The sequence below is a fragment of the Rahnella aceris genome (assembly GCF_011684115.1).
In the GTDB taxonomy this organism is placed as follows: domain Bacteria; phylum Pseudomonadota; class Gammaproteobacteria; order Enterobacterales; family Enterobacteriaceae; genus Rahnella; species Rahnella aceris.
The window spans coordinates 228,858-459,543 of record NZ_JAADJV010000001.1 but is presented as its reverse complement, the minus strand read 5'-3'; the positions used below and the strand labels follow the sequence as shown (position 1 = coordinate 459,543).

The window sequence follows — 230,686 nt, the reverse complement described above, 5'->3', positions numbered from 1 at the left end:
CCGCCGCCAGTTGCAGGTTCCGCTGATCATTCACTGGCCGGGCACACCGGCGCAGAATATCGATAAGCTGACGGATCATGCCGATGTGATGACCACGCTGATGCAGCGCCTGTTGCACGTCACTACGGCCCCGGCGGATTACTCGCAGGGCGAAGATTTGTTCGCTGCGAAGCGTCGTCATAACTGGGTCACGACCAGCGACGACGGTACGCTGGTGATCACCACCCCGGACCAGACGCTGGAACTGGAAAATAACGGGGATTACCGCGCTTTTGACATTAACGGCAAGCGGATTAAAGATCAGAAACCCGAGCTTGGCTTGCTGCTTCAGGTGCTGACAGATGAAAAACGCTTCCTGGCAAACTGACATTCGCCGTTAGCGCAAAAATGAAAGCCAACCCTGACCGGTTGGCTTTTTTATTGGGGCCACGCCCATTTTCCCCTATCAAATTATTTGACCTTCTTCTTGAAAATAATGTCGTTTATAGCGCAGCCTGAAACCGTTACGGTGGACCCTATATTCTGATAACTTTCTAAAAAATGAGCGGAGTGCAACCATCGTGGCGGGACTGGTCAACGGAAAATGGGTAAGCGGCGACGTCGCGAAAGAAGAAATAAAAAACGGGGCATTTCATCGTGAGGAAACTGCCTTTCGCCAGACACATCTTGAGCCGGAAGCCGGACGGTATCAGCTTTTCGTCTCTTATTTGTGTCCGTGGGCCTCGCGCACGTTAATTTTCCGCCATCTGAAAGAGCTGGAAAAATTCATTCAGGTATCCGTTGCTCAGCCAGTGATTGGTGAAAATGGCTGGACGTTCGACACGCCGCAGGATGCAGGCGAAAAGATTGAGCAGGTGCGTTACATCCATCAGCTCTATACCGCCAGCGATGCACACTATACCGGCAAAGTATCCGTGCCCGTACTGTGGGACCGTCGCGAAGGACGTATCATCAATAATGAATCGGCTGACATTATCCGCATTCTTAACCATACGTTTGATGCACTGACCGGAAATCGGGATAACTTTTACCCTGCAGCCCTGCGCGAAGACATCGACCGCTGGAATGAAGTGATTTATCACGACGTCAACAACGGTGTGTACAAGACAGGCTTTGCGAAGACTCAGGCAAGCTATAACGCCGCCGTGACCCAACTGTTCGGCACGCTCGATACCCTTGAGGCGCATTTAAACACCCACCGGTACATGGCCGGTGAATATATTACCGAAGCCGACTGGCGTCTGTTCGTCACTCTGGTGCGTTTCGACAGCGCGTATCACGGTGCCTTCAAATGTAATATTCGCCGTATTGAAGACTATCGAAATCTTTCAAATTATTTGCGTGAACTCTATCAGTGGCCGGGGGTCAGCGACACGGTAAACCTGGCGCATATCAAACAAGGTTACTACGGTATTTTATGGCTGAATCCGACAGGTATCGTTCCGGCAGGTCCGCAGCTTGATCTGCGCCGCCCTCACGATCGTCAGCGTCTCATCGGGCGCGGCGTTATGCAGAGAACAGACTAAAAATCACTTGGACCCGCACAAATAAGACTGTATATTTCAACAGTTATTTCTCCCTGTCTTTTATGAGGAAAGTTATGCGGGTCGAACTGATTTTTGACAAACGGAATGTCTCCGGCATCCCCAATGCCAGTGAAAAGATTGAAGCGGAACTGGTTAAACGGGTACACCGTCTGTTTCCTGACGCGGAAGTAAAAGTAAAACCGATGCAGGCTAACGGGCTGAATACCCACGGTGCCAGCAAGCAGGAACGTTCGCAGTTAAACCAAATGTTAGAGGAAATGTTCGAAGAAGCCGATGAGTGGCTCGCTGTGGAGTAAAAATCCACCTTGCCGTTGCACTTACTTACAAAGAGCAATTGAAATAAACAATCCATCGCTATGGCTTAATATAAGATGTGCGGGTTATACGAAATTCATTATCAATCAGAGCGATGAGTTGCACAGAATGAGGTACAGACCTGGGTGATTTCATCCGGTACATTGTTCCCGCACCTTCGCTTTTCGCTTCACACGCGCCAATGACTTTGCGAAACCGCCATGCCACCGAGCCTAAAAAAATCCAGCGCCCAACCTAATTTCTACACCAAGCGCTTTGCGCTGATTTGTCTCGGTATTGTCTGTTGTCTGGCGCTTCTGCTCGGCCGGGTGGGCTACCTGCAATTGCTCAACCAGCCAATGCTGGAAAAAGAAGCCGACTCCCGCTCGTTGCGTTCCACTGTCATCCCTGCCGGGCGCGGCACTATTGTTGATCGTAACGGCCATCCGCTGGCGCTGAGCGTCGCCTCAAAAGACATTATCGCCGATCCGTTCCGTGTGCTGGAATTGCACAGCGACCTGAACAGTCCGAAGTGGCAATATCTGGCTTCCGCGCTGAATATGCCACTTTCGCAGCTCCAGCAAACCATCACCAGTGATCCTCAACGCCGCTTCGTCTATCTCGGCCGCAAAATAGAAGAAGGCATCGCCGCAGATATCAGCCAGCTGCACCTCGGCGGCATCAGCAGTCAGCTCGATGACAGCCGTTATTACCCGATGAGTGAAGCCGCAGCAAATCTGGTCGGCGTCGTCGGGACAGATAACGAAGGTCTGACAGGCGTTGAAAAAGGCTTTAATGCTCTGCTGCAGGGCAAACCGGGCATGCGCGAATACCGTCAGGATCGCCATGGCAATGTGATCGGCATCCTGAAAGAAGTCGCGCCACAACAGCCGCCCACCATCAACCTGAGTATCGACAGCTTTATGCAGTACGTTTTGTACTCGCGGCTGCGCGATGGCGTTACGCTTAACCAGGCTGAATCCGGTGCTGCTGTTCTGGTGGATGTGAATACCGGTGAGATTTTAGGGATGGCGTCCTATCCGTCCTATAATCCCAATAACTATGCCGGTGTTCAGGCAAAAGACATGCGAAATGTGGCGATCAGCGACAGTTTCGAACCGGGTTCGACGGTCAAACCACTGGTGGTGATGGCGGGTCTGAACCGCCATATGATCCGTCCGGATTCCGTTCTCGATACCCATCCGTATACCGTTAACGGCCACCTGATCCGCGACGTTGGTCATTGGCCAGCGCTGACCATCACCGGTATCTTGCAAAAATCCAGTGACATTGCGGTGTCGCACATTGCGCTGGCGATGCCTGCCAGTGTACTGGTTCAGCTTTATCAGTCCTTTGGTTTGGGCAAACCGACAGATCTGGGTATCGGTGGCGAAAGCAGTGGTTATTTCCCGCTCCACCGTGACCGCTGGGCTGATATCGAGCGCGCTACCTTCTCCTTTGGCTACGGCCTGCGCGTCACGCCACTGCAAATCGCCCGTGAATACGCCACGATTGGTGCCGAAGGTATTTACCGCCCGCTGTCGATAACCAAAGTCACGCCGCCGGTGCTTGGTACCCGTGTGATGTCGGCTGACGTGGTCAGAACCGTGATTCATATGATGGAAAGTGACGCCCTGCCCGGCGGCTCCGGCCTCAGCGCTGCGGTGCCGGGATACCGTCTGGCGATTAAAACCGGTACGGCGGAAAAAATGGGAGCCAGTGGCAAATACGACGGCGGTTACATCAACTACACCGCCGGTGTTGCGCCTGCCAGTAATCCGCGTGTTGCACTGGTGGTGATGGTCAATAATCCGCAAGCGGGCAAGCACTTCGGTGGTTCGGTTGCAGGCCCGATTTTCGGGCAGATTATGGGCGAAATCCTTAACCATATGAACATTGCGCCGGATGCGCTGGTGCCGGAAACGCCACCAACGACGGTGATTAATGGCGGGCAGAAAACCGATCTGGTACGTCGCCCGGCCACAGACGGTTAATCAAACGCGAGCAAAAAGATGAAAAATTTCTGACAGACTGGATCTCGCAGAAATAAGCGGTTAACGTTCGCAGTGTTTGTGGCTAAAGAAATTGCTGGCTGACTCACTGTGGAGGAAGAGCGCAAGCTCTGTAAAAAAAAGAATGAAACGGCTTCTTATCGTATTTTTGATCTTTGTTGCGGTTTGTCTGGGTGTGATTGCACTGAATATGCAGGGCAGCAGCCCCTGGTAACTGAGTTCCGTTCCCTGAAAAGGGATAAAGGGAGACATCATTTTGCCAACCGGTAAGAACTTTGTGGTTTTGATTGTTCTTATTCTCGTCGGGATAGTCGTGGTGGACGATGGCATCGCCCGTTTGATCCACTGGATCCTGTTACGTTAAAACATGGCCCGCGCGGCTGTCATTACAGTCCTGCCCACCGGGCTATTATTGTCTGCCCAACCCCTGAACATCTCTGAGCAACAGCTGCCACGCCAACCTGGCGAACTCGTGTATAATAGCGATATTCAACCTTAATACAGACTGGTTATGGCTCAAGACATTCATATCGCTATCGTCTGCGCACTCAGCAAATGGATTGAAGGCCATCTTGGTCGTGTTATCCATCTTGAAGAACTGGCTGAGTATTCAGGCTATTCGCTCTGGCACATGCAAAAACTGTTCAAAGAATCGACAGGCATTTCTCTGGGGAAGTACATCAGGGAACGCCGTCTGGCGAGTGCTGTTTATCAGCTGAGCAGCAGTGAAACCCCGATTTTTGACATTGCTATGGATTTCGGTTTTGGTTCGCAATCGCATTTCACCTACATGTTCCGCAAGCGTTTCAACATAACGCCACATGAATTCCGCCAGAACCCTGACATCAAACTTGATGTCTCTCCCCCGCTGCATCTCATCCATCAGAAATCTGCCTGAAGCTGTCAGAAATCCACAAAAAACGCGGCCATCAGAGGCCGCGTTCTTTTACTGCTTATTCTTTACTGCTAAGCGCTATTCTGTGTCTGAGAAAGGCACGCTTAGAACTGATACACCAGACCTACCGCCGTCACGTCATCGGTATTGATGCCAGCGTTGTCGGTGAAGGTGCTGCTGTCGATCAGGTTAATTTTATAGTCAACGTAGGCTGACATGTTTTTGTTGAAGTAGTAAGTCGCACCGAGGTCAACAAATTTAACCAGATCCTGATCCTGGTAGTTATTACCCAGACGGTCTGAACCTAAATCTTTACCGCGGGTTTGGTTATAAGCTACGAACGGACGCAGACCGAAATCGAACTGATAACTTGCATAGGCTTCAAATGCCTGGGATTCGTTAGCATAACCGTAAGCTTCTGAATCGGTGGAACCGAAGCGGGAAGCGTTGTAAGCCTGGGTAAACATCGCAGCCAGATAGACGTTATTCGCGTCATATTTCAGACCCCCGGTGTAGCCTTCGGCTTTTTTACCGTCGCCCATGATACCCGGTGCAGAGTTCTGCTCGTCAGTACGGTCAGAGTTGAAGAATGCACCCGCTACGCTGACGCCCGCGCCAATATCGTAGCTCAGCGACATACCGTAACCGTCGCCGTTCTGTGTCAGCACATCGCGGGTACCTGGTTCGCCGCCGCCGCTGTCGTTTTTACCCTGATATTGCAGGGCAAAGTGCAGGCCATCGACCAGACCAAAGAAGTTGTCGTTGCGGTAAGTTGCCACGCCGTTGGTACGCTGATAAAGGAACTGGTCAGCACCATAAGTGGAACCATCGAACTCAGGCTGCATGTCGGTCCAGGCGGCAACGTCATACATCACGCCGTTGTTACGGCCGTAGTCGAATGAACCCATGTCGCCAAATTTCAGACCTGCAAAACCATAACGGGTAAATGCGCGGTCACCGTCATCAGAGCTTTCAGCCTGATTAGCCTGAACCTGATATTCCCATTGGCCGTAACCCGTCAGTTGATCAGTAATCTGGGTTTCGCCTTTGAAACCAAGGCGGATGTAGCTCTGATCGCCATCAGAACCTTTGTCGTTAGAGAAGTAGTGCAAGCCATCCACTAAACCGTACAGGTCCAGTTTATTACCATCTTTATTATAAACTTCTGCCGCACTTGCTGATCCCGCCACCACTAAAGCAGGGATCATGAGTGAAAGAACACGGATTTTCATTTTTTTGTCCTCGATAGGTGTCGGACCGTGCCACTAAATGTAAAGTACAGTTTTTTTACCGCTTTAAATCTGCATAACGTTTTTTGTATCTGTATAAATGTTGGCCCGACATGGCAGTTCCATTCTCATGATATAGATTCTTTTAATCCAGAAAGAAAATGATACGAAATTAGTGAAGACATTACGTATATATTAGAATATGTAACAATATATTAATTTTGCGTAAATTTACGTCTGTTTATTTTTGTTAAAATAAAGCACGCAAAGCTAATTTAATAAAAAAATGATATATATCAATTAATTAATTAAACCCGTTACCGCACTAAGTGATAAATCATACATTCAGCAATAATATATACTCTCTCTCGCTATCATCATTATTTGTTATTCAATTACCCTCATTCCCCGTTTTGTGGAAACAACAGCCGGCCCTTTGTGGCCGGTTTTTTTTTGATTTACAAAGATATAATATCACTCTGTGATATTCATCATTGATTATATCGCGCCCGTTGACTGTATTTCTCCATAATTACTTCACATTATCTCCATCTTTTGAATTTCGATTTTCTTAATATTCGATATCTAATCCATTAAATTAATAAGGTATTTTCGGAAAATTATTAATCGATATTGTGGAGAGGCTTTGTTGGTCAGCGACACTTCAGATCCGTTACTATAGCCAAAGTCAGACCAATCCCGCTGATCACCGCCGGGAAGACCGATAAACTGCGGTGCCACGCAACAGCTTCTTTATTCAACCGTTCAGGGAACCTCATGCCACAACAGGATCAGCTAGACAACATATCCAAAGCCAGAATGCTTCTGGCAGCCCGCCGTTTTCTAAAACTCGACGAGTGGCTGTTGTCACTGATGCGTGGCTGGCAGAATCAGGGCGAAGGCCAAAGCGATTACGGCCTGCTGATGCATCCGGCCACTCTGTTTACCGGTACGGAATCGCCTGCACTTAATCCGCTGGAAGTTCTCAGTGACTGGGCGCAGCAATGCCCGCAGAGCTACCACGCTCACGTATTGCTGGGCATGGTCTGGCATGAAAATGCCTGGTTGATCCGCCAGTCTCAGGGCGAAAATGAAATTGAAGATCACCAGTGGCTCGGTGCCCAGTTGTGTTGCGATTACGCCGTGCTGGCGTTTTTACGCGCCATCGAATTACACCCGCGCCCGACTCATGCGTTCCGCCATCTGATGAATCTCAGCGGGGGTTTCGGTGAGCCTTACTGGCTGAAATCTCTTTTCGCTGGCGAAATCCCCAAGCCCCTGCATGAGAAGTTTTCGATTCAGGACAGTGAAATCTGGCAAGCCGGGGTGGCGCATATCCACGCCCTCGGGTTCGAACCTGCCACACACTGGCCGCAAATGTTACCTGCCGCGTTACAGCAAACCCGAAAAACCGGTGAAGAAGCGCTGGATTACTGGCTGCGCATGGCGATGTCCGTGCGTCACGCCGACGTCGGCACGATGGAATCCTACCTGTTATTCCATTCCGCGTTCTGGGGCGGCAGCGACGAGCAACAGATGCTGATTATCGACAGCCCGCTGTGTGCGGAATTCAGCGATGAAGAACGTAACCAGTTTCGTGCGAACGCGCTGTGCGATGCGCTATCCGGCGATATTGCAGAACGGGAATCACCGCGGGCGCAGGAACTCCAGCAGCGTTTGGCGACTTTACTGGCTCAGCCCCTCACGCCTGAAACCCGCGTCCGCCTGCTGGATCTCGCCGGGATTTGTACCGCTTACTGGCAGGATGATGATCAGGCCGGCCTGACCGTTTATGACGCATTGTTCGCCGTTTCACCGCAGGCGATGCCGGGCCATTCTGCCCGCATGTTTATTTCCCGCGCCGTGCTGGCAAACGGTCATGAAGAAGGTTTGCCGGTACTCACTCAGTTACTGACCCGCGGCCTGAGCCAGGCCAATGATCCGGTGCTGGTCGCGTTTGCCGCGACGGCGCTGCAATTCGGATTGTACGGACTGCCAGCCCGGCCAGAGTTAAGTGAAGGGCTGATGGAACACGCATGGTCGCTTATCCAGCAATCGGGGGATGAACAACCGGTCAGCGATCTGGTCACGCTGGCGCATGATATGGCAATCAATGACGACATCGATGCCGCTCATTTTCTGATGACCGGCATGGCGCGCCACGGCAGTGCCATTCACTGCTACGAGCTGTATTTCTTCTACCGCAACGGCTGGCACCATGATGTGCCTGAGCATTATCACAATGACAGTAATGCGATGGATTGTGTGCTCAGCGCCGCCCGCTCTGGCATGGTTCCGGCTATGTTTACCTGCGCTAACGCGCTGCGCGACGGGCTGAGCGGCGAACCGGATTATGAACAGGCGATGCAGTGGTATCAGCGTGCGATAGACGCCGGGCACCTGTCCGCCGCCTACTATCGCGCCAGTTGCGCGCTGGATAATGGCTCAGATGCCGAGAAACGTCAGGCAGCAGAAGTCTGGCTGCCGGAAATTCTGCATAACGCCGCACACCCGGATCGCGCCGAAGCCGCTTATACCCTTGGCATGGCCTGGCTGACCGGTACCGGCGTGAAGAAAAACCGTTATATCGCGGATAAATTTATGGAATTCGTGCTTGAGCTGAACCCGGAATCCGAGGCTGCGAAGCAGGTTCACGATGAACTCAGCGGCTCGCTGCGGGCGAGGATGAATCTTTGGCAGGATAAGCGCAAGACTGAGATTGAAGATCCTATCGCCGGGTTTAGATTGCAGGAGCCGCTGCAATCGCGGCTTAAACACCTTTTATAAAGGTGCAAATTTTGGGTTTTCACTGGCCGTGAAGGCTTAATCGGGAATATTTCGGTTTCTCACTCGCCGTGGAGGCTTGATCGGGAATATTTCGGTTTCTCAATAACTGTTATCGCAGAGCCTTTCGCGCCGAAACCGACCAAGAGGGAAAAGTGCTTTTTCCCTCTTGGATCTCCCTTCGCTTTTCAACAAGCGCTATCGCGTGCTGGCTATGTTTCAGTTGCCGCAGAGACAGGCTGGAAATCTTGCCGCTGCGCGGTTCCTTCTCTCGGTCTTCGAGCCACAGGTCTCGAAGCCGCTCCGTTCAGCAAGATTTCTGAATCGCCCGCACGATCTTAAATTCAACGACAGAATGTTTTATCTTTCCTCCTCCCCCTGCGAAGGGGGAGGTTGGGAGGGGGTTTACGGGCTAACACTTAGTCAAAGCTTACTTTAACTCTCTGATTTTTCTTTAATACCCCACCCCAACCCTCCCCTTCGCAGGGGAGGGAGCTTTATGGCTATCACTGCGGCAGCTGAAACATAGTCAGCGAGCAGAGCGCGCAGTTAAAAAAGCGCCGGAGTCCAGAGGGCGCGCGCTTACGCGTCCTCTGGGCCAGTTTGGGCGGCGAGCCCAAGGTGTTGACTTTAAAGCCTCAGCAGCAGCGCCCTCCTGCTTACCTCTCCCTCAGGGATTCTTTCACCTTATTCAACGGTTTAATCAGATAATCCAGCACGCTTTTCTGACCGGTTTTGATATCCACATTCGCCACCATCCCCGGCACGATCGGGAACTGGCGCCCGGCTTTGTTGGTCAGGAAAGCTTTGTCGGTGCGAACATACACACGGTAATAATACTGGTCGCGCTTCACTTCATCCTGCAACGTATCCGGTGAGACACCTTCAACTTTACCGTCCAGATCGCCATAGATTGATGAATCGTACGCCGAGATTTTTACCGTGGCAGGCAGTCCGGGGCGGATATAGGCGATGTCGCGCGGGTTAATGCGGGTTTCGATCAGCAGCTGATCTTCAATCGGCACGATTTCCATCAGCTTGCCACCCGGTTGCAGAACACCGCCGACAGTGGAAACCTGAATGTCTTTAACAATGCCGTGAACCGGCGAATACAGCTCAGAGCGCGTCACCTGATCTTCTTTACCGGCCAACACCTGCAATTCAGCGTCCAGATCGGCGTTATTTTTCACCTGCTCTTCACGCGCACGTACCGCGTACTGGTTAGTGGCATCGTCGATTTTTCCGCGCAGTTCGCTGGCCTGACGTTTGAGGCGAATGACTTCGACCTGCCCTGCCGCGCCTTTGGCCACCAGGGGTTGCGTCATGTTGATTTCATCGTTAACCAGTCTGAGCGACTGTTGCAGGTTAGTCACCGTTTCATCACGGTTCTGCTTACGTGATAAATATAACTGGCGTTCACGCGCCACCAGTTCCGGTGATTTCATGGTTTCGGGGCTGAATTTCAGCGGTGCGCCGGTCAGTTCGGCGCTCAGACGTTCAGAAGAAGCACGTAATGTCCGCACACGGGAGGCGGCCTCGCCATAGTTTGACTGAGAACGTGTCGGGTCAAGCTGCGCCAGAAGCTGGCCGCGATTCACCACTGATCCTTCCTGCACCATCAGTTTTAAAATTACGCCACCATCGAGCGAGTCAATTTGCTGTGCTTTGCTCGATGGCGTCACTTTGCCGGTACCGACCGTTACCTCGTCCAGCACAGCAAAACGTGCCCAGACAAAAAACACCAGCAAACTGGCCAGCGTGCCCCAGATAATCCACGAGACTTTGCGGCTTTCGGCTTCCAGTTCATCATGCAATGTCAGATGTGCCATGCGGTGTCCTTAGCAGCTCAGGCTGCGCCTTGTTTTTTATCGTCCATGACCGCCGCTGCCGGAGCGGGCGTGGTGCTGGCTACTTTGGCGAGGATCTGATCCCGCGGTCCGTCAGCCACCACGCGCCCGTTATCCATCACGACGATCCTGTCCACCAGCCTGAGCAGCGCCGGACGGTGCGTCACCACAATCAGCGTCCGCCCCACCAGCCAGCCATGTAACTGACGGATGACGTATTCTTCCAGTTGTTCATCCATCGACGCGGTCGGTTCGTCCATCAGCACCACCTGCGGGTTACGCAGGATCATGCGGCTCAGCATCACCATCTGCCGCTGACCGCCGGACAACCCGCGCCCGCCTTCGTTAATGATTTTATCCAGGCTCGACGCGTCGGCCTGCACCATCGACAACGCGCCACTGATACGTAACGCCTGCAGCATTTCCTGGTCAGTCGCGTGCGGATAACCCAGCATCAGGTTCTGACGCAAGGTGCCGAAAAACAGCCGCGAATCCTGCGACAGATAACCGAGCTGGCGGCGGATATCCGCCGGTTCAACTTTAGTCATGTCGACGCCGTCGATGAGAATTTTCCCCTGCGACGGACTGGCCTGCCCCGCCAGCAGTTTGAGCAATGTGGATTTACCCGCACCGACTTTCCCGAGGATTGCCACGCGTTCGCCCGGCTTGATCTCCAGTTGCCCGATACCGAGCACATTCGGCGCATTTTCTTTGTCGTAGGTGTATTGCAGATTACGCACATTGAAATGACCGCTGAGCGTCGGGCAATGTGACAACTGCGCATCCGCTGGCCGGTCAACAGGTTTTTTCAGCAGTTCATCCAGCCCGCGCATGGCGCTTTTCGCATGCTGCCAGCGGGAAAACACCATCGTCAGTTGCATCAGCGGTGCGATGGTGCGCGATGACAACATGCTGCTGGCGACCAGCGTACCGGTGGTGATGTCGCCGCTGAGCACCAGATACACGCCGAAAACCAGCATGCCGCCGTAAGTCAGTTGCTGCACGGTGGAGGCCCAGCCTGTCAGGCGCGCGCCCCACACGCGTTGCTTCATGCCGACCGCCGCGCTCACTTCGTGCGTCTGTTCCCACTGACGCTGGAAATAGGCTTCCGCCTGCAAGGCTTTGATGTCTTCGATGCCTTCGATGGTTTCCACCAGCACGGCGTTGCGCAGTGCGCTTTCGCGCATACCTTCTTTCGCCAGTTTGGCCATCGGCCACTGGATCAGAATGCCGGGAATGACAATCAGCGGGATCGCCAGCAGCGGGATAATCACCAGCGGGCCACCGATGAAAAACATGATGCCAAGGAACAGCAACACGAAAGGCATATCCGCCGCCGCGCTGATGGTGGTCGAGGTCAGCAGTTCGCGCACCTGATCGATTTCACGCAACTGAGAGATAAAGGAACCGGTGGATTTCGGCCGGTCGTCGTTTTTGATATTCATCGCCCGCACGAAAAACAGCGAGGAGACTTTCAGATCGACTTTCTTGCCCATCAGATCCGACACCAGCGTACGCATCAGGCGGATGACATATTCCATCCCCGCCGCCAGCACCACGCCGAAAAACAGCACCCACAAGGTCGGGTAAGATTGCGCCGGAATAACGCGGTCATACACCTGCATTGAGAACAAAATTCCCGCCAGCGCCAGCACGTTACCGAGAATAGAGGCCAGCGAGATTTCCGCGATTTTGCGCCCGGAACCCCGGAAGTTATCCCAGAACCAGTGTTTTTTATGCGGCTGAACGAACGGGTCGATACGCTGATCGCGCCCGCGCGGTGCCACGCCAACCAGAAAGACCGGACCGGTGCTTTGCTCAAGCAACACCACCAGTTCAGCCGAACGCACTAAGTTGCCGCCGTCGCTCAGCCAGTAGTCCACCATGCCGTCGTCGTGCAGATTTTCCAGTACCGCAATGCCACCCTGTTGCAGCGTAATGACGGCAGGTAACACTTCCTGACGCCAGCGCACCTGATTCCAGCTGACCATACCCACCTGAAGCCCCATCAGACCGCTGAGCCGGTCGAGCTGACGCCGCAACGGCTGATGTTCGAACCAGCGCATTTGCTGGCGAAGATAAAGCGGATCTGCTGGTTTACCGAATGTTTCGGCCACGCGCCCCATGGCGCTTATCCAGACGTCGATCGACAAAGGTGTTGTTGCTTCATTACTCATTTCAACCTCGATATCGAATGCTTCTGGTTTATTCCCGTCCTGTCCGCGCCTTACAGCATCGGGATGGTGTCACCTGTTTGTTTGTGTCTGTCGATGCCTAACATATCGACCAGATTGTCCACGGCGGCGGCGTAGCGCACCGTCGCATCCCAGCCGTCATACAGCGCGCCAATACGCGACGTATCGGCCTGAAAAACGTCCTGCTCAACGCTGAGCAAATCGTTCAGGCTGCGCTTGCTGAGTTTGTATTCATCCTGATAAACGCTGCGGGTATGCGTCGCGCTGCCGAACTGTTCCTCACCCGCCAGTTGCCGCTGCTGACCGCCGATCATATCGGCATAAGCTGCCGACGCTTTCTGGTTGATGTCCAGCTTGGCTTTTTCGACTTCGGCCTGTGCCGCCTGCCGCTGGCCTTCTGCCGCGCGGACTTTGGCGCTCACCGCCCCGCCCTGATACACCGGCGCATCCACCGCCAGCTGTACCTGATCGTCCCAGTAAGAACCGCCACCGCCGCTGTTTTCATAGCGCGTACGTCCTGCCTGCACTTTCAGGGTCGGCCAGTGCTGAGCTTCGGTCTGATTAACTTCTTCGATCGCCGCCTGCTGTTTAGCCTGCGCGGCACGCACCAGCGTGCTGTTTTCGTAAGGGATTTTGTCGAGGGTCACTTTCTGGTCCAGCAGGCTTTGCGGCAGATCCGGCAAATTATCGGACACCACGCCGGTCAGCACCGTCAGTTGTGCCTGCGCAGAACGTTGCTGCGCGCGGTATTGCTCAACGGTGGCTCTCATTCCGGCGATACGCGTTTCTGCCTGCAACACGTCAGACTGTGAACTCAGTCCGGCGTCTGCCCGCAGTCTGGCGGTGTCCCGCACACGTTCGAGAGAAGCGATATTGTCGCGCGCCGCCAGGCTCAGCGCCTGATAGCGTTTGACCGAGAGATAGGCCTGCAGGGTACTGAGCGCCACATCAGTCATTGTGCTGTAAAGCGAATAACGATAGGCATCAGACAGGTATTCCTGCTGACTGATGCTGCCGCCGGTACGACCAAAGTCATACAGCAACTGGCTGAGCTGGACGCCCGCCGATGCGTTATTACTCAGGCTACCTGCCGAGTCAGTCTGATGTGATTTTCCGGCAGTTCCCTGTAAGGAAATCTGCGGATACCAGGCGCTTTTTGCCTCATCAAGGTTGCCTTTGCCGACGCGAATTTGCGCCGCCGCTTCTGAAATTTGCGGATTACGCGCAAATGCCCGCAGGATGGCATCCTGCAACGTCAGGCTGGCACGCATCTCCTCGGTCGGCGCAGCCTGCCAGTTAAATTCCGGCTGTTTAACCGCCGCCGTCACCCCCGTATTCCCTGTTAAACCGGTCAGGCACAAGGTGCCCAACATCACGGTCAGTGACCGCATCACTCTCTTATTTTTCATTACCGACACCACTTAATTACGCCGATTTATATTTTTGGTACTGCTCCCTCCCCTGCAAAGGGGAGGGTTGGGTGGGCGCAGTCGTTTGCACCCCCCCCTCCCCGCCTCCCCCTTCGCAGGGGGAGGATCCCTGCATCAACTTTGCTGAACGTGCAGACCGTGCTGCACCAGAACGTCTCCCAGCGTATTCGAGGCTTCTATTGAGGTATTGTGGTAAACGTCGAACGTCAGGCCATCCACCGTGCGTTGCCCGGTTTCGTTCCACGCACCGTCAGTGCCGATGTGCAGATTCACCAGACTGCCCTCGCCGCCTTTGATGATCACTTCATCGGTCGGGTTATCCTTCACGCTCAGCGCCTCATGCAGGTTCAGCGAGATACTGTTGGTGCCGGAATTGCCCAAATCGAAGATGTCGATATGCTCAACTTTCAGCCCGAGCAGGGTCAGATCCAGATGCTGATTGGTGCCCGCCAGCAGCAAGGTATCGACACCGGTACCGCCGTCGATCAGACCGAAGTCCAGCGTGTGAACTGCAATCACGTCATCGCCGGTGCCACCCAGTGCGACACCGTCCGTTGCCGTCAGATCGATAGTGACTCCGCCAATCGAGAAGGCAGTATCAGCATGCGCGGTGGTTTCTGATGTCGTGGTGGCAGTAGACTCCGTAGTCGCCAGCGACGAGACCAGTGTGCTGGTGGCGTGCGTGGTGTCTGTGGGTTCCGATGTAGAAGTGGTCGTAGAATCGGCTACCACACTGGCGGCCAGTGTATGCGTGTCGGTATCCTCGGCAGACAGAGAGGTCGCCATCAGCGTGGCGGTTTCTGGCGGTAATGATGAACCGACGGTCAGCCCGACATGGGCATCAAATCCGTTACCGGCGGCATCAACGGCTTTCAGTTCAACCACCGATCCCAGTAATGCCGACAGCAGGCCCACCAGTCCGTAGCTGCTCAGCAGCGCACTGCTGAATTTCACCGTCCACGAACCGTCTGCCTGCACGGTACCCGCCAGCGTATTCCCCAGCAGGGTTACGCTGACCAGACCGCCCTGCGCGATATTGCGGCTGGTGCCGCTCAGCGTCAGCCCCTGACCCCCGAGGATATTGCTCACCAGACCGAGCGTCAGCCCGAGAACCGGATTCAGCGCCACCAGCGGCAGATCATGTGTCAGGACGTTCAGCAGGTTGGAAGACGTCGCGGTGTTACCCACACTGTCTCTCACCACCACGGAGACCTGTGTGGAACCGTCCGCCAGTCCTTGCAATTCAGCAGAGGTGAACGGCACGCTCCAGACGCCATTAGTGACAGTACCGGTGTGTGTAACGGTGCCGACCGTTACAGATACCGTGCCGTTGAGCAGATTAGATGTACCGGTAATATTAGTATTCGCACCGGCTTCTGCGGCATTGAGATACTGGTCTCCGCCAAACAAGGTATTGACCAGCAGCGTCGGCAAGGTATGGATCCCCACCGTTGCTGTAGCACTGCCGCTGACGGCGTTACCGGCGGCGTTGGTCACCGAGGCACCGACGTTCAGCGTACCGTCGAGCAAGCCCGCCAGAGTGAGCTGCGGAATCGCCACACTGAAGGTGCCGTCGGCTTTCACCAGCGCCGTCAGGGTATTTCCACCCACGTTCAGGGTCACCGTTGAGCCCTGCGCGTTAGTCGTGGTACCGCTGATGGTTTGGGTCAGCAGCGCATCTGCCGCGTTCAGCAGACCATCGCCAAACAGCGGATTCAGCGTGATGGTTGGCAGTGACTGCGATACCACACTCAGCAGGCCGGTGACCGACGCCGCGTTACCGGATCCGTCCGTCAGGCTGGCGACCACCGACTGCGTGCCGTTGAGGATGGCGGTCAGATCGGTCACCGGCACGGTGACACTGAAGACACCGCCCGCACCGACCGTCGCCAGATAATTTTTGCCATTCAGGGAAACCTGCACCTGCGTGCCCTGCGCCACGTTGGTCGCGACACCGCTGATGGTTTGTCCGGTCAGCAGGTCAACCACATTCAGCACGCCATCGCCAAACAGCGGGTTAAGCACAATCGACGGCAGATTGTTAATACCGACATTCAGGCCCACGGTACTTGAGGTCGTGTTACCCACCGCATCGGTGACTGAGGCGACGAGGGTGAGGTTGCCGTCAAGCAGGCCGGATAATTGCAGCGGCGTCAGCGACGCTGAGAATTTGCCGTCGCTGTCTACGGTAGCGGTCAGGTTAATCAGACCGCCGCCGACATTGATATTGACGATTTCCCCGACCTGGCCGTTGGTGACCGTACCGCTGATGGTTTGAGTCAGCAACGCTTCAGCGGCGTTAAGAATACCGTCAGCACCAAAGACCGGATCCAGCACAATTTTCGGTACCGCATTGATAATAGCGTTCAGCGTTCCGCTGGTAGTGGCGGTATTGCCTACACTGTCGGTCACAGAAACCCCGACCGTGAAGGTGCCATCCCCCAGCGCGTTCAGGTCACCCGGTTGCAGGGTGATGCTGAATGCACCGCTGGCATCGGTCGCCCCGAGGAAGGTTTTCCCGCCCAGCGTGACCTGTACCTGCGTACCCGTCGCCACACCGGTGACCGTACCGCCAATCACCTGGGTCGTCAGCGCGTCAGCCGCGTTCAGCAAGCCGTCGCCCAGAACTGAGGTCAGGTTAATGACCGGCCTGACCAGATCCAGCACCGCGTTCACGGCCGCGCTGCCAACGTTACCGGCAGCATCTGCTACCGTCACGCTGACCGCAGCGGTCGTGCCGCTCAGCAAACCAAGAACAGACGGCGGGACGGTGACCAGGAAATGCCCGGTCGCATCGACCACGCCATCAATGGTTTGCGTTCCGACCTGCACTGCGATTGCTGTCCCCGCAGCCACGTTAGAGACCGTGCCGCTGATGGTCTGATTCACCAGCAGATCGGCGATATTCAGCACGCCGTCGCCAAACACGGTGTCGAGCACCACCTGCGGCAGATTGTGGATCGCAATCCCCACCGGAATATTCGTTGCAGACGAGTTGCCTGCCGGGTCAGTCAGGGTGATGCCCAGATTCAGGTTGCCATCCAGCAACGCGCCCAGATCACCCGGCTGGATCTGCAGATCCCAGGTACCCGCCGTCACGGTAGTGTTGTAGGTTTTACCGCCAAGCGTCACGGTCACCAGAGTGCCGTCAACCGCTGTCGCGACGCCGCCAATGGTTTGTGCCAGCAGAGATTCCGCCGCATTCAGCAGACCGTTACCACCAAACAGAGGATCCAGATCGCCCAGAACCGGAAGCGTTTTAATGACGTCCAGATTCAGCACAGACGCTTTCACGTTCCCTGCCGCATCGGTGAGGTTCAGGTTGAGCACCTGCTGACCTTCACCCAGCGCACCGAGCAAGGCCGCCGGAATGTTCAGTGACCACGCACCGTTAGCCCCGACAATCGCCGAGAGCGGCGTGCCGTTGATAACCGTCGACACCACTGAACCCACACCCGCACCAATCGCCGTTCCGCTGAGGGTTTGCGCTACCTGCGATTCCGCCAGATTGAGGAAACCATCCGTCAGCCCCAGCCCGCTGGTGACATTCAGATTAAGCAGTTTGTTAAAGAAGATATCCAGACCGGTGCTGACGCTGGTGGTGTTACCCGCCGCATCGGTCACGGAGGCCGCCAGTGTCAGGGTGCCATCGTTGAGTAAAATCAGTTGTTCAGGTGTCAGGTTGAGCGACCATGCCCCGCCCGGCTGGATAACCGCCGTACCGATTGATGCACCGCCCAGTGTGACGTTGACGGTCTGACCGTCCGCGCCGCTGGAGGTCCCGCCCACCAGTACGTTGAGCAGTGATTCCGCCAGATTGATGACGTTGTTACCGGCCACCGCATCCAGCGCCAGCAACGGCGCAGACGTATCGACGTTCACCGTATGCGGAACCGCCGTCCCCACGTTGCCTGCCGCATCCGTCAGGGTGGCGGAGATCACGTTGGTCGCACCATTCCCTTGCGGTAATGCCTGCAAATCGGCGGCGGGCACGCTGACAGACCAGGTACCGCCTGCCTGCACGGTGCCGCTGTAAGTTTTGCCATTCAGCGTGACCGTAACCACCCGGCCCACCTCGCTGGTATCCGCCGTCCCTGAAATCAGTTGTGCGGATTTGGACTCGGTATTATTCAGAATATCGTCGCCGGTAAAGGCGCTGATAGTCAGGGTCGGTGCGGTGGTATCCACCAGCACGCTTTGTGTGGCATTGGTCAACGGAATAAGCGTTGATGCGGTCACCGTGGTGGTGGTGCCATTCACAAATTCAGTGGCAGAGACAGCCACAGACCAGGTTCCCGCAGTGACAGTCGCCAGATGCGGAACACCTCCCACGGTGATGTTGACCAATGTGCCATCCGGCACATTCACTGTTTTACCGGAAAGGGTAATGTTCGCCGGATTGCCATCCGCCACGTTAATGATGTTGTCACCGGTGACCGGATCAATGGTGATGGCGAATGTTGGCGGCGTCAGGTTGACCGTGATGGCCTGTGGCGCCAGCAGGTTTGCCGTGTTACCCGCCAGATCATTGACAGAAGCGGTGATGGTGTCCGCGCTGTTCAGCGTAGCCAGCTCAGCCGGTGTCAGCGTCACACTCCATGAGCCATCGCCCAGCACCGTTGCCTGATGGCTGATGCTGCCGACAGTGACCGTTACCTGCTGTCCCGCCTGCACATTCACCGTTGTACCGGTGATGGTTTGCGTGCTCTGGCTCTCGGCGTAGGTCAGATCAAAACCGGCACCGGCAAAGGACGTTACTGCTACGGCTGGCAGTTGGGTTACGGCAATGCCAACGTCAGCCGAGGCCGAACCGGTGTTGCCGCCGCCGTCCGTGACCGTCACGGAGATTTGCTGTGCGCCCTGCGGCAGATCGGCGATTTCGCCCGCCGTCACAGGCACCGTCCAGTTACCGTCCGCATCCACCGTGACACCCGGAAGAGGTATTCCGGCAATAGTGACCACCACGGTTTGCCCCGCCCCTGTAATCCCCGTCGTCCCGCTCAGGGTTAGCGGTGTGGCGGCTTCCGCAGCGCTCAGATAACCATCGCCAAACGGCGTGTTGATGGTGACATCCGGCGCGGTGAGATAGCTGGTGAATGGCAACGTCGCAGGCGTGCTGTTGCCTGCGGCATCGGTCACGGTGACGTTAATGTCATGCGAACCACTGCCCAGAGAGTTCAGCACGCCTGCAGGCAGACTTACCGACCAGTCGCCGGTCAGCGGATCGACGGTCGCGTTATAGGTAATGCCATTCACATCAATGGTCAGTTTAACGTTCTGGTTGTTGCCGGTGATGCCGGTATTACCGGTAATCACGTTCACATCAGCCGCTTCCGTGATATTCAGATTGCCGTCGCCAAACGGCAGGTCGATAACCGGCACAGGGGCAGACAGGTATGACGTGAAGGCCAGTGTCGCATCAGTATGGTTACCCGCGCTGTCGGTGGCCGTGACGGTAATCAGATGTGACGCCGTCGCGGTGCCAAGGGAAGTGAGCTGCGCTGATGTCAGGTTAAGGCTCCAGTTGCCGGTGTCCGGGTCGACCGTTGCCGTAAACGGGCTGCCGGTCATGCCCGCGATCGCCACGCTGACGGTTTGCCCGGCTCCGGTTACGCCGGTGGTACCGGTAAGGGTTTGCCCGTTAACGTCAATGGATTCGGCAATATTTAGCGTACCGTCACCAAACGGCAGATTGATTGCCGGTGCCGGGACGTTGTTGATTTGTACGTCAACCGACGTCGTCAGCGGCGAGATGTTACCCGCGCTGTCCGTGACCGTCACCACAACAGGCCAGGTGCCATCCTGTAAACCCAGCAACTGCGCGGGTGTCAGAGTGACACTCCAGGTTCCGGCAGCAGAATCCACCACCACCGGCACCGCATTACCGTTAATCACGACGGTAACCGTCTGACCCGGCGAGGTGATACCGGTCGTCCCGGTAATGGTGCCACCCGCCGTCGCTTCATCCAGATTCAGCACACCATCACCGAACGGTGTATTGATTCCGGCCTGCGGCAGGATTTGCGTTACCGACGTGAAATCAAGGGTACCGGCTGCGCTGCTCGGGTTTCCTGCACTGTCGGTTGCCGTCACCGAAATAGTGTGTGTGTCATCCGTCAGCCCCTGCAAGACAGAAGCAGGGACGGTGGCGGTCCAGTTGCCATCCGCGCCGACGGTCGCGGTGACCGTCGTGCCATCTATCGTCACCGTCACGGTCTGACCTGCGCCGGTAATGCCGGTGGTGCCGGTAATCAGCTGCGTTGCGCCCGCTTCAGCGGCATTCAGCACGCCATCGGTAAACGGCGTATTAATGGTTGGCACACCCGGTTGGGTCAGCACCACATTCAGACTGGCACTGGAAGACGCCGGGTTAAGCGCGGTATCCGTCGCGGAGACGCTGACCTGAACCGGCCCGTTGTCCAGCCCGCTGAGCAGACCCGGTGCCACGACGGCTGTCCAGCCTGTTCCGAGGCCGTTCACGGTACCGGTGATCGGATCCGCCAGCCCCGGAATAGTGACCAGCACCGTGGTGCCCGCAACCAGCCCGGTACTGGTACCGCTCAGGGTAAACCCTGCGGCGGCTTCAGCAATATTCAGCACGCCGTCGCCTGCAATAGCACCGACGGTCAGGGTTGGCAGCGAATGGGTTGCCAGCGTGAAACTGCCTGAAGCGGTCACAATGTTACCGGCCGCATCACTGACGCTCACGCCGAGGGTTTTGCTGCCATCGGTGGCGAGTGCCTGCACATCAACGCCCGGCAGGGTCAGCGACCAGACTCCCTGATCGTTGGCCGTGGTCAGGTAATCCTTACCATTGAAGGTCACTTTGACCGTCAGATTAGGATCCGTCGTCCCGCTCACCGGCACACCCAGCGCGGCTTCGGCCAGATTGATGATGCCGTCACCGCCGGTATCCACCTCGACAGTCAGCAGCGGAGGAGTTGTATCAACCGTGACATCATGCGTACTGGTTGCTACGTTTTGCGCCACATCATCCGCTGTTGCTGTGAAGGTATTGTTCCCGGCGGGCATCGCCTGAACCTGCGCCGCCGTCATCGGGAAGCTCCAGCTCCCGTCAGCCTGCACGGTAGCGGTATAGGTCGCCGTGTAGTTTTCGCCGGTAATGACCACGGTCACCGTACCGCCCACGGGCACATGCGTGGAGGTTCCGCTCACGATCATGCCCTGATTGTGTTCAGTGCTATTGATGTAATCATCGCCGGAAATGGCGTTGATGGTCAGGGTTGGCAGGTCGCCCGGCTGGGTGATAACAGTGGCGTTGTGCGATGCGGATGCCGGGTTACCCGCCACATCGCTGGCGGTCGCTGTAACGGTAACCGGTCCGTCAGACAAGGTGCCCAGATCAGCCAGCGGCACGGTTGCCGTCCAGTCGCCATTCGCACCGACGACGGCGTTGTAGTTTTTGCCGTTAAAGCTCACCACCACCGTCTGCCCGACTTCAAGATTGGTGGATGTCCCGGTGATCGGAATATCCGCGCCTTTCTCCGCCGCATTAATGTAATCATCGCCGGACACGGCTGTAATCGTCAGCGTCGGCAAATTAGCGACATTCGCATCCACACTGAAGGTCTGCGTGGCTGTCGTGCTGTTGCCTGCCGCATCGGTGATCGTGGCGGTCAGCGTATAAGTGGTATCCGTCAGCGACTGCACGACGGTACTTGGCAGCGTGAAGCTCCAGGTGCCATCGGGCTGCACGGTTGCCGTGTAGCTGACGTTGTTGAAACTCAGCACTACAGACACCGTACGTCCGGTATCGTCCAGACCGGCCGTACCGCTGATCACCACCGGTTGCAGGGACTCAGCCGCGTTGATGATATTGTCGGTCGCCACGTCATTAATACTGAGAACCGGTGCCGTGCGGTCAACCGTGATTTGCGAGCTGGTGGTGCCAGTGTTACCGGCGGCGTCCGTGACCGTCACGCTCAGCGGCAGACTGCCATTGTCCAGCGCCCCTAAATCAGCCGCCGGAATCGTGACACTCCAGGTGCCGTTCGGGTTCAGCGTCGCCGGATAGTCTTCACCGCCTAAGGAAACCACGACCGTCTGGCCGTCAGCCGTCGCACCAATGCTGCCGGTGATGGTTTGCGACTGGCCGGACTCGGTCAGGTTGAGATAGGTATCGCCAAACGGTGTATCAATGTCCGGCACAGGGACGTTATTGGTCGCGATCCCGATATTGACCGGTGGCAAAGTGGTGGTATTACCCGCTGCATCCGTCAGTGTGGTGGTCAGCGGATAGCTGCCATCCGCCAGACCGTTGAGGGTATTCGCCGGAATGGTGGTGCTCCAGCTACCGTCTGGTTGCACCTCTGCGGTATAGGTTTGTCCGTTAAAGGTCAGTGTCACTGACTGTCCTGCATCGGCCGGATCACTGGTCCCGCTGAGGGTGATCGGTGCCCCAGCTTCAGCAGCGTTAATCACATTGTCCGTCGCCACGTTATCCAGCGTCAGCGGAGGCGGTGTGAAGTCCACATCCACGGAACCCGGTAAGGTTGCGGTGTTACCCGCCGCGTCTGTCACATCAACAGTGATGGTCTTCGTGCCTTCACCGAGGCCCTGCAAATCCGCGGCAGGAATGGTCACGGTCCAGCTACCGTCAGTGGCAACCGTGCCGGTATAAGGGACGCCGTCAAGGGTAACCGTCACCGTCTGACCGTCGCCGGTCAGTCCGGTTTTACCGGTCAGTGTCTGATCGGTGGCGGCTTCCGCGCTGCTCAGCAAACCATCGCCAAACGGGGTGTTGAGCGTTGGCTCCGGCAATGTGGCGTAGATGCCCAAATCCTGGGTGGTGGTCACCGGCCCCTGATCCGTGGTGACAGTCGAGGCAATCACATGACTGGTGCCATCCGCCAGACTGGCAACGTCAGACGCCGGAACGTTAACTGTCCAGTTACCGTCAGCATCGGTCTGCGTGGTGTAGGTCACCGTACCCAGTTTAACGGTTACCGGCGTTCCTTCCGGCACGTTGGCGGTTTTACCGCTGATATCAAAACCCGCAGCCGCTTCCGTAGCGTCGATTTTGTTATCGCCGGTGATCGGATTGATGGTCACACCGCCCAGCGCGCTGTTAACGGTGAAGTCTTCGCTGTTGTTCGCCGGATTACCGGCTTTATCGGCGACAGAAACCTCAATGGTTGCCGCGCCATTTTGCAGGGTCTGCAAGGTGGCAGCCGGTACGCTGACGCTCCATGCACCGCTGGCCAGCACTGTAGCCTGATAATCAATGCCGCCGATGGTCACGGTGACGATTTGTCCGGCTTCCACATGGGTGGTCGTTCCGCTGACGGTTTGCGGGTTCATACGTTCCGCGCCGTCGAGGGTGCCGTCTCCGGCAAAGAGGTCAATGTCGATTGTCGGCAGCAATGCCGGATCCGCTGTCACAGTGACCGGTGCGGTTGCGGTGCCTGCGTTACCGGCGGCATCGGTCACCGTGGCGGTCAGGGTATAGGTGCCGTTCGCCACGTTTGCCAGCGCATCGGCCGGAATGTTGACTGTCCAGCCGCCGCCTGCTGCCACAGTGCCGGTATAAGTGTGTCCGCCAATGCTGATGGTGACGGTATCGCCCGCCTCACCCGCTCCTGCCGTGCCGCTGACCGGAATAATCGCCCCGGCTTCTGCGGCATTGATGGTGCCGTCGCCCGCGACCGGTGTGGTGATGGTGACTACTGGCGCGACGGTATCAATAGTTACCGGCGTACTGACATTGCTGGTATTGCCTGCCGCATCCGTGACGGCCACCAGCACCGCCCCGGGTCCCTGAGGAAGGGTTTGCAAATCTCCGGCAGGGACGGTGGCGCTCCAGTTCCCGCTGGCATCCACCGTGGCGGTGTAATCTGTCCCGCCGACGGTAACGATGACACTCTGTCCGTCGCCGCTGACCCCGGTGCTGCCGGTCAGCGTCTGACCTGCTGCCGCTTCACTGGCATTGAGCTGCGTATCGCCAAACGGCGTGTTGAGTGTCGCGTCAGGGAGGGAATGGATGATCACACCGAAGTCACTGCTGCCGGACACCGGATTGCCTGCCGCATCAGTCGCGCTGACTTTCACGGTGTTAGTGCCGTCACTGAGCAGCGCCAGATCGGCTGCCGGGATCTGCGCACTCCAGGCACCGCCCGTGCCGACGGTTGCCGTATAAATTTTACCGTTCAGCGTGATGGTCACCACGCCATTTACCGGCACGTTGCTGGAGGTGCCGCTGAGGGTAATTCCTGCGGCGGCTTCACCGGCATTGAGCTGGTTATCGCCCGCCACCGGATTCACCGCCAGCCCGCTGAGCAGGTTGTTGACGATCAGGGTTTCGCTGCCTGTCGCCACATTTCCCGCTTTATCCGCCACTGACACGCTAATTTGTGTGGTGCCGTTGGCGATGGTCGCCAGATCCGCCGCCGGAACGCTGACGCTCCAGCTTCCGCTTGGCTGCACCACTGCCGTATAAGAATGGCCATTCAGCAGGATCAGGACTGTCTGACCCGCTTCAACACGGGAGGTTGAACCGCTGAGCTGCTGCGCGGTTTGTTGTTCTGCTCCATCCAGCACATTATTACCCGCAAAGGTATTAACGGTGATGGTCGGGCCGTTCGCCGCATCGGCTGCAAGCTGCACGCCGGAGTTAACCGTTGTGCTGTTGCCCGCCGCATCGGACAACTGGACGCTCACCGGGTAGCTACCATCTGCCACACCATTGAATGCGGTGGCTGGCACGGCAACATTCCACTGGCCGTTTGGCTGCACAATGCCGGTATAGGTTTCACCGTTGAGGGTGACGGTGACGGTGCGTCCGGCTTCCGAAATCGAGGCAGTTCCGGTGATCGTCACCCCCTCAGCCGCTTCAGAGGCGTTGATGTATCCGTCGCCGGAAACCGGGTTAACAGTCAGAAGCGGCGCGGTGAAATCAGCCGTAGCGTTACTGCTTAACGTGGCGGTATTGCCCGCGCCGTCAGTGGCAGTGACGGCAATCGCCACATTGCCCTGTGGCAACGCCTGCAAATCTGCTGCCGGAACCTGAACTGACCAGTTGCCGTCTGCGGCCACTGTCGCGTTATAGGTTTTCCCGCCTAATGTGACGGTGACGGTTTGACCATCACCCGATTTTCCAGTGGTACCGCTGAGAGTCTGCCCGGCGGCGGCTTCAGTCGCATTGAGCAGACTATCGCCAAACGGGGTATTGAGAGTGGGAAGAGGATTGGTGTTATCAATACCGATATTAATACTGTTCGATAAAATTATTCCACCAGGCCCTTCGACAGTGGCAGAAATGCTGTTGAGATCTGGATTGCTTCCTTGAATGTCCTCGATCTCGCCCGTGCTTAACAGCATGAACCATCTGCCATTCGCCCCTACCGTGGCTGTTTTAAACAGCGAGCCGAATTGCACGGTGACTATGGCGTTTTCCGCTACCCCCAGAGTGGTACCACTGATTTCAATGCCGTTTGCAGTTTCCACTGCGTTGATGACGTTATCACCCGTTACCGGGTCAATCGCAATACCGTTCTGAGAGGTATCAACCTCGAAAGTATCAGTGCCGGTCGCCGGGTTACCGGCTTTATCAGACACGCTGACATTGAGGGTTTGGGTACCGTCGGTCAGCGTGACCATATCGGCTGCCGGAATGATCACACTCCAGTTGCCGCTGGCCTGCACCGTGGCTTCATAGGTATTGCCGTTGAGCGTAATGGTGACGATCTGACCCGCTTCGACGCGGGTAGTGGTCCCGCTCAGCACCTGCGCCGTCTGGACTTCCGCGCCGTCAACGGCGTCATCGCCGCCAAATGCATTCACTGAAATGCCCGGCTGAAGAGTGGAATCGGCAGCAACATGCAGCGGGCTGGTGCTGGTGGTGGTGTTGCCCGCCGCATCCGTCAGGGTGGCGCTGATCGGGAAATCACCGTTCAGACCGGTCAGCGTGCCAGCCGGGATTTGTGTGCTCCATGCGCCGTCATCACCGACAAGGGCGGTAAATGTCTGGCCGTCAATGGTGATGGTAACCGTTCTGCCTGCATCTGCTGCTGAGGCAGTACCTGACAAGGTCAGTGCACCTGCAGCTTCGGCCAGACTGATTTGGCCGTCGCCCGCCAGCGAATTGATAGCAAGGGTTGGGGCGACAGTATCGATGCTGACTGGCGTGGTAATGGTGTTGTGGTTGCCCGCCGGGTCCGTCACGGTGACCACGATATTATTGCTGCCCTGCGGCAGGTTACCGAGTACTGAAGGCGGAACCGTCACGGTGAAGATACCGTCTGGCGTAACCGTGCCGGTAATTTGCTGGCCACCAAGGGTGACAGTCACGGTCTGACCATCGCCGGTGAGACCCGTGTTCCCCGTCAATGTCTGGCTAGTGATGGATTCACTGCCATTGAGCGTATTGTCACCGCCGAAAGCCGGATCAAGCGTCGGCGGAACGCCATGGATAGCAACATTCAGATCAGTCGTCTGACTGATGGTATTGCCCTGACTATCGACCAGGCTGACGGTTACGGTCGTCGGGCCATCAGTCAGCGCCTGCAACCGGGCAGGAGAAAGACTCAGGTTCCAGCCCCCCTCCGCTGTTGTTGTGGTCTGATATGCCACGCCGCCGATTGTCACCGTGATCTGCGTGCCCGCAGGGACATTGGATGTGGTACCGGTGATCACCAGCGCGCTTTGCGCTTCACTGGCATTGAGCTGACCATCACCTGAGATCGGGTTGACCATCAAAATACCGGCGCTGTCGCTGATAACGAAACTTTCCGGCGTAGTGGTCGAGTTTCCTGCGGCATCGGTCAGTGACGCGGTCAGTGTATAATTGCCTTCAGCCAGCGCGGAAACCGTGCTGGCGGGTATTGTCACCGACCAGGTGCCATCAGCACCTACCGTCGTGTTGTATTGCGTGCCATTGAGGGTAACGACCAGTGTGCGCCCGGCTTCAGAGACAGAAGCTGTGCCGGTCACTGTCAGCGGTTGCTGATGCTCAACGGCGTCAAGAATGTTGTCACTGGCGACAGGATCGAGCGAGACCACCGGCGGGGTTTTATCCACGACAACGGTGATCCCCTGAGTAACCGATTTGCCATCAGTGCCGGTGACAGTGACGGACACCACGTAAGTACCATCTGCCAGATTTTGTAAATCTACCGTCGGCAGATTGATGTTCCATTTGCCGTCAGCGCCTACGGTACTGGTGTAGGTTTTACCGTTGATGGTCAGGGTAATGGTCTCGCCTGCGGCCACGTTACTTGCGGTGCCTGAAAAGATTTGTGCTAAACGCGATTCCGTGGCGTTAAGGGTGTTGTCACCGGCAAATGCGCCCAGCGATAACGTTGCGGTCTGGCCGGTGTTTCCGCCACCGGTGTTTCCGCCACCAGTATTCCCGCCACCGGTATTCCCACCGTCAGTGTTTCCGCCGCCATCGCTGCCACCGTTATTACTGCTGCTGCCACCGCCACCACCACCGCCGCCACCTGCGGCAATTGCGATCCCGGCACCCAGTGCGACAACGCCCAGCACGGCACCTAAAACAGCGGGATCAAAATTAGAGGAGTCGAGTACCAGCGCCCCGGCATCAGGAATGGTTTCATAAGCGGGAACGATCGGGGTTGCCCCCGCTGTTGCGCCGGTATCGACAAACGCGGCATGTTCGATCGGGTGGGTACCATCATCAAAAATCAGTTCGCTGTGATTCCCCTTGCCATCTGTATCGAAGAAACTGTGATAGCGGACGGTGCGTCCGTCTTTCATGTGAATAACAAGATCATTCCCCACACGCTCATAGCGGGTGACCACGTCACGGGTCGCGTGTACGCGTACTATGCTGATTTGATTAAGAGTTACGTCCTGACTGGCGTTTGAAACCTGGGAGATTACTGCACCATTAGTACGAGAAAGAATATCAATAACAACGCTACCGTTCTGAGCCATGTTGTACCCCTGTTACGCCAGTTGTTGTCCATACACGCTAAACACCGCTCTTCCTTTTCAGGTAAAAAGCGGTTCAGCGGGTAATGAAGACCATTAAGAAAAATGGATAAACTTCCAACTGGTGTGAGGTATTGCCACAGGCTACAAAACAAACAAAAACGGCTGTTATTAAATTTATATATTTTTTAGGGGCTTTGGTTAACCATCATTTCGGTATTTTTTCCCGAAACTCCATAAGTTATATGCATGATTTGAGTTAATCGCCATAAAAAGACATAATCATTAAGATTGAAATAATTCATTAAAAAAAGTCAAATCATCAGTTTGACAGATGTTAAATTTTGGTTTAACGCTATGCAGATAATTTTATTATTATAAAAAACAACAAATTAATAAATTACCCACATAATATACATGGTGTTATTGTTAACAAAATTAAGCAACAGACAGTCAGATAATCGATCAAATTAACTTATCAATTGTGTGATCGCCTTGTAGATTTTATGGCAAAAGGGTATTTGGCAAACACATAATTAGGACTATGCGCAATCACAGCACTTATGCTTTCTGATAAAGTGTCCGCCCAGTGCGTCTGTGGGCGGATAAAGGCTTAATTTTTTAAACGCAAAGGGATTTTCACAGCATGCCTCACGGCCCGATAACTGCACCGCCCTCACAGGAAATGTTCGCTGAACATATTTCGCAACCTGGCTTTAGCGGGTTCTGCGCTGACCGGTTTATCGCGCAGGTCAGCAGTTTATCTGTTGCATCAGGTTGCGTTGCGGCAACGATGTTGTGTACCACTGTTTGTGCAAAAACCGTCGTCCGCTAAAAGCGTCATTACAAGAATGAAGGAAAAAACTCATCATCATGGCTGGTAAATATTTATCGCTGACATCAACCAATATCACGCGATTCTTTTGGTTGTTCATTTTGTTGCTGGCTATGGGCCTCGGCCTTTACGGGTATAACTACACCAATGCTTATCTGAACGACAAACTGCGCACGGTGCAAAATACCGCTGACTTGCTGCAAAAGCGCATCGATAAGTATCGCTACATGACCTACCAGATTTACGACAATTTCACCGGCCAGCCGATGGCGGCGGATGCCGTCAGTGCGCAGGAAATCCGCCTGCGTCAGGATATGTATTTTGTCTCCAAACCTCACAAGAAAACTGATGCGCTGATTTTCGGTGCACACGACAGTTCCACGCTGGATTTAACCCTGAAAATTTCATCCTTCCTGGATGACCAGTGGGGCTCAACAACTCACCCTTATTCGCTGTATTACCTGAACGGTCAGGATAACAGCATGTTGTTGATCACCACGGTGCCGCTGCAGTTGCAAGACTCCCGCCTGAAGGAAAACTATTTCACCAGCACGCTGCAATCACGCCGTGCCGAAATGTTGCAGCAGGCGAACACGCTGGACGAACGCGAAAGTTATTCTCCTCTGCGCAAATCGCGCCAGAGTAACGACTATTCCTTCTCCCTGCGCACCACCTTTAATAATCCGGGACATCTGGCGACCGTGATTGCCTTCGATTTACCGATGAGTGATCTCATCCCTTACAGTATGTCGAGAGATAATTTCCAGCTTAATGGCAACACCACGGCGGTCAATGAAGGTGATCCGGCCGATGATAATCCGGCGGCCAGCAGCATCGTGATGCAGGGATGGTCGCTGGTGTTTGATGTGCCGCTGAGAAATTCACCGCTGTCACTCACCTACCACGTTCCGCTGTTCAGCCTTGTGGTTGATCTTTCACGTAATAACTTCTGGCTGATCCTGATTAACCTGTTCCTGATCGGGCTGGCGATGACCAGTATCTATTTCATTCGCCATCAGTACATCCGCCCGAGCGAGAATATGGCGGCACAATTACAGATGCAGCAGGCGCTGAATCAGGAAATCATTTCGGGTCTGCCGCTCGGTTTACTGGTGTATAACTTCAGCAACCACAGCGTGATCCTCAGTAATAAAATTGCTGACCAGTTATTACCGCATCTGAGTCTGAACAAAATTGCCAATATGGCCGAGCAGCATCACGGCACGATACAGGCGACCGTCAATAACGAAGTTTATGAAATCCGCATGATCCGCAGCCAGATTTCGCCGGAAACTTACCTGTTTATGCTCCACGATCAGGATAAAGAAGTGATGGTGAACCGCACGCTGCAACAGGCCAAACGTGAGTTTGAGAAGAACCTGCAGGCACGCAAACTGATGCTGCATAATCTGGGCATTGAGCTGAATCAGCCATTGCAGGAACTGAACGGGCTGGCCGTGGCGTTAGTGGAAGAACAGAAACCGGAAGAACGTCAGGCGCTGGAAAGCAAACTCCTGAGTGAGTCGCGTAACGCGCTGACGCTGGTTGATAACATTACGCTGCTGACCCGTCTGGAAACTCAGGACTGGCAACCGGCGAACGATAAGTACGTGCTTTCAACCCTGGTAGATGAGCTGTTGCTTGAGGCCCTGCCCCGCCTGAATCAGAAAGGCCTCGGGTTGCTGAATCATTTCCAGATTGCCCCTGAAGCGGCCTTTGTCGGCGATATGCAGGCAGTGAAGAAAATTCTGTCCCTGCTGCTCGATTATGCCATTGTTACCACATCGCTGGGCAAGGTGACCCTGACCAGCGAACAGGACGAAGATCGCCCGGATCAGCTGATTTTCCACATAAACGATACGGGTAGCGGAATTTCCAAAGAAGAATTGAGTAATCTGAATTATCCTTTCCTTAGCCAGACGTTAGTCGATCGCTTTAACCACGGTTCCGGGCTGACATTCTTCCTGTGTAATCAGCTGTGCAAAAAACTGGGCGGTCAGCTGGAAATCCGCAGCAAGCTCAACATCGGCACACGCTATACTGTACGTGTTAAACAACGTCAGGAAGCGCAGGAAATCGAAGCGGAAGACGAGAAATTACTCAATGATGTGACGGTATTACTCGATATCACATCAGAGGAAGTTCGCGGTATTGTGACCCGGACCATGAACGCTTACGGCGCGGTGTGCATCGTGGCTGACGATCGTCAGGTCGCGCGGGAATATGATGTTTTACTGACAGATAACCCGCAAAACAGTGACAAATTTACCCTGCTGCTGACTGACGATGAGTCGGGATTCCAGCAGCTTGAAAAGCATTATATTCGCGTCAATTACAACATCAGCAATGCGCTGATAGACGCAACCTTACTGTTAATCGAACAGCAATTTTCTGTATCCGATGACAGTGTTTCACCCGAAGAGCCCGGCGAAGACTCTCTCGACCTTTATGAAAAGCAGCTAAAATCAAGCGATTACTATCAGCTTTTCGTCGAGACAGTACCGGAAGATCTTGAGAAACTGTATAATGAAAACCAACGTCGTGATTTCACATCACTTTCCCAAACAGCACATCGTCTCAAGGGAGTGTTCGCTATGCTGAACCTGACCCCAGGCAAGCAAATGTGTGAATCGTTAGAACAATACATCGCAGATGGCGATGCGTTACAGATTACTGAAACCATCAACCACATTGATTCTTTTGTCTCCAGACTGCTCCAGCAAGGTAGCTAATCACATGAATAATATGAACGTAATTATTGCTGATGACCATCCTATCGTCCTGTTTGGTATTCGTAAGTCCCTTGAACAAATTGAATGGGTGAATGTTGTAGGCGAGTTCGAAGACTCAACTGCACTGGTTAACAGCTTAAGCAAACTTGATGCTCATGTGCTGATCACTGACCTGTCCATGCCGGGCGATAAATTCGGCGATGGCATCACCCTGATCAAATACATCAAGCGCCACTACCCGCAGTTATCCATCATTGTTCTGACCATGAACAATAATCCGGCGATCCTGAGTTCTGTACTGGATCTGGATATCGAGGGGATTGTGCTTAAGCAAGGCGCGCCAACTGACCTGCCAAAAGCGCTGGCCGCATTGCAGAAAGGCAAAAAGTTCACGCCGGACAGCGTGGCAAAACTGCTGGAAAAAATCAGCGCCAACGGTTACGGCGACAAACGCCTGTCTCCGAAAGAAAGCGAAGTTCTGCGCCTGTTCGCAGAAGGTTTCCTGGTGACTGAGATTGCCAAAAAGCTGAACCGCAGCATTAAAACCATCAGCAGCCAGAAGAAATCTGCGATGCTGAAACTGGGCGTGGAAAACGATATCGCCCTGCTGAACTATCTGTCTTCCGTCAGCTCCCAGCCGGTAGATAAAGACTAACGCTTCAGGGCGTTATGTAGGTTCAGACGTGAAAAAGGCACCTAACGGTGCCTTTTGTATTTTCCGACGTCGTCCGTCAGGATTGTCGCTTTCTGCGAACCAGCGCACTGTAATAACGCAGCGTATCGCGCAGGGTTTCCAGTGTGACTGGCTTGGATAAACAGTTATCCATACCCGCTTCCAGACAACGCTGCCGTTGTTCCGCCAGCGCGTTAGCGGTGACGCCGATCACCGGTAAGGTATGGCCGAGTTCGCGCAGTTTTGCCGTCAGCCCGTAACCGTCGAGGCGCGGCATGTTGACGTCGCTGAGCACAATATCAATTTCATGCGCGCGCATGGCATCCAGTGCGTCAATCCCGTCGTTCGCCGTCACCACGATATAGCCCATCGTGCCCAGTTGATCCGCCAGGAGACGGCGGTTAATCGGATGATCATCCACCACCAGCAAGGTAATATCGCTGTAATCCTGCGCCACAGCGGATTCCGGCGTCGCTGAGCCGCCCTCTTCCGCTGTCGTCTCGAGACGGTAAATCCGGTTGAGCAGCGCAGTGATTTCCAGTGGTGTGGACGTACTATGAATCCAGTAACCCGGACGCGTTTCGACTGGCGGCCCGATATGGCCGATTGAGAATTCAATCTGTGCGGCCAGTTCGCCCTTATGGATCAGCGGCGTGTCAGTAATCAGCACATCTTCCCGCTGGCTTTGCAGTTCCGGCTCGCAGCGCTGAACATTCGCGCCGTGATAACGCATCAGTTGCATCAGGTAACTTTCCAGATAAGCATTGCGCACATCCAGCCAGACCGTTTTGTCCTGCCAGTTGTCCAGCGGCTCACCCGACGGGAAAGTGGCGTTGTAGAGCGGAATACGCACCGTAAACGAACTGCCCAACCCCGGTTCCGATTCCACCTCAATATCGCCATCCATCAGGTTAATCAGCTTTTCACAGATAGCCAGCCCCAGACCGGTGCCCTGGAAATGGCGCTGCACGCCGGTTCCGACCTGGAAGAACGGATCAAACAGGCGGGTGATTTCGCGCTCAGGGATCCCGACGCCGGTATCGCGCACCTGAAACTCAAGATAGTTTCCGCAGGTTCTGACATTCAGAACAATGCAGCCGGTGTCGGTAAATTTAATCGCATTGTTCAGGATGTTGGAGATGACCTGTTGCAGACGCACCGGATCGCCATTGAATGACAACGGCACGTTGTGTTCGATAAAGCAGTAAAGTCCCAGACGCTTTTTCACCACCAGCGGCAAATAGTTACCGGCAATGTGAGTGATCACTTCGCGACAGGAGAATTCCTGCGGCTCGATTTTCAGCTGCTCGGATTCAATTTTGGAGAAGTCGAGAATGTCGCTGATGATTTTCAACAGCAGTGCCGACGAGTTATTCATTGCCGTCACCAGACGGTCAACGCCCTGAGGCAACCCTTGCGTTTGCAGTAAATCCAGGTTGCCGATGATACCGTAAAGCGGCGTGCGCAATTCATGGCTGACGGTTGCCAGGAACATTGATTTCGACTGGCTGGCCTGCTCGGCCGCATTAGCCATTTCCTGCAAAGACTCTTCCATTTTCACGCGCGCACTGACGTCGATCAGCACACAAATCGCCACGTCTTCATTACGGTAGCGTGAATGCACGAAACTTAGCTGGATGTTGTTATTGTTCTTGGTGATGACATCGACGAAATTGGTCTGCTGATCGCAGATGATCCGCGTAATACGCTGCCGGTCTTCCTGCGTCAGCATGCTGATATAATTATGCGCCAGTTCATTACTCAGGATGTTAACGCCATCGCTGATACGCAAAATGGAAATGCCGACCGGCGCTGAGGCCACGATTTTATGGTTGAACTGTTCATGTTCTTCAAGCCGGAATGCGTTTTCCTCGGCCGGTAAAAACATTTTGCGCTCAAAAACCCAGGCCAGAATAAACAATAACAGGCCGGAGAATATATTCAGTAAAACCGCATTAAAAATCAGGATCTTAAATCGCTCGATCACCGTATTAAACGGCATGGAATACACCACACTCAGCGAGGACGGTGTCAGCGGCTTTTTGTAGACCAAATCTTTATAACCATTTACATACCCGAAGAATGAACTGGCCTGCGGATAATCGCCCGGCGCGGCGCTGTAGTGCCCGTCCTCGGAAATCCCCAGCAGCGGCTGATCGTCTTCATCCAGCAACGTCACGGCGGTGTGCTGTGAATTCGGATTCAACAAATCTTCGGCGCGCAGATTTTGCTGAATACCCATCAGCGCTTCGAGTTTATTGCCGACATAAATCGGGGTCAGCACATACAAATTTCCGGAGTCTTTACTGCCGGACTGCGACACCCAGTACAGGCTGTTTTCTTTATCTGTGCTCTTACTGTTGCGATATTGCATAATTTTTTCATGCAATGATTTCAACTGTTCCTGGCTTTCGCGCTCGAACGGTTCGCTGCTGATACCAAAATCAACCAGACACAAACTCTCGCCACTGATGAGGAACACGCGATTGAGATCGTAGGCATCGGAAAAGTTGTCTTTCCAGTAATGGATCATGTTACCCAGCGAAGCCAGCGAATTACGGTAGCTATCATTAATCTGCGAACAGTCGGACTCAGGGAACAATGAGAGATAAGACGGCGCCGTGTTTTTAGTGCTGATTATGCCGTTGATGATATCCAGCCCGTTCACTGAAGCGCTCAGGCGATTCTCAGCCATAAACTTAATGCTGTGCATCACATCATTGGAATTTTTGATGTAACTCTGCGCCAGATCGTAATTGAGATTGTCCTCATCGCGGATCTCGGATTCTTTGTTATGGAAAATATTCAGCACATAAAAGGTGGTCAGCAGCACACCCAGTGTCCACAACATAAGCGCCAGCACCCGGAAAAGATAACGGGAGATTTTTAGCGTTGTGCGAAACGAAGCAAGATATTTCAAGGATTAACCATTAGCAAAACGGCTCAGCGAGCGGAATGGGGATCAGGATACACTATTGCCAGACTTTCTAAAAAGCGCCGCATAATGCAGTGTAGGTGAAAGATTTGTTTTAAGACGAATCCAATAAAAAAGGGCATAACTATTGTTATGCCCTTTTGTCTGCTGACTAAGAAAACTTATTCTTCTTCGTCATCAGCTGGCTGATCGTCTTCACTTTCCGCGTCGTCTGGCAGATCGGCTGCTTGTGCCGCTTCCAGTTCGCCCGCTTCGGTGGCTACGCCATCCAGTTCTTCGTCTTCAACCGGTTCTGCAACACGTTGCAAGCCAACCACATTCTCATCGTCTGCAGTACGGATAAGCGTCACACCCTGGGTGTTACGGCCAACAGTACTCACTTCGGAAACACGGGTACGCACCAGCGTACCGGCATCGGTGATCATCATGATTTGATCCGCTTCATCAACCTGAATCGCACCAATAACCGGTCCGTTACGCTCACTCACTTTGATTGAGATAACGCCCTGCGTTGCACGGGATTTAGTTGGGTACTCGGTCGATTCAGTACGTTTACCGAAACCGTTCTGCGTCACAGTCAGGATACAACCGTCACCGCGTGGGATGATAAGCGATACAACGCTGTCGCCTTCGCCCAGACGGATACCGCGAACCCCCGTCGCCGTACGGCCCATTGAGCGGACGGCTTCTTCAGAGAAGCGCACGACTTTACCTGCTGCAGAGAACAGCATGACTTCGTCTTTACCGTCAGTCAGGTCAACACCAATCAGCTCATCACCCTCGTTGAGGTTGATGGCGATAATGCCGGCGCTGCGTGGACGGCTGAAATCGGTCAGCGCGGTTTTCTTCACGGTACCGCTGGCGGTTGCCATGAACACATGACGACCTTCTTCGTACTCGCGTACTGGCAGAATGGCGGTAATACGTTCGTTCGGCTCAAGCGGCAACAGGTTGACGATAGGACGGCCACGGGCACCGCGGCTGGCTTCCGGCAACTGATAGACTTTCATCCAGTACAGACGCCCGCGACTTGAGAACATCAGAATAGTGTCGTGGGTGTTGGCCACCAGCAGACGATCGATAAAGTCTTCTTCTTTAATGCGTGCTGCTGACTTCCCTTTACCGCCGCGACGCTGCGCTTCGTAATCAGTCAGAGGCTGATATTTCACGTAGCCCTGATGCGACAAGGTCACCACAACGTCTTCCTGATTGATCAGGTCTTCGATGTTGATGTCAGAGGTATTTGCCGTAATTTCGGTACGACGCGGATCGTTGTATTGATCACGGATCGCTTCCAGTTCTTCACGAATGACTTCCATCAGACGGTCAGGGTTGGACAGGATGAACAGCAGCTCAGCGATTTGCACCAGCAGCTCTTTGTATTCATCCAGCAGTTTTTCGTGCTCAAGACCGGTCAGTTTCTGCAGACGCAGATCCAGAATGGCCTGTGCCTGTTGCTCAGTCAGGAAGTATTTTCCATCATGAATACCAAACTGCGGCTCCAGCCATTCAGGACGGGCTGCATCGTCACCCGCACTTGCCAGCATTGCTGACACGTTGCCCAGATCCCATGAACGCGCGACCAGGCCAGCTTTCGCTTCAGCCGGCGTCGGTGCCGCACGGATCAGTTCAATGATCGGGTCGATGTTCGCCAGCGCGATAGCCAGTGCTTCGAGGATATGAGCACGGTCGCGGGCTTTACGCAGTTCGAAAATGGTACGACGCGTCACCACTTCACGGCGGTGGCGGACGAACGCTGACAAAATTTCTTTCAGACCGAGAATCTTCGGCTGACCCTGGTGCAGTGCCACCATGTTGATGCCGAAAGACGTCTGCAGTTGCGTCAGGGAATACAGGTTGTTCAGAACCACTTCACCGACAGCATCGCGTTTAATTTCAATCACGATACGCATGCCGTCTTTATCAGACTCATCGCGCAGCGCACTGATACCTTCGACGCGTTTTTCTTTCACCAGCTCGGCGATCTTTTCGATCAGACGGGCTTTGTTCACCTGATACGGGATCTCGTGAACAATGATGGTTTCGCGACCAGTTTTCGCATCGGCTTCTACTTCAGCACGGGCACGGATATAAATTTTGCCACGGCCGGTACGGTAAGCTTCTTCGATACCACGGCGACCGTTGATGATCGCAGCCGTCGGGAAGTCTGGCCCCGGGATGTGTTCCATCAGCCCTTCAATGCTGATGTTTTCATCTTCAATATACGCCAGACAGCCGTTGATCACCTCGGTGAGGTTATGCGGCGGAATGTTGGTTGCCATACCCACAGCGATACCCGACGAGCCGTTAACCAGCAGGTTGGGAATGCGCGTTGGCATAACAGAAGGAATTTGTTCTGTGCCGTCATAGTTTGGCACGAAATCGACAGTTTCTTTTTCTAAATCTGCCAGCAATTCGTGTGCAATTTTTGACATGCGGATTTCGGTATAACGCATGGCTGCTGCGGAGTCGCCATCCACTGACCCGAAGTTACCCTGCCCGTCCACCAGCATATAGCGAAGTGAGAAAGGCTGAGCCATACGAACGATGGTGTCATAAACCGCGGTATCACCGTGTGGGTGATATTTACCGATAACGTCACCGACCACACGGGCCGATTTTTTATAGGCTTTATTCCAGTCGTTACCGAGGACATTCATTGCGAAAAGTACGCGGCGGTGCACCGGTTTCAAACCATCGCGCACATCTGGTAACGCACGTCCGACAATAACGGACATCGCATAATCCAAATAAGAGTTTTTAAGCTCTTCTTCGATGTTAATCGGTGTGATTTCTCTGGCAAGGTCGCTCATGGAGCTGCTATCCCTCTACTGATTATTCATGGCCGCTGCCCACGTAGGCATATATAGCGCAAAGGTGTAAAACTATACCACAAACCAGCCAAACGTGGAAAACAACCGCCCCCTTTTGCCTACTATTATCCAACGCGTTTCAAACCTTTGCACGCAGGGCTTCATTTCGTATAAACATTAACCAAAACCACAAAACTGAGCCAAAGCAGATGGAATATGTATAATCCGCTAATCAAGTTATAAGGAGTTCATCACGCTCATGACAACCACACCCTCCGCAACACCGCAAAACATCGACCATGAAGAAATCGCCAAATTTGAAGCCGTCGCCTCGCGCTGGTGGGATCTGGAAGGCGAATTCAAACCGCTGCATCGCATCAATCCGCTGCGTCTGAACTACATTCTCGAACGCGCTGATGGCCTGTTTGGAAAAAATGTTCTCGATGTCGGCTGCGGTGGCGGCATTTTGAGTGAAAGCATGGCAGTGGCGGGGGCGACAGTCACCGGACTGGACATGGGCGGCGAACCCTTGCAGGTAGCACGTTTGCATGCACTGGAAAGCGGCGTGAAGGTGGAGTACGTGCAGGAAACCGTGGAAGCGCACGCCGACGCGCATCCGCAGCAATATGACGTGGTGACTTGCATGGAAATGCTGGAACACGTACCGGATCCGGCTTCTGTCGTTGCTGCCTGCGCACGTCTGGTGAAACCTGGCGGCCATGTGTTCTTTTCCACCATCAACCGCAACAATAAAGCCTGGCTGATGGCCATTTTCGGCGCTGAATATGTGCTGAAAATGGTGCCGAAAGGCACGCACGACATCAAAAAATTCATCAAGCCGTCTGAATTGCTGGGCATGATTGACCGCACATCGCTGTTTGAGCGTCACATTATGGGACTGCACTACAACCCGCTGACCGACCATTTCAAACTCGGGCCAAATGTTGATGTGAACTACATGATCCACACCCAGGCGCTGTAATATTCTGACCGCAAAAAAGGGTACAGCCTGCGCTGCACCCTTTTAATTTCACGGCTAACTGACTGACTTACCAGCGAATACTCACCCCAACTGACGCTTCGGTTTGCGAAAAATCATCTGACCCTTCTTGCTGTCCAACCTTGCCCCAGAGCGTGGTATTTTCGCCCAAATTGCCACTGATCCCGGTACTCAGTTCCGCACTGTCTTTGGCGGTGTTATCGGTGAAATTCACGCCATCCACATTCAGGGAAGTTTCCGCACTGTTATGGCGGTAATTCGCCTCTACAAAAGGTCTGAGATGCAGCGTCGGCGACGGATGAATATCCCATTCACTGCGCAAGCCTAAGCGCGTCTGAACGTTATTATCCCCCTGTTGTGCCACTTTCGACTGATTCGACGCGGTAAAATCTTTCTGCTTCACGCCCTGATAAATCACCTGCGCCTGGGGTTGCACCGTCCAGTTCCACTGGTTTCCCTGCATCAGGGTAAAACGGTAACCACCTTCCAGTGAGGCGGAAAGGCCGGAAGAGTGATAATTATCATCACCTGTACCGTCTTCGCTGACGCTGTTATCAAACCAGGCATATTGCATCCAGCTGTCGAGATACGCGCCCTGATGATCCTGTGCGTTCTGATACCAGGAAGCGGTCAGTCCGACGGCGTATCCCTGACTGTCATTATCTGATTTGCGCCCGGTCAGTACGCTGGTGCTATCGCCGTGGCTGTTACTGTAACCGCCCACCACACCCGCCAGGATTTCCCCGTCACCTGCATTATTGCGCAGGAAATTGCCGCTGATCTGAACCACTGACGTGTCATTGTGACTGTCAATCTGGCTGGCAAAGGTTGAGCTGTCGCGCGATGAATCCACCCGCAGCTTAATATTGTCATGACCGGCACCAGCATGATCCTGCGCCGTCATACTGAAGGCATTATTGGCGATGCGCAGGTTGCTCATATAGCCGCCCATTTTAGGGTTCAGCACCGGTGTAAAATCTTCCCCGCCAGAGGCTGGCACAGGTTGCGGCTGCGGTTGAACATCGGGATCAGGTTGCGGCTGGACGTCAGGATCGGGCTGAGGCTCCGGCGTCACCACCTGCGAGCGCAGATACCAGTCCTGATTATCCTGCACCAGAGAATAGTCGTAGGCGCCCATATTGATATATTGCTGACCACCGGCCAGATGGAAATCTGCCGCGTTCTGGAAGCTTTGCGGGTCGGCAACAAAATCGACAACTTTGATACCGGTTTGTGTCGCCTGCCCGATGCCGCTGACCGGCACAACCGCCAGCGCGGTATCACCGGAAGTATTGCCGTTAAGAATCAGCTGGTCGGTCGCCGAGGTATCACCATTCATTTCAGTTTCCAGCACCAGCGTGCCGCCGCCGGTGTAATCACCGTTGACCGTCAGCGTATCCCCGGCCTTGCCATTCTCCAGACTGGCGGTTCCTGCGCTGTTATCAAGGCTGCCGTTGACCGTCACACCGGCTAAATAGGTCAATGCATCCAGGGAAAGATTCGTGTTCAGCGTGCCTTTAAGCGCCATACCGGACGTAGCATTCACCAGCGTGCCCCCCGTGCCGGTAAACAGGCTGGCATCCAGCGCCGAGGAAGCGTCCTGATTTGTCAGGACCAGCTGAGTGTTGTCGGAAATCAACAGTGTACCGGTGGAATCCGCATCGATGCTGCGCACCTGCTGATCCATGCCGGTGGCAAACGTGGCATTTTCGCCGACGTACAATGAAGAGGCGTCTGCGATGATGTTTTCCGCGCCTCCCTGCAAAGTACCCTGTTCGACCCGGACAGCGGAATGGCTGTTGCCCGAATCTTTCAGAATCAACGTACCGTTACCGGTTTTGGTGAACGTGCTGTCAACGTCTGCCTGCCCGCCGGTACTGTCAGCGGTTAAGCCGCCCCATTGCGTGGTCACGCCGTCGTCCACCTGCATCGTCCCTGAGGCCCGCATTTCAATATCTCGTGCCTTACCGGTTTGTGCTGATGTGGTATCGACCTGCCCGCTGGTATCGCCCGGCGCAGAAATCTCCAGCGTACTGGCCTGTGCCGGATCGGTAAAAATGACCTGACGGTTATAGGCTTCATCGCCCAACTGAGAGTTACCGGTGACCTGCAATGTCCCGGAAGCGATCTGCGTCGTGCCCAGATAAGTATTGTTATCCGCCAGCGTGACACGTCCGGCACCGGCATCAATCACCGCATACACGCCGCCATCAACGTGATAGTCGCTGCCCGTCCCCAGCGTCACCAGATCAGCATTACCGATTACCGTTCCGCCGGACCCTGTAATCGTCAGGCCGTCGTTAGTCTGATTCGCTTCACCGTTGAAGGTGGACATGTCCGACAAATCCAGCACACCGCCGTCGAGCACAACAGACTGCGGATCGGCCTGCAATATCGCTAAATCTTCAGCATCGCCCTGAACGCTGAGTACAGCGTTTTGTTCCACCACAATGTCGCCATCCAGCCCCATAGACTGCGCGCCGGTCAGGGTGAAACTGCCATTTTCTGCCACGGTCAGATCGCCTGCTCCGGTGGTTGTCCCCGCCATGTAGCCGCTGTTAACAATGACATTACCGCCAGCATCAATATTCAATGTGCTGTTCTCATGCCCCATAAAGGCATTTTTAAAGGTTTGCTGCGTGCTGCCAACATTCAGTATTGCCGTGTCATTCACATAATTATCGTTACCTAACACAATACCGTGACAGGTATCTGCCGCAGCCTGACAGTTGGTGTCGCCGACATTGATCAGCGTGTCATCACGTCCCAGCGTGACCGTGCCCTCTAAAATGTCGAATACGCCGGTAAAACCGCTGTTATCAGCATTAAGTACCAGTTCACCAGCACCGCGTTTGAAAATCGCGCCATAACCGGCGATCGAGTCATAAGCGCCGTCGTTGGCGGTATTGCCGATGATCAGCGTTTTATCTGCAGCAATATCAAAATCCGCTTCGCTGTGGCCGAGATACATGAACCCACCGCCAGCGGCATCGGGTGCATCGCCATAATTGCCAGCGACGTTATCGTGGTAATAGGCAACACCATCATTTTCTTGATAGTTTTCATCAATGTTGATGTTGATCAGGAATGGCGTAGACGCGCTGCTGGTGTAGATTGCGCCTCCCTGTCCTTCGGCCTGATTGCCGGTGAATTCACTGTTAGTGATAAACATGCTGCCGTGGGAGTCAGACGTATTGTCCGTGGCATCAATCGCACCACCGCTACCATTACCTGAACTGGCACTTTTGTTGGTCTTTGCCTGATTATCCTCAAATAAAACATTTGTCAGCTGGACTTTATTATTAAGAGAATAAATAGCGCCGCCTTTCCCCTCACTGGAAATATTCCCTGAAAACACGGCATTAGTAATGGCAAGATCAGTATCACCTTCATCATTGGTGCCATTCATGTATATTGCACCGCCGTAATCATGGGCGACGTTATCAATGAACAGGGTATTTTCTAAATATACCGTCGAGTTTTCTTTCGCAAAGATCGCGCCACCGTTTCCCGAACTGCTGTTTCCGGTAAATACGCTGTAACCGGTGGTGCTCTCAGGAATAATCTCCAGTGTGGTGCTGTTTCCCAGGTGGAAGGCACCGCCCGAGGAACCTGAACCGTTCAGGCCGGAGAACTGCATCTCAGCGCCATCAGCCACGGTATAGGTATTGAGGGTTTTATTTTCAAGCGTGGTGGCCGTGGCGTTGCAACTTTCAGTAATTTGCAACCCTGAACAGGCCGGGAGAGTTCCTGCAAAAGCCGCCTCTGAAAAAGGCAATAAATTAAAGACTAAAAATAAACACGCCGTGATTTTATTGAAGACCATTGAAGTTCTAATCCCGCACCTGATGAAAGAGGAGCGAAAGTAATATGCACAGTGCCGGGAGACCACTTAATGATAAATTTAGAATATATAAACAACATCATTCATTCATCATATGTATTTATAATAAGGCTCATTTTTCTCAAAAACGCACTTTTCAGAAAGTGAACAAAAACCTGGTAGCAAGGTTGCTCCGAAGCGGCTTAACGGCTGTACGGCGACGCCAAATCGTCATCGGTTGCAAGTCATTTTTTCCGCTAATCCAGTAGAATTTACGTTAAGAGACGGGGTATGCCGGGGTTAAAACCTTAGTTTTTAGGACGTTGGTTGGCGTGAACACCGCAACATGATTTTTTAGAATAGTTATCCAGATCAATATAGCGTTTTTTTCTAACGTTTAATAAACCGGCAGTTGATCACCTTTCATAAAAATATAAGAAAATCGTATCTGAGATATTGACAGGTTTGTCGCGCCAGCAATGACGGACTTCTCAGGCTTGACGTCAAAATTTCTCCCCAACTTATCCACAAATCTGCCCGTTTTGTTCACTTGCAAAAGGGACATTCAATCACTATCTTGTCATCAGAAAATAACAAACCCACAATATATTGTGTTTATATCCTGACCAGCACACTAGGAACCTCTTGTGCTGCCGCGCATGTTTTACGCGGTCAGGTCAGACCCTTTATAAACCTTTAAGGTATCGCACCCAATGAACCAAAGTCTGCTTGTTACTAAACGTGATGGCCGCACAGAACGCATCAACCTTGATAAAATCCACCGTGTCATTGACTGGGCAGCGGAAGGTCTTCAAAACGTATCAGTTTCTCAAGTAGAACTCCGTTCACACATCCAGTTCTATGACGGCATCAAAACCGCTGATATTCACGAAACCATCATCAAAGCGGCGGCTGATCTGATCTCTAAAGATGCACCGGATTACCAATATCTGGCCGCGCGTCTGGCGATCTTCCACCTGCGTAAAAAAGCCTACGGCCAGTTTGAACCACCAAAACTGATCGACCAGGTGACCCGCATGGTTGAAATGGGTAAATACGACAAACATCTGCTGGAAGACTACACGGCTGAAGAGTTCGAGCAGATGGACAGTTTTATTGACCACTGGCGCGACATGAATTTCTCTTACGCTGCGGTTAAGCAACTGGAAGGGAAATATCTGGCACAGAACCGTGTGACCGGCGATATCTACGAAAGTGCTCAGTTCCTCTACATTCTGGTCGCGGCCTGCCTGTTCTCCGGCTACCCGCGCGAAACGCGTCTGGATTACATCAAACGTTTCTACGACGCGATTTCAACCTTCAAAATTTCCCTGCCTACGCCAATTATGTCCGGCGTGCGCACTCCGACCCGTCAGTTCAGCTCATGCGTGCTGATCGAATGTGGCGACAGTCTGGATTCCATTAACGCGACCTCCAGCGCCATCGTGAAATACGTTTCACAACGCGCCGGTATCGGCATCAACGCCGGTCGCATCCGTGCGCTGGGTAGCCCGATCCGTGGCGGTGAAGCATTCCACACCGGTTGTATCCCGTTCTACAAACATTTCCAGACTGCGGTGAAATCCTGTTCTCAGGGCGGTGTTCGTGGCGGCGCAGCGACACTCTTCTACCCGATGTGGCATCTGGAAGTCGAAAGCCTGCTGGTACTGAAAAACAACCGTGGTGTTGAAGGCAACCGCGTCCGTCATATGGACTACGGCGTGCAGATCAACAAACTGATGTATCAGCGTCTGGTGAAAGGCGGCGACATTACCCTGTTCAGCCCGTCTGACGTACCTGGCCTGTACGATGCATTCTTTGCCGATCAGGACGAGTTCGAGCGTCTGTACGAGAAGTACGAGCAGGATGCCAGCATCCGTAAGCAGAAAGTGAAAGCGGTGGAACTGTTCTCCCTGATGATGCAGGAACGCGCCTCTACAGGCCGTATCTACATTCAGCATGTTGACCACTGCAACACCCACAGCCCGTTTGATCCGGCTATCGCGCCTGTTCGCCAGTCCAACCTGTGTCTGGAAATTGCGCTGCCAACCAAACCGCTGGATGACGTTAATGACGAAAACGGCGAAATCGCGCTGTGTACGCTGTCTGCTTTCAACCTCGGTGCGATCGAAAGCCTCGACGATCTGGAAGAACTGGCTGTTCTGGCAGTTCGCGCTCTGGACGCCCTGCTCGATTATCAGGATTACCCGATCAAAGCCGCAAAACGCGGTGCGATGGGCCGACGTACGCTGGGTATCGGCGTTATTAACTACGCGTATTATCTGGCGAAAAACGGTGTGCGTTATTCCGATGGCAGCGCTAACAACCTGACCCACAAAACGTTCGAAGCCATTCAGTATTACCTGCTGAAAGCCTCCAACGAACTGGCGAAAGAACAAGGCGCGTGCCAGTGGTTCAACGAAACCACCTATTCACAAGGCATCATGCCGGTGGATACCTATAAGAAAGATCTGGATGCCATCTGCGATGAACCGCTGCATCTGGACTGGGATACGCTGCGTGAAAACATCAAAACATACGGCCTGCGTAACTCCACGCTGTCCGCGCTGATGCCGTCCGAGACCTCTTCGCAGATCTCCAACGCCACCAACGGTATCGAGCCACCTCGCGGCCACATCAGTATCAAAGCGTCGAAAGACGGGATTCTGCGTCAGGTTGTGCCGGAGTACGAGCGTCTGAAAGATCAGTACGAACTGCTGTGGGATATGCCGAACAACGACGGCTACCTGCAACTGGTTGGCGTAATGCAGAAATTCATCGACCAGGCGATTTCGTCAAACACCAACTACGACCCGTCGCGCTTCCCGAACAGCAAAGTGCCAATGAAACAGTTGTTGAAAGACTTGCTGACCGCCTACAAATTTGGCGTGAAAACGCTGTACTATCAGAACACCCGTGACGGTGCTGATGATGTACAGGAAGACATGAAAGCCGATGTGGCTGATGACTGTGAAAGCGGCGCCTGCAAAATCTAATCTTTTGTTTTAACTAAGAATATTATTCAAAACCCCCGTCAGGGGGTTTTTGCCGAGAATTTCGAGGAAGTTATGGCCTACAGTACTTTTTCCCAGAATAAAAACGATCAGCTTCTTGAGCCAATGTTCTTTGGTCAGTCGGTTAACGTTGCCCGTTTCGACCAGCAGAAGCATGAAATCTTTGAAAAACTGATCGAAAAGCAACTGTCCTTCTTCTGGCGTCCGGAAGAGATTGATGTATCCCGTGACCGTATCGATTTTCAGGCGTTGCCGGATCACGAGAAACACATTTTCCTGAGCAACCTGAAATACCAGACGCTGCTGGATTCCATTCAGGGCCGCAGCCCGAACGTCGCGCTGTTACCGCTGATTTCTATTCCTGAGCTGGAAACCTGGGTCGAAACCTGGGCGTTTTCGGAAACTATTCACTCGCGCTCTTACACACATATTATCCGCAACATCGTGAATGATCCGGCGATTGTGTTTGACGATATCGTGACCAATGAAGAAATCCTCAAGCGCGCGAAAGACATCTCCGGTTACTACGACACGCTGATCGAGATGACCAGCTACTACCATCTGCTGGGCGAGGGCACGCATCAGGTCAACGGCAAAACCGTTGTAGTTAACCTGCGTGAACTTAAGAAGAAACTCTACATCTGTCTGATGAGCGTCAACGCGCTGGAAGCCGTACGTTTCTACGTCAGCTTTGCCTGTTCATTTGCCTTCGCTGAACGTGAACTGATGGAAGGCAACGCGAAAATCATCAAGATGATCGCCCGTGATGAAGCGCTGCATCTGACCGGCACTCAGCACGCGCTGAACCTGCTGCGCTCAGGTCAGGACGACCCTGAAATGGCAGAAATCGCGCTGGAATGTCAGCAGGAGTGCCATGACCTGTTCGTGCTGGCGGCACAGCAGGAAAAGGACTGGGCAGAATACCTGTTCAAAGACGGTTCGATGATCGGCCTGAACAAAGACATTCTGTGTCAGTACGTCGAATACATCACCAATATCCGTATGCAGGCTGTCGGGCTGGATGCTCCGTTCAAAACCCGCTCGAACCCGATCCCGTGGATCAACGCCTGGCTGGTGTCTGATAACGTGCAGGTTGCGCCACAGGAAGTGGAAGTCAGCTCCTATCTGGTAGGTCAGATTGATTCTGAAGTTCACGCCGATGACCTGAGTGATTTCGAGCTTTAAATGGCCGACAGAACCATCACACTTTCAGCAAACGGACAGCAACTGGCGTGTAAGTCAGAGCACCGGAATTTGCTGGAGGTGTTTGAACATCATCAGGTTGAAGTGGAATACCAGTGTCGCGAAGGTTATTGCGGATCGTGCCGGATGCGGTTGATTAACGGTGAGGTCGCCTACAGCGAGAAACCCCTGGCCTTTATCTCAGACGGCGAGATTTTACCGTGTTGTTGCATGCCGGTTGGGGATATTGAGATCGCGTTTTAGACTTTACTCCTCCCCCTGCGAAGGGGGAGGACGGGAGGGGGTTTTAAGGGCTAACATCTCATCAAAGCCAACCTCAACTCTTTGATTTCGCTTTAATACCCCACCCCAGCCCTCCCCTTCGCAGGGGAGGGAGCTAAAGCTAAACCTTCTCAACCCGATCCAACCACGGGTAATCCGCCACCGGCTCCCACCCGTTCAGGTAACGCCGCAGCATATCCATCGCCACCATCGCCATGGTCTCCTGACGTAATGCCAGTCCGTGACGCGTGGCGGTATAGCGGATTGTCAGGCCGCTGGTGCCGGTTGGGGTATGCAGTGCCAGACTTAATTCTGCACCTGACAGCGCGCCCACAGCCAGCGCCAGTTGTGCGCCGGTGGTTTCGGCCAACGTCTGCGCACGCGCCAGTAAGCATTCGAGGGATTTCTCTGGTGAGGCTTCGTCACCCTGGGGCAATAACTCGCCGTTGACCAGCGGAACCCCGGCGCTTTGCAGACGCCAGTTCAGCAGGCCGCCGGTGAAACTTTCGCTGACCGCCAGACGTAAATCCTGCGCCAGCAGGCGTTCTGCCAGACGATCCGGCAGGCTACCCAGCCCTTCAAAAATCGTGCTCTCCCCTGCGACTTCACGCACGCGTTCAAACGCTTTGTGCATTGCAGCCTCCTGAGAGCGCGGGCCGGTGACTTTCAGCTCGATAATCGGCGATGACGAACGGTAACCCATCACCACGCCTTCCGGCAGCTCAAGTTGATCCAACTCGGTGGCAAGGTCACTTTCGCCACGTCCGAACGTGGTCAGACGTAAACATAACGGGGCTTCCAGCGCCGGAAATTGTTTGTGCAGACGTGGAACGATTTGTTGTTCCACCATCACTTTAAATTCGGACGGTACACCGGGCGTGAAGAAAATCTGACAGCGGTTGAGCTTCACGCTGAAGCCGCAGGCGGTGCCCACCGGATTATCCAGCAGCTCGGCATTGGCCGGGATTTGTGCCTGTTTGCGGTTGGATTCGGCCATCGGACGGCCACGTTCATTGAAGAACGCCTGCATGGTTTCAATCCAGCCAGCATCTTCCACCAGTTCCACATCACAGGCTTTAGCCGCCGCCAGCGCACTTAAATCATCGGTCGTTGGCCCCAGGCCGCCGTTCACGATAAGCACATCAGCGATGTGGCTGCGTTCTTTGAGAACAGCCACCAGCGCGTCCAGACTGTCGCCCACGGTTTCACGACTGGTCATCGGTAAACCTTGCTCAAACAGATAATTCGCCAGCCATGCCGAATTGGTATCCACAATCTGGCCGTGCAGCACTTCATCACCCGTACTCAGCATCTCAACCCTAAGCATCCCGTTCTCCTTCTGTCTTTTTTGTTACTCCACTGTAGAAAGGCTGGGACAGAAAAACAATCTCCGTTCGCCAGAAAACAAAAAGGCCCGCACGAATGCGAGCCTTCAGATTTTGCTTCAGACAAAATCAGAAATTAACAGCGCCACCTAAATAAGCACCGTCTGCCACCACGTTATCGCGGTTGCCATCTTTGCCATCCATCGCCATGTAGCGGTAACCCACGCTCACGGTAACCAACGGGATGGCCGTCAGACGAATACCTGCGTTCGCTTCTTCATAGTTAGCAATGCCGCTGGACAGGGAATCCGGGGAATAATAATAGTCGCCGTACAGGGTGAACATTTTCGCGATTGGCAGTTGCAGACCACCGCCGACGGCCGCAGCGTACCCTTCGTCACCGTCTTTAGGATTGGTGTACAGGCCCTTACCGCCGACGGTCGCGATGAACGGACCCAACGGAATGTTGTATCCCAAACCCAAGCCTGCCACATCACCGTCGTCATCGTTATGGGTGTAATCACCGCTCAATGCCAGACCCGGAGATGTGGTGCCGAAGCCCACACCCAGATGCGTGTAATGCTCACCGACTTCACCATTGACACTGATTGCGCTGGCAGATGCCGCGACAAACATCAGACTGGCAGCGGCACCAGCGACAAGTAACTTTTTCATTATTTATCCTAAATAACAGTCAAACGACAATAAATCTTCCACGGGAAGTCTAAAGCAATTCACTCAGTCGTAACAACTTTTTGGAACGTGAATGCATTCACCGGGGTTGTGAAAATTGTAAGAAACATCGTTTTCATTGATGAAATGAACGTTTCCCATCGAAATGATAACTCCCACCTATTTGCCTCTGATCAATATAGGGTTTATTTCTAATCGGTAGAGTTAATTTGACTTAAGTGAGGTTAAAGGAACCCCCCCAACGTTTTTACTTACATACACACGCAATTACCGGAAGGAATTTTTATGACCAAGAAAGGTTTAACCACCGCCGCTGGCGCGCCAGTCGTCGATAATAACAACGTGATTACCGCTGGCCGCCGTGGTCCGTTGCTTTTGCAGGATGTCTGGTTTCTTGAGAAATTAGCGCATTTCGACCGCGAAGTGATCCCGGAGCGTCGTATGCACGCTAAAGGCTCCGGCGCTTATGGTACTTTCACCGTGACGCACGATATTACCGCTTTCACCCGCGCGAAGATCTTCTCCGCAATCGGCAAACAAACTGACATGTTTATCCGTTTCTCGACGGTTGCCGGTGAACGCGGTGCAGCGGATGCCGAACGTGATATTCGCGGTTTCTCGATGAAGTTCTACACCGAAGAAGGAAACTGGGATTTAGTCGGCAATAATACGCCGGTGTTTTACCTGCGTGACCCGCTGAAATTCCCGGATCTGAACCACGTCGTCAAACGTGACCCGCGCACTAACCTGCGTAATCCGGCATACAAATGGGACTTCTTCTCTCATCTTCCGGAAGCCTTGCATCAGCTGACCATTGATGTCAGCGACCGTGGTCTGCCAACGTCTTACCGTCATATCCACGGTTTCGGCAGCCATACCTTCAGCTTTATCAATACTGAAAATGAACGCTTCTGGGTGAAATTCCACTTCCGCTGCCAGCAGGGTATTGAAAACCTGATGGACGATGAAGCCGAAAAACTGGTGGGCACCGACCGCGAGAGTTCGCAGCGTGATTTGTATGAAGCGATTGAACGCGGCGATTTCCCGCGCTGGAAACTGTTTGTGCAAATCATGCCGGAAGCGGACGCTGCAAAACTGCCGTACAACCCGTTTGACCTGACCAAAGTCTGGCTGCACAGCGATTATCCGCTGATTGAAGTGGGTGAATTCGAACTGAACCGCAATCCGGAAAACTACTTTGCCGAAGTAGAACAAGTCGCCATGAGTCCGGCCAATGTAGTACCTGGCATCGGTTTCTCACCTGACCGTATGCTGCAGGGGCGTCTGTTCTCTTACGGCGATGCGCACCGTTACCGTCTGGGCGTAAATCATCATCAGATCCCGGTCAACGCGCCAAAATGCCCGTTCCATAATTATCACCGTGACGGCGCAATGCGTGTGGACGGTAACAGCGGCAACGGCGTGACTTACGAACCCAACAGCGCGGGCTTGTTCCAGCAACAGCACGATTTCAGCGAACCGCCACTGAGCATTGAAGGCGCGGCAGACCACTGGAATCACCGGGAAGATGATGATTACTTCACTCAGCCACGTTTGCTATTCAACCTGCTGTCTGAGGCTGAACATCAGCGTATGTTTGCACGCATTGCCGGTGAGCTGAAACATGCTTCGCCGGAAACGCAGGCACGCCAACTGGCACTGTTCTATAAAGTCGATCCGGCTTATGGCGCAGGGGTTGAGAAAGCACTGAAAGACTGACTTTTTACCATCAGAAATCATAAAGGCCGCATTATGCGGCCTTTATTGTTTATTCCGGGCTATTGTTTTACGAAAGCATTTCTACCCATTGCCGGACGCTCGCCCGCGAGATTTTAATCCCCCCCTGCGACAAAGCCCCGGGCAGCGGATGATAGGCCACCGGCAACTGGAAACGCGGTATCTTATCGCTCAGCCAGCGATTGAGTTCCTCATACACCAGCCCGGCTTGTGCTTCGAGCACGGCGACCGGTCGCTGACCAAATTGCTCATCTTCCACCGGAACCACAAATGCCTGCGAAACCTGCGGGTGGCTGACCAGCACTTTCTCGATATCTTCAGGTTGGATCCCTTCTCCGCCGCTGAAAAACAAATTATCCATCCGCCCGGCCACCTGCAGTTCATCGTCAATCCACGTGCCACGGTCGCGGGTATGCAACCACCCTTGCGCATCAGTCACCGGTGATAGCTGACCGTTTTTCCAGTAACCACTGGCCATACTGTCGGTACGGATCAGGATCTCCTGGTCAACGATTTTGACTTCCTTCCCCGCCAATACCTGACCGATACCGGCGCTGCCATCGGCTCGTTTCGCCGTCACTGTGGACGCAGTTTCCGTCAGCCCATATCCGCACCAGCAGCGTATTCCTGCTTTTTCTGCCTGTTCAGTCAGCGCCAGAGGAATTTGCGCCCCACCAAGCAAAACGTCTGTCAGCTTTTCAGGCACCGGCGTGCCTTGCAGCAGACGCCAGAGTTGCGTCGGTACCAGCGAAGCGTGGCTGCATTCTGCCAGCGCTGCATCGAGCGGTTGGTCTTCGGACAGCATCAGCGTAGCGCCGGCCAGCAGCCAGCGCCAGACGATGCCTTGTCCGGAAACATGAAACAGTGGCAGAGAAAGTAACCAGCTATCATTACGGGTGAAAGGGATCAGGTTCAGCACACCCGCCGCACTGGCGAGATGGGCGGCAACCGTATGTGCTGCGGCTTTCGGCAAACCGCTGGAACCCGATGTCAGCGTCAGCGTGGCAATACGCTGCGGTTGCCATCCGGCAGAACTGAGCCAACAGGCATTCTGCATGGTCAGCGCGGGAATATTCAGCGGCAGTTCCGGCTCCGCCAGATCCAGTACGAAAGCGATATCGAGTTGCGAAAGCAGTTCATCACATAATACCCACGGCAGTTGCGGATTAAGCGGTAACAGGCGCGCGCCGGTTTGTAATAACGCCAGATAGCTGAGTACGGCATCAAGGGTGTTTTTACTGCGCAAAACCACACCCGCACCCTCGCCTACACCCTGCGCAATAAAACCGGCTGCCAGCGTGTCGATGCGGTGCTGTAAATCACGCCAGCACCAGGTGATATCTCCCGCTTTCAGCGCTACGGCAAAAGGTGAAAGGTTTGCCCTTTCGCGCCATGGCCAGTCGTTGATCATTTGCTCTGCCACACAATCTCCAGATCAGACACATCCGTTAGCGGTAATTCAGAGCCCGGCCAGCGACGGATAAGCTGCGTCCGCATGAGATCCAGCGTATCCAGCCCCGGAATGGCGTCCGGCGTCAGCCATTGGGCAATGCGCGCCAGTTGTGTCAGCCCGAGACTCGACTCGATGGAGGAACTGATCACAGCTTCCAGCCCTGCGGCATGCGCCTGCGCGATCAGCTGACGGCAACGCATCAGACTGCCGGTCAGCGTGGGTTTGATGATGATCGCCGCCAGCCCGGGTTCGGCCTTCACGGTAAAACCGGTTTCGCGCACGCTTTCATCCCAGGCGATCGCAATACCGGTCAGACGGGCGAAATCGCGGGACTGCTCGCGGGTCAGGCACGGTTCTTCGATAAACGCGATGCGTGAACGCAGTTCGGGCGCCACATGACGGGCAAACCCTTCGGCTTTGACCGGCGTCCAGCTGCGGTTGGCATCAAGGCGCAAATGCAGTTCCGGCAAGGCTTCCAGCAACATACTGACATTCAGACCATCGCCGACGGATTCGTACAATCCCACTTTCACCTTAGCCACTTTCCTGCCGCGAAAATCGCCCGGCAGCGCCCCCAGACGCGCATAAAGCTCATTCGGATCGCCATGACACAACGGTGCACAGCGCGTGCTCAGCACTTCGGGCAATTCGCCGCGTAATTCGGCGTCCGCACAACTCAGCCCGAAAGCCACCGAAGGTAAAGCACTGAACGCAGAGGCAACGGCAGCCAGCGAGGCCCCCTGCACCCACTGGCTCAGGCCATGCTGAACGGCATCCTGCGCCTGAGACACATCTTCCACACTAAAACCGGGCAGCGGCGCAACTTCGCCCCAACCCGTTGCTTCGTCCTGCCACAGTGACACCAAAAAACCGTCGCGGGTTTTCAGGCGCTGATTGCGCAGCACCACCCCAGCTTCCATCGGCACGCTGTACCGGTACACCGTGGCGCGACGCATTATGGATTACGCTTAAATTTGCTGAAGTCCGGCTGGCGTTTTTCATTAAACGCGTTGCGACCTTCCTGACCTTCATCGGTCATGTAGAACAACATTGTGGCGTTCCCTGCCAGTTCCTGAAGCCCTGCCTGACCGTCGCAATCGGCGTTCAGTGCGGCTTTCAGGCAACGCAGTGCCATCGGACTGTTTTCCAGCATTTCACGACACCAGCGCACCGTTTCTTTTTCCAGATCAGCCAGAGGAACTACGGTGTTGACCAGCCCCATATCCAGCGCCGCTTTGGCATCGTACTGACGGCACAGGAACCAGATTTCACGGGCCTTTTTCTGACCGACGATACGCGCCATATAGGATGCGCCCCAGCCGCCGTCGAAAGAACCAACTTTCGGGCCGGTCTGCCCGAAGATGGCGTTATCTGCCGCAATGGTCAGGTCACACATCATATGCAGAACATGGCCGCCGCCAATGGAATAACCAGCAACCATCGCCACGACTGGTTTCGGACAGGTGCGGATCTGGCGCTGGAAATCCAGCACGTTGAGATGATGCACACCGCTGGCATCCTGATAACCACCGTAATCGCCACGCACTTTCTGATCGCCGCCCGCACAGAAGGCTTTTTCGCCTTCACCGGTCAGCACGATCACGCCGATGCCTTCGTCGTTACGGGCATCGTCGAGTGCGCGGATCATTTCTTTGACGGTCAGCGGACGAAATGCATTGCGAACCTGCGGACGGTTGATGGTGATTTTAGCGATGCCGTCGGTAGATTTGTGGTAACGAATATCTTCAAACTCGCCGGTACAATCACGCCATTCGACCGGCGCGTACAGTTCTTTTTCATCAGGATAAATCATGTTCAACTTCCTTTAAGACAGGTGAAGTAATAAATGCCAGCGCCTGACGGGCAAATTCCGCCGGGTTATCACGGTGGGCGTTATGCCCGGCATTAGCGACAGTGCGTAGCCCGAAACCGGATTGCTGCGCAAGATGAATAAACTTGGCGTCCTGACTGCCACACAACCACACAACCGGCAGGGAAAGCCGCAGCAATTGTGCACGTAAATCAGGCTGTACCGAAAGCGACGTGGCCGCCAGCATGGCAGAGACAGTGTGCGGGTTGTTGTTCTCACGCAGCACGATCATTTGCTGGCGTTGCGCATCGGTCAGGCTGGAAAACACCGGCTGGCGATACCAGCTTTCCAGCGCCTGTTTCCACGGTACTTGCAAAAAGCGAGCCGCCCATTGCTGATCATGATGGCGGCGTTGTGCGCGTTCAGCCTGACAGGTCAGCCCCGGATGTGCGCCTTCCACCAGCAGCCCCTGCAATCCGCTGCGATCACCCTGACAGGCGTGATACAGACTGATGCGCCCCCCCAGCGAGTAGCCGATCAGCCAGTACGCAGTGACGTTATTTTCGTGCAGGGTATCGGTTAACAGCTGGCTGACATCCGCAAATCCGGCAGCGGTCAGCGACGCGGAACGACCATGTCCCGGTAAATCCACAAACAGACAAGGCCAGCCTTCAAGCGCAGGAAGTAAGGGTTGCCAGTCATCTGCACTGCCCAGCAGGCCGTGGAGAAACACCAGCCACGGACGATCTTTAACCTCTGGGTTGAGTGTGTGACAGGCCAGCGTCATGATGCGCTCATCTCCTTCACCAGCGAACGCAGGCATTCTGCCCCTTCTGTCTCACTGACTTTCAACTCGATCAGTTTCACGCCACCATGCTGCCAGCATTGTCTGACGGCATGATGAAGCTCAGACATCGATGCCGGACAGGCATAATCCAGACCAAACATCGCTGCCGCATGGCTGAAGCTGACGTTCTGCGGCATGCAGTAAAAACGCTGCCGCTCGGCTTCGGGCGTTGGCAACAACGAGAAAATTTGTCCACCATTGTTATTCACCACAATAATCACCGTCGGCGCGGAACACTGACGCATCAGCGCCAGCGCGTTTAAATCATAAAGTGCAGAGATATCACCCAGCAGCACCAGCGTCGGTTTGCAGGTCGCGCGCTGCACACCTGCGGCGGTGGACAGCAGCCCGTCAATACCGCTTGCCCCGCGATTGGCGAAAACAGGATAACCGGCGGGGAGTTGGGCAAAGGCATCCACCAGACGAACAATCAGACTGTTGCCAAGAAATAACTGGCCGTGCTCAGGTAATAAAGCCGGAAGCTGCCACGCTGCGGCGGCCTCGCCAAATACACCGTCGAGACGGGTTTCAACCGCATGTAACGCCCGCTGCGAGCAATGCTCAAGGGCTTCTGCCCAGTCAGGCTGAGGCTGTGCCGGGTGAGACTGTAACCATTCACTGACGCGGGCTTGTAGACGACGACCGCGATGCTGCGCCGGATCCTGACGGCCTGACAGCGGGTCAACCAGCCAGTATTCATCGGGTTGACAGGTCGCCTGCCATTGCAGCAGGCGCTTACCGGTCAGACCGCCACCGAACTGGATAACCAACTGGACGTGCGCCAGTATCGCCTGCGCCTGCGGCGATGCCAGCCACAAATCTGCGCAGGGAAGCGGATTGCCGGTTGATGCCTGCACATCACTGATCAACGGCCAGCCCAGTTGCGCCGCCCACTGTGCCACCTGTTCACTTTCGCAGGCAGAAAGACGGCCAGCGATAATGACGCCGCGCTTTTGCCGCCAGGAAAACCAGTCCGGCTGCGCGATTGCAGGCAAAACCTGAGAATAATTCAGCCACGGTTCATGGCCCTGCCACCAGTCGCCCAGCGCCAGCAACCAGTCCTGATGCTCGCCGTTGTCCTCGCCATACAACGGTTCGGCGAACGGACAGTTAATGTGCACGGCACCGTGCGTCTGCTGCGCCAGCGTATTATCCAGCGCAGAAACCAGCCAGCGCGCACTGATTTCAGGCGTCGGACGCGGTAAATCCAGCGTCCCGACGGGGTGACTGGCAAACATGCCGGTCTGGCGGATAGCCTGATTCGCACCGCAATCGATGAGTTCCGGCGGACGATCAGCCGTGAGCAACACCAGCTTTTCGCCGGTCAGCCCGGCTTCGATCAGCGCCGGATATAAATTTGCCACCGCCGTGCCGGAGGTGACGATGATCGCCACCCGCTGCCCGCTGGCTTTTGCCAGCCCGAGAGCCAGATGGCCAAGGCCGCGTTCATCAAAATGGGTGTGGCAGATAAGGTGCGGATGCGCGGCGGCGGCAAGGGTTAGCGGTGTAGAGCGGGAACCGGGCGCGATGCACACATGCTGCACCTGATGTCGGGTTAACGCTTCGAGGATAAGCGTCGCCCAGCGGCGGTTAAAGACGGCAACAGACATGTTCAATTCACTCCGGCAAGGGGTTATCCGGCCTGAACGGCAGGGGTGTAATGCTCTTCCAACAAAGTGCGCAAACCAGCGGCTTTGTTTTCGATTTCCTGCCATTCCTGTGCAGCGTCAGAACCGGCGACAATCCCCGCGCCTGCGTAGAGTTCAAGATGATGTCCTTTCACCGTCGCCGAACGTAACGCGACGGTAAATTCACTTTGTTCAGCACTGAGATACCCGGCGGAACCGGCATACCACTCGCGGTCAAAAGGCTCAAATTCGGCGATAAATTCACGCGCGGCCTGACGGGGTAATCCGGCCACTGCTGCGGTCGGTTGCAGACGTTGCAGGCAAGCAGCGTCATCGGGGTCGGTCAGCTCACCGTGAATATTGCGGCGTAAATGCTGCACCTTGCGCAGACGTAAAATCTCCGCTGGCGTCACATCCAGCGAATGCGCCCCGCCCTGTAAGCGCTGGCAGATATCGTCGACGACCAGTAAATTTTCGCGTTGGTTTTTGCCATCGCTGAGCAGCCAGTCCCCCAGCGCCCGCGCTTCCCGGTCATCGGGATGATTGGCCACGGTTCCCGCCAGCGCTTCGGTATAGAGTTCGGTGTGATCACGCAAGAATAAACGTTCCGGGCTGGAGCCCAGAAACGCCTGTTGCGGGGTAAAAGCCAGCATGAAATGGTAACAGTGATGATTAACGTCGCGGCTGGCGGCAAGAAATGCGCAGGCATTCAGCGGCTGGCTGAGCGTTAAGGTGGTTTTTCGCGCCAGCACCACTTTGTCGAACTGATGCTGCTCAATACCCGACAGCGCGCGGTCTATCAACTGTTTCCACTGAGGCTCGTCCGGTAAATGATGATGTTGCAATACACGGGAAGCGATCGACGGTAAGGCGCGACTGACGACCAGTGAACGTAAAAATAAGCGGGTGCGACGTGCCTCATCGCGTAAAGAATGTGGGCTGAAAACGGTACACCGCAGCCAGTAACTGTTTCCCTGACGGCAAAGTTCGATGCGCGGAAGAAACAGTGCGTTGGCAGCTATTGCAGCCCCGTCAGCCCCGTTAAACGCATTCAACCCCCAGATATGCAAATCGGGTTCATCCTGGTGCTCGCGGATGAACGCCTGTGCCCGGGCGGTATCGCAAAATGAGTAGGCATCACCACAAACAGCGGCTTCTTCATTGCCATCACGATGTTGCCAGTAGAATTTCGGGTAGCAGGGTTGCGCAGACAACCATTCCAGCAGGCCGGTGTCAGGCTGTTTTTGCAGGGAATAACTGAACTGCCGGATCCCCGCTGCATCAGGCCATTCGCCTGCCAGCGTCGTATCAAGCTGCTCAATGATTGCTGATATTTGTTTCACCGCTACCTCAGGCCATACCGGATGTTTAGTGACGGGCAGAAATACCCTTCTGGATCAAAAAACGGGTTGGATCAATTACGGATGAATTATGCGGCGATACGAAAAATGAAAATATGCGACAGATCAAGCTGAAGTGAGTGCCATTAGCTAAGAAGGAGTATAGGCAGGGAGAAAGGAGTAAGCAAACCGGGAGAAACAAAACAGGAGCAGCACGCGCTGCCCCTGTTCAGTCAGATTAACGACGCAGAAGCAGGCCGACAACCAGACCTACGGCAGCACCGACACCCACACCATGCCATGGGTTTTCATGCACATAGTCGTCAGTTCTTTCCGCTACCAGGCGGGCTTTCTTGCAGTAAGAGCGTGCAGCCGGGTCAATACGTGATTTGATGTCTTTCAGCGCATTTTCTGCGCGTGCTTTGACCTGAATGTACTTCTCATCCGCTTTGTCACCAGAGGACTTCAGTACTTCTTCCAGCGTTTCAGTCAGCATGCGTAAATCGTCGTCCAGCGAATTTTGCTGTGTCTCAAATTGGTCAGCCATGGTTATCTCCTTATGATGTGTTCGTGTAAAAGCATAGACTGCTTTTAACCCTAGCGTATATCAGGAGTAATTGCCTGAAGGATCCGCCCTAAACTGCAGAAAAACCGAGGAATTAAGAACCTTCTGACCCCTTCGTTTCAGTGAAAACCGCCCCTTTCCTGGCGTCGCTTTGCTGCTTTTCACGCTGTTTTGCCAGCCATAATCCGCTGTTTTTCATTGCATAACCGAATACCAGCCCGACCAGCAAAGATACCACCACCTGACGCCAGTCACCTTGTGCGGCGAAGGTCGCGCAGGCACCAATAAAGGTACCCGGTACAAAGGCCAGCCACTGCTGACGCGCCTGAATACACATCAGAAACGCCACTACGCCAGTCAGCAGATAACCAAGAATGCTCCATTCCGGACGCATTGCGCTTCCCGCGATGATCACGACAGCCCAGAATACACCGCTGAGACAGGTCAGCGTGCTGATCAGCAATCCGCGTAATCCGCCCTGCGGACACGCAAAATATGCCGTGCATCCAAGAAAACCCGCCCAGCTTATCAGGCCAAAGCTAATCGCAACCCAGCCCCAGATACCGGAGAGGATACCGGTGGTAATGGCGATCATCACTAAAACATTCATGGTGTGAACCTGTACGAATCTGAACAAGCGCGCAGTGTACGCATTGGCAGGAATAATGAAATGGGAGAGATCACAAAACCAATGTAATAATTTATTGAACGTACATATAAATGTGATTTGCATCACAATATCTAACCAATACGATTAAAAAAGCCGCTCATGCGAGCGGCTTCGTCAGCTTTCAGACTGCGTTTGCAGACTTTATCAGAGCAGCGGTTGCGCCATCTGTACCAGCGAAATCAACGGTTGCGGGAAGATACCCAGCAGCAGCACCAGAATCGCGGAAATCAGTACTACTACCCCACCCGCCGTGAGCGCCCAGTTGTTTGGCGTATCACGTACCAGCGTTTCCGGCGCACTCAGATACAAGCTCACCGTTACGCGCAGGTAGTAGTAAAGGCCAATCGCGGAACCGACAACCACCGCACCGGTCAGCCACCACAGATGCGCGGTCACACCGGTCGCAATCACGTAGAACTTACCGATAAAGCCGAGCGTCATCGGAATACCGGCCAGTGACAGCATCATCACGGTCATCACCGCAGACAGAATTGGCTTATGCCAGAACAGACCACGATAAGAGAACAGTGATTCAGCATCCGGCCCTTTGTACGGGCTGGACATCAGGCTGACCACACCGAAGGCGCCGAGGCTACTGAACAGATAACCCGCCAGATATACGCCCACGGTTTCCATCGACAACTGGTGCGTTTGTACCGCAATCAGTGCCACCAGCAGATAACCCAGGTGCGCGATGGAGGAATAACCGAGCAGACGTTTGATGTTGCTCTGACTGATGGCCATCAGGTTACCCACCAGAATCGAACAGAAGGCAATAATGCCCAGCACGATGCGGATGGATTCGCTGTCAGCTACCGGCGCATACAGGAACAAACGCATCACCACAGCAAAGATCGCGATTTTGCTGGCGGTTGCCAGGAAAGTCGAGACCGGTGCAGGTGCGCCCTGATACACATCTGGCGTCCACAGGTGGAACGGAACCAGCGACAGCTTGAAGCCCAGCCCCACAATCATCATGCCCAGACCGGCCATCAGCAGCGGCTGGTGCAGCATCACGCCGTCGCCCAGGTTTTTGCCCAGTGACGCAAAGGACAAATCACCGGACTGTGCGTACAGCAGCGCCATACCAAACAGCAGGAAGGATGATGCGGCAGCCGACAGCAGCATGTATTTGATGGCAGCTTCCAGCGAGCGTTTCTGGCGGTAGGCGTAACCAATCAGGCCGAACAATGGCAGGGAAATCAGTTCGATTCCGAGGAACATTGACGCCAGATGGTTAGAGCATGCCAGCAGAATACCGCCCATCGCCGCAATGAGAACTAACAGGTAGAACTCTTCGCGGTTGTCCGGATAACCGGCCAGCCAAGGGTAAGCAAACGTACTGGTGGCCAGACTCGCCAGCAGCACCAGCCCGATGTAGAACATCGAGTAGCCGTCAACGCGCAGCAGCGGTGTGACGTCCTGCGGGCCGACCTGCCCGACGTAGTAAAGGGAAAGTAAGGCAACGTTCAGCCCGATGACTGTCAGTGTGGCATTAAGAAAATGGTCGCGTCGCCACGCAATGGACAGCATCACCACCACCACCGTCAATCCGACGATCATCAGCGGTAATAGTGCGATCAGATTTTGAAGTGTAAATGTCATGGCGAGTTACGGCCTTGTCGTTGAAATAGTGGAAACTGATGACCCGTACCAGTGCTGAATGTTAGTCATCGCTGCACTTGATGTATCCAGAATTGGCTGCGGGTAGAAGCCCAGCGCCACCAGCAATACCACCAGCAACAGGATAATCGACAGTTCGCGTGAGGTCATGCCCGGCAGCGGTTCGTCAGATTTTGCTTTGCCGTAGTAAGCGCGCTGCATCATCGCCAGAGAATACACAGAGGCAAACACCAGACCGAATGTCGAGATGACAGTGATCACCGGCACAACCGGGAAGCTGCCGAACAGGATCTGGATTTCACCGACGAAGTTACCTGTACCCGGCATCCCCAAAGTAGCGACGGCGAAGAACAGCGACAACGCTGGCAGGTATTTAATCCGGCCCCACAATCCGCCCATCTGGCGCATATCACGGGTATGCAGACGTTCGTATAGCTGACCACAGATGATGAACATACCGGCTGCGGAAAGACCGTGTGCAATCATCTGGATAACCGCGCCCTGGTACGCCAGCTGGCTGCCGGTGTAGATGGCAATCAGTACGAAGCCCATGTGCGAAACGGAGGTGTACGCAATCAGACGTTTAATATCGGTCTGGCAGAACGCCATCCACGCACCGTAGAAGATACCAATGACACCCAGCCACATGGCAATCGGTGCGAACTGGTGAGACGCTTCCGGGAACAGAGGCAGACAGAAACGCAACATCCCGTAGGCCGCGGTTTTCAGCAAGATACCGGCTAAGTCAACGGAACCTGCGGTCGGTGCCTGACTGTGTGCATCCGGCAACCAGCCATGCAATGGCACAACCGGCATTTTCACCGCAAAGGCGATGAAGAAGCCAAGCATCAGCAGATATTCAACACCGTGCGACATTGGCGTTTTCAGCAGGTCGGCATAGTTGAATGTCCATACGCCGGTGGCATTGTAGTGCACAAACACCAGGCCGAGGATAGCAATCAACATCACCAGTCCGCTGGACTGTGTATAGATGAAGAATTTGGTTGCTGCGCTGATACGCGTTTTACCGTCTGACGCTTTGTGACCCCACAAGGCAATCAGGAAGTACATCGGCACCAGCATCATTTCCCAGAAGAAGAAGAACAGGAACATGTCGATGGCAAGGAACACACCGATGACACCGCCGAGGATCCACAGCAAGTTCAGATGGAAGAATCCCTGATACTTCTGGATTTCACGCCAGGAACAGAGGATCGCCAGAACACCCAGCAGACCGGTCAGCACCACCATCAGCAGGGACAAACCGTCCAGTGCCAGATGGAAGCTGATGCCAAAACGTGGGATCCATGGCAATGAAAACTCGGATTGCCACTGTGGAATACCCGCAGGCGTCGTTAATGAATATCCTCCCTGCAACCACAATTGCACGGAAAGAGCCAGCGTCAGCCCCATCGCAATCAACGCGATCCAGCGCGGTACTTTGCTCCCAAAGCGCTCAGTCTGCCAGCACAGCAGCCCGCCGATAAAGGGGATAAATATTAGCCAAGGTAATAGCATGGCGTGTCGTTCCCTTCTTTTATGCCCGAAGGCTATTTCACTTGCCGGCCCGTTACGGGAACAGGCCAGCATTGATAACTACACCTGTAATGCAGGCTTAAATCACCAGCAGCAGCGTCAGAACAACGACTGCACCGAGCCCCATTGACGCGACGTACCAACGTACCTGACCGTTTTCGCTGAGAGTCAGACCACGGTTACCCAGACGGGCAAACAGCGCAGGCAGATTCATCATTGAGTTCAGCGGATCACGTTGCAGGAGTTTCGCAACCAGCAGATAAGGTTTGACGAAAATCATGTCGTACAGCCAGTCGAAGCCCCAGGCATGGAACCACCAGGTCGTGAAGAAACGTCCCGGTGCGCTTTTCGCAATGCTGTTGACCAGCGAGCGTTTACCCAGATACAGGGCTGCCGCCAGCAGAATGCCAGCAATTGCAATCACGCCTGATGTGATTTCCAGCGTCAGCACGCTGCCGTGCGCCAGCTCAGTGGTATCCGGCAGTACGCCTTTCAGTGGCGGAACAATCATTGCGCCAATGAAGGTGGACAGAACCAGTAACACCAGCAGCGGCAGGTGGTGAGTGATGCCTTTACCCGCATGGGCTTTAATTTTTTCTTCGCCGTGGAAGACGATGAAGATCATGCGGAAGGTGTACAGCGAGGTCATAAACGCACCGACCAGACCGGCAACCATCAGATTCAGGTGGCCGTTAGCCAGCGCACCCGCGAGGATTTCGTCTTTACTGAAGAAGCCCGCAGTGATGATTGGCAAGGCGGACAGCGCCGCGCCACCGACCAGGAAGCAGAGATAGACAAGAGGAATGGATTTACGTAATCCACCCATTTTGAAGATGTTCTGCTCATGGTGGCAGGCCAAAATGACCGAACCGGAAGAAAGGAACAACAGTGCTTTGAAGAACGCATGCGTCATCAGGTGGAAGATAGCGGCATCCCACGCCTGAACGCCCAGCGCCAGGAACATGTAACCAATCTGGCTCATGGTCGAGTACGCGAGAACACGTTTGATGTCGGTTTGCACCAGCGCAGCGAAACCTGCCAGAACCAGCGTGACCGCACCAATAATACCCACCAGATGCAGAATTTCCGGCGCCATCAGGAACAGGCCGTGCGTGCGGGCAATCAGATAAACACCGGCAGTCACCATGGTCGCGGCGTGGATTAGCGCAGAAACCGGCGTCGGACCGGCCATGGCGTCTGCCAGCCAGGTCTGAAGCGGAAGCTGTGCGGATTTACCCACTGCGCCACCCAGTAACATCAGGGTCGCCCAGGTGATCGCCGTATCGCCTACTGCCAGTTTCTGCGGTGCCAGGATCATCAGTTCACGGAAGTTCAGCGTACCCAGCTCGCGGTACAAGATGAACAGCGCGAAAGCCAGGAACACATCACCAACACGGGTCACGATGAACGCTTTCATCGCAGCCGCACCGTTCGCCGGATGGGTGTAGTAGAAACCGATCAACAGGTAACTGCACAGGCCCACACCTTCCCAACCGAGGTACATCAGCAACAGGTTGTCTGCCAGTACCAGAATCACCATGCTGGCGATAAACAGGTTGGTGTACGCGAAGAAGCGTGAATAGCCTTCTTCACCGCGCATGTACCAGGAAGCGAACATGTGGATGAAGAAACCGACACCGGTGACCACAGACAACATGGTCATCGACAAACCGTCGAGCGTGAGTGTGACGGGAATATTGAAATCCCCGACCTGCATCCAGTTCCACAAATGCTGGTTAAAGACTTCAACACCCGCCGCTTTCTGGCTGAGGAAATTGATACCCACATAAATAGTGGTCAGCGCTGCCAGACCAATCGACCCGACACCGATGGTAGCGGAGGTATTTTCAGACCAGCGACCGCGTGAAAAGGCCAGTAACAGGAAGCCAATCAGTGGGAACAGAATTGTTAAATAGAGTAAGTTCATCCGCGCATCTCACTGACAGTATCAATATTGAGAGTGTGGCGACGGCGATACAGTTGCAGCAACAACGCCAGACCAATACTGGCCTCCGCCGCAGCCAGGCTGATAGCCAGAATATACATCACCTGACCGTCCGCCTGACCCCAGTAGCTTCCCGCCACGATGAACGCCAGCGCTGCCGCGTTGATCATCACTTCGAGGCTGATCAGCATAAACAACAGGTTACGACGAACCAGCAGCCCGGTAAGCCCCAACACAAAGAGGATCGCGGCCAGAATAAGACCATGTTGTAGAGGGATCATGCTCTCTCCTCCGTTTTTCTTTTTGTTGCCATTTCGGTCGTCACCGGTGCGTCACCAAAGACTTCACCGGGTTTGTGCTCACGACCAATATGGAATGCCACGACCAGACCGGCCAGCAGCAACATTGATGCCAGTTCAACCGCCAGAACGTAAGGTCCGAACAGTGCGATACCGACGGCTTTCGCATCAACCATGTCACCTTTGATGCCGTGATCGTGTAACCCGAGGATTGACATGATCATCACCACCAGCAGGATGACAGACAGAACCGAAGGCCCGATCCAGGTGGCAGGTTTAAGCCATGCGCGTTCCTGCTCCTGGACGTTGCCAAGGTTGAGCATCATCACCACGAACACGAACAGCACCATAATGGCACCGGCGTATACGATGATCTCCAGGGCACCGGCGAAATACGCACCGAGCGAGAAGAAGACCGCAGCGATCGCCAGTAAAGAGACGATCAAATACAGCAGTGCGTGTACCGGGTTGGTATGCGTGATCACACGCAATGTCGCCAACACGGCCACCAGGGCTGCAATATAAAATGCAAATTCCATGCTTGCGGCTCCTTAAGGCATCAGACCTTTGACGTTGATCGGTTTGGCTTCGTTTTCAGCTTCGCCTTTCGACTTGCCGTCAATCGCCATACCGGCCATCCGGTAGAAATTGTATTCCGGATATTTACCCGGCCCCGAAATCAACAGATCTTCTTTTTCATACACCAGATCCTGGCGTTTAAATTCGCCCAACTCAAAGTCCGGCGTCAGCTGAATGGCTGTTGTCGGGCAAGCTTCTTCACACAGACCGCAGAAAATGCAGCGTGAGAAGTTGATGCGGAAGAATTCCGGATACCAGCGGCCATCTTTCATTTCTGCTTTTTGCAGAGAAATACAGCCTACCGGACAAGCTACTGCACACAGGTTACAGGCAACGCAGCGCTCTTCACCGTCCGGATCGCGCGTCAGCACGATACGGCCACGGTAACGCGGAGGTGGGTTGACCGGAACTTCAGGGTACATCTGGGTTTCGCGCTTGGCGAAGGCGTGCATGCCTATCATCCACAAGCTGCGAACCTGGGTACCGAACCCGACCACTATGTCTTTCAATGTCATGGTTACATCACCCCTTATTGCGCGTTGTACAAAATGACCGCAGCGGTCGCCAGCAGATTAAGTAATGTCAGTGGCAGGCAAACTTTCCAGCCAAATGACATCACCTGGTCGTAGCGGGGACGCGGCAAAGCAGCACGGATCAAAATGAACATCACCATGAAGAAAGCAGTTTTCAACGCAAACCAGATAAACGGCGGCAGGAACGGCCCCTGCCAGCCACCGAAGAACAAGGTGACGATCAGCGCAGAGACCGTCACGATACCGATGTATTCCCCCACGAAGAACAGACCGAATTTCATACCGGAATATTCAATGTGGTAACCATCGGCCAGTTCCTGCTCGGCTTCCGGCTGGTCAAACGGGTGACGGTGGCAAACAGCAACGCCGGCAATCGCAAAGGTCACGAAGCCAAAGAACTGCGGAATGATGTTCCACACATGCGCCTGAGAATTGACGATGTCTTGCAGATTGAAAGAACCCGCCTGCGCCACAACACCCATCAGCGATAAACCGAGGAATACTTCGTAGCTCAGCGTCTGAGCGGATGCACGCATCGCCCCCAACAGCGAGTATTTGTTGTTACTGGACCAGCCAGCGAACAACACCGCATAGACGGTCAGACCGGCCATCATCAGGAAGAACAAAATACCGATGTTCAGATCGGCGGCGAACCAGGTCGGGCTGACCGGAACAATCGCAAAGGAAATCAGCAGGGACGTAAACGCAATCATCGGTGCCAGCGTAAAGATGGCTTTGTCGGTGAATTTAGGTACCCAGTCTTCCTTGAAGAACATCTTGATCATGTCAGCGACCAGTTGCAGGGAACCGCCCCAGCCGACACGGTTTGGCCCGTAACGGTTCTGGAACAGGCCCAGCAAACGGCGCTCGCCGAAGCTCATGAAGGCCCCACAGGTCACCACAACCAGCAGGATCACCACCGCTTTCAGAATGGCGATCAACGAATCGATGACTACAGGTGTAAACCAGCTCATTGTGCTGCCTCCCGCAGATTTTCAACCGTTGCGCCAACCAGCACCGGAGGAATACCCGGTAAGCCCAGCGGCAGGCCAACCTGGCCCTGACTCAATGTTTCGCTCAGACGAACCGGCAGTTTCAGTGTCTGACCGGCACAGGTGAATTCCACCTGAGAACCTGCGTTCACCCCTAACTGCGCGGCATCTGCCGGGTTAACCATCACGTAGGCTTCTGGCATACGTTGCTGGATAACCTTCGAGCGCTGTGTCATTTCTTCGCTGCCGAACAGGTGATAGTAAGGCGCGACACGCCAGTTATCGCGCTGTGCAGTAAAGGCAGCCGGAATAGTGGTGAAGTAATCGAGTGTCCCCTCACCGGCTTCAATCAGACGCACACCCGGATCACCGTGGCGCAAACTGCCGCCAACTTCGCTCTGGAATTTGTTCCAGGCTTGCGGTGAGTTCCAGCCCGGCGCCCAGGCGAATGGCACCTGATTGCGGTTAGCTGTCGGGCTGTTGTTCCCTTCCATCGAGAAGGCAAACATGGTGTCTTTATCTTGTGGCTGACGCGGTTCATGCACGCTGATGTTCGCGCGCATGGCAGTACGACCACTTGAACGTGCCGGAGAACGAGCCAGTTTCTGACCACGAATACGGAAGCTGGCGTTTGGCGCAGCTTCTACCATGCCCTTCAGCTGTGGCAGTGCTTCAACACAGGCTTCGATCACGTGATCCAACTGAGTCCAGTCAACATGACGGCTGTTGATGGTGGAATGCAGCGAGTGCATCCAGCGCCAGCTTTCCAGCATGGCAACCGTTGTGTCGTAGTAAGCCGGGTCGTAAACCTGGAAGAAGCGCTGTGCGCGACCTTCCTGATTCACCAGCGTACCGTCGCTTTCGGCAAAACTTGCTGCAGGCAGGATCAGGCTGGCTCTATCCATAATGCGCGTACGCTGATGGTCAACAACCAGCAGATTCTGCACCTTGGCTAATGCCGCATCCACTTTGGCTTCCGGAGCCTGACGGTAAAGGTCATTTTCCATCACGATGGCGCTGTCAGCATCACCACGGGTTAGCAACTCAAGCGCTTCATCCAGCGAACCGCCGCCAATCATCGAAAGACCGATGCTGTTGGCCGCAGAGGCCACGAACGTAATGCCGACATCGCTGCCTGCTACTTTCAGCGCTTTGGCGATATTGGCGGCCGCTTCGATAATGGCATCAGAACCGGCGCTGGTGCCGGTAATGATCAGCGGCTTGCGCGCACCGGTCAGTGCCTGCACGATCACGTCGATTTTCTTGTTCAGGCCATCAGCCAGATCGCTGACCGCGGGCGCAGAATTATCCAGCGCATGGGCGATAGCAAAGCCGAAACGAGCCTGCTCATCGACCGGTGCACGGTAATTGTAAGCCGCGATGTCGTCGAGTTTGGTGTTATCCACGTTGGTGATAAACAACGGATGTTTGGCATGCTGACCGATATTCTGGACTGCCGCGATCTGCCAGTCGGCAACACGCTGTGCCGCCGCCATCGCGCGGGCTTTGCCTTTAACGGCCTGACGCACAGACAGTGCGATACGCGCGCCGGTCTGGGTTAAGTCTTCACCCAGCACCAGAACCGCATCGTACTCTTCGATTTCACGCAGCGCCGGTGTGTGAACACCGCTGTTGCGCAGAATGTTCAGCATCAGTTGCAGACGGCCCTGCTCTGCCGCGTTGATACCGGTGTAGAAGTTTTCGGCGCCGACCAGTTCACGCAAAGCAAAGTTGCTTTCAAGGCTGGCGCGCGGAGAACCGATACCGATGGTTTTCTTAGCCTGACGGATAATATCTGCCGCGCCCTGCATCGCCTGTTCAGCGTTAAGTTCGATCCAGTCGTTACCACGCAGCTGCAATGGTTTCTTCGGACGATCTTTCAGGTTCACGTAGCCATAACCGAAACGACCGCGGTCGCACAGGAAGTAATGGTTTACGGTACCGTTATAACGGTTTTCGATACGACGCAATTCGCCGTAACGCTCACCCGGGCTGGTGTTACAACCAACAGAACATTGCTGACAGATGCTTGGCGCAAACTGCATGTCCCATTTACGGTTATAACGTTCAGAGTGCGTTTTATCGGTGAATACGCCGGTCGGACACACTTCGACCAGGTTACCGGAGAACTCGCTTTCCAGCGGACCATCTTCCGGACGGCCAAAATAGACGTTGTCGTGTGCGCCATAAACACCCAGATCGGTGCCGTCCGCGTAATCCTTGTAGTAACGGACACAGCGATAACAGGCGATACAGCGGTTCATTTCGTGTGAAATGAACGGGCCGAGATCCTGGTTGTTGTGGGTACGTTTGGTGAAGCGGTAACGGCGCATACTGTGGCCGGTCATGACTGTCATATCCTGCAGGTGACAGTTACCGCCTTCCTCACATACCGGACAATCGTGCGGGTGGTTGGTCATCAGCCATTCCACGACGCTTTCACGGAATTCTTTCGCTTCTCCGTCGTCGATGGAAATGAAGGTGCCATCAGACGCTGGTGTCATACATGACATCACCAGACGACCGCGCGTGTCTTCCGCATTTTGGTATTGCTTAACCGCACATTGGCGGCAAGCGCCGACGCTTCCCAGCGCCGGATGCCAGCAAAAATAAGGAATATCGAGGCCGAGAGAGAGGCAAGCCTGTAACAGGTTGTCCGCTCCGTCTACATCGTATTCTTTGCCGTCTACATGAATCGTAGCCATAGTCAGCATGCTTCCACGTGGCCCGCCTGACGGCGGGCGTTAATCAAAAATTCTTGCCGGGTTGGCGTATATCACTCGACAGCGCGTCCCTTGTTCCGGGAATTCGCGCACAGCGGGCTCACGTCCGCTGCCTGTTGCCCTCACTACCAACGCTCTTTCAGCAGATTGTTTGGCTGAATGCCTGCAATCGCACGCGCGTTGTTGTAATGCTGTTTGGCGATACCCGCCTCAAACTCTTCCCGGAAATATTTAATCGCACTCTGCAATGGCTCCACAGCACCCGGCGCATGTGCGCAGAAGGTTTTGCCCGGGCCAAGCTGGCGGCAAAGCTGTTCGAGAGTTTCGATATCCCCTGGCTGGCCTTCACCACGTTCCAGCGCACGGAGGATCTTCACACTCCACGGCAAACCATCGCGGCACGGTGTACACCAGCCACAAGACTCACGGGCGAAGAATTCTTCCAGGTTACGCACCAGCGGAACCATGCCAATTTCATTGTCAACGGCCATCGCCAGTGCAGTCCCCAGACGACTACCAGCTTTACCAATACTGGCAAAGTCCATCGGCAAATCCAGATGATCGGCGGTCAGGAAGTCTGTCCCCGCCCCGCCCGGCTGCCAGGCTTTGAATTTCAGGCCATCGCGCATGCCACCGGCATACTCTTCAAGAATTTCACGTGCGGTAGTCCCAAACGGCAGTTCCCAGACGCCCGGATTTTTTACCCGGCCGGAGAAACCCATCAGTTTGGTGCCGGCATCTTCGCTTTTGCCCGCAGAAATACCTTTGTACCAGTCCACACCATGCTCAAGAATCGCTGGCACGTTGCACAGGGTTTCGACGTTGTTGACACACGTCGGTTTACCCCATGCACCGGCAGATGCCGGGAACGGTGGCTTGGAACGCGGGTTAGCACGACGGCCTTCAAGGGAGTTGATCAGCGCGGTTTCTTCACCACAGATGTAACGCCCTGCCCCGGTGTGAACAATCAGTTCGAAATCGAACCCGGTGCCGAGGATATTTTTACCCAACAGACCTGCTTCAGTCGCTTCAGCAATCGCACGGCGCAGGTTCACCGCAGCTTCGATATATTCGCCACGCAGGAAAATGTAACCACGGTAAGATTTCAGCGCGAATGCGGAGATCAGCATGCCTTCCACCAGCAGGTGCGGCATTTGTTCCATCAGCAATCGGTCTTTATACGTACCTGGTTCCATCTCATCGGCGTTACACAGCAGATAGCGGATATTCATGCTTTCGTCTTTCGGCATCAGGCTCCACTTCAGACCCGTGGAGAAACCTGCGCCACCGCGCCCTTTCAGGCCAGCGTCTTTTACCAGATTGACGATTTCTTCCTGGGCCATGCCTTTAAGGGCTTTTTCCGCACCGACGTAACCGTTTTTGCTACGGTATTCATCGATCCAGACAGGTTGTTTGTCGTCACGCATACGCCAGGTCAGCGGATGCATCTCCGGTGTGCGTTCAATGTGTCTTGGGGTATATGTCATGCGTAGCGCTCCAGTAGCGAGCCGATCGCTTCCGGCGTCAGATGGCTGTGCGTGTCCTCATCAATCATCATTGACGGGCCTTTGTCACAGTTACCGAGGCAGCAGGTCGGCAGCAGGGTGAAGCGCCCGTCTTCGGTCGTCTCACCCGGCTTGATGTGCAACTGTTGTTCCAGCGCGGCCTGGATCCCCTGATAACCGGTGATGTGGCACACCACGCTGTCACAGTAACGGATCACATGGCGGCCGACCGGCTGACGGAAGATCTGGCTGTAGAATGTCGCCACACCTTCGACGTCGCTGGCAGGAATGCCCAGAACATCGGAGATCGCGTAGATAGCACCGTCCGGCACCCAACCACGCGCTTTCTGCACGATTTTCAACGCTTCGATAGAGGCCGCACGGGCATCTTCATAGTGATGTTTTTCGTGCTCAATCGCTTCACGTTCAGCGTCACTCAGCACAAACACCGGCGGTACAACAGGCTCGCTGATATTGATGTACTGAACTTCAGAGTCTTTATTGATATCTGTCATCGTTAGCGGTCCACATCTGACATTACAAAGTCGATACTGCCCAGATACACGATCAGGTCGGATACCAGGCTGCCACGGATTACGGACGGGATCTGCTGCAAATGCGGGAAGCTTGGTGTACGGACACGGGTACGGTAGCTCATGGTGCTGCCGTCACTGGTCAGGTAGTAGCTGTTGATCCCTTTCGTTGCTTCAACCATCTGGAAAGATTCTTGCGCAGGCATGACCGGCCCCCACGACACTTGCAGGAAGTGCGTGATCAGGGTCTCGATGTGTTGCAGTGTGCGCTCTTTCGGTGGCGGCGTGGTCAGTGGGTGATCCGCCTTGAACGGGCCTTCCGGCATATTTTTGTAACACTGTTCCAGAATACGCAGGCTCTGACGCAGTTCTTCTACTTTGAGCATGACGCGGGAATAACAGTCACTGACGCCATCACCGGTCGGCACTTCAAAGTCAAAGTTTTCGTAGCCAGAGTATGGACGCCATTTACGCACATCGAACGGGATCCCCGTTGCGCGCAGGCCAGCACCGGTGGTACCCCAGGCCAGAGCGTCGTCTGCGTTGTAAGCAGCCACGCCTTTGGAACGGCCAATCAGAATGGTGTTTTTCAGCGCCGCTTTGACATAGGAGTCCAGACGGGCTGGCATCCAGTCAAGGAACTCACGCAGGAGACGATCCCAGCCTTTCGGCAGATCATGCGCTACGCCACCAATACGGAACCAGGCCGGGTGCATACGGAAACCGGTAATCGCTTCCACCAGATCGTAGATTTTCTGACGATCGGTAAAGGCGAAGAACACCGGAGTCATCGCGCCCACGTCCTGAATAAACGTAGAGATGTACAGCAGATGGCTGTTGATACGGAACAATTCGGACAGCATGACGCGAATGGTGTTAACGCGATCCGGCGTTACGATACCGGCGAGTTTTTCAACAGCCAGCACGTACGGCATTTCGTTTACACAACCGCCGAGGTATTCGATACGGTCGGTGTAAGGAATGTAGCTGTGCCAGGACTGGCGCTCGCCCATTTTCTCAGCACCACGGTGGTGGTAACCGACGTCAGGCACGCAGTCGACAATCTCTTCGCCATCAAGCTGCAGAATGATACGGAATGCACCGTGCGCAGACGGATGGTTAGGACCGAGGTTGAGGAACATAAAGTCCTCATTTTCGGTGCCACGCTTCATGCCCCAGTCTTCAGGCTTGAAGGTCAGCGATTCCATCTCGAGTTCTTCTTTCTGCTTAGTCAGCTCGTAAGGATCGAACTCGGTGGCGCGCGCCGGATAGTCTTTACGCAGCGGATGCCCTTCCCAGGTCTGCGGCATCATAATGCGCGTCAGGTGCGGGTGACCGTCGAAGGTAATACCGAACATTTCCCATGTTTCGCGCTCGTACCAGTTAGCATTCGGGAACACTTTGGTGATCGTCGGAACATGAAGATCGTTTTCTGCCAATGCCACTTTGATCATGATGTCGCGGTTACGCTCGACGGAGATCAGGTGGTAGAAAACGGAAAAATCCGCGGCCGGTAAACCGTCGCGGTGTGTACGTAAACGCTCATCAAAGCCATGCAAATCGAAAAGCATGACATAAGGTTTTGGCTGTTTTCGTAAAAAGGTAATCGCTTCCAGTAACTGTTCACGCTTGAACCACACCACGGGAATTCCGGTGCGGGTTGCCTGAACAGTAAAGGCCTCTGGCCCAAAACGGTTACGCAATTCGCCAATAACCGGATCATCGAGATGATCACGGGTATGCCATGCTGGCAGGGCGGAATCTTGCGTCGTCAAATCTGTCATATTTTTTTCACCACACTAAATGGTCATTTATGCCGTAAGGGGGATATTCATACACACCGCCCCTCAGGGTTGACTCTCAGACCGCAGTGTTAAATCTCGTCCGGCGAACGCAGATTTGTCACGGCAATACGCTCAGCACGTTTACGCTCTTTTTCAGACTGCATATTCGCGCGGTAAACACCCTGGTCGCCAACAACCCATGACAATGGGCGACGTTCTTTACCAATGGACTCCTGCAACAGCAGCAGAGCCTGCATATAGGCTTCCGGACGCGGCGGACATCCCGGGATGTACACGTCGACAGGCAGGAATTTATCCACGCCCTGCACCACAGAATAAATATCGTACATGCCGCCGGAGTTCGCACAGGCGCCCATCGAAATCACCCATTTCGGTTCCAGCATCTGATCGTATAAACGCTGGATAACCGGAGCCATTTTGGTGAAGCAGGTTCCCGCCACCACCATAAAGTCAGCCTGGCGTGGTGAAGCACGCAGAACTTCTGCACCAAAACGCGCAACGTCATGCACCGCAGTGAATGACGTCACCATTTCGACATAACAGCAGGAAAGGCCGAAGTTGTAGGGCCAAAGGGAGTTTTTACGACCCCAGTTCACCATTCCGTGAAGCGACTCCTGGAGATTTCCCATGAAGACGCTGCGTTTAACCTGTTCCTGAAGAGGATCGCCGACGACCTCCTGAGACTGCAGGGGGTAACGGTCGTTCTCACCGTCCGGGTCTATGCGGGTGAGCGTATAGTCCATCTTAATGCCTCGCTTTGACTGCTTACTGAGGGTGACTGTTGGTATTAATCGCCGGGCTTGGTTTAACAGGTCCTTTCGAACGTGTTGGTGTCCAGTCGAGTGCGCCAATTCGCACCAGATAGAACAAACCTGCCAGCAGTACCAAAATGAAAATGGTAGCTTCCACGAATCCGGTCCAGCCGCTTTCGCGAATAGACGTTGACCATGCATAGAGATACAGGGCTTCAACGTCGAAGATGACGAAGAACATGGCGACCAGATAGAACTTGGCGGAAAGACGTAGCCGGGCAGTGCCGACAGAGGCGATACCTGACTCAAAAGGCGTGTTTTTGTAGCGTGCTCTGGCTCTCCCGCCAAGGAACGCGGCGCCCAGTAACATCAGGCAGCAGAGGCCTACTGCAACGACAAGAAAAACGGCGAACGCCCAGTGTTGAGCGATGACTTCAGTGGCTGTTGACATACTCATTGCTTACTCATCAAAAGTGGTACTTTGGCATCTGCTCTGTAAGGTCGGCAGTTTGCGCACCACATCGATTCAAGGGAAGGATTAAAAACCACACAGTTCACGGCTCAACAAGGGATTAAGCCAGTGATTTGTTGTGGGCTTTTTACCCTTTTCTATAACCTTTTGTCAACTTTGACAAAAGTATCTCCACATTAGTTTACATGCTTATCATTTAATTAACATATCATGCGCCGGGACTTAAGCTAAATCGTGTCAGTTAAATTCTGTGATAAAGCATGGGCCTGTGACGGGAGTTATGACATCTTTCGAACTTTACTATTGTCGCAGGAATAGACAGCGCTTCCACTCTCTTAATGGGGTTATTTTTTTGATCCATGTCAGAGTTCTGTCAATTTTGATAGAAAAAAAGGCACACATTTAACAAGTTTTATTGATTTTCAAAAAACGACAAGCGATTTACGGAAAAATTTGATGCTTTTTTTTAACCTGAAAAAAGTCAACATTTTACGCCATTTACTGTAGTCATTGGTGATAAGGATGGCAGTCATTACTGGGAAGAAGAAAGGCTAACGAACAAAAACAGAGGCTTTAGGAAGGATATTAAACAAAATCACTAAAAGAATGACTTTCCCGCCCCTTAATAGGTAGAAGCCTTTACCCCCGCCTCGTTAGACAGAGGCGGAAGGTAAAGCCGGGGGATTACCTTAACTTTCAGAGTCTGCCAGTAACTCATGATCGTCATCCACTACCGGACGAGGACCATAGGCACTGAGAGAATAGGGGTCATTCCCTTGCTCAACTGCATTGAAGATCGCCATTGCAAGTTCATTTTCACAACGGGCATTTTTGTACAACACATACTGCGTATCCGGCAAACGTGGTAAACCGTCCTGTTCACCCAGAACACGCAGCTCCGGACTCATCATTTCGATGGGACGTGCCGTCACACCCAGCCCCGCGCGCACTGCCGCACGAATTGCCGATAATGTCGACGCGACATAAGCAATACGCCACGGAATACCTGCCTGACTGAGGTGCTCTATCGCCATCATCCGGTAAGGGCTTGGCTCATCGAGCACCACCAGCGGAACACTGTCGCCGGAGGGGTATGCAAAATCAGCCGAGCAATACCAGAGTGTTGGCGACGTGCGCAATACGATGTGCGGGTGATCAGTGTTTGTCATCGTGGTGATGGCCAAATCCACTTCTTCACTTTCGAGCATCGACAACATGAAAGGACTGCGCTTGACGCGGACATCAATAGACAACTTTGGATATACGGATGTCACGCGGCTGAGCAGGAAAGGTAAAATGGTGTCAGCAGTATCATCTGATGCACCAATTGTTATCCCACCTTGAACATTGCTGTACATCAAAGAGGTACAGGCTTCATCATTAAAACGAAGGATTTTGCGTGCGTATCCCAATAACTGAATACCGTGTTCAGTTAATAATTTATTGCGTCCATGTCTGGCAAACAGTTCTTTTCCAACGAGTTGTTCTAGACGTTGCATTTGTTGGCTTACCGCCGACTGAGTACGACACACCGCAGCAGCAGCCGCAGCGAACGTATTAAGATCAGCAACAGCTACAAATGTCCTCAACAGATCAAGATCGAGATTGAGGATTGGACGATTTGCAATTGTCATAGTTTTTCTTCACTTTATAGAATCTAATAACAAGCTACCCTGATGGTGCGTCAAAGTACCCGCAAAAAGCAGAATACCAGATATGTCGGATACTCACTCATTTGATAACCTAAATTGAGAAATATTTGTGCATGAAAGTTTTCATCATTGTGAGCGTTCAGTCATTAAACCTGTGCACAATAATTCCTCACAAAGGCTGAATGATTAGAACCTCTTATTTAATATAGCCTTTCCCCGCAAACCATTCCATATCCCTTACAGTGCCGCCTGCCGCAACCATAAAGCTAAGTTCCGGCAATATCATCGTGAGAGAAACATAAGCTAAATTAACTAATAAAGGTGATTATTAAAAATATAATTCAATAAATTCATTGAGTCACCCGAATAACCATTTTATGCCCAAGGTGTTTTGTTTAAGTAACATTAAGATTTTTCTTGTTTCATCAAATTTTGTTTACGCCCGCCTGTTGCAATATATCCTTTGAAAGCATTTATCTAATCCTGGAAAATACGTTTAAGACTTTACTTAGAACATGATCATTCATCCAGCATTCGCTATTAATCATTAGATAAATAAAACTAATTCCTGTTAAAATTTTTCAGCGGTAAAACAAAGCCTCCTGAACTTTTTTCAGAATTTGTCGAGCTTTGGTAAGATTTCATGATGTTCACCCCATTAAAGACAACAAACTGACATCGCCGGGAATAGAGGTAACGCAGCAAAAACAGTGAATTTATTGTTCACAAAGCACTCATTTGCAAAATATAAAATCACAAAATAACAATAACACAGCATAATAAACCATTAAGCTTCTCATACTTTGAGGTAATAACCCACCATAGCCCGCTTTACTGCTGTTTTTCACCAAAACGGTGCGCAGCCCTTCTCATGCCCTCTGCGGGAGAGTAAATTGAGCCCTTCGCACTGTTCTACGGTCGCTCCGCACCAGGGAAGAACAGGCTTTATTGCAAAAGGCTCTCATTTACATGTCCCCGATTGAAAAATCCCGCAAACTGGACAACGTCTGTTATGACATTCGCGGCCCGGTGCTCAAAGAAGCAAAACGTCTTGAAGAAGAAGGTAATAAAGTCCTCAAGCTGAACATCGGCAACCCTGCGCCATTCGGTTTTGATGCACCTGATGAAATCCTGGTCGACGTTATCCGCAACCTTCCTACCGCACAGGGTTATTGTGATTCGAAAGGTCTGTTTTCTGCACGTAAAGCGATCATGCAGCACTATCAGGCACGCGACATGCGCGACATCACGGTCGAAGATATCTATATCGGCAACGGTGTTTCCGAACTGATTGTTCAGTCAATGCAGGCATTACTTAACACCGGCGATGAAATGTTAGTCCCGGCACCTGATTACCCCTTGTGGACAGCGGCGGTTTCGTTATCAGGCGGTAATGCGGTGCATTACCTGTGTGATGAAGGGGCTGACTGGTTCCCGGACATTGCCGATATTCGTGACAAAATCACACCACGCACCCGCGGCATTGTGATCATCAACCCGAACAACCCGACCGGTGCGGTATACAGCAAAGAATTGCTGATGCAGATTGTGGACATCGCCCGGGAACATAATCTGATTATTTTTGCCGACGAAATTTACGACAAAATCCTGTATGACGAAGCCCAGCACATTTCCATCGCTTCACTGGCACCGGATTTACTGACCGTCACTTTTAACGGTCTGTCAAAAACCTATCGCGTGGCGGGTTTCCGTCAAGGCTGGATGGTTCTGAACGGACCGAAGAAACATGCGAAAGGTTATATCGAAGGTCTGGAAATGCTGGCCTCGATGCGCCTTTGTGCCAACGTGCCGATGCAACATGCCATTCAGACCGCGCTGGGCGGCTATCAAAGTATCAGCGAGTTTATTCAGCCGGGCGGACGTCTGGTCGAACAGCGTGATCGTGCATGGGAACTGATCAATGAAATCCCGGGTGTTTCCTGCGTGAAACCTAAAGGGGCGCTGTATATGTTCCCGCGCATTGACGCCAAACGTTTTAACATCCATGACGATCAGAAAATGGTGCTCGATTTGCTGTTACAGCAAAAAGTCTTGCTGGTTCAGGGTTCTGCATTCAACTGGCCGTATCCGGACCATGTGCGTATCGTGACGCTGCCACGCGTTGATGAGTTGGAAATGGCCGTTAACAAACTGGGACGTTTCCTCGAAACCTATCGCCAGTAATGCAGTAAGGGCGCTGATAATGGCGCCCTTTTCTTTCTCCCGCCAGTTTCCGCATTTGCATAACTGTTTCGCACTGCTCACAATAGTCACTCATTCACCGTAGTTATTGAGAGTGCTATGAACCAGAGCCATTTTTTCGCCCATCTTTCCCGCCTCAAACTGATCAGCCGCTGGCCGCTGATGCGCAATGTCCGCACCGAAAACGTGTCGGAACACAGTCTGCAAGTCGCTTTTGTCGCCCATGCTTTAGCCGTGATCAAGAACCGCAAATTTAACGGCAATCTGAGCGCAGAACGCGTTGCCCTGCTCGCCATGTATCACGATGCCAGCGAAGTGATTACCGGTGATATGCCAACGCCAATCAAGTATTACAATCCGCAAATCGCGCATGAGTACAAAAAGATTGAGAAAATTGCTCAGCAGAAACTGATTGAAATGCTGCCAAAGGAATTACAGGAAGATTTCCGACCGCTGATTGACGAGCATTATTACACTGAAGAAGAAAAACTGACCGTCAAACAGGCTGATGCGCTGTGTGCTTACCTGAAATGTCTGGAGGAATTGTCGGCAGGCAATAACGAATTCACACTGGCGAAAGCCCGTCTGGAGAAAACGCTGGCAGACAGAAAAAGCCCGGAAATGGACTACTTTATGGAAGTGTTCATTCCGAGCTTCAGTCTGTCATTGGATGAAATCAGCCTGGATTCCCCGCTCTGATCTTAAGGTCAAAACGGGAACAGCACCGGCACCAGAAAAACGCTGACCAGCATCACCAGCAGAGTGAACGGCACACCGATGCGCAGGAAATCGCCAAATTTATAGTTACCCGGCACCATAACCAGCGTGTTTACCGGTGAAGACACCGGTGTCATAAAGGCGGCAGAAGCCGCAATAGCGATAATCATGGTGAACGGGTATGGCGATACCCCCATCTGGTGTGCTGCTGCGATAGCAATCGGTGCCATCAAAACCGCAGTCGCCGTATTGGAAATAAACAGCCCGATACCTGCACAGAGAATGAATAAACTCAGCAGCATCATATATGGCCCATAGCCGCCGCTTACCTCCATTAACCCCTTCACAATCAGCGCCACACCGCCGGTTTTTTGCAGCGCCAGCGCAAAAGGCATCATCCCGACTATCAGCAGCAAACTGGGCCAGTGAATGGCTTTGTAGGCCCCTTCCATCGTGATACAGCGGAATTTACCCATCAGCATGCAGGCGATAATGGCGGCGATAGCATTAGGCACATCATCGGTCAGCATCAGCGCAACCATCAGCGCCAGACAAAACAATGCATGCGGTGCCTGACTCAGGGCTGGCGCGACTTCGTCCACTTCGGCAGGAAGATTAAGCACAATGAAATCATGCATTTGTTGCTGAAGCTGGCGGATCAGCTTCCAGTCGCCAATGACCAGTAGCATATCGCCGAGCTGTAATTCTTCATCCACCAGTTTTCCGTCCAGTGCTTCACCCTGACGGCGGATCCCGACGACATTCAGCCCGTAGGTCGAACGGAAGGCGACGGCACGCAACGTTTTACCCAGGAGCTCCGAATCCGGGATCAGCGAGACTTCGGCCATCCCGACATCCCGCGATTGCTCAGAGAAATACTCGCCGCGTAGCACCATAGGCTCGAGCATTTCGTCAGTGCAAAATTGCCTGATGGAGATGTCTGGATCTGACATATCAAGCAGTAACACATCGCGCGCAAACAGTTCGGTATTTCCCGTTGCGCTGACCATCACGCGGCGAAATTTACGCCAGCGTTCAATGCCCACCACGTTCGCGCCGTAGCGGGAACGCAGATGCACATCATCAAGTGTACGCCCGACCAGAGGCGAACCCGGACGGATAGTGACGCGACGCGCCCGGCCGGTCAGGTGATAATCGCGGATCAAATCCCGGAACGTTCGCCGCTTCCAGCGCTGCTGGCCTCGTGACGCATCTTCTGATGACAGCCAGCGACGGGCGATCAACATGTATCCGATACCCATTATCAGCACCACCAGCCCGACAGGGGTGACGCCGAAGAAACCAAAACCGTCGAATCCTTCACGCAACAGTTCGCTGTTGACCACCATGTTCGGCGGTGTGGCGACCAGCGTCATCATGCCACTAATAAGCCCGGCGAAACTTAGTGGCATCATCAGTCGTGCGGGAGAGGTTTTCATTCGCGCCGAAACGCTGATCACGACAGGAATGAAGATCGCGACTACGCCGGTGGAACTCATAAAAGCACCGAGACCGGCAACCGTGAGCATCAGCAAAACCAGCATCCGCGTTTCACTGTTGCCCGCCACCTTCATCAGCCAGTCGCCGACCTGATACGCCACACCGGTTCTGACCAGCCCGTGCCCGACGACAAATAGCGCCGCGATCAAAATGACGTTCGGGTCACTGAATCCGGCCAGCGCTTCATTGATGGTCAGCGTGCCGCTCAGGACGAAAGAAATAATCACCAGCAATGCCACAATATCCATTCTCAGCGTATTGCGCGCGAACAGCACCATAGCAATAACCAGTAACGTGACTACCCAAAGCAATTCACCGGTCAAAACACACTCCATTTGCGTTGAGAGAGGAGGATAAATAGCTATATACCCTAAATAATTCAAATTGTATCAAGGCGGCAACTGCGTGAATCTCCGGGGCTTACATGAGTAAGTGACCGGGGTTCGGGACTAATCTGCCGGGAGCAGACTGGTATGCTGCTTGCAGCGACTCGTTCAGGGGCGAGGCCCATGGATGGGCCGGGTAACGCAGCCAACGCTGAGACAGTTTGATGTATGACTGGGTATGAGAATGGCATAAAAAAACCCCGCACAGGCGAGGTTTATATCAATTAATACTGGGAAATTGTATTTTTTCTGTCCTTAACGCAGGCTGACTTTCACACCTTCGTCGGAACTGCTGACCAGCAGAATTTCGAGCGTAGTCAGATCGAAATCGACATTTTCAATCCCGGGTGTATCGTCTGGCGCATTGACGGCAATGACTTTGCAGCCCGCCGCCAGCCCGGCCATCACGCCGGCGGCAGCATCTTCAACCACCACACAATCTTCCGGTGCCAGACCTAAACGTTCTGCCCCCAGCAAGTAGGCATCGGGTTGTGGCTTGCCGTGTTTGACCTGTTCAGCGGTGATAAACACTTCGGGTTCAGGCAAATGCGCCGCTTTATGGCGCGCACTGGCAACAGGCATTGATCCGGAAGTCACAATCGCCCAGGGAATATTCTGGCGATTGAGTTCGCTCAACAACAAATGTGCGCCCGGGAGAGCGGCGACACCCTCGGTGTCCGTGGCTTCAATTTGTTCCAGCTTGAGAAACTCTTTTTGAATCGTTTCTTCACTTTCACCCGCCATAAAATGACGCAAAGAAGTGATCGCCTGCTTACCGTGAATAAACGCCAATACATCCTGCGGGCTGACACCCCAGCTAAGCGCCCAGCTCACCCAGGCACGCTCAACGGCAGGTAATGAATCAACTAACGTTCCATCAAGGTCGAACAAAAAACCCTTACAAAGCACAGGCGACTCCTTTAAGTGTTTACATCAGGCATTGATAATTTGCGCGATCTCTACCGCGCTCAGGTGATACTGACGCGGGCACGACTGCCAGACCGCCAACATACGCTGGTATTTATCCCACATTTTGGTCTGCGAGTTAAACCCATGAGTGCCTGCATCAAAATCAGTGTAACGTCCTTCGGTGTTCACCATAAAGCGGACATAGCTTAAATAACGGGATTCCGTTGCGGCATCAAAACCCAGGAAATCAATTCGGCGGCGATCCAAGTCTTGCGTGTCTTTTAAATTGGTCCACGACACCTGCATCGCATGATGCATTTCCATAATGTTAATGACTGTGCGACAGGTTTCTTCCGGCAATTCGCCGAAATCTCTGTCCAGCTCGCGCATTTGCAAACCAAAACCCCGTTCGATCACTGTTTGTAACCGGCGATAGCGTTCTGCGTTATCGGGATCCAGCATGGTCATCATCTTGTATTGATTGGACAAAATCAGGCGTTGAGCGTTCGTCATTTCCATCGTGAAAATCCTCATGTCTGCATAATGAGCAAAGCATGGCATAGCGCAAAGTTCTGCGAAATCGCAAGCACACCATTCTTTGATTTGGGTCGGGATCTCATCTGAAATAATCACCAGGGGAGACTTTCCCCCGGTGAAATGCGACTTATGAAAGACTATAGATGATGACAGACGCAGTAAGCGGGGAAATCAGGCTTACAGATCGTCTAAAAAGGTTTTGTCCAGCTGTTTGAACGCGCGCTTAAGGACGTCAGCCAGTGACTGATACGTCGGCGTGCCTTCAACTGGCGCCAGCGCCAGTCCGGATTCAGTGAGTTTATTGCGTACATCGTGGAACCAGCCGAGTAATCCCGGCGGCAGTGGCGTCAGAGAACGGCGACCCAGCCACCACAGTCCCTGCATCGGCAAGCTACAGGCAAAAATTGCCGTGGCGACGGCCAGCCCGAGTTGTCCGCCGAGCGCGATTTGCCACGTCAGGGTAAAGACCGCAACCGGTGGCATGATGCGTACCGCGAAGCGTGTAGCAGTAGAAATCCGGTTCTCCGGAAACATCGGAGCCAGGCGCTTATCTGACGGCCATGTCTTCATATAGTGCTGCCCGCGCTGGAATACCTGGAACCAGCCTACCGAGCCTGTTGGCTTACTCGTCATCTTTGCACCTCAACTTCACGTGTAAAATTTAAAAAATAGTTGTAAAACACAAACTGGAGTTTATCACGATAAAATATATTTTGTTTTTGCTGGCACCTGTCGGTATTCTATCGCAGCCTCGCAACCCTCTCAGGCAACGAGATCAATATAAACTTGGGGCAAACGCGGTGAATTGCAATCTTTCGCCCCCATAATAACCATAGTGCCTCGGTCTGAGAGGATTTGTAATTAATTATTGTATTTTTTGTTAGTGTTTTTGCTGATTAGTAACACCCTGAAGATACGTAAACCGAAATATGCGGTGCAGTAAACCGCTTTATTTCTGTCATCCGGACGCTTAAAAAAACCAAAGCCCGGCAATTCTTCAGCTTTTTCATCGTCATGCCTGTTTTGGCTCTCTGGCATGATGTTAATCATAATTGTCGCCGCCATTATGCGCTACGCTTGATGTCAGACTGACGATTTATTAACCACGTGTATTGTTTTTTTTAAACAGCACCAACAATAAATAGGTACTTCCATGTCGAGTAAGCTTGTACTGGTTCTTAACTGTGGTAGTTCTTCCCTAAAGTTTGCCATCATTGATGCTGCAAATGGCGAAGAACACATTTCAGGTTTAGCCGAATGTTTCCATCTGCCAGAAGCGCGCATTAAATGGAAAATGGACGGTGGCAAAGAAGAAGCCGCTTTAGGTGCGGGCGCCGCACACAGTGAAGCGTTGAAATTCATCGTTAATAACATTCTGAGCAAAAAACCTGAGCTGTCCGCAGAACTGGTTGCAATCGGCCACCGCATCGTTCATGGCGGCGAGAAGCTGACCAAATCAATGCTGATCAACGACGCTGTCATCGAGGGTATCAAAGAGTCTATCCCGTTTGCGCCGCTGCATAACCCGGCTCACCTGATCGGTATTGATGAAGCACTGAAATCTTTCCCTAAACTGGCTGATAAAAACGTTGCCGTTTTCGACACCGCTTTCCATCAGACAATGCCAGAAGAATCATACCTCTACGCCCTGCCGTACAGCCTGTATAAAGATCACCATGTCCGTCGTTATGGCGCACACGGCACCAGTCACTTCTACGTGACTCAGGAAGCCGCAAAAATGCTGAACAAACCCGTGGAAGAAGTGAATCTGATCACTTGCCACCTGGGTAACGGCGGTTCTGTCAGTGCCATCCGTAACGGTAAATGTGTGGATACTTCCATGGGGCTGACCCCGCTGGAAGGTCTGGTGATGGGTACCCGCAGCGGTGACATCGACCCGGCAATTATCTTCCACCTGCACGATTCTCTGGGCATGAGCGTTGATCAAATCAACAAAATGCTGACTAAAGAATCGGGTCTGCTGGGCCTGACTGAAGTCACCAGCGACTGCCGTTATGTTGAAGACAACTACACCACTAAAGCTGATGCCAGACGTGCCATGGACGTCTTCTGCCACCGCCTGGCGAAATACATCGGTGCGTACACTTCACTGATGGAAGGCCGCCTGGACGCCGTCGTATTCACAGGCGGTATCGGCGAAAACGCCGCAATGGTTCGCGAATTGTCTCTGGCTAAATTAGGCCTGCTGGGCTTTGAAGTGGATCACGAACGTAACCTGGCTGCCCGTTTCGGTAAATCCGGGGCGATCAACAAAGAAGGCACTCGCGCCGCTCTGGTTATCCCAACCAACGAAGAGCTGGTGATTGCACAAGACGCCGCGCGTCTGACTGCATAATTCGATTCAAGACTGCCCGCGTAATGCGGGCAATTTTTCACTTATAGGCAAACGCCGCCCGTTTGGACGCACCGCGCAGGATAATCATCGCGCTTATGCTGATCATTATCCCCTCTGCACAAACCTGCGAATGTCCCTGCCTGGCAACCGTTAAAGAGGTTTAGCCGTGTCCCGTACAATTATGTTGATCCCTACAGGCACCAGTGTCGGTCTGACCAGTGTCAGCCTGGGTGTGATCCGTGCCATGGAACAAAAAGGCGTCAGCCTGAGTATCTTCAAACCTATCGCCCAGCCGCGTACTGGCGGAGATGCTCCTGACCAAACCACGACCATTATTCGCGCTAACTCCACCGTGACTGCAGCCGAACCGCTGAAAATGAGCCACGTTGAAACCTTGCTGAGCTCAAACCAGCAAGACTTGCTGATGGAAGAAATCATCGCGCGTTATCACGAAAACACCAAAGATGCCGAAGTGGTGCTGGTTGAAGGTTTAGTGCCTACCCGCAAACACCAGTTCGCCAATGCGCTGAACTACGAAATTGCCAAAACCCTGAACGCAGAAATCGTCTTCGTTCTGGCGCTGGGTAATGATTCTCCTGCGCAGCTCAAAGAACGTATCGAACTGGCCCGTTCCAGCTTCGGTGGCAGCAAAAACAAAAATATCACCGGCGTAATCATTAACAAACTGAATGCACCGGTTGACGAGCAGGGGCGTACACGTCCTGACCTGTCTGAAATCTTTGATGATTCCACCAAAGCCAGCGTGGCAAATATCGACCCGACTCAGCTGTTCGCTAACAGCCCGCTGCCGGTTCTGGGCTGCATTCCGTGGAGCTTCGAGCTGATTGCCACCCGCGCAATCGACATGGCTAAGCACCTGAACGCACGTATCATCAACGAAGGCGACGTCAAAACCCGCCGCGTGAAATCCGTCACTTTCTGCGCACGCAGCATTCCGCATATGCTGGAGCATTTCCGTCCTGGCTCCCTGCTGGTGACCTCCGCTGACCGTCCTGACGTGCTGGTTTCAGCCTGTCTGGCAGCCATGAATGGCGTGGAAATCGGCGCTATCCTGCTGACCGGTGGCTACGAAATCGACGCCCGCATCAACAGCCTGTGCGAACGTGCATTCCAGACAGGCCTGCCAGTCTTCATGGTAGAAACCAACACCTGGCAGACTTCCCTGAGCCTGCAAAGCTTCAATCTGGAAGTGCCTGCAGATGACCATCAGCGCGTAGAGAAACTGCAACAGTACGTGGCTTCTCACATCAATGCTGACTGGATCAACTCCCTGAGCGCACATTCTGAACGCTCACGCCGTCTGTCACCTCCGGCATTCCGCTATCAGCTGACCGAACTGGCCCGTAAAGCCGGTAAACGTATCGTTCTGCCGGAAGGCGACGAGCCACGCACTGTGAAAGCGGCAGCGCTTTGTGCTGAACGTGGTATCGCGGAATGTGTTCTGTTGGGTAACCCTGACGAGATCAAACGCGTTGCAGCAGCTCAGGGCGTGACGCTGGGTAAAGGCATCGAAATCGTTGATCCGGTGGCTGTCCGTGAAGAATACGTGGCGCGTCTGGTTGAACTGCGTAAAAGCAAGGGTATGACCGAAGTGGTTGCGCGCGAACAACTGGAAGACAACGTGGTTCTCGGCACCCTGATGCTGGAACAAGGTAACGTTGACGGTCTGGTTTCCGGTGCTGTTCACACCACCGCAAACACCATCCGCCCGCCATTACAGTTGATCAAAACCGCGCCGGGCAGCTCACTGGTTTCCTCTGTGTTCTTCATGCTGCTGCCTGATCAGGTTCTGGTTTATGGCGACTGTGCGATCAATCCGGATCCTACTGCTGAACAGCTGTCTGAAATCGCGATCCAGTCTGCGGACTCCGCTGCAGCCTTCGGTATCGAACCCCGCGTTGCCATGATCTCCTACTCAACCGGTAACTCCGGCGCCGGTAGCGACGTTGAGAAAGTGCGTGAAGCGACCCGTCTGGCCCAGGAAAAACGTCCGGATCTCATCATCGATGGCCCGCTGCAATATGATGCTGCGATCATGGCTGATGTTGCACAATCTAAAGCGCCAAACTCGCCGGTTGCGGGTAAAGCGACCGTGTTCATCTTCCCTGACCTGAATACCGGTAACACCACGTACAAAGCGGTACAACGTTCTGCGGATCTGGTCTCTATCGGGCCGATGCTGCAGGGTATGCGTAAACCGGTTAATGACCTGTCGCGTGGCGCACTGGTTGACGATATCGTCTACACCATTGCACTGACTGCGATTCAGTCTGCTCAGGCAGAAGCAGCGGTTGCGGCCAAATAAGCCAAACCCTCTGAACGCAAGACGCCGGGCTTTTTGAGTCCGGCGTTTTTTTTGGTCTTTTTTGCGGATCGCTTCATGGCTGATCGATAAAGATTCAGAGCAGTGTTTTTGCTGCTTCCAGAATATGTTCAGCCGTCAGGCCATATTCCTGCTGTAAAAACTCCTGGGTGCCCACCTGTCCGTAACGCTCTTTGACACCAACCCGGCGCATCGGCACCGGCTGGTTTTCCACCAGCACTTCCGCCACCGCCGATCCCAGTCCGTTATGAATACTGTGGTTTTCACAGGTCACAATTTTGCCGGTTTTCGTGGCGTATTTGATGATGACATCTTTATCAATTGGCTTGAGGGTAAACATGTCGATGACTGCCGCACTGACCCCTTCGCGTTCCAGCATTTGCGCCGCTCTCAGCGCTTCCGCCACCATAATCCCGTTAGCAATCAGCGTCACGTCTGTGCCATCGCGCAGCACATTGGCCTTGCCGATGGTAAACGTCGAGCCTTCCTTGTAAACCTGCGTAGCCTGTTTGCGAATGGTACGCACCCAGTAGAAACCTTTTAAATCCATCAGTTGCAGCAAAATATTGCGGAACATCACGGCGTCGGTGACTTCCATCACCACCGAACTCGCCAGCCCGCGCACAATGCCCATATCTTCGAACGACATATGCGTGCCGCCGTTATGACAGGCGCTGACGCCCGCATCTGACGCAATGATTTTGACGTTATTCTTCTGGTAATCCAGAGACATAAACAGCTGATCGAAACAGCGGCGGCTGGCAAAGGCGGTAAAAGTATGCACAAACGGCACGCGACCGGTCAGCGATAGCCCGGCGGCAACACCGATGACATTCGCTTCCATGATGCCGCAGTTAATCACGTGATCTGGATGATCTTTATGAACGCCGTCCATCGCCATCGAGCTCATCAGATCGGCTTCCAGCGCGATAATCGGCGTATTCTCTACAATCTTTTCACGCACGGTATTGGCGTAAACTTTACGCATTTCTACTGCGTCTTTTTGCAATTCAAGAGAAACTTCAAACATGAGTGGCCTCCAGCTCAGCGATAGCATTTTCGATTTCCAGTTTCACATCCGGCGTTAAACGCAGGTGATGTGAGTTCGCCAGTTGCTCGAGATACTTCACGCCCTGCCCTTTGATGCTGTCGAGGATCACCACCAGAGGACGCTGCTCGGCGTGACGAACCGGCGTGACCGCCTCGCTGATAGCTACAATGTCATCGCCTTTAATGGTCTCTACATCAAACCCGAACGCACTGAATTTTCCGGCCAGATCGAATGGCTTAATCACTTCATCCAGCGTGCCATCGAGTTGCTGTTTGTTGTAATCGATGAACAGTGTCAGGTTATGCAGATTGTGGTGCGCAATAAACTGGAAGGCTTCCCAGCACTGGCCCTCGTTCAACTCACCGTCGCCAAGAATGCAGAAGACGCGGTTGCTGCGACCAGCCAGCTTATGCGAAAGTGCCATGCCCGCCGCAATGGAAACGCCTTGTCCCAGCGAGCCGGTGGTGGCATCCACGCCGGTGGTCCGCAGCCGGTCCGGATGGCTCGGCAGCTTTGTGCCATTCTGGTTGAGGGTGTGTAATTCGCTGACCGGGAAATAACCTTTCAGTGCCAGCGTGGCATACAACGCCGGACCAGCATGGCCTTTGGACAGCACGAAATAATCACGTTCCTGCCAGTCTGGTTTTTTCGGGTCGATGCGCATCACATCGCCATACAACACGGCCAGCGTTTCCACCACGGACATGCTGCCGCCATAGTGCCCGAATCCTAAACCGGTCAGCATTTTTAGCGTCTCGATACGGATATGGCGGGCCAGATCACGAACCTCCTGGACATCTTTCATCTTCATTGGTCCTTATTTTAATGAGCACTTATCCTGGCCTGTTATTTCTAACAGGCAGGACAGTGTTTCCCGGATGGAGTTAAAAAACGTAGTGGTGCAGGGAATTACTTTTCAGTGATTTCTTTCTCAGCCGCCGGTTTTTTGCCGAGATAGTTCCAGGCAACCAGTACCGCGAAGATACCGACAATCAGCGCCATGATGCCTTCCTTCGACATAAAGCGAGCCAGATTACCCAGCAGGATGCCGATAACGCCGAAGTCCGCATCAGAGAAGGTGGCATTCGCAAAGCCCAGCGCGCCCAGTACTGGCAACAGCAGAACCGGCAGGAAGGTAATCAGCACGCCGTTGGCAAACGCACCGATCATTGCCCCGCGACGCCCGCCGGTCGCATTACCGAACACACCTGCCGTCGCACCAGTGAAGAAGTGTGGCACCACGCCCGGCAGGATCAGCACCAGATGCATTTGCCCTAACAGGAACAGTCCCACCAGACCGCCAAGGAAGCTGAACAGGAAACCGATCAGCACCGCATTCGGCGCGTACGGATACACCACCGGACAATCCAGCGCCGGACGGGCATTAGGCACCAGTTTCTCGGAGAAGCCGACGAATGCCGGAACGATTTCCGCCAGGATCAGACGCACACCCTGCAAAATGATGAACACACCCGCCGCAAAGGTAATTGCCATGATGATGGCGTACACCAGGTAGTTCTGGCCTGCACTGTAGGTCGCCTCAACAAAGACCTGACCCGCGAACACCGCCATAATCAGATAAATAATAATCATGGTGAGTGAGATTGAGATGGAACTGTCGCGCAGGAAACTGAGGTTTTTCGGCAGATTCATTTCTTCCGTAGAACGTGAACCTTTGCCAACTTTACTGCCGATCCAGCCCGATAAGACGTAACCAATGGTGCCGAAATGACCAAATGCCACGTCGTCGCTGCCGGTAATTTTACGCATGTAACGTTGCGCCAGCGCCGGGAAGAACGCCATGATAAGGCCCAGCGTCAGGGAACCGGTGAACACCAGTGAAACACCTTCAAAACCGGCCACCGTCAGAATAACGCTGATCATACAGGCCATATAAAATGTGTGATGACCGGTCAGAAACACATATTTAAGACGGGTGAAACGGGCCACGATCAGGTTTGCCACCATACCAAACGCCATAATTAACGCTGTCGGTGCACCGAATTTCTCCAGCGCGATGGAAACAATCGCTTCGTTATTAGGAATAATACCCTGGATATTAAAGGCGTGTTCAAACATACCGCCTAAAGGATTTAATGAGCCAACTAATACTGTTGCACCACCGCCCAATACTAAAAAGCCAAGTATTGTTTTAACCGTGCCTTTCACCACATCAGAAAAGTTTTTCTTTTGTGCCACCAGACCGATTAATGCGATGAGCCCCACCAGTATGGAAGGCACTTTTAATATATCGACCACAAACTTGAGCGTTTCCTGGATAAACATATCCACCTCGTTTGTCTATTTGTTTTATTTGTAGGGTTATTCAGTGCCGGTCAGGACACTGGATGTTTTTCAAAGTGAGCAATCAGTTTTGTTTCTAGTTCATTAATATCAATGATGTTGGTAATCACCACTAACTGGTTTTCAGGAATGCTGGCACTGGCAGCGATGTCCTTTGCCATCACGAACAGGTCGGCTTCACCCGGAATGGCTGAGGACAAATCAGAGTGCTGAACATCTGCCTGAATATTGAGTTTCTTCAGGACTTTCTTGATGTTCATTTCAACCATAAAGCTGCTGCCTAAACCGGAACCACAAATCGCCATGATTTTCATATTATCCACTTGTCCTTTATCTGTTTTTTAAACGATTAAAATATGTAGAACCGTACTCCATCTGCACATGTTAATGCATATGAATGGTCAGAATACCCTTAGATTTAAGTCGCACTCCCTTTACAATATTAAGTCAAATTAATAGCGGGATATAACGTCCTGAATTTCTCTGATGGTTTTTGCCTGATGTATTTTCTGCATATCTTCTTCACTGGAAAATAATTCTGCCAGTTCAGAAATCAGTTCAATATGGCTGTGCTTATCTGCTGCCGATAACATCACCACGGTATACACCGGATCGTTATCCTCTGAATTAAACGCCACGCCGTGCGGCAGCGTCAGCAACGAGAGTCCCAACCCGTTCGCCCCTTCTTCTGGTCTGGCGTGTGGCATCGCAATGCCCGGCGCCAGAACAAAATACGGCCCCAGTTTTTCCCGTTGAGCAAAAATAGCCGTCAGGTAATCCGGGGTAATTGTCCCTTCTTTCAGCAGTGGCTCAGCGCTCACTTCCACTGCCTGCCGCCAGTCCGTGATATCCGTTCTGATCTGAATTCGTTCAGATGTCAGCCAATCATTCAGCATAGTGATGCTCCGTTTTTATTTTTAAAGATGGCCGGTCAAATTTCCCCCAGACCGCACCAACGATCCAGACTCTACTTCAGCGGTAGCGTTAACATCTGTGATACAGATCTCAAAGATAGCGCTACCAAACTTCTATCATTGAGATCTGTGATAGCGCTATCAAAAATAATCACACAGCGGTATCGCCGTCCCGTGGATCGCATAAATAACGGTATACTTTGTCGGGAAATTGCCGATAATTTACCGAATTCTGCCGTGGTTCCCGATTTACCGGTCCTGCTGCGGCCCGCTTTTTTCGCTATACCTGTGGGTATACATTTTGCGCAAGATGCGCAGTTAAGGTCAGGATCGTGAATGTCCATTAACAAGAAAAGACGCAGTACCGGAAGAGTGACGCTGGCTGATGTCGCGCAACTGGCGGGCGTGGGCAGCATGACTGTTTCCCGTGCGCTGCGCACACCCGAACAGGTCTCCGATAAGCTACGGGAGAAGATCGAAGAAGCGGTCAGTCAGCTGGGATATCTGCCCAACCAGGCCGCCAGTTCCCTGGCTTCCGCCTCCTCAAATACCATTGCGATGATTGTGCCGAGCCTTTCCGAAGCGGGCTGCGCCGAGATGTTTGCCGGGCTACAGAAAGTGCTGCAACCGGCCGGTTATCAGATCATGCTGGCGGAATCTCAACATCGTATTGAGCGGGAAGAAAAACTGCTGGAAACGTTGCTTTCCTACAATCTGGCGGCGGCGATTTTACTGTCCGTTGAACACTCCGCCAATGTACGTCAATGGCTGGATAACCTGACCATCCCGGTGCTGGAAATCGGTGCGCTGACCACTTCGCCAATCGACATGAATATCGGCATTGATTATGTCGAGGCGATGTTTCAGTTGACCCAGACGGTGGTGGCGAAGGGATATCAGAATATTGGCATGCTGTGTGCCAATCAGGAACAGTGGATTTTCCAGCAGCACCTTCAGGGTTGGCGTAAGGCCATGTTGAAAGCGCACATGTCCCCGCACCGGGTGATAAACGCCGCCGAGCCTGCCAGCTTTTCCACCGGCGCTCAGCAACTGCCGGAGTTCCTGCTTGCCTGGCCGGAAATTGACGCGCTGGTGTGTGTTTCCGACGATCTCGCCTGTGGCGCACTGTATGAATGCCAGCGCAGACGCATCAAAGTGCCAGATGAACTTGCCGTGGTCGGCTTCGGCAATGCCGATGTCAGTAAAGTATGCCAGCCGCCGCTGACCACTATTGCTATTCCGCATAAAGAAATCGGGGTGCGCGCCGCCCAGGCATTGCTGGCGAGGATTAATGACGAGGAATGGGAAGAAGTGACGATCGCTTCGTCGTTGTGCAAGCGGGAGAGTTGCTAAAAAGAGAACGGGCGATATGCGTTCGCCCGTGATGTGATTCAGATATCATCTTTCGCTGACGATTCTTCTTCATCGTTTTCTTTATTACCTGGAACAGACGCATCCGCCACAGGGGCTGCGGCTTCACGGGTCAGCGGCTTACCGTGTTCTTTCTCATTGTTTCGCGTCATCCACAGAGAAAGTGCTTTCAGGGAGTCCGGCGTAAATTCATCACAACGCGCAGTGATTTCTTCCGGTGTCATCCAGCGGACGGCATCAATTTCTTCTTCCTGCAGGGCAAACGGGCCATGGGATACACAGCTAAACAATGCCCCCCATACGCGACATTTGTTCTCTTCTTCAAAGTAGAACTGACCGTGCTCTGCAAACGGCACACCGGCAATACCCAGCTCTTCCTCGGCTTCACGGCGAGCTGAATCAAGTATATTTTCACCGCTTTGCACCACACCACCGGCCGTTGCATCGAGCCAGCCCGGATAGAAATCTTTGGTTTCAGTCCGACGCTGAACCAAAATATTCCCCATTCCATCATGAACCACAATATAGCTGGCACGATGACGCAGGACCTGAGCACGCATTTGTTGTCGGCTGGCCTGGGCAATGACCTCGTTGTCTTCGTTGACGATATCAACCCACTCATCCGTACTGATGTTTTGCTCTTGTTCTGACATCCGCTGGAACCTTCTCTTTTAAGCGCTGGTCTGTGCGCAATAAGTCTGTGCGCTGTGATTTTGCAACACGTCGATAATGTCCGGAGATTCTATCTGGGTCTGCTGGGTGGCTTCAATAGCTATGGATGCGTTGATGCAACCTAAAAGCTATGTTACCCCGCAAAGTTCGCCATCAGACAAGTCCGACATAGACTTCTAAACATCTGCATTATGATACCCTACTAAATCGGATAAGAAGCTTGTGATTACCCGTTCCACATTAGCGCATCCCGCCCCGCCATTCGCGGAGAGTGATTAAAACAACGCAGGAGGCAATATGATCGATCTTTATTACGCACCAACACCGAATGGCCATAAAGTTTCTCTTTTTCTTGAAGAGAGTGGCCTGCAATACCGGCTCCACCGTATTGATATCAGCGCAGGGGAGCAATTCAAACCTGAATTCCTCGCCATTTCACCCAACAACAAAATCCCGGCCATTGTCGACAGTCAGCCCGTTGACGGCGGCACACCGGTCAGTATTTTTGAGTCTGGCGCAATTTTGCAATATCTGGCAGAAAAAACCGGAAAATTTCTCAGCAAAGAGTTGCGTGAGCGCACAGTGACACTGGAATGGCTGACCTGGCAGGTTGCCGGATTTGGCCCGATGCTGGGTCAGAACCACCATTTTACGCATTATGCGCCGCAGCCGGTGCCTTACGCCATTGAGCGTTATTTACAGGAAACTCAGCGTCTGTATGGCGTGCTGAACCGCCAGTTAGAGAAAAATGCCTATATCGCCGGGGAGAATTACAGTATCGCCGACATGGCCACTTATCCGTGGGTCGCGGCTCATGAACGCCAGCGTATTGATCTGGCTGGATACCCTGCCGTACGCAACTGGTTCGAACGGGTTAAAAGCCGCCCGGCGACACAAAAAGCCTACGCGCTGGCGCAGGTTCAGTAAGCCCCTTCAGCCTGCCGGAGGCGTTCTGAATATCTCAGAATAAAAAACCCTTAACTGTGCTCCATATCGCGAGTTAATTGCGATGACTCATCTATGATTAAAGACAGTTCATCCGCGTATTCAGACAGTTAAGGATCCCGATATGAAGATCTTGATTACCGGCGCCACCGGCCTCATCGGAAGAAAATTGACCGAACGGCTTCTTGAGCAATCTCATCAGATCACCGCCCTGAGCCGTGCCCCTGAACGCGCGGCGAAAATACTCGGGTCGCAGGTTTCCGTCTGGGAAACGCTGGAAGGAAAAACCTCGCTCGACGGTTTCGATGCCGTAATTAACCTTGCCGGTGAACCCATTGCCGACAAACGCTGGACCAAAGAACACAAAGCGTTGTTATGCGAGAGCCGCTGGAAGCTGACAGAAAAGCTGGCAACGCTGATTAACGCCAGTGAAAAGCCCCCTGCCGTGTTTATCTCCGGTTCGGCGGTCGGCTATTACGGCGATCAGGGCCAGGCTCTGGTGCCTGAAGATGAGCCGCCTAACAAGCAGTTTACCTGGCAATTGTGTGCCCGCTGGGAAGCACTGGCGATGTCAGCACAAAGCGCGGCGACGCGTGTTTGTTTGCTGCGCACCGGCATCGTACTGGCTGAAAAAGGCGGTGCGCTGGCCAAAATAGTTCTGCCCTACCGCGCCGGTCTCGGTGGCCCGCTCGGTGATGGTCAGCAATACATGCCATGGATCCACATCAACGACATTATTGACGGGATTCTGTTCTTGCTGGAACACGAAACACTTTCCGGCCCGTTCAATATGGTGTCGCCGTATCCGGCGCGCAACGAGCAATTCAGTGCCCTGCTCGGCGAAGTATTGCACCGCCCGGCGTTTATGCGGGCACCCGCGCCTGTGGTGCGCTTGCTGATGGGCGAATCAGCTGTATTAGTGCTGGGTGGTCAGCGGGCAGTGCCGCGCCGGCTGGAAGCAGCAGGGTTTATTTTTAAGCATCAGGAGTTAAAGGAAACGCTGGAGGATTTGCTGGGATGAAGGGTCTTGCAGCCCTTCACCCTGCTCAACCAGATTGGGGTCTCATAGGTACAATGGCGCGGTACTGGCGCTTTTTAAAAACTGATCGGGGGGATGTTTCGGTTTCTCAATAACTGAGATTACTTAACTTTCTGCACCGAAACCGCCCAAAGGAGGAAAGTGCTTTTCCTCCTTTGGATTCCTCCTCGCTTTTTCAACAAGCGCTTCGCTCGCTGGCTATGTTTCAGCTATCACTGCGACAGGCTGGAAATCTTGCCGCTGCGCGGTGCCTTCTCTCGGTCCTGAAGCCTTGGTCTTCAGGCCGCTCCGTTCAGCAAGATTTCTGAATCGCCCGCACGTTCTTAAATTCAAAAACAGAGAGGTTTTATCTTTTAGAAATGTTGATTGGCGTGCTCAAAAATGGCACCGAATGAACGGTTCGAGACCTATGGCTCGAAGCCTGAAATGAGGGAATCGCGGAGCGATGACATTTTGCGCCACACTCAGAACGATCAGAACATGTCCTTCGTTCCAGCGACAGCGCGCAGTGAAAAAGCGAGGGGAGTGCAGAGGGGAAAAGCCTTTCCCCTCTGCTCGGTTTCGGCGAAATATCTCGTGTGAGAACTGTTATTGAGAAACCGAAACTTTCACAATTCAATTTCCCCCCCTCAGGTTCTACTCCTTCACATCCACCTGATAAAACACATGTTTCCCAAACGGGTCCACTTCATAACCGGTCACTTCTTTGCGTACCGGTTCGAAAATGGTCGAGTGGGCGATCATCACCGCCGGTGCCTGATCGTGCATCATCTGCTGGGCCTGCTCGTAAAGCGCCACACGTTTCGCATGATCGGTGGTTTCTTTCGCTTCGGTGATCAACTGGTCAAACGGCGCGTAACACCATTTCGCTGAGTTCGAACCGCCCTTCGCGGCATTACAGGTAAACAGCGGACCAAAGAAGTTATCCGGGTCACCGTTCGCCGTTGTCCAGCCCATCAGCGCTGCCATATGTTCGCCGTTACGGATACGGGTCTGGTATTCACCCCATTCGTAACTGACGATATGCGCTTTCACGCCAATTTTTGCCCAGTCCGCCTGGATCATTTCCGCCATACGCCGGGCGTTCGGGTTATACGGACGCTGTACCGGCATCGCCCATAAATCGATATCAAAACCGTTCGGCATCCCGGCTTCGGCCAGAAGAGCTTTGGCTTTCTCCGGTGAGTAATCGTAATCCACCAGTTTGTCGTTGTAACTCCAGACCCCCGTAGGCAGCAGCGTTTTCGCGACGGTTCCCGTACCGTGGAACACCGCTTCAATGATCTGTGGTTTGTTAATGGCCATGGTCAGCGCCTGACGCACTTTCACATTATCCAGCGGCGCTTTCTGCGTATTGAACGACAGGAAACCCGTGTTCAGGCCAGCCTTGCTCATCAGGTTGATGTCTTTATTGGCGCGCATACGATCCAGATCAGCCGGATTCGGGAACGGCATCACCTGGCATTCGTTTTTCTCGAGTTTGGCGAGGCGCATTGAGGCGTCAGGCGTAATGGTATACACCAGACGGTCAATTTTGGATTTGCCCTGCCAGTAATCCGGGAACGCTTTGTACAGCAGACGCGTATCTTTCTGGTACTGCACCAGCTCAAACGGCCCGGTCCCAATCGGATCCTGATCCAATTTTTCCGGTGTACCGGCTTTAAGCATCTGATCGGCATATTCCGCCGAGAGGATGGAAGCAAAATACCACGCCAGATCGGCCACGAACGGCGCTTCGGGACGTGTCAGGTTAAAGCGCACCGTGTAATCATCCACCTTATCAATGCTGCCGATAAGATCGCCCATTTTCAAGCTGTCGAAGTTAAGGTAAGTGCCGCCGGAAATTTTATGATAAGGGTTATTCTCGTCTTTCTGGCGCATGAACGAGAAGATCACGTCGTCAGCGTTGAAGTCGCGGGTGGGTTTGAACAACTTGCTGCTCTGGAATTTCACGCCTTTACGCAGGTGGAAGGTATAGGTTTTACCGTCTGCGCTGACCTCCCAGCTTTCCGCCAGACTCGGCACCAGTTCTGTAGTACCGATTTTGAAATCCACCAGACGGTTATAAATTGGCGCAGCGCTGGCATCCACGGAAGTGCCCGATGTATAAAGTTGCGGGTTGAATTGCTCAGGCGAGCCTTCGGAGCAGTAAACCAGCGTTTTAGCACAAACGCCGCTGGTGATAGTTAACGCCAGTAAACCTGTGCTTATTTTTAAGATGTTGTGTTTCATTCTTTTCCCTATTTTCCCTGTCCGGAGAGTGTTTAGATCTTCTTCATCGTGGAACCTAAAGCAAAAACAGATTAACATCTGGATAACACGTAGTAATACTTTGTTATATATGAAAATCTTATAACAGGGAACAATATTTGCGCACATTCAGAGGTTAAGATGTCGACAACAATCGCAACACAGCTTACCGAACGCTTCTACCGCTATCTCTCCGTGACATCACAAAGTGATGCCAGCGCGACGACCTTACCCAGCACGCCGGGCCAGCACGACATGGCGCGGTTGCTGGCTGAAGAACTGCATCAGCTGGGTCTGGAAAATATTCAGATCGATGAATATGCCACCGTGACGGCAGTCAAATCCGGCACCAAAAAAGGGGGGCCGCGTATCGGTTTTATCACGCATATCGATACCGTGGATGTCGGCCTGCGCCCGGATATTCATCCGCAGACATTGCGTTTTACCGGTGAGGATGTGTGTCTGAACAAGGCGCTGGATATCTGGCTGCGCCCTGCGGAACGCCCGGAAATCTTGCCTTACAAAGGTGAGGATATTATTTTCAGCGACGGCACCAGTGTGCTGGGTGCGGATAATAAAGCGGCAGTGACGGTGGTGATGACATTGCTGGAAAACCTGACGGCTGAGCAGGAATACGGCGATATCGTGGTGGCGTTTGTGCCTGACGAAGAAATTGGTCTGCGCGGTGCCAAGGCGTTGGATCTCGCCCGCTTTGATGTCGATTTTGCTTACACCATCGACTGCTGCGAACTCGGCGAAGTGGTGTATGAAAACTTCAATGCGGCAGCGGCAGAAATTACCTTCACCGGCGTGACAGCGCATCCGATGTCGGCCAAAGGCGTGCTGGTGAATCCGCTGCTGATGGCGCAGGATTTCATCAGTCATTTTGACCGCGCTGAAACCCCTGAAAACACTGAAGGCCGGGAAGGTTATATCTGGTTCAACGGCATGAGCGCTTCGCAGCAAGGCGCGGAACTGAAAGCTTCTATTCGCGATTTCGACAGCGCCAGTTTTGCCGCCCGTAAGCAGAAAATTCAGGATGTGGCGAAAGAGATAGCCGCGCAGTATCCGACCGCAAAAGTCTCAGTTGAGATCAGCGATACCTACAGCAATATCAGCAGCGCCATCGGCGAAGATCGCCGGGCGATCGACCTGATCTTTGCCGGCCTGAAAGAAATTGGCGTGGAGCCGAAAGTGATCCCGATGCGTGGCGGCACCGACGGCGCAGCATTATCGGCCAAAGGATTACTGACGCCGAACTACTTTACCGGCGCGCACAATTTCCACTCGAAGTTTGAGTTCCTGCCGGTGAATTCGTTTGTGAAGTCCTATGAACTGACCGTTCAGCTGTGCCTGCTGGCTGCGAAAGATTAATTCGACTCGCTTTTTATCTTGCTCCTCCCCCTGCGAAGGGGGAGGGAGTTTTTGTTACTTCAATGCACCTGACAGGAACTGTTGCAGACGGGCGCTTTTCGGATTGCCAAAGACTTCAGCAGGATCGCCCTGCTCTTCAATCACACCCTGATGCAGGAAGATGACATGGCTGGAGACATGACGGGCAAACTCCATCTCATGCGTTACCACCACCATGGTTTTTCCCTCTTCCGCCAGCTTTTGCATGATACGCAGCACCTCGCCGACCAGTTCAGGATCCAGCGCGGAAGTCGGCTCATCAAACAGCAGCACTTCCGGTTCCATCGCCAGCGCGCGGGCAATAGACACACGCTGTTGCTGACCGCCTGACAAGTTCACCGGATATTTACCTTGTGCACGGGCGTCGATGCCCACTTTATCGAGGTATTTCACCGCACGTTCACGTGCTTCGGCTTTGCTCAGCCCCAGCACCTGCACCGGCGCTTCCATGACGTTTTCCAGCACCGTCATGTGGCTCCACAGGTTGAAATGCTGGAACACCATCGTCAGTTTGGTACGCAGCAGTTGCAGTTGCTTCTTATCAAACACTTTCAGCTGACCGTCGGTGTCGCGCACCATGCGGATATCCTGATTATTAACGCTGATCGAGCCTTCGCTTGGTTTCTCGAGGAAGTTAATGCAGCGCAGGAAGGTACTTTTTCCGGAACCTGATGAACCGATAATACTGATCACATCACCCGCATTGGCCGACAACGAAACACCTTTCAGCACTTCGTGGTCGCCATAGCGCTTGTGGAGATCGAGAACCGCTAATTTGTTTTCTGGCATAAAGTTATTCCGCAAAAATAATTCTTATTAATGAGCTTGGGGCTTTACGTGAGCCAGCCAGCGTTTTTCCGCCTTGCGGAACAGCCCGATCAGGACAAAAGAAACACAAAGATAAATCACTGCTGCAATCCCGAAAGCATAAAACGGCTGATACGTCGCCGAGTTGATGTCGCGGGCGATTTTCAGCACGTCCGGTACCGTGGCGGTAAATGCCAGCGCGGTGGAGTGCAACATCAGAATGACTTCATTACTGTAAGCAGGCAGCGCCGTACGTAATGCCGACGGCAAAATAATGCAGGTGTACAGTTTAAAGCGTGAGAAACCGTAGGCATTGGCCGCTTCGATTTCGCCGTGCGGTACTGCGCGGATAGCACCGGCAAAAATCTCGGTGGTGTAGGCACAGGTGTTGAGCGTCAGCGCCAGAATCGTACAGTTAAGCCCGCTGCGGAAGAAGGCATTGAGGAAGTCGGTACCACGCACGATTTCCAGGCTGTACATCCCCGAATAAAACACCAGCAACTGAACATACAGCGGCGTTCCGCGGAAAATATAGGTGTACAGCCAGATCGGATAACGCAGGAATTTGTTAGAAGACACGCGCCCCACCGCCATCGGCACCGCCAGTAATCCGCCTATCACCACGGAGCTGATCAGTAACCACAAGGTGATCGCCAGACCGGTAAAACGGTAGCCATCGCTGTAGAGCAGAGACATACCGTACTGTTGTAAAATTTCGATCATAGATCAGCCCTCTTCACACCCAGCGAATAACGGCGATCAAGCCATACCAGCACGCCGTTCGACAGCGTGGTGAAAATCAGATAAACCACTCCCGCCACAATCGCAAAATAGAACGGCTGATAAGTGCCTTTCCCGGCCAGTTGCGTGGCTTTGACCACATCATTCAGACCCAGCAATGACACCAGCGCGGTGGCTTTGAGAATAACCTGCCAGTTGTTGGCAATACCCGGCAGTGCAAAGCGCATCATGGCCGGAAATAAAATTCGTCGGAAAATCTGTGAACCGCTGAACCCGAAAGCCGTCGCAGCTTCGATTTGTCCACGCGGGACCGCCATAAACGCACCACGGAACGTCTCAGTGAAATAAGCCCCGTAGATAAAGCCCAGCGTGATAATACCGGCGCTCATCGGATCGATATCAATTTGCGTCAATCCCAGTGATTCGGTGACGCTGTTAAGCGCAATCTGCAACCCGTAGAAAATCAATAACATTAATACCAGATCAGGTACGCCGCGAATAAGCGTGGTGTAGCAACCAAAAAAACCAGACACGATCCGGTTCTTTGACAGTTTCCCGCCCGCGCCGATTAACCCTATCACCAGCGCCAGAATGACTGACGAAATCGCCAGCTCCAGTGTCACTAACGTGCCCTGGATAATTACCTGGGAATACCCATACAGCATGGTTTTTTCCTGTCTTTAGTGGATCCCTGCGCAGACAAAAAGACGGCCAGCGTCAGAACCGCAGGGAGCGGCACACCGCCCCCTTTGGCACATCTCACGACGCGTATCAGCCGCCGTAAACATCAAAGTCGAAGTATTTTTTCGCCAGTTTGTCGTAAGTCCCGTCTTTACGCATGCTGTCAAATGCCTTATTCAGTGCGTCTTTCAGGTCAGTATCCGTCTTACGCAGACCCATGCCGGTGCCCACGCCGAAGAATTTATCGTCTTTAACTGACGGGCCAGCAAACGCGTAATCTTTACCTGCAGCCTGTTTCAGGAAGCCTTCGCTGCCTGCCACTTCATCCTGGAATGCCGCGTCAAGACGACCGGAAGCCAGATCCGCATAAATCAGATCCTGGTTCTGGTAAGCGACTACGTTGATGCCTTTTGGCTGCCACATCGCGTTGGCATAAGCTTCCTGAGTGGAACCCTGCAGAACGCCGACATTTTTACCTTTCAGCGCATCCAGAGTAGGCAGAACTTTAGAACCTTTAGGCGCGATCAGACGGGCGTTAGCGGCGTAAAGTTTCTCTGTGAAATCAATTTCCTGCTGGCGTTTTTCAGTGATGGATAATGAGGAAATAATCGCATCAATCTTTTTCGCTTTCAGGGACGGGATCAGCGCATCAAAATCACTTTCAACGTAAGTGCATTTAATGGCTGCACGTTTGCACATCTCGTTGGCCAGGTCGATATCAAAACCAACCAGCTTGCCGCTGGAGTCTTTTGATTCAAATGGGGCGTAAGTCGGATCAGTACCGATATTAATTGCTTTAGGCACGGCAGCAAATGCACTACCTGCACTGGCTAAGACCATAACCAGCGGGAGAACCTTGAACAACTTTTTCATACATTAGCCTCAGTGATTATTCATCTGTTGTGGTTGTGTGTGCGTGAATGAACGTCTTTTTATAGTTTGCTGAACGATGCAAATGGCTTTTTGCCAGATTTTCTCATGCACTTTTCGTGCCGTTTCTCCGCATCGCGACTTTCCGCAGCGAGAGAGTGAAAACCGGTCAAAAAAGCATCGGGATAATGAAAGTTTTCAAAGGTCTGAGGGAAGGATAGCTGAAGGGAGGTTTAACACTGCACCCCAATGAATCAAATTGTGATCATTGTTGGTGCAATGTAACTGAAGTGCGCGAAATGAGTGCGTATTGGGACGTGAAAGTTTAACGACTGCCCTGCCATCGAACAAATAAGTCTTCCGGCAGTTCGATATCAAACTGATCAATCACCCGGTTTACCGTCTGATCGATGATATCTTCCACCGAGGCCGGACGATGATAAAACGCCGGAACCGGCGGCATAATGACAGCACCCAGTTCAGCGGCCTGGGTCATCAGCCGTAAATGGCCGAGATGCAGCGGCGTTTCACGCACACACAACACCAGACGGCGGCGCTCTTTCAACACCACGTCGGCTGCACGGGTCAGCAAACCGTCGGTGTAACTGTTTACGATGCCGGAAAGCGTTTTGATCGAGCAGGGCAAAATCACCATTCCGGCAGTTTTAAAAGAACCGGAAGAAATGCTGGCCGCGATATCGCGGGAATCATGCACCACATCGGCCAGCGCATGAACGTCGCGTAGTGTGAGATCGGTTTCCAGTGTCATCGTCTGGCGGGCCGCATTGCTCATCACCAGATGTGTTTCGATATCAGGTACGCTCTGCAATACCTGCAAGAGCCTGACACCATAGATTGCGCCGCTGGCGCCGGAAATACCGACGATAAGTCGTTTCATGAACACTGCCTTAGAAAAATGAACCCGGACCCGGTGGTGCCAATACTGACATAAATTCAGGCATAAAAAAACGCGCCCGCCTGGTGTTCACCGGAGGGGCGCGTTTATGCGGATGTCAGCAACCGGCTAATCAGCCTTCGTTGTGCATCTCAAGGTTTTCAGCTTCCTGCTGGCCACGCAACGCCTGAGCGTCGTCATTGCGCAGGGCTTCGAGGTATTCCAGATAGTTCTGGTCAACGTCTTTGGTGACGTAAACACCATCGAAAACTGAACATTCGAATTTCTCGATATCCATATTGTCTTCTTTCACTGCGGCGATCAGGTCGCTCAGATCCTGGAAGATCAAGGCATCAGCACCAATTATCTGGTTGATTTCACTGACTTCACGGCCATGGGCAATCAGCTCGTTCGCGCTTGGCATATCGATACCGTACACGTTCGGGAAACGAATTTCCGGCGCCGCAGACGCCAGATAAACACGTCGTGCTCCGGCTTCACGCGCCATCTCAACAATCTGTTGAGAGGTGGTGCCACGCACGATGGAGTCATCCACCAGCAACACGTTTTTATCACGGAATTCAGCGCGGTTAGCATTCAGTTTACGGCGTACAGATTTACGGCGTTCCTGCTGGCCCGGCATGATAAAGGTACGGCCGACATAGCGGTTTTTCACAAATCCCTGACGGTACGGTTTATCCAGGATGCGGGCGATTTCCAGCGCGATATCGCAGGAGGTTTCCGGGATCGGGATCACCACGTCAATATCCAGGTCTTCCCATTCACGGGCAATTTTCGCGCCCAGCTTTTCACCCATACGAACACGGGCGCTGTAGACGGAAATTTTATCGATGAAGGAATCCGGACGCGCGAAATACACGTATTCGAACAGGCACGGATTGTACTGCGGGTTCTCGGCACACATACGGGTGAACAACTGACCTTTTTCGGTGATATACACCGCTTCACCCGGCGCAACGTCGCGCAGGAACTCAAAGCCCAGCGTATCGAGTGCCACACTCTCAGAAGCCACCATGTACTCATTACGGCCATCTTCCAGCGTACGTTTACCGATAACCAGCGGACGGATACCGTGCGGGTCACGGAACGCCAGCATGCCATGACCGATAATCATCGCCACACACGCGTAGGCACCACGGATTTTCAGATTCACTGCGGCAACCGCAGCAAAAATGTTGTCAGCTTCCAGCGGGTAATGCTGGAAACGATCCAGTTCACTCGCCAGGATATTGAGCAGAATCTCAGAATCGGACGTGGTGTTCACATGACGGCGCTGGCCTTCGAACAGGTTGCTGCGCAATTCGTGAGCATTGGTCAGGTTGCCGTTATGGGCAAGGGTAATGCCGAACGGAGAGTTGACGTAAAAGGGTTGAGCTTCTGAAGCGCTGGAACTGCCAGCCGTTGGGTAGCGCACATGGCCGATACCCATGTTGCCCTGTAAGCGTTGCATATGGCGGGCTTCGAAAACATCCTTCACCAGGCCATTCGCTTTACGTAAACGGAAGTTATTATTCGCGTCGATGGTGGTGATGCCTGCGGCATCCTGACCACGGTGTTGTAACACCGTTAACGCGTCATAAATCGACTGGTTTACCGGCATGAAACCGGCGATACCGACAATACCGCACATGTTGTCTTTTCCTCTTCAGCGCTGCCAAAACTAAATATGTTTTGGCAAGAAACTCGACGTGCTCTGCAGGTAGTCAAAGAACCACCTGATGATATAACTGAACTGTGGGATCAACTGGGATTGTTTCCAGTCTTCACTTTGCGAAAAACCGGTAAAAGTATCGAGGAAGAACAGCATCGCGGAGACAATTAACACCCCGCGCAGTGCGCCGAAGCACACACCTAACACCCTGTCAGTGCCGGACAACCCGGTTCTTTCAACCAGTGAACCAATCACATAGTTGACAATTGCACCTACGATCAACGTCGCGATGAACAAGATGGCAATTGCGATCCCGTTTCGAACTAACTCATCTTCGAAACGTGTGAAGTAGATGGCGAGGTAAGGGTAATAATGGCTGGCAACAAAAAAGGCGCAAGCCCAGGTTACCAGCGATAAAGCCTCACGAACAAAGCCACGGATCAAACTGACTAAAGCAGAAAATCCGATAACCGCAATAATGACGTAATCAATCCAGACCATTAACTATTCCAGTGTCTAATCCAGTCACATCTGCCCCGGCATCCAGTTCGCGGCGAATTCTAACAGAAAAAGAAAACGTTTGCGTAGGGGAAATCAGCCGGTCAGACAAATTAATAATAGCGATTAAAAAAACCTTAATCGCAGCATAAACCTATAAAAATCCAACCAGAGGATCTTATAGAAAAAGGGCACAAATCGCTTGTGCCCTCCGTGGTATTTTTTATGTTTTAACGACTCCCTCCCCTGCGAAGGGGAGGGTTGGGGTGGGGTATTAATGGCAACGTTGAATCTGGCGTTGCCCGCTAAACCCCCTCCCCGCCTCCCCCTTCGCAGGGGGAGGAGCAAAGTCAGTGTGCGGAGTAAGCGCGAACCTGCCCACCCAATCCGCTCAGCTGTTGCAGTTGCGGAAGTGACGCTTCGAGTTTCTGCTTCGAGGCATCCGGGCCGACGTACAGGCGCGTGATCTGCCCCTGTACCGGTGTTGCAGGCACTGTGTAAGCACGGAAACCAGACAACCGCAGATTCGCCACAATCTCATTGGCTTTGGCGGCATTTTTCAATGCGCCAAGCTGCACCACATAAGACTGCCCTGTCGGCGCTTTTTCTGCCGGCGCAGCCTTCGGCTGTTCAACCGGTTTTGGCTGTTCAGCAACGGCCTTCGGTTGTTCAACCGGTTTTGGCTGTTCAGCAACGGCCTTCGGTTGTTCAACCGGTTTTGGCTGTTCGACCGGCTTCGGTTTCACCGTTGGCTTCGCTTCCACCATCGGTTTCGGTTCGATCACTTTGGGTTTTTGAGGAGCAGGCTGCACCGTTTTTTTCTGCTCAGGCAGTGTGGTGACCGGCGGCGCTTCTATCGTGGTATTACCCGGCGCCACATTGCCATGATTGGCGGCGTTGGTGTTATTGGCAGGACTTGTATCGTCCTGTTCACCATTCATCATCTGATCGGCACCTTCCGGCGGCTGAGCAGGCAAAGATTGCGTGACCGGTGGCACCGAGTCCTGTTCCTCAACATCACCCGGTTTTGGCACCAATGGAATAGACGCAAATTCGTCTTCGTAATGCTTTTTCTTGCCGTCGAGTAAACCAGGCAAAATGATGACACCCAGTGCCACCAGAATGACCGTCCCGACCAGACGATTTTGAAACTTACTTGCCACTGGTTTTCCCCGTGTCTATAGCATCCATTACGTGAGCTACGGTATGGAACGAGCCGCAGACAATCACAATATCCTGAGGAGCCGCCTCCTGCATAGCCTGTTTCCAGGCAGACTCCACATCATCAAACTGGCGCGCCTGCGGCAGATGGACGGTCAGTTCTTCGACACTGGCTCCGCGCGGGCCTTCCAGCGGCGCGCAATACCATTCATCCACCTGCGGCGACAGGCAAGCCAGCGTACCGGCAATATCTTTGTCTTTCAACATTCCGACGACGGCACGCACTTTGCCACCCTTTCGCGGCTGTTCCGCCAGGCGTCCGGCCAGATACGCTGCCGCATGCGGATTATGCGCGACATCCAGGATCAGCCTTGGCGATTCACTCACCGTCTGGAAACGTCCCGGCAAAGCAGCGCGCTGTAAACCGCTGCGCAACGCGGCTTCAGGGATATCCAGTGTTGAATAATGCAGTGCAGCCAGCGCGGTCGCGGCGTTAGCCAGCGGTACATTCGGCAACGGTAAACCTTCCAGCACGTTAACCTCATTACCTTCTTCCCGCGCTGCCCAGCGCCACTGTCCGGCATCCGCAGAAAAATACCAGTTCACATCGCGGCGGTGTAAATCCGCATGTTTTTCCTGCGCAACCGCAGCAATGGATTGTGGCATATCCGGCTCACCAACCACGGCCGGTTTACCGGCGCGGAAAATACCGGCTTTTTCGCGGCCAATACTTTCGCGGTCAGATCCCAGCCAGTCGGTATGATCCAGCGCAATACTGGTGACGACAGCCACGCTGGCATCGACAATATTAGTCGCATCCAGACGACCGCCCAGCCCGACTTCAAGTATCACCACATCCAGCTTAGCCTGTTTAAACAGCTGCAACGCCGACAATGTGCCGTATTCAAAGTAGGTCAGCGAGAGATCGCCACGGCCAGCCTCCAGCCCCGCAAAAGATTCGCAATGCGCAGATTCCGCTAATTCTTCCCCCTGAATACGGACACGTTCAGTGTAGCGCACCAGATGCGGGGAGCTGTAAACGCCCACACGGTAACCCGCCGCCATCAGGATGGATTCCAGCGTCGCGCAGGTGGTGCCTTTACCATTGGTTCCGGCCACGGTGAAAACCAGCGGCGCTGGCGTCAGTAAGTCGAGTTTGGCGGCAACCGCTTTGACCCGGTCAAGGCCAAGCTCAATAGCCTGAGAGTGGAGATGTTCAAGATAATAAAGCCACGTGGCCAAAGGCGACGTGGCTTGGGGAATAAGTTGATTTTGCATGAGTCCCGTTCAACCTTGTCAGGTTCACTTCGACACTACATCACCAGACTGTGACAGCAGGCAATGCCCTCTTTGTCAGATCACACCAACAGAGTAAAAGCACGGCTGTCTGTTTTGCAGAAAAACAGTGTGGGCGGCACAACACGCGGTGGCCGCCCGAATAACTGACCGGCGTTTACCCTGTTCGATCAGGCATCCTGGTTGTCAGCGGCAGAACCGTTGACAGCAACATGGACGTCAGCCACTTTCGGCTCCGGTTGCCCGGTCAGTTTCGCCAGAACGCTGCCCAGTTTGGCGCGCATTTCCGGACGACGTACGATCATATCAATCGCACCTTTTTCGATCAGGAATTCACTGCGCTGGAAGCCCGGCGGCAGTTTTTCACGAACGGTTTGCTCGATAACACGTGGACCGGCAAAACCGATCAGCGCCTTCGGCTCCGCGACGTTAATGTCACCCAGCATTGCCAGACTGGCAGAAACACCGCCCATCGTAGGGTCAGTCAGTACAGAAATGTATGGCAGGCCACGTTCCTGTAACTTCGCCAGTGCTGCACTGGTTTTCGCCATCTGCATCAGCGACATCAGCGCTTCCTGCATACGGGCGCCGCCACTGGCAGAGAAACAGACCAGCGGGCAGTTATCTTCCAGTGCCTGCTCAACGGCACGCACAAAACGTGCCCCCACGACGGACGCCATTGAACCGCCCATGAAAGCAAATTCAAACGATGCGACCACGATTGGCATGCCAAACAGCGTACCTTTCATGACGACCATGGCGTCTTTTTCGTTGGTTTCTTTTTGTGCTGCAACCAGACGATCTTTGTATTTCTTGGAATCTTTAAACTTCAGAACATCTTTAGGCTCAAGCTCACTGCCTAACTCAATCTCACTGCCCTCGTCCATGAAAGTGGACAGACGCATACGCGCGGTAAGGCGCATATGGTGGTCGCACTTAGGGCACACCATGAGATTGCGCTCAAGCTCGGCGCGGTAAAGGACCTGCCCGCAGCTGTCACATTTAGTCCAGACGCCCTCAGGAATACTTGCCTTACGGGTTTGCGAGTCAGTGCTCTTACTAAGAATTCGTTCAATCCAGCTCATCGATAACCTTTCTGTTTGAACCCGGCCGAAGCCAGTCCGCTGTTCATGCTGTAACAAGTCCCCTGAAACCTACCCAAAATCGCCTGTGTACGGGGTGATAAAAAACCTCACACACCGCGCCACAGAAGGGTTGTTCGCAGGAACAGACCATAAATTGTCGCTCATTAAACCATAACGGCCAGACACTGTGGATAAAAAACTGGTCCTACCCTCAGGTTTAATGCCTTAAATTTTAAAGCGCTTGCGTAAAAAACGTACGGAATTAATCCTGTTGACGCTTTTCTTTGGCCGCTGCGCGTTTGTGCCGCCAGATTTCAATCACACCCGGCAGGATGGAAACCACAATGATTGCCACGATCAGTAATTTCAGATTTTCCTGAACAATCGGCAGATCGCCGAAAAGGTAGCCAGCATAGGTAAATAACAGCACCCAAACCAGTGCACCAATCACGTTATACGCAGCGAAATGGCGGTAAGACATATGCCCCATACCGGCCACAAACGGTGCAAACGTGCGGACGATCGGCACGAAGCGCGCAAGAATAATCGTTTTGCCGCCATGTTTCTCGTAAAACTTATGCGTCTTGTCCAAATAACTGCGACGGAAAATCTTTGAATCAGGATTACTGAACAGACGTTCACCAAATACCCGTCCGATAGTGTAGTTCACCGCATCGCCGAGTATCGCCGCAATCGCCATCAGGAACGCCATCAGATGAACGTTCATGTCGTTGCCCGGCAACGCCGCCAGCGCACCTGCTACGAACAATAATGAGTCACCCGGCAGGAAAGGTGTCACCACCAGACCGGTTTCGCAGAACAAAATCAGGAATAAAATGCCGTAAACCCAGATGCCATACTGCGCAACCAGCTCCGCTAAATGCACATCAATATGCAAAATAAAATCAATGACAAAGTGAATAAAACCCATTTGATTTTCCACCTCTTTCCGGTTTAACAGCCCATTTAAACAATCGCTTGATCCGTTCCTTAATCTTCGAGGAACAGGGGTCCCATATTCACCTGAGGCAGCGCAAATTTCTCAGGGTAATCCACGCAGACCAGATATAACCCTTCAGGCTTGCCCGTAGCTGCCGCAAGATTGCGATCTTTCGCTGCCAGTAGCTCCCCCATCCAGCCAACAGGCTGATTACCGGCACCGATTTCCACCAGGCTACCCACGATGTTGCGCACCATGTGATGAACAAACGCATTAGCCTTGATATCGACCACCACATAGCTGCCGTGACGGCTCACATTCACATGCATCACATAACGCCATGGCGTACGCGACTGGCACTGTGATGCACGAAAAGACGTGAAATCGTTCTCACCCAGCAACGCCTGACCGGCAAGCTGCATTTTTTCGACGTCGAGCGGCATGTGAACATGGGTCACGCCGGCATGCAAAATCGCTGAACGGTAACGGTTGTTATAAATAACGTATCGATACCGGCGGGCGGTGGCGCTGAAACGGGCATGAAAATCCTCGCCCACATTCGCACACCAGCGCACAGCGATATCTTTGGGCAAATGGGTATTCACCCCCATCGTCCATGCCGCGTCTTTGCGCAGCACCGGCGTGTCGAAATGCACCACCTGCCCCGTTGCGCTGACGCCTGCGTCTGTACGCCCGGCGCAAAACACGACGATCGGTGCATTGGCCACACGGCTCAGTGCTTTTTCCAGACACTCCTGCACGCTGGCGACGCCCTGCTGACGCTGCCAGCCAAAATAGGCACTGCCGTCATATTCAATGCCTAACGCCACACGTCCGGCAACCGGTGCGGTGCTGACGTCAGCGATCACTTCATCGGACATAATCAGTACCAGTACTCGTTAATCAGCTTCTCGGCAGTTTCCACCGCCATCAGTGCGCCGCCAAAACGGACGTTGTCAGCCACTGACCAGAATTGCAGTAACTCAGGAATGCCGTAGTCATTACGGATACAACCGATGCTCAGATTGGCATTACCGGACGCATCACTGACCTGCGTCGGGAAATCATCTTCATCGCTCAGATTAATATCATCAATGCGTTCGAGTTCAGCGCGCGCTTCTTCCGCTGACAGCGGACGCAAACCTTCCATATGAACCACCTGCGCGTGACCGTAAAACACCGGCGACTGCACGCAACTGACAGAAATCGGCAGCCCATCGTCCTGCAACACTTTGCGAACCTGATCCACCAGACGGCGTTCCTGACGCACACTGCCCTCTTCATCACTGACCAGCGGTAACAGGTTAAACGCCAGTTGTTTGCTGAAAATGCCTTCTTCTGCCGGAATGCCGTTCAGCAGACGGGCGCTTTGCCCGGCCAGATCGTCAACCGCGGCTTTACCCAGCGCAGAAACGGAAAGCAAAGAAGTGACATGCAGACGCGACAAACCGGCCTGTTCGGTCAGTGGTTTGATGGCGGTCAGCAGTTGGCTGGTCAGGCTGTCGGCCACGGCCACGATATTGCGGTTGCGGTAATGAGACAGTGCGTCAGGGTTCACGCCCGGCACCACCAGAGGAATATCATGTTCAAGAGAGAACAGGCCGCTGCTGTCGATGACCAGACAGCCCTGATTTGCCGCTTCTTCGGCATACAAGGCAGAAGCCTCAGAACCCGCAACAAAGAACGCCAGTTGGACCTGCGACCAGTCGAACTCAGATGCCTGTTGTACGCGAAGACTTTTGCCGTTAAAACGCACGGTCTTACCGGCGCTGCGTTCACTTGCCAGCGGGAAGAGCTCACCAACCGGGAACTGACGATCAGCCAATAATTCCAGTAACGCATCACCGACTGCGCCCGTTGCGCCAAGCAGCGCAATATTCCAGCCATCAGACATGTTGGTATTCTCCAGAAAATAAAAGTACAAAATACAAGGGGCGATGATGATCACCGCCCTGTTTGCAAACGTGTTATCGCACCACTCGCGGCGAAAAAACTTAAGGCCGTTTTAAGCAGTGGCTAACTGGCTGTTAAAGCCCAGTTTTTTCAACACACCGGCGGTCGCCGCATCGTCGCAAATCACCCGTAAAGATGACCACTCACGACGTTCTTCATAGAACTTACGCAGCTTGTCGAATTCGCCCGGTTTTCCGGCGACACGGCGCAAAGGCCGGTCATCGCGGCGCACATCATACACTAAGTGAATAAGACGCAGCAGTTTGGCTTCGCTCAGCGCGCCACTCAGCGTCACTTCGGCAAATTCAGGCGCAGGGAGTAATGATTCCGGCGGCACCGTTTGTGGCTGACCGATAAACTGACTGAATGCTTCGAACACCTGTGTGGTGCCGCGTGCTTTCCCTTCCAGGCTGTAACCGGCGATATGTGCCGTGCCGATAGCAACTTTATCCAGCAACGCTAACGACAAATCAGGTTCCGGTTCCCAGACATCCAGCACAGCCGTCAGTTTTTTGCTGCCATTCAGTGCGTCGAGCAGCGCGGCGTTATCCACCACCTCACCACGACAGGCGTTAATGAGGATCCGGTCAGCGGGCAGACGCGCCAGTAAATCCGCATCCACCAGATGATGTGTGGCATAAGGGCCGGACATATTCAGCGGCGTATGGAACGTCAGGATATCGGCTTCAGCGACCAGCTTCTCAAGCGGCCAGAATTCACCGGCATCACCCCGATCGGCTCGCGGCGGATCGCACAATAACGTGCGTACACCCAGCGCTTCAAGGCGGGTATTCAGACGTGAACCGACGTTACCGACACCAATGATCCCGACCGTTTTATCGCGCAGATGGAAACCGTCGCGCTGAGCAAGGATCAGCAAGGATGAGAAAACATATTCCACCACGGCAATGGCATTACAGCCGGGCGCGGCCGAGAAACCAATCCCTGCGCTGGCAAGCCATGCATCATCAACGTGATCGGTGCCCGCCGTGGCGGTACCCACAAATTTCACCGGTTTTCCCGCCAGCAAACTTTCGTTCACTTTGGTCACAGACCGCACCATCAACGCATCGGCATCATTCAGGGCATCTTGCGGGATAGGACGGCCAGGTACGGCCTGCACGTTCCCCAACCGGCTAAAAAGCTCGACGGCATACGGCATATTTTCATCAACCAGGATTTTCACGTTTGTCTCCGGCAGCATGGCCTAAAGAAAGAATAGAAAATAAAGAGGGCATTGATTTTGCCACGATACCGGGCCAGATCCCAACTTTCAGGGCACAGGTTTACCTGTCGTTACGAAAACGCTGCGGCGTGGTGCCGGAAACCTGCTGGAACATGGCGATAAATGCCGAAGACGAGCTGTAGCCCAGATCAAGCGCGACTTCCTGCACCGTTTTCCCCTGCTCCAGCAATGAGACCGAATGCAGGAAACGCAACCGCTGACGCCATTGGGCAAAACTCATCCCCAGTTCCTGCTGGCAACGCCGCGACAATGTTCGTTCGGTGGTATACACCTGCTTCGCCCATTGCGCCAGCGACGTATTATCCGCCGGGTTTTTCTCCAGTGCGCTCAGAACGGGGGCCAGTAATTTATTTTCCGATGTGGGTAAATAAGTGTTCTGACGGGGTGCCAGACTGATTTGATCCAATAAAACGCGGCACATACGCAGATCCGTTTCACTCTGCGGCTCGGTCATATTCCGTGAGAAACAGTCATCAGCAATGGCGTTAAAAATGGCCGTCGGCGTCAGCAGGCAAGGCCCGGCGGGCAGATGGGTATCCAGCTCAGGCGCGATATCAATGACGCAAAAACGCGTGGTTTTACGGTTATAGCTTGAATGCTCAACCCCTGCGGGCACCCAGATAGCGAATTCACGCGGGGCCAGATAACGCTGTCCGGCCACGCGCATGGCAAGAACGCCGGATTTCACGCAGATAATCTGGCTCCACGGATGTGAATGCTCAACATACTCAGAATTTCCCTCCACAATTTCCCCGCGAAAAAGCAGGGTCACCGGCATCTTTTCCGGTAACGGCGGGTAATATCGGGGCAAAGAACTACGGGGCGCGGGCATAAATACCTTTTGTCTGTGAGCAACACGAGGATTGTCTGAATTACGCGATCAGTTGTCTGATTATCGTTATATATAACAAATAAGACAACCGTACACTGACGTGACGATTTACTCAGGAATAATATTCAATGAATGTGCTCTTTCCCCTGCTCGCCGTCCTGATCTGGTCGCTGAATGCTGTTGTCAGCAAAGCCTCGGCCAGCGCGATTGATCCTGCCGCCATTTCGTTCTACCGCTGGCTTCTGGCATTGCTGACGCTGACGCCTTTCGTTCTGCCCGGCATGCTGCGCAACCTTCAGGTGGTGAAACAATACGGGTGGAAACTGCTGATCCTCGGCCTGTTGGGCATGGTGCTGTATCAGAGTCTGGCTTACTACGCCGCACACAGCGTCAGCGCACTGTTTATGGGTATCCTGAATTCACTCATCCCGCTGCTGACCGTGCTGATTGGCCTGTTTGTGCTCAGTGTGGTCCCGACAGTAGGTGTGGCGCTGGGCAGTATTATTTCCCTCGGCGGTTTAGTCTGGCTGGTCAGTGCCGGGGATCCGGCGCAGTTGCTGCAACACGGCATCGGCACGGGCGAACTGATGATGTTTGCGGCTTCGGCCTCCTACGCGCTGTATGGCGTGCTCACCAAACGCTGGGCGATCCCGCTGCCGAACTGGCAGTCGTTGTATGTGCAGATCATTTTCGGCGTTTTATTGTTGCTGCCCAACTTCCTGCTCGCGAAGGATGTCAGCCTGACGGCACATAATATTCCGCTGGTGCTTTTCGCCGGGATCCCGGCGTCAATCATTGCGCCGTTTTTGTGGATCCAGGGTGTGATCCGTTTGGGTGCCAATAAAGCGTCGATTTTCATGAATCTGTCGCCGATTTTCACTGCGGTCATCGCCGTACTGTTTCTGCACGAACAGTTGCACAGCTACCATCTGATTGGCGGAGGTATCACGCTTGCCGGGGTCATTCTGGCACAGCGTTTGCGAAAGCCGCTGTTCACCCGTAGCGCGTCCGCGGAACAAAAATAAATTCTCTCAATCGTATGCCATCCTCACTGAAGAGGGTGGTGCCTTCCCTCCACTTTCTGCTTTCGTGCCCCGCCAGACGTTTTTAGCGGCTGTTTTAGGAAACAATATCCTGAAGAATCTTTCTCAGCCTGCTATTCACTGTGTCGATTAAAACACTTTGCAGGTATGATGAGGCGCTTCCGCGCTCTGCGCCGTGCTTTTTACTTATCATTGAGTTTAAGCGACGTTTTAAATTTCCAGCGAAGGACGGTGATATGCAACCTTTGAGCGGCCCGGGCATGCCGGTTGGCGACAACAGAACACAACCCCAGGGTCAGACCGTTCCGGCTAAAGCAGGTACTGAGCTGCCATTAACGCCGGTACAGCGCACCACGCTGGAAAAACTGATCGTCAAACTGATGGCACTGACGCCAATCAAATCTGCTGAGATCTGGGCCAATTTGCGCCACGATCTTGCGTTGCCTCACGGTGCAGAAATCACCTCGCAGCAATTCCCGCAGGCCGAAGCGCTGTTGCAGGGAAAACTCTCGCAGGCGCAGGACAGCCATGCCTCGCGCCAGCTGATGCTGCAACTGACTGAGCTGCTGCCACAGGGTAATAACCGGCAGGCGGTGAGCGATTTTATCCGCCAGAATTTCGGTCATACCGTGCTGAGTCAGCTGACGCATCCGCAGTTGCAACAGGTGCTGGATCTGATCCAGACCCGTCAGATGAATATCCCGCAGCCCCAGCAGACGCCGGTCACCGATCGTCCGTTGCTGCCTGCCGAACACAACAGCCTGCAACAGCTTGTCACCCGCCTCAGTGCAGCCACTGGCGAAGCCCCGGTGAAAGTCTGGCAGGAACTGTTTACGCTGGTTGGCGTGAAAGTGGGCGAACCTATACCGGCGAAGCATTTTCAGGTGCTCAGCCAGTTTATGCAGGTGAAAGCGTCACTGAGCCAGCAGACCACCGCACCAACGCTGACCACATTGCTGAGCGTGCTCAAGCAACCGGCCAGCACCCATGAAATTCATCAGCTAACGGAATACGCCGAAAACCGTTTCACTGCGACGCTTTCCACGCCGCTGACGCAGGTTCAGGTCAGTGATCTGATTGGTGTGCTGTTCAGCCAGCGGGTTGACCGTTCTCCACGCGCCGATGATACAGACGATACATTCACCACCGTGACACGGACCGATCCTCAACCGATCATGAATCCGTTTATCGCGATGTTGCCGCCGTCCATGCAGGCGATAGGCGGCAAGCCGCTGTTGTTTATCGCGTTCGTGGTGGTCGTACTGCTGTTGTGGTTGCTGTTTTAATCCTGCAATAACGCCCTATCAACAACCGCAATCTGGCGGCATTTGTTCCCGTGAATACTGTCCGCGTTCTTCACCTGGCGTAACCGGGTGCTGATCGCGGATCCAGAAATCCAGCCCGCCAATCATTTCCTTTACCCTGAATCCAAGTTTCGCCAGTTTATACGCGCCCTGCGTTGAACCGTTGCAGCCGATTCCGTCGCAATACGTCACGTACACCACGTCTTTGCTAAGTTCGCGGGTGCTTTCTGCTGTCATCAGTTTATGCGGAAAACTGACCGCGCCCGGCACATGGCCGCGTGCATAATGTTCAGCAGAACGGGTATCAATAACCACAATTGCGCTCACACCGTTTTGTAAATCCGCCGCGACATCGGCGGCATCAGTATAAAAACTCAGTTTCGACAACAAATACGCAGCACTGATTTCAGGTGACGGTGGTGCGAATCCCAAAACATAAGACTCTTGTTGCATAAACGCTTCCTCATTAAGTGATATGGCTGAAAACAGTTCCATCATCGCTGTTTTTGGTCTTATGATTAATGCCAATTTCAAGCCGATGATAAGACCCATTATGCCAGCACTGTCTCAGCCCTCTGCACTGATTACGCTTTTCGAAAACACAGCGACCAACGGTTCAGGCGCTGCGGCAGGTTTGCGTGACCGGCTGTGTGCTGCGTTGCGGCAGGCCATCAATTCCGGCGCGCTGGCTGGCGGAGAACGCTTGCCCTCTTCCCGCATTCTGGCCTGTGATCTGAAACTCTCACGGGTGACCGTGGAAGCCGCCTACGCGCAGGCAGAAGCGGAGGGTTATCTTCAGCGCCATACCGGCAAAGGCACCTTTGTCAGCCAGTCACTGCCCCGCGCTCCGTCCTCCCGAAACAGTAAAGTCATCCCACCGGGATTGGCGGGATTGTCAGCGCGCGGAGAGAAAATTGTCGCCACCGGCGGTTGTCGTGATCCGCAATCGCCCGTCGCCTTTGCAGCCGGTTCGCCTGATCTGCGCGCCTTCCCGCTGAAAATCTGGAAGCAAATTACCGCCAGACAACTGCGGACTCAGGGCGAACGTCTGCTGGGATATGGCGACCCGCAAGGGTATTTGCCGTTGCGCGAGGTGCTGGCCAGCTATCTTCAGCAGTCACGCGGGGTCATTTGCAGCGCTGAACACATCCTGATCACCACCAGTTCTCAGCAGGCATTACAACTGCTGGCGATGCTGCTGATTGATCCGGCGGATAGGGTTTGGGTTGAGCAGCCGGGATATCCGGGCGCCCGCAACGCGTTTGCCAGTGCCGGAGCCGACATTTGCGCCATTGCGGTGGATGAGCAGGGAATGGCGCCGGAAGCTGATTCACCCGTGCCACGCCTTATGTACCTGACACCATCACACCATTACCCGACCGGTGTCAGCCTGAGTTTGTCACGCCGTTTACACCTGCTCGAATACGCGAAACGTCACAACAGCTGGATCATCGAAGATGATTATGACAGCGAACTGCATTACGACGGGCGACCGCTTCCGGCCATGCAGGGGCTGGATAAACATCAGCGGGTTATTTATGTGGGGACGTTCTCGAAAGTTTTATTTCCGTCTTTGCGGCTGGCCTATGCCGTATTACCGCCTGCGCTGGTGGCGCCAATGGTGATGATGCGCACCGTGAATGACGGCCATTCTTCGCAACTGATGCAGGCCATCACGGCGGAATTTATGCAGGCCGGGCATTTCGCTTCACATCTGCGCTTGTCACGTCAGCTTTACCATAGCCGCCGTGATCATCTGCTGGCGCAAATTAAGCAAAAGATTGAATGGCTGACACCTCAGGTGGCAGCCGGAGGGCTACAGCTCGCTGCCCGTCTGCCTGCCGGGCGGGAACCGCATTTCAGCGCCCTTGCCGCACAGGCTGGCGTTGAGACGCCACGGCTTTCACCTTTGTTTACCGCCAGCGCCGGTGTAGTGACACAACATCAGGACGGCTGGCTGCTCGGGTTCTCAGCATTAACCCCCGCTGAAATCACCGCCGCCGTGAACCGTCTGGCTTCGCTGCAGGTGCCTGTCATTTAATAAACAGCGTCAGCAATAGCCAGCCCGTGATCACGCTGAACAGCAGGAACGGGAAAGAGTAATAGTGAAACTGCAGCCAGATCTTTTTATCATTCGCCATGCGTAACGCGATGAGATTGGCCAGTGAGCCTATCGCCAGCCCGAAACCGCCGGCATTGACGGCATAAGCCAGCAGCGGCCCGGAAGGTAAATAGTTGATCATCAGGATCGTCGCAGGCACATTGCTGATCACCTGAGAAAGCCCGATGCTCAGCAGATAATGTCCGTAATCTGGCAAGCTATGAATGTGGGTAAACGCAGGCTGCAGGGCATTCAACCCGACCAGTAAACGCACATCGATAAACATCACGATAAACACCAGGATCAGCGGCCAGTCGATACGCAGCAGAACATTCCGCGCCAGCAATAAAAAGCACAGGATCACCGCCAGCAACCCATACAACGCCAGCCCCAGATCGACACAGGCAATAAACACCACGTAAAGGACGACGCAGCTTACCAGCAGACGCTTGCGGAAAGGGTATCCCTGATTGTTCTCAATCTTTTTCAGGCTATGCGACGGAAAACAAAACCAGGTCACCAGCAATAATGCAGCCAGGGTTATCAGCGCCAGCGGTGTCATCTGCCCGATAAAATGCAGGAACGACTGACCGGATTTATTCCATAGCAGGATATTTTGCGGATTACCGATCGGCGTAAGCAGCGAACCGGCATTCACCGCCAGCGCTTCAAATATAATCAGCCGCGTCACCGGCAACGACGTCAGTTTCTTCAGCGTGATCGTCAGCGGAATCACGATGAACAGTGCGACGTCATTGGTCATAAACGTGGACAGCAGCGCCGCCGCAGTGACCAGAAACAGCGCCAGCCGCCGCTCATTGTCGATGGCGTTAATCATCTTACGGCCAACAAAATCAAAATAACCGCTGACCTCAACGCCCTTGGTCAGCATCAGCAAACCCAGCAAAGTGACGATCGTGTCCCAGTCCACAAACTGCGGGAACCGGCTGATTTTCTCCGGCTGGAACAGGGTCAGAATGACGCCAAGCAGGATTAACAGATGCAAAAATCTGTCACGTAAAAAAGGCTTCAATACAGAGCCAGATGCCGCCATCAACATGTTTTTTTCTTCTCTGATCAGAATGCGCTGACGTTACCCGAAGAATTTCGCCGCTGCCAGCGGATAACATCGATCAGCATAAAAATAAGTAAACTCGCGCCCATCACGGGTAATGAAATTGCCAGACCGAGCGTGATCACCAAAATCGGGCATTGCAGGCTGAACGGCACCGACTTCCAGGTTTGCAGCAGAGTAACAACCGGATGACTACCGTCATTGCTGACAGTTCTTCGCAGCCACCACAGGCGATATCCCCAGGCAATCATCACGCAAAGTCCGACACCAAAAATCACCAGGATGGCCTGATTCCAGACGCCGAACAGAATCCCCATATGTGCATCCACGCCCCAGCGGGTGAGTTTGGCGAGCAACGGGAAATCAGCAAAACGCACGTGATCGACAATCTGCATTGAACGGGGATCGACGGACACCGCATCCACCTGCGTCGGCCAGCGGCGATCAACTTCCGTCACCGTCCAGGCTTTCTCCGCACTATACGTTGGACGGATTTCAATCTTGTTCGCCGCAATGCCAGACTCACGCGCCGCCTGTACCACTGCATCAAAAGTCTGTGCAGAAACAGCGACGGCTTGCGGCACAGCAGGCATTTTATGCGCAGACATATCCATTCCCGGCATATCAGGCATGTCTGCCATCTGCGCATGATGTTCCGCATGTTCATCCGCAGGTGCAGCGACCGCCTGCGGATCCAGACTGGTTTTCACGGCAGGCGTCATCCAGCCCATATACGCGCGCAGCACACCGATATTGTCACCCGCCCATTGCGACCACGTCAGGCCGGTAGCGGAGAAGAACAGTAAGCCAGCCAGTAAACACAGGCCGAGCGAGCTGTGCCAGCGGCGGCTGTGCTGCTGTTTTTCCGCTTTCCCGCTGACCTTACGCAACTGGCGGGGTTGACGGCGGCCAGTGAACCAGAGCACGACGCCGCCCAATGCCGCTACCCACAACCAGGAGGCGGCAAGTTCGCTGTAAATACGCCCCGCATCACCGAGTAGTAAGCCGCGATGTAAATCATCCAGCCAGGTGCGGAACGGCAAAATGCCGCTGGTGCCGTACACCGTCATGTCCCCTTTCACCGCCAGCGTCACCGGATCGATGAAAATCGCCCGGCTTTTGGAGGCGCCCAGTTGCGGATCAGAAAACATGACCCGGGTGGTCTCACCGGCAGACGGAGCCGGTCTGACCGCATAAATCTGTCTATCCTGGCCGGTTACGTTTAGCGCCGCATCAATCTGTCGCGAAAGCGGCTGCGGTTCACCGTGTGAGGAGGTGAAGAGCGCATCAGAATAGAGATAATTTTCGAACTGAGGGGTCAGCACATACAACGTACCGGTGAGTGCCGCGACAAAAATAAACGGTCCGACGAACAGGCCAATGTAAAAATGCACACGGCGCAGCAACGCCAGAAAGGCCGCTTGTGCAGGCATTTTTTTACCCGCGCTGGCAGGCAGGTTTGCAGGTTGATTCATAAATCTGATTTCCTGAATTTCAAATAGCACGCCGTCAACAGCGATAACAATCGCAGTTAACTTGAAAAAATTGATTCAGAGGCAGTTACAGAAAAACAGGCGGTGCGCGGGGTTGGGAATCCGTGAAAAACAGAGAAGGGATAAGACGTTGTATAACAGCGCGCGGAGGGGCACGGCTGGAAAAATCCAGCGACCACAGCATCGGCATGGCCTGTAAATCGAGCATCGGTAAATGCACCAGCAGCACGCAATAACCGCAGGCAGCATCGCTCATTTCACCGGAAAGCATCGCTTTCACCGCATCCTGCGGCGCTGATTTACAGGTTTGCTTCTGACAATGTTCCATCGATGAGGCGTGATGGCCTGACATATTCATGTCAGCCATATCTGCATCCGGCATATCCATGTCCATATCGGACATCACCATGCCGGACATCATCATATGCTGCGCACCCTCAGCCACCAGCGATTTAGAAATCACCGGCGCAATAAACAACATCAGGATCGCCACTATCCCGAGCCAGGCCGGAACATGCAGATGTCGATGATGGATGTGTCTGAGTGAGAGCATTATGTCAACAAGGTGAAAATAAGAAGCGGCGAAATTGTACCTGAATTATTGATAAACATATCCAAAATCATTCGAGTTGCATCAAGGCGGCGAGAGAATGAATCCTCAGGAGCTTACAAAAGTAAGTGACTGAGGTGAATGAACGAAGCCAACGCAGAGGCAACCCGAAGGATGATGGATGTAAAAAAGCCCGCTCGGAAGCAGGCTTTTATTGACTGACTTAGCGACAGATTATTTGTCGTTTTTCAGCTTACGCATGACCAGCGTGGCATTGGTGCCACCGAAGCCGAAGCTGTTGGACATCACAGTCGTCAGCTCGCGCTGAGTGGGTTTAGTGATGATGTCCATGCCTTCGGCCTGCTCATCGAGATTCTCGATGTTGATGCTTGGCGCGATGAAGCCGTATTCAGCCATCAGCAAGGTATAGATCGCTTCCTGAACGCCTGCGGCACCCAGCGAGTGACCGGTCATGGCTTTGGTAGAAGACAGTGCCGGGGTTTTATCGCCGAACACTTCACGGATAGCGCCCAGTTCTTTCACGTCGCCGACCGGGGTAGAAGTCCCGTGCACGTTCACGTAGTCGATTGGGGTATCCACGCCGTTCATTGCCATTTTCATGCAACGCACTGCGCCTTCACCAGATGGAGCCACCATATCTGCACCGTCAGACGTTGCGCCGTAGCCAACGATTTCTGCGTAAATGTGTGCGCCACGTGCCAGAGCGTGTTCCAGCTCTTCGACAACAACCATACCGCCGCCGCCTGCGATAACGAAACCGTCACGCGCTTTGTCGTAGGTACGGGAAGCTTTGTCTGGAGTTTCGTTGTAGCTGGTGGACAGTGCGCCCATCGCGTCGAATTCGCACGCCATTTCCCAGCACAGCTCTTCACCGCCACCGGCAAACACCACGTCCTGTTTGCCCAGCTGAATCATTTCTACCGCGTTACCGATGCAGTGTGCAGAGGTGGCACAGGCAGAACTGATGGAATAGTTAACACCACGAATTTTGAATGGGGTCGCAAGGCAGGCTGACACGCCGGAAGCCATCGCTTTGGTCACCATGTAAGGGCCAACGCCGCGCAGGCCTTTGGCACGCATACCGTCGGAGCCCGCAACCTGATTGCGCGGAGAACCGCCGCCGGAACCTGCAATCAGGCCGGTACGTTCGTTGGAAACCATTTCAGGGGTCAGACCAGAGTCTTCAATCGCCTGTTGCATGGAAAGGTAAGCGTAGATCGAGGCATCACTCATGAAACGCACAATCTTACGATCGATGAGGCCTGCGGTGTCTAATTTGACATCACCCCAGACGTGACTACGCATCCCGGCATCTTTCAGCTCTTGCGAGAAGGTGATCCCAGAGCGACCTTCCTGCAGAGATGCAAGAACTTCCTGCTTGTTGTTACCGATGCTCGAGATGATACCCAGGCCAGTAATCACTGCACGTTTCATTTAATACCTCTTGTACTATTCACCATTTGGGATTTCGTCACGCACTCTAGCGTACAGTTGTACGCCGAACAAGTCCGATCAGCAATTCCTTGTGTAAATCGTGGTAAATTTGCGCGGGTGCAAACGCAGCGTTAAACTCCGGCATCGCCTTGAACTGAGAGAGTTTCACGTGAGCCATAACCCGATCACACCCGCTGAATTAAGCTGGAACGAACAGGGTACACCTGTTTCCCGACATTTTGATGACGTCTATTTTTCCAATCAGAACGGCCTGCTGGAAACGCGTCATGTTTTTCTCAATGGCAATCATTTTCCGGCGCGTTTTGCCGCTCACCCCCGCCAGTTGTGCATCATCGCCGAGACCGGTTTTGGCACCGGACTGAACTTTCTGTCGCTGTGGCAAGCCTTCGATGCGTTCCGCGAGGCGCACGCCGACGCTGTGCTGCAACGCCTGCATTTCATCAGCTACGAGAAATTCCCGCTGTCTGCCCATGATCTGGCGACAGCGCACACACAATGGCCCGAACTCGCCGCGTATTCCGCGCAGCTTTGCGAACAATGGCCGATGCCCTTTTCCGGCTGTCACCGGCTGCTGCTGGCGGACGGGCGCATCACGCTTGATCTGTGGTTCGGCGATGTGACTACCCTGCTTCCGGCATGTGACACCAGTATGAATCAGCAGGTCGACGCCTGGTTTCTCGACGGATTTGCACCTTCCAAAAACCCGGACATGTGGACGGAGGCGTTATTCCGTTCTATGGCGAAAATGACCCGCCCGCAGGGTACATTCGCCACTTTCACCGTGGCCGGTTTTGTCCGCCGCGGATTGCAGGACGCAGGTTTTGACATCAGCAAGGTGCCGGGATTCGGCGAAAAGCGGCATATGTTAGCCGGTGTGCTGCCGGCAAAAATTGATGTACCTCATCCCGCACCGTGGTATGTGCGCCCGGCGGCGAAAAATGCCACTGAATTCGCCCTTCTCGGCGGCGGCGTCGCCAGCGCCGTATTGTCGCTGGCGTTACTTCGCCGTGGCTTTGCGGTCACGCTGTATTGCGCCGATGAAAAACCGGCGCTCGGCGCTTCAGGTAACCGCCAGGGCGCGGTTTATCCGTTGCTCAATGGCCGCGGCGACACACTGGAAAACTTCTTTGCGCATGCCTTCACCTTCGCCCGCCGCCAGTATGCGCAGCTTGAAAAGCGGGATGTGCCTTTCGATCACGGCTGGAGTGGCGTCACGCAACTGGGTTATGACGAAAAAAGTCAGGGCAAAATTGACGGCATTCTCACAGGCGGCTGGCCGGAAGCACTGGCGAAAGGGCTGAGTGAAGAAGATGTGGAAGCGTTGTGCGGATTGCCATGCGGCAGCGGCGGCGTGACGTATCCGCTCGGCGCGTGGCTGTGTCCGGCAGAACTGACGGCTTCGCTGATTGCGCTGGCCGAAACGCAGGGCTTAACGGTGCATTATCGCCAGCGCGCGACCGCATTAAATTTTGACGCAGATTCGCAGTGGGCGCTGACCTTTGCCGATGGCCATGTTGCCCGTCATCAGGCGGTAGTCCTGGCGAACGGTGCGGACATTACAGATTTCAGCCAGACCGAAAAACTGCCGGTTTACGCGGTCAGCGGTCAGGTTTCGCATATTCCGACCACACCGGCGCTGAGCAAGCTTAAACAGGTACTGTGTTACGACGGCTATATGACGCCGGTCAGCCCGCAGAATCAGCATCATTGTATTGGCGCAAGCTATCACCGCGCCGACAAATGCACGGATTACCGTGAAGACGATCAGCAGGAAAACCGCCAGCGTTTACTCAGCTGTTTGCCGGATCAGCAATGGCCGCATGACGTGGATGTGAGTGAAGGCGAAGCGCGAAACGGCGTGCGTTGCGCGACACGGGATCATCTGCCGATGATCGGCTCGGTGTCAGATTACGACGCATTGCTGGAAAGCTATAAAAAACTGGATCTGGATATTCAGCGTCATCGCCCGGTTGCAGAAGCGCCGGTGTATGAAAATCTGTTTCTGTTTGGCGCGCTCGGCTCACGCGGTCTGAGTTCCGCGCCGCTGGGGGCGGAAATTCTGGCGGCGCAGATTGCCGGTGAACCGCTGCCGCTCGACAGTGACACGCTGGCAGCACTGAACCCGAACCGGATGTGGGTCAGAAAACTGCTGAAAGGCCGCCCGGTCGAATCGCATTAACCAGCCCCTTCTCAGGCAATAAAAAAGCGCAGCCGGTTAATCCGTCGCTGCGCTTTTTTTTACTGAAAAGAGATTACTGAGGGAGAGATGCCTGATACAGATTTTCCCACATCCCCTGCACCAGAAGCTGATCGCGCGGCGAAAGTTCACCGGCTTTGATGGCCTTGTCCAGACCGTCCTGAACACGGAGTTTCAACGCTTCGGCGGTGTGTTCACCGTTCTCTTCCGCTTCCGCCACCGCGACGGTCAGGTGGCCTCGCAGATAGCCACTGGCAAATAACTCATCGTCGCTGGCGCTTTCGACCATATCGTCGATTAGCGTTAAAATCCGCGTTTCAAATTCTGCGATCATTACTCTTCCTCTCGTGTTCAGTTCTTATTCGATCGGCTGCAATGCAGGGAAATCTGCAGGCGTCAACGGGGCCGTATTGTAAAACGATTGTAACGCTTTAATAAAGCGCGCCGGTCTTTCAGGGATACCCTGCTCCAGCATACGCAGCACTTCTTCGCGTACTTTGTTCTGGAAACCCACGCGGTCCGGCTCGCAATCGCCGCTGAGATTGTCACAGCTAACGTTGAAACGAAAACCTGCCGCCGCACAGAACAACCATTCGTAAGATTGTGGTTTGACTTCCACTTTCTCGAATTCACTTTGTGTTTGCGCATCGCGACCATCCGGGCAATACCAGTAGCCGAAATCAACCAGTTTACGGCGCTCAGCACCGGCCACGCACCAGTGGGAAATTTCATGCATGCCGCTGGCGTAATAACCGTGTGCGAACACAATACGGTTAAACGGTTCTTGTTCATCAGCAGGCAGATAGATCGGTTCGTCGTCGCCTTTCACTAAGCGAACGTTGAATTCCTCAAAAAAGCAGGAATCAAAAATGTCGATCAGTTGATGATAGTTATGTGTTGCAGTCGAATCAGACATAATTGCAGTGAAACTCGTTAAAGTAAGATCAGGGGCGACAATATACCCCTGTTTAAACGCGTGTTTTCATGACTTCAGGCAAGCATTCTGCTGCTCCGGACATTATAAATGCAGGCTTAACCACTGATGAATTTCAGCACCATGATTGTCGTAAATCAGCTTGCAGCTCATCACCACGGAAACGATAACCACCATCGGGCGGATCATCTTCTGCCCCTTACTGAGCACCATACGTGCGCCCAGTCGTGCGCCGATAAACTGTCCGGCGGCCATGACAAATCCCAGCACCCAGATCACTTTGCCGCCCAGTATAAAGAAGATCAGCCCGCCCAGGTTTGAGGTGAAATTCAGGACTTTCGCATGTGCCGTGGCTTTTGCCAGATTAAACCCGCATAACGTCACAAAAGCCAGTGCGTAGAAAGACCCTGCGCCGGGGCCGAAAAAGCCGTCGTAGAAACCCACGCAACCGCCGCCTACCAGCGCATACGGCAGAGCATTTAAGCGCCTTGCCCGGTCACTTTCGCCCAGACGCGGCGTCAGTAAAAAATACAAACCGATGCAGATGATCAGCAGCGGTAAAACCTGACGCAATATGTCGGCGCGCAGATGCTGGATAAGGATCGCGCCGATCACCGAACCGGTAAACGTACAGGCAATGTTCAGCTTCTGATCGTTGAGATCCACCACGCCACGCCGCACAAAGTAAAGACTGGCAGAGAAAGATCCGCCGATCGATGACAGCTTATTGGTGGCAATGGCCTGCGCCGGTGACACACCTGCCGCCAGCAGCGCTGGCAGGCTGATCAGCCCGCCGCCACCTGCAATGGAATCAATGAAACCGGCAAACAGTGCAACGAAAAATAAAACAACCAAAACCCACGGGGCAACAATCAACCAGTCCATTTTTCTGTCAGCTCGCTATGCGTGGCGAAGGGTGAGTAAAACGTATTAAAGAACGTGTTTATCCAGCAGCGCCTGACACGAAGGCGGCAACGGAGGCGGCTCTTTTTTCACAGGGATTCCGCTGCCCGGCTTGGGTGGCAGGAACCAGCTTTGCAGCTCAGCGCCACAGCCATCACCCGGAGGCGGCGGTGCCTGATTTTCACATTCGAGGTTACCGACCGGACAACGCAGACGAACGTGCATGTGCGCGCGATGACCAAACCACGGACGCACCTTATGCAGCCATTCACGATCCGTTCCGGCATCCAGACAAAGCTGTTGTTTGATGGCCGGATTGACGAAGATCCGTACCACGTCTTTATCTTGCGCTGCCATTTTTATCAGCGTTTCGATCCGTGGCTGCCACTGAGCTGGCACAATGGATTTACCGTTGGCGCTGACCAGATCGATAGGCTGCGGCTTGAGCAACATCTGTTCGCTCCAGCGCTGACGCGGCAGTTGCAGCCAGATGTCCACATCCAGCCCGGACTGATGACTGGCGTGACCACTGCTAAAGCGCCCGCCAGCCGGCATCGCCATATCCCCGACCAGCATGGTGCCCAGCCCTTTTTGCTGAGCCTGTGTGCCCAGACGGGTGATGAACGCCAGTAAATCCGGCTGGCCGAAATAGCGACGCTGATCGGTACGCATTACCTGATAGGCCGGAGAGTTCAGCGGCAGCGGCTGTGCGCCAACCTGACAACCATTGGCATAACTGCCAATCGCTTGCGGCGTGCCGGAAATGGGCTGGGTGATTTTCTGCCACGGCGTTACGGCTATGGCAGGTGCGCAAAGTGCAAGCGCCAGAAAACTGACGCAAACAGCACGAAACGCAGGTAGCGTGCGTAAAGGATTCATCAGATAAATTACCAGCGTGGCACTGTGGAGTGGACGTCGCCGTTCTGAGCACGCTGACGCAGTAAATGATCCATCAGCACAATCGCCATCATTGCTTCGGCAATCGGCACAGCGCGGATACCGACACACGGGTCATGGCGACCTTTGGTAATCATCTCGACCTGCTCGCCTTCGCGGTTAATCGTACGGCCGGGAACGGTAATGCTGGAAGTCGGTTTCAGCGCCAGATGCGCTACGACCGGCTGGCCGCTGCTGATCCCGCCAAGAATGCCGCCAGCGTGGTTGCTTTCGAAACCCTTCGGTGTGATTTCGTCACGATTTTCGCTGCCGCGTTTTGCGACAACCGCAAAACCGTCACCAATTTCAACGCCTTTCACCGCATTAATGCTCATCAGCGCGTGCGCCAGATCGGCATCCAGACGGTCAAACACCGGTTCACCAAGACCGACCGGCACGTGATCCGCCACGACGGTGATTTTGGCACCAATCGAATCGCCTTCCTTTTTCAGCGCACGCATCAGTTCATCCAGCGCTTCCAGCTTGCTTTCATCCGGGCAGAAGAACGGGTTGGTTTCCACCAGATCCCAGTCTTTCAGTTCGCAGGTGATATCGCCCATTTGCGACATATACCCGCGCACTTTAACGCCGAATTTTTCCAGCAGATATTTCTTGGCAACCGCACCTGCGGCCACGCGCATCGCGGTTTCACGGGCAGACGAACGACCGCCGCCACGGTAATCGCGCACGCCGTATTTTTGCTCGTAGGTGTAATCGGCATGTCCCGGACGGAACACGTCTTTGATCGCGCTGTAATCCTGCGAACGCTGATCGGTATTCTGGATAATCAGACCGATGCTGGTGCCGGTGGTCACGCCTTCAAACACGCCAGAAAGAATTTTCACTTCGTCGGCTTCGCGGCGCTGCGTGGTGTAACGCGAGGTGCCCGGACGACGACGGTCGAGATCGTGTTGCAGGTCTGCTTCGGTCAGCGAAATGCCCGGCGGCACGCCGTCAATAATACAGCCCAGTGCCACACCGTGGGATTCGCCAAAAGTAGTGACGCGGAAAAACTGCCCAATACTGTTCCCTGCCATCACGGCTCCTTAACCATTATGTTGATTGTTTTCTGAATGACCGGCACAACACCGGTCATGATTGTCATCGATGACGGGTATATCAGTCGCGGTATGCGCGGAACTCTTCGGCACAATCGACGAGCTGCTGTTTAGTCAGCATAAAGACACCGTCGCCGCCGTTTTCAAATTCCAGCCAGGTGAACGGGATCTGAGGATACTGTTCCATCAGATGCACCATGCTGTTACCCACTTCGCAAATCAGTACGCCGTTATCGGTCAGGTAATCCGGCGCGCAGGCCAGAATGCGGCGGGTCAGTTTCAGACCGTCGCTGCCGGAAGCCAGACCCAGAACCGGCTCGTGGCGGTATTCCTGCGGCAAATCTGACATGTCTTCTTCGTCCACATACGGCGGATTGGTGACAATCAGGTCGTATTGCAGCGGCGGCAATTCGCGGAACAGGTCAGAGCGGATTGGCGTGACCCAGTTCTCGATACCGTGCGTGTCGATATTGCGCTCCGCCACGGCCAGCGCGTCGGCAGAAATGTCGACGGCATCGACTTCGGTTTCAGGGAACGCGTAAGCGCAGGCAATGGCAATGCAGCCGCTGCCGGTACACATATCCAGAATGTGTTGGGGCTGTTCGCTAAGAATGCCGGAAAAACGGTTGCTGATCAGCTCACCAATTGGCGAACGGGGCACCAGTACGCGTTCATCGACATAGAATTCCATGTCACAGAACCAGGCTTTGTTAGTCAGATAGGCAACCGGAACACGCTCATTAACGCGGCGGATGACTCGTTCAACAATGCGGTGGCGCTCACTGGATGTCAGGCGCGCGGTGTGCATATCTTCAGGAATGTCCAGCGGCAAAAACACGCTTGGCAAGACCAGTTGCACTGCTTCGTCCCACGGATTATCGGTGCCGTGACCGTAATAGACATTGGCCGCGTTCAGGCGGCTGACGGTCCAGCGCAGCATATCCTGAATGGTATGCAGTTCACTGACAGCTTCGTCGACGAAAATTTTGTCCAATTTTATTCTCCAGGCAGTGCACGGGTTTTTAACAGACGTTTAACCCATTATTTGCCGCATAGTTTGCCACGAAGCCTGCCACAAATCAGCAGCTAGTCAACGCACTTGCGCGATGTCTCGAAGAATTTAACCCTGAGTTTTCTTTAAACCGCAGGGGGACGGAAGGTACACTGTCTGTATTGAACGAAAATGACGATAAAAAAATGAAGAAAAAACACCTGCTCAGCCCCGAGGAAGCGGCGTTATTCCGCGAGGCTGTTCCGGGCATCAAGCGCCTGAAAAACGATACGATTACTCACCGCCCGCTACGGAAAAAGGTATCAGAACTGTCGCCTAAAAAGCTGATTCAGGAACAGGTGGACGCGAGTTATTATTTTTCCGATGAATTCCAGCCGATGTTGCAGGAAGAAGGCCCGGTTCGCCATATCCGGCCTGACGTCAGTCATTTCGAATTGAAAAAATTGCGCCGCGGGGATTATTCGCCCGAACTGTTTCTGGATTTACATGGTTTAACACAGAAAGAAGCTAAGCAGGAACTGGGCGCGCTGATCGCCGCCTGCCGCCGCGAGCATGTGCATTGCGCCTGCGTAATGCACGGTCACGGCAAACATATTCTCAAGCAGCAAACTCCGCTGTGGCTGGCACAGCATCCTGATGTCGAAGCCTTCCATCAGGCCCCAAAAGAGTTCGGCGGCAACGCCGCTTTGCTGGTGCTGGTGGAGCTGGACGACAAAATCAGCTGACCGCGAACTCAACACCGATATCCAGAAACGAGAAAGGCACAGCAGAAGCTGTGCCTTTCTTTGTTTAGTTTTCCGTCCCGGAAAACTAAACCTTAGCCATCACCTGGCATGGGCTGAACTGCCAGTCGAAAGTCCCCTGCCCGGTTTCACCGTTCAGTTCAACACTTGCCATCGCGGAAGTGGCGAACATTGGGGGGCAAACACCCGGACACAGCTCTGCCACCAGATAACCGACCAGCGGCAGGTGAGATACCACCAGTACCGCGCTGACGCCGGTCAGCGCCAGATGCTGCAGTTCACTGGCGACCACAGCAGGATCTCCGCCCGGTGTCAGTTCTTTCAGAATATCAATCTCAACGTTTTCAGGCAGCGCCAGACACTGGCGCACTTTTTCAAGCGTCTGCTGCGCACGCAGGTACGGACTGACCAGAACGCGGTCAATTTTGACGCCACGGCCATTCAGCCAGGCAGCCATATGTACTGATTCGTCACATCCGCATTCGCTTAAGGGGCGAACTGAATCGCTTGCAGCTTCGAGAACTGCATCACCGTGACGCATGATTACAACTTGCATATTGCACCGCTTTTGTTAACAAAAATAGCGCCATACAGAAACGCCTTGCGTGCTGTATTACCCATTGCCCAGCATTTCAATCACTGTCTGATTGATGTCTCTCATTACAAGATAGCTGTCAGGCAGTACATCCACTTAACGCGCTGTGCCCACATGCTTTGCATGGTAAGCATCAGCGGTCGGGCATTTTGCCTGAAACTTCACGTAAAGAAAACGCTGTTTTTTACACCAACCCTTACCGCTTGTAAACTATTCAGGTGATTTTTTAACCACTCAGGTTGTAGATCAATCGCTTGGGATTGTTTCTGTACAAAGTCATTCCCACCATAAAAAAGATCCCGCGGGCATTTGTCTGACTGCAAGCATGAAGCATGATCCGTTCCAGATTCTCGCGAAACTCAGCAATAAGCAGTGACCACAATCACACTTTACTGACCTTATCGCCTGTCCCGCTATCTGAACAGAACCGTTCTCCCTGATGCGCCCGACGTAATAGCCCTTCGCATGGGGTGAAGCGCTCACCATACTGATGCGCCAGTCGCTCCAGTGTCTTCACCACACTGGCGATGCCCAACTGGTCCATGTAACGGAACGGTCCCCCAAGGAATGGCGGGAAGCCAATTCCGAACACGGCACCAAGATCGCCATCCCGCGCACTGCGGATCACGTTTTCATCCAGACAACGTACGGCTTCGTTGAGCATCAGCATCACACAACGGTGGGCGATCTCATCTTCTGATTGCTGCACTTTTGGCGTGACATTCAGCAGACGGTAAATCGCCGGATCGACCTGTTTCTTCTTCGCCGCCCGCCCTTTCTGCCCGTAAAGGTAGAAACCTTTACCGTTCTTACGCCCTTTTCGGTCGTCTTTCAGCACTGCATCAAAACCGGAGGGTGCGGCAAAACGCTCACCAAAAGCGTCCACCAGAATCGGACCAATTTTTGTGCCGACATCAATGCCCACTTCATCCAGCAACTGGATGGGCCCGACCGGGAAACCAAAATTCACCAGCGCTTTGTCGATGTGATCGACCGGTTCACCAGCCAGTAAGCAACGCGCCGCTTCATTGATGTAAGGCGCAAGAATGCGGTTTACGTAGAATCCGGCACTGTCGCCCACCACAATCGCCGTTTTCCCCTGTTTCCTGGCCAGCGAGACCGTTGTCGAAATCGTCTGCGCACTGGTGCCCGCATGCGGGATCACTTCCACCAGCGGCATTTTATCCACCGGGCTGAAATAGTGCAGTCCGATCACCTGTTCCGGCCTGTCAGCCTGCTCTGCAATCTTATGAATGGGCAGAGAAGAGGTGTTTGAGGCAAAAATCGTATGGGGGGCAGCATTTTGCTCGATTTCTGCCACCATGGCTTGCTTGAGCAATAAATCCTCAAACACCGCTTCCACCACGATATCAATCTGCGCAAAACCGCTGTAATCCGTGGTGCCGGAAATCAGCATCATCTGCCGTTGCTGTTCGTTGCGGGTCAGCCTGCGGCCTCGCACCTTTTTCTCCAGCAAATCCCAGCTGTATTTCAGGGCATGACGGATGCCTTCGTGATTAATGTCTTTAATACGCACCGGCAGACCGGCTTTGGTGGCAGTCACATTCGCGATACCGCCGCCCATCAGGCCACCACCGAGAATACCTGCACGGCGAACCGGCAAGGGTTCGGCATCGCCACCCTTTTCTTTTTTCAGCGCGGTGGAAGCGAAAAACAGGCCGCGCAATGCCGCAGATTCCGGCGTCATCACCAGCTCCCCAAAGGCTTTAGCTTCCGCCTGATAGCCGCTACCACTGCCCTGATCCAGCCCGGTTTTCACCACATTTATGATTTTTTCGGTGGCAGGATAATTGCCGTGCGTTTTTGCCCGCGTCTGTTTGCGCACAAAATGGAACAGCAAACTTTTGCCCAACGGGCCACCGGCCAGACGCGCCTGCCACGGCAATGGCGGACGTGATTTACGTCCTTTTGCCACACGTTCCAGCGCCGTTTGCAGCAAAATAGAATACGGTACTGCGTCATCCACCAGCCCCATTCTCAGCGCCTGCTTCGCGCGAACACTGCGACCGGTTAACATCAACTCCAGCGCTTTAGGCGCGCCGATAAGCCGCGGAAGCCGCTGCGTACCCCCGGAACCCGGCAGTAAACCCAGTTGTACTTCCGGCAGGCCGAGTTGCGTTTTTTCATCCAGCGAACACACGCGGGCATGGCACGCCAGCGCCAGTTCCAGACCACCGCCGAGACAGCTACCATGAATGGCCGCCACCACCGGCACGGAAAAGGACGCAATCTGCGACATCACCGTCTGGCCCTTTTGCGCCAGTTCACTGGCTTCGGCAGCGGTCCGGCAACCGGAAATCATCGTGATATCCGCACCGGCAATGAACGAGTCCGGTTTGCCGGAAATCAGCACCAGACCTTTCAGATTGGGATACTGCTGTGCTTTTTGCAAAATGGCACAGATTTGCTGAGCAAATTCAGCCCTTAAGGTATTCACTTTTTCACCGGGAACATCGAGGGTGATAATCCCCACGTGTTCAGCAGTAAACATCAGAGAAAAAGCAGAAGCCGGTTCGGCAGCTTCCGTATCTGCCGGATTCAGATTTTCCATATTATCTCTCATTGCGCGGCCTCCAGAATCATTGCCGCACCCAGGCCGCCCGCTGCGCAAGCCGTCGTCAGCCCGTAACGGCCTCCCCGACGGCGTAATTCGTGCAGCGTTTGCGTAATCATGCGTGCGCCGGTGGCCGCAAAAGGATGTCCGTAGGCCAGTGAACCGCCCAGAACATTGAATTTATCCCAGTCTATTTCGCCAACTGCCTGACTGCGGCCGAGTTTTTCGCGGGCGAATTCATCACTGGCTAACATTTTGATATTCGCCAGCGTCTGCGCGGCAAACGCTTCGTGCATATCGATAAGATCCAAATCACCCAGCGTCAGCCCTGCGCGGTCCAGCGCCAGCGGCGTGGCATAAGCAGGCCCGAGAAGCATATCTTCCCAGACGTCGATGGCAGCAAATGCGAAACTTTTCAGGTAGCCGAGAGGTTCAAGACCCAGTTCACGCGCGCGGGATTCGCTCATCATTAATATCGCCGCCGCACCGTCAGTCAGCGGCGTGCTGGTGGCAGCGGTAACAGTGCCGTGTTTGCGGTCAAACGCCGGACGTAATTTGGCGTACTGGCTGATTTCAGAATTCAGGCGGATGTTGTTGTCTTTTTGCAGCACTTCGCGGTAAGGCGGAATCTGCGCTGCCATCACCTGCGAGCTTAAATAACCCTGCTCCCACGCCTGTGCAGCCAGCGTATGAGAACGGTGCGCCAGCTCATCCTGCTGCGCACGGCTGATATTGTGGCTTTTCGCCATCTGCTCAGCGGTATCCCCCATGCGCAGACCGGTAGAATATTCGGCTACTGCCGGCGGCACCGGCAATAAATCACGCAGTTTCAGTTTGCTGAAAATGGAAAGGCGCTGCGACAGAGTGCGCGCTTTATTAACATCCACCAGGGCGCGGGCGAGACGTTTGCTGACGCCAATCGGCAGTACTGAAGAAGAATCCGCTCCGCCTGCGATCCCGACCTGCACCATGCCGCTCATAATGCTTTCGGCCACGTTGGCGACCGCCTGAAAACTGGTGGCGCAGGCACGTGAAACGCTGTACGCATCGGTCGACACATTCATGCCGGTGCCGAGCACAATTTCGCGGGCGATATTCGGCGCTTCCGGCATCTGGACTACCTGGCCGAAAACCAGCTGGTCGATGTGCTTCGGGTCTATCCCACTTTTTGCCAGCAGCTCACTGACCACAATTTTGCCGAGATCGACAGCAGGAATGCCGTGATAAGCGGTGGCCTGTTTGGCAAACGGCGTGCGCAAGCCGTCGACAATCGCAATGCGATCGCCCTCACGCGTCACCAGTGGAATAACGTTATTCATACGAGCTCCTGAGAAAAATAGGGTCCTAAGAGGTCAGACCTGATAACTCAGTTTTAACTATGTATTTACATTTGGCAAAGTGAAAGGCAATGAAGTGCGAGCAACAGCAAATTTTTCTGAAATAAGAATGAGAAGAAAGGCGGCAGGCAGAAATAGCAGACAAAAAAATACCGCTTATTTAAGCGGTATTACAACTTCCCCTAAATAATTTGAGTCGCAGGAAGGCGGCAATCGAAGTAATCCCGATGAGCTGACATAAGTCAGTGATTCGGGTTACTGAGTGCAGCCAACGCATCTGCGGCTCAAAGTATGACGGGGATTAACGCAGCCCGAGCTGGAAGATCATCGTTTCAGCCTGACAGCTGAAAGTAAAATCGATATTCAGTTCAACACCGCCTGCTACTTTTTCGATACGGCTGGTGATTTCGCACGGCTCAGATTCTACGCCGCGGGCACGTTCGGTCAGGGCTTGCAGGGTTTCTTTCGCCTGGGCTTCGGTTTCGAAAACGCGGCTGTAAGAAGCAGTGCAATCAGTGTTGTCCATGATGGTACCCACATCTACACAACAGCAGGCTGCGGTTTCTTCCGCACCACATTTGTTGATGGAATGCAGAGGTTGAGTGGATTTAGAGGACATGGTTACGTCAGACATAATTTCTCCCCGGCACCAACGGCAACATCCACCGTCTGGCCTGTTTGCGAATAAAGTTTTATTTCCAGCCTGTATTTTACGCCACCTCTCTGACAACACACTAGCACTTACTTATTATGTGCCTTTCAGGTGATCCAGATCACGTATATGTAAGTAATCGATGATTACAGCGTTATTGTTCTCACTTTAACGTTTCTTAATTGAACTTTTATTGTTTGTTTTTTGTTAAGCAGATCCAATTTCTTGCATCAAATAAGAAATATCAACGAAACATTATTGCAACTTCACCACAGGTCAGACCTATACTTCGCTCACTGGTCTGATTTGTCAGACTGATAACGGACCCTACAATCCCGCGCTCATTGTTACTCCATGTAACATTGTTTGATAAAAAACATAAAATTGAGGTTTTGGTCATGAACCAGAAAAACCTGTTTAAAAGATCAGCTCTGGCAGCTGCAGTGGCAATTGTTTCCTCCAACGTATATGCAGCAGGTTTTCAGTTAAATGAATATACCGCTGCGGGTTTAGGTCGCTCTTTCTCGGGTGAAGGTGCCATCGCTGACACCGCGGCATCCGGGAGCCGTAACCCGGCAACCATGACCATGTTTGATCGTCCTTCCTTCTCCGCGGGCGCGATTTATATCGACCCGGATGTCAAAGTGACGGGCAACTCGCCGGTTACAGGTCAGAGCACTGATGCGGATAACATTGCACCAAATCAGTGGGTACCGAACCTGCACTTTATTATGCCGCTCAATGATCAATGGGCCGTCGGTGCATCAGCTACGTCAAACTACGGTCTGGCGACAGAATTCAGCGATAATTATCCGGCAGGCCCGATCGGCGGCGAAACTGACCTCACTACCGTCAACACTAACTTAAGCGTTGCTTACCGTTTGAACCAGCATTTCAGCTTCGGCCTGGGCTTTGATGCCGTTTACGCGAAAGCTAAATTCCGTCGTACCGCCGGTGAACTGGTGCCAATTCAAACCGGTGGCCGGCTGCCTGCGGATACGGAAGCCGCCAAGCTGAAAGGCAATGAGTGGGGCTACGGCTGGAACGCCGGTATCCTGTATGAAGTGGATGATAATAACCGCTACGGCTTCACCTACCGTTCTGAAGTCAAAATTGACTTCGATGGCGAATACCGCAACGGCATTCCAAAAGCCTTAGGCGGGACTGGCGGTCAAACTGTTCCGGGTTCCCTGACCCTGAACCTGCCAGAAATGTGGGAAGTGTCCGGTTATAACCGTGTGGCACCAAAATGGGCGATTCACTACAGCCTGGCTTACACCAGCTGGAGCCAGTTCCAGGAGCTGAAAGCCACCGGTTCTAACGGCCAGACGCTGTTCCAGAAAGATGAAGGCTTTCATGATGCTTACCGCATCGCGTTGGGTACCACCTACTACTACGACGATAACTGGACGTTCCGTACCGGTATCGCCTTTGATGACAGCCCGGTTCCGGCAGATAACCGCACCATTTCTATCCCGGATCAGGATCGCTTCTGGATTTCAGCCGGTACCACTTACGCCTTCAATAAAGACGCATCTGTGGACGTCGGTGTCTCCTATATGCATGGCCAGACGGTGAACATCAGTGAGAAAGTCGCTGATGGTGTACCGAATTACGAATACCAGGCCAAAGGGACCGCCATGCTGTACGGCGCGAACTTTAACTACAGCTTCTGATGAACTGAGTGATACGCCTGATATAAAAAAAGCGCCAGAAGGCGCTTTTTTTGTGTGTCCGGAACGGTTATTCCGAGTCGATATCTTTCAGGTCGCCCTGAATCAGTGCGGCGTTCGGGTTTTCCTGCGGCATCAGCTGACCGCCTCTTGCCAGAAAATCATGACGCTGGAAGTAAGCCTCACGTATAAACAGATACGGATCAGAAGAGTTACGGATCAGGCCATCAGAATCGAGCAGTTCTGCACGGGTTTCCACCCCTTCCAGTACCCATTTACCGGCTGACATCCAGAATGTCAGATAGCTGAGCATCGGATACAAATCATCAACCAGATCACCACCTTCATCACGAATTGTCGCGCTGCCGTAACCTGGCAGAACCACATACGGGCCGTAACCCACGCCGTAATGGCCAAGCGTGCTGCCAAAGCCCTGCGCCTCTTCACGCGCCAGTTTCGGGTTCGCCATCCCGGCGACGTCGATCAGTCCCCCCATCCCTAAAATGGTGTTCAGGAAGAAGCGGTTAAAGTGGATCGCTGCACGGTACGGATCGCCTTTCAGCAAGGAGTTAACCATGCTGGCCGGTTCATCCAGGTTGCTCAGGAAGTTGCTGGTACCGTTACGCGCCGGTTGCGGCACGTAATCACGCCACGCCACCGCGACAGGGCGCACAAGATACGGATCCATATAGTTATAGTTGAAGTCGAACATCACCCGGTTGAAACCTTCGAGCGGATCAGAACGTCCCTGCTGTTCGCTGTCCGATGATCCGGATGTGCCGGCACAACCGACCAGTAAAACTGTCGCAAACGCCAGCCCAGTCAGGCGTAAGTTCATGGATATCTCCCTGTTTTTGATCGTCGGTTCCTGATTAAGGAACCTGCTGATTAATCTCAATGCTGACCTGACCGTTGCCGGAAAAATCAGTCAGCGGACTGTCGCCGTACCAGTCACCTGAAGCTGGCGTTGCCAGACCATTTTGTGAAATACGAACGCGTACTTTTAATTGATGCAGCGAAGAAAGCAAGCGTTCCGGCATCATTGCGTTGCTGTCATCGACGGTGATCGCCAGCGGGAAGCGACTCAGCGGCAGCTTTTTCACCGCAACCGGCACCGGACTGCTGCCATCAGTCACCGAAATAAAGACCGTGCCATTCTGCGGAAGTTTCACCTGAGCCTCAGCAGAAAGCGTGACATTGACCGACAGTTTAACCTGATCCAGCCCCGCTTTTTGTTTTGCCTGCGCAATGCTGGCGTTGACCATTTCCAGGCGTTTGTCACCGGCTGGCAGGATTTTCTGCATAACTTCCCACGCGCCAATGGCTTGCGGGTAGTGTCCCTGTTCATATTCATTATAGGCCAGCAGACTTAATACACGCAGATCACCCTGAGATTTTTCCAGCATACTGCGCAAAAGGTTGCCGCCGGTAAGGTTATCCTGCGGATCGGACGAACGGGTTAACACTTCGGCATAACCGAGTTTGACTGACATATCATCCGGCGCGAGCTGATAAGCGTGGGCATAAGCCTGCGTGGCGGTGGCGGCATTATTGAGCGCCATCCCTACACGGCCAAGCATCACCCAGTCCTGGATATTATGCGGATTTGCCTGCAAATCGGTACGCAATCCGAGCCCTAAATCCTGTACGTCGGTGGCGGTCAGCGGCGCGCCGTGATCATCAGCAATGCGATGGCGTAAATCGGGCATACGCTGCATGACCTGATTCCACGCACTCACCTGCCCCAGACCACCGGCGTACAGATACAAACCCAGCGTGATGATCACCAGCAAAATAGCACCGGGCACCAGCGTCCAGCGACCAATCGGCTGAATAGCGGCGGGCACCTGACCCTCCGGAATATCGGTCAGTAAGTTTTCCTGCAATTCCTGAATATGCGCCGGACGTTCGTCCACCACGCCCTGCGCTTCGTCTTCTTCCAGCTCAGTCAAACGGTGATGATAAAACGCTTTATTCAGCGCATCGCGGGAAGTGTGTTCCGCACGGTCGCCACGGATAACCGGCACAATAAACAGCGCCAGTGCGATAACCAGCATCACCAAAATGCACAGCCAAAAAATGCTCATGATCCTTTCCTGTCGCTGTCTTTAAGTAACTGCGCCAGGCGCTGTCTCTCTTGTTCTGACATTGATGTGGTCGTGTTTTCAGTGCGCGCAGCACCCCTGCGGGAACGCATAAAAATCATGCCTGCGCCGATAACAATGACCAGCACCGGCCCGAGCCACAAAATAAAGGTAGAGGGCGTGACCGGCGGTTCGTAAGTCACGAAATTGCCATAACGCGCCACCATATACGCGACGATTTGCTGTCTGTCCTGCCCTTCATTAAGCAACTGAAACACCTTGGTGCGCATATCGGCGGCGATAATCGAATCCGACGCGGCAATATTGGTGTTCTGACATTTCGGGCAACGCAACTGCGCCGTGATGTCCCGGTAAGCCTGTTCCTGTTCCGGCGATTTGAACTGATACGTGTCGATGGAGGCGAACGCGCTGACACTCAGCAGCATGCCCAGCAACAACGCAGGCAGCGATGAAATCAGTCTCATACATTGCCTCCGTATTTTTTGTACAGCGGCAGAACTTCGGTCTGCCAGACTTTTTCATTTAAGTCACCGGCATGGCGATAGCGGATAATGCCCTGTCCGTCGATCAGGAAGGTTTCCGGCGCGCCATAAACCCCCAGATCTAACCCCAGCATGCCGTCGCCGTCGTAAAGACTCAGCATGTAAGGATTGCCCAGCGTGTTCAGCCAGTTGACCGCTTTCTGCCGGTCGTCTTTGTAGTTCAGGCCGACCACACGGACACCTTTCGCCGCCAGCGTATTGAGATAATCATGTTCGGCGCGGCAGGTCGGACACCACGTCGCCCAGACGTTGAGCAGCATCGGTTTGCCATCGCGCAGCACCGACTGATCGTAGGTTTTGCCCGCCTGCGCCAGCGATTCCAGTTTGAACACCGGCACCGGTTTGCCAATCAGGGCTGATTCCAGCAGCGTCGGATCATCGCCGTTGGCATTGCGGGTCAGTTGCACCAGAAAAGCCGCGGCCAGCGCCAGGAACAAAATCAGCGGAATAAAGAGAAGTTTACGGTTCATGCTTCTTCAGCCTCCGTCAGACCTTGCTTCTTAAGCTTTTTGCTCATGCGATAACGCGGGTCGAGAATACACAGCACGCCACCGGCCGCCATAAACAGGCCACCGAGCCAGATCCAGCGGACAAAGGGTTTGTAGTACAAACGCACCGCCCACGAGCCATCGTCCATCTCTTCGCCGAGCGCCGCATACAGGTCACGCGCCAGATTGCCGTCGATAGCCGCTTCGGTCATCATGCTGCGCGCCACGCTGTAGAAGCGTTTTTCGGCGTGCAGCGTGGTGACTTGCTTGCCGTTCTGCGTCACATCAATATTCGCCTCACCGCCGGTATAGTTCGGGCCGGTGATGTCGCGAACGTCGCGGAAGATAAAGTGATAATCATGAATATCCACGGTATCGCCGGACTTCATGCGCACATCACGTTCAACGCTATAATTCTGGCTAAACGCGATGCCGATCACCGTCACCGCAACACCCAGATGGCCGAGCACCATGCCCCAGTGACTGCGGGAAAGTTTGGTCAGACCGCGCCAGAATGAGTGACGATGGGTGGCGCGTTCGTGCAGTTCCATCAACGTCAGCACAATCACCCACACCGACATCAGCATTCCCACCACGGTCATGCCGACGATTTTATCCTGCAACAACCACGGCAGAAGAATCGACAGTACCAGCGTGACGACCAGCGCCACGCCCAGACGACGCCACAGTTTGCTGGGCTCATCACGACGCCAGCGCACCAGCGGTCCGATGCCTAACAACAGCGCCAGCGGCGCCATCAGCCAGGTAAACATCGTATTAAAGAAGGGTTCACCGATAGAAATACTGCCCAGCCCGAGCTGTTTGTGGATAAGCGGCAGCAGCGTACCGAGCAGCACCACCAGCATCGCCGCCACCAGCAATACGTTATTGCCCAGCAAATAACTTTCGCGGGAATGCAGTTCATGACGGCTTGGTGCGCGCACCGAGTTACCTTTAAAGGCGTACAGCAGCAGCGAACCGCCGATCACAATGACCAGATACGCGAGAATAAACATGCCGCGTGCCGGATCAGAGGCAAACGAGTGAACCGAGACCAGCACGCCGGAGCGCACCAGGAAAGTCCCGAGCAGACACAGCGAGAACGCAGTGATGGCCAGCAGCACCGTCCAGGCTTTGAACGTCCCGCGTTTTTCGGTGACGGCGAGCGAGTGGATCAGCGCCGTACCCGCCAGCCACGGCATAAAGGAAGCATTTTCAACCGGATCCCAGAACCACCAGCCGCCCCAGCCTAATTCGTAATATGCCCACGCCGATCCGAGCACGATACCGATGGTCAGAAACACCCAAGCGGCTTGTGTCCACGGACGCGACCAGCGCGCCCACGCGGTATCCAGACGTCCTGCCATCAGCGAAGCAATCGCGAAAGCAAAGGCCACAGAGAAACCGACATACCCCATGTACAGCAATGGCGGATGGAATATCAGGCCGATGTCCTGTAACACCGGATTCAGGTCGCTGCCGTCCACCGGGAAATTCGGCAACGAGCGGATGAACGGGTTGGATGTCAGCAGAATAAACAGCAGGAAACCGCCGGTGATCATGCCCATCACCGCCAGCACGCGCGACACCGCATCCTGCGGCATACGGCGGCTGAACAGCGCCACGGCAAGCGTCCAGCAACTGAGTAATAACACCCACAGCAGCAGCGAACCTTCGTGCGCTCCCCACGTCGCCGCCACGCGGTAATACACCGGCAGGTGGGTGTTGGAATTATTAGCAACATAGGCGACGGTGAAATCATTCACCACAAACGCATGCACCAGAATAATGAACGCCAGCGCGATGCAGGCAAACATGCCGTAAGACAACGGGCGCGCCATCGCCATCATCCGGCCGTCCTGACGTGCGGCGCCCCACTGCGGATAAATACTCAGCAATACCGCCAGCCCTAATGCCAGACAGAGTGCAAATGTTCCCAGTTCCGGCATCATGAGCGGTCGTTTCCTTTATCGTTACCCACGTAGGCCGAAGCCGGTCCTTTGTGGTTTTCTTTCATGGCGTCGGCAACTTCCGGCGGCACATATTTTTCGTCGTGTTTTGCCAGAACCTGAATGGCATTCACCACATTCCCCGGTTCCATCACACCCTGCGCCACCACGCCCTGCCCTTCACGGAACAGGTCGGGAAGGATGCCGTTGTAGGTCACGGCAATCGCGCCACGCGCATCATAAATTTTAAAGCTCACCTGCAAACTTTTCGGGTCACGTTTCACGGAGCCGGGCATCACCATGCCGCCGATACGCAGGCGCTGGCCCACCGTCGGCATTTCGTGGTTTTCGCCTTTACCTTGCAGGATTTCACCGGGTGTATAAAACAAATCAATGTTGGAGCGCAGCGCGTACATCACCAGTGAAATGCTCAGACCAAGACCGATCAGCACCACCAGCGCCAGCGACAGCCGCTTTTTACGACGTGGATTCACAATAACTTCTCCGGGGAAGTGTCCGGTTCCAGCGGTGACGTCTGTGCGCCTGGCTGTTTTTTAGACTGAGACTGACTGATGCGTTTTTCGCGTGCCTGACGACGACGGACGTCGCCGAGGATTTGCCGGTGCTGAATCAGGGTATGCGCCACCAGCACAACCAGCGAGAGCAGCGTGGCAGCGACCGACAGCCAGACATAAAAGGCGTAGCCGCCCATCGCAAAGAAATCATGCCAGCTTGAGAATGCAGGACTCATCCGCGACGCTCCTTATTCACAAGACCGGCCACCCACGGACGCAGACGTTCCTGCACCAAAATCAGGTTTCGTAACCGCATCAGCGTCAGGGTAATAAAGAAGAACAGGTAACCGAAAATCGCCCAGCGCAGCGGATAACGCATGCTCGGGTCGATGGTCTGCTGCATATTGGTGGAACCCTGATGCAGCGTATTCCACCACTGTACGGAGTAATGGATGATAGGAATGTTCACCACGCCGACCAGTACCAGAATACCGGCGGCACGCCCGGCCAGACGGCGGTCATCAAAGGCGTTATACAGCGCTATCACACCGAGATACAGAAACAGTAACACCAGTTCGGAGGTCAGACGCGCATCCCACACCCACCAGGTGCCCCACATCGGTTTGCCCCATGCCGAGCCGGTGACCAGCGCGATAAAGGTGAAAACAGCGCCAACCGGTGCCATTGCCGCTACCGCCAGATCGGACATTTTCATCTGCCACACCAGGCCGATAAACGCGGCGATCGCCATCCCGCTGTAAATCCCCATCGACCAGATGGCCGCCGGGACATGAATATACATAATCCGGTAACTGTTACCTTGCTGGTAATCCGGCGGCGCATAGCCAAAACCCCATACCCAGCCAATCAGCAGGCAGGCAAGCCCCACAATCCCGAGCCAGGGAATGAACCGGCCACAGACGTGGTAAAGCCGTTCAGGCCTGGCGAGTTGATGTAACCATTTCCACATTGTTATCGTTGCTCACTCTAAAATGTCACTGTGTGATATGCCGTGAAACCTCGGTGGGTTCTTGCGCGGTCAGTGTTAAATCACCCGCACTTATTATTGGCAGCTCTATTGTTCACTATAGAGAAGTGTGATGTTAGTCAAAGGTTGCGTTTTTTCTTCTCTATTGTAACGACACGTAAAATAATTCTGTGCTATCGCCTTTTACCGGCAAAAAGTGTCAGTGGATACTCACTCTCAAAGCGGCGGCGGTGGCAAAAGGCGCTAACGTTGCACTGCCTGCCAGCATCGCGCCAAGAATGGCGAGATAACCGCCGATCGGCATCGACATCGAGGCGGCATCAATCGCGCCGGTGGCAAAAATCAGCACCGGAATATACAGCGGCAATACCAGCAGACTGAGCAGAACGCCACCTTTGCGCAGCCCGACGGTCAGCGCCACACCAATCGCACCGATAAAACTCAGCGTCGGCGTGCCCAGTAAAATCGTCAGTGCGACGGCTTTCCAGGTCTCAAAATCCAGCGAAAGCAGCAGCGCAATCAGCGGTGAAAGGATCAGTAACGGCAACCCCGTCACCACCCAGTGAGCACATACTTTCCCCAGAACCGTGAGTGCCAGCGGCGAAGGCAATAACAGAAGTTGCTCGAGCGTGCCATCGAGATAGTCATCACGGAACAATCTTTCCAGCGCCAGCAGGGAAGATAACAGCGCGGCGACCCAGACAATGCCGGGCGCAATGCGCGCCAGCAGTTCAGGCTCAGGGCCGATCCCTAACGGGAACAGCGTAATCACAATCAGGAAAAACCACAGCGGATTGATAATTTCAGCGCTTTTGCGAAAGGCAATTTTCAGTTCGCGGCGCAGGACTTTCGTAAACATTCCTTTTATATCCCCTTCGCGTCACACCGGCTCTGCGCTGGTCAGACGAAGTTTTCGCACGTCGCGGTTAACACCCTGCAAATCCTGATGCGTTGTCAGCAACACCATTCCACCCCGCTGCGCATGCTGTTCGAACAGCGCAATCAGTGTGGCAACGCCTTGTTTATCAATGGCGGTCAGCGGTTCATCGAGGATCCATAGCGGCGCATCGCTCAGCCACAGACGCGCCAGTGCGACGCGGCGTTGCTGCCCGGCGGACATCTGCCCCACCGTCACATCTTCATAACCCAGCAATCCGACGTTTTCCAGCGCCTGATAAATCGCTTCCGCGCTGGCATTACCTCTGACCATCGGGCCATTCACAGACAGATAAAAGGCAAGGTTTTCAAACGCAGTAAGCACTGACTTTACGCCGGGCTGATGGCCGAGGTACAGAAGCTGCTGATGGAAAATATCGCGCTGACGGCGGGTACTCACACCCTGCCAGCGGACTTCACCGGCGTCCGGAGAGGACAGCCCGGCAAGAATACGCAGTAAACTGGTTTTACCGGCACCGTTACGGCCTTCGATCTGCACCATTTCGCCCGGTTCGATAGTGAAACTTAAGCCGCTAAACAGGGTTCGTTCATCACGAACACAGCTCAGATCAAGGGCTTCAAACATGGTGATGTCTCTTATTTTTCACAAGTGTGCATCATATCACAGGCGTCAGGCGCGACGCAGCTCAGGGAGGCACAGTTTACCCGGCTGAAAAGCCTGAAATCCGGCAAACATCTTCTGAAATGTTCCATCAGGTTCATGGGTTAACGGTTTGTAACTTTTTTGTATACCTGCTCATAATTCACCTGCCTCGCCTATGCTTACTCATGAACATATCTGCAATCACTTTGCTTTACTTTTGGGGAACAACGATGGCCGGAGAAAAACAGCATCACAATGACAAGGATGTTGACAGTGACGAACATACACAGGGAAAGGAAATCGAGACCGGTGAAGAGAACTTGCCGTCGAAAGCAGCCGCCGTTCACGAAGTTATCCGCATGGAAGGTGAAAAAGAGCTTGAGCGCGACGGACAGGCGTTGCTGTGGTCGGCAATTGCCGCCGGATTGTCGATCAGCGCCTCGCTGATGGCGAAAGGCATTCTTCACGCCCGCCTGCCCGATACACCGGAACGTTTCTTCATTGAAAATATCGGTTATACCGTCGGGTTCATTATTGTGATCATGGCGCGCCAGCAGTTATTTACCGAAAACACCGTTACTGCCGTGTTACCCATCATGCAAAAACCGACCGGCAGAAACATTCTGTTGTTGCTGCGTTTATGGGGCATCGTGCTGGCGGGTAACGTCATCGGCGGCGGCCTGGCGGCGCTGGTGTTTCATCTGGTGCCCTTTTTCGACACGGCAACCGACGAGGCGTTTCGCACCATCAGCATGGATATCATGAAAAAAGACCCCGAAGGTATGTTTGTCGGCGGTATGGTTTCCGGCTGGCTGATTGCCACCATGGTCTGGATGATCCCTTCTGCCGGGACCGCCAAACTGTGGGTGATCATGCTGATGACGTATATGGTGGCGATTGGCGACCTGACGCACATCGTGGTCGGATCGGTAGAAGTGCTGTATCTGGTGTTCTCGGGCGCCATTCCCTGGTATGAATTTATCTGGCCGTTCGCCCTGCCGACACTGGCCGGCAACATCTTCGGCGGCACCTTTATCTTCGCGCTGATAAGCCACGCGCAGATCCGCAACGATATGAGTAATCAGAAGAAAGCGAAGGCGAAAAAAGAGGAGCAGGAAGCAGCGAAAAAAGAGGCCGCGAAGCCCTGAGTGGCGAGGAAACGACCAAACGGCAGCCTGATGCCTTATTATTACGAGAAAAATGGGTATACTACGCGGGCGCTTTCCACAGGCGCCCGTGTCTCCTTAGTTAAACGGATATAACAAGCCCCTCCTAAGGGCTAGTTACAGGTTCGATTCCTGTAGGGGACACCATTTTAATGCTCATAATATTCCCCACAAACACCCTCACCAGCCCGGAACCGCGCCGCCGTTAAAGATTTTTTCTGCCGCTTTCGCCACTTCTGGCGACTGATAGGATTTCAGAAACTCTTGCACATTTTCCGCATCTTTATTGTCCGGGCGCGAAACCAGAATATTCACGTATGGCGAATTTTTATCTTCGATAAACACGCTGTCATGCACCGGTGATAATCCGGTTTGCTGGATATAGGTTGTGCTGATGATCGCCACATCGACTTTCGGGTCATCCAGCACACGCGGTAACTGCGCGCCTTCCAGCTCCATAATATTCAGATGATGCGGGTTTGCAGTGATATCCAGCGCCGTTGGCAGCAGGCCTTTGCCTTCTTTCAGCGTGATCAGTTTCTCTTTTTGCAGCAGCAGAAGTGCACGGCCTAAGTTGGTCGGATCGTTTGGGATCGCCACCGTCGCGCCGTCTTTCAGCTGATCCACAGTTTTGATTTTTTTCGAGTAACCCGCCATCGGGAACACAAAGGTGTTGCCGACCGCCACCAGATGGTAGCCGTGGGCTTTGTTATCCTGATCGAGGAACGGACGGTGCTGGAAAACGTTGGCATCCAGATCGCCATGTTCGGTCGCGTCATTCGGTAATAATGAGCCGCTGAAACCAACCAGTTCGACGTCCAGACCGTATTTATCCTTCGCGACCTTTTTCGCCACTTCTGCCACATCCTGCTCTGCGCCATTAATCACGCCGACTTTGATATGTTTTGCATCACCACTTTTTTGATCACAACCCGCCAGCAGTAATCCTGCCAGCAAAAACACAACACCCGTGCGTAAATGAGATAACGTCAGTTTCACTTTTTTTCCTTAAAAAATAAACGCTAATGCGTAATGAAAATGACTATAACAGGAGGATGGTCGCTGTTTAAAAAACCAATAAAGCATCGCTAAGAAGAAAAAAGCATATACATGACCCCGCTTAAGTCCGGACATCCAGATCTTTTACTTATATCAGTCATAAAAAGTTTGCCCTCCCTGACGCATTTGGGAAAGAGTAGACGGAAGAGAAAACACTGATGAGAACCTGCAAGAATGGAAATTATTGAAGCCGGAGAGCAGCATATTCCCGCGATACAGAAAATTTATGCCTGGCACGTTCTCCATGGAACCGCCTCGTTCGAGACACAGCCCCCGGATGAACGCGAGATGGCGGGCCGGCTGAAGAAGATTAAAGAGGCAGGTTTGCTCTGGCTGGTGGTTTTGCATGAGGATGAAGTGAAGGGATATTGCTATCTGGGTCATTATCGCGAACGCTATGCGTATCGCCACACGCTGGAGGATTCTATCTATATTGATCCTGCTTTTCAGAAACGCGGTGCGGGTAAAGCGCTGCTGCGACGGGCGATAGACTGGGCGGAAACTCACGGCTATCGTCAGTTGATCGGTAACGTCGGTGACAGCGAAAATAAAGCCTCAATTGGCTTACATCTCGCCGCCGGTTTTCAGATGAAAGGCACCCTGCATAGCGTTGGATTTAAGCATGGCCGCTGGCTGGACACCGTGTTTATGCAGCTCGCGCTGGGTGACGGAAACCAGACCCTGCCCGCGCAGGATCACTGACAGAAAATACCTGCGGGCCGGTTGCGGCCCGCAGGTTACGGGTTACTCAATCGCTAACTTTTCCCTCGCGGTTTTACGTGTCGCGCTCCCGCCCCAGACTTCGTTGTATTCGTAACCGGTCAGATCTTTAATCACCTTACGTGACACCTCATCGCAGTCTTCCTGCGCGCCACCCAGTTTCAGACGGGCGGTTTCCTTGATCAGGATTTTATGTGTGTCCCGCGTCAGCTTGAATTTGAAGGTCATGTAGAAGCTGATCGCCAGCAACGTACCGGTGGCGAAGATCATCAGGCCAATGATCGCGTGTAACGCGCTGAGCGGCTGAGCACCCTGCCCTTTCACAAATCCACTTTCTTCCAGCACCAGGCCAATCACCATGATGGCAATCGCAACGGTACTTTTACGGGTAAACACCATCACACCGGCAAAAATTCCTTCACGACGTTTTTTGGTGACTATTTCATCGACGTCCGGGATAAAGCTGTAAATATTCCACGGAATATAATAAAGCCCTGAACGTCCAAAGCCTAAAATAACGAAGATGGAAGTAAAGAGAATTAACGGCACCGTTGCGTTGGTGATATAAATATAAAACAGAGCAGCCAGCACAAAGAATATACAACCATAGGCGATTCGCAGCGCGGCAGAAGGCGAAAGATTCAGTCGTTCCATCACCATCATATAAACAATCGTCGATGGCACAGAAACAAAGGCCGCCACACTTAAATATCCGGAAACCGATCCCACATCCTGATTCAGACCATAAACCACATAGTAGGTAAAGACGGCACCGAATACGTCCATGGCGGTAAAGGAAGCAATATAAATAATAATATGCTGGCGGAACATGCGGATATTAAAGGATGAGATAAAATCTAAAACCAGACTCTTCAGATGATGCCAGAGACTGCCGCCTGTTTCCATTTCCGGTTCCGGCTCATTCGGATCCCGCACGTCTTTGGCTTCCCAGGTACACAGCCATGTGGTGAATACCGCGATACAAAATACCGTGGCGAAGAATATGCCGGTATAGGTATACGTCATCGGATTATCTTTACCGGTAAACATCATGATGACGCCCGGCACAGACACAGCCAGGAAACCGCCGAGCTGCGAGCAAATCATACGCACACCGGCGAGACGGGTACGTTCGCCGAAGCGGTTGGTCATCTCGGCGGCCAGCGTTTCCCACGGCACCAGCACCATCGCTGAAAGTAATTCAATCGACAGATATGTGCCAAGATAATACCAGTAGCCCATGTCCTTTACCCAGACCAGCGCATACAGGAACATCAGTGGCGAACTGATCAGCAGGAAAAACCGGCGGCGACCAAACCGTTTTCCGAGCCAGGTATTTCCGAAGTGATCGGTGATATAACCCATGATCGGACTTAATACGGCATCAATGACACGGGCAATAGCAAAAATAGATCCCGCTTCTAAAACGGTTAATCCGCAATACATGGTATAGAAGAATAAAAGCCAGGTACCGATAACGGCGAATGCACCACCGCCAAATAAATCAGTTACGCCATAGCCTATAGCCGTGCCGTAACCTACTCTGCGTTCAGTAGGTTTCATTATTATTATCCTGTGAATGTAGGGTTATTATTAATAGAGATTTAATCAGCCAGCGTGATCCATTTCCCTGATTGTGAGGAGCGGTAAATCGCACCGACAATATTCAGGGAAACTGCGGCTTGTGAAACAGAGATATAATTTTGTTCTTCAGGATGACGTACAGAATGATAGAAATTCGAGACTGCCTGACGATGACTGTCGCCCCAGTAGCTTTTGGCTGTTCCTGACGGGCTGTCATCACTTATCAGCAGCGTTTTATTTTCTCCTTCAATCAGCCACAACACGTTGTGATACAACTGCAACAGTCCTTTTTCACAATGAATTTCCAGCAGCAACGGTGAATCGGTGCTGTGGCAGTTCGTTGCGTAAAACAATCCATGCGCACCGTTGCCCATTTTCAGGCTGACCATCGCTGTGTCTTCATTTTCAGTCAGTTCACTGAGAAAGGTTCTTTCCACCACGCCTTTCAGCGCGAGAACACCGCCGCCAAACCACTGCATTAAATCCAGCGTATGTATCGCCTGATTGATCAGCAGGCTGCCGCCTTCAGTGGCAAAACGCCCGCGCCACAGGCTTTCGCTGTAATAAGCACCACTGCGCGACCAGGTCAGAATAGCTTTGATGCTCAGCATGTTGCCCAGTTGCCCGCTTTCCAGCAGCGTTTTAATTTTCTGACTGGAAGGATTCAGACGGTTCTGGTAACACACGCCTGTCAGCCCCGCAGCCTGTGACGCCGCGAGTTTAATGGCGCTGACTTCTCCGATATTCAGCGCCACCGGTTTCTCGGTAAAAACATGCTTTCCCGCCGCCAGCGCGGCGAGAATAGCCTCCTTGTGCAGATGATGCGGCAGGCAGATATGCACCACGTCAATCTGCGGATCGCACAACATTTCGTGATAATCCGTGTAAAAATCACAACCATATTCCTGCGCCAGCGCCCGGCCTTTGCCAATATCGCACTCCGCAATCGCCCTTAACTGGCAATCCGGTTCGTGCCGGATCGCTGCCACATGGCAGGTATGGATAGACCCGCAACCGATCACCGCAGCCTGGAGAGTTTTCATCATCTGCTCCCGTTTAGTGGGTTCCGTTTGCCAGCATCTGTGCCCGGATGCACAGCTCGGCAGCTTTAAACGCATGCTCCTGGGTCATGGCGTGCTCGGTGCGGTTCAGGCAATCGAGGATCAACTGACCAAAGAACGGGAAGCCGACGTTGCCGGAAACCGGGTAACGGAACTCGCCTTGTTGATTCACCAGATACACCACGTCCTGCTCGCCGAGCGTGAGATCAACATATTTGCGGATCTCGATATAACCTTCGGTGCCGAGCAGCGTCAGACGGCCGTCGCCCCAGGTGCTCAGCCCTTCTGGTGTGAACCAGTCGCAGCGGAAATAACCCCGTGCGCCGTTATCGCCTTTCAGCATCGTGTCGCCAAAGTCTTCGAAACGCGGATACTGCGGGTGATTGAAATTAAGAGCCTGAGCCGCCACAACCTGCGCGTCACTGTTGCCGGTATAAAACAGAAATTGTTCAATCTGATGGCTGCCGATATCACACAGGATGCCGCCAAAACGCTCTCTCTCGTAGAACCAGTCGGGACGCCCTTCGCCCTCGCGATGCGGGCCGGTACCCAGCGTCTGGATCACGCGTCCGATCGCCCCTTCATGCACCAGCTGGCCCGCGAAGACTGCACTTTCTACGTGCAGGCGTTCGCTGTAATACACGGCATATTTGCGCCCGGTCTCGGCCACTTTGGCCTTCGCTTGCGCCAGTTGTTCCAGCGTGGTCAGCGGCGCTTTGTCGCTGAAATAGTCTTTCCCGGCTGCCATGACTTTCAGCCCCAGCGCGCAGCGTTCGGACGGAATGCCCGCCCCCGCGATCATCTGCACTTCACGGTCATCAAGGAGTATCTGCAATGACTCCGCGACCTTAACCTGCGGATACTGGGCGACAAACTTCTCCACTTTTACCGGATCCGGATCGTAAACCCATTTCAGGCTGGCGCCCGCCTCGATCAACCCGTTACACATACCGTAGATATGCCCGTGATCCAGGGCCGCAGCAGCAAACACGAATTCACCGGGCTTTACCACAGGTTGCGGTTTCCCTACCGGCGCATAATTCATACCGTCTTTATTGCTCATGTTCAGGCTCCTTTATCCATATTTTTGCCGAGAGGGATCGCATCTTCATTGGCGAAGTTTTCCACCGATGCTGATTTTTCGTAAAAGTGCGGTGCCAGCGAAACCAGCCCGCCGGTCTGATAAAACGGATCTTCCGGCGACAACGGCAGTGACACAATGCTGCGGGTAATGGCGGATTTATAAATCGCGGCAATCAGTTCCAGTGAACGCTTGCCCTGAATGCCGTCAATCAGCGGCGCGGTACCGGTTTCCAGTGCGGTCAGGAAATTGTCGATCTGGCCGGTGTGCAGGGTATAAGTGAGTTTGGGAATCGACTGGTAAATGTCTTCAAGCTGGTTTTCACGATCCGTGTCACGCGCATCAATCGGGAAACCGTTCGGCGCAGAAATGCTGGCGTATTTGTCCCACGGGGCTGAAATTCGCGCTTTCTCGCCCTGAATAACAATCTTCTGATCTTCGCCGTGATGCACCACGGAAGCCGTCAGTTGGGTCAGTGCGCCGGAGTCATATTTGAAAATGGCCGCCGAGAGATCTTCCACTTCGGCATTATCATGCGCAGCGTTGGTAATCATCGAGACCACTTCAGAAGGAAAACCGAGCATCCACTGAATCGCGTCAATATGGTGAACGGCGTGATTGAGCGTGCAACCGCCCGCTTCTTTTTCCCAGGTGCCGCGCCACCACAAATCGTAATAGGAATGACCGCGCCACCAGAAAGAATCCACCTGTGCATGACACACTTTGCCGGTCTCACCGGAATCGAGCACTTTTTTCAGCCGCCAGAACGCGTCGGTAAAACGGTTTTGCGCGATGATTGACAGCGTTTTCCCGCTCGCCTGCGCCGCGCTGATCATCGCGTCGCATTCCTGTAACGACGCCGCCATCGGCTTTTCACACAACACGTGTTTGCCTGCGTTCAGCGCATTAATCGAGATTTCGGCGTGGACATACGGCGGCGTGCAGACGTCAAAAATGTCGATATCTGCATCATTAAGGATTTCCTCATGGCTGGCATAGACCCTGGCGTTCGTCAGGCCATAATGCCGTTTTTTCTCTTCCGCTTTTTCAGGATAAATATCTACCAGCGCAACAATCTGGCAACGATCAGCAAACTCTAAATATCCCTGAATATGGTTATGTGAAATATTACCCGTACCAATAATGGCTATTTTCAGCATTCTCTTACTCCTTATATTTAACCGAACAGCTGGCGGATTTAAGCCGCATAAAGGGCGTCACCGTGTTGAATTCTTTATAGATTCAGCACAGATAAATACCTTATTTTTTGTTTCTGAGGTTTATATTCTGGAGAGTAATAATGGTTTTTTTTTCCAACAACTGTTATTTGTGACAGGAATTGCAGTGCCGTTTACGGAATTTGCTATCATGCTGAATAGCCCATGAATTACAACCAGTTAACCATGGCAATAAGTCCATCTCCATTTGAGGCATTGATCACAAAATGACGGGAAAATTAAAAATCAGGCAAATAGCGGAGTTAACCGGGCTTTCTCCGAGTACCGTTTCCCGTGTGCTGGCAGGGAAAGCCAATGTCAGTCTCCAGGCAAAAGAGAAAGTATTTGCCCATGCCAGAACAATGGGTATTTTGCGTGACATTCCGGCCAGCCGTTTGTTAATGAATTGCCTGTTGCTCTGTGCGCCACCCGCCGCCTTCTCTCCCCATGAAGATCGTTATTATTATGAAGTGATTCAGGAAATAACGGCGGAAGTTGCGCGTTTTGATATTCACATACGTAAATGCGCGCTGGCAGTCAATGAACCGGATATCGCTGTTTTTATGCAGGCACTTCATCAGCCGGATGTCGACGGCATTGTCATTATCGGTATTGATGACGTGATGCTGTATCGGCTGGCAGCAGAATCTAACAAACCGGTGGTAATGATCAACGCCAAGGACAGCGAGATGCGTCTGGACTGTGTTTCTGCCGATCATTATTCCATCGGTTACAGTGCCGCCAACTATCTGTTTACCAGAGGTCACCGCCCCGTTTTATTGTTCACCGACCTGCGTCGTGAAACCATGATGCAGCGCCTCGATGGCTTTAAACGCGCCTGCCTTGAACACCATGTGGTATTCGACGAAGCCCTGCATTTGCTGGTCAATCATGGCAGCGGAGGGGAACAGGCGAGAGAAAATATTGAGAAGTATCTCCGGGGGCATAAACGGGAAACCATGCCATCAGCCATCTTATGCGGAGGCGATCAGATTGCACAGGCCACCATTGATGCCCTGAACGAATACGGATTTAAAGTCCCGGAAGATATTTCGGTGATGAGTATCGATTTTGCGCACGACATGAAAACATCAGCGGCACAAAGTTTCACTGCCGTGCATTTGCCGTGCCGCGAGCTGGGCACCGAGGCAGTGTATATTCTGCAAAGCCGCCTGATGCGCGCTACCGGCGCGAAATTCAATTTGCTGTTACAGGGGAGAATTCACAACGGCCAGTCAGTGGCCGATGTGAAATGGAAGCGCAAAGGGTTGTATCCTGCCGCCAGTTAGCCGCGCCCCGAAGGCACATTCTCAGCGTCACCATTGATTATCTCCTGCTAGACTTTTGAGTCTTAACCTCAAAAAAAGATGCGGAGAATGCAATGTCAGAACAGTATCAGCCCCCTGAAGTCTGGACCTGGAATAAAGATGAAGTCAGCAAGTTCTCGAACATCAACCGCCCGATAGCGGGCCCGACGCACGAAAAAACGCTGCCGGTGGGTAAGCACCCGCTTCAGCTCTATTCCCTTGGCACGCCGAACGGCCAGAAAGTGACGATCCTGCTGGAAGAGTTACTGGCGCTGGGCATCAGCGGTGCGGAATACGATGCGTTTATTATCCGCATCAATGAAGGCGATCAGTTCTCCAGCGGCTTTGTTGACGTTAACCCGAACTCAAAAATTCCGGCGCTGCTGGATAACTCAACCACACCGCCAATCCGCGTGTTTGAATCCGGCAACATCCTGCTGTATCTGGCGGAAAAATTTGGCCAATTCCTGCCAAAAGATCTCGCCGGTCGCACTGAAACCCTGAACTGGTTGTTCTGGCTGCAAGGTTCCGCGCCGTATCTTGGCGGCGGTTTCGGTCACTTCTACCATTACGCGCCGGTCAAAATCGAATACGCCATTAACCGCTTTACGATGGAAGCCAAACGCCAGCTCGACGTATTAGACCGTCAGCTTGCTGAACACCGTTTTATTGCCGGGGAAGAATACACGATTGCTGATATCGCCATTTTCACCTGGTATGGCAGCCTGGCGCAGGGCGGTCTGTATGAATCGGCTAAATTCCTCGACATCGAATCTTATAAGCACTTCCAGCGCTGGGCGGCTGAAGTGGCGGGCCGTCCGGCGGTGAAACGCGGACGCATTGTGAACCGCACCTGGGGTGATGAACAACTGGAAGAGCGCCATGATGCCTCGGATTTCGATGGCATCCTGAAATCATAACGGGCGTCTGAAACGTAAAAAAAGGGCGGGATTTTGCGATCCCGCCCTTTTCTTTTATGCGCTTTCTGTCTGCGGTTCGAGGTACTTTTTAAACCAGGCAATGGTTCTTTCCCACGCTAAATCCGCCGCCGCTTTGTCATAACGCGGCGTCGAATCATTGTGGAAACCGTGGTTCACGCCGGGATAAATATGCGCTTCATAAACTTTGTTATTGGCCTTCAGCGCCGCTTCATACGCCGGCCAGCCTTCGGTAATGGGTTTATCCAGTTCAGCATAATGCAGCAATAACGGCGCTTTGATACGCGGCACATCTTCCGCTTTCGGCTGACGCCCGTAGAACGGCACGGCGGCCGCCAGTTCAGGGTAAGCCACCGCCGCCGCATTCGCCACGCCACCGCCGTAACAGAAACCGGTGATGCCGACTTTGCCGGTGCCAGTCTCGTGGTGCATCAGAAATTCTACCGCCGCAAAAAAGTCGTTCATCAGTTTGGTCGGATCAACGTGTTTTTGCAGTTCGCGCCCTTTTTCATCATTGCCCGGATAACCGCCGACCGAACTCAGCCCGTCCGGCGCCAGCGCGACAAATCCGGCTTTCGCCACCCGCCGCGCGACATCTTCGATATACGGATTCAGCCCGCGATTTTCATGCACCACCACCACACCAGGCACTTTACCGGTCACTTTGGCCGGACGCACCAGATAGCCTTTCACGCTGCCGTGTCCCTGCGGCGACGGATACTGAATGTATTCCGCCACAATATCCGGATCAGTGAATTGCACCTGTTCGGCGTAGGCATAGTTCGGCGTCATCAGCGTTGTCAGTGCAGCCAGCGACAATCCGCCTGCCACAAACTTCGCCGAGAGATCAAGAAACTCACGTTTGGTCATTTTGCCGTGCACGTAAAAATCAAAATATTCGAGGAGTTCAGGCGGGAAATCTTTCGCTGTCATTCGGGTCATTTTTCAGGCTCCGTTCCGGTCAGGGGAAGGATAAATAATGGCCTGTTTTTGGCGATTTTGTAAACCCGTTGTGAGATGGGATGGCTTTCCAGGCCGCATCAACACTTTTATGCACTGAAAATGCTAAACTTTGGTCATAAAGGGAGAAACAATGAAAAACTATCTTTCGCAACCACCGAAAATACATTTCATCGAATGGAACTCAGAGTACGAACGGATGATGACCTCTGCACTGAAAAAAGAATTTAATGTGCATACGATTTATCACGTCAAAAAACACTTTAAATCTGTCCACTCTTTGCTGCCGGGAAAGCGGCTCAAACACTGGCACCGGAAATTTCAGATTGCTATTAAGTTCCGCCACGTGCGTGAAAGCGACATCATCATTTGTAACGGCTACAGCGCATTTCTGATGCTGGATTTACTTTCCCTGCTCAAATGCAAAAAAATATTGGTATTGCGCGACTCAGTGGCCGCGCTTACGTCTAAAAGACGTCGGCTGAAATTACTTTCCCATGACGAAAATTATCTCGACCGGGTCACCGCTGTTTTTGATGTTATTTACAGTTTTGATCCCGAAGATTGCCGGAAATACGGACTTTCTTATGTTGACCAGTTTTTGCCGTTCACCCGCCATAACATGGCTGCGTGGCAATCGGAACCGGCAAATACGCCGTCATCCGGCTCTTGCTTTTATGTCGGCGGGTTTGATGATTATCGGGCAAAACTCATTAACGACCTGACACCGGTATTGCGCCAGAATCACTGCCAGACCGACTTTTATCTGGTGGGCGATTGCAACGGAACCCCGGATTACCCGGACTGTTGTATCAATCAGAAAATCAGTTATCAGCAAAATATTGAAAAGCTGAAACGCGCTTCTGTCGTTCTTGAGATCAACAAGCCGGATCAATGCGGATTAACGCTGCGTGCTCTCGAAGCCATGGCTTTTAATAAGAAACTGATCACCAATAATGCCTCAATAAAAAAACATGCTTTTTATCATCCCGATAAAATCTTTATTTGGGGAGAAGATGATCGCAACGCTATTGCCAAATTTCTTTCATCGGAACATCAGAAAACCGACCCGGCGTTGCTGGAGACGTATTTCGCAGACGGCATGTTAAAGACACTGGCCGGAACCGCAGTAGAATAGAGGCTTTGCCCGACAACCTAACAGAACAATCAAAAGGAGAAACCATGAACAAAGCACTCGCAGGGCTGAGTAAAGAGGAAATGGATAAAGTCAGCGCCGGGCTGGCGGCCGGGACTGTCGTGGTGCGTGAGCGCAACCATCTGCCGGTCAACGCAGATGAAGTGGAGATGGAGCAGCCGGAACATCTGCGCGCTTATTTTCGCGAACGTCTGGAACATTATCGTCAGCAACCGGCTAAAAAATAGTCACAGCGGCTCAGTGCTGCTGCGTAAAGAAGCCGACAATCGACTCTCTCAGGCTGGCGGCCGCCTCGCCCGGGGGCGTCAGGCTCTGATGAAGGCTGATCCCCACCTCACCCGGCGCGGGCAATTCCTGCAAAATCCGTACGGTTGATGGCATACCGAAATCCGTACGAACAGTCACCCCCAGCCCCGCCGACATCGCCGCCCAAATCCCGCTCAGGCTGCGGCTGGTGAAGGCTATCCGCCACGCAATACCGGCGTTATCCAGCGCCGTCGTTGCGGCATTCCGCATCAGGCATGGCGCTTCGAACACCAGCAGGGGCACCGGTTCGCCGGTTTCCTGATAGTGATTCAGGTCGAAACTTTCAGGGCCAATCCAGCGCAGCGGTATCCGTCCGAGCGAGCGGCTTGACGGGAAAAGTGGCGTTTCATCAGCCTGCCAGCACACCGCCAGATCAAACTCGTTATGCCGGATCCCGTCCAGCAATTGCTGATTACGGGTAATACTGGCGGAAACCTGCACCTGCGGATGTGCGCGGGTGAATGTGCCGAGAATGGCCGGTAACAGGGTTTCGCCGAAATCCTCCTGCATGCCCAGGTTCAGGCTGCCGCTCAGCGTACTGGCGAGCAGCACAGCGCTGGCCTCATCATTCAGGCTGAGGATCCGCCGCGCATAACTCAGCATCACTTCGCCGCGTCCGGTCAGGATCAGGTGCCGTCCGGATTTCTGTACCAGCTCCGTGCCCGCCTGTTGCTCCAGCTTTTTCAGCTGCGCGCTGACGGCAGATGTGGAGCGTCCCAGCCGGTCGGCGGCCAGCACAAAACTCCCCAGCTCAATGCCGGTAACAAAACTGCGCAAGGCTTCTGAATCAAAAGTGACCGGTCTTTTCGCCATGCTTAATCATCCCGTTTTTATGGACTAATGCTGCTGTTATTTTCGATATTCAGGATAATCATAACGCCTTATGCTCCTTTTCACACCGACAAAAAGGAGCCTGATATGAGCACGACCTCGTCCCAAACACAGACGCTGGATACCATGGCGCGTCTGACGCCCAAATTTGCGGAACTGACGGAACAGGTGCTGTTCGGCGATCTGTGGAAAAGAAATGAATTGTCTGCGCGTGATCGCAGCCTGATCACCGTTGCCGCACTGATTGCCCTCAATCGCGTTGAACAACTGCCTTTTCATCTGAGCCTGGCGGTAAAAAACGGGGTCTCACAGGCCGAACTTTCAGAAGTGATCACCCATCTGGCATTTTATGCCGGCTGGCCCGCAGCGGCATCCGCCCTGAGCCGCTTCGCCGCTCTCAATGACCAGTAACCCGCGCCCCGTAACCGGAGGAACAACCGATGCCTTTTAGCCGAATTTCTTTACCAGCCCACCGCGCGGATGCCTGGCAGGATGCCATTTCAGCCATATTACAGGAAGCGCTGGTTGATCACTTTTCCGTGCCCAAAGATGATTGTTTTCAGTTATTCGAACCGGTCAGCCGCCACCAGCGGGTGATCAACCCGACCTATTTAGCCGGTGAAAATGACCGGCGTTCAGACGATTTTCTGCTGTTTCACATCACCGCAGGCAAACCGCGTAACGGTTATCAGAAACAGCAACTGTTCCACCATCTGGCCGAAAAATTACACCTCACACTGGGAATTTCTCAGGCTGATGTGATGGTGGTGGTGAGTTTTACACAGCCGGAAGACTGGTCGTTCAGTCACGGTGAAATGTTCAGAATTGCGCAAGGAGCCCGGTCATGATTGCCATGCAATACAGTTTTACCCTGCCTGCGGACTACGACATGGGCATTATTGAAAAGCGCATTGCGGATAACGGATATCGGACGGACGGTTTTGCAGGGCTTATTTTCAAAACCTATCTCTATGCCCGCCGCAACTGCCTGCAAACCGGCAGCGCAGAAAATATCTACGCGCCGTTTTACCTGTGGCAGGACGTATCAGATATGAACCGTTTTATTTCAGGTGCAGGTTTTCAGGGCGTCGCCGGCGCCTTCGGCTGGCCGCAGATCCGGGTTTATCCGGTGCTGACGGCACATGTCAGCGGAAACGTCGCGGAGGCGGTATATGCGAAAAGAGAGATAACGGATATCGCACCGTTCAGTGACCTTGCGCCATTCAGTGAGCAAACGGTGAGCGACAGACTTATCGACGTCACCGCCTGGGACACGACAAACTGGAAGAAAATCCATTTTACGGCGGGGAGAAATCCGCTGGCAGGCGACGGGCAGCATTACCGCATCGGCCATATTTCATTGTCCGGTGCGGTAAAAGCAGTCTGACCCGGTTAATGCGCGGCAATCCCCAATTTTTTCATTCTCGACAACAACGTCGTACGTTTTAACCCCAGACGTTGTGCCGCACCACGCGGACCGGCGACCACGCCGTTGGTCTCCTTAAGTACCTGAAGAATACGTTCGCGCTCGTCTTCCTCATTCAAATGCGGGGCGGGCGCAGTATCAGGCGCGGGCATCACCCTCTCCGGCTGAGACACCGGCAACGGATAATTCAGCTCAGGAAGTTGTAAATCCAGCACCGTTCCGCGGGTCAGCAGCACAGCGCGTTCAATAACATTTTCCAGTTCACGCACATTGCCCGGCCAGGGCATCCGGCTTAATAAACGCAAGGTCTCGGCGGGAATACTGTCGATGGTGCGTTTCATGCGCTTGGCGATTTTATAGGTCAGGAATTTCACCAGTTGCGGAATGTCTTCAGGTCGCTCACGCAACGGCGGGATGACAATCGGGAACACATTCAGCCGGTAATACAAATCACTGCGGAATTCTTTATCGGCAACCATCTGGCACAGGTCGCGGTTGGTCGCAGCGATCATCCGCACATCCACCGAAATCAGTTTATTGCCGCCGACACGCTCGAACTCCTGCTCCTGCAAAATGCGCAGCAACTTGGGTTGCAGTTCAATCGGAATTTCACCCACTTCATCGAGAAATAAGGTGCCTTTATCAGCCAGTTCAAAACGCCCCATCCGCTGAGCGGTAGCCCCGGTAAACGAGCCTTTTTCATGGCCGAATAAATCGCTTTCCATTAATCCGGCAGGCATGGCCGCGCAGTTCATTTTCACCATGCGCTGATCACGACGATCGCCGAGATTATGGATCGCACGGGCGATCAGCTCTTTACCGGTGCCGGTTTCGCCGAGGATCAGCACAGAACAGTCGCTTTTCGCCACGATCTCAACCTGTTTCAGCACCGCCGACATGCTGGAACTGCGGCCGACAATGTCGCTGAAATCCGGGTTATTGCTGTTTATCTGCTCGGTGAGATACAGGTTTTCGTGTTGCAGTTTTTCCTTCAGGCTTTTAATTTCCTGATAGGCCAGTGCGTTATCCACGGCAATCGCAATGCGTTCGGCGATCTGCTGCAACACGCGCAGATTAGCGGAATTAAAGTTATCCGGCTGGCACTGTGCCAGTTTCAACACCCCCAGCGTTTTATGACCAAAACGTAACGGCAGAATGCACAGGGTTTTGGTCTGATCCCGCCATAACAGCTGGAACAACGTGCTTTCATCGTTATCCGGTTCTTCGGCGGACCGCACGTTAGTCAGCAACATTTCGCCATTTTTCATCACCTGCTGTTCCAGGGAACCCTCCAGCGTCATGCGCGACTGTTCACGCTCCGCGACGTGCGTTTGCACATAATGTGTCGCGTAAACACTGGCCTGTTCGCTGTCTTTATCGGCATCACACAACACAATGCTGATGGCATTAATGTGAAAGAAATGGTGAATAGTCTTGGCGATTTCGCCGGTCAGTTCGTCGAGATCCAGCTTGGACAGGACGGCGTTGGTGATATCCACCAGAATGCGGAAATCGTCACGTTCATGGCGCAGCAGGGATTGCTGGAGCGAGGCGTTTTCGCGCAACTGGATTTGTTCGACCGCAATGGCCGCCAGCGTACAAAGCTCATAAAGACCGTTCTTGTCTTCCTCACTGAACGGGGTCGCGTGCTGACGGGTAAACTCACAGCCCCCCAGCAAGCCGGAAGAGGCCAGCAGAGGCACCAGACAATAATCGGTAAACGCCGGATACAGGTTCAGCGCCGCCAGTTGCGGATAGCGCAGATGCAACGCTTCGCTGCGCCAGACCTGCGTTTTAGGATTGCTCAGTAAGGCATGTAGCGGCCCGGTCGCCAGCAGCGTTTCATCTTCATAACTGACCGGCTGATGATGCGGATCGATGCCATAAAAACTGACGCGTTCGCTGTTATTGTCGAACAACACCAGCGTCACAGCCTCCGCAATACCGGCGCTCTGAACCACTTGCGTCAGGGTTTCCAGCAGCGAAGTCATGTTCTGTTGCAGCAGCAATGTGCGCGTCAGTTCCAGTAATCCTTTGTGTTTTGTGGTGCTCATTGTTGCACTCTGCATACCGTGGGCTCTGGCTTTTGATGTAAAGCGTTTTTGAAGAAACGATTAAGAAAGTTTACGCCTTCGCGGCGGCGCGCTCCCCTGACGAGATCAACAAATGCGGGGTAATGGCTCCGCATGGGGCAACATTAACTGGCGGGAAACACCCAGCGCGCCGCGCAGACACACCTGCGGACTTATCGTCACCTCGCCGATAGTCGCCGCATCAGCGCCCAGCGGATGGCTGCGTAACAGGTTCAGCACCTGCTCTTCAGCCCGGTCCGACACGACGATCACCAGTTTGCCTTCATTGGCAAAATTCAGCGGTTCCAGCCCCAGTAATTCACAGATGCCACGCACAGCCGGTTTCACCGGCAACGCGGTTTCGTCGATACATATCCCAAAACCACTGGCGGCGCTGAATTCATGCAAAATCGCATTCACCCCGCCGCGCGTGGCATCACGTAAGGCATGCACGCCAGCCAGCGGTCGCAGTGGTGCGATCATCGGCGCAAGCACCGCGCAGTCACTTTCCACGCCCAGATCCATCCCCAGCTTTTCACGCAGATTGAGGATCGCCGCACCATGATCGCCGAGCGTCCCGCTGACGATCACTTTATCGCCTGCTTTTATCGTACCGGCGGCCCAGTTAACGGCCGTTGGGATCACGCCGATCCCGGCGGTATTAATAAAGATTTTGTCGGCGGCACCTCGCTGCACGACCTTGGTATCGCCGGTCACAATGGCAATGCCCGCAGCATGCGCGGTCTGCGCCATCGCGCTGACTATTTTTTGTAAGTCATCCAGCGCTAACCCTTCTTCCAGAATAAAACCGCAGGAAAGATAGGCGGGTGTCGCCCCGCAGACCGCCAGATCGTTTGCCGTGCCGCACACCGCCAGCTTGCCGATATTGCCGCCGGGGAAAAAGATGGGATCAATCACGTAACTGTCCGTGGTAAACGCCAGCCGGTCGCCCTGTGCACTCAGGCTGGCAAGTGACAATCGTGCGCCATCTTCCCGTTCGTTAAGCCAGGGATTATCAAATGCGCTGATGAACATCTGTTCGATCATCTGTTGCATGGCGCGGCCGCCGCTGCCATGCGCCATTGTGACGACTTCTTTGCGATCACTCATCCTGACTTACCTTCTGCTGTTGATGCTTTTGCTGCGGTTTATCCGCCATTGCCGTTTCCTGATGCCGGTACTGATACCACGCCGCGCACGCACCTTCAGAAGACACCATCAGCGCACCAAATGCATTATGTGGCGTACAAGCGGTGCCAAACAGCGGGCACTCATGCGGCTTGCAGCGCCCGGTCAGCACTTCACCGCAACGGGAGCGGGGATCGTCCGCTACCGGTTGTGCCTGCGGGTTAAAGCGCCGCTCTGCATCAAATGAGGCATAGGCGGGGGCCAGGGAAATCCCTGAGGCTTCAATCACGCCCAGACCGCGCCACTCGCTGCTACCGGCAAGCGTAAACACTTCGCGCATCGCTTCCTGTGCCAGCAGGTTACCCTCTTCCGGCACCACGCGGCGATACTGGTTTTCCGTTTTACACGATGCCTCGCAAACTTGTTCCACCAGCATCAGCACGCTTTGCAGCATATCGAGTGGCTCAAAGCCGCTGATCACCAGTGGCTTGCCGAATTCTTCATTGATGAAATGATAAGGTGCGGTGCCCGTCACCATGCTGACGTGACCGGGAGCCAGAAAAGCATCAATCCGCACATCATCCTGCGAGAGCAGGCTGCGTAAGGTCGGCATCAGGCTGATGTGCTGACAGAACACGCTGAAATTGGGCAGACGTTCGCGCCGTGCCTGTTGCAGCGTGACAGCGGTAACCGGCAGCGTGGTTTCAAAACCGAGGGCGAAAAACACCACCTGACGTGCCGGATTTGCACGGGCCAGTTTCAGCGTATCCAGCGGGGAATAAACCACACGCACATCGGCACCCCGTTCGCGCGCCTGCAACAGCGAGCCTTGCTTGCCGGGCACGCGCAGCGCGTCGCCAAAGGTGCAGAAAATCACGTCGGGATGTGCGGCAATTTCACAGCAGGCATCGATACGCCCCATCGGTAACACGCACACCGGACACCCCGGCCCGTGGATAAATTCCAGTTGCGGGGGCAGCAGTTTATCCAGCCCGAATTTGAAAATGGCATGGGTATGGCCGCCGCACACTTCCATAATCTGCATGGGTTTTTCAGCGGTGTAAGGCAGTAATGCCGCCCGCTGATGCAGCCGTTCAATCAGCGTTTTCGCCAGTTTCGGATCACGGAATTCATCAACAAAACGCATTATCGGGCCTCTCCCGCACCGAGAAACAGGGCGACATCGGCTTCTACTTCTTCCATCGCGTGCAGCGCAGCCAGCGTTTCTTGTGCTTCCTGTTCATCAAGTTTGCTCAATGCAAAACCGACGTGGATTAACACCCAGCCGCCGATCAGCGTTTGTGGCTGGCCGTCGCACACCAGCGCAATATTCACTTCGCGGCGCAGACCGCAGACTTCTGCCCAGGCGTGATCAGGCTGCTGGTCATGCAGCGCGACGATTTGTCCCGGAATGCCTATGCACATCGTTGCTGCTCCAGCCAGGCCAGCCACTGCTCCATACCTTCGCCGGTAGTGGCAGAAAGCCGGATCACTTCAATCTGCGGATTGACCTGGCGCGCATTGGCAATACAGGCTTCGACGTCAAAACTGACATACGGCAACAGGTCGATTTTATTGAGGACCATAAGGCGCGATGCGGCAAACATATGCGGATATTTCAGCGGCTTGTCCTCGCCTTCCGTGACGGACAGCACCGCCACTTTGTGCAATTCACCGAGATCAAAACTGGCCGGACACACCAGATTGCCGACATTTTCGATAAACAACAGGCTGTTATTGTTTGGCGACAGCTGATGCAGCGCATCATGAACCATTTGCGCGTCCAGATGGCAGCCTTTACCGGTATTCACCTGGATCGCCGGGACGCCGGTGGCACGGATACGATCGGCATCGTGAGTGGTTTGCTGATCGCCTTCTATCACCGCGCAGTCGAAATACGGTGCCAGCCGGGTCAGGGTGCTGGTCAGCAGGGTCGTTTTACCGGAGCCGGGGCTGGACACCAGATTCAGTGCCAGAATGCCCGCCGCCGCAAAATGCTCGCGGTTATGGGCAGCGATATGGTTATTCTTCGCCAGCACGTCCATTTCGATGTCCACCAGGCGTCGCGGTGCAAACGGCAGACCGTGGCGATGCTCATGTGAATCATCGTGATCATGGGAATGGTGATGAGTGTGTTCAGGGCTGACGCCTTCGATACGAAGTTCGCCGCTGGCACAACCGCAGGTACTGCACATAGCTTTCTCCCCGGGCACATCGGGTGCCCGTTATTCGATTTCGATTCGTTTAATTTTCATGCCGTCATCGGCCACCACCCGCACATCACGTCCGCCACAGTGCGGACACAGCAGCACGCCGGGGCTGAGTAAAGTGATGTCCTGCTGGCACGTGTAGCACCAGCTTTCTGCCGCCGGTGTGTGGAGATGCAATTCACAACCTTCAGCGAGCGTTTCGCGGCACGCCAGTTCGAAGCAAAATTGCACCGCTTCAGGTTCGACGCAGGAAAACGCGCCAATTTCCATCCATACCGCCGTAATTCTCCGGGCATTATTTTGCCGTCCAAACTGTTGCATTATTTCCACGGCGTTCTGGCACAACGTAATCTCGTGCATTATTTCCCTCTCCGTCAGGAGATTAATAAACAGCGCATGGGAAGGTAAGTAGCAATATTGATGCCACAATTTTTCGACACGGAGACACGGAGAAGAAAACCGGATAGCGAAATAATCCCGGCGCAGTCCGTCATATATGTCGAAATACCGTGTCATCGACATGTCATTATGTTTTTCATGCGACCGGGCACACAGGTTTTAAATATCTTAACCTTTTAATAATAAAGCAGTTATTAAACAAAACCGGAAACTGGCACGTTTTATGCCAGCAGGGATGTATGCGCCGTATTTTCGTCGTCACTTTCTGCATAAAGACGGACCGGAAAGGCACCTACGCACACCTCAATAACGGGTAATGACAATGAGCACTCTCAGCGAACTGACCAGTAAAGCGGATTATATAGCCAGCAAAAACAGCCATCTGAAATCACAATGGCGCCTGTATCGGAACAGCCTGACACAGGCCATAACCCATTCAAATAAAAAGATAAACCATGAATTCAGTTGCGGCGAAGATCAGGATATCCGCTTCACCCTGTTTAACCATTTTTCCGTCAGTATTCATCTCAGCGACGACTTCTACAGTCAGGATATCGTTTACAGCCTGAACATGGCGCACAGCGGTGAAGAATCCGACTTCAGAGCGTTTGCACACGCCACGCTGAGTGAAGAAGGCCGGGTTGATGGCACCGTGGATATTAAAGATAAGAACGCCGTGCTGGAACATTATCTCAATAAAATATCGGCTATTTATCAGTGTATTTTTGACTCACTGAAAACTAATCAGCCCATTCATTCGCAACTCGATAAATTACTCGACCACGCCTGATTTACATTCAGAAATACATTATCACACCGGCATAACAGGAATGTTTTTCATTGCCGTTTTTTTACTGGGATCTATTCCGACATAAATGTCGAAATGTCAATTTAAGTGCCGATTTCGTCACCTTTGACGAAATACCAAGGAGACTTCATGAGCTTTAAAAATGCCATGAATCAATATGTGATAGCTGATCCGAAACTTTGTATTGGCTGCAATACCTGTATGGCCAGTTGTTCGCAGGAACACCAGCGTCACGGTTTACAATCTGCCCCCCGTTTGCAGGTGATGCGAAACCGTCTGGATTCCGCGCCGGTGATGTGTCACCAGTGTGAAGATGCCCCCTGCGCGCAGGTGTGTCCGGTTAATGCTATCACCCGTGAAAACGACGCGATTCATCTCAATGAAAGCCTCTGCGTCAGTTGCAAACTGTGCGGGCTTGCCTGCCCGTTCGGTGCCATCACCTTTTCCGGCAGCACGCCGCTGGACATGCCCGTCGACTGTAACACCTCAAAAGCGCTGCCCGCGCCGCGCCCGCCACGTGCGATCAGCCCTTTCCTGGATTGTGTGCCGGGGGTTCGCGCGGTGGCAGTGAAATGCGATTTATGCAGTTTCAGCCCTGAGGGTCCGGCATGCATCAAGACCTGTCCCACACAGGCCATCCGGCTTATCACGGCCAGTCTGTCTGAAAATGCCAGCCAGCAAAAACGCCTGAATGCGATGAATGTATTCCCGGCCGGGCTGACATCCTTTAGTGCGCCTGACACGGAGGCCAAACAATGACGGCACTATTAACGTTGGATCCGGCATCACTGTTGACGCTGGCGCTGCTGGTCTGGGTTTTCAGCGGCATTATCTGCGGGTTACTGGCAGGAGCCGCGAAATTAAGCAGCCTGATTTCAGGCGCTGGCAGCATGGTGGCATCCGTGGCGGTTATTATCGCTGCGATTCAGATGGTTAACAGTGGCGCACCGGTGACCCTTACACTGCCGGTTCTGCCTTACCGCGCCAGCTTCAGCCCGCTGAATGCATTGTTGTTACTGGCGATGTCGGTAACGGCCTTGTTCAGCAGCCTGTATGCCTGCGCATGGCTGGCGAATGCCCGTCCGCGCCAGCGCGCCCGTACCGGGTTGTTATGCAATCTGCTGCTGGCGGCGCTGACTGCCGCGGCGATTTCCGCCAATGCGGCTGAACTGATCCTGATGATGGAAATGGCCGCGCTGTGTGCGTATTTCATGATCGTACAAGCCGACGATGTGAAAAGCCGCCGTGCCGGTCTGAATCAGTTTTTATCCGGCCGCCTCGGCACGCTGTGTCTGATCCTGGCGTTTGCGCTGCTGCATCACGCCAGCGGCAGTCTGGATTTTGAGGTTCTTCGCCACACCACGTTTACGCCAGGCATTAGATCGCTGGCTTTCCTGCTGGCACTGGCCGGTTTCGGACTCTACGCCGGGATTATCCCGCTGCACGCCTGGGTGCCGCAGTCGCATTCCAGCGCCCCCGCCCACGCCGCTGCCCTGTTCTCTTCGGCGCTGATGAAAATCGGCATTATTGGCATCGTAAAAGTCGGTCTGGACTTGCTCGGCGCACCGCCACTCTGGTGGGGCCTGATGGTATTGCTTCTGGCAATCCTGACCGCATTTATCGGCGGCCTGTACGCGCTGATGGAGCACGATATCCGCCGTCTGCTGGCCTATCACACGCTGGAAAACGTCGGGATTATTTTGCTCGGCATCGGCGGCGCCATGGTGGGCGTGGCGCTGAATCTGCCGCTGCTGGCTTCGCTCGCCCTGCTGGCCGGATTGTTTCACCTGTTTAATCACGGGTTGTTTAAAACCGCGCTGTTCCTCGGTGCCGGTGAAATCGAAATGCAGACCGGCATTAAGGACATGGAAAAACTCGGCGGGATCGCCCGTCTGATGCCGTGGACCGCCGTGTCGATGCTGATTGCCCTGATGTCGATGGCTGCCCTGCCGCCGCTGAACGGCTTTGCCAGCGAATGGCTGCTGTATCAGTCGCTGTTCCAGCTGAGTGCGGGTCACGTGTTTATCGCACGTCTGCTCGGGCCGCTGCTGGCGGTCGGTCTGGCCCTGACCGGTGCGCTGGCGCTGATGTGTATTGCCAAAGTTTTCGGCGTCACTTTCTTAGGCACACCACGCAGTCCGGCGGCGGCAGACGCCACGCCTGCCCCGCGACTGATGACACTCAGCAGCGTATTGCTGGCGCTGTTGTGTGTGGTTTTCGGTGTCGCCTCGCCGTGGTTGATTCCGCACTTCTCCGCCGTTGCCGCCTCAGTGCTGAACGTGCCTGTTTTACAGGCCGCCGGACATGGCGCGGCGTTCTCCGCCACGTCTGCGGTATCCGCGCCGATGGTCGCCATTCTGCTGCTGGGCATGCCGCTGCTGCCGTGGATTGCCGCCACGGTATTGCGCGGTTCCCGTCTGCCAAACCGTTCACGCGGCGATGCCTGGGCCTGTGGCTACGGCCATTCCGCTGACATGGTGGTGACAGCGACGAGTTTTGCCCAACCGCTGCGCGTGATGTTTGCCCCGCTTTATCGCCTGCGTCAGCACATGACACCGGCTCCGCTGGTGGCCGCGCTGCACCGTGGCTGGCTGGGTGCCTTCTGCCGTCGTCTGGCTTTCATCGAACTGGCCGTGTTGCTGGTCGTGGCTTTTGCCTGAGGAACTGACTATGAACACTTCATTCTTACTCGCGGGTTCGTTGTGGCCGCTGGCGCTGATTCAGGCGATTGCGTTGCTGGCGCTCGCGCCGCTGTTTGCCGGATTCAGCCGCGTAATGCGCGCACGGATGCACAACCGTCAGGGACCCGGCGTGTTACAGGAATACCGTGATATCACCAAACTGCTGACCCGCCAGAGTGTCGCACCCGCCGCGGCCGGTGCGGCGTTTCGCAGCATGCCGTACCTGCTGACCGGCGGCTTACTGGTGATCGCCACCGCCCTGCCGGTGGTGACGCTGGCGTCGCCACTGGGCGCGGCAGGCGATCTGATCACGGTCATCTATCTGTTTGCCATAGTGCGTTTTGTGTTTGCCATCGCCGGGCTGGATACCGGCAGCACCTTCACCGGCATCGGCGCCAGCCGTGAAGCGGTGCTTGGTGTGCTGGTCGAGCCCATTCTGCTGCTCGGGCTGTGGATTGCGGCGCTGGTCGCCGGTTCCACCTCGCTTGGCGCCATTGCCGCCCGTGTTCTGCACTGGCCGCTGTCGTCTTCCTTAACACTCGTTCTGGCCGGTCTGGCCTGTGCATTCGCGACCTATATCGAAATGGGCAAGCTGCCGTTCGACATGGCGGAAGCCGAGCAGGAATTACAGGAAGGCCCGCTGACCGAATACTCCGGCGCGGCGCTGGGCGTGCTGAAAATCGGCATCAGCCTGAAACAACTGGTGGTGTTGCAGCTATTCCTTGGTCTGTTTTTCCCGTTCGGACTGGCGGAGCAACTCACGCCGCTGACGTTGCTGACCGCCGTGGTGCTGTGTCTGGTGAAACTGCTGATCGCGGTATTTGTGGTGGCGCTCATCGAGAACAGCGTCGCCCGTCTGCGCTTTCTTAAAACTTCCCGCACCACCTGGGCGGGTTTCGGGCTGGCGTTTCTGGCGCTGGTTTCCTGGCTGGTCGCAGGCTGACCTGACATTTTTCTTGTCCCGCTGCGGCGGGAAGAGGCTTTGTAATGAGTGAGTTCAATACCGCATTAAATCAAAACCCGGTCGGTAAAGAGTATCTGGCCGCGCTGGCGAAACAGTTTCCGTCGGCGATCTTAGGCAGTGAATGGCAGACCGACACGCAGGCGACCGTCACCATCAGGCTGAACTGGCTGCCGGAAGTGGTCGAATGGCTGTATTACCAGCAGGGTGGCTGGCTTTCCGTGTTATTCGGCAATGACGAACGTACGTTGTGCGGCAACTACGCGCTGTATTACGTGCTGTCGATGGAAAAAGGCGTGAAGTGCTGGATCACCGTGCGCGCCGAAGTGGATCCTGTGTCGCTGGAATTCCCTTCCGTGACACCGCGCGTACCGGCAGCGGTCTGGGGCGAACGTGAAGTGCGTGATATGTACGGGTTGCGCCCGGTCGGGTTGCCGGACGAACGCCGTCTGGTGCTGCCGGATGACTGGCCGGACGATTTATACCCGCTGCGCAAAGATGCGATGGATTACCGCCAGCGCCCGGCACCCACCACGGACGAAGAAACCTATCCGTTTATTTCCGAAGCCAAAGAAGGCAGCAAAATTGTGCCGATTGGTCCGCTGCACGTCACTTCTGACGAACCGGGACACTTTCGTCTGTTCGTTGACGGCGAAGACATTATCGATGCCGATTACCGGCTGTTTTACGTGCACCGTGGCATGGAGAAACTGGCCGAAACCCGCATGGGCTACAACGAAGTCACCTTCCTCTCAGACCGTGTTTGCGGCATCTGCGGCTTCACGCACAGCGTGGCGTACACCTCTTCGGTCGAAAACGCGATGGGTATCGTGGTGCCGGAACGCGCCCAGATGATCCGTTCTATTCTGCTGGAAGTCGAACGTCTGCACAGCCATCTGCTGAACCTCGGGCTTGCCTGTCATTTTGTCGGTTTTGATTCCGGTTTCATGCAGTTTTTCCGCGTCCGTGAACAGTCGATGAAGATGGCAGAAATCCTGACCGGCGCGCGTAAAACCTACGGCATGAACCTGATCGGCGGCATCCGCCGTGACATCCTCAAAGACGACATGATCGCCACGATTGCGCTGGCGGGCAGCATGCGCCGGGATCTTAACGAGCTGGTGGATATCCTGCTCAGCACGCCAAATACCCGGCAGCGCAGCATCGGCGTCGGTATTCTGGATCCGCAGGTGGCGCGGGATTTCAGTAATGTCGGCCCGATGGTGCGCGGCAGCGGTCACCGCCGCGATATGCGTCAGGATCACCCGTATGCCGGTTACGCCAAACTGCCATTTGAACTGTGCAGCGAAACCGGTAACGACGTTTATTCCCGCCTGAAAGTGCGCATCCACGAAGTGTTTAACGCCCTGAATATGATCGAGTTCGGCCTGCAAAGCCTGCCCGGCGGCCCGCTGGCGGTGGAAGGCTTTAATTATATTCCTCACCGTTTCGCCCTCGGTTTTGCTGAAGCACCACGCGGGGACGACATTCACTGGAGCATGACCGGCGACAACCAAAAGCTGTTCCGCTGGCGTTGCCGTGCGGCGACTTACGCCAACTGGCCGACGCTGCGTTACATGTTGCGCGGCAATACGGTCTCCGATGCGCCGCTGATTATCGGCAGTCTCGATCCTTGTTATTCCTGCACCGACCGCATGACGGTTGTCGATGTGCGTAAGAAAACGTCCATCGTCGTGCCTTACAAAGAGATCGAACGCTACGGCATCGAACGCAAAAATTCGCCGCTTTGAGGAGCTGCTCCCATCATGCTGAAACTGATTAAAAAAGTGCTTAAAACCGGCACCGCAACCGTGGCTTATCCGTTTAAGCCGCTGGATCTGGCAGCGAATTTTCGCGGCAAACCGCAATACACCGCACAGCAGTGTATTGCCTGCGGCGCGTGTGCCAACGCCTGCCCGTCTAACGCGCTGACCATGACCACGGCAGAAGACGGCGAAACCCTCCGCTGGCAGCTGTTCTTAGGCCGCTGCATTTTCTGCGCCCGCTGCGAGGAAGTCTGCCCGACGGCGGCCATCAGACTGTCGCAGGAATTTGAACTGGCAGTCTGGCGTAAAGAAGACCTGTTTGAGACCGCGGATTTCCCTATCTGTCACTGCCGTGCCTGCGGCAAACCTTACGCGGTACAAAAGGAAATCGACTTCGCACTCAGCCTGTTGCAGGAAAGCGCCGCCCTGAGCGACCGGCAAGTTGCTGACCGCCGGGAGCAGTATGAAACCTGCCCCGAATGCAAAAAACTGCACAGCCTTTCTTCCTCCGACCGTATTGATATTGGCCGGCACATGACCACGGAGGCTCATTCATGAGTCATAACCTGATTGCTCCGCGTGACGAAAATGGCCTGCCGGTACCCGTCACGCTGGATGAAAGCATTGCCAAACTGAAATCCACACTGCTTCACAGCATCCGCCGCTCAGCTTACGTTTACCGCGTGGACTGCGGCGGCTGTAACGGCTGTGAAATTGAGATTTTCGCGGCCATTTCCCCGCTGTTCGACGCCGAACGCTTTGGGATTAAAGTGGTCCCGTCGCCGCGTCACGCAGACATTTTGCTGTTCACCGGTGCCGTGACCCGCGCCATGCGTATTCCGGCGCTGCGCGCCTGGGATTCTGCGCCGGATCCGAAAATCTGCATTTCCTACGGCGCCTGCGGCAACAGCGGCGGCATCTTCCACGATCTGTATTGCGTGTGGGGCGGCACTGACAAAATCGTGCCGGTGGATGTGTATATTCCGGGTTGCCCGCCGACACCGGCCGCCACCATTTATGGTTTTGCGATGGCGCTGGGTTTGCTGGATCAGAAGATCAAAGGCCAGCAACACGATGAGGCGGCCACCGAACCGGCTCTGCTGCTGCATCCGGATTTACCGCAGCCGCTGCGCGTGTTGCTGGACCGCGAAGCGCGCCGGATGGCCGGTTACCGTTATGGCCGCCAGATTGCCGACACCTTTATGGATATCGTGGCCGCGCCCGGCTTACAACCCGTGGAACAGCGCGTTTCTGCATATCTTGAAGAACAAGGCGATCTGCGTCTCAACGAAATTGTCGGCAACCTGCAGCACATTTATCAGCAGGTTCTGCGTGGCGAGGTACACCTGTGATGACCTCCGTCAACGACCAGCGCTACGCGCGACATCAACCCTACGCCGGTCATCAGCCGGACAAGAACAAAGTGATTTTCTATTCGCTGAGCAGCAAGTTTGTCGATGAGAAAAGCGCCCTGAAACGCAGTTCGCAAAAAGTGCAGGAAGTGGTGTATTACAGCCTGGCGATCGGCCATCACCTCGGGGTGATCGACTGCCTGAAATCTCGTCTCGAATGCCCTCTCGACGGGTATATGCACTGGATTGACTGCCTGCCCGAAAACAGCGAAGCATATCGAAAACTGGCCGGTGTGCAGCGTTTCGGAGAGATCATTATCGACAGCAGCCACACCCACCTGCTGGCGCTGGCGCTGAGCGCTGCCCGCCCGTACATGAGTGATACGCAACAGGGCTGGAGCGATGCGCTGATCACCCTGCTTGCCCAGATTGAAAACGACCCCGCCATGTACCTGATGGTCAGGAGATACGATGCCTGATTTATCCTCCCGCTACGCATTGCTGTGCGTGGGCAACAGCATGATGGGCGACGACGGTGCCGGCCCGCGGCTGGCCGAACTGTGCGCTGAAAAACCGCTGTCCGGCTGGACTGTGGTTGACGGCGGTGCGGCACCAGAAAACGACATCGGTTATTTACGTGAACTGCGGCCTGCGCATCTGGTGATTGTCGATGCCACCGACATGGGGCTGACACCCGGTGAAATGCGCATTATCGATGAAGATGACATCGCTGAGATGTTCATGATGACCACCCACAATCTGCCGCTGACGTTCCTTATTCAGCAATTGCGTGAAGACATCCCGCAGATCACCTTTGTCGGCATTCAGCCGGACGTGGTGGCTTTTTACTTCCCGATGAGTGCCGCCGTTGAACAGGCCGTGAACCGCCTGTATCAGCTATTGCCTGCGCTGGAGCAGGGGCTGGGAATCGCCCCTTTCCGGCCCGAAAGCCTCTGACAGCGGCTGTCGACATAACTGTCGATGCGGTGACGAAACAGACATGACATCAGCCCGACATTTCGTCATCGTTACGTCATTTTTATATAACCAACTGAAATACATAGATAAAAACAAGCATCCGAAACTGGCACGTTTTATGTATAGAAGTAGATGAAAACTTTTAACCCCCTGAATTAAAAGCACACTGAAATCCCCTAAGGCATTGGCATGGCAGGAAGGCGGCAAGCGAAGGAGTCCCGATGAGCTGACATGAGTCAGTGATTCGGGCGAGTGAACGCAGCCAACGCACCTGCGATGTCAAGGACGACGGGGATTTGGAGAGAAAAATGAACCGGTTTATCATCGCCGACCCTAAAAAATGCATCGGCTGTCGTACCTGTGAAATTGCCTGCGTGATGGCTCACAGTGAATCGCAGGATATCTCGCTGCTCAACGCCGCGACATTCGCACCGCGTCTGCACGTCATTAAAGGTGTCAATCTCAGTACACCGGTGATGTGTCGCCAGTGTGAAGATGCGCCCTGTGCCAACGTCTGTCCGAACGGTGCCATTCTTCGCACAGGAGATCATGTACAGGTGATGCAGGAACGCTGCATCGGCTGTAAGACCTGCGTTGTCGCCTGCCCGTACGGCGCCATGGAAGTCGTCACCAAACCCGTTTTCCGCCAGAACGGCGCGGCGATGGTCACCACCTCGGATAAAGCCGAGGCGCACAAATGCGACCTGTGCCACACCCGCGCTGAAGGCCCGGCCTGTATGGAAATCTGCCCGACCAAGGCACTTTTCGCTATCGACCGTAACCACTTACAGGAAATGAACGCAGAAAAACGCCGCCGCGCTGCGCTCGACAGCACCTCCCCGTTGCTGTTTTAACCCCGGATTAAGGAAGCAAGACCATGAAAAAAGTCACCACTGTCTGCCCGTATTGCGGCGCCGGATGTAAATTGAATCTGGTTGTAGATAACGGAAAAATCATCCGTGCGGAAGCCGCGAACGGCGTCACCAATCAGGGCGAACTGTGCCTGAAAGGCTATTACGGCTGGGATTTTCTCAATGACACCAAACTGCTGACCCCGCGCCTGACCCAGCCGCTCATCCGCCGCCAGAAAGGCGGAAAATTCGAAGCCGTCAGCTGGGATGAAGCCATCCGTTACACCGCACAGCGCCTGAAAGACATTAAACAAAAACACGGCCCGCGTTCCATTATGACCACCGGCTCTTCCCGCGGGACCGGCAATGAAACCAACTATGTGATGCAGAAATTTGCCCGTGCAGTGATCGGCACCAATAACGTCGACTGCTGCGCCCGCGTGTGTCACGGCCCGTCGGTGGCCGGTTTGCAGGCCACGCTCGGTAACGGCGCGATGAGTAATTCCATCGGCGATATCGAAAACTCAAAATGTCTGCTGGTGTTCGGCTATAACTGCGCGGATTCCCATCCCATCGTCGCGCGCCGTGTGATCAAAGCGAAAGAAAAAGGCGCGCAGATCATCGTCTGCGACCCCCGCCGCATCGAAACCGCACGTATTGCCGATCAGCATCTGCAAATCAAAAACGGCTGCAACATGGCGCTGGTGAATGCCTTTGCCCACGTGTTGATCGAAGAAGATCTGTATGACCATGACTATGTCGCGAAATACACCGAAGGCTTTGAGGAATACCGCAAAAATGTGGCGGATTACTCACCGGAAGCCGTGGCAGAACAGACCGGTGTTTCCGCGCAGCAAATCCGTCAGGCGATGCGCACTTACGCCGCTGCACCTTCAGCCACCATCATGTGGGGCATGGGCGTCACCCAGTTTGGTCAGGCGGTTGACGTGGTAAAAGGTCTGGCAGGGCTGGCTTTGCTGACCGGTAATCTTGGCCGCGCCAACGTCGGCGTCGGACCGGTACGCGGTCAGAATAATGTGCAGGGTGCCTGTGATATGGGTGTGCTGCCGAATGAATTCCCGGGCTATCAGTCCGTCACCGATCCGAAAGTTCGCGCGAAATTCGCCGATGCCTGGGGCATTGACGTGAATCAGATGGACACCGAAGTCGGTCACCGTATCACGGAAATCCCGCATCTGGCCCTTGAAGGCAAAGTTAAAGCCTATTACATCATGGGTGAAGATCCGTTGCAGACCGAAGCCGATTTAGGTCTGGTGCGCAAAGGCTTTGAAGCACTGGAATTCGTGGTGGTTCAGGACATCTTCATGACCAAAACCGCCGAGCAGGCCGACGTGATTTTACCGGCCACTTCCTGGGGCGAACACGGCGGTGTCTTCTCCTGCGCAGACCGTGGCTTCCAGCGCTTCGAGAAAGCCATCGAACCAAAATATAACGTCAAGCGCGACTGGGACATTATCAGCCTGCTGGCGACCGAAATGGGTTATCCGATGCATTACAACGATAACCAGGAAATCTGGGACGAAATGCGCAGCCTGTGTCCGCTGTTTTACGGCGCCACCTACGAAAAAATGGGCGAACTGGGACACGTGCAGTGGCCTTGTACCACGCTTGAAAGCCCGGGGACGCCATATCTGTATGCCGACAATCACTTCGATACCCCGACCGGTAAAGGCCAGTTGTTTGCCGCACCGTGGCGCGCACCGGCTGAAGTGCCGGACGGCGATTATCCGCTGGTGTTGTGTACCGTGCGTGAAGTCGGTCACTACTCCTGCCGTTCAATGACCGGTAACTGTGCGGCATTGCAAACGCTGGCTGATGAACCGGGCTTCGTGCAGATGCACCCGGTGGACGCCCAGGCGCTGGGTATCCGTGATCAGCAACTGGTCTGGGTGGCATCACGCCGTGGCAAAGTCATTTCCCGCGCCAACTACAACGAACGTATCAACCCGGGTGCGGTGTACATGACGTATCAGTGGTGGATCGGTGCCTGTAATGAACTGACCCAGGACAATCTCGACCCGATTTCCAAAACGCCGGAAACCAAATACTGCGCGGTGAAAGTCGAGCAGATCGCCGATCAGCGCTGGGCAGAGAACTACGCTCATCAGACTTACAGCGACATGAAAGCGCGCCTGCGCAGCGCCGTGGAAGATGTGATCCCGGTGGTTGAGGTTTAGTTTTTAAGCTCCTCCCCCTTCGCAGGGGGAGGAGCAACCCCCCCCTGAGATTTAAGAGGTATTTATGTCTGATTCCGGTCTGCTCATTCGCGTCTGCGGCAAAGTCCAGGGCGTCGGTTTCCGACCTTTTATCTGGCAACTGGCCGACCGTCTGCAGCTCCGGGGGGAAGTGTGTAATGACAGCGCGGGTGTGGAAATCAGGCTGCTTCAGCCGGTCAATCTCGAACTTTTTATTGAACAATTACAGCGCGACTGCCCGCCGCTGGCGCGCATCGACAGCATCAGCTTCAATCCTTTCGACTGGCAGACGCTTCCGCAAAATTTCACTATCGCTGACAGCCGTCACAGCCGGATGGATACGCAGGTGGTGCCCGACGCGGCAACCTGCCCGGAATGCCTGAAAGACATCACCCGCCCGGGTGATCGTCGTTTCGGCTACGCCTTCACCAACTGCACACATTGCGGCCCGCGTTTTACACTGATCCGCGCCATGCCTTATGACCGCCCTTCCACCAGCATGGCGGAATTTACATTGTGTCCGCACTGTCAGCAGGAATATCAGAACCCCGCCGACCGGCGGTTTCACGCACAGCCGGTCGCCTGCCCGCAGTGCGGGCCGCAGGTCAGCGCGACGTTGCAAAATGGCGACATGCTGGCGCAAGGAGATGCGGCGGTGGAATACGCGGTTGCGGCATTACGCGCGGGTAAAATCGTCGCTATTAAAGGGCTGGGAGGCTTTCATCTGGCCTGCGATGCCACGCAGCAAAACGCGGTGATGCGGCTGCGCGAACGTAAACAGCGTCCGTCAAAACCGCTGGCGGTGATGCTGCCGGACATCGGCTGGCTGGCAGAATGCAGCGATGAAAGCCCGCCATTTGCACTGCGCGAAATGCTGGAGTCACCGGCCGCGCCCATCGTACTGGCAACGAAAAGCGCGATGTCGCCGCTGTGCGCGGCAATCGCGCCGGAACTGGACGAAGTCGGACTGATGCTGCCGTTTACCCCGCTGCATCATTTGCTGATGCAGGCAGTGGATACTCCGCTGGTGATGACCTCCGGAAATGCGAACGGTTGTGCCCCCGTGCTGACTAATGCGGCTGCGCTGTTGCAACTCGATGGCATTGCAGACATGTGGCTGTTGCATAACCGCGATATCGTCCAGCGCGCCGATGATTCGCTGCTGCGTGTGACGCCGCACGGTACTGAAATGCTGCGCCGCGCACGCGGCTATGTGCCCGATGCTTTTACGTTGCCTGACGGATTCGATGCCCAGCCGTCGCTGCTGGCACTGGGCGGTGACCTCAAAAATACCTTCTGTCTGGTGCGCGGTGATCAGGCGATTCTCAGCGCACATTTCGGGTCACTCACCCGCAGCGATATTGCCGGACAGCAGCAGCAGGCGATTGAACATTTTCAGCACCTTTATGACTGTATGCCGCTGGCGGTGGCCCGTGATGCACATCCGGCGTATATCAGTCATGTGCAGGCGGAAAGTCACGGTGTACGCATGATTGATGTTCTTCATCATCACGCTCATATCACCGCGTGTCTGGCGGAACATCACTGGCCGCTGGATGGCAGCAAGGTCATCGGGCTGGCGCTTGACGGGCTGGGTTATGGTATTGCTGACGATAAAACCGGTGCCCTGTGGGGCGGTGAGTGTTTACAGGTGGATTATCTGCACTGTGAACATTTAGGCGGATTGCCTGCCGTTGCGCTGCCGGGTGGCGACCGGGCCGCGCGGGAACCGTGGCGAAATTTGCTGGCGCAGTGGCAGGCGTTTGTGCCGGACTGGCAGACACGCCCGGAGGCAAAGGTGTTGCAGGCATATCCGTGGTTGCCGCTCTCCAGAGCCATCACCGCCGGGATTAATGCCCCGCTGGCGTCTTCCTGCGGGCGCTTGTTTGATGCCGTCGCCGCCGCACTCGGCTGTACGCCTGCGCAACTGAGCTGGGAAGGCGAAGCGGCATGCCGTCTGGAAGCGCTGGCACAACGTGCACAGGGTATTTCGCATCCGGTCACGATGCCACTGCGGCATACGCCGTCGGGCACTTTTCTGGATTTAGCGACGTTCTGGCAGCAATGGCTCGGCTGGAATGCCACGCCTGCCGCACGGGCTTTCGCTTTTCACGACGCGCTGGCGCAAGGCTTTGCCGCCCTCGCCTGCTACCACGCGGTGAGAACCGACACCCGCACGGTCGCACTGGGTGGCGGCGTGCTGCACAACCGCCTGCTGCGCCAGCTTTTACATCATTATTTAGCCCCCCTTCGCGTGCTGATGCCGCAAAACGTGCCCGCCGGAGACGGCGGGCTGGCTTTGGGTCAGGCCGTTATCGCCTGCGCCCGTCTGCAATTTTCTTCTGGTTTTAACAACAAGGACTCCCATGATTAACCGTGATTTTTTTCACACGCACCGTCGTGCTTTCTGGCTGCTGATCGGGCTGCTGGCAATCAATTTACTGGCCTGGGGCTGGGCACTGGTGGTGTTTCGCCACAATGCGGCGCTGGTGGCGGCGGCCTTGCTGGCTTACGGTTACGGGCTGCGTCATGCCGTCGATGCCGATCATATTGCAGCTATCGATAACGTTACCCGCAAGCTGATGCAACAGGGTCAGCGTCCGGTGGCCGTCGGGGCATTTTTCTCCCTCGGACATTCCAGCATTGTGGTACTGGCCTGCGTGGCGATCGCCGCAACGTCACTGATGTTTGGCAACAAAATTGGCTGGTTGCACGATTATGGCAGCACCATCGGCACGATGGTTTCCGCACTGTTTTTACTGATGATGGCCCTGCTGAATGCGCTGATCCTGCGCGATGTTTACCGCCGTTTTCAGAAGATCAAACAGGGCAAAAGCTTTCCGGACGCCGGAGAAACCCACGCGATGCAGGGAGGTGTGATGAGCCGGTTATTCAGCTTTGCGTTTAATCTGGTGAATAAAAGCTGGCAGATGTATCTGGTGGGATTTTTGTTCGGGCTGGGTTTTGATACCGCCACGGAAATTGGCCTGTTGGGGATTTCCGCTGCGGGGGCCTCTTCCGGCATGTCCGTATGGAGCATTCTGGTATTTCCGGCGTTGTTCGCCAGCGGCATGGCACTGGTCGATTCGCTGGATAACTTTGTCATGGTCGGCGCTTACGGCTGGGCGTTCGATAAACCGGTGCGAAAGCTCTATTACAACATGACGATTACAGCCACCAGCGTGATGATCGCTCTGTTGATCGGCGGCCTGGAAGCACTCGGACTGATGGCCGATAAACTGGATTTACACGGCGGAATATGGGCGGTTGTCGAACGCCTGAATGAGAATATGGGCAGCGTCGGCTATGCGGCTGTGGCGATTTTCGTCGTGTTCTGGGGCATCTCTGTCCTTAATTATCGCCGCAAAGGCTATGACAATCTGGCGGTGTGATCCGCCCGGTATCAGGCGTCATTCGGCAAGGTAAGCTGCTTTTCCAGACGCAGTTTGTCGCCGTCTGTAATGGTTATCATAATTTGTGTTTTCCCGCCGGGCTGGACGGCAAAACGCATCTGTCCCAGAGGCTGTGGCTGATTGGCGGAAAGATTCACATTGTGGCTCTGGCGGCTGGTGCTGGTGCCTGCGGTGCTTTCCTGCAAAACAGAAACCGCCACCTGACAGGAACAGGCTTTGGTGAGACTGACCATCGGGGTAATAACATAATTCTGCGCCTCGTTGTGCGTATCAAACCAAAGCTGGTTGGACATCACGGCGGCGATCAGCAGTAAGTGCATAGCGTTTATCCTCAGGGTTCCGTCGAAAAAAAACAGGGCTAGTGCCCTGTTCTGCTTTACTCCTCCCCTTCGCAGGGGAGGGAACACTAATCAGTTTTGTGACGCGTAGGCCAGGTTCGCGGTACCGACCTGAGTAATGCTGGTCAGAGATCCATTGGCACCTTGTGAAGCCTGGGCATAGTTGCCTGAACCGTTCTGGGACACGAGCACTTTGCTGCCGTTAGCGCTCTGAGAAACGTTAGCGCCGTTGTATTCACCTTTTTGTACCACACTGATCAGGCTGCCATCACCGGTCTGAGTCGTCCCGGCGCTATTTCTGTAGCCATCCTGACTGATTGCGGTCAGCGATTTTTGTGCGCCAGATTGAGTGGCATTCGCCAGGTTTGCCGTGCCCTGCTGGTAAATCTGAATTTCAGAATTCCACTGAGTGGCAGTGAATGTCGGCACAGTTGATGAAGGTGGATTATGACCGTGGTCAGAGCCACCCCCGCCATGACCAGGACTGGTTGCAAATGCACTGCCACTGACGACTAAAGCGGAGACTGCCACAATTTTCCAAAGTTTCATGATGCTACCCCATTGGTTTAATATCGGATGTTTGGTGTGTTAATGCTGTGTCACTCTAATCGCCATTCCTGACGAATTTTGCACGACGCCGCTGCTCTGGTTCGTACCATTCTGGCGAATTTCCGTCACACTCCGGCCTTTTTGCAGAATGTATGCGGTATTGCCAAAATTCTGTTGCGTAATGGATGCATCCCCGCCACCGGTTTGCGATACGTAGGCGAAATTATCACTGCCGCTTTGGGATATATCCGCGTTATTTCCATTACCTCGCTGATTCACCAGCGCAGTATTCTCTGACCCGGACTGACGGATAACGCCGGAATTTCCAGAACCCGTCTGATAAGTGGTGGCCAGATTGTTATTACCGTTCTGATAAATCACTGACGAATTCCCCGATGAATTCCTTACGCCAGCAAAAATCTGATCCGGCACCTCAGAATTCATTTCCGGATAGGCCATATCAAATTGCTGTGCATGAATGCCCCAGGAGGTTGAAAGTAACGCCAGGGTCAATAAAGTCTTTTTCATTTCGTCACCCTGTATATACCGGCACCACACTTTGCTTACCGGCTAATTGCTGCTGACGAATTGATTATGGTGTTTGCTCAAAATAAGGAACTCACCCGCTCGTCGTATTTTAATTTCAGACGTCATCAAAAAGCATGAGGCGGTATTTATCATACGGATTGACCAGCGCGTCTCAGTAAAAGGTCAGCACGGCTAATCAACCCATGGCATTAATCCTAAAGTTACAGAGCAAACCGTTTTAAATAATCACACAAATGCAACTATTCTTAATTCTCTCTGAAACTAAAACAGCCCTAAAAGAGATCCCCCGCACATTTCCACCCCTTAACAGTCGCTTAAAAATGCCTTCCCGCTGCCTTGCGGCGCGGTTTAACAGGGCATAAAGAAGCCTGCAGATGTGCTCACCTAAGTAAAATCAATACGAAAAGATAAACCAGTTTGAGTTATTTAAGGCGAAATACGCAGCCGGCTGGTGTTTGAGCCCCCTTAATTCGCAGCGCTATCTGACAAATATGCTGTCTTAACAAGGCCAAACGTTAAGATAGTGTAAATTTATTACTTAAGCCCTCTTTAATAGGGCGGAATTTAATTTCCCGGAATACATAAGGAAAGCTTTATACATTTTCAGTTACATTTTGAAACATAAATAAGCCTTGCGTAAGGTAAACCAAAAGCTAAATTGAGTCAGTACCGCACATAAACCACCTGAAAATATTATGTGCCTCAGGTTGTGAATATTTGCTACTTTCAGATATGCACAGCAAACATACAGCTATAGATTTAGCAAAATAAAATCTCAGTCTATTCCGTGCCTTTTCAATATTCAGGCAGTGGCAGACTGTGGCTATAAAAATCAGGGCAGGGTTTCATTATGAGTAATGAAGCAGCAATCAATAATAATATTCTTTTATTAGTGACCAAACCATCATTACAAGCCAGTGCTTTATTGCAACAATTAAAACAGCAACTTTGTGTCAATACCCGGCTGCATAATATCCATAAATCACTTGAGGATCAGGCGCTTCAACAGGCATTAATTCTCTTCGATATGATGGAAGCCGATCGCCGGACAATTGAACTGTGGCAAACAGCTATTAACCGCTATCACGACAACGTGAAGTTATTATTATTAAACACACCTGATAATTATCATTTTCGGGAAATTGAAACCTGGCCGGGGATCAGCGCCGTTTTTTATCTCTCCACTGACGAAGAACATCTGGTGGAAGGGATCAGAAGCGTGATCCGCGGAGAATGTTACTTCTCTCAGGGCTTCGCCAGTTACCTGATCAATCAGTCCGGTGCTTTCCGTCATCTTCACTCAGAAGAAACCGGCCTGACCCATCGTGAAAAAGAGATCCTCAATAAGTTACGTGTGGGCGCCTCGAACACGGAAATCGCGCGTTTGCTGTTTATCAGCGAGAACACCGTCAAGACGCATCTCTATAATTTATTTAGAAAAATCTCGGTTAAAAACCGTACCCAGGCGGCGTCCTGGGCGAATGACAATCTCAAGCGCTGACATCATGACTATTTGCATAAAGGGCTTCTGGCTCTGGCTGGCGCTGTTATGCGCCACCTGCCTGCATGTTCAGGCTGCGGATATAAAAGACCCGGGGCTTATCACCGACAGAACCGTGACATCGGTCGGCCACGATTTTTACCGTGGCTTTACCGGCAAATGGGAACAGAACTACCCGGAAACCATCACCATTTCAGAAAGGCCCAGCGCCCGCTGGGGGAGCTGGATCACCATAAAAATAGGTCAGGACACCCTGTATCAGACTTTGCTGTTTCCCAACCGGCGCAATTTTAATAAGGACGTCGATACCGCCATTGCCGGTGTAACCGAAGCGTTATCACGGCGGCAATTAGACAAAGCGTTACTGGGCACCGGGGATCTCGCCCATGACGAATTTTAATGCACAGCCTCTTAAGGAGAGCATCGTGAATATTCCAGTCTCAGCTTCGCGTTCAGTCATGCTGCTGGCATTGCTGACGGCGTCCCCGGTTTCCTGGGGCGGCAATATGGTTTTCCAGTTCATCAACCCGAATTTCGGCGGCAACCCGAATAATGGCGCGTTTCTGCTCAACGAAGCTCAGGCGCAAAACTCCTATAAAGACCCCGATGCGTATGACTTCGGGTCCACCTCGACGTCTGCACTGGACAATTTCACCGCCTCGATTCAGTCACAATTGCTGGGCAGCCTGATGGGCAACGTCAATCAGGGAAAACCGGGGCGGCTGGTAACACAGGACTTTATCGTGGATATCCAGAATACCGACGGACAGCTGGTGATGAATGTCACTGACCGCAAGACCGGTAAAATTTCCACTATTCAGGTTCAGGGTTTGTCCGCCACCACCAACTGATTCCGACGATCAATAAAAACAGGAACGACATCATGCGCAGCTATTTATTACTCATCGCAGTTTTTGTGTTGAGCGGGTGCCTCACAGCAGCACCGAAAGAAGCCGCAAGACCGACATTATTGCCCCGGGCGCCAAGCTATACCGATCTGACGCATTTGCCTTCGCCGCAGGGCCGGATTTTTGTGTCGGTCTATAACATTCAGGATGAAACGGGCCAGTTCAAACCGTATCCGGCCAGTAACTTCTCGACCGCCGTGCCACAAAGCGCCACAGCGATGCTGGTATCGGCACTCAAAGATTCAAAATGGTTTATCCCGCTGGAACGTCAGGGGCTGCAAAACCTGCTGAACGAACGCAAAATTATCCGTGCCGCGCAGGAAAATGGCAGTGTCGCGATCAATAATCAGCGGCCACTTTCCTCGCTGGTGGCAGCGAATATTCTGATTGAAGGCTCGATAATCGGTTACGAAAGTAATGTGAAATCAGGCGGCGTGGGGGCGCGGTATTTCGGTATCGGTGCCAGTACGCAATACCAGCTGGACCAGATAGCCGTGAACCTGCGCGCTGTCGACGTCAATACCGGCGAGGTTTTATCTTCCGTAAATACCAGCAAAACGATTTTGTCGTATGAAGTGCAGGCCGGGGTGTTCCGCTTTATCGATTATCAGCGGTTGCTGGAAGGCGAACTGGGCTACACCACCAATGAGCCTGTGATGTTATGCCTGATGTCGGCGATTGAATCCGGCGTGATTTATCTGGTAAATGACGGTATCGAACGTAACCTGTGGCAGTTGCAAAACCCGTCGGAGATCAACTCACCCATTCTGCAACGCTATAAGAACAACATTGTCCCTGCCGAATCCTGATGAGAGGCAGTTGGCGAAGGGGAACCGTGGGTTGAAACGGTTTCCCTTCTTTTTTTATCCGACAATCTCAGGTTTTGCTTTCCTCGCTTTTCATCACCTGCCGGTAATTATTCACCCGCTTTTTATCCTCAAGATTAAAGTCCGGATCGAGATAAATGCTCAGCCGTTTGATCAGCAAATCTTCAAAGACAAAGACAGTGCAGAAATGATGGCTGCCGACTTCGGACGTCGGCCAGCGGTCACCGTTTTGCATCACGCCGCGCATCTGCCCTTCCAGCACAATGGCATCTCCGTCACTCAGAAAGCGGAAAGCGTTCTGAATATGTTGGATCTTGTCGATTTCAAGCGCAAAGCGTTTACCCAGTTCCCCCAGTGAAGACTTTCCCTGCGCGGTGCCAAATTTTGGAAAAAACAGCACCACATCTTCAGCAAAGAGATCCAGTAAAGAGGCATCTGCCTGATCCAGTTTGGCGTAGAAATTCTTAACAATTTCAATGCGCTTTTCTTTCAGTTCATGTTCTGCCATTTTCACCTCGAAATTCTCCATCCAGTCCATAAGCCTAGTGACTGCCGCTGATTTTGCCAGTTATGAAGGGTCGCTCACAAAACGCTGAGGCCGCTCAGGTGAAGAGTTTTCTGCACCGGAAGCCGGAACCCTCTACACTGGCATGCGTTTTTAACAACATGTCCTCTTACACTTTCGGAGAGTCACGGATGTCTCAGTTCAACAGAGCAGGTCGCGCGATGCCGCCTCTGCCCGTTCCCACCCGCTGGTTAATCCTTGCGATTTGCCTGTTGCAGGGGTTCCTGCTGTATTACTTCTTTTCAGATCACGCGGCCATCAGATATGCCGGGTTCTCTCATAATATTTACGGCCAGACTATGGCATTAACATTACCGGTGCTGATTTCTCTGTCAGTAGTACAGCCTGGTGATCGCCGGTTCTGGGGCGGAACGGGGTTACTCATCCTGTTACTGGCGGGCATGGCAGCCTGGGCGAAAAGCAATATCGCGGCAACGTCCGGGGACAGCGTGATGGTGCCGTTTAACCTGTCGCTGACGCTGCTGGTCTTTTTTGTTTTGCCGTGGCTGCAGGTGCAGGCGTTCCCGGCAGAAAGCCGTTACCGTTACGCCAACCTTTCCGCCTGCTACAGCCAGAATACGCTGTGCGCCATGCTGACCTTGCTGATGATGCTGCTGGCCGTTGGCGTGATGGCATTATGTGCCGGGCTGTTCCGGGTGATCGGCATTGAATATTTCCATGAGCTGTTTTTCGATACGCCGCTGTTTATGCATCTGGTGTTCGGCCTGCTGCTGGGCATCAGTATCGTCACCTGCCGCACGCAACCGGCGCTGATGAATACCACCCGCAATATCATCCGTTTTATTCTCAAAGGCTTGCTGCCGCTGGTGGCGTTCGTTGCGCTGATTTTCCTGTTCGCCCTGCCGTTCACCGGCCTGACGGTGTTATCGCAAGCCTGGTCCGCAGCCAGTTTGCTGACCACCATGGCGCTCGGCATTCTGCTGCTGGTTAACGTGGTACGCGAAACCGATCACGCTGAAAAACCGTATCCGCGGGCGATCCGTTTGCTGGTGAATGCGGCGATTTTACTGCTGCCGGTGTATGCCGTGCTGGCGCTGTATTCCACCGGCCTGCGCGTTTCGCAATACGGCTGGACGCCGCAACGTCTGTGGGCGGTGCTGGTGATCAGCGTGACGCTGATCGCCGCCCTTTGCTACAGTTTTTCGGTGATCGATAAACGCCCGGACTGGCTGCCGCGTATTACCCAATTCAATAAGCCGTTGTCGCTGCTGGTGGTCATTCTGTTGATGGCGGCCAACAGCCCGCTGCTCGATCCTTACCGTATCAGCGTCAACAATCAGATTGCGCGACTCGACAGCGGCAAAACGCAGGCGAAGGATTTCGATCTGAAGATGCTGCGTTTCGATACCGGTCGCCGTGGCAACGAGGCGCTGACAGCGCTGCAACAACACCCCGCGTTTACTGCCGATCCGCGCCTGCAGGTCACACTGAAAAATATGATCGCGCAGACATCACGCTGGGGCGCTTACGATGATAAAGAGCATGCTGCACTGGCGGAAAATTATCGCGTGGAAGATGCTAAGAAGATGATTCAGCTCGCGAAAGGCGCGGTATCCCCCGACGACACCTGGTGGAAAAACCTGCCGCAGTTGGATGAATACCGCAACACACTGCGCGACTGTCACAGCCTGCAGGGCGCGTGTATCGTTAATACGCTGGATTTAAACAACGACCGGCAGAAAGAAGTTTTCCTCTGTAATACGCTGGATACGCCTTCCGTCAACTGCCGTATTTACGCCAGACAGGCCGGGAAATGGGCGCAAACGGGAGAACTTTATCTGTATGAAGAAAAGGATAACCCTGCGCTGATCACTGCCCTGCGCAACGGCGAGGTCAAACCGGTAACGCGTAAATGGGCTGACGTACAGATTGACGGTAAACGCCGGGTCATTCATTACAAACACGACGAAGAATAACCGCCTCCCTTCACCGGCAGATTTCTGCCGGTGAATCCCGCTTTATTTTCCCGGCATCATGCGCAGTAAGGTGTCATCTTTGCGCAAGTAATGATGATAAATCGCTGCCAGCGCGTGCAGGCCAATCAGGTAATAACCGCAGTTTGCCAGGAACTCATGCGCCGTTTTCACCGTGCGGCGGACATCGGGATCCGGCGTCACAAACTGTGGCACCGGCCAGCCGAATAAAAACCACTCCCGCCCGCCAAACTCCAGCGTCAAAATCCCCAGCACCGGCAACGACAGAAACAGCAGATATAACACCCCATGCACTGCATGGGACGCGGCTTTTTGCCAGCGCGGCACGGGCGGCGTGATCGCCGGTGTCGCATGGCGGGTCCGCAGGAAAATGCGCACAAACATCAGCAACCAGACACAAATCCCGAAATTAAAATGCAGCAAACGCACCAGCGGCTGATTATCTTCAGGGAAATAATCACGGGTCAGCATCGCCGTGTAGGTCAGAATAATCATCAGTAACGTCGCCCAGTGCAGGCTGATCTGCGACAGCGAATAACGGGTTTTCATGAGTAATTTCCTCGCCGGAGGATAACGTGTGGAAAACAGGAATATTGCCCTGAGTATAGAAAGGAATTGCGCAGACTTTGTGGATATACCCGCTACAGGGATTAAACGCGGCAGACATTCACCTTTCCGCTCATAATGACAGGAAAAGTGAATAATTTGACCGGTGATGTTCCCTGTCTGTCCGCACCGCTCTTTATAATCAACGCACACTGAAATAGCATTGTCTGATGCGGAGTTTACGATGAAATTGATTAGCCAGAGTTTTGAGAACGGTGCACCTATTCCGGGTGAGTTTTCATTTGCCGTGAAAGATACCCAAAACCACATTGCACTTTCCGATAATAAGAACCCGCACCTGGCGTGGAGTGATGTGCCGGAAAATACCCGTTCGTTTGTGCTGGTGTGTGTGGATCCGCACGTACCAGGCCGCCCGGACGACGTGAATCAGGAAGGCAAAGTGGTGCCAGCTTCGCTGCCGCGCATCGATTTATTCCACTGGCTGCTGGTGGATATTCCGGCAGATGCTCGCGAAATCGCCGCAGGCAGTCACAGCAACAGCGTGACGCCGCACGGCAAACCCGCGCTGCCCGCCAGTGCCGGAATGCGTCATGGCATCAACGGCTATACCGCATGGTTTGGCGATGATGAAAACATGGGCGGCGACTATTACGGTTACGACGGCGCGTGCCCGCCGTGGAACGATGAACGGGTGCATGACTACGTATTTACGCTGTATGCGCTGGACATTGAAAAACTGGATTTGCAGGATAAATTCTTTGGCCCGGATGTGTTGCAGGCCATCGAAGGTCACGTTCTGGCGCAGGCCAGCCTGACCGGCACCTACACGTTAAATCCCAATCTGGATTAAAGTCCGCAGGCAGGAGAAACCATGCCCTCTGAGCAGCACAGTCACGCCGTGAGTCTTTTGCCAAATAAATTGCCGGTCAGTCATGACCGGCTTTTTTCACGGGCCGAGCCTTATCTGCAACAGCCTCATCAGGTGTCGAATTTTCGTTTTTTTGAGCCTTCGCTGCTGCGGGTGAATTCTGGTCAGCTGGCGCTGCGCCATGAAAACGGCACGTCGGTGCAGCTTGGGAATTCGGAACATCTGATCGTGGTGTCGCAGCATACGCTGGCGCACGTCAGTAAAACGCCGGACGCGGCAAACGGTTTTTTCTCGTCGCTGTATCTGGGGTTTTCACCTGCGCTGGTAGCGGAATTTTATCGCGATAACGCCCGGCTTCTGACTGCGCTGTCGCCGCTGAACGGGTTTGAAACTCTCCCGCTGGATGACGAATTACGCGATACGCTCGATTTTTGCCTGCGCGGGATCGGCAATCCGGCCAGTCATACAGTGCAGCGAAATCGTCTGACCGCCGTACTTATCGCGCTGGCAGAACGCCGCATATTGTTTATGCCGCGCGCCGCAGAACCGCTCGGTACACGTCTTACCGCCCTGCTGGCGGCCGCGCCGGAATTTGCCTGGACGGCCGCCAGCGCCAGCCAGCAACTGGCGATGAGCGAAGCCACGCTGAGAAGGCGTCTGGTGGAAGAGCAAATCAGTTTTCGCACGTTGTTGCAGGATATCCGCATGCATCATGCGATCACCCTGCTGCAAACCACGCGCTGGAATCTTTCGCAAATCGCGGATGCCTGCGGTTATCGGGCCAGCTCGCGTTTTTCCCTGCGCTTCAAAGAGCGTTTTGGCTGTTCGCCTGCCGATATTCGCTGAACAAACCGGCCGCATAAAAACAAAAAAGCCAGTCATCTGAATGACTGGCTTTCATTTATCGCTTTCAGCGCATCAGAATATTATTCGTTAACGGCCTGTTCCGGCTCCACAGGCGGTTCACCCGCCGTTTTTTTCGGTGGCAGCAAACCGTCTGCCCGGAACATCGCTTTGATGCCGCGCACCGCCTGGCGGATCCTGTCCTGATTCTCGATCAGGGCGAAACGCACATGGGTATCGCCGTAATCACCAAAACCAATGCCCGGCGACACACAAACTTTAGCGTCGGCCAGCAGACGTTTGGCGAATTCCAGTGACCCTAAATGCGCATATGCAGGCGGAATTTTTGCCCAGACATACATCGACGCTTTCGGATTTTCCACCATCCAGCCCGCTTCATGCAGCCCGCGTACCAGCACGTTACGGCGCTGGCGATATTGCTCGGCAATGTCTTTCACGCATTGCTGATCCCCTTCCAGCGCCGCGATGGCCGCCACCTGCAACGGCGTGAAGGTGCCGTAATCGTGATAACTTTTGATACGCGCCAGCGCGCTGACCAGTTCAGGATTACCGACCATAAAACCGATGCGCCAGCCCGCCATGTTGTAACTTTTCGACAGCGTGAAGAATTCCACCGCAATGTCTTTTGCACCCGGCACCTGCATGATTGACGGCGCTTTCCAGCCGTCGTATACGATGTCGGCATACGCCAGATCGTGGATCACCAGCACGTTGTATTGCTTAGCCAGTGCCACCACGCGCTCGAAGAAATCCAGCTCCACGCACTGCGCCGTCGGGTTGGACGGGAATCCGAGGATCATCATTTTCGGCCGCGGAATGGTTTCGCGAATGGCTTTTTCCAGCTCGGCAAAGAAATCTACACCTTCAGCCAGCGGCACAGAACGCACCTGCGCACCGGCAATCACGGCACCATAAATGTGGATCGGATAACTTGGGTTGGGCACCAGAACGGTGTCGCCGTGATCGAGCGTCGCCAGCATCAGATGTGCCAGCCCTTCTTTCGAACCGATAGTGACGATAGCTTCACTTTCAGGGTCGATCTCTACCTGATAACGATCGGCATACCAGCGGGAAATCGCACGGCGCAGACGCGGAATGCCGCGTGAGGTCGAGTAACCGTGCGTGTCTTCACGCTGCGCAACCTGCACCAGTTTTTCCACAATGTGCGGCGGTGTCGGGCCGTCAGGGTTACCCATACTGAAATCGATAATGTCTTCGCCACGATGGCGTGCGGCCATTTTCAGTTCAGCGGTAATGTTGAAAACATAAGGGGGAAGACGATCAATACGTGAAAAACGACGGGGTGAACTGGAATCAGCCATAATTTCCTCTGGGATACGTAAGCGCCCGGACCGTCCGAGCGACGCTGGCCGCGTAACGGCCTTCTACGAACATAACGCAGAGGAAAATGGCTGTCGAGATACTGCGCATTCTTTTTTTTACTGCGGACGCGGATCGGTCGCCAGCAGCCCCAGCAGCCAGTCGTTTTTCCACTCGTCGCCGATCCGGTAGCTGTCCCGTAAACGGCCTTCCATGAGGAATCCGCATTTTTCCAGCACACGGCGCGAAGCGTCGTTGCCTTCAAGCACGTTGGCCTGCAGACGGTGAAAACCACACTGGTCAAACGCAAAGTTCAGCACTTCGCGCAGGGATTCCACTGCATAACCTTTGCGCTGATGTTCAGGTGCCAGAATGAATCCGACTTCGCCCTGTTTATAGGGCCGCCAGTCCGGGAAAAATCCGGTCAGCCCCACCGCCGCGCCGGTGTCTTTTTCGCGGATCAGCAGGCACAGCCAGAAATCACTGTAGCGATCCCAGTGACCAAGACGTTGTTCAAAACGGCTATGAACCTGTGCATGGGTTTCGATATCGCCGATAAAACGCATGACGTCCGGGGTCTGATACAGCCGCAAGAAAAATGCCCAGTCGTCAGCCTGGATGGGCTGCATGATCAGCCGCGGCGTGGATAACAAAATCATGTCGGAATGTGCTCCTGTGTCTGGCGATGGTGAAAGTCTGACCTTTTACATATAATAACCGCTGAATCCATTTGGCACGCTTATCTTTCAATCGTGCAAAGAGCCTAATCTGCCATGCCTCACATGTTCGATATGCTGCTGGCGGTCTTCGACCGTGCGGCGCTGATGCTCATCTGTCTGTTCTTCCTCACGCGAACCCCGCTGTTCCGCAAACTGCTGCACAAAGAAAATGAAACCCATACGCCGCTGGAACTGACTGCGGTCACCGCCATTTTCTCGCTGTTCGCCATTTTCGGTACGCTCTCAGGGATCAACGTCGAAGGCTCACTGATCAACGTGCGTACGATCGCGATCATGTCGGGCGGGATCCTGTTCGGGCCGTGGGTCGGGATCATTACCGGCCTGATTTCCGGCACGCACCGTTTCCTGATCGACATTCACGGACCAACGTCTGTTCCGTGCCTCATCACCAGTATTACCGCAGGTTTCCTTTCCGGTTATATCAATAAGAAAGTCAAAAAATCACTGCACTGGAAAGTCGGCATTCTGGGCGGCATGCTGTGCGAAACGCTGACCATGATCCTGATTTTACTGATGGCGCGACCGTTTTCGCTCGGGCTGGATATCGTCATGAACATCGCTGCACCGCTGATCCTCGGAGCCAGTTCCATCGGCCTGATTGTGTTGCTGGTGCAAAGTGTCGAGGATGAAAAAGAGGTGATTGCCGCACGGCAGGCGCGGCTGGCGCTGGATATTGCCAATAAAACGCTGCCGTACTTTCGCAATATAGATGGCCGTAACATAGAAGGCAGGAATATCAACGCCGAATCCCTGGCCAGTATCTGTAGCATTATTCGTGATGATATCGACGCCGATGCGGTGGCGATCACTGATACCAAAAACATTCTGGCGTACGTCGGCGTGGGTGCTGAAGAGTATAATATCGGCCATGAAACGCTGAGTGAGATGACCAAAGCGACGCTGGAAAGCGGTGAAATCACGGTCAGAAACAACGATGAAATGCACCGTACGCCGCAAATTCACTCGCTGATTATTATTCCGCTGTGGGAAAAAGGCGAAGTCACCGGCTCGCTGAAAATCTATTATTGCGACCCGCACCGCATCACTTATTCGCTGAAAGTGATGGCGATCGGGCTGTCGCAAATTATGTCGACGCAGATGGAAGTATCACGCACCGAACAGTTGCGCGAGATGGCCAATAAAGCCGAAATGCGGGCGTTGCAGAGCAAGATAAATCCCCATTTTCTGTTTAACGCGCTGAATGCGATTTCGTCGTCTATCCGCGCCCGCCCCGACGTGGCGCGCCAGCTCATCATCAACCTTTCCCGTTATCTGCGTTATAACCTGGAACTGAACGATGAACTGATCGACCTGCGCAAAGAACTTCATCAGGTACAGGATTACATCGCCATTGAGCAGGCGCGGTTCGGCAGCAAACTGACGGTGATTTATGACATTGATGACGACATTTCGGTGAAAATTCCCAGCCTCCTGATCCAGCCGCTGGTCGAAAACGCCATTGTGCACGGCATCCAGAAATGCAGCGGAAAAGGCGTGGTGGTGATTTCAGTGAAGCATCAGGCTGACGGTATCAGGGTATCAGTAAAAGATACCGGCCACGGTATTAATCAGGAAACCATTGACCGTGTGGCACGCAATGAAATGCCCGGCAACAAAATCGGCCTGCTCAATGTGCATCACCGCGTTTCATTGCTGTATGGTCAGGGCCTGAGCATCCGCCGTCTTGAGCCAGGCACCGATATTTCGTTTGTTATTACCCACGCTCCTGCAAAAGTCACGCAAGCCCTTGAGAGCAAAATAGCCTGACTACAGGGACGCTTTTTCATTTTACCCGCCCGCCTTTCGGGCCATCGCACCGGGAGATAATTCAGTGAAAGCGATTATCGTCGAAGATGAAGTACCGGCTCAGGAAGAGCTGAGTTATCTGATTAATACCCACAGCAGCATCAGCATTGAAGCAATATTGGATGACGGGCTGGACGTGCTTAAATACCTGCAATCACATGAAGTGGACGCGATTTTTCTCGATATCAGCATCCCTTCCCTTGACGGCGTATTACTGGCGCAAAACATCAGTAAGTTTGCGCATAAACCTTATATCGTGTTTATCACCGCCTATAAGGAGCACGCCGCAGAAGCCTTTGAAATCGAGGCATTTGATTACATTCTTAAGCCTTATCACGAGTCACGCATTGTCACCATGCTGCAAAAGCTGGAGTCACATTTTCGCCGGGATAAAGAGCTGACAGTGAAGGAACCGGGCGATAAACCAGAAGGTGTTGCCCCCGTCGCGGGCAGCACCCCGCGTGTCAGTCACAGCATCAATCTGATCAAAGATGAGCGGATTATCGTTACCGATATCAACGATATTTATTACGCCGCCGCACAGGAAAAGGTCACGCAGGTATATACCCGCAAAGAAGAATTCACCATGCCGATGAACATCACCGAATTATGCAACCGCCTGCCGGAGGAGCATTTTTTCCGCTGTCATCGTTCGTACTGCGTGAATCTGTCGAAAATCCGCGAGATCGTGCCGTGGTTCAATAACACCTATATTTTGCGCTTAAGTGATTTAGATTTCGAGGTGCCGGTAAGTCGCAGCAAGGTGAAAGAATTCAGGCAGTTAATGCGGTTTTGATCGGGCTTTTGAAATAGAAAGCCCGATTCTTCCGCTAAGTCATTGGAGTTGCAGCAAGGCGGCAAGTGAGAAGATCCCGATGAGCTGACTGATGTCAGTGATTCGGGTCTTCGAGCGCAGCCAACACCGCTGCAACTTCAAGGACGAAGAGGAAGGCCGATAGACTGACGCAGGTACGCCCCGGCACCCACAAGCCCCGGCTGATCGTGCGTGATCAGGAACACCGGAATATCCATCAGATAATCTTTGAAGCGGCCTTTGTCTTCAAACGCGGCACGAAAACCGGAAGCTTTGAAGAAGTCCAGGAAGCGCGGAACAATGCCGCCGGCAATGTACACGCCGCCGAAGGTGCCCATGTTCAGCGCCAGGTTGCCACCGAAACGCCCCATGATGACGCAGAACAGCGACAGTGCGCGGCGGCAATCCAGATTTTCGTCTGCCAGCGCCAGTTCTGTCACGTCTTTCGGTTTGAAGTTTTCCGGCACGCGGTTATCTGATTTAACAATGGCACGGTAGAGATTCACCAGCCCCGGACCGGAGAGAATACGCTCGGCAGAAACGTGCCCCATTTCGGTACGCAACTGCTCAAGAATGATGTCTTCTTCTTCGCTGTTTGGCGCGAAATCAACATGGCCGCCTTCGCCCGGCAGACTCAACCATTGGTTATTGGCATGAATTAAGTGTGCGACGCCCAGCCCCGTGCCAGCACCGTAAATCACTGCCGGTTTGCCGTCCTGCGCTTTTTTACCGCCGAACTGCAACAGGTCATCTTCTTTCAGCATCGGGATCGCCATCGAAACGGCGGTGAAGTCATTGATCACTTCCAGATGTTGCAGGCCAAGGTTTTTCTTCATTTCGGCAATGGAAAAGGCCCACGTATGGTTGGTCATGGCCACCCAGTCGCCAGTGATCGGGCAGGCGATGGCAATACATGCATCCTCAACATCCTGATGCTGCTGCGCGAGGTACTCACGCACCACGGCTTCGAGGCTGTCGTAATCCAGCCCGGAGAAAGTCTTAGACTGAGAAATATCGCCGCTGTCCAACGCGCAAAGCGCCAGGCGGCAGTTGGTGCCCCCGACATCGCCCACCAGGGAGTATTTGGTCATGTTATTCTCCGCAAAAGTAAATTCATTATGCTGCGCATTTGCGCCAAATTCGTGTGGGCAAAATAGCGGTAATTGCTATACGCTGCAACGCAGTTTTGAAGCAACCCACATTTATGCAGCATGCCACACAAAATAATGTCGACAGCCCGCAAACCGACTTTGCCGGGATTCATCTAAGCTATCAGAGCAAACAAAATTATAAATAAGGAAATACGTGCATGTTCCATCCCCGCACCAGAGTCATGTTAGCTTTTGCCCTGCCCGCGATCATTATTGGCGTGATGTCCAGCCTGGTTCTGGTATTCGTCATGATGATTTCTGGCGCGCTGCAAAATCTGCTGTGGGAGAACATTCCCGCCGTGCTGAATATCAATACACAATCCGCCAGCTGGACGCTGTTTATGCTGACACTGACCGGCATTGGCGTCGGCGCCATCATTAAGTATATGCCAGGCCACGCCGGGCCGGATCCTGCCACGGAATCTCTGATTGGCGCCCCGGTGGCAGTCAGCGCTTTACCTGGGCTGGCGCTGGCGCTGATGGTCGGACTGGCAGGCGGTGTCAGTCTGGGGCCGGAACATCCGATTACAGTGATTAATATCGCGCTGGTGGCGGCAATAGGATCCCGTTTATTGCCCGCAGTGCCAACGACGGACTGGGTGATCCTGGCGGCGGCCGGGACTATCGGCGCGTTGTTCGGCACGCCGGTGGCAGCCGCGCTGATTTTTTCGCAAACCCTCGGCACCAGCAAAGATGTGCAGTTATGGGATCGCCTTTTTGCGCCATTGCTCGCCGCGGGCGCTGGCGCCATCACCACCGATCAGTTTTTTCAGCCCGATTTTTCGCTCAGCATTCCGTCGTATGACGCCGCCAGCCTGATGGATATTTTCAGCGGGTCAGTCGTGGTGCTGATTGCCATCGCGCTGGGGATGATTGCCGTCTGGTTGTTCCCGCATGTTCACCGGATGTTTAACAATATTCAGAATCCGGTATTGCGCCTGGGTATTGGCGGCTTTGTGCTGGGTTTACTGGCGCTGACAGGCGGGGAAATTACCCTGTTTAAAGGGCTGGATGAAATGAAGGAACTGGCACATTCCAATGCGTTGTTTGAGATGGGGCCGTTGCTGGCGATCACCCTGACCAAACTGGCGGCGTTAGTGGTGGCGGCAGCCTGCGGTTTTCGTGGCGGACGCATTTTCCCGGCGGTGTTTGTCGGGGTATCGCTTGGCCTGATGTTGCATCAGTACGCACCGGATGTGCCGGCGGCGGTGACCGTTTCATGCGCCGTCATGGGCATGGTGCTGGTGGTGACACGCGACGGCTGGCTCAGCTTGTTTATGGCCGCAGCGGTGGTGCCGGGGCTGAAATTATTGCCGCTACTGTGCATCGTGATGCTGCCAGCCTGGCTGATGCTGGCAGGTAAACCGCTGATGCAGGTGGCAAAACAGCGGCTCAACCGGCCGGTCCCGGAAGAAGATTAATCCTGCTTTAGTGCAAACTCCGCCGCCGCCAGCGCATGAATGGCGGTGGTGTCAAAAACCGGCACGCTCGCGTCTTCAGCGCCCACCAGCAGGGTGATTTCGGTACATCCGAGAATAATGCCTTCCACGCCCTGCTGTTCTAATTTGCCAATAATCCGCCGGTATTCTGCGCGGGAATCCTCCTTAATCCTGCCCAGGCACAGCTCTTCATAAATAATGCGATGAACAATCCCGCGGTCAGCTTCATCCGGCGTCACCAAGTCAATCTGATGTTTTTCCTGCAAACGTCCGCGATAGAAATCCTGTTCCATGGTGAAACGCGTGCCGAGCAGACCGATTTTATGCAGCCCCTGTCCGGTGATTTTGTCTGCCGTCGCATCGGCGATATGCAACAGCGGCAGACCGCCGATCCGCTCGATATCGTCTGCCACTTTATGCATGGTGTTGGTACACACAACGATGACCTCCGCCCCTGCACGCGCCAGTGAATTCGCGGCGTTACCAAGAATTTCACCCGCCTGCTGCCAGTCACCGGCCATTTGCAGCTTTTCGATTTCATAAAAATCGACGCTGTAGAGAAACAGTTTGGCAGAATGCAATCCCCCCAGTTGCTGCTTCACATGCTCGTTAATCATGCGGTAATACGGCACGGTAGATTCCCAGCTCATGCCACCAATCAACCCTAACGTTTTCATTTGCACACCCTGTGTTTATGCGGATGGCAAAACCATAACCGACAAAAAGCCCGCGGACAAAGAAAATGTCGGCGGGCTTTTTTGTGCATTCAGCGATGCGGATTAATGTTTGGCCGGGCAATCCTCTGCGGCCAGACGGCGGTCCATCCAGCGCTGGCGCAACGTGTCGTAAGCCCAGTTGTAGGCCACGGTATACGGCAGGAAGAACAGGAAGAACCCGACTTCCAGCATAAAGGCGTCCAGCAGCCCGATCCCCAGCCACAGTGCGGCAACCGGCAGACCAATCATAATAAATCCACCTTCGAACCCCAGCGCGTGCGCCACGCGGATTTTAAATGTCCGCACCACGCGGGAAACCGGCCAGAATTTGTCGAACAGGCTGTTATAAACGATGTTCCAGACCATCGCTGTCGTCGACAGCATGATCGCCAGCGCGCCCATTTCCCAGACCGGTTTGTTCAGCGCCCAGGCTGCTGCCGGTGCCGAAATCAGTACCGCGATTGTTTCAAAACCCACCGCGTGGAAAATGCGTTCGCCGAACGTTTTCTGAGAGATATTCCGTGTTTGCTTAGACATAAAAACCTGCCTGATTCCTGATCATTGTTACGTGACGGCTGTCACAGGCAGTCATTATCATCACTAAATAAGATAGTTAAAAGATAGAAAGTATCGATAAAATAGATAGATCAGAACCAGAAGGAGTACCTGATGCGCTATTCACCGGAAGCCCTGATGGCTTTTGTCGAAGCGGCCGATACCGGATCGTTTTCAGCAGCGGCGCGTAAACTGCGCAAGAGTCAGTCGAGTGTCAGTACGGCGATCGCCAATCTGGAAGTGGATCTGGGCGTAACACTGTTTGACCGCCAGAGTCGCCAGCCGGTGCTGACCCCAGCCGGACAACGCGTGCTCAGCCACGTTCAGGCGATTCTGGCGGCCAGCGAACGCCTCGATGAACTGGCGGTGCGTTTATCGACGCAGGTGGAAACTCGCCTGACGTTTGTGCTGTCTGACACTTACCAGCCGACTCACCACGAGGCGCTGCTGCGCCGGTTTGAACGCCGGTATCCGGATATCGAATTTGAATGTCAGATCGCCGAAGATCAGGATGTGATCGACCTGTTGCAGTCTGGCCGTGCCCATGTCGGCATGGTGGAAGTACAGGCGAGTTATCCGCCGGACATTGGTGTGGCGCGTTTACCGGAACAAACGGATATGTCGGTATTTTGCAGCCGTGAACATCCGCTGGCAAAAATCACCGATCTGCAACCGGAGCAGTTGCACACCTTCCGCCAGCTTTGCCTGCAGCCTTACAGCCGTCGTGAAATGCCGCGGGCGCGGGGTCAGATCTGGTCAGCGCCCAGTTATCTGATGTTGCTGGAAATGGCGGAACAGGGATTTGGCTGGGCGACACTGCCGCACTGGCTGGTGAAACAGTTCGGACATGACAAACTGCTCAGCCTGCCGATGCGCGGCTGGCCGAAGCAGATATCGGTGGATGCGGTCTGGAGTAAAAACAATCAGCCCGGTCCGGCGGGTTGGTGGTTCATCGACCAGCTGACTGTCCCGCCATCACCGGAAACTGATTTATTGCCCTGAGTTACGCTGCGCCAGCGATTTAGTCACTGAGTTGAGCAGTTCAGGAATATCCATTTTTGGCAAAATGACTTCTATCCAGGCCATCTGCCGCCGTGCGGTGGCCTTTGCTATCGCTTCTTTCAGCGCCTGCGGCGAATCCGCCCGCGCACTGAAGACTTCTTTACCGCCGAAGGCCGCCGGGAACTGTGTCCAGTTCCACTGCGCGATGTCGTTGTAGCGCTGGGTTTCGCCGTGTATCGCCCGTTCGACGGTATAACCGTCATTGTTAATCACAAAAATAATCGGCGGCAGGCCATAACGGATGGCGGCACCTAATCCCTGCAAGGTGAGCTGTGCGGAGCCATCGCCAATCAGCAGCACGACACGGCGGTCCGGTACGGCAATCTGTACACCAAACGCGGCGGGCAGCGTGAAACCGATTGAGCCCCATAACGGCTGGACGACGAACTGGCAATCCTGCGGCAAATTCAGCGCCGCCGCGCCAAAACAGGCGGTGCCCTGCTCAGCGACCAGCACATCTCCCGGTTGCAGGAAATCCTGAATCTGTTGCCAGAAGGCATATTGCCCGAGGCTGTTATCGTGCGACAACGGCAATGCGTTGTGTTTAACAAGATAAGGCGTCCGGCCGGAAGCCAGTTCAGCGGTGAGGCGGTGCATCACGCTGACCGTTTTTTCGAGCGGCAGCTGATGGAAGATCTTATCGCCCACGCGGGCAAAAAAGGGCTGAAGGTCGATGCATTTTCCGGACGGAAGCTGCTGGGTAAAACCGGCGGTGATGGTGTCAGTAAATTTCACCCCGACCGTGATCACCACATCAGCCCCTTCAATCGCTTCTTTCGTTGACGGTGCGCTGGCGGCCCCCGAATAAGTGCCAGCAAAATGCGCCTGCTGCTCGTTGAATAAACCTTTACCCATCAGCAACGTTGAATGCGCCAGCGGCACTTCTTCCATCCACTGTTCCAGCGCCTTTTTAACCTTGAAGCGGTCTGCCAGAAAATCCGCCAGCAACGAAACACGGTTTGCACCCCGCAACTGCGTTTCAGCGGCGGCAGTAAAAGCTTCCAGAGAAGAAGCCGAGAAAGGCGGCTGACGCGCAGGTAACGCATGCGCACGGGTACTGACCGGCAAAGCGGCCACATCGCTGGGCAATAACAGGTAACCCGGCCGCGAGCTGTACATCACTTCTTCAATCACACGGTCGATTTCAGCCAGGGCATTTTCCGGTGTGAGGGACGCCTGCGCCACGCTGACCGGAGCTGACATCCGCATGAAATGACAGAATTCGCCATCTCCCAGCGTGTGATGCAGCAGCTCACCTTTACGCTGAGACGTCAGTGCTGGCGCACCCACGATATGCACGACGGGCACATATTCCGCATAACTACCGGCAATGCCATTCAGTGCGCTCAGTTCGCCGACACCAAACGTCGTCAGCAACGCCGCAATACCTTTGGTACGGGCGTAACCATCTGCGCCATAGGCGGCATTTAATTCATTGGTACAGCCAACCCAGGTGATTTGCTGATGATTAATCACACTGTCGAGGAATTTCAGATTGTAATCGCCCGGCACGCCAAACAACTCGGAGATCCCGCTGAGTGATAAACGATCTAAGAGATAGTCACCTACTGTGTATTCATTAACCATGACGATCCTCTGTGAAAAATAAAGTAACCAGTTAATCCCACTAATATGAGTATTACTCCAAACCGGGGGACAGCACATTTATTATTCGAAATAAGGCATGGCAACGCAGAGTTACACCCCTGCACTGTGTTAATGCAGGGAAGCGGATTCAGCAGTAAAGGTAATAGGCAGGAAGAATAGTCACGGTAATCAACGATCCTGCGTACAAGGATTGTTCCGGATGTGATCTGATTAGCTGGAAATGCTTGTGAAAGCGCATACACTAAAATTGGTTTTTTATGACATTTATAACCTTCTGTTCACTTCTGAATTTATTATAAGGACTCACATGGTGTATCAAGCCAGTCCAACCCGTTACGAGAATATGGAATACCGTCGCTGTGGCCAGAGCGGTCTGAAACTGCCCGCCGTTTCCCTGGGTTTGTGGCATAACTTCGGCGATAACGCCCATTTTGAGAATGGCCGGAAACTGATCCGCCATGCTTTCGACCATGGGATCACCCATTTCGATCTGGCCAATAACTACGGCCCGCCTCCGGGTTCGGCAGAACAGCATTTCGGCCGCATCCTGCAGGAAGATTTATTGCCTTATCGCGATGAGCTGATTATTTCCTCCAAAGCCGGTTACACCATGTGGGACGGCCCGTACGGAGACTGGGGCTCGAAAAAATATCTGGTCGCCAGCCTGAATCAGAGCCTGAAACGCATGGGGCTGGAGTACGTGGATATTTTCTATCATCACCGTCCTGACCCTGATACACCGCTGGAAGAAACCATGGCCGCGCTGGATTTGATCGTGCGTCAGGGCAAAGCCCTGTACGTCGGTTTGTCGAACTATCCGGCAGAACGCGCCAAAAAAGCGTTTGAAATCCTGAAAGATCTTGGCACACCGTGCCTGATCCATCAGCCGAAATATTCCCTGTTCGAGCGCTGGGTTGAGGCTGATCTGCTGGATACGCTGGCGGATAACGGCGTCGGGTCTATCGCCTTCTCGCCACTGGCAGGCGGCGTGCTGACTGACCGTTATCTGGCGGGCATTCCTGAAGATTCCCGCGCAGCCAGCGGCAGTAAGTTCCTGACAGCAGATCAGCTGACGGAAGAGAAGCTGGCAAAAGTGCGTAAGCTGAATGATATTGCGCAGGCACGCGGTCAGAAGCTGTCGCAGATGGCGCTGGCGTGGGTTCTGCGCGGCGACCGCGTGACGTCCGTCCTGATTGGTGCCAGTAAAACCAGCCAGATCGACGATGCCGTGGGCATGGTCTCTCACCGTCATTTCAGCACAGAAGAACTGGCGGCGATCGAAGGGATTTTAGTGTAAGCGATTACCCTGCGGTATAAAAAACGCGCCTTTATGGAGGATTCGTAAGTAAACCGTTAAGGCGCGTAAATCATTCAAAACAGGATTGTAAGCAATAGTACCGGTGCCCTCTTCCCCTTATAACTGTCAGCATAAATTATAAGGAATCTGGGGCCACTCATGTTAAAGCCGGTACTTTTTGCCACATTGTTCTTTACCCTGCTCCCTGCGGCGGTACCCACCGTGCAGGCCAGCAGCTTCAGCCTGAATACGCCGGGCCTTTCTATCAATATCGGTGATCGCGACAGGCGGGGTTATTACTGGGACGGCTATGACTGGCGTAACCCAGGCTGGTGGAATGGTTACCGTGGTCACCACTATGGTGCACGCAGCCCGCGCGGCTATTACTGGGATGGTTATCGCTGGCGCGATCATGGCTGGTGGAACGAACGCCATCCTCCACGTCGTCCGATGCCGCCACCGCGTTATCATCACAGCGACCACGGACGTCCGCATTATGATCACCGCCGCGGGCCGGATCGGGGTCGCGGCCATGATGATCGCCGGGGCGGGCATGGCGATCACCGCCATTAATCAACGGAATAAAACAAAAACGGGACAGCGCAAACTGTCCCGTTTTTTATTATCTGTCGCTGGCGAAGGCGTTATTTCAACATACCTGTCAGCAGATAAAGGTTAAGGCTGACGACGATCAGCACGATGACCCGCCCCGCCCACTGCACGGTTTTAGTATTCACCATCTCGCCCATCAGGCTGCGGTTACCGGTAAAAGCCAGCAACGGCAGCAATGCCAGCGCAATCCCGAAGCTCAGCAATACCTGGCTCATCACCAAAATACGTGTGGCATCTAATCCCATCAGGATCACAATAAAAGACGGCATCATGGTCACCGTACGGCGAACCCACAGCGGAATGTAGAATTTCACGAACCCTTGCATCACTACCTGTCCGGCCAGCGTGCCGACAACTGTAGAAGATAAACCGGCTGCCACCAGACTCAGACCGAAGGTGGTCGCAGCAGCGTGGCCGAGCAACGGTTGCAGCGTCAGATAGGCTTCATCCAGCTCACTGATCCCGCTGTGTCCGCTGAAATGGAATGCCGCCGCAGCCGTCGCCATCATCGCCAGATTCACAAAACCGGCGATAGTCATGGCAATACCGACATCCAGCTTGGTGGCTGAATAACGCTGCGCTTTGGACGCCTTGCCGCCCCGCTGAGTCAGCGAAGAGTGCAGATAAATGACATGCGGCATAATGGTTGCGCCGAGCACACCCGCGGCCAGATACACCGAATCGGCGGTTGGCAGTGCGGGGATTAACATGCCTTTGCCCAGCGCCAGCATGCTTGGCTGCGAGAAGAACAATTCAACAATATAAGCCGCAGCAACAAACAACAGTAAACCGGCGATCACCAGTTCCAGCGGCTTTTGCCCGCGTTTTTGCAGCCCAAGGATAATAAAGGTGGCAATCCCGGTAAGTACTGCGCCCTGTAACAGGGAAACCCCGAGAAGCAATTTGAAGCCAATGGCGGCGCCAATAAATTCGGCCAGATCGGTGGCCATTGCGATAATCTCCGCCTGCACCCAGTAAGCCCAGACGGCCGGACGCGGGAAACGATCGCGGATATGTTCGGCCAGGTTTTTGCCGGTCGCGATACCGAGTTTGGCAGACAACAACTGGATCAACATCGCCATGACGTTGGCCCATACCACCACCCACAGCAACTGATAGCCATAAGAAGCACCGGCCTGAATATTCGTCGCAAAGTTGCCCGGATCGATATAACCAATGGCGGCGATAAAGGCCGGTCCCATCAGTGAAAGCTTCATCTTTCTGGACGCGCGGCCTGCAGATTCGGCCCGGCTGTTCAGCATAGTTAGTTAACCCTTACAATTATTACGCTTACATCAATGATATCTAACTGATAATGATTATCAAGTGCATTTGGAATGATCTGAGTGATTACTCTGATAGGCAGCAGCAGTAAGCGAGAAGGTAATAACTGAGGGGGTGATTCGCTCACCCGGCTTCAGAAAGCCAGACGCAGCGCACTTTCCTAAAACAGACATTAACGGGCCAGATTCAGAACGCATTACGGCACATGATAAAACTAGCACAGGAATGCTAATTGTGCTTAGTTTTATTAACATCTTGATTTTTTGTGTGATGGGCCGCGATTTGTTGCAATTCGTGTCTGTAATTTCTATATTTGCAATCGACTTCACGTTTTAAATGTACGCGTTACATAAAATGACCGTCGAAATATAGCCTGCCTCTAATTTGGAGCACCCATGTCCCGAATATTGCACTTTGTATTAGCGTTGGCCGTTGTCGCTGTACTCGCTTTACTGGTGAGCCGTGACCGGAAAAATATCCGTTTACGCTTCATCGTTCAGCTGTTGGTCATCGAAGTCTTGTTAGCCTACTTCTTCCTGAATTCTTCTGTTGGTTTAGGTTTTGTGAAAGGCTTCTCAGACTTGTTTGAAAAATTATTAGGATTCGCTGCGGAAGGGACCGGCTTCGTATTTGGAGGCATGAGCGATAAAGGATTAGCGTTCTTCTTCTTGAAAGTCTTGTGTCCGATCGTGTTTATTTCTGCGTTGATCGGTATTTTACAACACATTCGTGTACTGCCTTTCGTCATCCGTATTATCGGTACGGTTCTGTCGAAAATTAATGGCATGGGAAAACTGGAATCTTTCAACGCCATCAGCTCCCTGATTTTGGGTCAGTCAGAAAACTTTATCGCGTATAAAGATATTCTGAGCAAAATGTCTGAAAAACGTATGTACACCATGGCTGCCACAGCAATGTCGACGGTTTCTATGTCGATTGTGGGTGCGTACATGACCATGCTGGAACCGCGCTTTGTTGTTGCTGCGCTGGTGCTCAACATGTTCAGTACCTTCATCGTACTGTCGTTGATCAACCCTTATAAGGTTGATTCAGAAGAAGACCTGCAAATCGGTAATACGCACCAGGGTCAGAGCTTCTTTGAAATGCTGGGTGAATACATCCTGGCAGGCTTCAAAGTGGCTATCATCGTTGCAGCCATGTTGATTGGTTTCATCGCACTGATTTCCTGCCTGAATGCGTTGTTCGACGTGGTATTCGGTATCACCTTCCAGGGCGTGCTGGGTTATGTCTTCTATCCATTCGCGTGGATGATGGGCGTACCAAGTCACGAAGCCTTGCAGGTAGGCAGCATCATGGCAACCAAACTGGTTTCCAATGAATTCGTTGCGATGTTGGATCTGCAGAAAGTAGCAACCGAACTTTCACCACGCGGCGTGGGCATCCTGTCCGTGTTCCTGGTGTCTTTCGCAAACTTCTCTTCCATCGGTATCGTTGCCGGCGCTATCAAAGGCCTGAACGAACATCAGGGCAACGTGGTTTCACGCTTCGGCCTGAAACTGCTGTACGGCTCAACGCTGGTCAGCGTGTTGTCTGCTTCTATCGCGGGTCTGGTACTGGCGTAAGTAAGCAAATACAGAACGACGAGAAAGGCGCTCCGGCGCCTTTTTTTATGTCTGCGATTCAGCGCAGTAAAACAGGCAGGAGAAATGACAAAGCGCCAAAAGCAAAAAACCCGCCGAAGCGGGTTTCTTTAATATTTGGTGGAGATAAGCGGGATCGAACCGCTGACCTCTTGCATGCCATGCAAGCGCTCTCCCAGCTGAGCTATACCCCCACACGAGGTCGTACACATTTACTTTTTTGTTTCCCTGGGAAGGAAACAGCCAACTTGCTCTGGAAAGGAAGTTGGTGGAGATAAGCGGGATCGAACCGCTGACCTCTTGCATGCCATGCAAGCGCTCTCCCAGCTGAGCTATACCCCCAATTCATGCCCGTAAAAACGGGTGAACGGGGCGCATAATATGAAACGTCGCTACCCCTGTCAACGGCTAAATCCGTTTCTCAATTCAAGCGCTGAAAAAGCCGCCAAATCCCCCATTCCACAGGGAAAAATCCTCTGCCATCAGGGAAATTTTCAGACAGACGCTTTGTTTTACAATTTGTCCGCCAGCCCGCATTTTTCCTAGCTTTCTGATCTGCTTACGCATTTCCTTAACATCTATGTCCGAATGATTAATAAAATGTTAGCAGACTATGATAATCGCCTTGTTTTGAGATAAATCTCAGAATAGACTTCTCGCGCAATAATCATAACTTACACCATTCGAGCACTCCCATGTCCTTGTATTCACCTAAAGAAATCGCATCCATCGCCGTCACAGCGGGCGTTAATAAAAGCCGCGCCACCGTGTTGAATTTGTTAATTTTGGGCTTTCTGGCTGGCGCATTCATCGCCACCGGTTTCCTTCTGGATCTGCATGTAATAGGGACATTACCTGCATCCTGGGGTTCATTCAGTAACTTGCTTGGCGCTGCCGTCTTCCCGGTAGGCATCATTCTGACCGTGTTAGCAGGGGGAGAACTGCTGACCGGTAATATGATGACCTTACCTATCGCCTGGTTCGCGCGTCAGATCAGCCTTTACGCGGTGCTGCGTAACTGGTTCTGGGTCACTGTCGCTAACCTGCTGGGCAGCCTGGCAGTGGCCTATTTCTTCGGCCACGTTCTGGGGCTGACGGAAGGCGCTTTCCTGAGCAAAACGGTGGCAACCGCCACCGCGAAGGTCAACGCAGACTTCATGCATGCGTTCATTTCCGGTATCGGCTGTAACTGGCTGGTGTGTCTGGCAATCTGGCTGGCCTTCGCCAGCAAAGAAGTTGGCGGCAAAGTGATCGGCATGTGGTTCCCGGTTATGGCGTTCGTGGCCATCGGCTTCCAGCACGTGGTAGCAAATATGTTTATCGTGCCTGCGGCAATCTTTGCCGGTGCGCTGAGCTGGTCAGAATACCTGCCTAACTTCGTGGCCGTGTTCCTCGGTAACGCCGTAGGTGGTGCGGGCTTCGTTGGCCTGATGTATTTCCTGGCCTACCGCCCGACCGTTGAAACACCGGCAACTGAACAACGTTAATTAAGACGTTTTTCACACCCGGGTTTTACGAAAAGAAAAAGCCAGCCGGTTTCCCGCGCTGGCTTTTTTATCGCTATTTAACCGCCATTACTGTGCTTGTGTTTCGCGCTCAGCAATAAAGGCTAACGCCATATCGATACGCGCCAGCACACGGCTCTGGCCGATAGCGTGAACGGTGACATCAACACCTGGTGACTGGCCTGCGCCCGTTACCGCAACGCGCAGTGGCATACCAACTTTACCCATCCCTACTTCCAGCTCATCCGCCGTGCCCTGAATCGCATGGTGAATGTTTTCAGCGGTCCAGTCAGTGATAGCAGCCAGTTTGGCGCGAACCACTTCCAGCGGCTGACGTGCAACCGGGCGTAAGTGTTTCTTCGCCGCATCGGCATCAAACTCTGCAAAATCTTCGTAGAAGTAACGGCAGGACTCCGCCATCTCTTTCAGCGTCTTGCAACGTTCGCCCAACAGGGTCACGATTTCAAACAGCTGCGGACCATTACGGGTTTCGATACCCGCCTGCTCAACATGCCACAGCAGATGGGTCGCCACGTAATGCGGATCCATCGTGTTAATGTAGTGATGGTTCAGCCATTGCAGTTTTTCAGTGTTAAACGCACTGGCAGATTTGCTGACGTTTTCCAGTGAGAACAGCGCTTTCATTTCGTCGCGGCTGAAAATTTCCTGATCGCCATGAGACCAGCCCAGACGCACCAGATAGTTCAGCAGCGCTTCCGGCAGATAACCGTCATCACGGTATTGCATCACGCCGACCGCACCGTGGCGTTTGGACAGTTTTTTACCGTCGTCACCCAGAATCATAGAAACGTGCGCGTAAACCGGTACTGGCGCGCCCAGCGCTTTCAGGATATTTATCTGACGCGGCGTATTGTTGATATGATCTTCGCCACGGATGACGTGGGTGATTTCCATATCCCAGTCATCGACAACGACACAGAAATTATAGGTCGGCGAACCGTCGGTACGGCGGATGATCAGATCGTCCAGCTCGTCATTACTGAATTCGATCGGTCCGCGGATCTGATCGTCAAAGATGACAGAACCTTCCTGCGGGTTACGAAAACGCACCACACACGGCTCATCAGCAGCGTGATGTTCGTGGCTGTCGCGGCAGCGGCCGTCATAACGAGGCTTCTCGTTATTTGCCATTTGTTCTTCACGCAGCGCTTCCAGACGTTCTTTAGAGCAATAGCATTTATAAGCCGTGCCGTTTTCCAGCATCTCATCAATCACCGCGTTATAACGGTCAAAACGCTTGGTCTGGAAATACGGGCCTTCATCCCAGTCCAGATTCAGCCAGTTCATGCCATCCATAATCGCGTCGATAGCTGCCTGAGTGGAACGTTCGAGATCGGTGTCTTCGATACGCAGCACAAACTCACCGCCAAGGTTGCGGGCAAAGAGCCAGGAATAGAGCGCGGTACGGGCGCCACCGACGTGCAGATAGCCGGTCGGGCTTGGGGCAAAACGGGTTTTGATTTTCATCTGGGTGCAACCTTAATCACGCAACGCCAAAAAACGTCGCTATCAATTAACAAAAAGTGGCTGACATTCTACCACTCTGCCCTGATTCCTCAACGCACAACCAGGGGCAGTCGCGTGGTTTAAGGCCATGAATGCGTAAAGAATCGACTACGCGGGCGAGAAACACGTCAGGTTGACTAAAAATAAGCCGAATGAACATTTTTGTTTTTAAAAAGCGTTGACGTAATTTCAAGTATCCCTATAATGCGACTCCATCACGACGGGGGCGATTAGCTCAGTTGGTAGAGCATCTCCTTTACACGGAGGGGGTCGGCGGTTCGAGCCCGTCATCGCCCACCACTCTTTAAGAGTGCCGCGTTGTGATAAGTAAGAAGAATTGAGAAATGGGCGATTAGCTCAGTTGGTAGAGCATCTCCTTTACACGGAGGGGGTCGGCGGTTCGAGCCCGTCATCGCCCACCATTTCTCAGCACGTTTCTTCTTACATGGGGAAGTACCCAGAAGTGGGCGATTAGCTCAGTTGGTAGAGCATCTCCTTTACACGGAGGGGGTCGGCGGTTCGAGCCCGTCATCGCCCACCACTTCTGCGGGCCGTTAGCTCAGTTGGTAGAGCAGTTGACTTTTAATCAATTGGTCGCTGGTTCGAATCCAGCACGGCCCACCAATTCAGAAAAAAGCGCCTATAGGCGCTTTTTTCGCATCTGTACTCCGAAGAAAAACCGTGATGGAGGCGAACCAGCAGCTGGTTCTATTTTTCTCCTCCCCCTACTCCAGTTTAAACATCGGCACGACCTTATTGTGTAGCGCCGGATTATCGCTTTCATCTTTCAGATTGACGCCCGACAACTGGCGATGGAAAGATTGTTCGAGCAGCCAGGCGAGTTTAAAAGCCGCCTGCGGATAATTCAGCCCTTCCGGCCGCACATTGGAAATACAATTTCGTTCCGATTCCAGTCTTTTGGAATGGGGCCCCCAGGTCATGTAAATGCCTAAACTGTCGGGAGATGACAATCCCGGACGTTCTCCGATCAAAATCGCTACCGCCTTCGCTTTCATCACCTGCGCAATATCATCGCCCAGTGCCACCCGCGACTGATGCGCCAGCACCACAGGCCCGATTTTCAGCTCCAGCGTGCGCAGATAGGGCAATAACGCCGCAATCAGCGGTACGGCCTGCCGGTGCACGGCTTTCGATGACAAACCGTCAGCGATGACCAGCACCACGTCGGCAGGCTCCGGCGCCAGACGCAGCAAGGCCTGACGGCTGCTTTCTGACAACTTGCGGCCAAGATCAGGACGACACAGATAGGTCGCCCTGTCCGGTGCAGCGCTGGCAACGGTCAGCGTTTCCAGCCCCAGCGCGTAAAGTTCGGGTTCGAGCTTCTGGCTGTCAAAGGGCTGATGCACGGCATCACGCGCCTGCGCATGGGCTAAACCAAATCGCAGCAGCTCATCGGTGGGCAGACTCGAACCGGTACGTCCCAGCGCGATACGTGCGGCCGTAAACTGACGCAGAGTTTCCCACGGGTTGCTATGCACCAGCGGCGATAATCCCTGCTCTTTTTCTTTATTCATCAGCACAGACCTCAGCTCAGTTGCGGCAACTGACGCAGTAACGGATGGGACGCCCGGGTATCCTGCAAGACGCCCTGCGGATCGATAATTTTCATTTTCTCCAGCCATACGGCAAATTCCGGCGCATGTTTCAGCCCGAGTAATTCACGGATGTATAACGCGTCATGGAAAGAAGTGCTCTGATAATTGAGCATGATGTCATCCGCGCCCGGTACGCCAATCAGGAACGTCAGCCCGGCAGTGCCGAGCAGCGTCAGCAAGGTATCCATATCATCCTGATCGGCTTCTGCATGATTGGTATAACAGACATCGCAGCCCAGCGGCACGCCCAGCAGTTTGCCGCAGAAATGGTCTTCCAGACCCGCACGGATAATTTGTTTACCGTCATACAAATACTCCGGGCCGATAAACCCCACCACGGTGTTAATCAGCAGCGGTGAAAAATGGCGGGCGATGGCGTACGCACGCGCCTCACAGGTTTGCTGATCGACCCCAAAATGCGCATTGGCAGATAAACAACTGCCCTGCCCGGTTTCGAAATACATCACGTTGTCGCCGAGCGTGCCACGCTTAAGACTGAGCGCCGCCTGTTGCGCTTCCGCCAGCAGCGCCAGATTGATACCAAACCCGCTGTTCGCCGCTTCAGTTCCCGCTATCGACTGAAACACCAGATCAACCGGTGCGCCGCGCTCCACCAGTTTGATGGTGTTAGTGACATGCGTCAGAACACAGGACTGCGTGGGAATTTCAAAGCGCGTAATGATGTCATCAAGCATGTAATTGAGGTTTTCCAGCAGCGGTAAGCTGTCGCTGGCAGGATTAATGCCAATCACCGCGTCGCCGGAGCCATATAACAAACCGTCGAGCATACTGGCAGCAATGCCCTGTAAATTATCGGTCGGATGGTTCGGTTGCAGGCGCACGCTCATGTGCCCCGGCAGCCCGATAGTATTGCGGAATTGAGTAATCACCCGGCATTTTTTAGCCACCAGGATCAGATCCTGATTGCGCATCAGTTTGCTGACGGCAGCCGCCATTTCGGGCGTGATCCCGCGGGCGACGGCTGCCAGCACAACGCTGTCGGTTTTTTCACTCAACAACCAGTCGCGGAAATCCCCGACGGTGAGATGCGAAATCGCGGCAAACGCCGCGACATCATGAGTATCGACAATCAACCGCGTGACTTCATCGTCCTCATACGGCACCAGCAATTGTTGCAGGAAGGTTTTGAGCGGCACATCAGCCAGTGCCATTTTTGCCGCCATGCGCTCTTCAGCGCTGGCGGCAGCCACTTCAGCCAGATAGTCGCCCGACCGTGCGGGCGACGCCTTTGCCATCAGTTCGCGTAAATCCTTAAACTGATACCTTCGGTGACTTAATGTCGTCTGAAACATAACACTCCTTAGCGCGCCGGATTATTTGCTGCTTTTAGCGGGAACCGGGCGCAGGCCACGTAATTGCGGATCTTCCGCAGCATCAGTCCGCGACTGATGGGTGATACGGAACCAGGCATACGCCAGCAACATCATGGCGGCGAAGATCAAAAACAGTAAGGTGTTGTAGTAAATCATAGCGATCAGACAGACGACTGCCAGCACCAGCGCCAGAGCAGGTGCAAAAGGATAGAGCGGCGCACGGAACGGACGGATTAAATTCGGTTCGCTGCGGCGGAGTTTAAACAATGCAGCCATCGAAATGATGTACATCACAATGGCGCCAAAGACCGACATTGTCACGATATTGGCCGTCAGTGGCTGGCCGCCAATCACGATCAGTGAATCCGAGAAAATAGCCGCGATGCCAACAACGCCCCCCGCGATAATACCAAGATGCGGTGTCTGGAAACGGGCGTTGACGCTGGCCAGTCGTTTAGGCAAATAACCTGCCCGGGCCAGCGCGAAGATCTGACGGGAATACCCCATGATAATGCCGTGGAAAGAGGCAATCAGGCCAAAAAGCCCCAGCCAGACCAGCATGTGCAGCCAGCCACTGTTGCTGCCGACAATCAGTTTCATGGCCTGCGGTAACGGGTCGTTGATATTCGACAGCTTGGTCCAGTCGCCCACACCACCGGCAAACAACATCACGCCGAGCGCCAGAACGGTCAGAGTCAGAATGCCGCCGATAAAAGCTTTCGGAATGGTACGCTGCGGATCTTTCGCCTCTTCAGCGGCCATTGAGGCACCTTCTATCGCCAGGAAAAACCAGATGGCAAAAGGAATGGCTGCAAAAATACCGGAAAAGGCTGCGGGACTGAAAGTGTCGCTGCCCGCCCATCCACCGTGAACAAAGTTCGACATTTCAAAGCCCGGCGCCACCACGCCCATAAAGACCAGCAATTCAAAAATTGCCAGCAACGTGACCAGCAGTTCAAAGGTGGCGGCGATACTGACGCCGAGAATATTGAGCGCCATAAATACCAGATACGCGCCAACAGCCACCCATTTCGGCTCAATCGACGGGAACTGCACATTGAGATACGCCCCGATCGCCATCGCGATAGCAGGCGGCGCAAAAACAAATTCCACCAGCGTTGCGAAACCCGCGACAAATCCGCCCGTTGGCCCGAACGCACGGTAAGCGTAAGCAAAAGGACCGCCCGCGTGCGGAATCGACGTAGTGAGTTCGGTAAAGCTGAAAATAAAGGCGCAATACATAGCCGCTATCACCAGAGCAGTGATAAGAAAGCCCAGTGTGCCTGCCTGCGCCCAGCCGTAACTCCAGCCAAAATATTCGCCGGAGATAACCAGCCCGACGGCAATGCCCCAAAGTTTAAAACTCCCCAGTGTACGTTTTAAAACAGGTGTGACTTTCGTGGTTTGCATAAATGATCCCCTGCCCGGTGATAATTCAATTTTTGTTGAAAAGAACTGCGACAGCCTTGCTCTTATTTGTGTTGCAAAGGATGGATGTTGCAAAGGCTGTACCACTTAAGAAACCCTCAGCAGGCGCGGCCTGTAGCCGTATTCAGGGGAGGCTTGCTACATTTTAGCGCGCCGCCGTAAGCCGCATATCCGAAATGGTGCGTTGGATAAGCGTCACAAAAGGGCGCTACACTTTGGCTTCTCAGAACGCTGACGTCGGATAAAAGGAGAACATCACGTGGCAACAATGGAACAGCAAATCATCACCTGGCTCAGAGAGGAACCGCTTCATTTGCTGGCACTGACGCAGGCACGCACGCAAAATCTTAACGATGCCTGGCTGGCGGCGGGCTTTGTCCGCAATCTGGTCTGGGACCGGCTACACGGATATGTGCAGGCCACAGCACTCAATGATATCGACGTGGTGTATTTCAATCCGCTGGATTGCTCGCCGGAAGCTGACGAGCGCTATGAACATCGCCTGAAAGCGCAATCGCCCGACCTTCCCTGGTCTGTGAAAAATCAGGCCCGCATGCATGAGCGCCACGGCCATGCGCCCTATTCCTCCAGCGCCGAGGCGATGAGCTACTGGGTGGAAATGGAAACCGCTATCGGCGCAAGAATGAATGCTGACGGGCAAATTGAGCTGAATGCGCCGCTGGGACTGGATGCTTTGTTTGCTTTCAGTATTACGCCAAACCCGCGGCATGCGATCCCCGCAGTTTTTGCCGAGCGGATCAGCAGCAAAGGCTGGCTGACCCGGTGGCCGAAGCTCAGAGTGAAAGCGTTAACCGAATGAAAGCCATAAATACCGTAAGGAATATGCAAAGCCTGTAAAGCCTCGCTGATTTTTGCCGATATAGCTTAAGCACCTTTACGTGCAAAATTTTATTCTTACTCAATGAGGCTTTTTATGACGACTATCAGCGCGACCAGCAGTTCGGTAAGCTCTGCGTCCACCAGCGACTCAGGCAGTGCCAGCCAGATTGCAAAGCTGACTAAGCAGATTACCAAACTGACTGAGCAGCTCAAAAACGTGGGCAATTCAGGCGGCGATACTGACGAAGTTAAGCAACAGCAAGAACTCCTGCAGCAGCAAATCGAAATGCTGCAACAGCAGATCGCGCAGATTCAACAGCAGCAGGCTCAGAAAGCACTTCAGCAACAGCAGCAACAACAAGCTGACGCTGAAATGAAGAAAGACGAAGGCGTGAATAAGCCTTCAGAAACCAACGCAGTCGATATCTACGTATAACCCCGGTCAAAGCCTGAAACAGCCGGCAAGGTATCAGTGGTTGTACATTCCCTGCTGGCTGCGTTTTTCCCGCAATAAATTCGCCTGCTCTTTCACCACCTGCCAGATGGCCTGTGCAGCGGGTGATAACGACCGGTTTTTACGTCTGACCAGCATCAGCACCCGGTTGATTTCCGGCACCAGGCTTCTGACCACCAGACGGCTCCCTTCCGGCATGGGCAACGCCAGCGCCGGGATAACACTGATACCAATTCCGGCTTCCACCATCGGGAATAACGTGGCTGGATGGCCGATTTCCTGAGCAATCTCCGCTTTCACTTTCTGCGCTTTCAGTGCGCCGTCGATCAGGATCCGGCTTCCTGATGCGTAATCCTGCAGCACCAGTTTTTGGCCGTTCAGTGCCTGCCATTCAACCTCCGGCAGCGCCGCCAGCGGATGATCCTCACGGCACATCAGCAAAAACGGCTCATGCAGAATCGGCTCGCAGTCCAGATCTGTGTTTTCACCCGGATCAATCACAATGCCGAAATCCACTTCCGCATTTCTGACGCTGTTAAGCACCAGTTGCTGCGCCTGATCGCGCAACAAAATACGAATGTCCGGATACTGCCGCTCGCCGCTGGAGATACATTGCGGCATCAGTTGCGCCGAAATCGTCTGGCTAGAGGCAATACGCACCCGACCATTATGCTGCGTGCCGAAGCTGCGGGTGTCGAGCAGCATGGCGTGGAGTTCGTCGAGCAACGGCTCGACACGATTCGCCAGACGCAGACCGGCATCAGTGAGCACGACTTCGCGCGTTGTGCGGTCCAGCAACCGCACGCCCATTTCGGCTTCCAGCTCTTTCATACTATGGCTGACCGCCGACTGGCTTAAACCAATGGACTCACCAGCCCGGCTGAAGCTGCCGTAGCGTGAAACGGTCACAAATACGCGAAGTTGCCTGAGCGAATAATTCATGAATTTTCTGCATTAATGGATTAAATAAATCAATTTTTTAATTGTATCGCAAAGACTCAGAATAGCCGCATTCAGAAACAACAAATCCGAGACTTGTTATGCGCTTCTTACCCGATCGCTTTACCCTGACACTCATCGCTACGGTTTTGCTGGCGACGTTCTTCCCGGCCAGCGGCATATTTGTGGCTTTCTTCAATAATCTGACCATTTTCGCCATCGGCCTGCTGTTTTTCATGCATGGCGCAAAACTCTCGCGCGAAGCTATTTTTCAGGGCAGCAATAACTGGCGTCTGCATTTGTGGGTGATGTTCAGTACCTTCATTTTATTCCCGATCCTCGGGCTGCTTTTCCAGTGGTGGCATCCGGTAGACGTCAGTCCGCAAATTTACAGCGGCTTTGTCTATCTGTGTATTTTGCCTGCGACGGTGCAGTCGGCGATTGCATTTACCTCACTGGCAGGCGGGAACGTAGCGGCAGCGGTGTGCAGCGCCTCCGCATCAAGTCTGCTGGGGATTTTTGTTTCGCCGTTGCTGGTCAGCCTGCTGATGCATGTGCAGGGGGAAACGGGGAATGGTTTAGAACAGGTCTGGCATATTGTTTTGCAACTGCTGGTGCCGTTTGTCGCCGGGCATTTACTCCGTCCGCTGATTGGCGGCTTTGTCGAACGTCACCGTAAAATGATCGGCAAAACCGACCAGACATCGATTTTGCTGGTGGTGTATTCCGCTTTCAGCGAAGCCGTGACGCAGGGGATCTGGCATCAGGTCGGCATCGGTTCACTGCTGTTTATCGTGGTGTTCAGTCTGGTGCTGCTGGCCTTTATCCTGGTGATCAATACCTATATGGCGCGCTGGATGGGCTTTAGCAAACCCGATGAAATTACCATCGTGTTCTGCGGCTCGAAGAAAAGCCTGGCGAACGGTATTCCGATGGCGAACATTCTGTTCCCGGTCAGCGCGATTGGCATGATGGTGCTGCCGCTGATGATTTTTCATCAGGTACAGTTGATGACCTGCGCGGTGCTGGCAAAACGTTATCAGAAAAAACAACAGGAAGCGGCGCTGAAACACGCGCCTGTTACTGAATAAGCTGGCTAAATAGCAGGCAGAAAAAAGGCGCTGAATTCAGCGCCTTTGTTTTATGAGTTGACCCGTTCTCAACAGCGTTTACTCGTCGGTGCCATCGAGTCCCGGACCATTGCGGCGCAGCGGATTGATCAGGTTTTGCAGCCCTTCGCTTTTAATCGTCAGCGTCAGCTGCATCAGTTCACCCAGTTTTCCTTGCGGAAATTCATCTTTGCGGGCGAACCACAGCAAATATTCTTCCGGCAAGTCGATCAGCACCCGTCCGGCGTATTTTCCGAACGGCATCACTCTATTGGCTATCTGGATCAGATCTTCTTTTTCCATGATTTATTCACCCAGCAGACGGATCATTTCCGCCTCGTCGATCACCTCAATGCCCAGTTCCTGTGCTTTCGCCAGCTTGGAACCCGCCGCTTCACCGGCAATCACCAGATCGGTTTTCTTCGACACGCTGCCGGAGACTTTCGCGCCCAGCGCAGTCAGACGGTCTTTGGCGTCATCGCGGGAAAGAATCGACAGCGAACCGGTCAGCACCACAGTTTTGCCGGCAAACGGACTGTCGATTTCTTCCGGTACAATGACCTGCACTTCCGGCCAGTGAATATTGATTTCAGGGCTTAACAACTCGTCGATGACCTGCTGGTTATGTTCTTCCGACAGGAAATTCACCACGTGTTTCGCCACGACATCACCCACATCCTGAACGCCTTTCAGCGATTCAATATCTGCCGCTTTAAGCGCCTCAACCGAGCCGTAATGCGCGGCAAGGTTAGCCGCCGTGGCTTCGCCCACTTCACGAATGCCCAGCGCATACAGGAATCTTGCCAGCGTGGTTTCTTTGGCTTTTTCCAGCGCACTGACCACGTTCTGCGCCGATTTCGGTCCCATGCGGTCCAGACCGGTAAGTTTGCCCGCCGTCAGACGGAACAGATCTGCCGGCGTTTTGACATATTCTTTCTCGACCAACTGATCGATGATTTTGTCGCCCATGCCGTCAACGTCCAGCGCCCGGCGGGAGACGAAATGCTTCAGCGCTTCTTTACGCTGTGCACCACAAATCAGACCCGCCGTACAACGCGCCACGGCTTCGCCTTCGACACGTTCAACATCAGAATGACAGACCGGGCAATGCGTCGGGAAAACCACTTCGCGGGCATCTTCAGGACGCTCATCCAGCACCACGCCCACCACCTGCGGGATAACATCTCCGGCACGACGGACAATCACGGTATCACCGATACGCAGCCCAAGGCGCTCGATTTCATCTGCGTTATGTAGCGTGGCATTGCTGACCATCACGCCCGCGACCAGAACCGGCTCCAGACGTGCGACCGGCGTGATCGCACCAGTACGCCCTACCTGAAACTCGACGTCTTTCACCAGCGTGATTTGTTCCTGCGCCGGGAATTTGAAGGCTGTTGCCCAGCGCGGCGCACGTGCCACAAAGCCCAGCGTTTCCTGAATATCCAGCGAGTCAATTTTCACTACCACGCCGTCAATATCAAAGCCCAGTGACGGACGGTCGGCTTCAACCTGACGGTAAAACGCCAGCACTTCTTCGCTGCCGGTACACAGGCGGACGCGATCACTGACCGGTAAACCCCAGGCTTTAAACTGTTGCAGGCGGGCGAAGTGGCTGCGCGGCAGTTCACCCCCTTCCAGCAGGCCAACGCCGTAGCAGAAGAAGGTCAGCGGACGTTTGGCGGTGATACGCGGATCGAGCTGACGTAACGAACCGGCGGCGGCATTACGCGGGTTAGCGAACACTTTCCCTCCCGTACGACGCGCTTCGTCGTTCATCGCTTCAAAGCCCGCTTGTGGCATAAACACCTCACCACGCACTTCAAGGCGCTCAGGAATGTTGTCGCCATGCAGACGCAGAGGGATCGCGCGGATGGTGCGTACGTTCGCGGTGATGTTCTCACCGGTCGTGCCATCGCCACGCGTGGCAGCCTGCACCAGTTCGCCATTTTCATACAACAGGCTCACCGCCAGACCATCAAGTTTCAGCTCGCAGCAGAACGTCAGTGCTTCAGCGGTTTTCAGGCGATCCTGCACGCGTTTATAAAATGCCAGATAGCTTTCTTCATCAAATACGTTGTCCAGCGATAACATCGGTACCCGATGCCTGACCTGTTCAAATGCAGAAAGCGGTGCCGCCCCCACGCGCTGCGTCGGGGAATCCGCGGTGACCAGCTCAGGATGCGCGGTTTCCAGCTCGCGCAATTCGCGCATTAAGCGGTCATACTCGGCATCTGGCACTTCCGGTGCATCCAGAACGTGATACTGATATTCGTGATGGCGCAACTGAGTGCGTAATTGACTGATTTGTTCTTCGATAGTGGCCATGACTCACCGTGGAGATAAAAAACCCCCGGCAAGCGGGGGTCAGGGAAGTGGGTGTTTCACGAACGCCGGACTCAGGCGATCGCCTCGAGGACCTCGCGGATCCGCGCTTTGTACGTTTCGAGCTTCTGCGGCGTAATCATACGACGCTCATCGTCAAGCACCATCGCACCGACATCATCGGCAATACGCTGGGCGGACTGCAGCAACAGTTTGAAGTTCTGATGCGCATCACCGTAGCAAGGTACCATCATAAACAACGTAACGCCTGGGGTGGAGAAGTCAGACATATTGTCAGGGTCGAAGGAACCCGGTTTGACCATATTTGCCAGACTGAACAACACCGGACCGCTGCCCGCAGGGCTGACGTGACGATGGAAAATATTCATGGCACCAAACTGGAAACCGGCCTGAAGCACGCTGTTGAGCAACACTTCACCACCGATGACACCGCCCTGATGCGCGGCAACGTGCAATACCAGAACCGTCTCTTTCAGTTTCGCTTTCTCAGCCGGTGCTTCTTCTGCAGGAGCAAAAGGTGCAGCCTGAGGTTCTGCTTTCGCAGCAGGCGCGGCATCAGCATGAATTTCCTGCGGCGGAACCGGTGTGTGCGGTTTAGCTTCAGGCGTGTATTCCTGATGCGCAAAATCTGCGGCAGGTTCGCGACGCGGTGCAGTGACGGGTTCAGCAGCTGAATAACCACTCAGCAAGGGATCATCCTGCACAGCATGTTGCTGCGGCTGAGCCGGTTGCTGAGGACGAGCAACAGATGCTGGCGCTGGCTGCGCAGGGGAAACCTGCGGCTGACGTGGCGGTGCAGTCTGTTCGGGCTCGTCATACTGACCTAAAGTCGGTTCATCCTGAGGATAAGCAGGACGCACGCGCACTTCCCCCACTCCATCGACAAAATCTTCGGACGGAGATTGTTCCCGTTCTTTTTTCACACGTTTAGCTGGACGATCGCGGAAAAGCGAAGAGCGTTCTTTACGGCTGGTCCACAAACCGTGTAACAACAACGCTATTATGGCGATCGCGCCAACAACGATTAATATCAGACGCAAATCCTGCATCATTGCTATCTCTGTTGTTCTAATACATTGCCACCACGGCAAACATTCACATGATTAACTCTATTTGCCCACGTAGATAAGTGCAAGTCTCGACTCTACTTTCTGCTAATAAATAGGGCAGTTGCACCTTTTTTTGCTGTTTTTTCAGCCAATCCACCGCTAGCCAGTGGAAAATCATACCGATATGATAGCCCATGTCATTCAACTCAGAGAGAAAATTTCGTTTATGACCTCCTCGCACAGCACCAGACAACAAAATGGTGTGCATTATTTCAAACAAGGCTGGGCGCTCATTTCCTTGCCGGGGATACGACGTTTTGTGATTTTACCCCTTGCCGTCAACGTGCTGTTGATGGGCGGCGCATTCTGGTGGCTGTTCACCAAACTGGGTGAATGGATCCCGGCGATGATGAGCAAGGTGCCGTCGTGGCTCAGCTGGCTGGATTATCTGATCTGGCCGGTCGCGGTGCTTTCTGTCGTGCTGGTGTTCAGCTATCTCTTCAGCACCCTCGCCAACTGGATAGCCGCCCCCTTCAGCGGATTGCTCGCCGAACAACTCGAAGCGCGCCTGACAGGGAAAACGCTGCCTGATACCGGCATCTGGGACATCATGAAAGATTTACCGCGTATCATGAAACGTGAATGGCAGAAACTGGCGTATTACCTGCCGCGCGCCCTGCTGCTGTTCGCGCTGTACTTTATTCCGGTGATCGGCCAGACCGTGGCCCCGGTGCTGTGGTTCTTCTTCAGCGCGTGGATGGTCGTCATTCAATATTGCGATTATCCGTTCGATAACCACAAAGTCAGCTTTGCCGATATGCGCCGTTCGCTCGGCAGCAACAAAATCGACAACATGCAGTTTGGTTCGCTGGTCAGCCTGTTTACGATGATCCCGTTGCTGAATCTGGTGATCCTGCCGGTTGCCGTGTGCGGCGCGACGGCCATGTGGTGTGATCGTTATCGCAATATTTACGTTAAAAGCGATGTTTATAACAATAGTATCGACGTGAATTCCAGCCGCAAATAACGTTTTTTATTCACAGCCGCCTGCGGGCGGCTGCCTGCTATGCTTGACTTTTCTCCCTCAAACTTATTTCTTAATAACGTATCGATATAGCAAATACCAAAACCTTACTTCACTGGGAAAGCGGTTCGCGTATGCTTTCCTGATTCCCACTAATTTCATAGTGTTGAAAGCTTCACACCGTGAATATTTCATACAGTTAAAGGACGGGTTATGAGCAAGATCTATGAAGACAATTCATTAACAATTGGCCACACGCCACTGGTTCGCCTGAACCGTATCGGTAATGGTCGAATTCTGGCTAAGGTCGAGTCACGTAACCCGAGCTTCAGCGTAAAATGCCGTATCGGTGCCAACATGATCTGGGATGCTGAAAAGAAAGGCATTCTGACCAAAGATATCGAACTGGTTGAACCTACCAGCGGTAACACGGGTATCGCACTGGCCTATGTGGCTGCTGCGCGCGGTTACAAGCTGACACTGACTATGCCGGAAACCATGAGCGTTGAACGCCGTAAGCTGCTCAAAGCGCTCGGCGCCAATCTGGTGTTAACCGAAGGCGCCAAAGGTATGAAAGGGGCGATTGCCAAAGCCGAAGAAATTCAGGCCAGTGATCCGCAGCGCTATCTTATTCTTCAGCAGTTCAGCAACCCGGCCAACCCGGCTATCCACGAGCAAACCACCGGCCCGGAAATCTGGGAAGATACCGATGGCGCAGTGGATGTGCTGATTGCAGGCGTGGGTACCGGCGGGACTATCACCGGAACGGGCCGTTATCTGAAAAGTAAAAAAAGCAGCGTGAAACTGGTGGCCGTTGAGCCAACAGACTCCCCGGTTATCACCCAGACGCTCAACGGTGAAGAAGTGAAGCCGGGCCCGCATAAAATCCAGGGTATCGGCGCAGGCTTTATTCCGGGTAACCTGGATCTGGCATTGCTGGATCGTGTCACGCTAATCACCAACGACGAATCCATTCAGATGGCACGCCGTCTGATGGAAGAAGAAGGCATTCTGGCCGGGATTTCTTCCGGTGCGGCGGTTGAAGCTGCGGTGAAATTATCCAAAGAACCGGAGTTTGCAGATAAAACGATTGTGGTTATTCTGCCTTCTTCCGGTGAACGCTATCTGAGTACCGCATTGTTTGCAGATTTATTCACTGAAAAAGAATTGCAACAATAATGCCACATCCTTAAAAGCGGCCAAAAAAGCACCTCGAGGGGTGCTTTTTTGTGGCCTGCGTCAAACTTTACACCACTTCGTCATTGATTTTACCCGCCAGGTTTAGTATTTAACCGGACAATTATTTCGATGCTCGAAATTAATCGCTTCCACGAGTCTTCCCCGCTGAATCGATTTACTGATTTGTTACACGAGGGGAAAAGACGGCATAATGGAGGAATAACAGAAAAAGCCTGGATCCAAGGCAAAGAGTTTTATCGCTGAGTGCGTTATTTTCTCTTTTCTGTTGCATCTGAACCTGCCCCTGAACCATAGTCAGGCGCGAATCTCTACAGGCTAAAGTGAAGGCCATAAGCTAAACTTTAGCTCCACAACATTACTTTAATAAGTTGGGGAAACAACAATGTTCCAGCAAGAAGTTACTATTACCGCTCCTAATGGTCTGCACACTCGCCCTGCTGCACAGTTCGTGAAAGAAGCTAAAGGTTTCGCTTCTGACATCACCGTGACTTCAAACGGTAAAAGCGCCAGTGCTAAAAGCCTTTTCAAACTGCAAACTCTGGGCCTGACCCAAGGTACCGTTGTGACCCTCTCAGCTGAAGGTGAAGACGAGCAGAAAGCCGTTGAACACTTGGTAAAACTGATGGCAGAGCTCGAGTAATACACAGCCGCTCTTATAAAGTTTAAACCAGTCAAGAGAAAGGTAGGGTTATGATTTCAGGCATTTTAGTATCTCCCGGTATCGCTTTCGGCAAAGCACTTCTGTTGAAAGAAGATGAAATTGTCATCAACCGGAAAAAAATCTCTCCAGATCACGTTGATCAGGAAGTTGAACGTTTCCTGACGGGCCGTGCGAAAGCGTCTGCTCAACTGGAAGTGATCAAGACCAAAGCCGGTGAGACCTTCGGTGAAGAGAAAGAAGCCATCTTCGAAGGCCACATCATGTTGTTGGAAGACGAAGAGCTTGAACAGGAAATCATAGCCCTCATCAAAGACGAGCACGCTTCTGCTGACGCTGCAGCTTTCTCTGTCATTGAAGGCCAGGCGAAAGCCCTGGAAGAGCTTGATGACGAATACCTGAAAGAACGTGCGGCTGACGTGCGTGACATCGGTAAACGCCTGCTGCGCAACATTCTGAACATGACCATCGTTGATCTGAGCTCCATCCAGGACGAAGTTATCCTGGTTGCGACCGATCTGACGCCATCAGAAACAGCGCAGCTGAACCTGAACAAGGTTCTGGGCTTTATCACTGATTTGGGTGGTCGTACTTCCCACACCTCAATCATGGCCCGCTCCCTGGAACTGCCTGCTATCGTGGGTACCAGCGATGTGACCAAACAAGTTAAAAATGATGACTATCTGATCCTCGATGCTGTTAACAATAAAATCTATGTCAACCCGACAGCAGACGTTATTGACGAGCTGAAAGCCGTTCAGAACCAGTACATCACTGAAAAAGACGAACTGACTAAACTGAAAGACTTGCCGGCTATCACGCTTGATGGTCATCAGGTTGAAGTTTGTGCCAACATCGGTACCGTGCGCGACGTCGCCGGTGCAGAGCGCAATGGCGCTGAAGGTGTCGGCCTGTATCGTACAGAATTCCTGTTCATGGATCGTGACAGTCTGCCTACCGAAGAAGAGCAATTCCAGGCGTATAAAGCCGTTGCTGAAGCGATGGGGTCACAGGCGGTTATCGTACGCACCATGGACATCGGCGGTGACAAAGACCTGCCGTACATGAACCTGCCGAAAGAAGAAAACCCGTTCCTGGGCTGGCGCGCAATCCGTATCTGTCTGGATCGCAAAGAAATTCTTCACGATCAGCTGAAAGGTATTCTGCGTGCTTCTGCGTTCGGTAAACTGCGCATCATGTTCCCGATGATCATTTCTGTTGAAGAAGTGCGTGAACTGAAAGCAGAACTCGAAATGCTGAAAGTGCAGCTTCGTGAAAAAGGCCAGGCATTCGATGAGACTATCGAAGTCGGCGTGATGGTGGAAACACCCGCAGCGGCTGTGATTGCGCATCACCTGGCGAAAGAAGTCGATTTCTTCAGTATTGGTACAAACGATCTTACCCAGTATACTTTGGCGGTGGATCGCGGTAACGAGCTGATTTCTCATCTGTACAACCCAATGTCTCCGTCTGTACTTGGTTTAATTAAACAAGTTATTGACGCATCTCATGCTGCCGGTAAATGGACAGGGATGTGCGGCGAGCTAGCCGGTGACGAACGTGCTACACTTCTTCTATTGGGCATGGGGTTAGATGAGTTCAGCATGAGCGCTATCTCTATCCCACGCATCAAGAAAATTATTCGCAATACAAACTTCGAAGATGTGAAAGCGCTGGCAGACCAGGCCCTGGCCCAACCTACGGCGCAAGAGTTGATGAACCTGGTTAACAAGTTCATTGAAGAAAAAACACTCTGCTAATTGCGCGATGCTGGTAAAGCTGCCCAAATTAATGCTTAGGAGAAGATCATGGGTTTGTTCGATAAACTGAAATCATTGGTTTCTGATGATAAAAAAGACGTTGGCACTATTGAAATCGTAGCGCCAATCTCTGGTGAAATTGTCAACATTGAAGATGTGCCAGACGTTGTTTTCGCTGAGAAAATCGTTGGTGACGGTATTGCTATCAAACCATCTGGCAACAAAATGGTTGCTCCGGTTGACGGCACTATCGGTAAAATCTTCGAAACTAACCATGCTTTCTCAATCGAATCCGACAGTGGCATTGAGTTGTTCGTGCACTTCGGTATCGACACCGTTGAACTGAAAGGCGAAGGCTTCAAACGCATCGCTGAAGAAGGTCAACGTGTTAAGAAAGGCGATTTGGTTATCGAGTTTGATCTGGCTCTGCTGGAAGAGAAAGCGAAGTCTACTTTGACTCCGGTTGTCATCTCTAACATGGACGAGATCAAAGAGCTGATTAAACTGACTGGTAGCGTGACTGTGGGCGAAACCCCAATCATCCGCATCAGGAAGTAATTTGCTCAGCGAGAAGTAAAAAAACGGCGCCTAATCAGCGCCGTTTTTTATTGCCTCACATTTGCCAGTGCGGGACTTGAAGGCTGATGATCAGGCCATGAGGCTGCGCGTTACGGGCATCTACTTTCCCCTCATGCGCCAACATCACTTTGCGGGTGATCGCAAGCCCCAGGCCGTAGCCTTTGCCTGACAGCGGCGATTTCACGCGCACGAACGGGTCAAAGATACTCGACAGCTTATCTTCTTCCACGCCCGGCCCCTGATCGGCCACTTCAATTTGCAAATACTGTTCAACCTGAGCCAGTGAAACACTGATAGTTTGGCCGCGGGCCGAAAAACGCAGGGCATTACGCACCACATTATCCACCGCACGACGCATCAGCTCAGCATTACCCTTCACGGTGTAATCCATATTATCCGGAGACCCGGGGTACATCGCGATTTCGACCCCCGGCAACTGCGCTTCATAGCGGGCATCATTAACGACCGCCTCCACCAATCCGTAGAGATCGAAATACTCTTCATCAGGGATTTCACTGCTTTCAGTACGTGACAACGCCAGCAGTTCACCAATCATTTTATCCAGCCTGCCCGCTTCGTGTTCTATGCGACTCAGGGAACTTTCGACATTCGACGGATTCTGCCGCGCCAGACCGATTGCCAGTTGCAAACGTGCCAGCGGAGAACGCAGTTCATGCGAGACATCATGCAACAGCTCTTCGCGCGCTTTGACCAGCACCTGCAGGCGTTCAGCCATAGAGTCAAAATCACGCGCCACTTCAGACAGCTCATCGTGCCGCTTACCCATACTGGTAAACAGGCGGACTGATAAATCCCCCTGCGCCACCCGTCCGAAGGCTTTACGCATTTGCAACATTGGCCGCGTCAGGTTCCATGCCAGTACGGCGCTGAACAGTAAACCGCCCAGTCCACCCAGCCATAACAGTGGCGGCGGCATATTCAGCCAGTCCCTGTGACGTCTCGGGCGATATTCATGCATCAGCCCGTCAACATCATATTTCAGCCGGTAACCCTGCCCGTCCGGTCCCTGCACAAACTGCACGACTTCATGCGGAATTTTACCGGGTTCCAGATCCTTAATCGTATTGCCTTTAGCAGGCAGCAACGACGGCGACACTGAGAAGAATTGTCGGTCATCTTGCGGCCAGTCGGCCATCATGGCGTTAAGAGCAGGCAGACCGCCGTAATGCAGCGTGGAAACAGCCGAGGTAATTTGCAGTTTCACAAACCGGCGGGCAATTCCGCTTTCCGGCGGTTCATGTGGATTGTAGAAAGCAAAAACCACCCAGAGGCCCTGAGTGATCGCCACGAAAGTAAACCAGAATCCCAGCAGTATTTTCCAGAACAGTCTGCCGCGCAGTCGTTTAGCGGATTCGATAGCCAATGCTGCGCACCGTTTCAATAGTCAGAATATCGCCACCTTCCAGTGACCCCAGTTTCTGACGGATGTTACTGATATGCACATCAATACTGCGGTCATAAGCTTCGCGCGGACGCCCGAGACCTTTTTCCGACAACTCATCTTTCGATACCACGCGTTCAGGAGAACGTAACAGTAACTCCAGAAGGTTGAACTCAGAAGCCGTCAGATCGAATGGCACGCCGCGCCATTCACTGCTGCGGGTCGCCGGATTGAGCGTCAGATCGCCATAGTTGACCGAGGAGTTATCAGAGTGTGATTCCTGCTGCTCTTCCACACGACGCAGCACAGCACGCAGACGCGCCACCAGTTCGCGCGGATAGCACGGCTTTGGCATGTAATCATCTGCGCCCATTTCCAGACCGATGACACGATCAATGTTGTCACCCTTCGCGGTCAGCATGATGATCGGCAGACGGCTGTTTTTACGCACCTGACGCAATACATCAATACCGCTCATGTCCGGCAGCATAATGTCGAGGATCATTGCGGTATATTCGCCAGACATCGCACCTTCCACACCCGCTTTACCGGTCAGCACCAGAGAAGCATCAAAGCCTTCTGCGATCAGGTATTCGCTGAGCATGGTGCCTAATTCAAGATCGTCATCGACTAATAAAATTTTCATTCTTCATTTCCGCCTGGCTAAAATTTTGGTCATTTTTACCACTAAGCCAGCCATTAGCAGCCGCTTTTACTCTAATTTTACATTCAACAGATGAATATAGGATCAAACATTAAACACACCTGTGGATAAATAACGGTCACCACGATCACAAATAATCGCCACAATCACGCTACCCGGATGATTTCTGGCGACGCGTAAAGCGCCCGCTACCGCCCCCCCGGAACTCACGCCACAGAAGATACCTTCCCTACGCGCCAGCGCCCGCATGGTGTCTTCTGCTTCGCCCTGCCCCATATCCATCACTTCATCGACCAGTTCAGGATTGAAAATGCCCGGCAGATATTCTTCCGGCCAGCGGCGGATACCTGGAATGCTGCTGCCTTCTGACGGTTGCAGCCCGACAATTTTCACGCCAGCATGCTGGCTGCGCAGATAACGACTGACACCGGTTATCGTGCCGGTAGTGCCCATGCTGGAGACAAAATGGGTGATGCGCCCGTGTGTCTGTTGCCAGATTTCAGGGCCTGTCGTCGTAAAATGTGCGAGCGGATTGTCAGGATTGTTAAACTGATCCAGCACTTTCCCCAGTCCCTGTTTTTCCATTTCCAGAGCGAGATCACGTGCGCCTTCCATTCCCTGCGCGCGGCTGACCAGCAACAGTTCAGCACCATACGCCCGCATTGATGCCTGACGCTCAAGGCTCATATTTTCGGGCATCAGCAATTTAAGCCTGTAGCCTTTCAGCGCCGCAATCATCGCCAGCGCAATGCCGGTATTGCCGCTTGTGGCTTCAATCAGCGTATCCCCCGGATGAATTTCGCCCCGTTTTTCCGCCTGCTCAATCATAAACAGCGCGGCGCGATCTTTAACAGAACCGGCGGGGTTATTGCCTTCCAGCTTGACCCAAATCTCGCTGTCCAGCCCCTGCGTCAGACGCTGTAATCTCACCAGAGGGGTATTGCCGATGTAATGTTCGAGCGTACTCACGGGCTTGCCTTATATTAAAAAGGTATATTGACTGATAAAAAACACATAAACAGGTATCAGGCGATAAAAAGGGCGGCCCGATGACCGCCCTGAGAAAAATGCTGATTAAAAAATATCAGGCACTCTTCGCTAACGCAACGGGTTGTAACGGCTGGTCGCCAGCATACAGGCGGCCATTCAGCCCGCCGACATAGAAACGATCGCCGCGCTGAGGTGCGCTATTACCGTGGATTTCGGAAAGCACCACCGAAAGCGGTTCGTCGTGCCAGCCCTCGGCCTGCACGATAAGCTGCCAGAAATGGCCACGCGGGCTGACTTCCAGCACCTTCACCGGCAACGGACAGCGTGCTGTACTGTGCGGCGTAATTTCCATTTCCCAGGGACGCAGGAATAAATCGACCACACCCTGATGCAGGGGCGGGTTATCCAGCGGCCAGTGATATGCACCGACGTACAGCTGAGATCCCCGGATTTCGCCATGAATTTTATTAACTTCACCCATGAATTCCAGCACGAAACGAGTTGCCGGTTCACGCCAGATTTCCTGCGGGGCGCCGACCTGTTCGATATTACCCTGGCTCATGACCACCACGCGGTCAGCGACTTCCATCGCTTCTTCCTGATCGTGAGTCACGAACACGCTGGTGAATTTCAGTTCTTCATGCAACTGACGCAGCCAGCGGCGCAGCTCTTTACGCACCTGTGCGTCCAGCGCGCCAAAAGGTTCATCCAGCAGCAGAATTTGCGGTTCAACCGCCAGCGCACGGGCCAGCGCCACACGCTGTTTCTGACCGCCGGAAAGCTGTGCCGGATAACGGTTTGCCAGATGGCCAAGTTGCACCATCTCCAGCAATTTAGTGACTTTCTGTTTGATGGCTTCAGCATTCGGACGCTCACGGCGCGGCAGCACCGTCAGGCCAAACGCGATGTTGTCGAACACCGTCATATGGCGGAACAGCGCATAATGCTGGAAAACGAAACCGACCTGGCGATCACGGGCATGCAGGCGCGTCACGTCTTTACCGTGAAAACTCAGGTGTCCGGCGCTTTGATTTTCCAGTCCGGCGATAATACGCAGCAACGTGGTTTTACCTGAGCCGGAAGGCCCGAGCAACGCCACCATCTCTCCGGAAGCAATATCGAGCGAGATATCATTGAGCACCTTAGTGCGGCCAAAATATTTGTTGATACCGTTAATTTCAATGCTCATGACTTTCCTCCCGCTCAAGACGGTCGTTGTGGCGCTTCAGACGCCATTGCAGGCCGCTTTTCAGAAACAGTGTGACAATTGCCATCAGGGTTAACAGCGCAGCGGCAGT

Annotated in this window: 194 protein-coding genes, 7 tRNA genes and 1 pseudogene (2 of these 202 only partly in view); 77 read left to right on the top strand and 125 right to left on the bottom strand. The window is 53.6% G+C overall.

The window, feature by feature from the left end:
- The 5 genes from yejM to GW591_RS02105 form a co-directional block, all read left to right on the top strand.
- Positions 1-367, top strand: partial view of an LPS biosynthesis-modulating metalloenzyme YejM gene (gene yejM / locus GW591_RS02125; protein WP_126124699.1) — the final stretch only. 1,415 nt of this gene lie to the left of the window's left edge; only the last 367 of its 1,782 coding nucleotides appear in the window; its start codon lies off the left edge, out of view; the stop codon is at positions 365-367.
- A gap of 193 nt (positions 368-560) precedes the next feature.
- On the top strand, positions 561-1,526 hold the full coding sequence (locus GW591_RS02120; RefSeq protein WP_121019541.1) for a glutathione S-transferase family protein: 966 nt from the start codon (positions 561-563) through the stop codon (positions 1,524-1,526).
- Positions 1,527-1,600: 74 nt separating this feature from the next.
- A complete protein-coding gene (locus GW591_RS02115; RefSeq protein ID WP_013574630.1) occupies positions 1,601-1,843 on the top strand; it encodes a DinI family protein in 243 nt (80 codons plus the stop codon).
- A gap of 219 nt (positions 1,844-2,062) precedes the next feature.
- Positions 2,063-3,835 carry a penicillin-binding transpeptidase domain-containing protein gene (locus GW591_RS02110; protein ID WP_013574629.1) on the top strand — a complete coding sequence of 591 codons (1,773 nt, stop codon included), beginning with the start codon at positions 2,063-2,065 and terminating at the stop codon, positions 3,833-3,835.
- A gap of 529 nt (positions 3,836-4,364) precedes the next feature.
- On the top strand, positions 4,365-4,751 hold the full coding sequence (locus GW591_RS02105; protein WP_013574628.1) for a helix-turn-helix domain-containing protein: 387 nt from the start codon (positions 4,365-4,367) through the stop codon (positions 4,749-4,751).
- A 101-nt stretch (positions 4,752-4,852) separates the two neighbouring features.
- On the opposite strand, the gene ompC is transcribed toward GW591_RS02105, so the two are convergent.
- Positions 4,853-5,980, bottom strand: a complete 1,128-nt coding sequence (gene ompC / locus GW591_RS02100; RefSeq protein WP_013574627.1) for a porin OmpC — start codon at positions 5,978-5,980, stop codon at positions 4,853-4,855.
- A 774-nt stretch (positions 5,981-6,754) separates the two neighbouring features.
- Between ompC and GW591_RS02095 the strand changes: the two genes are divergently transcribed.
- Positions 6,755-8,764, top strand: coding sequence for a DUF4034 domain-containing protein (locus tag GW591_RS02095; RefSeq protein ID WP_166860026.1), 2,010 nt, complete (start codon positions 6,755-6,757; stop codon positions 8,762-8,764).
- 656 nt (positions 8,765-9,420) lie between these two features.
- Here GW591_RS02095 and GW591_RS02090 read toward each other — a convergent pair.
- The 4 genes from GW591_RS02090 to GW591_RS02075 all read right to left on the bottom strand — a co-directional run bounded on the left by GW591_RS02090 (position 9,421) and on the right by GW591_RS02075 (position 28,147).
- Positions 9,421-10,590: an HlyD family efflux transporter periplasmic adaptor subunit gene (locus tag GW591_RS02090; protein WP_013574625.1), complete on the bottom strand. Its 1,170-nt coding sequence runs from the start codon at positions 10,588-10,590 to the stop codon at positions 9,421-9,423.
- Positions 10,591-10,607: 17 nt separating this feature from the next.
- Positions 10,608-12,785, bottom strand: coding sequence for a type I secretion system permease/ATPase (locus GW591_RS02085; protein WP_013574624.1), 2,178 nt, complete (start codon positions 12,783-12,785; stop codon positions 10,608-10,610).
- A 50-nt stretch (positions 12,786-12,835) separates the two neighbouring features.
- Positions 12,836-14,212 carry a TolC family outer membrane protein gene (locus GW591_RS02080; protein ID WP_041673044.1) on the bottom strand — a complete coding sequence of 459 codons (1,377 nt, stop codon included), beginning with the start codon at positions 14,210-14,212 and terminating at the stop codon, positions 12,836-12,838.
- Between the two features lie 135 nt (positions 14,213-14,347).
- Positions 14,348-28,147 (bottom strand): Ig-like domain-containing protein, encoded by a 13,800-nt coding sequence (locus tag GW591_RS02075; RefSeq protein ID WP_166860024.1) that lies wholly within the window; start codon positions 28,145-28,147, stop codon positions 14,348-14,350.
- A gap of 870 nt (positions 28,148-29,017) precedes the next feature.
- Between GW591_RS02075 and rcsD the strand changes: the two genes are divergently transcribed.
- On the top strand, positions 29,018-31,711 hold the full coding sequence (rcsD, locus tag GW591_RS02070; protein WP_013574621.1) for a phosphotransferase RcsD: 2,694 nt from the start codon (positions 29,018-29,020) through the stop codon (positions 31,709-31,711).
- A 4-nt stretch (positions 31,712-31,715) separates the two neighbouring features.
- Positions 31,716-32,366, top strand: a complete 651-nt coding sequence (rcsB, locus tag GW591_RS02065) for a response regulator transcription factor RcsB (protein WP_013574620.1) — start codon at positions 31,716-31,718, stop codon at positions 32,364-32,366.
- 76 nt (positions 32,367-32,442) lie between these two features.
- On the opposite strand, the gene rcsC is transcribed toward rcsB, so the two are convergent.
- On the bottom strand, positions 32,443-35,304 hold the full coding sequence (gene rcsC, locus GW591_RS02060) for a two-component system sensor histidine kinase RcsC (protein WP_013574619.1): 2,862 nt from the start codon (positions 35,302-35,304) through the stop codon (positions 32,443-32,445).
- A gap of 176 nt (positions 35,305-35,480) precedes the next feature.
- Complete coding sequence (gyrA, locus tag GW591_RS02055) at positions 35,481-38,132, bottom strand: DNA topoisomerase (ATP-hydrolyzing) subunit A (protein ID WP_013574618.1); 2,652 nt, start codon at positions 38,130-38,132, stop codon at positions 35,481-35,483.
- A gap of 259 nt (positions 38,133-38,391) precedes the next feature.
- Between gyrA and ubiG the strand changes: the two genes are divergently transcribed.
- Complete coding sequence (gene ubiG, locus GW591_RS02050; protein ID WP_013574617.1) at positions 38,392-39,114, top strand: bifunctional 2-polyprenyl-6-hydroxyphenol methylase/3-demethylubiquinol 3-O-methyltransferase UbiG; 723 nt, start codon at positions 38,392-38,394, stop codon at positions 39,112-39,114.
- A 67-nt stretch (positions 39,115-39,181) separates the two neighbouring features.
- Here ubiG and yfaL read toward each other — a convergent pair whose 3' ends face one another.
- Positions 39,182-42,958: an AIDA-I family autotransporter adhesin YfaL/EhaC gene (gene yfaL, locus GW591_RS02045; protein WP_166860021.1), complete on the bottom strand. Its 3,777-nt coding sequence runs from the start codon at positions 42,956-42,958 to the stop codon at positions 39,182-39,184.
- A gap of 710 nt (positions 42,959-43,668) precedes the next feature.
- Here yfaL and nrdA point away from each other — a divergent pair.
- From nrdA to yfaE, 3 genes are all read left to right on the top strand, one after another.
- Entirely contained in the window at positions 43,669-45,951 is a 2,283-nt protein-coding gene (gene nrdA, locus GW591_RS02040) for a class 1a ribonucleoside-diphosphate reductase subunit alpha (protein ID WP_013574614.1), read from the top strand.
- 72 nt (positions 45,952-46,023) lie between these two features.
- Positions 46,024-47,154, top strand: coding sequence for a class Ia ribonucleoside-diphosphate reductase subunit beta (gene nrdB, locus GW591_RS02035; protein WP_013574613.1), 1,131 nt, complete (start codon positions 46,024-46,026; stop codon positions 47,152-47,154).
- A complete protein-coding gene (gene yfaE / locus GW591_RS02030; RefSeq protein WP_013574612.1) occupies positions 47,155-47,415 on the top strand; it encodes a class I ribonucleotide reductase maintenance protein YfaE in 261 nt (86 codons plus the stop codon).
- Positions 47,416-47,554: 139 nt separating this feature from the next.
- On the opposite strand, the gene GW591_RS02025 is transcribed toward yfaE, so the two are convergent.
- Positions 47,555-48,760 carry a nicotinamide mononucleotide deamidase-related protein YfaY gene (locus tag GW591_RS02025; RefSeq protein WP_112198244.1) on the bottom strand — a complete coding sequence of 402 codons (1,206 nt, stop codon included), beginning with the start codon at positions 48,758-48,760 and terminating at the stop codon, positions 47,555-47,557.
- A 127-nt stretch (positions 48,761-48,887) separates the two neighbouring features.
- Positions 48,888-49,433, bottom strand: a complete 546-nt coding sequence (locus GW591_RS02020) for a YfaZ family outer membrane protein (protein ID WP_013574610.1) — start codon at positions 49,431-49,433, stop codon at positions 48,888-48,890.
- 303 nt (positions 49,434-49,736) lie between these two features.
- On the opposite strand from GW591_RS02020, the gene GW591_RS02015 reads away from it, so the two are divergent.
- Positions 49,737-51,170: a catalase gene (locus GW591_RS02015; protein ID WP_166860020.1), complete on the top strand. Its 1,434-nt coding sequence runs from the start codon at positions 49,737-49,739 to the stop codon at positions 51,168-51,170.
- Positions 51,171-51,237: 67 nt separating this feature from the next.
- Here GW591_RS02015 and menE read toward each other — a convergent pair whose 3' ends face one another.
- The 22 genes from menE to lrhA form a co-directional block, all read right to left on the bottom strand.
- Positions 51,238-52,599, bottom strand: coding sequence for an o-succinylbenzoate--CoA ligase (gene menE, locus GW591_RS02010; protein ID WP_191996188.1), 1,362 nt, complete (start codon positions 52,597-52,599; stop codon positions 51,238-51,240).
- A complete protein-coding gene (gene menC / locus GW591_RS02005) occupies positions 52,596-53,597 on the bottom strand; it encodes an o-succinylbenzoate synthase (protein WP_013574607.1) in 1,002 nt (333 codons plus the stop codon). The genes menE and menC overlap by 4 nt, the downstream gene beginning before the upstream one ends.
- Positions 53,597-54,454 carry a 1,4-dihydroxy-2-naphthoyl-CoA synthase gene (gene menB, locus GW591_RS02000; RefSeq protein WP_013574606.1) on the bottom strand — a complete coding sequence of 286 codons (858 nt, stop codon included), beginning with the start codon at positions 54,452-54,454 and terminating at the stop codon, positions 53,597-53,599. The genes menC and menB overlap by 1 nt, the downstream gene beginning before the upstream one ends.
- A complete protein-coding gene (gene menH, locus GW591_RS01995) occupies positions 54,441-55,238 on the bottom strand; it encodes a 2-succinyl-6-hydroxy-2,4-cyclohexadiene-1-carboxylate synthase (RefSeq protein ID WP_013574605.1) in 798 nt (265 codons plus the stop codon). Before menH ends, menB begins: the two co-directional genes overlap by 14 nt.
- On the bottom strand, positions 55,235-56,908 hold the full coding sequence (gene menD, locus GW591_RS01990) for a 2-succinyl-5-enolpyruvyl-6-hydroxy-3-cyclohexene-1-carboxylic-acid synthase (RefSeq protein WP_112198242.1): 1,674 nt from the start codon (positions 56,906-56,908) through the stop codon (positions 55,235-55,237). Before menD ends, menH begins: the two co-directional genes overlap by 4 nt.
- 23 nt (positions 56,909-56,931) lie before the next feature.
- Complete coding sequence (gene menF, locus GW591_RS01985) at positions 56,932-58,269, bottom strand: isochorismate synthase MenF (protein WP_037036193.1); 1,338 nt, start codon at positions 58,267-58,269, stop codon at positions 56,932-56,934.
- Between the two features lie 235 nt (positions 58,270-58,504).
- Positions 58,505-58,813, bottom strand: a complete 309-nt coding sequence (gene elaB / locus GW591_RS01980) for a stress response protein ElaB (RefSeq protein WP_013574602.1) — start codon at positions 58,811-58,813, stop codon at positions 58,505-58,507.
- Positions 58,814-58,925: 112 nt separating this feature from the next.
- Entirely contained in the window at positions 58,926-59,441 is a 516-nt protein-coding gene (locus GW591_RS01975; protein WP_013574601.1) for a DUF1097 domain-containing protein, read from the bottom strand.
- 204 nt (positions 59,442-59,645) lie between these two features.
- Entirely contained in the window at positions 59,646-61,106 is a 1,461-nt protein-coding gene (gene nuoN / locus GW591_RS01970) for an NADH-quinone oxidoreductase subunit NuoN (RefSeq protein WP_013574600.1), read from the bottom strand.
- Between the two features lie 6 nt (positions 61,107-61,112).
- A complete protein-coding gene (gene nuoM / locus GW591_RS01965; RefSeq protein WP_112151208.1) occupies positions 61,113-62,642 on the bottom strand; it encodes an NADH-quinone oxidoreductase subunit M in 1,530 nt (509 codons plus the stop codon).
- 97 nt (positions 62,643-62,739) lie between these two features.
- Positions 62,740-64,587 carry an NADH-quinone oxidoreductase subunit L gene (gene nuoL, locus GW591_RS01960; RefSeq protein ID WP_013574598.1) on the bottom strand — a complete coding sequence of 616 codons (1,848 nt, stop codon included), beginning with the start codon at positions 64,585-64,587 and terminating at the stop codon, positions 62,740-62,742.
- The gene (gene nuoK, locus GW591_RS01955) at positions 64,584-64,886 is read right to left on the bottom strand and encodes an NADH-quinone oxidoreductase subunit NuoK (RefSeq protein ID WP_004936014.1); all 303 of its coding nucleotides are present in this window, start codon (positions 64,884-64,886) and stop codon (positions 64,584-64,586) included. Before nuoK ends, nuoL begins: the two co-directional genes overlap by 4 nt.
- Complete coding sequence (nuoJ, locus tag GW591_RS01950; protein ID WP_013574597.1) at positions 64,883-65,443, bottom strand: NADH-quinone oxidoreductase subunit J; 561 nt, start codon at positions 65,441-65,443, stop codon at positions 64,883-64,885. The genes nuoK and nuoJ overlap by 4 nt, the downstream gene beginning before the upstream one ends.
- A 12-nt stretch (positions 65,444-65,455) precedes the next feature.
- Complete coding sequence (gene nuoI, locus GW591_RS01945; RefSeq protein ID WP_013574596.1) at positions 65,456-65,998, bottom strand: NADH-quinone oxidoreductase subunit NuoI; 543 nt, start codon at positions 65,996-65,998, stop codon at positions 65,456-65,458.
- 14 nt (positions 65,999-66,012) lie between these two features.
- On the bottom strand, positions 66,013-66,990 hold the full coding sequence (gene nuoH, locus GW591_RS01940) for an NADH-quinone oxidoreductase subunit NuoH (RefSeq protein ID WP_013574595.1): 978 nt from the start codon (positions 66,988-66,990) through the stop codon (positions 66,013-66,015).
- On the bottom strand, positions 66,987-69,713 hold the full coding sequence (nuoG, locus tag GW591_RS01935) for an NADH-quinone oxidoreductase subunit NuoG (protein WP_126124692.1): 2,727 nt from the start codon (positions 69,711-69,713) through the stop codon (positions 66,987-66,989). Before nuoG ends, nuoH begins: the two co-directional genes overlap by 4 nt.
- 143 nt (positions 69,714-69,856) lie before the next feature.
- Positions 69,857-71,218, bottom strand: a complete 1,362-nt coding sequence (nuoF, locus tag GW591_RS01930; protein ID WP_013574593.1) for an NADH-quinone oxidoreductase subunit NuoF — start codon at positions 71,216-71,218, stop codon at positions 69,857-69,859.
- Positions 71,215-71,751: an NADH-quinone oxidoreductase subunit NuoE gene (gene nuoE / locus GW591_RS01925; protein WP_013574592.1), complete on the bottom strand. Its 537-nt coding sequence runs from the start codon at positions 71,749-71,751 to the stop codon at positions 71,215-71,217. Before nuoE ends, nuoF begins: the two co-directional genes overlap by 4 nt.
- 2 nt (positions 71,752-71,753) lie before the next feature.
- Positions 71,754-73,553 (bottom strand): NADH-quinone oxidoreductase subunit C/D, encoded by a 1,800-nt coding sequence (nuoC, locus tag GW591_RS01920; RefSeq protein ID WP_013574591.1) that lies wholly within the window; start codon positions 73,551-73,553, stop codon positions 71,754-71,756.
- 89 nt (positions 73,554-73,642) lie between these two features.
- Positions 73,643-74,317, bottom strand: a complete 675-nt coding sequence (locus tag GW591_RS01915; RefSeq protein WP_013574590.1) for a NuoB/complex I 20 kDa subunit family protein — start codon at positions 74,315-74,317, stop codon at positions 73,643-73,645.
- Between the two features lie 22 nt (positions 74,318-74,339).
- Positions 74,340-74,783: an NADH-quinone oxidoreductase subunit A gene (locus GW591_RS01910; protein WP_013574589.1), complete on the bottom strand. Its 444-nt coding sequence runs from the start codon at positions 74,781-74,783 to the stop codon at positions 74,340-74,342.
- 704 nt (positions 74,784-75,487) lie between these two features.
- Positions 75,488-76,432 (bottom strand): transcriptional regulator LrhA, encoded by a 945-nt coding sequence (lrhA, locus tag GW591_RS01905; RefSeq protein ID WP_013574588.1) that lies wholly within the window; start codon positions 76,430-76,432, stop codon positions 75,488-75,490.
- Positions 76,433-77,419: 987 nt separating this feature from the next.
- Here lrhA and GW591_RS01900 point away from each other — a divergent pair.
- Complete coding sequence (locus tag GW591_RS01900) at positions 77,420-78,634, top strand: pyridoxal phosphate-dependent aminotransferase (protein WP_013574587.1); 1,215 nt, start codon at positions 77,420-77,422, stop codon at positions 78,632-78,634.
- A 117-nt stretch (positions 78,635-78,751) separates the two neighbouring features.
- Positions 78,752-79,351 (top strand): 5'-deoxynucleotidase, encoded by a 600-nt coding sequence (gene yfbR / locus GW591_RS01890; RefSeq protein WP_013574586.1) that lies wholly within the window; start codon positions 78,752-78,754, stop codon positions 79,349-79,351.
- Between the two features lie 8 nt (positions 79,352-79,359).
- Here the strand turns inward: yfbR and GW591_RS01885 are convergent, their stop codons facing one another.
- The 5 genes from GW591_RS01885 to GW591_RS01865 form a co-directional block, all read right to left on the bottom strand.
- Entirely contained in the window at positions 79,360-81,192 is a 1,833-nt protein-coding gene (locus tag GW591_RS01885; protein ID WP_013574585.1) for an SLC13 family permease, read from the bottom strand.
- 318 nt (positions 81,193-81,510) lie between these two features.
- Complete coding sequence (locus GW591_RS01880; protein ID WP_013574584.1) at positions 81,511-82,164, bottom strand: sugar phosphatase; 654 nt, start codon at positions 82,162-82,164, stop codon at positions 81,511-81,513.
- A gap of 24 nt (positions 82,165-82,188) precedes the next feature.
- The gene (locus GW591_RS01875) at positions 82,189-82,683 is read right to left on the bottom strand and encodes a YfbU family protein (protein ID WP_013574583.1); all 495 of its coding nucleotides are present in this window, start codon (positions 82,681-82,683) and stop codon (positions 82,189-82,191) included.
- A gap of 195 nt (positions 82,684-82,878) precedes the next feature.
- A complete protein-coding gene (gene yfbV / locus GW591_RS01870) occupies positions 82,879-83,334 on the bottom strand; it encodes a terminus macrodomain insulation protein YfbV (RefSeq protein ID WP_013574582.1) in 456 nt (151 codons plus the stop codon).
- A gap of 228 nt (positions 83,335-83,562) precedes the next feature.
- Positions 83,563-83,751: a hypothetical protein gene (locus GW591_RS01865; RefSeq protein ID WP_112151348.1), complete on the bottom strand. Its 189-nt coding sequence runs from the start codon at positions 83,749-83,751 to the stop codon at positions 83,563-83,565.
- Between the two features lie 103 nt (positions 83,752-83,854).
- Here GW591_RS01865 and ackA point away from each other — a divergent pair, with 103 nt between their 5' ends.
- Both ackA and pta read left to right on the top strand, forming a co-directional pair.
- Positions 83,855-85,057, top strand: a complete 1,203-nt coding sequence (gene ackA / locus GW591_RS01860) for an acetate kinase (protein WP_013574580.1) — start codon at positions 83,855-83,857, stop codon at positions 85,055-85,057.
- A 181-nt stretch (positions 85,058-85,238) separates the two neighbouring features.
- Positions 85,239-87,383 carry a phosphate acetyltransferase gene (gene pta / locus GW591_RS01855; protein WP_191996187.1) on the top strand — a complete coding sequence of 715 codons (2,145 nt, stop codon included), beginning with the start codon at positions 85,239-85,241 and terminating at the stop codon, positions 87,381-87,383.
- Between the two features lie 94 nt (positions 87,384-87,477).
- On the opposite strand, the gene GW591_RS01850 is transcribed toward pta, so the two are convergent.
- The 5 genes from GW591_RS01850 to GW591_RS01830 form a co-directional block, all read right to left on the bottom strand.
- On the bottom strand, positions 87,478-88,431 hold the full coding sequence (locus GW591_RS01850; protein ID WP_037036212.1) for a transketolase family protein: 954 nt from the start codon (positions 88,429-88,431) through the stop codon (positions 87,478-87,480).
- On the bottom strand, positions 88,424-89,257 hold the full coding sequence (locus GW591_RS01845) for a transketolase (protein ID WP_013574577.1): 834 nt from the start codon (positions 89,255-89,257) through the stop codon (positions 88,424-88,426). The genes GW591_RS01850 and GW591_RS01845 overlap by 8 nt, the downstream gene beginning before the upstream one ends.
- Positions 89,258-89,361: 104 nt before the next feature.
- Entirely contained in the window at positions 89,362-90,738 is a 1,377-nt protein-coding gene (locus GW591_RS01840; protein ID WP_013574576.1) for a PTS ascorbate transporter subunit IIC, read from the bottom strand.
- 50 nt (positions 90,739-90,788) lie between these two features.
- Positions 90,789-91,070, bottom strand: coding sequence for a PTS sugar transporter subunit IIB (locus tag GW591_RS01835; RefSeq protein ID WP_013574575.1), 282 nt, complete (start codon positions 91,068-91,070; stop codon positions 90,789-90,791).
- Between the two features lie 138 nt (positions 91,071-91,208).
- The gene (locus GW591_RS01830; protein WP_013574574.1) at positions 91,209-91,652 is read right to left on the bottom strand and encodes a PTS sugar transporter subunit IIA; all 444 of its coding nucleotides are present in this window, start codon (positions 91,650-91,652) and stop codon (positions 91,209-91,211) included.
- 354 nt (positions 91,653-92,006) lie between these two features.
- Between GW591_RS01830 and GW591_RS01825 the strand changes: the two genes are divergently transcribed.
- Positions 92,007-93,023, top strand: coding sequence for a LacI family DNA-binding transcriptional regulator (locus GW591_RS01825; protein ID WP_037036215.1), 1,017 nt, complete (start codon positions 92,007-92,009; stop codon positions 93,021-93,023).
- A 38-nt stretch (positions 93,024-93,061) separates the two neighbouring features.
- Here GW591_RS01825 and yfcD read toward each other — a convergent pair whose 3' ends face one another.
- Complete coding sequence (gene yfcD, locus GW591_RS01820) at positions 93,062-93,694, bottom strand: NUDIX hydrolase YfcD (RefSeq protein ID WP_081925227.1); 633 nt, start codon at positions 93,692-93,694, stop codon at positions 93,062-93,064.
- Positions 93,695-94,010: 316 nt separating this feature from the next.
- On the opposite strand from yfcD, the gene yfcG reads away from it, so the two are divergent.
- A complete protein-coding gene (gene yfcG, locus GW591_RS01815; RefSeq protein WP_013574571.1) occupies positions 94,011-94,640 on the top strand; it encodes a GSH-dependent disulfide bond oxidoreductase in 630 nt (209 codons plus the stop codon).
- 142 nt (positions 94,641-94,782) lie between these two features.
- Positions 94,783-95,679, top strand: coding sequence for a TIGR01777 family oxidoreductase (locus GW591_RS01810; RefSeq protein WP_166860014.1), 897 nt, complete (start codon positions 94,783-94,785; stop codon positions 95,677-95,679).
- A gap of 654 nt (positions 95,680-96,333) precedes the next feature.
- On the opposite strand, the gene GW591_RS01805 is transcribed toward GW591_RS01810, so the two are convergent.
- Positions 96,334-97,929 (bottom strand): ABC transporter substrate-binding protein, encoded by a 1,596-nt coding sequence (locus GW591_RS01805; RefSeq protein WP_037036218.1) that lies wholly within the window; start codon positions 97,927-97,929, stop codon positions 96,334-96,336.
- A 159-nt stretch (positions 97,930-98,088) separates the two neighbouring features.
- Between GW591_RS01805 and pepT the strand changes: the two genes are divergently transcribed.
- Complete coding sequence (gene pepT, locus GW591_RS01800; protein WP_153374931.1) at positions 98,089-99,321, top strand: peptidase T; 1,233 nt, start codon at positions 98,089-98,091, stop codon at positions 99,319-99,321.
- 54 nt (positions 99,322-99,375) lie between these two features.
- Here the strand turns inward: pepT and hisP are convergent, their stop codons facing one another.
- From hisP to GW591_RS01725, 15 genes are all read right to left on the bottom strand, one after another.
- Positions 99,376-100,149: a histidine ABC transporter ATP-binding protein HisP gene (gene hisP / locus GW591_RS01795; protein ID WP_013574567.1), complete on the bottom strand. Its 774-nt coding sequence runs from the start codon at positions 100,147-100,149 to the stop codon at positions 99,376-99,378.
- 27 nt (positions 100,150-100,176) lie between these two features.
- On the bottom strand, positions 100,177-100,890 hold the full coding sequence (locus tag GW591_RS01790) for an ABC transporter permease (protein ID WP_013574566.1): 714 nt from the start codon (positions 100,888-100,890) through the stop codon (positions 100,177-100,179).
- Positions 100,887-101,573 carry a histidine ABC transporter permease HisQ gene (locus tag GW591_RS01785; RefSeq protein ID WP_013574565.1) on the bottom strand — a complete coding sequence of 229 codons (687 nt, stop codon included), beginning with the start codon at positions 101,571-101,573 and terminating at the stop codon, positions 100,887-100,889. Before GW591_RS01785 ends, GW591_RS01790 begins: the two co-directional genes overlap by 4 nt.
- Before the next feature lie 106 nt (positions 101,574-101,679).
- On the bottom strand, positions 101,680-102,462 hold the full coding sequence (gene argT / locus GW591_RS01780; protein WP_166860012.1) for a lysine/arginine/ornithine ABC transporter substrate-binding protein ArgT: 783 nt from the start codon (positions 102,460-102,462) through the stop codon (positions 101,680-101,682).
- A gap of 322 nt (positions 102,463-102,784) precedes the next feature.
- Complete coding sequence (locus tag GW591_RS01775; RefSeq protein ID WP_166860010.1) at positions 102,785-103,357, bottom strand: UbiX family flavin prenyltransferase; 573 nt, start codon at positions 103,355-103,357, stop codon at positions 102,785-102,787.
- A gap of 130 nt (positions 103,358-103,487) precedes the next feature.
- Positions 103,488-105,005 carry an amidophosphoribosyltransferase gene (gene purF, locus GW591_RS01770; RefSeq protein WP_013574562.1) on the bottom strand — a complete coding sequence of 506 codons (1,518 nt, stop codon included), beginning with the start codon at positions 105,003-105,005 and terminating at the stop codon, positions 103,488-103,490.
- Between the two features lie 30 nt (positions 105,006-105,035).
- Positions 105,036-105,527, bottom strand: coding sequence for a colicin V production protein (gene cvpA, locus GW591_RS01765; protein WP_013574561.1), 492 nt, complete (start codon positions 105,525-105,527; stop codon positions 105,036-105,038).
- Positions 105,528-105,874: 347 nt separating this feature from the next.
- Positions 105,875-106,687 carry a cell division protein DedD gene (gene dedD / locus GW591_RS01760; protein ID WP_166860008.1) on the bottom strand — a complete coding sequence of 271 codons (813 nt, stop codon included), beginning with the start codon at positions 106,685-106,687 and terminating at the stop codon, positions 105,875-105,877.
- Positions 106,677-107,963 (bottom strand): bifunctional tetrahydrofolate synthase/dihydrofolate synthase, encoded by a 1,287-nt coding sequence (gene folC, locus GW591_RS01755; protein ID WP_166860006.1) that lies wholly within the window; start codon positions 107,961-107,963, stop codon positions 106,677-106,679. Before folC ends, dedD begins: the two co-directional genes overlap by 11 nt.
- Positions 107,964-108,151: 188 nt before the next feature.
- Complete coding sequence (gene accD / locus GW591_RS01750) at positions 108,152-109,066, bottom strand: acetyl-CoA carboxylase, carboxyltransferase subunit beta (RefSeq protein WP_013574558.1); 915 nt, start codon at positions 109,064-109,066, stop codon at positions 108,152-108,154.
- A 262-nt stretch (positions 109,067-109,328) separates the two neighbouring features.
- Positions 109,329-109,997, bottom strand: coding sequence for a DedA family protein (locus GW591_RS01745; RefSeq protein WP_013574557.1), 669 nt, complete (start codon positions 109,995-109,997; stop codon positions 109,329-109,331).
- A 59-nt stretch (positions 109,998-110,056) separates the two neighbouring features.
- Complete coding sequence (gene truA, locus GW591_RS01740) at positions 110,057-110,887, bottom strand: tRNA pseudouridine(38-40) synthase TruA (protein ID WP_013574556.1); 831 nt, start codon at positions 110,885-110,887, stop codon at positions 110,057-110,059.
- A 2-nt stretch (positions 110,888-110,889) separates the two neighbouring features.
- Positions 110,890-111,900: an aspartate-semialdehyde dehydrogenase gene (locus tag GW591_RS01735; protein ID WP_013574555.1), complete on the bottom strand. Its 1,011-nt coding sequence runs from the start codon at positions 111,898-111,900 to the stop codon at positions 110,890-110,892.
- Positions 111,901-112,011: 111 nt separating this feature from the next.
- Entirely contained in the window at positions 112,012-113,145 is a 1,134-nt protein-coding gene (pdxB, locus tag GW591_RS01730; protein WP_112151215.1) for a 4-phosphoerythronate dehydrogenase PdxB, read from the bottom strand.
- 100 nt (positions 113,146-113,245) lie between these two features.
- A complete protein-coding gene (locus tag GW591_RS01725) occupies positions 113,246-114,037 on the bottom strand; it encodes an AraC family transcriptional regulator (RefSeq protein WP_037036224.1) in 792 nt (263 codons plus the stop codon).
- A gap of 128 nt (positions 114,038-114,165) precedes the next feature.
- Here GW591_RS01725 and GW591_RS01720 point away from each other — a divergent pair, with 128 nt between their 5' ends.
- Complete coding sequence (locus GW591_RS01720) at positions 114,166-115,062, top strand: DMT family transporter (RefSeq protein ID WP_134705595.1); 897 nt, start codon at positions 114,166-114,168, stop codon at positions 115,060-115,062.
- 254 nt (positions 115,063-115,316) lie between these two features.
- Entirely contained in the window at positions 115,317-116,366 is a 1,050-nt protein-coding gene (gene flk, locus GW591_RS01715) for a flagella biosynthesis regulator Flk (RefSeq protein WP_166860003.1), read from the top strand.
- Between the two features lie 18 nt (positions 116,367-116,384).
- Here flk and GW591_RS01710 read toward each other — a convergent pair whose 3' ends face one another.
- The gene (locus tag GW591_RS01710) at positions 116,385-116,837 is read right to left on the bottom strand and encodes a rhodanese-like domain-containing protein (protein ID WP_013574550.1); all 453 of its coding nucleotides are present in this window, start codon (positions 116,835-116,837) and stop codon (positions 116,385-116,387) included.
- Between the two features lie 100 nt (positions 116,838-116,937).
- On the opposite strand from GW591_RS01710, the gene pdxR reads away from it, so the two are divergent.
- Positions 116,938-118,425, top strand: coding sequence for a MocR-like pyridoxine biosynthesis transcription factor PdxR (gene pdxR / locus GW591_RS01705; RefSeq protein ID WP_225444879.1), 1,488 nt, complete (start codon positions 116,938-116,940; stop codon positions 118,423-118,425).
- Here pdxR and GW591_RS01700 read toward each other — a convergent pair.
- The 4 genes from GW591_RS01700 to fabB all read right to left on the bottom strand — a co-directional run bounded on the left by GW591_RS01700 (position 118,418) and on the right by fabB (position 123,058).
- Positions 118,418-119,545, bottom strand: a complete 1,128-nt coding sequence (locus GW591_RS01700; RefSeq protein ID WP_166859999.1) for an SLC13 family permease — start codon at positions 119,543-119,545, stop codon at positions 118,418-118,420. The genes pdxR and GW591_RS01700 overlap by 8 nt on opposite strands.
- A gap of 17 nt (positions 119,546-119,562) precedes the next feature.
- Complete coding sequence (locus tag GW591_RS01695; RefSeq protein ID WP_166859997.1) at positions 119,563-121,035, bottom strand: PepSY-associated TM helix domain-containing protein; 1,473 nt, start codon at positions 121,033-121,035, stop codon at positions 119,563-119,565.
- Between the two features lie 85 nt (positions 121,036-121,120).
- On the bottom strand, positions 121,121-121,606 hold the full coding sequence (locus GW591_RS01690; RefSeq protein ID WP_013574546.1) for a DUF2946 domain-containing protein: 486 nt from the start codon (positions 121,604-121,606) through the stop codon (positions 121,121-121,123).
- A 231-nt stretch (positions 121,607-121,837) separates the two neighbouring features.
- Positions 121,838-123,058, bottom strand: a complete 1,221-nt coding sequence (fabB, locus tag GW591_RS01685; RefSeq protein ID WP_013574545.1) for a beta-ketoacyl-ACP synthase I — start codon at positions 123,056-123,058, stop codon at positions 121,838-121,840.
- A 169-nt stretch (positions 123,059-123,227) separates the two neighbouring features.
- On the opposite strand from fabB, the gene mnmC reads away from it, so the two are divergent.
- Positions 123,228-125,258 carry a bifunctional tRNA (5-methylaminomethyl-2-thiouridine)(34)-methyltransferase MnmD/FAD-dependent 5-carboxymethylaminomethyl-2-thiouridine(34) oxidoreductase MnmC gene (gene mnmC / locus GW591_RS01680; protein WP_166859994.1) on the top strand — a complete coding sequence of 677 codons (2,031 nt, stop codon included), beginning with the start codon at positions 123,228-123,230 and terminating at the stop codon, positions 125,256-125,258.
- Positions 125,259-125,331: 73 nt separating this feature from the next.
- Here the strand turns inward: mnmC and GW591_RS01675 are convergent, their stop codons facing one another.
- From GW591_RS01675 to prmB, 6 genes are all read right to left on the bottom strand, one after another.
- Entirely contained in the window at positions 125,332-125,610 is a 279-nt protein-coding gene (locus tag GW591_RS01675; protein ID WP_013574543.1) for a YfcL family protein, read from the bottom strand.
- A 24-nt stretch (positions 125,611-125,634) separates the two neighbouring features.
- Complete coding sequence (locus tag GW591_RS01670; RefSeq protein ID WP_166859992.1) at positions 125,635-126,192, bottom strand: elongation factor P hydroxylase; 558 nt, start codon at positions 126,190-126,192, stop codon at positions 125,635-125,637.
- Positions 126,193-126,294: 102 nt separating this feature from the next.
- The gene (locus tag GW591_RS01665) at positions 126,295-127,095 is read right to left on the bottom strand and encodes a sulfite exporter TauE/SafE family protein (RefSeq protein ID WP_013574541.1); all 801 of its coding nucleotides are present in this window, start codon (positions 127,093-127,095) and stop codon (positions 126,295-126,297) included.
- A 45-nt stretch (positions 127,096-127,140) separates the two neighbouring features.
- A complete protein-coding gene (mepA, locus tag GW591_RS01660; RefSeq protein WP_013574540.1) occupies positions 127,141-127,992 on the bottom strand; it encodes a penicillin-insensitive murein endopeptidase in 852 nt (283 codons plus the stop codon).
- An 8-nt stretch (positions 127,993-128,000) separates the two neighbouring features.
- Positions 128,001-129,086, bottom strand: a complete 1,086-nt coding sequence (aroC, locus tag GW591_RS01655) for a chorismate synthase (protein ID WP_013574539.1) — start codon at positions 129,084-129,086, stop codon at positions 128,001-128,003.
- A gap of 82 nt (positions 129,087-129,168) precedes the next feature.
- Positions 129,169-130,101: a 50S ribosomal protein L3 N(5)-glutamine methyltransferase gene (gene prmB / locus GW591_RS01650; protein WP_013574538.1), complete on the bottom strand. Its 933-nt coding sequence runs from the start codon at positions 130,099-130,101 to the stop codon at positions 129,169-129,171.
- Between the two features lie 203 nt (positions 130,102-130,304).
- Between prmB and smrB the strand changes: the two genes are divergently transcribed.
- Positions 130,305-130,844 (top strand): endonuclease SmrB, encoded by a 540-nt coding sequence (smrB, locus tag GW591_RS01645; RefSeq protein WP_013574537.1) that lies wholly within the window; start codon positions 130,305-130,307, stop codon positions 130,842-130,844.
- An 85-nt stretch (positions 130,845-130,929) separates the two neighbouring features.
- On the opposite strand, the gene sixA is transcribed toward smrB, so the two are convergent.
- From sixA to GW591_RS01625, 4 genes are all read right to left on the bottom strand, one after another.
- Positions 130,930-131,418: a phosphohistidine phosphatase SixA gene (sixA, locus tag GW591_RS01640; protein WP_013574536.1), complete on the bottom strand. Its 489-nt coding sequence runs from the start codon at positions 131,416-131,418 to the stop codon at positions 130,930-130,932.
- 421 nt (positions 131,419-131,839) lie between these two features.
- Positions 131,840-134,041, bottom strand: coding sequence for a fatty acid oxidation complex subunit alpha FadJ (gene fadJ / locus GW591_RS01635; RefSeq protein WP_121019551.1), 2,202 nt, complete (start codon positions 134,039-134,041; stop codon positions 131,840-131,842).
- Positions 134,038-135,351, bottom strand: coding sequence for an acetyl-CoA C-acyltransferase FadI (gene fadI / locus GW591_RS01630; RefSeq protein WP_112197714.1), 1,314 nt, complete (start codon positions 135,349-135,351; stop codon positions 134,038-134,040). Before fadI ends, fadJ begins: the two co-directional genes overlap by 4 nt.
- A gap of 319 nt (positions 135,352-135,670) precedes the next feature.
- Positions 135,671-136,003 carry a YfcZ/YiiS family protein gene (locus GW591_RS01625; RefSeq protein WP_013574533.1) on the bottom strand — a complete coding sequence of 111 codons (333 nt, stop codon included), beginning with the start codon at positions 136,001-136,003 and terminating at the stop codon, positions 135,671-135,673.
- 416 nt (positions 136,004-136,419) lie between these two features.
- Between GW591_RS01625 and fadL the strand changes: the two genes are divergently transcribed.
- Positions 136,420-137,697 (top strand): long-chain fatty acid transporter FadL, encoded by a 1,278-nt coding sequence (fadL, locus tag GW591_RS01620; protein ID WP_013574532.1) that lies wholly within the window; start codon positions 136,420-136,422, stop codon positions 137,695-137,697.
- Between the two features lie 67 nt (positions 137,698-137,764).
- Here the strand turns inward: fadL and mlaA are convergent, their stop codons facing one another.
- The 10 genes from mlaA to ccmA form a co-directional block, all read right to left on the bottom strand.
- Positions 137,765-138,532, bottom strand: a complete 768-nt coding sequence (gene mlaA / locus GW591_RS01615) for a phospholipid-binding lipoprotein MlaA (RefSeq protein WP_013574531.1) — start codon at positions 138,530-138,532, stop codon at positions 137,765-137,767.
- 34 nt (positions 138,533-138,566) lie between these two features.
- Entirely contained in the window at positions 138,567-139,781 is a 1,215-nt protein-coding gene (gene ccmI / locus GW591_RS01610; protein ID WP_166859990.1) for a c-type cytochrome biogenesis protein CcmI, read from the bottom strand.
- Positions 139,778-140,263: a cytochrome c-type biogenesis protein gene (locus tag GW591_RS01605; protein ID WP_121019553.1), complete on the bottom strand. Its 486-nt coding sequence runs from the start codon at positions 140,261-140,263 to the stop codon at positions 139,778-139,780. Before GW591_RS01605 ends, ccmI begins: the two co-directional genes overlap by 4 nt.
- Entirely contained in the window at positions 140,260-140,811 is a 552-nt protein-coding gene (locus GW591_RS01600; protein ID WP_013574528.1) for a DsbE family thiol:disulfide interchange protein, read from the bottom strand. Before GW591_RS01600 ends, GW591_RS01605 begins: the two co-directional genes overlap by 4 nt.
- Entirely contained in the window at positions 140,808-142,781 is a 1,974-nt protein-coding gene (locus GW591_RS01595) for a heme lyase CcmF/NrfE family subunit (RefSeq protein ID WP_013574527.1), read from the bottom strand. The genes GW591_RS01600 and GW591_RS01595 overlap by 4 nt, the downstream gene beginning before the upstream one ends.
- Positions 142,778-143,272: a cytochrome c maturation protein CcmE gene (gene ccmE / locus GW591_RS01590; protein ID WP_121019555.1), complete on the bottom strand. Its 495-nt coding sequence runs from the start codon at positions 143,270-143,272 to the stop codon at positions 142,778-142,780. The genes GW591_RS01595 and ccmE overlap by 4 nt, the downstream gene beginning before the upstream one ends.
- Positions 143,269-143,529, bottom strand: coding sequence for a heme exporter protein CcmD (ccmD, locus tag GW591_RS01585; RefSeq protein WP_013574525.1), 261 nt, complete (start codon positions 143,527-143,529; stop codon positions 143,269-143,271). Before ccmD ends, ccmE begins: the two co-directional genes overlap by 4 nt.
- Complete coding sequence (locus tag GW591_RS01580; RefSeq protein WP_013574524.1) at positions 143,526-144,263, bottom strand: heme ABC transporter permease; 738 nt, start codon at positions 144,261-144,263, stop codon at positions 143,526-143,528. Before GW591_RS01580 ends, ccmD begins: the two co-directional genes overlap by 4 nt.
- A gap of 217 nt (positions 144,264-144,480) precedes the next feature.
- Complete coding sequence (ccmB, locus tag GW591_RS01575) at positions 144,481-145,140, bottom strand: heme exporter protein CcmB (protein WP_013574523.1); 660 nt, start codon at positions 145,138-145,140, stop codon at positions 144,481-144,483.
- Positions 145,141-145,161: 21 nt separating this feature from the next.
- Positions 145,162-145,803 (bottom strand): cytochrome c biogenesis heme-transporting ATPase CcmA, encoded by a 642-nt coding sequence (gene ccmA, locus GW591_RS01570; protein ID WP_112151228.1) that lies wholly within the window; start codon positions 145,801-145,803, stop codon positions 145,162-145,164.
- Between the two features lie 248 nt (positions 145,804-146,051).
- Here ccmA and GW591_RS01565 point away from each other — a divergent pair, with 248 nt between their 5' ends.
- The gene (locus GW591_RS01565) at positions 146,052-146,969 is read left to right on the top strand and encodes a formate/nitrite transporter family protein (RefSeq protein ID WP_013574521.1); all 918 of its coding nucleotides are present in this window, start codon (positions 146,052-146,054) and stop codon (positions 146,967-146,969) included.
- A 90-nt stretch (positions 146,970-147,059) separates the two neighbouring features.
- Positions 147,060-147,134, top strand: a tRNA-Arg gene (locus tag GW591_RS01560).
- 33 nt (positions 147,135-147,167) lie between these two features.
- Here the strand turns inward: GW591_RS01560 and nlpA are convergent.
- Positions 147,168-147,986, bottom strand: a complete 819-nt coding sequence (gene nlpA / locus GW591_RS01555) for a lipoprotein NlpA (RefSeq protein WP_126124689.1) — start codon at positions 147,984-147,986, stop codon at positions 147,168-147,170.
- 234 nt (positions 147,987-148,220) lie between these two features.
- On the opposite strand from nlpA, the gene GW591_RS01550 reads away from it, so the two are divergent.
- Complete coding sequence (locus tag GW591_RS01550; protein ID WP_037036282.1) at positions 148,221-148,748, top strand: GNAT family N-acetyltransferase; 528 nt, start codon at positions 148,221-148,223, stop codon at positions 148,746-148,748.
- 42 nt (positions 148,749-148,790) lie between these two features.
- Here the strand turns inward: GW591_RS01550 and GW591_RS01545 are convergent, their stop codons facing one another.
- The 4 genes from GW591_RS01545 to GW591_RS01530 are packed head-to-tail and all read right to left on the bottom strand — an operon-like array spanning position 148,791 to position 153,652.
- Positions 148,791-150,329 (bottom strand): MFS transporter, encoded by a 1,539-nt coding sequence (locus GW591_RS01545; protein ID WP_166859988.1) that lies wholly within the window; start codon positions 150,327-150,329, stop codon positions 148,791-148,793.
- Between the two features lie 41 nt (positions 150,330-150,370).
- Positions 150,371-151,393: a Gfo/Idh/MocA family protein gene (locus tag GW591_RS01540; protein ID WP_131638960.1), complete on the bottom strand. Its 1,023-nt coding sequence runs from the start codon at positions 151,391-151,393 to the stop codon at positions 150,371-150,373.
- 13 nt (positions 151,394-151,406) lie between these two features.
- Positions 151,407-152,474 (bottom strand): Gfo/Idh/MocA family protein, encoded by a 1,068-nt coding sequence (locus GW591_RS01535; protein WP_013574504.1) that lies wholly within the window; start codon positions 152,472-152,474, stop codon positions 151,407-151,409.
- 2 nt (positions 152,475-152,476) lie between these two features.
- Complete coding sequence (locus GW591_RS01530) at positions 152,477-153,652, bottom strand: Gfo/Idh/MocA family protein (protein ID WP_013574503.1); 1,176 nt, start codon at positions 153,650-153,652, stop codon at positions 152,477-152,479.
- A gap of 284 nt (positions 153,653-153,936) precedes the next feature.
- Between GW591_RS01530 and GW591_RS01525 the strand changes: the two genes are divergently transcribed.
- A complete protein-coding gene (locus tag GW591_RS01525) occupies positions 153,937-154,998 on the top strand; it encodes a LacI family DNA-binding transcriptional regulator (protein ID WP_013574502.1) in 1,062 nt (353 codons plus the stop codon).
- Positions 154,999-155,090: 92 nt separating this feature from the next.
- Positions 155,091-155,936 (top strand): glutathione-dependent disulfide-bond oxidoreductase, encoded by an 846-nt coding sequence (gene yghU / locus GW591_RS01520; protein WP_013574501.1) that lies wholly within the window; start codon positions 155,091-155,093, stop codon positions 155,934-155,936.
- Positions 155,937-155,990: 54 nt separating this feature from the next.
- On the opposite strand, the gene yghX is transcribed toward yghU, so the two are convergent.
- Entirely contained in the window at positions 155,991-156,896 is a 906-nt protein-coding gene (gene yghX, locus GW591_RS01515) for a YghX family hydrolase (RefSeq protein WP_166859986.1), read from the bottom strand.
- Positions 156,897-157,047: 151 nt separating this feature from the next.
- Between yghX and GW591_RS01510 the strand changes: the two genes are divergently transcribed.
- Together GW591_RS01510 and GW591_RS01505 are read left to right on the top strand one after the other, a co-directional pair.
- On the top strand, positions 157,048-158,052 hold the full coding sequence (locus GW591_RS01510; protein ID WP_166859984.1) for a hypothetical protein: 1,005 nt from the start codon (positions 157,048-157,050) through the stop codon (positions 158,050-158,052).
- A 44-nt stretch (positions 158,053-158,096) separates the two neighbouring features.
- Positions 158,097-158,297, top strand: a complete 201-nt coding sequence (locus GW591_RS01505) for a DNA polymerase III subunit theta (RefSeq protein ID WP_166859982.1) — start codon at positions 158,097-158,099, stop codon at positions 158,295-158,297.
- 10 nt (positions 158,298-158,307) lie between these two features.
- Here GW591_RS01505 and GW591_RS01500 read toward each other — a convergent pair whose 3' ends face one another.
- Complete coding sequence (locus GW591_RS01500; protein ID WP_166859981.1) at positions 158,308-159,189, bottom strand: LysR substrate-binding domain-containing protein; 882 nt, start codon at positions 159,187-159,189, stop codon at positions 158,308-158,310.
- Between the two features lie 105 nt (positions 159,190-159,294).
- Here GW591_RS01500 and GW591_RS01495 point away from each other — a divergent pair, with 105 nt between their 5' ends.
- Genes GW591_RS01495 through GW591_RS01485 form a run of 3 tightly spaced genes read left to right on the top strand, consistent with a single transcriptional unit; the run spans position 159,295 to position 160,594 of the window.
- Entirely contained in the window at positions 159,295-159,618 is a 324-nt protein-coding gene (locus GW591_RS01495) for a carboxymuconolactone decarboxylase family protein (protein WP_013574496.1), read from the top strand.
- Between the two features lie 29 nt (positions 159,619-159,647).
- A complete protein-coding gene (locus GW591_RS01490) occupies positions 159,648-160,055 on the top strand; it encodes a tautomerase family protein (protein ID WP_013574495.1) in 408 nt (135 codons plus the stop codon).
- Complete coding sequence (locus tag GW591_RS01485; protein ID WP_013574494.1) at positions 160,052-160,594, top strand: DUF4865 family protein; 543 nt, start codon at positions 160,052-160,054, stop codon at positions 160,592-160,594. The genes GW591_RS01490 and GW591_RS01485 overlap by 4 nt, the downstream gene beginning before the upstream one ends.
- A gap of 5 nt (positions 160,595-160,599) precedes the next feature.
- Here the strand turns inward: GW591_RS01485 and flhA are convergent, their stop codons facing one another.
- The 6 genes from flhA to hypA form a co-directional block, all read right to left on the bottom strand.
- On the bottom strand, positions 160,600-162,687 hold the full coding sequence (gene flhA / locus GW591_RS01480; RefSeq protein WP_379671728.1) for a formate hydrogenlyase transcriptional activator FlhA: 2,088 nt from the start codon (positions 162,685-162,687) through the stop codon (positions 160,600-160,602).
- A gap of 105 nt (positions 162,688-162,792) precedes the next feature.
- Positions 162,793-163,815 (bottom strand): hydrogenase expression/formation protein HypE, encoded by a 1,023-nt coding sequence (hypE, locus tag GW591_RS01475; RefSeq protein WP_013574492.1) that lies wholly within the window; start codon positions 163,813-163,815, stop codon positions 162,793-162,795.
- Entirely contained in the window at positions 163,808-164,980 is a 1,173-nt protein-coding gene (gene hypD, locus GW591_RS01470; protein WP_013574491.1) for a hydrogenase formation protein HypD, read from the bottom strand. Before hypD ends, hypE begins: the two co-directional genes overlap by 8 nt.
- The gene (gene hypC, locus GW591_RS01465; RefSeq protein WP_013574490.1) at positions 164,980-165,258 is read right to left on the bottom strand and encodes a HypC/HybG/HupF family hydrogenase formation chaperone; all 279 of its coding nucleotides are present in this window, start codon (positions 165,256-165,258) and stop codon (positions 164,980-164,982) included. The genes hypD and hypC overlap by 1 nt, the downstream gene beginning before the upstream one ends.
- On the bottom strand, positions 165,249-166,028 hold the full coding sequence (gene hypB / locus GW591_RS01460; protein ID WP_166859977.1) for a hydrogenase nickel incorporation protein HypB: 780 nt from the start codon (positions 166,026-166,028) through the stop codon (positions 165,249-165,251). Before hypB ends, hypC begins: the two co-directional genes overlap by 10 nt.
- Positions 166,029-166,058: 30 nt before the next feature.
- Positions 166,059-166,403 carry a hydrogenase maturation nickel metallochaperone HypA gene (hypA, locus tag GW591_RS01455; protein ID WP_013574488.1) on the bottom strand — a complete coding sequence of 115 codons (345 nt, stop codon included), beginning with the start codon at positions 166,401-166,403 and terminating at the stop codon, positions 166,059-166,061.
- A gap of 361 nt (positions 166,404-166,764) precedes the next feature.
- Here hypA and hycA point away from each other — a divergent pair, with 361 nt between their 5' ends.
- From hycA to GW591_RS01390, 13 genes are all read left to right on the top strand, one after another.
- Entirely contained in the window at positions 166,765-167,232 is a 468-nt protein-coding gene (gene hycA / locus GW591_RS01450) for a formate hydrogenlyase regulator HycA (protein WP_166859975.1), read from the top strand.
- A gap of 147 nt (positions 167,233-167,379) precedes the next feature.
- A complete protein-coding gene (locus tag GW591_RS01445; RefSeq protein ID WP_015689513.1) occupies positions 167,380-168,009 on the top strand; it encodes a 4Fe-4S dicluster domain-containing protein in 630 nt (209 codons plus the stop codon).
- Positions 168,006-169,910 (top strand): proton-conducting transporter transmembrane domain-containing protein, encoded by a 1,905-nt coding sequence (locus GW591_RS01440; RefSeq protein WP_166859973.1) that lies wholly within the window; start codon positions 168,006-168,008, stop codon positions 169,908-169,910. Before GW591_RS01445 ends, GW591_RS01440 begins: the two co-directional genes overlap by 4 nt.
- Positions 169,911-169,920: 10 nt before the next feature.
- A complete protein-coding gene (locus GW591_RS01435) occupies positions 169,921-170,874 on the top strand; it encodes a respiratory chain complex I subunit 1 family protein (protein WP_153374876.1) in 954 nt (317 codons plus the stop codon).
- Between the two features lie 44 nt (positions 170,875-170,918).
- Positions 170,919-172,643 (top strand): hydrogenase large subunit, encoded by a 1,725-nt coding sequence (locus GW591_RS01430; protein WP_015689510.1) that lies wholly within the window; start codon positions 170,919-170,921, stop codon positions 172,641-172,643.
- Between the two features lie 15 nt (positions 172,644-172,658).
- The gene (locus GW591_RS01425; RefSeq protein ID WP_013574482.1) at positions 172,659-173,216 is read left to right on the top strand and encodes a formate hydrogenlyase complex iron-sulfur subunit; all 558 of its coding nucleotides are present in this window, start codon (positions 172,659-172,661) and stop codon (positions 173,214-173,216) included.
- Positions 173,213-174,010, top strand: coding sequence for an NADH-quinone oxidoreductase subunit B family protein (locus GW591_RS01420; protein ID WP_013574481.1), 798 nt, complete (start codon positions 173,213-173,215; stop codon positions 174,008-174,010). The genes GW591_RS01425 and GW591_RS01420 overlap by 4 nt, the downstream gene beginning before the upstream one ends.
- Positions 174,010-174,489: a formate hydrogenlyase maturation protein HycH gene (gene hycH / locus GW591_RS01415; protein WP_013574480.1), complete on the top strand. Its 480-nt coding sequence runs from the start codon at positions 174,010-174,012 to the stop codon at positions 174,487-174,489. The genes GW591_RS01420 and hycH overlap by 1 nt, the downstream gene beginning before the upstream one ends.
- Positions 174,482-174,967 carry a hydrogenase maturation peptidase HycI gene (gene hycI / locus GW591_RS01410; protein WP_013574479.1) on the top strand — a complete coding sequence of 162 codons (486 nt, stop codon included), beginning with the start codon at positions 174,482-174,484 and terminating at the stop codon, positions 174,965-174,967. The genes hycH and hycI overlap by 8 nt, the downstream gene beginning before the upstream one ends.
- 329 nt (positions 174,968-175,296) lie before the next feature.
- Positions 175,297-175,842: an electron transport protein HydN gene (gene hydN, locus GW591_RS01405; RefSeq protein ID WP_013574478.1), complete on the top strand. Its 546-nt coding sequence runs from the start codon at positions 175,297-175,299 to the stop codon at positions 175,840-175,842.
- A 23-nt stretch (positions 175,843-175,865) separates the two neighbouring features.
- Positions 175,866-178,037 (top strand): formate dehydrogenase subunit alpha, encoded by a 2,172-nt coding sequence (fdhF, locus tag GW591_RS01400; RefSeq protein ID WP_015689505.1) that lies wholly within the window; start codon positions 175,866-175,868, stop codon positions 178,035-178,037.
- A gap of 64 nt (positions 178,038-178,101) precedes the next feature.
- Positions 178,102-180,429, top strand: a complete 2,328-nt coding sequence (gene hypF / locus GW591_RS01395) for a carbamoyltransferase HypF (RefSeq protein WP_166859971.1) — start codon at positions 178,102-178,104, stop codon at positions 180,427-180,429.
- On the top strand, positions 180,422-181,447 hold the full coding sequence (locus GW591_RS01390) for a HoxN/HupN/NixA family nickel/cobalt transporter (RefSeq protein ID WP_013574475.1): 1,026 nt from the start codon (positions 180,422-180,424) through the stop codon (positions 181,445-181,447). Before hypF ends, GW591_RS01390 begins: the two co-directional genes overlap by 8 nt.
- A gap of 11 nt (positions 181,448-181,458) precedes the next feature.
- On the opposite strand, the gene csgC is transcribed toward GW591_RS01390, so the two are convergent.
- The 3 genes from csgC to GW591_RS01375 form a co-directional block, all read right to left on the bottom strand.
- Complete coding sequence (csgC, locus tag GW591_RS01385) at positions 181,459-181,788, bottom strand: curli assembly chaperone CsgC (RefSeq protein WP_013574474.1); 330 nt, start codon at positions 181,786-181,788, stop codon at positions 181,459-181,461.
- A gap of 90 nt (positions 181,789-181,878) precedes the next feature.
- Entirely contained in the window at positions 181,879-182,355 is a 477-nt protein-coding gene (gene csgA, locus GW591_RS01380; protein WP_013574473.1) for a curli major subunit CsgA, read from the bottom strand.
- Between the two features lie 39 nt (positions 182,356-182,394).
- Entirely contained in the window at positions 182,395-182,883 is a 489-nt protein-coding gene (locus GW591_RS01375; RefSeq protein WP_112151248.1) for a curlin, read from the bottom strand.
- Between the two features lie 871 nt (positions 182,884-183,754).
- On the opposite strand from GW591_RS01375, the gene csgD reads away from it, so the two are divergent.
- Genes csgD through csgG form a run of 4 tightly spaced genes read left to right on the top strand, consistent with a single transcriptional unit; the run spans position 183,755 to position 186,122 of the window.
- A complete protein-coding gene (gene csgD, locus GW591_RS01370) occupies positions 183,755-184,405 on the top strand; it encodes a biofilm master transcriptional regulator CsgD (RefSeq protein ID WP_013574471.1) in 651 nt (216 codons plus the stop codon).
- A complete protein-coding gene (gene csgE, locus GW591_RS01365; protein WP_013574470.1) occupies positions 184,386-184,805 on the top strand; it encodes a curli production assembly/transport protein CsgE in 420 nt (139 codons plus the stop codon). Before csgD ends, csgE begins: the two co-directional genes overlap by 20 nt.
- A 58-nt stretch (positions 184,806-184,863) precedes the next feature.
- Complete coding sequence (csgF, locus tag GW591_RS01360; protein ID WP_369794818.1) at positions 184,864-185,256, top strand: curli production assembly/transport protein CsgF; 393 nt, start codon at positions 184,864-184,866, stop codon at positions 185,254-185,256.
- Positions 185,257-185,288: 32 nt separating this feature from the next.
- A complete protein-coding gene (csgG, locus tag GW591_RS01355) occupies positions 185,289-186,122 on the top strand; it encodes a curli production assembly/transport protein CsgG (protein WP_013574468.1) in 834 nt (277 codons plus the stop codon).
- A gap of 67 nt (positions 186,123-186,189) precedes the next feature.
- Here csgG and GW591_RS01350 read toward each other — a convergent pair whose 3' ends face one another.
- Positions 186,190-186,648 carry a nuclear transport factor 2 family protein gene (locus GW591_RS01350; protein WP_013574467.1) on the bottom strand — a complete coding sequence of 153 codons (459 nt, stop codon included), beginning with the start codon at positions 186,646-186,648 and terminating at the stop codon, positions 186,190-186,192.
- Positions 186,649-186,836: 188 nt separating this feature from the next.
- On the opposite strand from GW591_RS01350, the gene GW591_RS01345 reads away from it, so the two are divergent.
- Entirely contained in the window at positions 186,837-188,642 is a 1,806-nt protein-coding gene (locus tag GW591_RS01345; protein ID WP_112151249.1) for a DUF4153 domain-containing protein, read from the top strand.
- A 42-nt stretch (positions 188,643-188,684) separates the two neighbouring features.
- Here the strand turns inward: GW591_RS01345 and GW591_RS01340 are convergent, their stop codons facing one another.
- Complete coding sequence (locus GW591_RS01340; protein ID WP_037036325.1) at positions 188,685-189,209, bottom strand: cytochrome b; 525 nt, start codon at positions 189,207-189,209, stop codon at positions 188,685-188,687.
- A gap of 241 nt (positions 189,210-189,450) precedes the next feature.
- Here GW591_RS01340 and GW591_RS01330 point away from each other — a divergent pair, with 241 nt between their 5' ends.
- Positions 189,451-190,077: a YbhB/YbcL family Raf kinase inhibitor-like protein gene (locus tag GW591_RS01330; RefSeq protein ID WP_013574464.1), complete on the top strand. Its 627-nt coding sequence runs from the start codon at positions 189,451-189,453 to the stop codon at positions 190,075-190,077.
- 21 nt (positions 190,078-190,098) lie between these two features.
- Positions 190,099-190,941 (top strand): helix-turn-helix transcriptional regulator, encoded by an 843-nt coding sequence (locus tag GW591_RS01325; RefSeq protein WP_131638704.1) that lies wholly within the window; start codon positions 190,099-190,101, stop codon positions 190,939-190,941.
- A gap of 80 nt (positions 190,942-191,021) precedes the next feature.
- Here the strand turns inward: GW591_RS01325 and alaC are convergent, their stop codons facing one another.
- Together alaC and GW591_RS01315 are read right to left on the bottom strand one after the other, a co-directional pair.
- Complete coding sequence (gene alaC / locus GW591_RS01320) at positions 191,022-192,281, bottom strand: alanine transaminase (RefSeq protein WP_112151252.1); 1,260 nt, start codon at positions 192,279-192,281, stop codon at positions 191,022-191,024.
- A 117-nt stretch (positions 192,282-192,398) separates the two neighbouring features.
- The gene (locus tag GW591_RS01315) at positions 192,399-192,938 is read right to left on the bottom strand and encodes a GNAT family N-acetyltransferase (protein ID WP_112198044.1); all 540 of its coding nucleotides are present in this window, start codon (positions 192,936-192,938) and stop codon (positions 192,399-192,401) included.
- A gap of 114 nt (positions 192,939-193,052) precedes the next feature.
- Between GW591_RS01315 and GW591_RS01310 the strand changes: the two genes are divergently transcribed.
- Entirely contained in the window at positions 193,053-194,786 is a 1,734-nt protein-coding gene (locus GW591_RS01310; RefSeq protein WP_013574460.1) for a sensor histidine kinase, read from the top strand.
- Positions 194,787-194,850: 64 nt separating this feature from the next.
- The gene (locus GW591_RS01305; RefSeq protein ID WP_013574459.1) at positions 194,851-195,621 is read left to right on the top strand and encodes a LytR/AlgR family response regulator transcription factor; all 771 of its coding nucleotides are present in this window, start codon (positions 194,851-194,853) and stop codon (positions 195,619-195,621) included.
- A gap of 137 nt (positions 195,622-195,758) precedes the next feature.
- On the opposite strand, the gene glk is transcribed toward GW591_RS01305, so the two are convergent.
- Positions 195,759-196,730, bottom strand: a complete 972-nt coding sequence (gene glk / locus GW591_RS01300) for a glucokinase (protein WP_013574458.1) — start codon at positions 196,728-196,730, stop codon at positions 195,759-195,761.
- A 218-nt stretch (positions 196,731-196,948) separates the two neighbouring features.
- On the opposite strand from glk, the gene GW591_RS01295 reads away from it, so the two are divergent.
- Positions 196,949-198,211 carry an ion channel protein gene (locus tag GW591_RS01295; RefSeq protein ID WP_013574457.1) on the top strand — a complete coding sequence of 421 codons (1,263 nt, stop codon included), beginning with the start codon at positions 196,949-196,951 and terminating at the stop codon, positions 198,209-198,211.
- On the opposite strand, the gene GW591_RS01290 is transcribed toward GW591_RS01295, so the two are convergent.
- On the bottom strand, positions 198,208-198,906 hold the full coding sequence (locus GW591_RS01290) for an aspartate/glutamate racemase family protein (protein ID WP_166859966.1): 699 nt from the start codon (positions 198,904-198,906) through the stop codon (positions 198,208-198,210). The two genes, GW591_RS01295 and GW591_RS01290, sit on opposite strands and share 4 nt — an antisense overlap.
- A gap of 102 nt (positions 198,907-199,008) precedes the next feature.
- Positions 199,009-199,482, bottom strand: a complete 474-nt coding sequence (locus tag GW591_RS01285; RefSeq protein ID WP_166859964.1) for a multidrug/biocide efflux PACE transporter — start codon at positions 199,480-199,482, stop codon at positions 199,009-199,011.
- A 132-nt stretch (positions 199,483-199,614) separates the two neighbouring features.
- On the opposite strand from GW591_RS01285, the gene GW591_RS01280 reads away from it, so the two are divergent.
- Positions 199,615-200,502 carry a LysR family transcriptional regulator gene (locus tag GW591_RS01280; protein WP_119261359.1) on the top strand — a complete coding sequence of 296 codons (888 nt, stop codon included), beginning with the start codon at positions 199,615-199,617 and terminating at the stop codon, positions 200,500-200,502.
- Here the strand turns inward: GW591_RS01280 and GW591_RS01275 are convergent.
- Entirely contained in the window at positions 200,491-202,149 is a 1,659-nt protein-coding gene (locus tag GW591_RS01275; RefSeq protein ID WP_013574453.1) for an alpha-keto acid decarboxylase family protein, read from the bottom strand. The genes GW591_RS01280 and GW591_RS01275 overlap by 12 nt on opposite strands.
- 328 nt (positions 202,150-202,477) lie before the next feature.
- Between GW591_RS01275 and mgrA the strand changes: the two genes are divergently transcribed.
- Together mgrA and GW591_RS01265 are read left to right on the top strand one after the other, a co-directional pair.
- Positions 202,478-203,467 (top strand): L-glyceraldehyde 3-phosphate reductase, encoded by a 990-nt coding sequence (gene mgrA, locus GW591_RS01270; protein WP_119262223.1) that lies wholly within the window; start codon positions 202,478-202,480, stop codon positions 203,465-203,467.
- 159 nt (positions 203,468-203,626) lie between these two features.
- Positions 203,627-204,040 carry a DUF2502 domain-containing protein gene (locus GW591_RS01265; RefSeq protein WP_121019570.1) on the top strand — a complete coding sequence of 138 codons (414 nt, stop codon included), beginning with the start codon at positions 203,627-203,629 and terminating at the stop codon, positions 204,038-204,040.
- A 71-nt stretch (positions 204,041-204,111) separates the two neighbouring features.
- Here the strand turns inward: GW591_RS01265 and GW591_RS01260 are convergent, their stop codons facing one another.
- Complete coding sequence (locus GW591_RS01260; protein ID WP_013574450.1) at positions 204,112-205,341, bottom strand: Nramp family divalent metal transporter; 1,230 nt, start codon at positions 205,339-205,341, stop codon at positions 204,112-204,114.
- Between the two features lie 417 nt (positions 205,342-205,758).
- Here GW591_RS01260 and GW591_RS01255 point away from each other — a divergent pair, with 417 nt between their 5' ends.
- Entirely contained in the window at positions 205,759-206,946 is a 1,188-nt protein-coding gene (locus GW591_RS01255) for a NupC/NupG family nucleoside CNT transporter (RefSeq protein WP_166859962.1), read from the top strand.
- A gap of 136 nt (positions 206,947-207,082) precedes the next feature.
- Here the strand turns inward: GW591_RS01255 and GW591_RS01250 are convergent.
- From GW591_RS01250 to GW591_RS01240, 3 genes are all read right to left on the bottom strand, one after another.
- Positions 207,083-207,158, bottom strand: a tRNA-Ala gene (locus tag GW591_RS01250).
- Positions 207,159-207,230: 72 nt separating this feature from the next.
- A tRNA-Ala gene (locus GW591_RS01245) sits at positions 207,231-207,306 on the bottom strand.
- Positions 207,307-207,390: 84 nt separating this feature from the next.
- A complete protein-coding gene (locus GW591_RS01240) occupies positions 207,391-207,531 on the bottom strand; it encodes a hypothetical protein (RefSeq protein ID WP_153374863.1) in 141 nt (46 codons plus the stop codon).
- Positions 207,532-207,659: 128 nt separating this feature from the next.
- Between GW591_RS01240 and GW591_RS01235 the strand changes: the two genes are divergently transcribed.
- Positions 207,660-208,451, top strand: coding sequence for a formate/nitrite transporter family protein (locus GW591_RS01235; protein WP_013574448.1), 792 nt, complete (start codon positions 207,660-207,662; stop codon positions 208,449-208,451).
- Between the two features lie 87 nt (positions 208,452-208,538).
- Here GW591_RS01235 and gltX read toward each other — a convergent pair whose 3' ends face one another.
- Positions 208,539-209,957 (bottom strand): glutamate--tRNA ligase, encoded by a 1,419-nt coding sequence (gene gltX / locus GW591_RS01230; protein WP_013574447.1) that lies wholly within the window; start codon positions 209,955-209,957, stop codon positions 208,539-208,541.
- 263 nt (positions 209,958-210,220) lie between these two features.
- Here gltX and GW591_RS01225 point away from each other — a divergent pair.
- The 4 genes from GW591_RS01225 (at position 210,221) to GW591_RS01210 (ending at position 210,620) form a co-directional block, all read left to right on the top strand.
- Positions 210,221-210,296, top strand: a tRNA-Val gene (locus GW591_RS01225).
- 46 nt (positions 210,297-210,342) lie between these two features.
- A tRNA-Val gene (locus GW591_RS01220) sits at positions 210,343-210,418 on the top strand.
- Positions 210,419-210,461: 43 nt separating this feature from the next.
- A tRNA-Val gene (locus GW591_RS01215) sits at positions 210,462-210,537 on the top strand.
- Positions 210,538-210,544: 7 nt separating this feature from the next.
- Positions 210,545-210,620: transfer RNA gene (locus GW591_RS01210), tRNA-Lys, on the top strand.
- 101 nt (positions 210,621-210,721) lie between these two features.
- Here GW591_RS01210 and eutC read toward each other — a convergent pair.
- The 3 genes from eutC to eat are packed head-to-tail and all read right to left on the bottom strand — an operon-like array spanning position 210,722 to position 214,356.
- Positions 210,722-211,531, bottom strand: a complete 810-nt coding sequence (gene eutC / locus GW591_RS01205) for an ethanolamine ammonia-lyase subunit EutC (protein ID WP_166859960.1) — start codon at positions 211,529-211,531, stop codon at positions 210,722-210,724.
- Between the two features lie 11 nt (positions 211,532-211,542).
- Positions 211,543-212,925: an ethanolamine ammonia-lyase subunit EutB gene (locus GW591_RS01200; RefSeq protein ID WP_112151262.1), complete on the bottom strand. Its 1,383-nt coding sequence runs from the start codon at positions 212,923-212,925 to the stop codon at positions 211,543-211,545.
- A 21-nt stretch (positions 212,926-212,946) separates the two neighbouring features.
- Positions 212,947-214,356, bottom strand: a complete 1,410-nt coding sequence (gene eat, locus GW591_RS01195) for an ethanolamine permease (RefSeq protein WP_015689496.1) — start codon at positions 214,354-214,356, stop codon at positions 212,947-212,949.
- Between the two features lie 286 nt (positions 214,357-214,642).
- On the opposite strand from eat, the gene GW591_RS01190 reads away from it, so the two are divergent.
- Together GW591_RS01190 and GW591_RS01185 are read left to right on the top strand one after the other, a co-directional pair.
- A complete protein-coding gene (locus GW591_RS01190) occupies positions 214,643-215,194 on the top strand; it encodes a nucleotidyltransferase family protein (protein ID WP_126125294.1) in 552 nt (183 codons plus the stop codon).
- Between the two features lie 114 nt (positions 215,195-215,308).
- On the top strand, positions 215,309-215,650 hold the full coding sequence (locus GW591_RS01185; protein WP_013574442.1) for a FlxA-like family protein: 342 nt from the start codon (positions 215,309-215,311) through the stop codon (positions 215,648-215,650).
- A 33-nt stretch (positions 215,651-215,683) separates the two neighbouring features.
- Here the strand turns inward: GW591_RS01185 and GW591_RS01180 are convergent, their stop codons facing one another.
- Entirely contained in the window at positions 215,684-216,610 is a 927-nt protein-coding gene (locus GW591_RS01180; protein ID WP_013574441.1) for a LysR family transcriptional regulator, read from the bottom strand.
- A 98-nt stretch (positions 216,611-216,708) separates the two neighbouring features.
- Between GW591_RS01180 and GW591_RS01175 the strand changes: the two genes are divergently transcribed.
- A complete protein-coding gene (locus GW591_RS01175; protein WP_013574440.1) occupies positions 216,709-217,698 on the top strand; it encodes a bile acid:sodium symporter family protein in 990 nt (329 codons plus the stop codon).
- A 78-nt stretch (positions 217,699-217,776) separates the two neighbouring features.
- Here the strand turns inward: GW591_RS01175 and GW591_RS01170 are convergent, their stop codons facing one another.
- From GW591_RS01170 to zipA, 3 genes are all read right to left on the bottom strand, one after another.
- On the bottom strand, positions 217,777-218,019 hold the full coding sequence (locus GW591_RS01170) for a DUF3820 family protein (protein WP_013574439.1): 243 nt from the start codon (positions 218,017-218,019) through the stop codon (positions 217,777-217,779).
- Positions 218,020-218,022: 3 nt separating this feature from the next.
- Positions 218,023-220,044, bottom strand: coding sequence for an NAD-dependent DNA ligase LigA (gene ligA, locus GW591_RS01165; RefSeq protein WP_015689494.1), 2,022 nt, complete (start codon positions 220,042-220,044; stop codon positions 218,023-218,025).
- A gap of 71 nt (positions 220,045-220,115) precedes the next feature.
- Entirely contained in the window at positions 220,116-221,114 is a 999-nt protein-coding gene (zipA, locus tag GW591_RS01160; RefSeq protein ID WP_013574437.1) for a cell division protein ZipA, read from the bottom strand.
- Positions 221,115-221,337: 223 nt separating this feature from the next.
- On the opposite strand from zipA, the gene cysZ reads away from it, so the two are divergent.
- The 5 genes and pseudogenes from cysZ (at position 221,338) to crr (ending at position 226,311) form a co-directional block, all read left to right on the top strand.
- Positions 221,338-222,138, top strand: a complete 801-nt coding sequence (gene cysZ, locus GW591_RS01155; protein WP_015689492.1) for a sulfate transporter CysZ — start codon at positions 221,338-221,340, stop codon at positions 222,136-222,138.
- 210 nt (positions 222,139-222,348) lie between these two features.
- Complete coding sequence (cysK, locus tag GW591_RS01150) at positions 222,349-223,314, top strand: cysteine synthase A (RefSeq protein WP_013574434.1); 966 nt, start codon at positions 222,349-222,351, stop codon at positions 223,312-223,314.
- A gap of 403 nt (positions 223,315-223,717) precedes the next feature.
- Positions 223,718-223,975, top strand: coding sequence for a phosphocarrier protein Hpr (gene ptsH / locus GW591_RS01145; protein ID WP_013574433.1), 258 nt, complete (start codon positions 223,718-223,720; stop codon positions 223,973-223,975).
- A gap of 50 nt (positions 223,976-224,025) precedes the next feature.
- Positions 224,026-225,823, top strand: a pseudogene (ptsI, locus tag GW591_RS01140) (phosphoenolpyruvate-protein phosphotransferase PtsI).
- On the top strand, positions 225,802-226,311 hold the full coding sequence (gene crr, locus GW591_RS01135; RefSeq protein WP_013574431.1) for a PTS glucose transporter subunit IIA: 510 nt from the start codon (positions 225,802-225,804) through the stop codon (positions 226,309-226,311). Before ptsI ends, crr begins: the two are co-directional and overlap by 22 nt.
- Positions 226,312-226,366: 55 nt before the next feature.
- Here the strand turns inward: crr and GW591_RS01130 are convergent, their stop codons facing one another.
- From GW591_RS01130 to cysW, 5 genes are all read right to left on the bottom strand, one after another.
- Positions 226,367-227,716, bottom strand: a complete 1,350-nt coding sequence (locus GW591_RS01130; protein WP_013574430.1) for a HAMP domain-containing sensor histidine kinase — start codon at positions 227,714-227,716, stop codon at positions 226,367-226,369.
- Complete coding sequence (locus GW591_RS01125; protein ID WP_013574429.1) at positions 227,697-228,380, bottom strand: response regulator transcription factor; 684 nt, start codon at positions 228,378-228,380, stop codon at positions 227,697-227,699. The genes GW591_RS01130 and GW591_RS01125 overlap by 20 nt, the downstream gene beginning before the upstream one ends.
- 102 nt (positions 228,381-228,482) lie before the next feature.
- A complete protein-coding gene (cysM, locus tag GW591_RS01120) occupies positions 228,483-229,367 on the bottom strand; it encodes a cysteine synthase CysM (protein WP_013574428.1) in 885 nt (294 codons plus the stop codon).
- A gap of 115 nt (positions 229,368-229,482) precedes the next feature.
- Positions 229,483-230,577 (bottom strand): sulfate/thiosulfate ABC transporter ATP-binding protein CysA, encoded by a 1,095-nt coding sequence (cysA, locus tag GW591_RS01115; RefSeq protein ID WP_013574427.1) that lies wholly within the window; start codon positions 230,575-230,577, stop codon positions 229,483-229,485.
- On the bottom strand, positions 230,567-230,686 hold the 3' portion of the coding sequence (gene cysW / locus GW591_RS01110) for a sulfate/thiosulfate ABC transporter permease CysW (RefSeq protein ID WP_013574426.1). 756 nt of this gene lie beyond the right edge of the window; the window shows 120 of its 876 coding nt (coding positions 757-876); its start codon lies beyond the right edge, outside the window — the gene reads right to left on this strand; its stop codon occupies positions 230,567-230,569. The genes cysA and cysW overlap by 11 nt, the downstream gene beginning before the upstream one ends.

What these genes read in the sequence shown, in the direction of transcription:
- GW591_RS02115 (WP_013574630.1), top strand. Translation starts at nt 1,601, where the DNA reads ATGCGGGTCGAACTGATTTTTGACAAACGGAATGTCTCCGGCATCCCC.
- GW591_RS02110 (WP_013574629.1), top strand. Translation starts at nt 2,063, where the DNA reads ATGCCACCGAGCCTAAAAAAATCCAGCGCCCAACCTAATTTCTACACC.
- GW591_RS02105 (WP_013574628.1), top strand. Translation starts at nt 4,365, where the DNA reads ATGGCTCAAGACATTCATATCGCTATCGTCTGCGCACTCAGCAAATGG.
- ompC (WP_013574627.1), bottom strand. Translation starts at nt 5,980, where the DNA reads ATGAAAATCCGTGTTCTTTCACTCATGATCCCTGCTTTAGTGGTGGCG.
- GW591_RS02095 (WP_166860026.1), top strand. Translation starts at nt 6,755, where the DNA reads ATGCCACAACAGGATCAGCTAGACAACATATCCAAAGCCAGAATGCTT.
- GW591_RS02090 (WP_013574625.1), bottom strand. Translation starts at nt 10,590, where the DNA reads ATGGCACATCTGACATTGCATGATGAACTGGAAGCCGAAAGCCGCAAA.
- GW591_RS02085 (WP_013574624.1), bottom strand. Translation starts at nt 12,785, where the DNA reads ATGAGTAATGAAGCAACAACACCTTTGTCGATCGACGTCTGGATAAGC.
- GW591_RS02080 (WP_041673044.1), bottom strand. Translation starts at nt 14,212, where the DNA reads ATGAAAAATAAGAGAGTGATGCGGTCACTGACCGTGATGTTGGGCACC.
- GW591_RS02075 (WP_166860024.1), bottom strand. Translation starts at nt 28,147, where the DNA reads ATGGCTCAGAACGGTAGCGTTGTTATTGATATTCTTTCTCGTACTAAT.
- rcsD (WP_013574621.1), top strand. Translation starts at nt 29,018, where the DNA reads ATGGCTGGTAAATATTTATCGCTGACATCAACCAATATCACGCGATTC.
- rcsB (WP_013574620.1), top strand. Translation starts at nt 31,716, where the DNA reads ATGAATAATATGAACGTAATTATTGCTGATGACCATCCTATCGTCCTG.
- gyrA (WP_013574618.1), bottom strand. Translation starts at nt 38,132, where the DNA reads ATGAGCGACCTTGCCAGAGAAATCACACCGATTAACATCGAAGAAGAG.
- ubiG (WP_013574617.1), top strand. Translation starts at nt 38,392, where the DNA reads ATGACAACCACACCCTCCGCAACACCGCAAAACATCGACCATGAAGAA.
- yfaL (WP_166860021.1), bottom strand. Translation starts at nt 42,958, where the DNA reads ATGGTCTTCAATAAAATCACGGCGTGTTTATTTTTAGTCTTTAATTTA.
- nrdA (WP_013574614.1), top strand. Translation starts at nt 43,669, where the DNA reads ATGAACCAAAGTCTGCTTGTTACTAAACGTGATGGCCGCACAGAACGC.
- nrdB (WP_013574613.1), top strand. Translation starts at nt 46,024, where the DNA reads ATGGCCTACAGTACTTTTTCCCAGAATAAAAACGATCAGCTTCTTGAG.
- yfaE (WP_013574612.1), top strand. Translation starts at nt 47,155, where the DNA reads ATGGCCGACAGAACCATCACACTTTCAGCAAACGGACAGCAACTGGCG.
- GW591_RS02025 (WP_112198244.1), bottom strand. Translation starts at nt 48,760, where the DNA reads ATGCTTAGGGTTGAGATGCTGAGTACGGGTGATGAAGTGCTGCACGGC.
- GW591_RS02020 (WP_013574610.1), bottom strand. Translation starts at nt 49,433, where the DNA reads ATGAAAAAGTTACTTGTCGCTGGTGCCGCTGCCAGTCTGATGTTTGTC.
- GW591_RS02015 (WP_166860020.1), top strand. Translation starts at nt 49,737, where the DNA reads ATGACCAAGAAAGGTTTAACCACCGCCGCTGGCGCGCCAGTCGTCGAT.
- menE (WP_191996188.1), bottom strand. Translation starts at nt 52,599, where the DNA reads ATGATCAACGACTGGCCATGGCGCGAAAGGGCAAACCTTTCACCTTTT.
- menC (WP_013574607.1), bottom strand. Translation starts at nt 53,597, where the DNA reads ATGCGTCGCGCCACGGTGTACCGGTACAGCGTGCCGATGGAAGCTGGG.
- menB (WP_013574606.1), bottom strand. Translation starts at nt 54,454, where the DNA reads ATGATTTATCCTGATGAAAAAGAACTGTACGCGCCGGTCGAATGGCGT.
- menH (WP_013574605.1), bottom strand. Translation starts at nt 55,238, where the DNA reads ATGACGCTGGCCTGTCACACACTCAACCCAGAGGTTAAAGATCGTCCG.
- menD (WP_112198242.1), bottom strand. Translation starts at nt 56,908, where the DNA reads ATGTCTGTTGCCGTCTTTAACCGCCGCTGGGCGACGCTTATCCTCGAA.
- elaB (WP_013574602.1), bottom strand. Translation starts at nt 58,813, where the DNA reads ATGGCTGACCAATTTGAGACACAGCAAAATTCGCTGGACGACGATTTA.
- GW591_RS01975 (WP_013574601.1), bottom strand. Translation starts at nt 59,441, where the DNA reads ATGAATGTTTTAGTGATGATCGCCATTACCACCGGTATCCTCTCCGGT.
- nuoN (WP_013574600.1), bottom strand. Translation starts at nt 61,106, where the DNA reads ATGACATTTACACTTCAAAATCTGATCGCACTATTACCGCTGATGATC.
- nuoM (WP_112151208.1), bottom strand. Translation starts at nt 62,642, where the DNA reads ATGCTATTACCTTGGCTAATATTTATCCCCTTTATCGGCGGGCTGCTG.
- nuoL (WP_013574598.1), bottom strand. Translation starts at nt 64,587, where the DNA reads ATGAACTTACTCTATTTAACAATTCTGTTCCCACTGATTGGCTTCCTG.
- nuoK (WP_004936014.1), bottom strand. Translation starts at nt 64,886, where the DNA reads ATGATCCCTCTACAACATGGTCTTATTCTGGCCGCGATCCTCTTTGTG.
- nuoJ (WP_013574597.1), bottom strand. Translation starts at nt 65,443, where the DNA reads ATGGAATTTGCATTTTATATTGCAGCCCTGGTGGCCGTGTTGGCGACA.
- nuoI (WP_013574596.1), bottom strand. Translation starts at nt 65,998, where the DNA reads ATGACATTGAAAGACATAGTGGTCGGGTTCGGTACCCAGGTTCGCAGC.
- nuoH (WP_013574595.1), bottom strand. Translation starts at nt 66,990, where the DNA reads ATGAGCTGGTTTACACCTGTAGTCATCGATTCGTTGATCGCCATTCTG.
- nuoG (WP_126124692.1), bottom strand. Translation starts at nt 69,713, where the DNA reads ATGGCTACGATTCATGTAGACGGCAAAGAATACGATGTAGACGGAGCG.
- nuoF (WP_013574593.1), bottom strand. Translation starts at nt 71,218, where the DNA reads ATGACATATACCCCAAGACACATTGAACGCACACCGGAGATGCATCCG.
- nuoE (WP_013574592.1), bottom strand. Translation starts at nt 71,751, where the DNA reads ATGACAGATATCAATAAAGACTCTGAAGTTCAGTACATCAATATCAGC.
- nuoC (WP_013574591.1), bottom strand. Translation starts at nt 73,553, where the DNA reads ATGACAGATTTGACGACGCAAGATTCCGCCCTGCCAGCATGGCATACC.
- GW591_RS01915 (WP_013574590.1), bottom strand. Translation starts at nt 74,317, where the DNA reads ATGGACTATACGCTCACCCGCATAGACCCGGACGGTGAGAACGACCGT.
- GW591_RS01910 (WP_013574589.1), bottom strand. Translation starts at nt 74,783, where the DNA reads ATGAGTATGTCAACAGCCACTGAAGTCATCGCTCAACACTGGGCGTTC.
- lrhA (WP_013574588.1), bottom strand. Translation starts at nt 76,432, where the DNA reads ATGACAATTGCAAATCGTCCAATCCTCAATCTCGATCTTGATCTGTTG.
- GW591_RS01900 (WP_013574587.1), top strand. Translation starts at nt 77,420, where the DNA reads ATGTCCCCGATTGAAAAATCCCGCAAACTGGACAACGTCTGTTATGAC.
- yfbR (WP_013574586.1), top strand. Translation starts at nt 78,752, where the DNA reads ATGAACCAGAGCCATTTTTTCGCCCATCTTTCCCGCCTCAAACTGATC.
- GW591_RS01875 (WP_013574583.1), bottom strand. Translation starts at nt 82,683, where the DNA reads ATGGAAATGACGAACGCTCAACGCCTGATTTTGTCCAATCAATACAAG.
- yfbV (WP_013574582.1), bottom strand. Translation starts at nt 83,334, where the DNA reads ATGACGAGTAAGCCAACAGGCTCGGTAGGCTGGTTCCAGGTATTCCAG.
- GW591_RS01865 (WP_112151348.1), bottom strand. Translation starts at nt 83,751, where the DNA reads ATGATTAACATCATGCCAGAGAGCCAAAACAGGCATGACGATGAAAAA.
- ackA (WP_013574580.1), top strand. Translation starts at nt 83,855, where the DNA reads ATGTCGAGTAAGCTTGTACTGGTTCTTAACTGTGGTAGTTCTTCCCTA.
- pta (WP_191996187.1), top strand. Translation starts at nt 85,239, where the DNA reads ATGTTGATCCCTACAGGCACCAGTGTCGGTCTGACCAGTGTCAGCCTG.
- GW591_RS01850 (WP_037036212.1), bottom strand. Translation starts at nt 88,431, where the DNA reads ATGTTTGAAGTTTCTCTTGAATTGCAAAAAGACGCAGTAGAAATGCGT.
- GW591_RS01845 (WP_013574577.1), bottom strand. Translation starts at nt 89,257, where the DNA reads ATGAAAGATGTCCAGGAGGTTCGTGATCTGGCCCGCCATATCCGTATC.
- GW591_RS01840 (WP_013574576.1), bottom strand. Translation starts at nt 90,738, where the DNA reads ATGTTTATCCAGGAAACGCTCAAGTTTGTGGTCGATATATTAAAAGTG.
- GW591_RS01835 (WP_013574575.1), bottom strand. Translation starts at nt 91,070, where the DNA reads ATGAAAATCATGGCGATTTGTGGTTCCGGTTTAGGCAGCAGCTTTATG.
- GW591_RS01830 (WP_013574574.1), bottom strand. Translation starts at nt 91,652, where the DNA reads ATGCTGAATGATTGGCTGACATCTGAACGAATTCAGATCAGAACGGAT.
- GW591_RS01825 (WP_037036215.1), top strand. Translation starts at nt 92,007, where the DNA reads ATGTCCATTAACAAGAAAAGACGCAGTACCGGAAGAGTGACGCTGGCT.
- yfcD (WP_081925227.1), bottom strand. Translation starts at nt 93,694, where the DNA reads ATGTCAGAACAAGAGCAAAACATCAGTACGGATGAGTGGGTTGATATC.
- yfcG (WP_013574571.1), top strand. Translation starts at nt 94,011, where the DNA reads ATGATCGATCTTTATTACGCACCAACACCGAATGGCCATAAAGTTTCT.
- GW591_RS01810 (WP_166860014.1), top strand. Translation starts at nt 94,783, where the DNA reads ATGAAGATCTTGATTACCGGCGCCACCGGCCTCATCGGAAGAAAATTG.
- GW591_RS01805 (WP_037036218.1), bottom strand. Translation starts at nt 97,929, where the DNA reads ATGAAACACAACATCTTAAAAATAAGCACAGGTTTACTGGCGTTAACT.
- pepT (WP_153374931.1), top strand. Translation starts at nt 98,089, where the DNA reads ATGTCGACAACAATCGCAACACAGCTTACCGAACGCTTCTACCGCTAT.
- hisP (WP_013574567.1), bottom strand. Translation starts at nt 100,149, where the DNA reads ATGCCAGAAAACAAATTAGCGGTTCTCGATCTCCACAAGCGCTATGGC.
- GW591_RS01790 (WP_013574566.1), bottom strand. Translation starts at nt 100,890, where the DNA reads ATGATCGAAATTTTACAACAGTACGGTATGTCTCTGCTCTACAGCGAT.
- GW591_RS01785 (WP_013574565.1), bottom strand. Translation starts at nt 101,573, where the DNA reads ATGCTGTATGGGTATTCCCAGGTAATTATCCAGGGCACGTTAGTGACA.
- argT (WP_166860012.1), bottom strand. Translation starts at nt 102,462, where the DNA reads ATGAAAAAGTTGTTCAAGGTTCTCCCGCTGGTTATGGTCTTAGCCAGT.
- GW591_RS01775 (WP_166860010.1), bottom strand. Translation starts at nt 103,357, where the DNA reads ATGAAACGACTTATCGTCGGTATTTCCGGCGCCAGCGGCGCAATCTAT.
- purF (WP_013574562.1), bottom strand. Translation starts at nt 105,005, where the DNA reads ATGTGCGGTATTGTCGGTATCGCCGGTTTCATGCCGGTAAACCAGTCG.
- cvpA (WP_013574561.1), bottom strand. Translation starts at nt 105,527, where the DNA reads ATGGTCTGGATTGATTACGTCATTATTGCGGTTATCGGATTTTCTGCT.
- folC (WP_166860006.1), bottom strand. Translation starts at nt 107,963, where the DNA reads ATGCAAAATCAACTTATTCCCCAAGCCACGTCGCCTTTGGCCACGTGG.
- accD (WP_013574558.1), bottom strand. Translation starts at nt 109,066, where the DNA reads ATGAGCTGGATTGAACGAATTCTTAGTAAGAGCACTGACTCGCAAACC.
- GW591_RS01745 (WP_013574557.1), bottom strand. Translation starts at nt 109,997, where the DNA reads ATGGGTTTTATTCACTTTGTCATTGATTTTATTTTGCATATTGATGTG.
- truA (WP_013574556.1), bottom strand. Translation starts at nt 110,887, where the DNA reads ATGTCCGATGAAGTGATCGCTGACGTCAGCACCGCACCGGTTGCCGGA.
- GW591_RS01735 (WP_013574555.1), bottom strand. Translation starts at nt 111,900, where the DNA reads ATGTCTGATGGCTGGAATATTGCGCTGCTTGGCGCAACGGGCGCAGTC.
- GW591_RS01725 (WP_037036224.1), bottom strand. Translation starts at nt 114,037, where the DNA reads ATGCCCGCGCCCCGTAGTTCTTTGCCCCGATATTACCCGCCGTTACCG.
- GW591_RS01720 (WP_134705595.1), top strand. Translation starts at nt 114,166, where the DNA reads ATGAATGTGCTCTTTCCCCTGCTCGCCGTCCTGATCTGGTCGCTGAAT.
- flk (WP_166860003.1), top strand. Translation starts at nt 115,317, where the DNA reads ATGCAACCTTTGAGCGGCCCGGGCATGCCGGTTGGCGACAACAGAACA.
- GW591_RS01710 (WP_013574550.1), bottom strand. Translation starts at nt 116,837, where the DNA reads ATGCAACAAGAGTCTTATGTTTTGGGATTCGCACCACCGTCACCTGAA.
- pdxR (WP_225444879.1), top strand. Translation starts at nt 116,938, where the DNA reads ATGCCAGCACTGTCTCAGCCCTCTGCACTGATTACGCTTTTCGAAAAC.
- GW591_RS01700 (WP_166859999.1), bottom strand. Translation starts at nt 119,545, where the DNA reads ATGTTGATGGCGGCATCTGGCTCTGTATTGAAGCCTTTTTTACGTGAC.
- GW591_RS01695 (WP_166859997.1), bottom strand. Translation starts at nt 121,035, where the DNA reads ATGAATCAACCTGCAAACCTGCCTGCCAGCGCGGGTAAAAAAATGCCT.
- GW591_RS01690 (WP_013574546.1), bottom strand. Translation starts at nt 121,606, where the DNA reads ATGCTCTCACTCAGACACATCCATCATCGACATCTGCATGTTCCGGCC.
- fabB (WP_013574545.1), bottom strand. Translation starts at nt 123,058, where the DNA reads ATGAAACGTGCAGTGATTACTGGCCTGGGTATCATCTCGAGCATCGGT.
- GW591_RS01675 (WP_013574543.1), bottom strand. Translation starts at nt 125,610, where the DNA reads ATGATCGCAGAATTTGAAACGCGGATTTTAACGCTAATCGACGATATG.
- GW591_RS01670 (WP_166859992.1), bottom strand. Translation starts at nt 126,192, where the DNA reads ATGTCTGATTCGACTGCAACACATAACTATCATCAACTGATCGACATT.
- GW591_RS01665 (WP_013574541.1), bottom strand. Translation starts at nt 127,095, where the DNA reads ATGGACTGGTTGATTGTTGCCCCGTGGGTTTTGGTTGTTTTATTTTTC.
- mepA (WP_013574540.1), bottom strand. Translation starts at nt 127,992, where the DNA reads ATGAATCCTTTACGCACGCTACCTGCGTTTCGTGCTGTTTGCGTCAGT.
- aroC (WP_013574539.1), bottom strand. Translation starts at nt 129,086, where the DNA reads ATGGCAGGGAACAGTATTGGGCAGTTTTTCCGCGTCACTACTTTTGGC.
- smrB (WP_013574537.1), top strand. Translation starts at nt 130,305, where the DNA reads ATGAAGAAAAAACACCTGCTCAGCCCCGAGGAAGCGGCGTTATTCCGC.
- sixA (WP_013574536.1), bottom strand. Translation starts at nt 131,418, where the DNA reads ATGCAAGTTGTAATCATGCGTCACGGTGATGCAGTTCTCGAAGCTGCA.
- fadJ (WP_121019551.1), bottom strand. Translation starts at nt 134,041, where the DNA reads ATGAGAGATAATATGGAAAATCTGAATCCGGCAGATACGGAAGCTGCC.
- fadI (WP_112197714.1), bottom strand. Translation starts at nt 135,351, where the DNA reads ATGAATAACGTTATTCCACTGGTGACGCGTGAGGGCGATCGCATTGCG.
- GW591_RS01625 (WP_013574533.1), bottom strand. Translation starts at nt 136,003, where the DNA reads ATGTCTGACGTAACCATGTCCTCTAAATCCACTCAACCTCTGCATTCC.
- fadL (WP_013574532.1), top strand. Translation starts at nt 136,420, where the DNA reads ATGAACCAGAAAAACCTGTTTAAAAGATCAGCTCTGGCAGCTGCAGTG.
- mlaA (WP_013574531.1), bottom strand. Translation starts at nt 138,532, where the DNA reads ATGAACTTACGCCTGACTGGGCTGGCGTTTGCGACAGTTTTACTGGTC.
- ccmI (WP_166859990.1), bottom strand. Translation starts at nt 139,781, where the DNA reads ATGAGCATTTTTTGGCTGTGCATTTTGGTGATGCTGGTTATCGCACTG.
- GW591_RS01605 (WP_121019553.1), bottom strand. Translation starts at nt 140,263, where the DNA reads ATGAGACTGATTTCATCGCTGCCTGCGTTGTTGCTGGGCATGCTGCTG.
- GW591_RS01600 (WP_013574528.1), bottom strand. Translation starts at nt 140,811, where the DNA reads ATGAACCGTAAACTTCTCTTTATTCCGCTGATTTTGTTCCTGGCGCTG.
- GW591_RS01595 (WP_013574527.1), bottom strand. Translation starts at nt 142,781, where the DNA reads ATGATGCCGGAACTGGGAACATTTGCACTCTGTCTGGCATTAGGGCTG.
- ccmD (WP_013574525.1), bottom strand. Translation starts at nt 143,529, where the DNA reads ATGAGTCCTGCATTCTCAAGCTGGCATGATTTCTTTGCGATGGGCGGC.
- GW591_RS01580 (WP_013574524.1), bottom strand. Translation starts at nt 144,263, where the DNA reads ATGTGGAAATGGTTACATCAACTCGCCAGGCCTGAACGGCTTTACCAC.
- ccmB (WP_013574523.1), bottom strand. Translation starts at nt 145,140, where the DNA reads ATGTTTACGAAAGTCCTGCGCCGCGAACTGAAAATTGCCTTTCGCAAA.
- ccmA (WP_112151228.1), bottom strand. Translation starts at nt 145,803, where the DNA reads ATGTTTGAAGCCCTTGATCTGAGCTGTGTTCGTGATGAACGAACCCTG.
- GW591_RS01565 (WP_013574521.1), top strand. Translation starts at nt 146,052, where the DNA reads ATGGCCGGAGAAAAACAGCATCACAATGACAAGGATGTTGACAGTGAC.
- GW591_RS01550 (WP_037036282.1), top strand. Translation starts at nt 148,221, where the DNA reads ATGGAAATTATTGAAGCCGGAGAGCAGCATATTCCCGCGATACAGAAA.
- GW591_RS01545 (WP_166859988.1), bottom strand. Translation starts at nt 150,329, where the DNA reads ATGAAACCTACTGAACGCAGAGTAGGTTACGGCACGGCTATAGGCTAT.
- GW591_RS01540 (WP_131638960.1), bottom strand. Translation starts at nt 151,393, where the DNA reads ATGAAAACTCTCCAGGCTGCGGTGATCGGTTGCGGGTCTATCCATACC.
- GW591_RS01535 (WP_013574504.1), bottom strand. Translation starts at nt 152,474, where the DNA reads ATGAGCAATAAAGACGGTATGAATTATGCGCCGGTAGGGAAACCGCAA.
- GW591_RS01530 (WP_013574503.1), bottom strand. Translation starts at nt 153,652, where the DNA reads ATGCTGAAAATAGCCATTATTGGTACGGGTAATATTTCACATAACCAT.
- GW591_RS01525 (WP_013574502.1), top strand. Translation starts at nt 153,937, where the DNA reads ATGACGGGAAAATTAAAAATCAGGCAAATAGCGGAGTTAACCGGGCTT.
- yghU (WP_013574501.1), top strand. Translation starts at nt 155,091, where the DNA reads ATGTCAGAACAGTATCAGCCCCCTGAAGTCTGGACCTGGAATAAAGAT.
- yghX (WP_166859986.1), bottom strand. Translation starts at nt 156,896, where the DNA reads ATGACCCGAATGACAGCGAAAGATTTCCCGCCTGAACTCCTCGAATAT.
- GW591_RS01510 (WP_166859984.1), top strand. Translation starts at nt 157,048, where the DNA reads ATGAAAAACTATCTTTCGCAACCACCGAAAATACATTTCATCGAATGG.
- GW591_RS01505 (WP_166859982.1), top strand. Translation starts at nt 158,097, where the DNA reads ATGAACAAAGCACTCGCAGGGCTGAGTAAAGAGGAAATGGATAAAGTC.
- GW591_RS01500 (WP_166859981.1), bottom strand. Translation starts at nt 159,189, where the DNA reads ATGGCGAAAAGACCGGTCACTTTTGATTCAGAAGCCTTGCGCAGTTTT.
- GW591_RS01495 (WP_013574496.1), top strand. Translation starts at nt 159,295, where the DNA reads ATGAGCACGACCTCGTCCCAAACACAGACGCTGGATACCATGGCGCGT.
- GW591_RS01490 (WP_013574495.1), top strand. Translation starts at nt 159,648, where the DNA reads ATGCCTTTTAGCCGAATTTCTTTACCAGCCCACCGCGCGGATGCCTGG.
- GW591_RS01485 (WP_013574494.1), top strand. Translation starts at nt 160,052, where the DNA reads ATGATTGCCATGCAATACAGTTTTACCCTGCCTGCGGACTACGACATG.
- flhA (WP_379671728.1), bottom strand. Translation starts at nt 162,687, where the DNA reads ATGAGCACCACAAAACACAAAGGATTACTGGAACTGACGCGCACATTG.
- hypE (WP_013574492.1), bottom strand. Translation starts at nt 163,815, where the DNA reads ATGAGTGATCGCAAAGAAGTCGTCACAATGGCGCATGGCAGCGGCGGC.
- hypD (WP_013574491.1), bottom strand. Translation starts at nt 164,980, where the DNA reads ATGCGTTTTGTTGATGAATTCCGTGATCCGAAACTGGCGAAAACGCTG.
- hypC (WP_013574490.1), bottom strand. Translation starts at nt 165,258, where the DNA reads ATGTGCATAGGCATTCCGGGACAAATCGTCGCGCTGCATGACCAGCAG.
- hypB (WP_166859977.1), bottom strand. Translation starts at nt 166,028, where the DNA reads ATGTGCAGTACCTGCGGTTGTGCCAGCGGCGAACTTCGTATCGAAGGC.
- hypA (WP_013574488.1), bottom strand. Translation starts at nt 166,403, where the DNA reads ATGCACGAGATTACGTTGTGCCAGAACGCCGTGGAAATAATGCAACAG.
- hycA (WP_166859975.1), top strand. Translation starts at nt 166,765, where the DNA reads ATGAGCACTCTCAGCGAACTGACCAGTAAAGCGGATTATATAGCCAGC.
- GW591_RS01445 (WP_015689513.1), top strand. Translation starts at nt 167,380, where the DNA reads ATGAGCTTTAAAAATGCCATGAATCAATATGTGATAGCTGATCCGAAA.
- GW591_RS01440 (WP_166859973.1), top strand. Translation starts at nt 168,006, where the DNA reads ATGACGGCACTATTAACGTTGGATCCGGCATCACTGTTGACGCTGGCG.
- GW591_RS01435 (WP_153374876.1), top strand. Translation starts at nt 169,921, where the DNA reads ATGAACACTTCATTCTTACTCGCGGGTTCGTTGTGGCCGCTGGCGCTG.
- GW591_RS01430 (WP_015689510.1), top strand. Translation starts at nt 170,919, where the DNA reads ATGAGTGAGTTCAATACCGCATTAAATCAAAACCCGGTCGGTAAAGAG.
- GW591_RS01425 (WP_013574482.1), top strand. Translation starts at nt 172,659, where the DNA reads ATGCTGAAACTGATTAAAAAAGTGCTTAAAACCGGCACCGCAACCGTG.
- GW591_RS01420 (WP_013574481.1), top strand. Translation starts at nt 173,213, where the DNA reads ATGAGTCATAACCTGATTGCTCCGCGTGACGAAAATGGCCTGCCGGTA.
- hycH (WP_013574480.1), top strand. Translation starts at nt 174,010, where the DNA reads ATGACCTCCGTCAACGACCAGCGCTACGCGCGACATCAACCCTACGCC.
- hycI (WP_013574479.1), top strand. Translation starts at nt 174,482, where the DNA reads ATGCCTGATTTATCCTCCCGCTACGCATTGCTGTGCGTGGGCAACAGC.
- hydN (WP_013574478.1), top strand. Translation starts at nt 175,297, where the DNA reads ATGAACCGGTTTATCATCGCCGACCCTAAAAAATGCATCGGCTGTCGT.
- fdhF (WP_015689505.1), top strand. Translation starts at nt 175,866, where the DNA reads ATGAAAAAAGTCACCACTGTCTGCCCGTATTGCGGCGCCGGATGTAAA.
- hypF (WP_166859971.1), top strand. Translation starts at nt 178,102, where the DNA reads ATGTCTGATTCCGGTCTGCTCATTCGCGTCTGCGGCAAAGTCCAGGGC.
- GW591_RS01390 (WP_013574475.1), top strand. Translation starts at nt 180,422, where the DNA reads ATGATTAACCGTGATTTTTTTCACACGCACCGTCGTGCTTTCTGGCTG.
- csgC (WP_013574474.1), bottom strand. Translation starts at nt 181,788, where the DNA reads ATGCACTTACTGCTGATCGCCGCCGTGATGTCCAACCAGCTTTGGTTT.
- csgA (WP_013574473.1), bottom strand. Translation starts at nt 182,355, where the DNA reads ATGAAACTTTGGAAAATTGTGGCAGTCTCCGCTTTAGTCGTCAGTGGC.
- GW591_RS01375 (WP_112151248.1), bottom strand. Translation starts at nt 182,883, where the DNA reads ATGAAAAAGACTTTATTGACCCTGGCGTTACTTTCAACCTCCTGGGGC.
- csgD (WP_013574471.1), top strand. Translation starts at nt 183,755, where the DNA reads ATGAGTAATGAAGCAGCAATCAATAATAATATTCTTTTATTAGTGACC.
- csgE (WP_013574470.1), top strand. Translation starts at nt 184,386, where the DNA reads ATGACAATCTCAAGCGCTGACATCATGACTATTTGCATAAAGGGCTTC.
- csgF (WP_369794818.1), top strand. Translation starts at nt 184,864, where the DNA reads ATGCTGCTGGCATTGCTGACGGCGTCCCCGGTTTCCTGGGGCGGCAAT.
- csgG (WP_013574468.1), top strand. Translation starts at nt 185,289, where the DNA reads ATGCGCAGCTATTTATTACTCATCGCAGTTTTTGTGTTGAGCGGGTGC.
- GW591_RS01350 (WP_013574467.1), bottom strand. Translation starts at nt 186,648, where the DNA reads ATGGCAGAACATGAACTGAAAGAAAAGCGCATTGAAATTGTTAAGAAT.
- GW591_RS01345 (WP_112151249.1), top strand. Translation starts at nt 186,837, where the DNA reads ATGTCTCAGTTCAACAGAGCAGGTCGCGCGATGCCGCCTCTGCCCGTT.
- GW591_RS01340 (WP_037036325.1), bottom strand. Translation starts at nt 189,209, where the DNA reads ATGAAAACCCGTTATTCGCTGTCGCAGATCAGCCTGCACTGGGCGACG.
- GW591_RS01330 (WP_013574464.1), top strand. Translation starts at nt 189,451, where the DNA reads ATGAAATTGATTAGCCAGAGTTTTGAGAACGGTGCACCTATTCCGGGT.
- GW591_RS01325 (WP_131638704.1), top strand. Translation starts at nt 190,099, where the DNA reads ATGCCCTCTGAGCAGCACAGTCACGCCGTGAGTCTTTTGCCAAATAAA.
- alaC (WP_112151252.1), bottom strand. Translation starts at nt 192,281, where the DNA reads ATGGCTGATTCCAGTTCACCCCGTCGTTTTTCACGTATTGATCGTCTT.
- GW591_RS01315 (WP_112198044.1), bottom strand. Translation starts at nt 192,938, where the DNA reads ATGATTTTGTTATCCACGCCGCGGCTGATCATGCAGCCCATCCAGGCT.
- GW591_RS01310 (WP_013574460.1), top strand. Translation starts at nt 193,053, where the DNA reads ATGCCTCACATGTTCGATATGCTGCTGGCGGTCTTCGACCGTGCGGCG.
- glk (WP_013574458.1), bottom strand. Translation starts at nt 196,730, where the DNA reads ATGACCAAATACTCCCTGGTGGGCGATGTCGGGGGCACCAACTGCCGC.
- GW591_RS01295 (WP_013574457.1), top strand. Translation starts at nt 196,949, where the DNA reads ATGTTCCATCCCCGCACCAGAGTCATGTTAGCTTTTGCCCTGCCCGCG.
- GW591_RS01290 (WP_166859966.1), bottom strand. Translation starts at nt 198,906, where the DNA reads ATGAAAACGTTAGGGTTGATTGGTGGCATGAGCTGGGAATCTACCGTG.
- GW591_RS01285 (WP_166859964.1), bottom strand. Translation starts at nt 199,482, where the DNA reads ATGTCTAAGCAAACACGGAATATCTCTCAGAAAACGTTCGGCGAACGC.
- GW591_RS01280 (WP_119261359.1), top strand. Translation starts at nt 199,615, where the DNA reads ATGCGCTATTCACCGGAAGCCCTGATGGCTTTTGTCGAAGCGGCCGAT.
- GW591_RS01275 (WP_013574453.1), bottom strand. Translation starts at nt 202,149, where the DNA reads ATGGTTAATGAATACACAGTAGGTGACTATCTCTTAGATCGTTTATCA.
- mgrA (WP_119262223.1), top strand. Translation starts at nt 202,478, where the DNA reads ATGGTGTATCAAGCCAGTCCAACCCGTTACGAGAATATGGAATACCGT.
- GW591_RS01265 (WP_121019570.1), top strand. Translation starts at nt 203,627, where the DNA reads ATGTTAAAGCCGGTACTTTTTGCCACATTGTTCTTTACCCTGCTCCCT.
- GW591_RS01260 (WP_013574450.1), bottom strand. Translation starts at nt 205,341, where the DNA reads ATGCTGAACAGCCGGGCCGAATCTGCAGGCCGCGCGTCCAGAAAGATG.
- GW591_RS01255 (WP_166859962.1), top strand. Translation starts at nt 205,759, where the DNA reads ATGTCCCGAATATTGCACTTTGTATTAGCGTTGGCCGTTGTCGCTGTA.
- GW591_RS01240 (WP_153374863.1), bottom strand. Translation starts at nt 207,531, where the DNA reads ATGCGTAAGCAGATCAGAAAGCTAGGAAAAATGCGGGCTGGCGGACAA.
- GW591_RS01235 (WP_013574448.1), top strand. Translation starts at nt 207,660, where the DNA reads ATGTCCTTGTATTCACCTAAAGAAATCGCATCCATCGCCGTCACAGCG.
- gltX (WP_013574447.1), bottom strand. Translation starts at nt 209,957, where the DNA reads ATGAAAATCAAAACCCGTTTTGCCCCAAGCCCGACCGGCTATCTGCAC.
- eutC (WP_166859960.1), bottom strand. Translation starts at nt 211,531, where the DNA reads ATGAATAAAGAAAAAGAGCAGGGATTATCGCCGCTGGTGCATAGCAAC.
- GW591_RS01200 (WP_112151262.1), bottom strand. Translation starts at nt 212,925, where the DNA reads ATGTTTCAGACGACATTAAGTCACCGAAGGTATCAGTTTAAGGATTTA.
- eat (WP_015689496.1), bottom strand. Translation starts at nt 214,356, where the DNA reads ATGCAAACCACGAAAGTCACACCTGTTTTAAAACGTACACTGGGGAGT.
- GW591_RS01190 (WP_126125294.1), top strand. Translation starts at nt 214,643, where the DNA reads ATGGAACAGCAAATCATCACCTGGCTCAGAGAGGAACCGCTTCATTTG.
- GW591_RS01185 (WP_013574442.1), top strand. Translation starts at nt 215,309, where the DNA reads ATGACGACTATCAGCGCGACCAGCAGTTCGGTAAGCTCTGCGTCCACC.
- GW591_RS01180 (WP_013574441.1), bottom strand. Translation starts at nt 216,610, where the DNA reads ATGAATTATTCGCTCAGGCAACTTCGCGTATTTGTGACCGTTTCACGC.
- GW591_RS01175 (WP_013574440.1), top strand. Translation starts at nt 216,709, where the DNA reads ATGCGCTTCTTACCCGATCGCTTTACCCTGACACTCATCGCTACGGTT.
- GW591_RS01170 (WP_013574439.1), bottom strand. Translation starts at nt 218,019, where the DNA reads ATGGAAAAAGAAGATCTGATCCAGATAGCCAATAGAGTGATGCCGTTC.
- ligA (WP_015689494.1), bottom strand. Translation starts at nt 220,044, where the DNA reads ATGGCCACTATCGAAGAACAAATCAGTCAATTACGCACTCAGTTGCGC.
- zipA (WP_013574437.1), bottom strand. Translation starts at nt 221,114, where the DNA reads ATGATGCAGGATTTGCGTCTGATATTAATCGTTGTTGGCGCGATCGCC.
- cysZ (WP_015689492.1), top strand. Translation starts at nt 221,338, where the DNA reads ATGACCTCCTCGCACAGCACCAGACAACAAAATGGTGTGCATTATTTC.
- cysK (WP_013574434.1), top strand. Translation starts at nt 222,349, where the DNA reads ATGAGCAAGATCTATGAAGACAATTCATTAACAATTGGCCACACGCCA.
- ptsH (WP_013574433.1), top strand. Translation starts at nt 223,718, where the DNA reads ATGTTCCAGCAAGAAGTTACTATTACCGCTCCTAATGGTCTGCACACT.
- crr (WP_013574431.1), top strand. Translation starts at nt 225,802, where the DNA reads ATGGGTTTGTTCGATAAACTGAAATCATTGGTTTCTGATGATAAAAAA.
- GW591_RS01125 (WP_013574429.1), bottom strand. Translation starts at nt 228,380, where the DNA reads ATGAAAATTTTATTAGTCGATGACGATCTTGAATTAGGCACCATGCTC.
- cysA (WP_013574427.1), bottom strand. Translation starts at nt 230,577, where the DNA reads ATGAGCATTGAAATTAACGGTATCAACAAATATTTTGGCCGCACTAAG.